The 218,251-nt window shown below is 63.9% G+C and carries 191 protein-coding genes, 1 other RNA gene and 1 pseudogene (1 of these 193 only partly in view); 77 read left to right on the top strand and 116 right to left on the bottom strand.

Translation table 11 applies throughout. The features are described 5' to 3' along the window. Nucleotides 1-138: 138 nt before the first annotated feature. The 6 genes from RTI28_RS08735 to RTI28_RS08710 all read right to left on the bottom strand — a co-directional run bounded on the left by RTI28_RS08735 (nucleotide 139) and on the right by RTI28_RS08710 (nucleotide 4,984). The gene (locus RTI28_RS08735) at nucleotides 139-720 is read right to left on the bottom strand and encodes a DJ-1/PfpI family protein (RefSeq protein ID WP_316920080.1); all 582 of its coding nucleotides are present in this window, start codon (nucleotides 718-720) and stop codon (nucleotides 139-141) included. An 87-nt stretch (nucleotides 721-807) separates the two neighbouring features. Further along, nucleotides 808-1,965 carry a phosphatidylserine/phosphatidylglycerophosphate/cardiolipin synthase family protein gene (locus RTI28_RS08730; RefSeq protein WP_316920079.1) on the bottom strand — a complete coding sequence of 386 codons (1,158 nt, stop codon included), beginning with the start codon at nucleotides 1,963-1,965 and terminating at the stop codon, nucleotides 808-810. A gap of 1 nt (nucleotide 1,966) precedes the next feature. Next, on the bottom strand, nucleotides 1,967-2,548 hold the full coding sequence (locus RTI28_RS08725) for a YceI family protein (protein WP_316920078.1): 582 nt from the start codon (nucleotides 2,546-2,548) through the stop codon (nucleotides 1,967-1,969). 45 nt (nucleotides 2,549-2,593) lie between these two features. Continuing rightward, nucleotides 2,594-2,890 (bottom strand): amidase, encoded by a 297-nt coding sequence (locus RTI28_RS08720; RefSeq protein ID WP_316920077.1) that lies wholly within the window; start codon nucleotides 2,888-2,890, stop codon nucleotides 2,594-2,596. Next, nucleotides 2,887-3,915 (bottom strand): serine hydrolase, encoded by a 1,029-nt coding sequence (locus tag RTI28_RS08715; RefSeq protein ID WP_316920076.1) that lies wholly within the window; start codon nucleotides 3,913-3,915, stop codon nucleotides 2,887-2,889. The genes RTI28_RS08720 and RTI28_RS08715 overlap by 4 nt, the downstream gene beginning before the upstream one ends. 175 nt (nucleotides 3,916-4,090) lie before the next feature. Then, a complete protein-coding gene (locus RTI28_RS08710; RefSeq protein WP_316920075.1) occupies nucleotides 4,091-4,984 on the bottom strand; it encodes an acyl-CoA dehydrogenase in 894 nt (297 codons plus the stop codon). Between the two features lie 134 nt (nucleotides 4,985-5,118). Here RTI28_RS08710 and olsB point away from each other — a divergent pair, with 134 nt between their 5' ends. Then, complete coding sequence (olsB, locus tag RTI28_RS08705; RefSeq protein WP_042123018.1) at nucleotides 5,119-5,874, top strand: L-ornithine N(alpha)-acyltransferase; 756 nt, start codon at nucleotides 5,119-5,121, stop codon at nucleotides 5,872-5,874. Further along, nucleotides 5,874-6,659, top strand: a complete 786-nt coding sequence (locus RTI28_RS08700) for a lysophospholipid acyltransferase family protein (protein WP_316920074.1) — start codon at nucleotides 5,874-5,876, stop codon at nucleotides 6,657-6,659. The genes olsB and RTI28_RS08700 overlap by 1 nt, the downstream gene beginning before the upstream one ends. Here the strand turns inward: RTI28_RS08700 and RTI28_RS08695 are convergent. After that, on the bottom strand, nucleotides 6,635-7,237 hold the full coding sequence (locus tag RTI28_RS08695; RefSeq protein WP_316920073.1) for an ACP phosphodiesterase: 603 nt from the start codon (nucleotides 7,235-7,237) through the stop codon (nucleotides 6,635-6,637). The two genes, RTI28_RS08700 and RTI28_RS08695, sit on opposite strands and share 25 nt — an antisense overlap. A 203-nt stretch (nucleotides 7,238-7,440) precedes the next feature. On the opposite strand from RTI28_RS08695, the gene RTI28_RS08690 reads away from it, so the two are divergent. The 3 genes from RTI28_RS08690 to RTI28_RS08680 are packed head-to-tail and all read left to right on the top strand — an operon-like array spanning nucleotide 7,441 to nucleotide 9,984. Then, entirely contained in the window at nucleotides 7,441-7,743 is a 303-nt protein-coding gene (locus RTI28_RS08690; protein WP_316920072.1) for a helix-turn-helix transcriptional regulator, read from the top strand. 11 nt (nucleotides 7,744-7,754) lie between these two features. Next, a complete protein-coding gene (locus RTI28_RS08685; RefSeq protein WP_316920071.1) occupies nucleotides 7,755-8,924 on the top strand; it encodes an MFS transporter in 1,170 nt (389 codons plus the stop codon). 10 nt (nucleotides 8,925-8,934) lie between these two features. Continuing rightward, nucleotides 8,935-9,984 (top strand): alkene reductase, encoded by a 1,050-nt coding sequence (locus tag RTI28_RS08680; RefSeq protein ID WP_316920070.1) that lies wholly within the window; start codon nucleotides 8,935-8,937, stop codon nucleotides 9,982-9,984. Nucleotides 9,985-10,157: 173 nt separating this feature from the next. Here the strand turns inward: RTI28_RS08680 and RTI28_RS08675 are convergent, their stop codons facing one another. The 3 genes from RTI28_RS08675 to RTI28_RS08665 form a co-directional block, all read right to left on the bottom strand. After that, nucleotides 10,158-11,024: an ATPase gene (locus RTI28_RS08675; RefSeq protein WP_316920069.1), complete on the bottom strand. Its 867-nt coding sequence runs from the start codon at nucleotides 11,022-11,024 to the stop codon at nucleotides 10,158-10,160. Nucleotides 11,025-11,114: 90 nt separating this feature from the next. Continuing rightward, nucleotides 11,115-12,110 carry an NAD-dependent epimerase/dehydratase family protein gene (locus RTI28_RS08670; RefSeq protein WP_316920068.1) on the bottom strand — a complete coding sequence of 332 codons (996 nt, stop codon included), beginning with the start codon at nucleotides 12,108-12,110 and terminating at the stop codon, nucleotides 11,115-11,117. 15 nt (nucleotides 12,111-12,125) lie between these two features. Next, the gene (locus tag RTI28_RS08665; RefSeq protein WP_316920067.1) at nucleotides 12,126-13,052 is read right to left on the bottom strand and encodes a LysR family transcriptional regulator ArgP; all 927 of its coding nucleotides are present in this window, start codon (nucleotides 13,050-13,052) and stop codon (nucleotides 12,126-12,128) included. 182 nt (nucleotides 13,053-13,234) lie between these two features. Between RTI28_RS08665 and RTI28_RS08660 the strand changes: the two genes are divergently transcribed. The 9 genes from RTI28_RS08660 (at nucleotide 13,235) to RTI28_RS08620 (ending at nucleotide 26,655) form a co-directional block, all read left to right on the top strand. Beyond that, nucleotides 13,235-13,834 (top strand): LysE/ArgO family amino acid transporter, encoded by a 600-nt coding sequence (locus RTI28_RS08660; RefSeq protein ID WP_316920066.1) that lies wholly within the window; start codon nucleotides 13,235-13,237, stop codon nucleotides 13,832-13,834. 188 nt (nucleotides 13,835-14,022) lie between these two features. Then, entirely contained in the window at nucleotides 14,023-14,619 is a 597-nt protein-coding gene (locus RTI28_RS08655) for a superoxide dismutase (RefSeq protein ID WP_042123008.1), read from the top strand. A gap of 297 nt (nucleotides 14,620-14,916) precedes the next feature. Then, nucleotides 14,917-16,968, top strand: a complete 2,052-nt coding sequence (locus RTI28_RS08650; protein ID WP_316920065.1) for a putative bifunctional diguanylate cyclase/phosphodiesterase — start codon at nucleotides 14,917-14,919, stop codon at nucleotides 16,966-16,968. Between the two features lie 152 nt (nucleotides 16,969-17,120). Further along, nucleotides 17,121-18,461 carry an imelysin family protein gene (locus RTI28_RS08645; protein ID WP_316920064.1) on the top strand — a complete coding sequence of 447 codons (1,341 nt, stop codon included), beginning with the start codon at nucleotides 17,121-17,123 and terminating at the stop codon, nucleotides 18,459-18,461. A gap of 301 nt (nucleotides 18,462-18,762) precedes the next feature. Further along, nucleotides 18,763-20,190, top strand: a complete 1,428-nt coding sequence (locus RTI28_RS08640; RefSeq protein WP_316920063.1) for a di-heme oxidoredictase family protein — start codon at nucleotides 18,763-18,765, stop codon at nucleotides 20,188-20,190. A gap of 16 nt (nucleotides 20,191-20,206) precedes the next feature. Then, nucleotides 20,207-21,271 (top strand): imelysin family protein, encoded by a 1,065-nt coding sequence (locus tag RTI28_RS08635; protein WP_316920062.1) that lies wholly within the window; start codon nucleotides 20,207-20,209, stop codon nucleotides 21,269-21,271. A gap of 2 nt (nucleotides 21,272-21,273) precedes the next feature. After that, a complete protein-coding gene (locus RTI28_RS08630; protein WP_316920061.1) occupies nucleotides 21,274-22,371 on the top strand; it encodes a DUF1513 domain-containing protein in 1,098 nt (365 codons plus the stop codon). A 68-nt stretch (nucleotides 22,372-22,439) separates the two neighbouring features. After that, the gene (locus RTI28_RS08625; protein WP_316920060.1) at nucleotides 22,440-23,591 is read left to right on the top strand and encodes an efflux RND transporter periplasmic adaptor subunit; all 1,152 of its coding nucleotides are present in this window, start codon (nucleotides 22,440-22,442) and stop codon (nucleotides 23,589-23,591) included. A 13-nt stretch (nucleotides 23,592-23,604) separates the two neighbouring features. Next, nucleotides 23,605-26,655 (top strand): multidrug efflux RND transporter permease subunit, encoded by a 3,051-nt coding sequence (locus tag RTI28_RS08620; RefSeq protein ID WP_316920059.1) that lies wholly within the window; start codon nucleotides 23,605-23,607, stop codon nucleotides 26,653-26,655. A gap of 70 nt (nucleotides 26,656-26,725) precedes the next feature. Here the strand turns inward: RTI28_RS08620 and RTI28_RS08615 are convergent, their stop codons facing one another. From RTI28_RS08615 to colR, 5 genes are all read right to left on the bottom strand, one after another. Next, complete coding sequence (locus tag RTI28_RS08615) at nucleotides 26,726-26,944, bottom strand: hypothetical protein (protein WP_316920058.1); 219 nt, start codon at nucleotides 26,942-26,944, stop codon at nucleotides 26,726-26,728. Then, entirely contained in the window at nucleotides 26,944-27,645 is a 702-nt protein-coding gene (locus RTI28_RS08610; protein ID WP_316920057.1) for a lipopolysaccharide kinase InaA family protein, read from the bottom strand. The genes RTI28_RS08615 and RTI28_RS08610 overlap by 1 nt, the downstream gene beginning before the upstream one ends. 5 nt (nucleotides 27,646-27,650) lie before the next feature. Further along, nucleotides 27,651-28,331, bottom strand: a complete 681-nt coding sequence (locus RTI28_RS08605; RefSeq protein ID WP_316920056.1) for a class I SAM-dependent methyltransferase — start codon at nucleotides 28,329-28,331, stop codon at nucleotides 27,651-27,653. 129 nt (nucleotides 28,332-28,460) lie between these two features. Beyond that, nucleotides 28,461-29,753, bottom strand: coding sequence for a sensor histidine kinase (locus tag RTI28_RS08600; protein ID WP_316920055.1), 1,293 nt, complete (start codon nucleotides 29,751-29,753; stop codon nucleotides 28,461-28,463). Further along, nucleotides 29,743-30,426, bottom strand: a complete 684-nt coding sequence (gene colR / locus RTI28_RS08595; RefSeq protein ID WP_009395556.1) for a two-component system response regulator ColR — start codon at nucleotides 30,424-30,426, stop codon at nucleotides 29,743-29,745. The genes RTI28_RS08600 and colR overlap by 11 nt, the downstream gene beginning before the upstream one ends. Before the next feature lie 173 nt (nucleotides 30,427-30,599). Here colR and RTI28_RS08590 point away from each other — a divergent pair, with 173 nt between their 5' ends. Further along, complete coding sequence (locus RTI28_RS08590; RefSeq protein ID WP_316920054.1) at nucleotides 30,600-31,346, top strand: phosphatase PAP2 family protein; 747 nt, start codon at nucleotides 30,600-30,602, stop codon at nucleotides 31,344-31,346. A gap of 98 nt (nucleotides 31,347-31,444) precedes the next feature. Here the strand turns inward: RTI28_RS08590 and groL are convergent, their stop codons facing one another. The 5 genes from groL to RTI28_RS08565 form a co-directional block, all read right to left on the bottom strand. After that, nucleotides 31,445-33,088 (bottom strand): chaperonin GroEL, encoded by a 1,644-nt coding sequence (gene groL, locus RTI28_RS08585; protein WP_316920053.1) that lies wholly within the window; start codon nucleotides 33,086-33,088, stop codon nucleotides 31,445-31,447. A gap of 47 nt (nucleotides 33,089-33,135) precedes the next feature. Continuing rightward, nucleotides 33,136-33,429, bottom strand: a complete 294-nt coding sequence (locus RTI28_RS08580) for a co-chaperone GroES (RefSeq protein ID WP_316920052.1) — start codon at nucleotides 33,427-33,429, stop codon at nucleotides 33,136-33,138. A 255-nt stretch (nucleotides 33,430-33,684) separates the two neighbouring features. Then, the gene (locus RTI28_RS08575) at nucleotides 33,685-34,155 is read right to left on the bottom strand and encodes an FxsA family protein (RefSeq protein ID WP_316920051.1); all 471 of its coding nucleotides are present in this window, start codon (nucleotides 34,153-34,155) and stop codon (nucleotides 33,685-33,687) included. A gap of 63 nt (nucleotides 34,156-34,218) precedes the next feature. Then, nucleotides 34,219-34,950, bottom strand: a complete 732-nt coding sequence (locus RTI28_RS08570) for a HugZ family protein (protein WP_316920050.1) — start codon at nucleotides 34,948-34,950, stop codon at nucleotides 34,219-34,221. Nucleotides 34,951-35,038: 88 nt separating this feature from the next. Continuing rightward, nucleotides 35,039-36,046: a DUF481 domain-containing protein gene (locus RTI28_RS08565; RefSeq protein WP_316920049.1), complete on the bottom strand. Its 1,008-nt coding sequence runs from the start codon at nucleotides 36,044-36,046 to the stop codon at nucleotides 35,039-35,041. A gap of 144 nt (nucleotides 36,047-36,190) precedes the next feature. Between RTI28_RS08565 and RTI28_RS08560 the strand changes: the two genes are divergently transcribed. Then, a complete protein-coding gene (locus tag RTI28_RS08560) occupies nucleotides 36,191-36,544 on the top strand; it encodes an MGMT family protein (RefSeq protein WP_316920048.1) in 354 nt (117 codons plus the stop codon). 43 nt (nucleotides 36,545-36,587) lie between these two features. Beyond that, nucleotides 36,588-38,153 carry an AmpG family muropeptide MFS transporter gene (locus tag RTI28_RS08555; protein ID WP_316920047.1) on the top strand — a complete coding sequence of 522 codons (1,566 nt, stop codon included), beginning with the start codon at nucleotides 36,588-36,590 and terminating at the stop codon, nucleotides 38,151-38,153. Nucleotide 38,154: 1 nt separating this feature from the next. On the opposite strand, the gene RTI28_RS08550 is transcribed toward RTI28_RS08555, so the two are convergent. The 3 genes from RTI28_RS08550 to RTI28_RS08540 all read right to left on the bottom strand — a co-directional run bounded on the left by RTI28_RS08550 (nucleotide 38,155) and on the right by RTI28_RS08540 (nucleotide 41,013). Beyond that, the gene (locus RTI28_RS08550) at nucleotides 38,155-39,387 is read right to left on the bottom strand and encodes an MFS transporter (RefSeq protein WP_316920046.1); all 1,233 of its coding nucleotides are present in this window, start codon (nucleotides 39,385-39,387) and stop codon (nucleotides 38,155-38,157) included. A gap of 186 nt (nucleotides 39,388-39,573) precedes the next feature. Next, entirely contained in the window at nucleotides 39,574-40,419 is an 846-nt protein-coding gene (locus RTI28_RS08545) for a mechanosensitive ion channel family protein (RefSeq protein ID WP_316920045.1), read from the bottom strand. Nucleotides 40,420-40,527: 108 nt separating this feature from the next. Continuing rightward, a complete protein-coding gene (locus RTI28_RS08540) occupies nucleotides 40,528-41,013 on the bottom strand; it encodes a YajQ family cyclic di-GMP-binding protein (protein ID WP_316920044.1) in 486 nt (161 codons plus the stop codon). Nucleotides 41,014-41,127: 114 nt separating this feature from the next. Between RTI28_RS08540 and RTI28_RS08535 the strand changes: the two genes are divergently transcribed. From RTI28_RS08535 to RTI28_RS08525, 3 genes are read left to right on the top strand one after another with little or no spacing between them, the layout of a single operon-like run. Continuing rightward, nucleotides 41,128-42,045 carry a putative 2-dehydropantoate 2-reductase gene (locus RTI28_RS08535; protein ID WP_316920043.1) on the top strand — a complete coding sequence of 306 codons (918 nt, stop codon included), beginning with the start codon at nucleotides 41,128-41,130 and terminating at the stop codon, nucleotides 42,043-42,045. Nucleotides 42,046-42,091: 46 nt separating this feature from the next. After that, nucleotides 42,092-44,122, top strand: a complete 2,031-nt coding sequence (locus tag RTI28_RS08530) for an ATP-binding protein (RefSeq protein ID WP_316920042.1) — start codon at nucleotides 42,092-42,094, stop codon at nucleotides 44,120-44,122. Between the two features lie 3 nt (nucleotides 44,123-44,125). Next, complete coding sequence (locus RTI28_RS08525) at nucleotides 44,126-44,686, top strand: cob(I)yrinic acid a,c-diamide adenosyltransferase (RefSeq protein ID WP_316920041.1); 561 nt, start codon at nucleotides 44,126-44,128, stop codon at nucleotides 44,684-44,686. Between the two features lie 73 nt (nucleotides 44,687-44,759). On the opposite strand, the gene RTI28_RS08520 is transcribed toward RTI28_RS08525, so the two are convergent. The 3 genes from RTI28_RS08520 to secA form a co-directional block, all read right to left on the bottom strand. Further along, nucleotides 44,760-45,704, bottom strand: a complete 945-nt coding sequence (locus RTI28_RS08520; RefSeq protein WP_316920040.1) for a Nudix family hydrolase — start codon at nucleotides 45,702-45,704, stop codon at nucleotides 44,760-44,762. Between the two features lie 70 nt (nucleotides 45,705-45,774). After that, entirely contained in the window at nucleotides 45,775-46,992 is a 1,218-nt protein-coding gene (gene argJ, locus RTI28_RS08515; protein WP_316920039.1) for a bifunctional glutamate N-acetyltransferase/amino-acid acetyltransferase ArgJ, read from the bottom strand. Nucleotides 46,993-47,113: 121 nt separating this feature from the next. Next, on the bottom strand, nucleotides 47,114-49,846 hold the full coding sequence (gene secA, locus RTI28_RS08510) for a preprotein translocase subunit SecA (protein ID WP_316920038.1): 2,733 nt from the start codon (nucleotides 49,844-49,846) through the stop codon (nucleotides 47,114-47,116). A gap of 279 nt (nucleotides 49,847-50,125) precedes the next feature. Between secA and RTI28_RS08505 the strand changes: the two genes are divergently transcribed. Continuing rightward, nucleotides 50,126-50,596, top strand: a complete 471-nt coding sequence (locus tag RTI28_RS08505; protein WP_316920037.1) for a DUF721 domain-containing protein — start codon at nucleotides 50,126-50,128, stop codon at nucleotides 50,594-50,596. A 58-nt stretch (nucleotides 50,597-50,654) separates the two neighbouring features. Here the strand turns inward: RTI28_RS08505 and lpxC are convergent, their stop codons facing one another. The 18 genes from lpxC to rsmI form a co-directional block, all read right to left on the bottom strand. Then, nucleotides 50,655-51,566, bottom strand: coding sequence for a UDP-3-O-acyl-N-acetylglucosamine deacetylase (lpxC, locus tag RTI28_RS08500; RefSeq protein ID WP_042122980.1), 912 nt, complete (start codon nucleotides 51,564-51,566; stop codon nucleotides 50,655-50,657). A 112-nt stretch (nucleotides 51,567-51,678) separates the two neighbouring features. Then, nucleotides 51,679-52,875, bottom strand: coding sequence for a cell division protein FtsZ (ftsZ, locus tag RTI28_RS08495; RefSeq protein ID WP_042122979.1), 1,197 nt, complete (start codon nucleotides 52,873-52,875; stop codon nucleotides 51,679-51,681). A gap of 54 nt (nucleotides 52,876-52,929) precedes the next feature. Further along, on the bottom strand, nucleotides 52,930-54,183 hold the full coding sequence (gene ftsA / locus RTI28_RS08490) for a cell division protein FtsA (RefSeq protein WP_042122978.1): 1,254 nt from the start codon (nucleotides 54,181-54,183) through the stop codon (nucleotides 52,930-52,932). A 15-nt stretch (nucleotides 54,184-54,198) separates the two neighbouring features. Further along, complete coding sequence (locus tag RTI28_RS08485) at nucleotides 54,199-55,068, bottom strand: cell division protein FtsQ/DivIB (RefSeq protein WP_316920036.1); 870 nt, start codon at nucleotides 55,066-55,068, stop codon at nucleotides 54,199-54,201. A gap of 4 nt (nucleotides 55,069-55,072) precedes the next feature. Beyond that, nucleotides 55,073-56,032 (bottom strand): D-alanine--D-alanine ligase, encoded by a 960-nt coding sequence (locus RTI28_RS08480; RefSeq protein WP_316920035.1) that lies wholly within the window; start codon nucleotides 56,030-56,032, stop codon nucleotides 55,073-55,075. After that, nucleotides 56,029-57,483 carry a UDP-N-acetylmuramate--L-alanine ligase gene (gene murC / locus RTI28_RS08475; protein WP_316920034.1) on the bottom strand — a complete coding sequence of 485 codons (1,455 nt, stop codon included), beginning with the start codon at nucleotides 57,481-57,483 and terminating at the stop codon, nucleotides 56,029-56,031. Before murC ends, RTI28_RS08480 begins: the two co-directional genes overlap by 4 nt. Continuing rightward, a complete protein-coding gene (murG, locus tag RTI28_RS08470; RefSeq protein ID WP_316920033.1) occupies nucleotides 57,476-58,555 on the bottom strand; it encodes an undecaprenyldiphospho-muramoylpentapeptide beta-N-acetylglucosaminyltransferase in 1,080 nt (359 codons plus the stop codon). The genes murC and murG overlap by 8 nt, the downstream gene beginning before the upstream one ends. Then, nucleotides 58,545-59,762 (bottom strand): putative lipid II flippase FtsW, encoded by a 1,218-nt coding sequence (gene ftsW, locus RTI28_RS08465; RefSeq protein ID WP_042122973.1) that lies wholly within the window; start codon nucleotides 59,760-59,762, stop codon nucleotides 58,545-58,547. Before ftsW ends, murG begins: the two co-directional genes overlap by 11 nt. Then, the gene (gene murD, locus RTI28_RS08460; RefSeq protein ID WP_316920032.1) at nucleotides 59,759-61,105 is read right to left on the bottom strand and encodes a UDP-N-acetylmuramoyl-L-alanine--D-glutamate ligase; all 1,347 of its coding nucleotides are present in this window, start codon (nucleotides 61,103-61,105) and stop codon (nucleotides 59,759-59,761) included. Before murD ends, ftsW begins: the two co-directional genes overlap by 4 nt. 5 nt (nucleotides 61,106-61,110) lie before the next feature. After that, nucleotides 61,111-62,193 (bottom strand): phospho-N-acetylmuramoyl-pentapeptide-transferase, encoded by a 1,083-nt coding sequence (gene mraY / locus RTI28_RS08455; protein ID WP_042122971.1) that lies wholly within the window; start codon nucleotides 62,191-62,193, stop codon nucleotides 61,111-61,113. Beyond that, on the bottom strand, nucleotides 62,193-63,560 hold the full coding sequence (locus RTI28_RS08450; protein ID WP_316920031.1) for a UDP-N-acetylmuramoyl-tripeptide--D-alanyl-D-alanine ligase: 1,368 nt from the start codon (nucleotides 63,558-63,560) through the stop codon (nucleotides 62,193-62,195). The genes mraY and RTI28_RS08450 overlap by 1 nt, the downstream gene beginning before the upstream one ends. Continuing rightward, nucleotides 63,553-65,016, bottom strand: coding sequence for a UDP-N-acetylmuramoyl-L-alanyl-D-glutamate--2,6-diaminopimelate ligase (locus tag RTI28_RS08445; protein WP_316920030.1), 1,464 nt, complete (start codon nucleotides 65,014-65,016; stop codon nucleotides 63,553-63,555). The genes RTI28_RS08450 and RTI28_RS08445 overlap by 8 nt, the downstream gene beginning before the upstream one ends. Continuing rightward, nucleotides 65,016-66,743 carry a penicillin-binding protein 2 gene (locus RTI28_RS08440; protein WP_316920086.1) on the bottom strand — a complete coding sequence of 576 codons (1,728 nt, stop codon included), beginning with the start codon at nucleotides 66,741-66,743 and terminating at the stop codon, nucleotides 65,016-65,018. Before RTI28_RS08440 ends, RTI28_RS08445 begins: the two co-directional genes overlap by 1 nt. Then, nucleotides 66,743-67,036, bottom strand: a complete 294-nt coding sequence (gene ftsL / locus RTI28_RS08435; protein ID WP_042122967.1) for a cell division protein FtsL — start codon at nucleotides 67,034-67,036, stop codon at nucleotides 66,743-66,745. The genes RTI28_RS08440 and ftsL overlap by 1 nt, the downstream gene beginning before the upstream one ends. Beyond that, nucleotides 67,033-67,980: a 16S rRNA (cytosine(1402)-N(4))-methyltransferase RsmH gene (gene rsmH / locus RTI28_RS08430; RefSeq protein ID WP_410478964.1), complete on the bottom strand. Its 948-nt coding sequence runs from the start codon at nucleotides 67,978-67,980 to the stop codon at nucleotides 67,033-67,035. Before rsmH ends, ftsL begins: the two co-directional genes overlap by 4 nt. Next, complete coding sequence (gene mraZ, locus RTI28_RS08425; RefSeq protein WP_316920029.1) at nucleotides 67,977-68,432, bottom strand: division/cell wall cluster transcriptional repressor MraZ; 456 nt, start codon at nucleotides 68,430-68,432, stop codon at nucleotides 67,977-67,979. Before mraZ ends, rsmH begins: the two co-directional genes overlap by 4 nt. Before the next feature lie 308 nt (nucleotides 68,433-68,740). Then, an RNA gene (gene rnpB, locus RTI28_RS08420) (RNase P RNA component class A) lies at nucleotides 68,741-69,099 on the bottom strand. Between the two features lie 67 nt (nucleotides 69,100-69,166). Beyond that, entirely contained in the window at nucleotides 69,167-70,042 is an 876-nt protein-coding gene (gene rsmI, locus RTI28_RS08415) for a 16S rRNA (cytidine(1402)-2'-O)-methyltransferase (protein ID WP_316920028.1), read from the bottom strand. Nucleotides 70,043-70,217: 175 nt separating this feature from the next. Here rsmI and RTI28_RS08410 point away from each other — a divergent pair, with 175 nt between their 5' ends. The 4 genes from RTI28_RS08410 to RTI28_RS08395 all read left to right on the top strand — a co-directional run bounded on the left by RTI28_RS08410 (nucleotide 70,218) and on the right by RTI28_RS08395 (nucleotide 73,694). Next, entirely contained in the window at nucleotides 70,218-72,032 is a 1,815-nt protein-coding gene (locus RTI28_RS08410; RefSeq protein WP_316920027.1) for a penicillin-binding protein activator, read from the top strand. Then, a complete protein-coding gene (locus RTI28_RS08405) occupies nucleotides 72,032-72,403 on the top strand; it encodes a YraN family protein (RefSeq protein WP_316920026.1) in 372 nt (123 codons plus the stop codon). Before RTI28_RS08410 ends, RTI28_RS08405 begins: the two co-directional genes overlap by 1 nt. 122 nt (nucleotides 72,404-72,525) lie before the next feature. Then, nucleotides 72,526-73,119, top strand: a complete 594-nt coding sequence (locus RTI28_RS08400) for a phosphoheptose isomerase (protein WP_316920025.1) — start codon at nucleotides 72,526-72,528, stop codon at nucleotides 73,117-73,119. Further along, the gene (locus RTI28_RS08395) at nucleotides 73,116-73,694 is read left to right on the top strand and encodes a BON domain-containing protein (RefSeq protein WP_042122960.1); all 579 of its coding nucleotides are present in this window, start codon (nucleotides 73,116-73,118) and stop codon (nucleotides 73,692-73,694) included. The genes RTI28_RS08400 and RTI28_RS08395 overlap by 4 nt, the downstream gene beginning before the upstream one ends. Nucleotides 73,695-73,745: 51 nt before the next feature. On the opposite strand, the gene RTI28_RS08390 is transcribed toward RTI28_RS08395, so the two are convergent. The 7 genes from RTI28_RS08390 to rplM form a co-directional block, all read right to left on the bottom strand. Then, nucleotides 73,746-74,162 (bottom strand): ClpXP protease specificity-enhancing factor, encoded by a 417-nt coding sequence (locus tag RTI28_RS08390; protein ID WP_042122959.1) that lies wholly within the window; start codon nucleotides 74,160-74,162, stop codon nucleotides 73,746-73,748. 10 nt (nucleotides 74,163-74,172) lie between these two features. Then, the gene (locus RTI28_RS08385) at nucleotides 74,173-74,796 is read right to left on the bottom strand and encodes a glutathione S-transferase N-terminal domain-containing protein (RefSeq protein WP_316920024.1); all 624 of its coding nucleotides are present in this window, start codon (nucleotides 74,794-74,796) and stop codon (nucleotides 74,173-74,175) included. A gap of 117 nt (nucleotides 74,797-74,913) precedes the next feature. Then, nucleotides 74,914-75,696 (bottom strand): cytochrome c1, encoded by a 783-nt coding sequence (locus RTI28_RS08380; RefSeq protein WP_316920023.1) that lies wholly within the window; start codon nucleotides 75,694-75,696, stop codon nucleotides 74,914-74,916. Then, nucleotides 75,696-76,907 carry a cytochrome bc complex cytochrome b subunit gene (locus RTI28_RS08375; RefSeq protein ID WP_316920022.1) on the bottom strand — a complete coding sequence of 404 codons (1,212 nt, stop codon included), beginning with the start codon at nucleotides 76,905-76,907 and terminating at the stop codon, nucleotides 75,696-75,698. Before RTI28_RS08375 ends, RTI28_RS08380 begins: the two co-directional genes overlap by 1 nt. Continuing rightward, complete coding sequence (gene petA, locus RTI28_RS08370; RefSeq protein ID WP_316920021.1) at nucleotides 76,907-77,500, bottom strand: ubiquinol-cytochrome c reductase iron-sulfur subunit; 594 nt, start codon at nucleotides 77,498-77,500, stop codon at nucleotides 76,907-76,909. Before petA ends, RTI28_RS08375 begins: the two co-directional genes overlap by 1 nt. 263 nt (nucleotides 77,501-77,763) lie before the next feature. Next, a complete protein-coding gene (gene rpsI / locus RTI28_RS08365) occupies nucleotides 77,764-78,156 on the bottom strand; it encodes a 30S ribosomal protein S9 (protein ID WP_316920020.1) in 393 nt (130 codons plus the stop codon). Nucleotides 78,157-78,170: 14 nt separating this feature from the next. Further along, the gene (gene rplM / locus RTI28_RS08360) at nucleotides 78,171-78,599 is read right to left on the bottom strand and encodes a 50S ribosomal protein L13 (protein WP_009404632.1); all 429 of its coding nucleotides are present in this window, start codon (nucleotides 78,597-78,599) and stop codon (nucleotides 78,171-78,173) included. A gap of 472 nt (nucleotides 78,600-79,071) precedes the next feature. Here rplM and RTI28_RS08355 point away from each other — a divergent pair, with 472 nt between their 5' ends. Beyond that, nucleotides 79,072-79,968 carry a GlxA family transcriptional regulator gene (locus RTI28_RS08355; RefSeq protein WP_316920084.1) on the top strand — a complete coding sequence of 299 codons (897 nt, stop codon included), beginning with the start codon at nucleotides 79,072-79,074 and terminating at the stop codon, nucleotides 79,966-79,968. Nucleotides 79,969-80,044: 76 nt separating this feature from the next. Here RTI28_RS08355 and zapE read toward each other — a convergent pair whose 3' ends face one another. From zapE to RTI28_RS08340, 3 genes are all read right to left on the bottom strand, one after another. After that, entirely contained in the window at nucleotides 80,045-81,139 is a 1,095-nt protein-coding gene (zapE, locus tag RTI28_RS08350) for a cell division protein ZapE (protein ID WP_316920019.1), read from the bottom strand. 81 nt (nucleotides 81,140-81,220) lie between these two features. Beyond that, a complete protein-coding gene (locus tag RTI28_RS08345; RefSeq protein WP_316920018.1) occupies nucleotides 81,221-82,570 on the bottom strand; it encodes a tryptophan--tRNA ligase in 1,350 nt (449 codons plus the stop codon). Nucleotides 82,571-82,594: 24 nt separating this feature from the next. After that, nucleotides 82,595-83,230: an alpha/beta hydrolase gene (locus RTI28_RS08340; protein WP_316920017.1), complete on the bottom strand. Its 636-nt coding sequence runs from the start codon at nucleotides 83,228-83,230 to the stop codon at nucleotides 82,595-82,597. A gap of 141 nt (nucleotides 83,231-83,371) precedes the next feature. On the opposite strand from RTI28_RS08340, the gene RTI28_RS08335 reads away from it, so the two are divergent. Further along, a complete protein-coding gene (locus RTI28_RS08335; RefSeq protein ID WP_316920016.1) occupies nucleotides 83,372-83,806 on the top strand; it encodes a YhcB family protein in 435 nt (144 codons plus the stop codon). Nucleotides 83,807-83,865: 59 nt separating this feature from the next. Here the strand turns inward: RTI28_RS08335 and RTI28_RS08330 are convergent, their stop codons facing one another. After that, complete coding sequence (locus tag RTI28_RS08330; protein WP_316920083.1) at nucleotides 83,866-85,062, bottom strand: methionine gamma-lyase; 1,197 nt, start codon at nucleotides 85,060-85,062, stop codon at nucleotides 83,866-83,868. A gap of 128 nt (nucleotides 85,063-85,190) precedes the next feature. On the opposite strand from RTI28_RS08330, the gene RTI28_RS08325 reads away from it, so the two are divergent. From RTI28_RS08325 to RTI28_RS08315, 3 genes are all read left to right on the top strand, one after another. Then, complete coding sequence (locus tag RTI28_RS08325; protein ID WP_316920082.1) at nucleotides 85,191-85,670, top strand: Lrp/AsnC family transcriptional regulator; 480 nt, start codon at nucleotides 85,191-85,193, stop codon at nucleotides 85,668-85,670. A gap of 114 nt (nucleotides 85,671-85,784) precedes the next feature. After that, on the top strand, nucleotides 85,785-88,052 hold the full coding sequence (locus tag RTI28_RS08320) for an S-type pyocin domain-containing protein (RefSeq protein WP_316920015.1): 2,268 nt from the start codon (nucleotides 85,785-85,787) through the stop codon (nucleotides 88,050-88,052). Continuing rightward, a complete protein-coding gene (locus RTI28_RS08315; RefSeq protein ID WP_316920014.1) occupies nucleotides 88,049-88,312 on the top strand; it encodes a bacteriocin immunity protein in 264 nt (87 codons plus the stop codon). The genes RTI28_RS08320 and RTI28_RS08315 overlap by 4 nt, the downstream gene beginning before the upstream one ends. Before the next feature lie 76 nt (nucleotides 88,313-88,388). Here the strand turns inward: RTI28_RS08315 and cysN are convergent, their stop codons facing one another. The 3 genes from cysN to RTI28_RS08300 form a co-directional block, all read right to left on the bottom strand. Further along, a complete protein-coding gene (cysN, locus tag RTI28_RS08310; RefSeq protein ID WP_316920013.1) occupies nucleotides 88,389-90,290 on the bottom strand; it encodes a sulfate adenylyltransferase subunit CysN in 1,902 nt (633 codons plus the stop codon). Nucleotides 90,291-90,305: 15 nt separating this feature from the next. Next, nucleotides 90,306-91,223: a sulfate adenylyltransferase subunit CysD gene (cysD, locus tag RTI28_RS08305; RefSeq protein WP_042122947.1), complete on the bottom strand. Its 918-nt coding sequence runs from the start codon at nucleotides 91,221-91,223 to the stop codon at nucleotides 90,306-90,308. 141 nt (nucleotides 91,224-91,364) lie between these two features. Further along, nucleotides 91,365-92,123 carry a Nif3-like dinuclear metal center hexameric protein gene (locus RTI28_RS08300; RefSeq protein WP_316920012.1) on the bottom strand — a complete coding sequence of 253 codons (759 nt, stop codon included), beginning with the start codon at nucleotides 92,121-92,123 and terminating at the stop codon, nucleotides 91,365-91,367. Nucleotides 92,124-92,362: 239 nt separating this feature from the next. Between RTI28_RS08300 and algW the strand changes: the two genes are divergently transcribed. Beyond that, complete coding sequence (gene algW / locus RTI28_RS08295; protein WP_316920011.1) at nucleotides 92,363-93,523, top strand: Do family serine endopeptidase AlgW; 1,161 nt, start codon at nucleotides 92,363-92,365, stop codon at nucleotides 93,521-93,523. A gap of 139 nt (nucleotides 93,524-93,662) precedes the next feature. On the opposite strand, the gene RTI28_RS08290 is transcribed toward algW, so the two are convergent. The 4 genes from RTI28_RS08290 to RTI28_RS08275 all read right to left on the bottom strand — a co-directional run bounded on the left by RTI28_RS08290 (nucleotide 93,663) and on the right by RTI28_RS08275 (nucleotide 97,812). Next, nucleotides 93,663-94,427 carry an amino acid ABC transporter ATP-binding protein gene (locus RTI28_RS08290; RefSeq protein ID WP_316920010.1) on the bottom strand — a complete coding sequence of 255 codons (765 nt, stop codon included), beginning with the start codon at nucleotides 94,425-94,427 and terminating at the stop codon, nucleotides 93,663-93,665. An 11-nt stretch (nucleotides 94,428-94,438) separates the two neighbouring features. Further along, nucleotides 94,439-95,536 carry an amino acid ABC transporter permease gene (locus tag RTI28_RS08285; protein ID WP_316920009.1) on the bottom strand — a complete coding sequence of 366 codons (1,098 nt, stop codon included), beginning with the start codon at nucleotides 95,534-95,536 and terminating at the stop codon, nucleotides 94,439-94,441. A 10-nt stretch (nucleotides 95,537-95,546) separates the two neighbouring features. Continuing rightward, nucleotides 95,547-96,716 (bottom strand): amino acid ABC transporter permease, encoded by a 1,170-nt coding sequence (locus RTI28_RS08280; protein ID WP_316920008.1) that lies wholly within the window; start codon nucleotides 96,714-96,716, stop codon nucleotides 95,547-95,549. Between the two features lie 67 nt (nucleotides 96,717-96,783). After that, the gene (locus RTI28_RS08275) at nucleotides 96,784-97,812 is read right to left on the bottom strand and encodes an amino acid ABC transporter substrate-binding protein (RefSeq protein ID WP_042122937.1); all 1,029 of its coding nucleotides are present in this window, start codon (nucleotides 97,810-97,812) and stop codon (nucleotides 96,784-96,786) included. A gap of 335 nt (nucleotides 97,813-98,147) precedes the next feature. Between RTI28_RS08275 and RTI28_RS08270 the strand changes: the two genes are divergently transcribed. The 5 genes from RTI28_RS08270 (at nucleotide 98,148) to RTI28_RS08250 (ending at nucleotide 103,314) form a co-directional block, all read left to right on the top strand. Continuing rightward, nucleotides 98,148-98,804, top strand: a complete 657-nt coding sequence (locus RTI28_RS08270; protein ID WP_316920007.1) for an alpha/beta hydrolase — start codon at nucleotides 98,148-98,150, stop codon at nucleotides 98,802-98,804. A gap of 102 nt (nucleotides 98,805-98,906) precedes the next feature. Next, complete coding sequence (gene rhlB, locus RTI28_RS08265) at nucleotides 98,907-100,358, top strand: ATP-dependent RNA helicase RhlB (RefSeq protein WP_316920006.1); 1,452 nt, start codon at nucleotides 98,907-98,909, stop codon at nucleotides 100,356-100,358. A 162-nt stretch (nucleotides 100,359-100,520) separates the two neighbouring features. Continuing rightward, a complete protein-coding gene (locus tag RTI28_RS08260) occupies nucleotides 100,521-101,471 on the top strand; it encodes an ornithine cyclodeaminase family protein (RefSeq protein ID WP_316920005.1) in 951 nt (316 codons plus the stop codon). 15 nt (nucleotides 101,472-101,486) lie between these two features. Beyond that, nucleotides 101,487-102,617: an FAD-binding oxidoreductase gene (locus RTI28_RS08255; RefSeq protein WP_316920004.1), complete on the top strand. Its 1,131-nt coding sequence runs from the start codon at nucleotides 101,487-101,489 to the stop codon at nucleotides 102,615-102,617. 76 nt (nucleotides 102,618-102,693) lie between these two features. Continuing rightward, a complete protein-coding gene (locus tag RTI28_RS08250; RefSeq protein ID WP_316920003.1) occupies nucleotides 102,694-103,314 on the top strand; it encodes a transcriptional regulator in 621 nt (206 codons plus the stop codon). Between the two features lie 162 nt (nucleotides 103,315-103,476). Here RTI28_RS08250 and RTI28_RS08245 read toward each other — a convergent pair whose 3' ends face one another. The 6 genes from RTI28_RS08245 to RTI28_RS08220 all read right to left on the bottom strand — a co-directional run bounded on the left by RTI28_RS08245 (nucleotide 103,477) and on the right by RTI28_RS08220 (nucleotide 108,574). Continuing rightward, nucleotides 103,477-104,256, bottom strand: coding sequence for an ABC transporter substrate-binding protein (locus RTI28_RS08245; RefSeq protein WP_316920002.1), 780 nt, complete (start codon nucleotides 104,254-104,256; stop codon nucleotides 103,477-103,479). 213 nt (nucleotides 104,257-104,469) lie between these two features. Next, nucleotides 104,470-104,916: a molybdopterin synthase catalytic subunit MoaE gene (gene moaE / locus RTI28_RS08240; RefSeq protein ID WP_316920001.1), complete on the bottom strand. Its 447-nt coding sequence runs from the start codon at nucleotides 104,914-104,916 to the stop codon at nucleotides 104,470-104,472. A 1-nt stretch (nucleotide 104,917) separates the two neighbouring features. After that, complete coding sequence (locus RTI28_RS08235; RefSeq protein ID WP_316920000.1) at nucleotides 104,918-105,163, bottom strand: MoaD/ThiS family protein; 246 nt, start codon at nucleotides 105,161-105,163, stop codon at nucleotides 104,918-104,920. Next, nucleotides 105,160-105,633 carry a cyclic pyranopterin monophosphate synthase MoaC gene (gene moaC, locus RTI28_RS08230; RefSeq protein ID WP_042122928.1) on the bottom strand — a complete coding sequence of 158 codons (474 nt, stop codon included), beginning with the start codon at nucleotides 105,631-105,633 and terminating at the stop codon, nucleotides 105,160-105,162. Before moaC ends, RTI28_RS08235 begins: the two co-directional genes overlap by 4 nt. A gap of 99 nt (nucleotides 105,634-105,732) precedes the next feature. Further along, on the bottom strand, nucleotides 105,733-107,127 hold the full coding sequence (locus RTI28_RS08225; protein WP_316919999.1) for a PhoH family protein: 1,395 nt from the start codon (nucleotides 107,125-107,127) through the stop codon (nucleotides 105,733-105,735). 319 nt (nucleotides 107,128-107,446) lie between these two features. Then, entirely contained in the window at nucleotides 107,447-108,574 is a 1,128-nt protein-coding gene (locus RTI28_RS08220; RefSeq protein ID WP_316919998.1) for a polysaccharide deacetylase family protein, read from the bottom strand. 121 nt (nucleotides 108,575-108,695) lie between these two features. Between RTI28_RS08220 and yaaA the strand changes: the two genes are divergently transcribed. The 17 genes from yaaA to RTI28_RS08135 all read left to right on the top strand — a co-directional run bounded on the left by yaaA (nucleotide 108,696) and on the right by RTI28_RS08135 (nucleotide 130,873). Beyond that, a complete protein-coding gene (gene yaaA, locus RTI28_RS08215) occupies nucleotides 108,696-109,475 on the top strand; it encodes a peroxide stress protein YaaA (RefSeq protein WP_316919997.1) in 780 nt (259 codons plus the stop codon). Between the two features lie 853 nt (nucleotides 109,476-110,328). After that, a complete protein-coding gene (locus tag RTI28_RS08210; protein WP_042122925.1) occupies nucleotides 110,329-111,645 on the top strand; it encodes a nucleotide sugar dehydrogenase in 1,317 nt (438 codons plus the stop codon). A gap of 70 nt (nucleotides 111,646-111,715) precedes the next feature. Beyond that, nucleotides 111,716-113,197 carry a mannuronan synthase gene (gene alg8 / locus RTI28_RS08205; RefSeq protein ID WP_316919996.1) on the top strand — a complete coding sequence of 494 codons (1,482 nt, stop codon included), beginning with the start codon at nucleotides 111,716-111,718 and terminating at the stop codon, nucleotides 113,195-113,197. Nucleotides 113,198-113,234: 37 nt separating this feature from the next. After that, on the top strand, nucleotides 113,235-114,401 hold the full coding sequence (locus RTI28_RS08200; RefSeq protein WP_316919995.1) for an alginate biosynthesis protein Alg44: 1,167 nt from the start codon (nucleotides 113,235-113,237) through the stop codon (nucleotides 114,399-114,401). A 115-nt stretch (nucleotides 114,402-114,516) separates the two neighbouring features. Further along, complete coding sequence (algK, locus tag RTI28_RS08195; protein ID WP_316919994.1) at nucleotides 114,517-115,923, top strand: alginate biosynthesis TPR repeat lipoprotein AlgK; 1,407 nt, start codon at nucleotides 114,517-114,519, stop codon at nucleotides 115,921-115,923. Further along, entirely contained in the window at nucleotides 115,920-117,407 is a 1,488-nt protein-coding gene (locus RTI28_RS08190) for an alginate export family protein (protein ID WP_316919993.1), read from the top strand. The genes algK and RTI28_RS08190 overlap by 4 nt, the downstream gene beginning before the upstream one ends. Nucleotides 117,408-117,425: 18 nt before the next feature. Continuing rightward, entirely contained in the window at nucleotides 117,426-118,988 is a 1,563-nt protein-coding gene (gene algG, locus RTI28_RS08185) for a mannuronan 5-epimerase AlgG (protein WP_316919992.1), read from the top strand. Between the two features lie 13 nt (nucleotides 118,989-119,001). Next, nucleotides 119,002-120,429 (top strand): alginate O-acetyltransferase, encoded by a 1,428-nt coding sequence (locus tag RTI28_RS08180; RefSeq protein WP_316919991.1) that lies wholly within the window; start codon nucleotides 119,002-119,004, stop codon nucleotides 120,427-120,429. Nucleotides 120,430-120,436: 7 nt separating this feature from the next. After that, nucleotides 120,437-121,528 (top strand): mannuronate-specific alginate lyase, encoded by a 1,092-nt coding sequence (locus RTI28_RS08175; RefSeq protein WP_316919990.1) that lies wholly within the window; start codon nucleotides 120,437-120,439, stop codon nucleotides 121,526-121,528. Between the two features lie 248 nt (nucleotides 121,529-121,776). Next, nucleotides 121,777-123,234, top strand: a complete 1,458-nt coding sequence (locus RTI28_RS08170) for an MBOAT family protein (protein ID WP_316919989.1) — start codon at nucleotides 121,777-121,779, stop codon at nucleotides 123,232-123,234. 11 nt (nucleotides 123,235-123,245) lie between these two features. Beyond that, a complete protein-coding gene (locus RTI28_RS08165; protein WP_316919988.1) occupies nucleotides 123,246-124,403 on the top strand; it encodes an alginate O-acetyltransferase in 1,158 nt (385 codons plus the stop codon). Nucleotides 124,404-124,416: 13 nt separating this feature from the next. Next, the gene (locus RTI28_RS08160; protein ID WP_316919987.1) at nucleotides 124,417-125,073 is read left to right on the top strand and encodes an alginate O-acetyltransferase AlgF; all 657 of its coding nucleotides are present in this window, start codon (nucleotides 124,417-124,419) and stop codon (nucleotides 125,071-125,073) included. Nucleotides 125,074-125,106: 33 nt separating this feature from the next. Next, a complete protein-coding gene (locus tag RTI28_RS08155) occupies nucleotides 125,107-126,558 on the top strand; it encodes a mannose-1-phosphate guanylyltransferase/mannose-6-phosphate isomerase (protein ID WP_316919986.1) in 1,452 nt (483 codons plus the stop codon). A 72-nt stretch (nucleotides 126,559-126,630) separates the two neighbouring features. After that, nucleotides 126,631-127,095 carry a multidrug transporter gene (locus RTI28_RS08150; protein ID WP_316919985.1) on the top strand — a complete coding sequence of 155 codons (465 nt, stop codon included), beginning with the start codon at nucleotides 126,631-126,633 and terminating at the stop codon, nucleotides 127,093-127,095. A gap of 78 nt (nucleotides 127,096-127,173) precedes the next feature. Beyond that, entirely contained in the window at nucleotides 127,174-127,521 is a 348-nt protein-coding gene (locus RTI28_RS08145) for a hypothetical protein (protein ID WP_316919984.1), read from the top strand. A gap of 1,260 nt (nucleotides 127,522-128,781) precedes the next feature. Beyond that, complete coding sequence (locus RTI28_RS08140) at nucleotides 128,782-129,996, top strand: RHS repeat-associated core domain-containing protein (RefSeq protein WP_316919983.1); 1,215 nt, start codon at nucleotides 128,782-128,784, stop codon at nucleotides 129,994-129,996. 52 nt (nucleotides 129,997-130,048) lie between these two features. Then, entirely contained in the window at nucleotides 130,049-130,873 is an 825-nt protein-coding gene (locus tag RTI28_RS08135; protein WP_316919982.1) for an SDR family oxidoreductase, read from the top strand. Nucleotides 130,874-130,950: 77 nt separating this feature from the next. Here the strand turns inward: RTI28_RS08135 and RTI28_RS08130 are convergent, their stop codons facing one another. The 5 genes from RTI28_RS08130 to RTI28_RS08110 all read right to left on the bottom strand — a co-directional run bounded on the left by RTI28_RS08130 (nucleotide 130,951) and on the right by RTI28_RS08110 (nucleotide 137,019). Beyond that, nucleotides 130,951-131,745 carry an SDR family NAD(P)-dependent oxidoreductase gene (locus RTI28_RS08130; RefSeq protein ID WP_316919981.1) on the bottom strand — a complete coding sequence of 265 codons (795 nt, stop codon included), beginning with the start codon at nucleotides 131,743-131,745 and terminating at the stop codon, nucleotides 130,951-130,953. Between the two features lie 190 nt (nucleotides 131,746-131,935). Further along, a complete protein-coding gene (locus RTI28_RS08125) occupies nucleotides 131,936-133,384 on the bottom strand; it encodes an efflux transporter outer membrane subunit (protein WP_316919980.1) in 1,449 nt (482 codons plus the stop codon). After that, entirely contained in the window at nucleotides 133,381-134,442 is a 1,062-nt protein-coding gene (locus RTI28_RS08120; protein WP_316919979.1) for an HlyD family secretion protein, read from the bottom strand. The genes RTI28_RS08125 and RTI28_RS08120 overlap by 4 nt, the downstream gene beginning before the upstream one ends. Before the next feature lie 26 nt (nucleotides 134,443-134,468). After that, the gene (locus RTI28_RS08115) at nucleotides 134,469-136,007 is read right to left on the bottom strand and encodes an MFS transporter (protein ID WP_316919978.1); all 1,539 of its coding nucleotides are present in this window, start codon (nucleotides 136,005-136,007) and stop codon (nucleotides 134,469-134,471) included. A gap of 106 nt (nucleotides 136,008-136,113) precedes the next feature. Continuing rightward, nucleotides 136,114-137,019, bottom strand: coding sequence for a LysR family transcriptional regulator (locus RTI28_RS08110; protein ID WP_316919977.1), 906 nt, complete (start codon nucleotides 137,017-137,019; stop codon nucleotides 136,114-136,116). A gap of 153 nt (nucleotides 137,020-137,172) precedes the next feature. Here RTI28_RS08110 and RTI28_RS08105 point away from each other — a divergent pair, with 153 nt between their 5' ends. Together RTI28_RS08105 and RTI28_RS08100 are read left to right on the top strand one after the other, a co-directional pair. Beyond that, nucleotides 137,173-137,622: a universal stress protein gene (locus RTI28_RS08105; protein WP_316919976.1), complete on the top strand. Its 450-nt coding sequence runs from the start codon at nucleotides 137,173-137,175 to the stop codon at nucleotides 137,620-137,622. A 115-nt stretch (nucleotides 137,623-137,737) separates the two neighbouring features. Beyond that, entirely contained in the window at nucleotides 137,738-138,034 is a 297-nt protein-coding gene (locus RTI28_RS08100) for a DUF3509 domain-containing protein (protein ID WP_316919975.1), read from the top strand. Between the two features lie 9 nt (nucleotides 138,035-138,043). Here RTI28_RS08100 and RTI28_RS08095 read toward each other — a convergent pair whose 3' ends face one another. From RTI28_RS08095 to RTI28_RS08055, 9 genes are all read right to left on the bottom strand, one after another. Next, complete coding sequence (locus RTI28_RS08095) at nucleotides 138,044-139,498, bottom strand: aromatic amino acid ammonia-lyase (protein ID WP_316919974.1); 1,455 nt, start codon at nucleotides 139,496-139,498, stop codon at nucleotides 138,044-138,046. Next, on the bottom strand, nucleotides 139,495-140,514 hold the full coding sequence (locus RTI28_RS08090; RefSeq protein ID WP_316919973.1) for an ornithine cyclodeaminase family protein: 1,020 nt from the start codon (nucleotides 140,512-140,514) through the stop codon (nucleotides 139,495-139,497). Before RTI28_RS08090 ends, RTI28_RS08095 begins: the two co-directional genes overlap by 4 nt. Beyond that, nucleotides 140,514-141,518, bottom strand: a complete 1,005-nt coding sequence (locus RTI28_RS08085) for an ABC transporter substrate-binding protein (RefSeq protein WP_316919972.1) — start codon at nucleotides 141,516-141,518, stop codon at nucleotides 140,514-140,516. The genes RTI28_RS08090 and RTI28_RS08085 overlap by 1 nt, the downstream gene beginning before the upstream one ends. A 135-nt stretch (nucleotides 141,519-141,653) precedes the next feature. Next, nucleotides 141,654-144,260, bottom strand: a complete 2,607-nt coding sequence (locus tag RTI28_RS08080; protein ID WP_316920081.1) for a TonB-dependent receptor — start codon at nucleotides 144,258-144,260, stop codon at nucleotides 141,654-141,656. Between the two features lie 186 nt (nucleotides 144,261-144,446). Continuing rightward, nucleotides 144,447-145,388, bottom strand: coding sequence for a DUF4880 domain-containing protein (locus RTI28_RS08075; protein WP_316919971.1), 942 nt, complete (start codon nucleotides 145,386-145,388; stop codon nucleotides 144,447-144,449). A gap of 1 nt (nucleotide 145,389) precedes the next feature. Beyond that, nucleotides 145,390-145,902 (bottom strand): sigma-70 family RNA polymerase sigma factor, encoded by a 513-nt coding sequence (locus RTI28_RS08070; RefSeq protein ID WP_316919970.1) that lies wholly within the window; start codon nucleotides 145,900-145,902, stop codon nucleotides 145,390-145,392. Between the two features lie 108 nt (nucleotides 145,903-146,010). Next, nucleotides 146,011-146,790, bottom strand: a complete 780-nt coding sequence (locus RTI28_RS08065; RefSeq protein WP_316919969.1) for a phosphate/phosphite/phosphonate ABC transporter substrate-binding protein — start codon at nucleotides 146,788-146,790, stop codon at nucleotides 146,011-146,013. A gap of 12 nt (nucleotides 146,791-146,802) precedes the next feature. After that, complete coding sequence (locus RTI28_RS08060; RefSeq protein ID WP_316919968.1) at nucleotides 146,803-147,744, bottom strand: fatty acid desaturase; 942 nt, start codon at nucleotides 147,742-147,744, stop codon at nucleotides 146,803-146,805. Nucleotides 147,745-147,836: 92 nt separating this feature from the next. After that, nucleotides 147,837-148,307, bottom strand: coding sequence for a phosphate-starvation-inducible protein PsiE (locus RTI28_RS08055; RefSeq protein WP_316919967.1), 471 nt, complete (start codon nucleotides 148,305-148,307; stop codon nucleotides 147,837-147,839). A 243-nt stretch (nucleotides 148,308-148,550) separates the two neighbouring features. Between RTI28_RS08055 and RTI28_RS08050 the strand changes: the two genes are divergently transcribed. Beyond that, nucleotides 148,551-148,817, top strand: a complete 267-nt coding sequence (locus RTI28_RS08050; protein WP_042122888.1) for a YebG family protein — start codon at nucleotides 148,551-148,553, stop codon at nucleotides 148,815-148,817. Nucleotides 148,818-148,820: 3 nt separating this feature from the next. Here the strand turns inward: RTI28_RS08050 and RTI28_RS08045 are convergent, their stop codons facing one another. Further along, nucleotides 148,821-149,843 (bottom strand): Leu/Phe/Val dehydrogenase, encoded by a 1,023-nt coding sequence (locus RTI28_RS08045; RefSeq protein ID WP_316919966.1) that lies wholly within the window; start codon nucleotides 149,841-149,843, stop codon nucleotides 148,821-148,823. A gap of 115 nt (nucleotides 149,844-149,958) precedes the next feature. Here RTI28_RS08045 and RTI28_RS08040 point away from each other — a divergent pair, with 115 nt between their 5' ends. Further along, the gene (locus RTI28_RS08040) at nucleotides 149,959-150,765 is read left to right on the top strand and encodes a tetratricopeptide repeat protein (RefSeq protein WP_316919965.1); all 807 of its coding nucleotides are present in this window, start codon (nucleotides 149,959-149,961) and stop codon (nucleotides 150,763-150,765) included. Nucleotides 150,766-151,283: 518 nt separating this feature from the next. Here the strand turns inward: RTI28_RS08040 and maiA are convergent. The 3 genes from maiA to hmgA are packed head-to-tail and all read right to left on the bottom strand — an operon-like array spanning nucleotide 151,284 to nucleotide 154,528. Further along, nucleotides 151,284-151,919, bottom strand: a complete 636-nt coding sequence (gene maiA / locus RTI28_RS08035; RefSeq protein ID WP_316919964.1) for a maleylacetoacetate isomerase — start codon at nucleotides 151,917-151,919, stop codon at nucleotides 151,284-151,286. A gap of 12 nt (nucleotides 151,920-151,931) precedes the next feature. After that, nucleotides 151,932-153,224, bottom strand: coding sequence for a fumarylacetoacetase (gene fahA, locus RTI28_RS08030; RefSeq protein WP_316919963.1), 1,293 nt, complete (start codon nucleotides 153,222-153,224; stop codon nucleotides 151,932-151,934). A gap of 2 nt (nucleotides 153,225-153,226) precedes the next feature. Further along, nucleotides 153,227-154,528 (bottom strand): homogentisate 1,2-dioxygenase, encoded by a 1,302-nt coding sequence (hmgA, locus tag RTI28_RS08025; RefSeq protein ID WP_316919962.1) that lies wholly within the window; start codon nucleotides 154,526-154,528, stop codon nucleotides 153,227-153,229. 175 nt (nucleotides 154,529-154,703) lie between these two features. Between hmgA and RTI28_RS08020 the strand changes: the two genes are divergently transcribed. Then, nucleotides 154,704-155,486, top strand: a complete 783-nt coding sequence (locus RTI28_RS08020; protein WP_316919961.1) for an IclR family transcriptional regulator — start codon at nucleotides 154,704-154,706, stop codon at nucleotides 155,484-155,486. A 287-nt stretch (nucleotides 155,487-155,773) separates the two neighbouring features. Here the strand turns inward: RTI28_RS08020 and RTI28_RS08015 are convergent, their stop codons facing one another. The 4 genes from RTI28_RS08015 to RTI28_RS08000 form a co-directional block, all read right to left on the bottom strand. Further along, nucleotides 155,774-156,115: a hypothetical protein gene (locus RTI28_RS08015; RefSeq protein WP_042122877.1), complete on the bottom strand. Its 342-nt coding sequence runs from the start codon at nucleotides 156,113-156,115 to the stop codon at nucleotides 155,774-155,776. Between the two features lie 73 nt (nucleotides 156,116-156,188). After that, the gene (locus tag RTI28_RS08010; protein ID WP_316919960.1) at nucleotides 156,189-157,103 is read right to left on the bottom strand and encodes an SDR family oxidoreductase; all 915 of its coding nucleotides are present in this window, start codon (nucleotides 157,101-157,103) and stop codon (nucleotides 156,189-156,191) included. 109 nt (nucleotides 157,104-157,212) lie between these two features. Beyond that, on the bottom strand, nucleotides 157,213-158,118 hold the full coding sequence (locus tag RTI28_RS08005) for an alpha/beta hydrolase (RefSeq protein WP_316919959.1): 906 nt from the start codon (nucleotides 158,116-158,118) through the stop codon (nucleotides 157,213-157,215). A 201-nt stretch (nucleotides 158,119-158,319) separates the two neighbouring features. Further along, a complete protein-coding gene (locus RTI28_RS08000) occupies nucleotides 158,320-158,775 on the bottom strand; it encodes a flavodoxin (protein WP_316919958.1) in 456 nt (151 codons plus the stop codon). A 124-nt stretch (nucleotides 158,776-158,899) separates the two neighbouring features. On the opposite strand from RTI28_RS08000, the gene RTI28_RS07995 reads away from it, so the two are divergent. Beyond that, on the top strand, nucleotides 158,900-159,361 hold the full coding sequence (locus RTI28_RS07995; protein WP_316919957.1) for a PAS domain S-box protein: 462 nt from the start codon (nucleotides 158,900-158,902) through the stop codon (nucleotides 159,359-159,361). Nucleotides 159,362-159,418: 57 nt separating this feature from the next. Beyond that, nucleotides 159,419-160,027, top strand: a complete 609-nt coding sequence (locus RTI28_RS07990) for a hypothetical protein (protein ID WP_316919956.1) — start codon at nucleotides 159,419-159,421, stop codon at nucleotides 160,025-160,027. Here RTI28_RS07990 and RTI28_RS07985 read toward each other — a convergent pair. Continuing rightward, a complete protein-coding gene (locus tag RTI28_RS07985; protein ID WP_316919955.1) occupies nucleotides 160,024-160,974 on the bottom strand; it encodes a MerR family transcriptional regulator in 951 nt (316 codons plus the stop codon). The genes RTI28_RS07990 and RTI28_RS07985 overlap by 4 nt on opposite strands. Before the next feature lie 216 nt (nucleotides 160,975-161,190). On the opposite strand from RTI28_RS07985, the gene RTI28_RS07980 reads away from it, so the two are divergent. The 4 genes from RTI28_RS07980 to RTI28_RS07965 all read left to right on the top strand — a co-directional run bounded on the left by RTI28_RS07980 (nucleotide 161,191) and on the right by RTI28_RS07965 (nucleotide 163,191). Beyond that, complete coding sequence (locus RTI28_RS07980; RefSeq protein ID WP_316919954.1) at nucleotides 161,191-161,772, top strand: antibiotic biosynthesis monooxygenase; 582 nt, start codon at nucleotides 161,191-161,193, stop codon at nucleotides 161,770-161,772. Between the two features lie 82 nt (nucleotides 161,773-161,854). Beyond that, nucleotides 161,855-162,547 (top strand): dihydromonapterin reductase, encoded by a 693-nt coding sequence (folM, locus tag RTI28_RS07975; RefSeq protein ID WP_316919953.1) that lies wholly within the window; start codon nucleotides 161,855-161,857, stop codon nucleotides 162,545-162,547. Nucleotides 162,548-162,560: 13 nt separating this feature from the next. Beyond that, on the top strand, nucleotides 162,561-162,857 hold the full coding sequence (locus RTI28_RS07970) for a DUF1244 domain-containing protein (protein ID WP_316919952.1): 297 nt from the start codon (nucleotides 162,561-162,563) through the stop codon (nucleotides 162,855-162,857). Continuing rightward, nucleotides 162,850-163,191 carry a HopJ type III effector protein gene (locus tag RTI28_RS07965; protein ID WP_316919951.1) on the top strand — a complete coding sequence of 114 codons (342 nt, stop codon included), beginning with the start codon at nucleotides 162,850-162,852 and terminating at the stop codon, nucleotides 163,189-163,191. The genes RTI28_RS07970 and RTI28_RS07965 overlap by 8 nt, the downstream gene beginning before the upstream one ends. 125 nt (nucleotides 163,192-163,316) lie before the next feature. On the opposite strand, the gene RTI28_RS07960 is transcribed toward RTI28_RS07965, so the two are convergent. The 3 genes from RTI28_RS07960 to RTI28_RS07950 all read right to left on the bottom strand — a co-directional run bounded on the left by RTI28_RS07960 (nucleotide 163,317) and on the right by RTI28_RS07950 (nucleotide 181,929). Further along, complete coding sequence (locus RTI28_RS07960; protein WP_316919950.1) at nucleotides 163,317-163,877, bottom strand: nucleotidyltransferase family protein; 561 nt, start codon at nucleotides 163,875-163,877, stop codon at nucleotides 163,317-163,319. After that, nucleotides 163,877-164,437, bottom strand: coding sequence for a hypothetical protein (locus tag RTI28_RS07955; RefSeq protein WP_316919949.1), 561 nt, complete (start codon nucleotides 164,435-164,437; stop codon nucleotides 163,877-163,879). The genes RTI28_RS07960 and RTI28_RS07955 overlap by 1 nt, the downstream gene beginning before the upstream one ends. A gap of 98 nt (nucleotides 164,438-164,535) precedes the next feature. Then, complete coding sequence (locus RTI28_RS07950) at nucleotides 164,536-181,929, bottom strand: autotransporter-associated beta strand repeat-containing protein (protein ID WP_316919948.1); 17,394 nt, start codon at nucleotides 181,927-181,929, stop codon at nucleotides 164,536-164,538. 396 nt (nucleotides 181,930-182,325) lie between these two features. On the opposite strand from RTI28_RS07950, the gene RTI28_RS07945 reads away from it, so the two are divergent. Both RTI28_RS07945 and RTI28_RS07940 read left to right on the top strand, forming a co-directional pair. Beyond that, complete coding sequence (locus tag RTI28_RS07945; RefSeq protein ID WP_316919947.1) at nucleotides 182,326-183,156, top strand: hypothetical protein; 831 nt, start codon at nucleotides 182,326-182,328, stop codon at nucleotides 183,154-183,156. Continuing rightward, nucleotides 183,153-183,743: a hypothetical protein gene (locus RTI28_RS07940; RefSeq protein ID WP_316919946.1), complete on the top strand. Its 591-nt coding sequence runs from the start codon at nucleotides 183,153-183,155 to the stop codon at nucleotides 183,741-183,743. Before RTI28_RS07945 ends, RTI28_RS07940 begins: the two co-directional genes overlap by 4 nt. A gap of 264 nt (nucleotides 183,744-184,007) precedes the next feature. On the opposite strand, the gene RTI28_RS30295 is transcribed toward RTI28_RS07940, so the two are convergent. Beyond that, on the bottom strand, nucleotides 184,008-184,763 hold the full coding sequence (locus RTI28_RS30295; protein ID WP_410478965.1) for a methyl-accepting chemotaxis protein: 756 nt from the start codon (nucleotides 184,761-184,763) through the stop codon (nucleotides 184,008-184,010). Between the two features lie 102 nt (nucleotides 184,764-184,865). Further along, nucleotides 184,866-186,005: pseudogene (locus RTI28_RS30290) on the bottom strand (HAMP domain-containing protein); the annotation flags it as partial. A 454-nt stretch (nucleotides 186,006-186,459) separates the two neighbouring features. Here RTI28_RS30290 and RTI28_RS07930 point away from each other — a divergent pair. Beyond that, entirely contained in the window at nucleotides 186,460-187,500 is a 1,041-nt protein-coding gene (locus RTI28_RS07930; RefSeq protein WP_316919944.1) for a DMT family transporter, read from the top strand. Nucleotides 187,501-187,600: 100 nt separating this feature from the next. On the opposite strand, the gene RTI28_RS07925 is transcribed toward RTI28_RS07930, so the two are convergent. Continuing rightward, nucleotides 187,601-188,527 (bottom strand): LysR family transcriptional regulator, encoded by a 927-nt coding sequence (locus tag RTI28_RS07925; protein ID WP_316919943.1) that lies wholly within the window; start codon nucleotides 188,525-188,527, stop codon nucleotides 187,601-187,603. A 125-nt stretch (nucleotides 188,528-188,652) separates the two neighbouring features. On the opposite strand from RTI28_RS07925, the gene RTI28_RS07920 reads away from it, so the two are divergent. Beyond that, the gene (locus tag RTI28_RS07920; RefSeq protein ID WP_316919942.1) at nucleotides 188,653-189,861 is read left to right on the top strand and encodes an MFS transporter; all 1,209 of its coding nucleotides are present in this window, start codon (nucleotides 188,653-188,655) and stop codon (nucleotides 189,859-189,861) included. Nucleotides 189,862-190,110: 249 nt separating this feature from the next. On the opposite strand, the gene RTI28_RS07915 is transcribed toward RTI28_RS07920, so the two are convergent. The 4 genes from RTI28_RS07915 to RTI28_RS07900 all read right to left on the bottom strand — a co-directional run bounded on the left by RTI28_RS07915 (nucleotide 190,111) and on the right by RTI28_RS07900 (nucleotide 194,299). Then, complete coding sequence (locus tag RTI28_RS07915; protein WP_316919941.1) at nucleotides 190,111-192,180, bottom strand: heavy metal translocating P-type ATPase; 2,070 nt, start codon at nucleotides 192,178-192,180, stop codon at nucleotides 190,111-190,113. 536 nt (nucleotides 192,181-192,716) lie between these two features. Continuing rightward, a complete protein-coding gene (locus RTI28_RS07910; RefSeq protein ID WP_316919940.1) occupies nucleotides 192,717-193,364 on the bottom strand; it encodes a DsbA family protein in 648 nt (215 codons plus the stop codon). Further along, on the bottom strand, nucleotides 193,361-193,798 hold the full coding sequence (locus tag RTI28_RS07905) for a disulfide bond formation protein B (protein WP_316919939.1): 438 nt from the start codon (nucleotides 193,796-193,798) through the stop codon (nucleotides 193,361-193,363). The genes RTI28_RS07910 and RTI28_RS07905 overlap by 4 nt, the downstream gene beginning before the upstream one ends. A gap of 66 nt (nucleotides 193,799-193,864) precedes the next feature. Beyond that, entirely contained in the window at nucleotides 193,865-194,299 is a 435-nt protein-coding gene (locus tag RTI28_RS07900; RefSeq protein ID WP_316919938.1) for a hypothetical protein, read from the bottom strand. A 96-nt stretch (nucleotides 194,300-194,395) separates the two neighbouring features. Here RTI28_RS07900 and RTI28_RS07895 point away from each other — a divergent pair, with 96 nt between their 5' ends. Then, a complete protein-coding gene (locus tag RTI28_RS07895) occupies nucleotides 194,396-194,809 on the top strand; it encodes a helix-turn-helix domain-containing protein (RefSeq protein ID WP_316919937.1) in 414 nt (137 codons plus the stop codon). 30 nt (nucleotides 194,810-194,839) lie between these two features. Here the strand turns inward: RTI28_RS07895 and mnmH are convergent, their stop codons facing one another. After that, nucleotides 194,840-195,931 carry a tRNA 2-selenouridine(34) synthase MnmH gene (mnmH, locus tag RTI28_RS07890; RefSeq protein WP_316919936.1) on the bottom strand — a complete coding sequence of 364 codons (1,092 nt, stop codon included), beginning with the start codon at nucleotides 195,929-195,931 and terminating at the stop codon, nucleotides 194,840-194,842. Beyond that, the gene (gene selD, locus RTI28_RS07885; protein ID WP_316919935.1) at nucleotides 195,931-196,965 is read right to left on the bottom strand and encodes a selenide, water dikinase SelD; all 1,035 of its coding nucleotides are present in this window, start codon (nucleotides 196,963-196,965) and stop codon (nucleotides 195,931-195,933) included. The genes mnmH and selD overlap by 1 nt, the downstream gene beginning before the upstream one ends. A gap of 1,454 nt (nucleotides 196,966-198,419) precedes the next feature. On the opposite strand from selD, the gene RTI28_RS07880 reads away from it, so the two are divergent. After that, nucleotides 198,420-199,511, top strand: coding sequence for an AAA family ATPase (locus RTI28_RS07880; protein ID WP_316919934.1), 1,092 nt, complete (start codon nucleotides 198,420-198,422; stop codon nucleotides 199,509-199,511). Then, entirely contained in the window at nucleotides 199,504-201,705 is a 2,202-nt protein-coding gene (locus RTI28_RS07875; protein ID WP_316919933.1) for a S8 family peptidase, read from the top strand. Before RTI28_RS07880 ends, RTI28_RS07875 begins: the two co-directional genes overlap by 8 nt. A gap of 311 nt (nucleotides 201,706-202,016) precedes the next feature. On the opposite strand, the gene RTI28_RS07870 is transcribed toward RTI28_RS07875, so the two are convergent. The 10 genes from RTI28_RS07870 to RTI28_RS07825 all read right to left on the bottom strand — a co-directional run bounded on the left by RTI28_RS07870 (nucleotide 202,017) and on the right by RTI28_RS07825 (nucleotide 212,066). Next, the gene (locus RTI28_RS07870; protein WP_316919932.1) at nucleotides 202,017-203,786 is read right to left on the bottom strand and encodes a retron Ec67 family RNA-directed DNA polymerase/endonuclease; all 1,770 of its coding nucleotides are present in this window, start codon (nucleotides 203,784-203,786) and stop codon (nucleotides 202,017-202,019) included. Between the two features lie 327 nt (nucleotides 203,787-204,113). Beyond that, on the bottom strand, nucleotides 204,114-204,968 hold the full coding sequence (locus tag RTI28_RS07865; protein ID WP_316919931.1) for a hypothetical protein: 855 nt from the start codon (nucleotides 204,966-204,968) through the stop codon (nucleotides 204,114-204,116). 89 nt (nucleotides 204,969-205,057) lie between these two features. After that, a complete protein-coding gene (locus RTI28_RS07860; protein WP_316919930.1) occupies nucleotides 205,058-207,952 on the bottom strand; it encodes a DUF927 domain-containing protein in 2,895 nt (964 codons plus the stop codon). Continuing rightward, nucleotides 207,949-208,233: a DUF3077 domain-containing protein gene (locus RTI28_RS07855; RefSeq protein ID WP_316919929.1), complete on the bottom strand. Its 285-nt coding sequence runs from the start codon at nucleotides 208,231-208,233 to the stop codon at nucleotides 207,949-207,951. The genes RTI28_RS07860 and RTI28_RS07855 overlap by 4 nt, the downstream gene beginning before the upstream one ends. Beyond that, entirely contained in the window at nucleotides 208,230-208,517 is a 288-nt protein-coding gene (locus RTI28_RS07850; RefSeq protein ID WP_316919928.1) for a hypothetical protein, read from the bottom strand. Before RTI28_RS07850 ends, RTI28_RS07855 begins: the two co-directional genes overlap by 4 nt. Beyond that, on the bottom strand, nucleotides 208,514-208,678 hold the full coding sequence (locus RTI28_RS07845; RefSeq protein ID WP_192441623.1) for a hypothetical protein: 165 nt from the start codon (nucleotides 208,676-208,678) through the stop codon (nucleotides 208,514-208,516). The genes RTI28_RS07850 and RTI28_RS07845 overlap by 4 nt, the downstream gene beginning before the upstream one ends. Nucleotides 208,679-209,057: 379 nt before the next feature. Beyond that, nucleotides 209,058-209,390: a hypothetical protein gene (locus tag RTI28_RS07840; protein ID WP_316919927.1), complete on the bottom strand. Its 333-nt coding sequence runs from the start codon at nucleotides 209,388-209,390 to the stop codon at nucleotides 209,058-209,060. Next, entirely contained in the window at nucleotides 209,387-209,647 is a 261-nt protein-coding gene (locus RTI28_RS07835) for an AlpA family transcriptional regulator (protein ID WP_316919926.1), read from the bottom strand. Before RTI28_RS07835 ends, RTI28_RS07840 begins: the two co-directional genes overlap by 4 nt. Nucleotides 209,648-209,716: 69 nt before the next feature. Continuing rightward, nucleotides 209,717-210,505 (bottom strand): hypothetical protein, encoded by a 789-nt coding sequence (locus RTI28_RS07830; RefSeq protein ID WP_316919925.1) that lies wholly within the window; start codon nucleotides 210,503-210,505, stop codon nucleotides 209,717-209,719. Between the two features lie 271 nt (nucleotides 210,506-210,776). Beyond that, nucleotides 210,777-212,066, bottom strand: coding sequence for a tyrosine-type recombinase/integrase (locus RTI28_RS07825; RefSeq protein ID WP_316919924.1), 1,290 nt, complete (start codon nucleotides 212,064-212,066; stop codon nucleotides 210,777-210,779). A 368-nt stretch (nucleotides 212,067-212,434) separates the two neighbouring features. On the opposite strand from RTI28_RS07825, the gene RTI28_RS07820 reads away from it, so the two are divergent. The 4 genes from RTI28_RS07820 (at nucleotide 212,435) to RTI28_RS07805 (ending at nucleotide 215,757) form a co-directional block, all read left to right on the top strand. Continuing rightward, a complete protein-coding gene (locus tag RTI28_RS07820) occupies nucleotides 212,435-213,790 on the top strand; it encodes a tyrosine-type recombinase/integrase (protein ID WP_316919923.1) in 1,356 nt (451 codons plus the stop codon). Nucleotides 213,791-213,806: 16 nt separating this feature from the next. Further along, nucleotides 213,807-214,388, top strand: a complete 582-nt coding sequence (locus RTI28_RS07815; RefSeq protein WP_316919922.1) for a hypothetical protein — start codon at nucleotides 213,807-213,809, stop codon at nucleotides 214,386-214,388. 113 nt (nucleotides 214,389-214,501) lie between these two features. Beyond that, the gene (locus tag RTI28_RS07810) at nucleotides 214,502-214,774 is read left to right on the top strand and encodes a helix-turn-helix domain-containing protein (RefSeq protein ID WP_278929336.1); all 273 of its coding nucleotides are present in this window, start codon (nucleotides 214,502-214,504) and stop codon (nucleotides 214,772-214,774) included. A gap of 101 nt (nucleotides 214,775-214,875) precedes the next feature. Continuing rightward, nucleotides 214,876-215,757, top strand: a complete 882-nt coding sequence (locus RTI28_RS07805; RefSeq protein WP_316919921.1) for a hypothetical protein — start codon at nucleotides 214,876-214,878, stop codon at nucleotides 215,755-215,757. Nucleotides 215,758-215,820: 63 nt separating this feature from the next. Here RTI28_RS07805 and RTI28_RS07800 read toward each other — a convergent pair whose 3' ends face one another. Further along, complete coding sequence (locus RTI28_RS07800) at nucleotides 215,821-216,087, bottom strand: hypothetical protein (RefSeq protein WP_316919920.1); 267 nt, start codon at nucleotides 216,085-216,087, stop codon at nucleotides 215,821-215,823. A 170-nt stretch (nucleotides 216,088-216,257) separates the two neighbouring features. On the opposite strand from RTI28_RS07800, the gene RTI28_RS07795 reads away from it, so the two are divergent. Together RTI28_RS07795 and RTI28_RS07790 are read left to right on the top strand one after the other, a co-directional pair. Further along, nucleotides 216,258-216,503 (top strand): helix-turn-helix domain-containing protein, encoded by a 246-nt coding sequence (locus RTI28_RS07795; RefSeq protein ID WP_009402735.1) that lies wholly within the window; start codon nucleotides 216,258-216,260, stop codon nucleotides 216,501-216,503. Between the two features lie 190 nt (nucleotides 216,504-216,693). Beyond that, a complete protein-coding gene (locus RTI28_RS07790; protein ID WP_316919919.1) occupies nucleotides 216,694-217,017 on the top strand; it encodes a hypothetical protein in 324 nt (107 codons plus the stop codon). 30 nt (nucleotides 217,018-217,047) lie between these two features. Here RTI28_RS07790 and RTI28_RS07785 read toward each other — a convergent pair whose 3' ends face one another. Further along, complete coding sequence (locus RTI28_RS07785; protein ID WP_316919918.1) at nucleotides 217,048-217,596, bottom strand: arsinothricin resistance N-acetyltransferase ArsN1 family B; 549 nt, start codon at nucleotides 217,594-217,596, stop codon at nucleotides 217,048-217,050. After that, nucleotides 217,589-218,251, bottom strand: the 3' portion of a protein-coding gene (locus RTI28_RS07780) for an ArsO family NAD(P)H-dependent flavin-containing monooxygenase (RefSeq protein ID WP_316919917.1). 420 nt of this gene lie beyond the right edge of the window; only the last 663 of its 1,083 coding nucleotides appear in the window; the start codon falls outside the window, past its right edge; the stop codon is at nucleotides 217,589-217,591. The genes RTI28_RS07785 and RTI28_RS07780 overlap by 8 nt, the downstream gene beginning before the upstream one ends.

Here is a 218,251-nt window from a genome sequence, read left to right as displayed (position 1 = left end):
TTCGTCCTTGTTCACAGGCACGGCCTGGGGCTCACGGGCGAGCCAGGACCGCGCAGCGGTCCCGGACCTCACCGCGATCGGGGACCGCTTCGCGGTCCTTCGCAGGCAAGCCAGCTCCTACAAGGGGCGCGTATGCCCTCACAGGGTGATTCGTGTGCCCAGCAGCCCGAGGAAACCCGCCAGCCAGGCGGGATGGGCCGGCCAGGCCGGGGCGCTGGCGAGGTTGCCCTGGACGTGGGCTTGGGTCACGTCGATGTCGACATAGCGACCACCGGCCAGCTTCACTTCCGGCGCACAGGCCGGATAGGCACTGCACTCGCGACCTTCCAGCACGCCCGCCGCCGCCAGCAGCTGCGCGCCGTGACAGACCGCTGCAATCGGCTTGTCGGCCTGGTCGATGGCCTTCACCAAAGCCAGGACGTCCTCGTTCAGGCGCAGGTATTCGGGTGCGCGACCGCCGGGAATCACCAGGGCGTCATAGTCCTCGGCCTTCACCTTGGCGAAATCGAAGTTGAGGGCGAAGTTGTGCCCCCGCTTCTCGCTGTAGGTCTGGTCGCCCTCGAAATCATGGATCGCCGTGCGCACCGTCTGCCCCGCCTGTTTGCCCGGGCATACCGCGTGCACGACATGACCGACCATCTGCAGGGCCTGGAACGGCACCATCACCTCGTAGTCTTCGACATAGTCGCCCACCAGCATAAGAATCTTCTTGGCCGCCATTTCACCATCTCCTTCGCGTGCAGTGGAAAAGATACCCAGACACGGTAGCCCCTGCCGGCCACTTGCGGGTAATAGGCCAGTACTACGTCAGTCGCGACGGTCGAGCAGGTTCACCACCACCCGGTCGAGCCAGCCCCACAGGCGCTGCTGCAGACGTCGCCACAACGGCCGGGCACGCCAGTCATCGAGCTGGATCTCGCTGCTCTGGGCAAAATCGCGAACGAAGCTTTCGCTGACCGCCAGGGTCAGCGCCGGGTCGATGGCCTCGACATTGGCTTCGAGGTTGAAGCGCAGGTTCCAGTGGTCGAAGTTGCACGAACCGATGCTCACCCAGTCGTCCACCAGGACCATTTTCAGGTGCAGGAAACACGGCTGGAACTCGAAGATCTTCACCCCGGCGCGCAGCAGCCGCGGGTAATAGCGATGACCGGCATAGCGCACCGAAGGATGGTCGGTACGCGGCCCGGTCAGCAGCAGGCGCACATCGACGCCACGGGCGGCCGCGCGGCGCAGGGAGCGGCGGACTTTCCAGGTCGGCAGGAAATACGGCGTGGCCAGCCAGATGCGGCGCTGCCCGCTGTTCAGGGCGCGGACCAGGGACTGCAGGATATCGCGGTGCTGGCGGGCGTCGGCGTAGGCGACCCGGCCCAGGCCCGCGCCACTCAACGGCACCCGCGGCAGGCGCGGCAGGCCGAAATGGGTCGGCGGGCGCCAGGCCACGCGGCGCGGGTTGGCCCGCCACTGGCGGTCGAAGAGCATCTGCCAGTCGGCCACCAGCGGGCCCTGCATCTGCACCATCACTTCGTGCCATTCGCTGACTTCTTCGGCCGGGTGCCAGAACTGATCGGTGACCCCGGTGCCGCCGACCCAGCCGACACGCTGGTCCACCAGCAGCAGCTTGCGGTGATCGCGGTACAGGTTGCGCAAGCCCCGGCGCCAGCGCAGGCGGTTGTACCAGCGCAGTTCGACGCCGGCAGCCTGCAGGCGCTGGCGCAGGCTCATGGTGAAGGCCAGGGAGCCGTAGTCATCGAACAGGCAGCGTACCTTCACCCCGCGTTCGGCAGCGCTGACCAGGGCCTGGACCATGGCCTCGGCGCAGGCCCCGGCTTCCACCAGGTACAGTTCCAGGTCGACCTGGAACCCGGCACGGGCGATGGCGGTGAGCATGGGTGGGAAGAACACCGGTCCGTCGATCAGCAACTCGAACTGGTTGCCGGAACGCCAGGGAAAGACCGGCCCGGCCATCTCAGCGCGCCGTGAAGATCAGCACCGCACCCACCGGCACCGAGAGGTTGATCGACTTCAGTCCGGCGGCCTTGCGCAGAGTCTCCAGGCCCGGCAGCAGGTCGAAGTGCTCGGCCCGCAGCACCAGCGGCTCCAGGGTCACGACCTGGAAGCGTCGCTCGTCGAGGCGGGTCGCCAGCAACTGGGCGTTGTAGCTGTGGCTCTTGCCGTGCAGGGTGACGTTGACCGGCAGGCGCAGTTCCAGCTGGGCGCCGTTGGCCAGGTCGTTGATCGGGCGCAGGTCGAGCTGGGCACGGATCAGCGCTTCGGGGAACGCCGCGACATTGAACAACTCCTTGCGCATGCGTTCGTCGCGCAGCGGGATGCCGCTGCTGATGGACTCCAGCTCGACCTCCAGCTCGGCCGCGCCCTTGCGGTCGACCTTGCCGTGCAGCACCAGGAAGCGGTGCACTTCGGACACATCGCCGTTCTTGCTGCTGATGAAGGAAAGGCGCGATGACTCGTTGTCCAGGTACCAGTTGGCCTGGGCGGGAAGACAGACGATCGCCAGCGAGGCGAGCAGGAGGCGAAGCGGGCTGGACATGGAAAATCCTGAAACACTGTGGCGCTCAACCTTACCCGCCCGCCTTCACGGCAGCAAGCCGCAGCCCTCGCGCGGACCGCGCCATTGCGCGCTGGCCTCGCGGCCCAGACCGCGGGCGTAGACCCGCTTGGCCTGCGCATCGTCGCGCAACTCGCCAAGCGGCAGCCATTGCGTGACGTAGCCCTGGCAGTAGCCGGGATCGAAACCCATCACGTAGCGACAGGAGCAGTATTCCTTGGCCGAGTAGGCACTGAGGATGCCGGGAAAGGCGCGCAGTGCCGCGCGCTCGGACCAGCCCCAGAGCAGCAGGCCGAGGAGGATCGGCAGCGACAGGCGTTTCATGGTTGCGCTCCGGGGAAGGCCGCCAGCACAAGCCGCAACAGGCTGTCGTGCTGGAAGCTACCATCGCGGTCGTCGGCGTAGCGCACGATCACCAGCCGCTGTTGCGGCAGGACGTACAGGCCCTGCCCCCAATGACCGAGGGCGGCGAAAGTATCCGCCGGCGCATCGGGCCAGGCGCCCGCCTGGTTGAGCCACCAGTGCCCGCCCGGCAGCGGCTCGCCGGGTTCGATCGAGGCCTTGGCGAAGGCCTTGCGGTTGAACGCCACCCAGTCCGCCGGCAGCAGCTGGCGGCCCTGCCAGCGACCGTCGTCGAGCATCAGCTGACCGATGCGCGCCAGTTCGCGGGCGGTCATGTAGAGGTAGGAAGAGCCGACGAAGGTGCCCTGGGCGTCGCGCTCCCAGACCGCCTGCCGGATGCCCAGCGGTTCGAACAGGGCCTGCCAGGGATAGTCGGCGTAGGCCTCGGCGCCGACCATCTGGCGCAGGGCGGCGGCCAGCACGTTGCTGTCGCCGCTGGAATAGAGGAAGCGCTCGCCGGGCGCCGCCGCCACGCCATGCGCCGCGGTGAACCCGGCCATGTCGCCACGACCGCGGGTATAGAGCATGGCCACCACCGAGGACTTCAGCGGGGCATATTCGTAGTCTTCCTGCCAGTCGAGGCCGCTGGCCCAGTGCAGCAGGTCCTCAATGCGCAACTGCGGGTGGGCCTGCATCGGCGGGTAGAACTTCGCGGCGGGGTCGTCCAGCTTGAAGCGGCCTTCGCCATAGGCGACGCCCAGGACGGTGGCCAGCACGCTCTTGCTGATCGACCAAGTGAGGTGTGGTGTTTCGGCGGTGGTGGGGTTGGCGTAGCGCTCGAAGAGCACCCTGCCGTCGCGGATCACCAGCAGCGCATCGGTGCGCACGCCCTCGCGGGTTTGCTCGTTGCGGGGCGGGAAAGCATAGGCTTCGAGGGCCGAAACCTCGCTGGCCGAGGCCGGGGCGATGAGTGCCCAGAGCAGGAATCCGATGACCGCGATGCGCATGGCCTGTACCCGAAATGGTGGTCGGGCAAGGCTAGCAGGGGTTCATGACAGGATTGGGCGTTGTTCTTGCGGGCCTCATCGCGGGCAACGCCCGCTCCCACAAGGTTCGGCGGTGCATGCAGTCTTGTGGGAGCGGGCGTTGCCCGCGATGAGGCCGTGAGAACAACATCAATGTTCAGGAAAAGCCCGCAGCCCTCCAGGCCTTCTCCAGCCTTTTGGCCCGCGCCGCACTGGCGATCTCCAGAATCCCCTGGTCGCGCATCCACAGGTTCGCCCACTCCCCTTCCGTGGCCGCCAGCGCCGCATTGATCTCGTCGCGCAACCCATTGAACTGGACGAACAGCCCCCCCAGCAGCAGATGACTGGCCGACGCCTCGGCACTCTGCCGGCTGCCTTCGGCACAGCCGCCGAGCAGCGCCAGCAGGCGCAGCTGCAAGCCCTGCGCCCAGCCATGGCGGCGCCCGATGCCGTACAGCCAGGCACAGATGGCACTCAACACATAGAGGTCTTCAAGGGTGCGGAACGGTTTTACATAAGCATCCCAGCCATCCCCTGCCAGCCGCTCGCACAGCGCCTGCTCCAGGTGCAACCGGGCATGCCCGACTTCCGGCATCAGCGGCAGTGCCGGCAGAGGCTCCAGACGTACCCCGGGCTCACCGGGATAGACCACCGCCAGGCTCAGTTGCGGCGCCTCCCCCGGCGCCTCGCTGCGCGCCGCCACCAGCAGCCAGTCGGCGTCGGGGCCGCAGGTGACGAAGTCCTTGCGACCGTCCAGGCGCAGGGCCGCAAGGTCCAGTCGCATGGCCATGTCCGCCGGGCGCACGCTGCGTTTCTCGCTGGCACACAGCGCGCCGAGGCTGCCCGGCGCGCTCGGCCAGAGCACCCGCAGCGCCGCCTGGTAGCCGGCCAGAAAGGCCAGCCCCGGCGTCGCCATGGCCTGGCCGCCGAGCACCGCCAGCTCGAACGGCGATACCGGCCCCAGACGGTCCAGCAGGCTGGCCCAGGTGTCCCCCAGGTTTTCCTGCAGGGGTTGCGCATGCGTCTCGTCGAGTCGTTCCAGCCAGCTCATGAAAGGCTCCTCGGGGGCTGTCATACAAGCATCACCAAACATTCACGGGGGTGACACCCCGCCTACCTAGTCTCTGAGCTTGCACAACAAAGTCGACCGGCCGCAACCCCATGGCTGGCTTATGGAGACTCGCAATGACTCAGATCGCTCGCTCTGGCGACAACAGCACTGAACGCCGTCTGCAAGCCGAACGCCTGGTTGGCCCGGCTGCCCTGCGCGAGGCCCAGGCCCTGCGTTTCAGTGTGTTCAGCGGTGAATTCAAGGCCAAGCTCAAGGGAGCCGAGCAAGGCCTGGACATGGACGACTACGACGCGCACTGCCTGCATATCGGCGTGCGCGACCTCAACAGCGGTCGCCTGGTGGCCACCACCCGCTTGCTCGACCACCGCGCCGCCAGCAGCCTGGGGCGCTTCTACAGCGAAGAGGAATTCAGCCTGCACGGCCTCGGCCACCTGCAGGGCCCGATCCTCGAACTGGGCCGTACCTGCGTGGATGCCGCCTACCGCAACGGCGGCACCATCGCCGTGCTGTGGAGCGAACTGGCCGAGATCCTCAACGAAGGCCGCTACAGCTACCTGATGGGCTGCGCCAGCATCCCGATGCAGGATGGCGGCGTACAGGCCCACGCGATCATGCAGCGCCTGCGCGAACAGCACCTGTGCACCGAATACCTGCGCGCCGAACCGAAGAATCCGCTGCCCAACCTGGCCCTGCCGGGCAACGTCATCGCGCAGATGCCGCCGCTGCTCAAGGCCTACATGCGCCTGGGCGCGAAGATCTGCGGCGAGCCGTGCTGGGACGAGGACTTCCAGGTCGCCGACGTGTTCATCCTGCTCAAGCGCGACGAACTCTGCCCGCGCTACGCCCGCCACTTCAAGGCGGCGGTGTGATGCAGCGCCTGCGGGTGTACGCCCGCATCGTCCGGGTGTTGCTGGTGGTCATGCTCGGCCTGGGCATGGCCGCGCTGTTCGGCCTGTTCGAGCGCCTGGGCATCAACGCCTCGGCGCAGCGCCGACAACGCTGGTCGCGGCTGTTCATGCAGCGCCTGAGCAATGCCCTGCCGTTTCGCGTACGGGTGATCGGCGAGCTGCCGCAACAGCCGATGCTGTGGGTCAGCAACCATGTGTCCTGGACCGATATCCCGCTGCTCGGCATGCTCGCGCCGCTGTCCTTCCTGTCCAAGGCCGAAGTGCGCACCTGGCCGGTGGCCGGCTGGCTGGCGCACAAGGCCGGGACCCTGTTCATCCGCCGCGGCGGTGGCGACAGCCAACTGCTGCGCCGGCAGATCAGCCAGCACCTGCAGCAGGACTGCGCCCTGCTGATCTTCCCGGAAGGCACCACCACCGACGGTCGCAGCCTGCGCACTTTCCACGGTCGCCTGCTGGCCAGCGCCATCGACAGCGAAGTCGCGCTGCAACCCATCGCCCTGCGCTACCTGCGCGATGGCCAGGCGGACCCGATCGCGCCGTTCATCGGCGATGACGACCTGCTGTCGCACCTGATGCGGCTGTTCGCCCAGCCCTGTGGAGAGGTGCAAGTGCACCTGCTGCAGCCCATCCCCAGCCAGGGCATGGAGCGTGCCGCGCTGGCCTTCCAGGCTCAGCAGGCGATCGCCCGGGCGCTGTTCGGCGAAGCCGCGCAGAGCGTGCCTCAGCGCCGCGCCAGGGCCGCCTGAGAATCGGCCAGCGCCGCGGCCGCGAAGGCCTGCAACTGCGGATAGAACTGGCGGAAGTCCTCCAGCAGCAACGGATACAGGGCTTCCACCTCGACCATCGCCCCGCTCATGCCCTCGGGCCGCGACAGGCGCCGGGCGATGCCCCTGAACACCTGCTCCAGCACCGCGAACTCGCGGTACGACCCCAGCCAGTCATCCGCCGCCATCAGCGGTGCGATCTGCGCCAGCCGCCCCGGCAACTCGCGCTCCGCCTCCAGCACCTGGTAGACCCGCGCGGTGAACTGCGGCAGTGGCTGCCGGGCGTAGTCCTGCCAGTGCAGGGCCAGGCAGTGGTCGAAGAACACATCGAGGATGATCCCGGCGAAACGGCGCCGCTCGCGGGGGAAGCGTGCCAGCGAGGCCAGTACCAGCGGGTGGCTGTCGGTGAAGGTATCGATGCGCCGGTGCAGGCGGATCGCCTGCTCCAGGGGCAGCGGGAAGCGGCCTTCCAGCGGGCCCTTGACGAAGTCGCCATAGAGGCTGCCGAGCAGTTGCTCGGGCTGGTCGCCGCCGAGGTGGAGGTGGGCTAGGTAGTTCATGGGGAGTGAGTCTAAGGCATTTGTGCAGCAACCATGGCCTCATCGCGGGCAACGCCCGCTCCCACAAGGTTGGCGGTGCCGGCGTAACCCCCATAGATCGATTTATTCTGCGGCCCAAACCTTTTCATATTTGTATATCGCGAAATACCGATTTATATTTCGCCCCATCGCGATATACCGCTACACACCCCACGAGCCCGACCATGCCTCTTGATCTCGACGAAATAATAAAAGCCCTCGCCCACCCCGTGCGGCGCGACATCCTCGGCTGGCTGAAAGACCCGCACAGCTGCTTCCCCGACCAGCACCACAGCCTCGACAACGGCGTGTGCGCGGGGCAGATCGACCAGCGTTGCGGCCTCTCGCAGTCCACCGTCTCGGCGCACCTGGCGACCCTGCAACGGGCCGGTCTGATCAGCAGCCAGAAGGTCGGGCAGTGGAACTTCTTCAAACGCAACGAGGACACCATCCAGGCGTTCCTCGCGCAACTGAGCCGCGAGCTCTGAACAGGAATCCCATGCCCCTTTCCCTCTTGATCCTGGCGCTCAGCGCCTTCGCCATCGGCACCACCGAGTTCGTCATCATGGGCCTGCTGCCGGACGTGGCCGCTGATCTCGGCGTGTCGATCCCCGGCGCCGGCTGGCTGGTCACCGGCTACGCCCTCGGCGTGGCCATCGGCGCGCCGTTCATGGCCATGGCCACCTCGCGCCTGCCGCGCAAGCTGGCGCTGGTCTCGCTGATGGGGGTGTTCATCGTCGGCAACCTGCTCTGCGCGGTGGCCAGCGACTACAACCTGCTGATGTTCGCCCGGGTGGTCACCGCGCTCTGCCACGGCGCCTTCTTCGGCATCGGCTCGGTGGTCGCCGCCAGCCTGGTGCCGGCCAACCGGCGTGCCTCGGCGGTGGCCCTGATGTTCACCGGCCTGACCCTGGCCAACGTCCTCGGCGTGCCACTGGGCACCGCGCTGGGTCAGGTCGCCGGCTGGCGTTCGACCTTCTGGGCGGTGACCGGCATCGGCGTGATTGCCCTGATCGGCCTGATCCGCGTCCTGCCGCTGCGGCATGACGAGGAAAAACTCGACATGCGCGCCGAACTGGCCGCGCTCAAGGGCGCCGGGATCTGGCTGTCGCTGTCGATGACCGTGCTGTTCTCTGCGTCGATGTTCGCCCTGTTCACCTATGTCGCGCCGCTGCTCGGCGATGTCACCGGCATCACCCCGCGCGGCGTGACCTGGACCTTGCTGCTGATCGGCCTGGGCCTGACCCTGGGCAATATCCTCGGCGGCAAGCTGGCCGACCGCCGCCTCGGCGCCACCCTGATCGGCGTGTTCGCCGCCATGGCCGTGGTCTCCACCGTCCTCAGCTGGACCAGCGTCGCCCTGATTCCCGCCGAGATCACCCTGTTCCTCTGGGCCACCGCCGCCTTCGCCGCGGTGCCGGCGCTGCAGGTCAACGTGGTGATGTTCGGCAAGGCCGCGCCGAACCTGGTCTCGACCCTGAACATCGGCGCCTTCAACCTGGGCAATGCCCTGGGCGCCTGGATCGGCGGCGTGGTCATCGCCCAGGGCCTGGGCCTGACCCGCGTGCCCCTGGCCGCGGCGGCGCTGGCGGTGCTCGCGCTGATCGTCACCCTCATCACTTTCAGCCAGGCCGGCGGCAAGGCCGAACTGGCCCCGGCAACCCACTGAGGTCAATGCAATGACGACTCTGTTTGATCCGATCACCCTCGGCGATCTCGAACTGCCGAACCGCATCATCATGGCCCCGCTGACCCGCTGCCGCGCCGACGAAGGCCGGGTGCCCAACGCGCTGATGGCCGAGTACTACGTGCAGCGCGCCAGCGCCGGCCTGATCATCAGCGAAGCCACTTCGGTGACGCCGATGGGCGTGGGTTATCCGGATACCCCGGGGATCTGGTCCAACGACCAGGTGCGCGGCTGGACCAACGTGACCAAGGCGGTGCATGCCGCGGGCGGGCGGATCTTCCTGCAACTGTGGCATGTGGGGCGGATTTCCCACCCCAGCTACCTGAACGGCGAGCAGCCGGTGGCGCCGAGTGCCATCCAGCCCAAAGGCAATGTCAGCCTGGTGCGTCCGACCACCGCCTACCCGACCCCGCGGGCCCTGGAAAGCGCCGAGCTGGAGGACATCGTCGATGCCTACCGCAGCGCCGCGGAGAATGCCAAGGCCGCCGGCTTCGACGGCGTCGAAGTGCATGCGGCGAACGGCTACCTGATCGACCAGTTCCTGCAGAGCAGCACCAACCAGCGCAGCGACCGTTATGGCGGCTCCCTGGAAAACCGCGCGCGCCTGCTGCTGGAAGTGACCGACGCGGTGATCGAGGTGTGGGGGCCGCAGCGGGTCGGCGTGCACCTGGCACCGCGCGCCGATGCCCATGACATGGGTGACGCCAACCGCGCCGAGACCTTCACCTACGTGGCGCGGGAACTGGGCAAGCGCGGCATTGCCTTCATCTGCTCGCGGGAGAAACAGGCCGACGACAGCCTCGCCGCGCAGATCAAGGCGGCGTTCGGCGGCCCGTATATCGTCAATGAGCGCTTCGACAAGCGCAGCGCCAATGCCGCGCTGACGGCGGGCAGTGCCGATGCCGTGGCCTTCGGCATCCCGTTCATCGCCAACCCGGACCTGCCGGCGCGCCTGGCGGCGGATGCACCGCTCAACGAGCCACGGCCGGAGACGTTCTATGGCAGGGGGCCGGTGGGCTACATCGATTATCCACGGCTGTAACGACTGACACGCCCCCCCCCCTGTAGGAGCTGGCTTGCCTGCGAAGGACCGCGCTAGCGGTCCCAGACCTCACTGCTATCTGGGACCGCTGCGCGGTCCTTCGCAGTGGTTCGTCACACGACAAGCCAGCTCCTACAGAGCAGCGGCGTCAAACCGGAGAGCGGCGTCAAACCTCAATTACGAGCATTGATCTGCTGCTGCAGATTCTGCACCTGACTCTGCAGGGTGTTGATATTGCGGGTCATCTGCCCGCGGAAGGCATCGAACTCCGCCGTCGACGCCCCGCCAGCGGCGGCCACGGGAGCGGGACGATTTTCCTGCTCGCTCTTGAGCACGATCAGGTCCTGCTCCAGGCGCTGGGTCGCCGCGGCCTGGTTCTTCAGCTGGGCATCGATCTTGCCACCATCCACCCGCGCGGCTTTCAGCGCGGCCACATCGTCGGCCACTGCCTTGATCTGCGCATTGATCTTGCCGCCGTCCAACTGGGCGGCCTTGAGTGCGGTCAGCTCTTCGGCCACGGCTTTGAGCTGGGTCTGCAACTCGGCCTGCAACTGGGCATTGGCCGCCTGCTGCTGGCTGACCTGGGCCATCGCCGCCTCCAGACGCTTGCCCAGTTCACCGGCCTGACCCGCGACACCTTCCTGCTGCTTGCCCTGTTCGGTCAGGCTCGCCTGCAACTGACGCACCTGGAGTTTCAGCGCTTCGTTCTCGGTCGCAGCCGAAGTCTCGGTGGCGCTGACCTTGCCGGAAATCGCCTGCAAGCGCCCCGCCGCTTCCTCGCTGATGCGGGCGAAGCTCTCCTGGGTCGCCACCAGTTGCTGCTCCATCAGCGAGATCTGCTGAAAACTCCACCAGGCCACCCCGCCCAGGGCAATGAACGCCGCACCGAGCAGCGCCCACAGCGGCCCGACCATCGGCGCCTTGGCCGCCCGCTTGCGCGCGGTGCGCGGGTGGGCGACCGGGGCGAACTCATCATCGTCGCGCTCCACCGCCTTGAGCGTGGGCACGTTGGCAAAATCGTCTTGAGCATCGTTGCGCATGGGCAGTTTTCAACCACAGTGATAGCAAAATGGGCGCTAGTATAACCACCTGCAACGCCGCCCTCATCGACCACAAGCGCGGCGTCGGGTTCAGTGACCGCCGTGCTGCGCCTGCCACCAGGCGCAGAACTCGTCCAGCGCAGCCCAGATGCTCACCTGCGGGCGGTAATCCAGGTAGTGCCGGGCGCGGCTGATATCGAGGGTGAAATCCTTGCTCATCACCTGCACGCCGAGGCGGCTCAGGGTCGGCTGCGGGCGGCCCGGCCAGAGCCTGCAGAACCCTTCGTTGAGCGCCGAGGCGGTGTAGGCCAGGCCGACGGAACGGTAGCGGGTCACCGGTGGCAGCGACATGCGCCGCATCACGTAATTGACCACGTCCCACACCGGCAGCGGATGGCCGTTGCTGATGTTGTAGGCCTGGCCCAGCGCTTCCGGACCGGCATTGAGGGCACTGAGCAACGCCTCGTTGAGGTTCTGCACGCTGGTGAAATCCACCTTGTTCAGACCGTTGCCGATGATCGCCAGGCGTTTCTTGCGCTGCATCTGCAGCAGGCGCGGGAAGATGCTGACGTCGCCGGCACCGGTGACGAAACGCGGACGCAGCGCCAGCACCTCGAGGCCGAATTCCTGGGCACCGAAGACCTTCTGCTCGGCCAGGTGCTTGGTCGCCCCGTAGTGATCGTAGAAGCGCCGCGGCACCTGCTCTTCGGTGATGCCGGTGCGCGAGCGGCCGGTGAAATAGATCGACGGCGACGACAGGTGGACCAGGCGCCGCACATGCTCCTTGAGGCAGGCCTCGACGACGTTCTCGGTGAGCACCACATTGCCCTGGTAGAAGTCCTGGTAACGCCCCCAGTTGCCCACGGCACCGGCGCAATGCACCACGCTGTCGATGCCCTGGCACAGGCGTCGGGCCACTTCCGGGTCGCCCAGGTCACCGGGAATGAACTGCGCGCCACGACGCACCAGGTGCTCGACCCCTTCGGCCCGACGACCATTGACCCGAACCTCCAGGCCCTGCTCCAGGGCAAAACGCGCGAAGCGCCCGCCGATGAAGCCACTTGCGCCGGTGACCAGAATTCCCATGAAGCACTCCGCCTACTATTTTTTTCCAGATGTTTCAGACGCCGCCTGGGCGTCCCACGGCACCAGCCACTGGCTGGCACTGCGGCGCAGATGATCGGTCAGTTGCGCCAGCAGCTGTCCGCCACTGCGCCAATGATGCCAATACAATGGCACATCGATGGGCCGGTCCGGCACGATTTCCACCAGCCGCCCGCTCGCCAGTTGCTCGCGGGCCTGCAGTTCCGGCACCAGGCCCCAGCCCAGACCGGCTTCGGTCAGGCGCAGGAAGCCCTCGGATGAAGGACACAGATGATGCAGGAAACCGTCACTGATGCCTAATGAAGCCAGGTAACGATGCTGCAGGAAATCGTCCGGACCGAACACGATAGCCGGGGTGCGCGCCAGGTGTTGCGGCTCGACACCGTTGCTGAAGTGCCGGGACATGAACGCCGGGCTGGCCAGGGCGCGGTAGCGCATGGCCCCCAGCAGTACGCTGCGCGCACCCGCCACCGGACGTTCGCTGGCGCACAGGCAGCCGGCCACCTCGCCGGCGCGCATGCGCTTGAGGCCGACTTCCTGGTCTTCCACCACCAGGTCCAGGAGTACCTGGGTCTGCGCGCAGAATTCCCTGGCCGCCTCTGCCCACCAGGTAGCCAGGCTGTCGGCATTCAAGGCCACCCGCAGGCGTTCCGGCAGGCCCTCCTCGTCCAGCGCCGGGACCTGGCCCTGGAGGTCGCGTTCGAGCAGGCGCACCTGCTGCACATGGTTGAGCAGGCGCCGGCCGATCTCCGTCGGGGTCGGCGGCGTGGCACGCACCAGCACCGGCTGGCCGACCCGAGCCTCGAGCAATTTGATCCGCTGGGAAATGGCCGATTGCGACAGCCCGAGCAACTGCGCGGCACGCTCGAAACCGGCCTGCTCGATGACGGCGGCGAGGGCCGAAAGCAGTTTGTAGTCGAACATCAGATTTCCTAATGCGGGATGATGTTTATTGGTTTTTCTTATAGCCGCAAAGTCCGGAGAATGGCTAGTCATTCGGGGGCCGCGTTGCGGCCCTTTCGCGGGCAAGCCCGCTCCTACGGCGTAGGACCATGCCCCGGTAGGAGCGCAACGCGGTCCCCCTCACGCACCCCGGAGTCATCCCCATGTGGCAAAGCTACCTCAACGGCCTCCTCGTCGCCTTCGGCCTGATCATGGCCATCGGCACCCAGAACGCCTTCGTCCTCGCCCAGAGCCTGCGCCGTGAACACCACCTGCCGGTGGCCGCGCTGTGCGTGCTGTGCGACGCGATCCTGGTCGCCCTCGGCGTGTTCGGCCTGGCCACGGTCCTGGCGCAGAACCCGACCCTGCTGGCCGTGGCCCGCTGGGGCGGTGCGCTGTTCCTGCTCTGGTACGGCAGCAAGGCGCTGCTGCGCGCCTGCTCCAGCCAGAGCCTGGAACAGGGCGAAGGCCAGGGCCTGCGCTCGCGCCGCGCGGTGCTGCTCAGCGCCCTGGCGGTGACCCTGCTCAACCCCCATGTGTATCTCGACACGGTCCTGCTGATCGGCTCGCTCGGTGCCCAGCAGAGCGTGCCCGGGGCCTATGTCGCCGGTGCCGCCAGCGCCTCGCTGCTGTGGTTCTTCACCCTGGCCCTGGGTGCCGCCTGGCTCGCGCCATGGCTGGCCCGACCCGGCACCTGGCGCCTGCTCGACCTGATGGTGGCGGTGATGATGTTCGCCGTGGCGGCGCAACTGATCTTCACCTGACGGCCACCGGTCAGGCGTGTGAAACCGCTCTGGAACCTCTTGTCCATACACTTGTTGCGTGGTTTAGGCTCGGGCCCGGTGCTATGATCCCGAGCCTGCGTCGCAAAGAGTACAAACTCGCCGATGCATCCCGGCCGCCCGTGATCGGCCTTGCGTTCACCGCACCAGACCTGATTAGGAGAATCCAAATGGCTTTTGAATTGCCGCCGCTGCCTTACGCCCACGATGCCCTGCAGCCGCACATTTCCAAGGAAACCCTGGAATACCACCACGACAAGCACCACAACACCTACGTCGTGAACCTGAACAACCTGGTCCCAGGTACCGAATTCGAAGGCAAGACCCTGGAAGAGATCGTCAAGACCTCTTCGGGCGGCATCTTCAACAACGCCGCTCAAGTCTGGAACCACACCTTCTACTGGAACTGCCTGGCGCCAAACGCCGGCGGCCAGCCTACCGGTGCCCTGGCTGAAGCCATCAACGCCGCGTTCGGTTCCTTCGACAAGTTCAAGGAAGAGTTCACCAAGACTTCCGTCGGCACCTTCGGTTCCGGCTGGGGCTGGCTGGTGAAGAAGGCTGACGGTTCCCTGGCCCTGGCCAGCACCATCGGCGCCGGCAACCCGCTGACCAACGGCGACACCCCGCTGCTGACCTGCGACGTCTGGGAACACGCCTACTACATCGACTACCGCAACCTGCGTCCGAAGTACGTCGAGGCGTTCTGGGCGCTGGTCAACTGGAAGTTCGTCGCCGAGCAGTTCGAAGGCAAGACCTTCACTGCCTGAGTCGCGCGCTTGTGAAAAAACCCGGCCTCGCCGGGTTTTTTTTCGCCCGCGCCAGGCGTGGGTTTCCTTGCCGCCGTCGCAAGGCGCGCTAACATCAGAAATCTTGGGAAACTCGTCGACTGGCACTCAAGTCCCATGAAGGGTCAACCGATACAGTGCCCAAAGGCCCACCAGAAAGGCCGGATCAAGCTGCGGGAAAAATGAGAAACCACTACACAGATCCCGCGTAAAAGCCGATAGTGGATTGCCATGGTTGATGGCAAAATGATGCCATGCGCATGGATTAAGGAAACCCCATTGAAGCTGGAATTCAAGAACAGCTTATCGATCAAGTTGCTCAGGGTTGTCCTGCTTTCGGCGCTGATCGTCGGAGTGGTGCTCAGCTGTGCGCAGATCGTGTTCGATGCCTACAAGACCCGCCAGGCCGTGGCCAACGATGCCCAGCGCATTCTCGACATGTTCCGCGACCCGTCGACCCAGGCGGTCTACAGCCTCGACCGGGAAATGGGCATGCAGGTCATCGAGGGTCTGTTCCAGGACCAGTCGGTGCGCATGGCCTCCATCGGCCATCCCAACGAAACCATGCTCGCGGAAAAATCCCGCCCGCTGCAGGACACCCGCACCCGCTGGCTGACCGACCCGATCCTCGGCCAGGAACGTGCCTTCAGTACCCAACTGGTGGGCCGCGGCACGTACAGCGAATACTACGGCGACCTCAATATCACCCTGGACACCGCCAGCTACGGTGAAAGCTTCATCTTCAGTTCGGTGATCATCTTCATTTCCGGCGTGCTGCGCGCCCTGGCCATGGGCCTGGTGCTGTACCTGGTCTATCACTGGCTGCTGACCAAGCCGTTGTCACGGATCATCGAGCACCTCACCCAGATCAACCCCGACCGCCCCAGCCAGCACCAGTTGCCCCTGCTCAAGGGCCACGAGAAGAACGAACTGGGCCTGTGGATCAATACCGCCAACCAGTTGCTGGCCTCGATCGAGCGCAATACCCACCTGCGCCACGAGGCGGAAAACAGCCTGCTGCGCATGGCTCAGTACGACTTTCTCACCGGTCTGCCGAACCGCCTGCAACTGCAGCAGCAACTGGACAAGATCCTCGTCGACGCCGGTCGCCTGCAGCGTCGGGTCGCGGTGATCTGCGTCGGCCTCGACGACTTCAAGGGCATCAACGAACAGTTCAGCTACCAGGCCGGCGACCAGTTGCTGCTGGCCCTGGCCGACCGCCTGCGCGCCCACAGCGGCCGCCTCGGCGCACTGGCCCGCCTGGGCGGTGACCAGTTCGCCCTGGTCCAGGCCGATATCGAACAACCCTACGAAGCCGCGGAGCTGGCGCAGAGCATCCTCGACGACCTGGAAGCGCCGTTCGCCCTCGACCTCCAGGAAATCCGCCTGCGCGCCACCATCGGCATCACCCTGTTCCCGGAAGACGGCGACAGCACGGAAAAGCTGCTGCAGAAAGCCGAACAGACCATGACCCTGGCCAAGACGCGCTCGCGCAACCGCTACCAGTTCTACATCGCCAGCGTCGACAGCGAGATGCGCCGCCGCCGCGAGCTGGAGAAGGACCTGCGCGAAGCGCTGTCGCGCAACCAGCTGTACCTGGTCTACCAGCCCCAGGTCAGCTATCGCGACCAGCGCGTGGTCGGGGTCGAGGCGCTGCTGCGCTGGCAGCACCCGGAGCTGGGCATGGTGCCGCCGGACCAGTTCATCCCCCTCGCCGAGCAGAACGGCAACATCGTGGTGATCGGCGAATGGGTCCTCGACCAGGCCTGTCGCCAACTGCGCGAATGGCACGACCAGGGGTTCAGCGAACTGCGCATGGCGGTCAACCTGTCCACCGTGCAGTTGCACCACAGCGAACTGCCGCGGGTGGTCAACAACCTCCTGCAGATCTATCGCCTGCCGCCACGCAGCCTGGAACTGGAAGTGACCGAGACCGGCCTGATGGAAGACATCAGCACCGCCGCCCAGCACCTGCTGAGCCTGCGCCGCTCCGGCGCGCTGATCGCCATCGACGACTTCGGCACCGGCTACTCGTCGCTCAGCTACCTGAAGTCGCTGCCGCTGGACAAGATCAAGATCGACAAGAGCTTCGTCCAGGACCTGCTGGACGACGATGACGACGCCACCATCGTCCGGGCCATCATCCAGCTCGGCAAGAGCCTCGGCATGCAGGTCATCGCCGAAGGCGTGGAGACCGCGGAACAGGAAGCCTACATCGTCGCCCAGGGCTGCCACGAAGGTCAGGGCTACCACTACAGCAAGCCGTTGCCGGCGCGCGAACTGACGGCGTTCCTCAAGCAGGCGCAGCGCAACCAGGTGTCGATACTCTGAGGCGACACCGCGGTTGTCCGGGGGCGACACCGCGGCACTATTTGCGTGATGGCCTCTTTACATAAAATGCAAATCTTTCGCATTATGTCGCAGCTTTTTTTTCGCGTGCGGCCTTTCGCACGCTGTTCAATCCATCGACGCAGGAATTCGCCATGATCCGTATGCCTCTGGCTACCGCCAGTCTGTTGGCCATTGCCATCTCCCTCGCCGGCTGCGGCGACAGCAAGGACAAGGCCGCCGCTCCGCAAGCCCAGGCACCGGCCGCAGCCGCCACCCCGGCCGCGCCTGCCGCCGCCGGCGCGGTCGACGAGGCTGCCGCCCAGGCCGTGGTCAAGCACTACGCCGAGATCGTCCATGCCGTCTACAGCGACTCGCTGAGCACCGCGAAGACCCTGCAAACCGCCATCGATGCCTTCCTCGCCAAGCCCAGCGACGAAACCCTGAACGCGGCCAAGGCCGCCTGGGTCGCGTCCCGCGTGCCGTACCTGCAGAGCGAAGTGTTCCGCTTCGGCAACACCATCATCGACGACTGGGAAGGTCAGGTGAACGCCTGGCCGCTGGACGAAGGCCTGATCGACTACGTCGACAAGAGCTACGAGCACGCCCTGGGCAACCCGGCGGCCAGCGCCAACATCATCGCCAATACCGAGATCCAGGTCGGCGAAGACAAGGTCGACGTGAAGGACATCACCCCGGAAAAACTCGCCACCCTGAACGAACTGGGCGGCTCCGAGGCCAACGTCGCCACCGGCTACCACGCCATCGAATTCCTCCTCTGGGGCCAGGACCTGAACGGCACCGGCCCGGGCGCCGGCAACCGTCCGGCGTCGGACTACCTGGAAGGCCAGGGTGCCACCGGCGGCCACAACGACCGTCGTCGCGCCTACCTGAAAGCGGTCACCGACCTGCTGGTCAGCGACCTCGAAGAAATGGTCAAGAACTGGGCACCGAACGTCACCGACAACTACCGCGCCAGCCTGGAGGCCGAGCCGGTCGCCAATGGCCTGCGCAAGATGCTGTTCGGCATGGGCAGCCTGTCGCTGGGTGAACTGGCGGGCGAGCGCATGAAGGTGTCCCTGGAAGCCAACTCGCCGGAAGACGAGCACGACTGCTTCAGCGACAACACCCACTACTCGCACTTCTACGACGCCAAGGGTATCCGCAACGTCTACCTGGGCGAGTACACCCGCGTCGACGGCAGCAAGCTGAGCGGCCCGAGCCTGTCCTCGCTGGTCGCCAAGGTCGACCCGGCCGTGGACAAGACCCTGCAGGACGACCTGGCCGCCACCGAGGCGAAGATCCAGATCATCGTCGACCACGCCCTCAAGGGTGAGCACTACGACCAGCTGATCGCTGCCGACAACACCGCCGGCAACCAGATCGTGCGTGACGCCATCGCGTCGCTGGTCAAGCAGACCGGCGCCATCGAACAGGCCGCCGGCAAGCTGGGCATCACCGACCTGAACCCGGACACCGCCGATCACGAATTCTGATTCGGCACCGGTAACGGACGAGAGAGGCGACCTTCGGGTCGCCTTTTTATTTCCGGGCTGGACACGGACCTCGTAGGAGCGAGGCTTGCCCGCGAAGGACCGCGCAGCGGTCCCAAAATGGTGTGGTCATTGAGAATCCAGGACCGCTGCGCGGTCCTTCGCGGGCAAGCCTCGCTCCTACAGGTTGATCGCGCGCAAAGCTGACAGCGATTTCATCCAGCAAACGCAAATCCCTCTTATTCACTCCGCCCGCTCCTGTTAAGCTTGCGGGCTGTTTTTCGAACACCGTCCGGGATTGCGCATGCCCTCGCTGCTTCGCCTCTGTCTGCCCCTGCTGCTGGCCCTGCCCCTGGCCGCCTGCGACGAAGCTCCGCGCTTCTCCCATGCCGAGCGGGGCGAAGCCCGTGCCGGCGGCGATGCCACGGTGAATCGCGATGACCGTCGCGCCTACTCGATGCCCTCGGCCAACCTGACCCCGGTCCGGCGCCTGGACTTCAACGTCGGCGACAGCTTCTTCCGCAATCCCTGGGTCATCGCCCCGTCCACCACCACCGCCCGCGACGGCCTGGGACCGCTGTTCAATACCAACGCCTGCCAGAACTGCCATATCCGCGATGGTCGCGGGCATCCGCCGGAACCCGATGACAACAACGCGGTGTCGATGCTGGTACGCCTGTCGATTCCCGACCAGCCGCAGTACGCCGAGGTCATCGAACGCCAGGGCATCGTCCCCGAACCGGTCTACGGTGGCCAGTTGCAGGACATGGCGATCCCCGGCGTGGCGCCGGAAGGCAAGGTCCGGGTCGAGTACGAAGCCCTGACCGTGACCTTCGACGACGGCACCGCGGTCGAACTGCGCAAGCCGAAACTGCAGATCACCCAGCTCGGCTACGGCCCGATGCACCCGGACACCCGCTTCTCGGCGCGTGTCGCCCCGCCGATGATCGGCCTCGGCCTGCTCGAAGCCATCCCCGAGGAGGCCATCCTGGCCAACGCCGACCCGCACGACCGCAACGGCGACGGCATCCGTGGCCGGCCCAACCAGGTCTGGGACGAAGCCGAGCACCGCACCGTGCTCGGCCGCTTCGGCTGGAAGGCCGGCCAACCGAACCTCAACCAGCAGAATGTCCATGCGCTGTCCGGCGACATGGGCCTGACCACCACGCTGCGCCCGTTCGACGACTGCACCGCGGCGCAGGCCGACTGCCTCGCCGCCCCCAGCGGCAACGGCGCCAACGGCGAGCAGGAGGTCAGCGACAACATCCTCCGGCTGATCCTCTACTACACCCGCAACCTCGCCGTGCCGGCGCGCCAGGACGTCGATTCGGCCAAGGTGCTGGCGGGCAAGAACCTGTTCTACCAGGCCGGCTGCCAGGGCTGTCACACGCCGAAGTTCGTCACCTCGGCCAACGCCGTCGAGCCGGAGCTGGCCGAACAGACCATCTGGCCCTACAGCGACCTGCTCCTGCACGACATGGGCCCGGGCCTGGCCGACCAGCGCAGCGAATTCGCCGCCGGCGGCCAGGACTGGCGTACCCCGCCGCTGTGGGGCATCGGCAAGAACCAGATCGTCAGTGGCCACACCCAGTTCCTCCACGATGGCCGGGCACGCAACCTGCTCGAAGCCGTGCTCTGGCACGGCGGCGAGGCGCAGGCCGCCCGGCAACGTGTCTTGACCTTCGATGCCGGGCAGCGCAGCGCGCTGCTGGCATTCTTGAACTCACTCTGAAGAGAAGGAGCCGGACATGTTCCGTCCCAAGCTGTTGTTCACCAGCCTCGCCGCCCTCGCCCTGGGCGCGTGCTCGCCGCAGGACCCGCAGGCGGTGACCTCCGCCGCCATCGCCAAGCAGGTGATCATGCCGACCTACAGCCGCTGGGTCGAAGCCGACCGCCAGCTGGCCGTCAGCGCCCTGGCCTACTGCGAAGGCAAGGCCAGCCTGGACACCGCCCGTGCCGACTTCCTTCACGCGCAGAAAGCCTGGGCCGAACTGCAGCCGCTGCTGATCGGCCCGCTGGCCGAGGGCAACCGTGCCTGGCAGGTACAGTTCTGGCCGGACAAGAAGAACCTGGTCGGCCGTCAGGTCGAGCAACTGGTCAGCGGCGACAAGCCGGTGGACGCCGATGCCGTGGCCAAGTCCAGCGTGGTGGTGCGCGGCCTGTCCGCCTACGAATACATCCTCTTCGACAGCAAGCCGGACACCGCCAACCCCGAGCAGAAGGCGCGCTACTGCCCGCTGCTGGTGGCCATCGCCGACTACCAGAAGACCTTCGCCGAAGACATCCTGAAGAACTGGAACAGCACCGACGGCATGCTCGCCCAGCTGACCAAGTTCCCCAACCAGCGCTACGCCGACTCGCACGAAGCCATTGCCGATCTGCTGCGCGCCCAGGTCACCGCCCTGGATACCCTGAAGAAGAAGCTCGGCACGCCGATGGGCCGCATGAGCAAGGGCATCCCGCAACCGCTGCAGGCCGAAGCCTGGCGCAGCCAGTCGTCGCTGAAGAGCATCGCCGCCAGCCTGGCCGCGGCGCAGACCGTCTGGGTCGGCGTCGACAACCAGGGCCTGCGCGGTCTGCTGGGCAAGGAGCAGAAAGCCCTGGCCGACAAGATCGACGCGGCCTACGCCGAAGCCAGCAAGCTGCTTGAAAGCAACCAGCGCCCCTTGAGCGAACTGCTCGAGGACGAAGCCGGTCGTCAGCAGTTGAGCGCCCTCTACGACAGCCTGAACGTGGTGCACCGCCTGCACGAAGGCGAGCTGGCCAAGGCCCTGAACATCCAGCTCGGCTTCAATGCCAACGACGGTGACTGATCATGCTGCGACGCCAGGCCCTGAAACTCGGTAGCGTTCTGCTCAGCGCCCTGACCCTGGGCGGCTGGACCCTGCTGCGGCGAAAGGACCAGCCGCCACTCCTGCTTTCCGCCCGTGACGACGCGGACGGCCAGCATTACGCGGTCGGCTATCGCCTGGACGGCACCCAGGTGTTCGCCACCCGGGTCGCCCAGCGTTGCCATGACATCATCAATCACCCGCAGCAGCCCATCGCCCTGTTCGTTGCCCGCCGCCCCGGTACCGAAAGCTACCTGATCGACCTGCGCGACGGGCGCCTGCTGCAGACCCTGGTGTCGCAGCCGAACCGGCATTTCTACGGCCACGCGGTGATCCACCAGAGTGGCGAATGGCTGTACGCCACCGAGAACGACACCACCGACCCGGGACGCGGCGTGCTCGGTGTGTACCGCTTCGAGGGCGAGCGCCTGGTGCACAGCGGCGAGCTGTCGACCCACGGTATCGGTCCGCACCAGGTGTCCTGGCTGCCGGACGGGGAAACCCTGGTGGTGGCCAACGGTGGCATTCGCACCGAAGCGGAAAGCCGCGTGGAAATGAACCTCGACGCCATGCAGCCGAGCCTCGTGCTGATGCGTCGCGACGGCAGCCTGATCAGCAAGGAAACCCTCGGCCAGCAGATGAACAGCGTGCGCCACCTGGCAATCGCCAGCGACGGCACCGTGATCGCCTGCCAGCAGTTCATGGGTGACGCCCACGAAACCGCCGAGCTGCTGGCGATCAAGCGCCCGGGGCAGCCGTTCGAGGCCTTCCCGGTGCCGGAGCACCAGTTGCACTCGATGGCCCAGTACACCGCCAGCGTCGCCGTGCACAGCGAACTGCGCCTGGTCGCCATGACCGCGCCGCGGGCCAACCGTCTGTTCATCTGGAACCTCGACGACGCCAGCGTGCGCCTCGACGCGCCGATGCCGGACTGTGCCGGCGTCGGCGCGGTGGCCGACGGTTTCGTGGTCACGTCCGGACAGGGTCGCTGCCGTCTCTACGACTGCCGGCAGAACGAGCTGATCGGCCAGCCGCTGCAATTACCGTCGGGGTTGTGGGACAACCATCTGCATCTCGTCTGAAGCGTCTTCGCCAGGCGTAGGGCAAACGGACTAGACTTCGCCCACTCGACTCCAGGGAAATGGAAACCATGCTGCGTCGTCGCATGCTGATCATGTTGGGCATCGTGCTGTTGATCGTGCTCGCGCTGGGGGGCTACAAGGCCTTCTCCATCTACCGGCAGATCCAGGTATTCTCCGCGCCGAAACCGCCGGTCAGCGTGGCGGCGACCGAGGCCCGTAGCCTGCCCTGGCAAAGTCGCCTGCCGGCGGTGGGCACGCTCAAGGCCCTGCAGGGCGTCGACCTGAGCCTGGAAACCGACGGCACGGTGACCCGGCTGCTGTTCGAGTCGGGACAGAAGGTCAAGCAGGGCCAGCCGCTGCTGGAGCTGGACAGCCAGGTCGAGACCGCCCTGCTCGGCACCGCGCTGGCGGACCTCAAGCTGGCGGAAGTGGACTACGGCCGCGGCAGCCAACTGGTCGGCAGCCAGGCCATCTCCCGGGGCGAGTACGACCGCCTGACCTCGCAGTTCCGCCGCACCAAGGCCGTGGTCGATCAGCTCAAGGCCTCGCTGGCCAAGAAAAGCATCGCCGCGCCGTTCGGCGGCACCATCGGTATCCGCCAGGTGGATGTCGGCGAGTACCTGCCCAGCGGCACGGTGATCGCCACCCTGCAGGACCTCAGCAGCCTCTACGTCGATTTCTCCGTAGCCGAACAGAGCCTGCCGAAACTCGGCATCGACCAGGAGGTGCTGATCGGCGTCGCCGCATTCCCCGGCGAGACCTTCAGCGCCCATATCAGCGCGATCAACCCGAGGGTCGAGGACGCCACCCGCAACGTGCTGGTCCGCGCCACCCTGGTCAATCCCGACGGCAAGCTGCTGCCGGGGATGTTCACCAGCGTCCAGGTGCTGCTGCCCAACCCGCGCGATGAAGTGGTGGTGCCGCAGAGCGCGGTGACCTACACCCTGTACGGCAACTCGGTCTACGTCGCCACGCCGAAGAAGGACGAAAACGGCGAGCCGCAGAAGGATGGCGAAGGCCAGCCCACGCTGATCGCCGAACGGCGCTTCGTCACCACCGGCGAACACCGTGATGGCCTGGTGGTGGTGAGCAAGGGCCTGGCGGCGGGCGAAACCGTGGTCACCGCCGGCCAGCTCAAGCTGACCCAGGGCGCGGCCATCACGGTCAGCCCGGACAAGACCCTGCAAGCCCCCGCCAACAGCCAGCCTGGCGCCAACTGACGGAGGAGGCAGCATGGCGTTTACCGATCCGTTCATCCGCCGTCCGGTGCTGGCCAGCGTGGTCAGCCTGCTGATCGTGCTGCTTGGCTTCCAGGCCTGGAGCAAACTGCCCATCCGCCAGTACCCGCAGATGGAAAACGCCCTGATCACGGTGACCACCGCCTACCCCGGGGCCAACGCCGAGACCATCCAGGGCTACATCACCCAGCCGATGCAACAGAGCCTGGCCAGCGCCGAGGGCATCGACTATATGACCTCGGTCAGTCGGCAGAACTTCTCGGTGATCTCGATCTACGCGCGCATCGGCTCGGACAGCGACCGCCTGTTCACCGAGCTGCTGGCCAAGGCCAACGAGGTCAAGAACAAGCTGCCGCAGGACGCCGAGGACCCGGTGCTGAGCAAGGAGGCCGCCGACGCCTCGGCGCTGATGTACATCAGCTTCTACAGCAAGGAACTGAGCAACCCGCAGATCACCGACTACCTGTCGCGGGTGATCCAGCCCAAGCTGGCGACCCTGCCGGGCATGGCCGAGGCGGAGATCCTCGGCAACCAGGTGTTCGCCATGCGCCTGTGGCTCGATCCGGTGCGCCTGGCCGGCTACGGCCTCAGCGCCAGCGACGTGACCGATGCAGTGCGCCGCTACAACTTCCTCTCCGCCGCCGGCGAGGTGAAGGGCAAGTACGTGGTCACCAGCATCAATGCCAGCACCGAACTGAAGTCCGCCGAAGCCTTCGCCAATATCCCGCTCAAGACCAGCGGCACCAGCCGCGTCCTGCTCGGCGACGTGGCGCGGGTGGAGATGGGCGCGGAGAACTACGACACGGTCAGCTCCTTCGACGGCACGCCCTCGGTGTACATCGGCATCAAGGCCACCCCGGGGGCCAACCCACTGGACGTGATCAAGGAAGTGCGCAAGCTGATGCCGGAGCTGGAAGGCCAACTGCCGCCCAACCTCAAGGCCTCCATAGCCTACGACGCCACGCTGTTCATCCAGGCCTCCATCGACGAGGTGGTGAAGACCCTGGTCGAAGCGGTGCTGATCGTCATCGTCGTGGTCTTCCTGTTCCTCGGGGCCTTGCGCTCGGTGCTGATCCCGGTGGTCACCATTCCGCTGTCGATGATCGGCGTGCTGTTCTTCATGCAGTTGATGGGCTATTCGCTGAACCTGCTGACCCTGCTGGCGATGGTCCTGGCCATCGGCCTGGTGGTGGACGACGCCATCGTCGTGGTGGAGAACATCCACCGCCATATCGAGGAGGGCAAGACCCCGTTCGACGCCGCGCTGGAAGGCGCGCGGGAGATCGCCATGCCAGTGGTGTCGATGACCATCACCCTGGCCGCGGTGTACGCGCCGATCGGTTTCCTCGAAGGCCTGACCGGGGCGCTGTTCAAGGAGTTCGCCCTGACCCTGGCCGGCGCGGTGATCATCTCCGGCATCGTCGCCCTGACCCTGTCGCCGATGATGTGCGCCACCCTGCTGCGCCACGAGGAAAACCCCAGCGGCCTGGCCCATCGCCTCGACCTGATCTTCGAACGCCTCAAGCAGCGCTACCAGAAGCTCCTGCATGCCACCCTGGATACCCGACCGGTGGTGATCGTGTTCGGCCTCATCGTGCTCTGCCTGATCCCGGTGTTCCTCAAGTTCAGCACCTCGGAACTGGCCCCGGACGAAGACCAGGGCGTGATCTTCATGATGGCCACCGCACCGCAACCGGCCAACCTCGACTACCTCAACGCCTATACCGACGAATTCACCCAGATCTTCAAGGAGTTCCCGGAGTACTACTCCTCGTTCCAGATCAACGGCTTCAACGGCGTGCAGTCGGGTATCGGCGGTTTCCTGCTCAAGCCCTGGGGTGACCGCGAGCGGAGCCAGATGACGCTGCTGCCGGAGGTCCAGGCCAGGCTCAACGGCATCGCCGGCCTGCAGATCTTCGGCTTCAACCTGCCGTCGCTGCCGGGGACCGGCGAGGGCCTGCCGTTCGCCTTCGTGATCAACACGCCGAACGACTACGAGTCGCTGCTGGACGTCGCCCAGCGGGTCAAGGAGCGCGCCGAGGCCTCGGGCAAGTTCGCCTTCCTCGATATCGACCTGGCCTTCGACAAGCCGGAGGTGGTGGTCGACATCGACCGCGCCAAGGCGGCACAGATGGGCGTGTCCATGGACGTGCTCGGCAGCACCCTGGCGACCCTGCTGGGCGAGGCCGAGATCAACCGCTTCACCATCGACGGACGCAGCTACAAGGTCATCGCCCAGGTCGAACGGGCCTACCGCGACAACCCGGACTGGCTGAACAACTACTACGTGAAGAACCAGGACGGGCAGATGCTGCCGCTGTCGACCCTGATCAGCGTCAGCGACCGCGCCCGCCCGCGCCAGCTCAACCAGTTCCAGCAACTCAACTCGGCAATCATCTCGGGCTTCCCGGTGGTCAGCATGGGCGAAGCGCTGGACACGGTAAGGAGCATCGCCCAGCAGGAAGCGCCGGCCGGCTTCGCCTTCGACTACGGCGGCGCGGCACGCCAGTACGTGCAGGAAGGCAGCGCGCTGTGGGTGACCTTCGGCCTGGCCCTGGCCATCATCTTCCTGGTCCTGGCGGCGCAGTTCGAGAGCTTCCGCGACCCGCTGGTGATCCTGGTGACGGTGCCGATGTCGATCTGTGGCGCGCTGATTCCGTTGTTCCTCGGCCTGTCGAGCCTGAACATCTACACCCAGGTCGGTCTGGTGACGCTGATCGGCCTGATCAGCAAGCACGGCATCCTGATCGTCGAGTTCGCCAACCAGTTGCGTGAACAGAAGGAGCTGTCGGTGCGCGAGGCGATCGAGGAAGCCGCGGCGATTCGCCTGCGGCCGGTGTTGATGACCACCGCGGCGATGGTCTTCGGCATGGTGCCGCTGATCATCGCCAGCGGCGCGGGGGCGGTGAGCCGCTTCGATATCGGCACGGTGATCGCCACGGGGATGTCGGTGGGGACGCTGTTCACGCTGTTCGTGTTGCCCTGTGTGTATACCCTGCTGGCGCGCAAGGATGAAGTCGGCACGGCCGAGCAGCCCGCTGCCTGATGCCCTTGGGGCGGACACAGCAAAAGGCCCCATCCATGGACGGGGCCTTTTCGCTTGCAACTCACCCTGTTCAGCCCTGGGCGCGCAGCCCCTGGCTCATACCGAATAGAAACAGCAGCAGGTCGTGGTCGGGCTTCACGTCGACCTGCGGTTTCACCACCCGCGGCAGCGGGCAGTGGCTCGATGCACCGATCACGCCGGGGCGTGGCTCTTCCCAGGCAGCCGCCGCGGCGGTCGCGGTGGCCAGGGCAGCCAGGAGAAACAGAGTTCGAGCTATTTCTAGATTCATTACTCTAAACCTTTGACTGCGCTGCCAAACGCCATACGGTAAAAGTAGAGCAGCTTTTCCCAGTCGGCGTCGCTGAACGACGAATGGCGGCGCAATTGGCGCAAGTCGTTGGCGGCGGCCTTGTGCCGGCTGATACGCCGCCGGCATTTCTCCAGGTCCAGCAGCGCCACTTCGGCCCGTGCCTCGTCACCGCTGCCCACGACCTTGACGAAGACATGCTTGGCGTACAGGCAGCCATGCTGCCAATGCCCCAGGTGCATGCGCGCCAGGTTGCGCGCCAGGTCTTCGAGCACCCGTTCGTGCAAGGCCTCGCCATGACGTTCGCGCCCGCCGCCGGCATACCAGGTGTCGATTTCCTCGAACCCCTCCAGCGCTTCGCTGACCAGCAGTGCCCGCCATTGACGGTCGGCGTCACGCTCGACGCCGCAATACACGATGGCCGGTACCCGCACGCCCAGCTGTTCGAAACTGTGCAGCGCCTCATATTCACGCAATACGGTGGGGCGCCCGAAGGGATGCAGCAAACTGCGGTAGATATGGCCGACCTGGCGCTTGGCATAGAGCAGGTGTCCACGGTCGTCGCGCAGGCGCTGCACGCCGCTTTCACCTCCGCGGCGCTGGTTGGGTTCTTCCACCCACTCGCCCTGCTGTCGCCAGAAATAGTCGAACCGATCAGTACCGGCCGCGCTTGCCACATCCATAGTCTTCAACCTTTTCGCAGTACATAGACTCGCCACATCGCATAGAGCGGCAGGAAGTCCATTCGTTCCTGAATCCGGAAGCCCGCGGCCTTGAACTCCGCCTCGACCGTGGCAGCCGGTAACACAAAGCGATTCTGGTAACCCCCGGTTTCACCCCGGGCAATGCGTCGATCTTCAAGCTTTTTCCGTCGCCATGCTTTGAAATTTCCATCCACCCACAGGGAAAGAATCACGCTATCACGTGTAACTCTTTGAAATTCCCTGAGAATCTGCATCCTGTGAGGCGCTTCACCGATGTGGTGGAAAAGACGCATGCAGAAAATGCTGTCGACCGCATTGTCGGGCAAATCGATATCGAATGCAGAAGTTTGCAAGGGACGTACCCGTTTCACGATCTGCGCGGGCTGCGAACGGCAGGCGGTTTCCAGCATGGCGGCGGAATTGTCCGCGCCAATGATCACCCGGTTGGGCTTTTCCGCCAGCAATGGCCAGAAACGACCGGCACCGGAAGGCAGGTCGAGTACCAGGCCAGGCTCGCCGGCGAGGGTCAGGGCACGGCGGGCCAGCTGTTCGTCGCGCTGGTGCGACAGGCGCCGGGCGAGGCTGGCGTGATGCTTCTCGAAGTACTGCTGGGCGTGCTGCCGATCGTATTTTTCGGAAAATTCGAGTTTGGTAGGACTGGACATGTGGCATCTCCTGACTGCAATGAGCGCCACGTTACGTGGCGCGACGTTGCCGTCAGGTCATGCCTGCGTGAAAAAAATGTCAGCCAAAAGGCGAGCTTTTACAAAGTATTACAGCGCCTGCCGACGGACTCAGAGGTCCGGCGACACGCCTTTGTCGCCCAGGCTGACATGGAAGCGGCAGCCATGGGGCTGGGTTTCGCTGAGGCTGACGACCCAACCCTGGTCGTCGCAGATGCGCTGGACCAGCGAGAGACCGAGCCCCAATCCTTCACCGCGCTTCTCGCCGCCGCGGACGAACGGCTGGAACATCGCCTCGCGCTGCTCCTCGGGAATGCCCACCCCGCTGTCCTCGACGGTGAAGCTGTCGGCCTCCAGGGTCAGGCGGATGAAACCGTGATCGGTGTAGTGGGCCGCATTGCGCAACAGATTGCCCATCACCGACTGCAGGAAGGTCGCGTTGTACAGCGTCGAGGACGCCTGGTTGACCACCAGGCTGAGCTTCAGGCCTTTCTGCTCGATGGTGTCGCGCCAGACGCCGATCAACTCGTCGGCGACCTCCTGCAGCGTGGTCCGCGAGGCCACCGCGCCCTCGTCGCGCTGGGCCCGGGCGAGCATGAGGAAGGTCTTGACCAGCTCGCGCATCTCCTCGGTGGCACGGGCGATACGCTCCACCTGGGCGCGGGCGCGCCCCTCGATGCCCGGGTATTCCAGCAGCAGCTCGCAGGAGCTGGCGAGGACCATCAACGGCGTGCGCAGTTCGTGGCTGACGTCGCTGGTGAACAGGCGTTCGCGGTTCAGCGCGTCACGCAGGCGGCCCAGGGTGGCATCGAAGGCCACGGCCAGTTGCCCGACCTCGTCGGCGGCGTAATCCGGCGCCAGTGGCGGCGCCAGGCCGAGCAGCTGGTCGCGGTGACGCACCTGGCGGGCCAGGCGAATCACCGGCGCCATCACCCGCCGCGCGAGGACCCAGCCAAGGAACACCGCAAGCGCCAGGCTGAGCACGAAGCCCACCACCACCACGGCGAAGAGCACCCGCTCGCGCTCCTCGAAATCGCTCTGGTCCTGCAGCAGCACATAACGCCGGCCATCCACCACCTCGACCATGGCGTGGTACGACAGGTGCTCGCGGAACACTTCATGAAAACCGGGGTTGAGGTGCTTGAGATCGGATGGCAGGGCGAAATCATCGCGCCCACCGCTGTAGTAGAACAACTGGTCGGGCCGCGGTCGATGACTCCATTCGCTGACGCTGTCCATCAGCAGAAGACGCTGCAGATCGCCGCCCAGCACCGAGGAAATCAAGCGTTCTTCCACCAGGTGGACCGTGCCGACGATGCCGAAGGCGAAGGCACCCGCCACCAGCGCGCTCATCAGCGCGAAGGCGATGATGATCCGTTGCGCGAGGCTCTGCTTAAACTCCATCACGGCCCTCGGCCAGACGATAGCCAACGCCGTGCACGGTGTGCAGCAGCGGCTTGTCGAACGGCTTGTCGATCACCTGGCGCAACTGGTGCACATGGCTGCGCAGGCTGTCGCTGTCCGGGCAGTCGTCGCCCCACAGGGCATCCTCCAGCACTTCGCGACGCAGCACATGCGGGCTTTTCTGCATCAGCACCGCCAGCAGTTTCAGACCGACCGGGTTGAGCTTGAGCAGGCGCCCCTGGCGGGTCACCTCGAGGGTATCGAGGTCGTAGCTCAGGTCGCCCACCTGCAGGCTGCGCCGACCGCCGCCCTGGGCACGCCGCAGTACCGCCTCGATGCGGGCGGCCAGTTCGGACAGCGCGAACGGCTTGAGCAGGTAATCGTCGGCGCCGGAACGGAAGCCCTGCAGGCGATCGTCGAGCTGGTCGCGAGCGGTGAGCATGATCACCGGGGTGTCGCGACGGGCGTCCTCGCGCAGACGCTTGCACAGGGTGTAGCCATCGATGCCGGGCAGCATGATATCGAGCACGATCAGGTCGTAGTGCTCGGTGGCGGCCAGGTGCAGGCCGGACAGACCGTCCTGGGCACAATCGACGGTATAGCCCTTGAGCCCCAGGTAATCGGCCAGGTTGGCCAGGATATCGCGGTTGTCTTCAACCAGTAGAATGCGCATGGCGTCCTCTCGTCTGCTTGCTTTGGCTGGCGCAGCTTACGGTCATAGTAGCCAAGCCGCTAGGCCATCCGGACGATATTGTCACCTGACGTTTTTTTCACGACGGATTCACGAACGACCCATGCACCCAGGAGGAAAATCACCGGTCGTCTTCCGTCCAACCAGGATCATCCATGCCTGAAGCCAACGCTTTTCGTCCCTCCCGCCCGCTCAATCCGTGGATTGTCCTGGGCATCCCCCTGCTCACTGCCGTGGTCCTGATCCTGCTGGAACTCACCGACCTCGACATGACCCTGGCCAATCTGGCCTTCGACCACAGCGCCGGCCAGTTCATCGGTCGCCACAGCTATTTCCTCGAAGACATCCTGCACGACCGGGCCAAACAGGTGGTCATCGCCTTCAGCGTGTTCGCGATCATCGGCCTGCTCGCCAGCTTCGTCCTGCAACGGCTCAAGCCGATCCGGCGTGAACTGGGCTGCCTGGTGCTGGCAATGGGCCTGTCCACTGGTTTCGTCACCCCGCTGAAGACGGTGACCGCGGTGCAGTGCCCGTGGAGCCTCAGTGAATTCGGTGGCAAGGAAACCTACAGCAAGCTGCTGGAAGCCCGTCCGCAGACCGACAAGCCCGGGCGTTGCTGGCCCGGCGGGCATGCCGCCACCGGCTTCACCCTGTTCGCCCTGTTCTTCGTCCTGCGCGACCGACGCCCGCGCCTGGCCAGGGCCGCCCTGGCGTTCGCCTTCGCCCTGGGCACGGTGTTCTCGGTCGGGCGCATGCTGCAAGGTGCGCACTTCTTCTCGCACAACGTGTGGACCGCGGTGTTCTGCTGGCTGATCGCGCTGGGTTGCTATTACCTGGTGCTGTATCGCCGTCGGGCGCCGGTTGCACAGGCCTCGGCCAGCAAGGTCGCGCAGGCTGGCTGAGCGCTGCATGCCTTGGGTCCGCTTTGCGCCCCGCATCTCCCAGGCAAAAAAAAGCCCCGCATCAGCGGGGCTCTTTTTTGCAGCGGGGTGAGGCTGGCTTACATCATGCCGCCCATGCCACCCATACCGCCCATGCCGCCCATGTCAGGCATGGCTGGCTTGTCTTCCGGCAGGTCGGCAACCATGGCTTCGGTGGTGATCATCAGACCACCGATCGAAGCGGCTGCTTGCAGCGCCGAACGAGTTACCTTGGCTGGGTCCAGGATGCCCATTTCGATCATGTCGCCGTACTCGCCGGTAGCAGCGTTGTAACCGAAGTTGCCCGAACCTTGCTTGACCTTGTCAACCACAACGCTTGGCTCGTCGCCGGCGTTGGCGACGATCTGGCGCAGCGGCGCTTCGACAGCGCGACGCAGCAGCGCGATACCGACGTTCTGGTCTTCGTTGTCGCCACGCAGGTCAGCGATGGCCTGCAGGGAGCGAACCAGGGCTACGCCACCGCCAGGCACCACGCCTTCTTCGACGGCTGCGCGGGTAGCGTGCAGGGCGTCTTCAACGCGGGCTTTCTTCTCTTTCATTTCAACTTCGGTGCCGGCACCGACCTTGATCACGGCAACACCGCCAGCCAGCTTGGCCAGACGCTCTTGCAGTTTTTCACGGTCGTAGTCGGAGGAAGTTTCTTCGATCTGGGCCCGGATCTGCTTGACGCGAGCTTCGATGTCGGACTCGGCACCAGCGCCATCGATGATGGTGGTGTTTTCCTTGGACAGGGTGACGCGCTTGGCGTTGCCCAGGTGCTCCAGGGTAGCGGCTTCCAGGCTCAGGCCGATTTCTTCGGAGATCACGGTACCGCCGGTCAGGACGGCGATGTCCTGCAGCATGGCCTTGCGGCGGTCGCCGAAGCCAGGTGCCTTGACCGCGGCAACCTTGACGATGCCACGCATGTTGTTGACGACCAGGGTAGCCAGGGCTTCGCCTTCGACGTCTTCAGCCACGATCAGCAGCGGACGGCCGGCTTTGGCAACGGCTTCCAGAACTGGCAGCAGTTCGCGGATGTTGGAGATCTTCTTGTCGACCAGCAGCAGCAGCGGGCCTTCCAGCTCGGCAACCATGGTGTCCGGCTTGTTGACGAAGTACGGAGACAGGTAGCCACGGTCGAACTGCATGCCTTCGACGACGGACAGTTCGTTTTCCAGGCCCGAGCCTTCTTCGACGGTGATCACGCCTTCTTTACCGACTTTTTCCATGGCTTCGGCGATGATGTCGCCGATGGAGTTGTCGGAGTTGGCGGAGATGGTGCCTACCTGGGCGATGGCCTTGGAGTCGGCGCATGGCTTGGACAGGGCTTTCAGTTCCTTGACGATGGCCAGGGTGGCCTTGTCGATGCCGCGCTTCAGGTCCATCGGGTTCATGCCGGCGGCAACCGATTTCAGACCTTCCGCAACGATGGCCTGGGCCAGAACGGTAGCGGTGGTGGTGCCGTCACCGGCTTCGTCGTTGGCCTTGGAGGCAACGTCTTTCAGCAGTTGGGCGCCCATGTTTTCGAAGGCGTCCTTGAGCTCGATCTCTTTGGCGACGGAAACGCCGTCCTTGGTGATGGTCGGAGCACCGAAGCTCTTGGCCAGGACCACGTTGCGGCCTTTCGGGCCCAGGGTCGCTTTTACCGCGTCAGCCAGAACGTTGACACCAACGAGCATTTTCTTGCGGGCGGAATCGCCGAATTTTACGTCTTTAGCAGCCATGATCGTTTAATCCTTGAATACTTTGGAGTAACGGGAAACCAGCGGAATCAAGCTTCGATAACGGCGAGGATTTCGTTCTCGCTCATTACCAGCAGGTCTTCGCCGTCAACTTTCACAGTGTTGCTGCCCGAGTAAGGGCCGAAAACCACTTTGTCACCCACTTTCACGGCCAGCGCGCGCACTTCACCGTTGTCCAGGACGCGACCGGCGCCAACGGCGACGACTTCGCCACGGTTTGGCTTCTCGGTGGCCGAGCCTGGCAGAACGATACCGCCAGCGGTTTTCGATTCTTCTTCGCTGCGGCGGATAACGACGCGGTCATGCAGAGGACGAAGCTTCATTGTCGATCTCTCCTGATTGTGGTTTTCATCGGCCGGTTTCGGTACCGGCGGGTGGATGCTGTCCGGCGTTGCCGGTCGTGGCTCGCGGAGCGGGCCACACGTGTTCATGTCTGGTGCGGATGCCCAGAAACCTTGCGGTGACCCATACATAGGGGCGGCCTTGGCGATTACAAGGCTCGCAAATGAATTTTTTTGAAATGAGTAGGCAAGAATGAAAAACGGCCCGCGAAAGGCCGTTGTTCATGGACGTGAGTCTCAGGAGTCGCGGTGTTCGTATTCACCCTCGATCACATTCGGCTGCCGTGGCGCACGCCCCGGCCCGCCCGCCGGGGCGTTGAACGGATCCTCGGCGAACGCCCGCTGGCGCATCGCCTGGGCTTCGGCGCGCTGGCGCAGCTTGCGCCCAAGCAGACGCCGGACGAACGGCAGCAGCAGGATCAGACCGAACACATCGCTGATGAAACCGGGGATCAGCAGCAAGCCGCCGCCCAGCGCCAGCATCAGGCCATGAAACATGTCCTCCGCCGGCATCTCGCCGCGTTGCAGGCTGTCACGGGTACGCATGGCGGTAGCCAGGCCGGCCACCCGCACCACCAGCAGACCCAGGGCGGAGCCGGCGAAGATCAGCAGCAGCGCGGGAAAGAAGCCGATGGCGCTGCTCACCTTGAAAAAGGCGTACAGCTCCAGAATCGGGAAAATCAGGAACAGCAGTAGAAAAGCACGCATCGAGGTTTCCTCAGCGGAAGACATCTTCCAATAGACCTCAAATGGTAACTTCGACTCGCAATTTCAAGCCTCGGCGACCTGCGGTTGCGGCCATTGCTCGGCGTGAGCCAGCAAAACCAAGGCCTCGCGGACTTGTGTCGGAGTGTTGCAGGGCTCAGGGAAAGCCAGCCAGTACAACGCCTGGCCGATGCGCAGGTGCATGCCCTCGCTGTCGATCCCGGCCAGTTGCGCCGGTACCGCCTCCGGCAGACCGTTCAGGGCGACATAGTGGGCGATGGCCTTGGCGTGATCGCTGTTCATGTGTTCGATCATGCTCGCCTCTGCCTTGCCGGCGAAGGGATTGGCCAGGCTCAGCTGGTCGATCCAGTGGATCGCGCCAAAGCCGCCGATGTAGCGATGGCGCACCGGTTGCAGCACCCAGAAATCGAAATCGTGGGCGCTGTGGTAATTGCGCGAATCGGGGAAGTAGCGATAGTAGCGTTCGGCGGCGGCCTCGACGGCGGCGCTGTCTTCCAGCTTGCGCGCTTCGGCCAGCACGGTCAGGCGTCCCACCGCCTGGACGTCCTCGGCACCCCGCTCACCCACCAGCAGCGAGCACTTCGGATCCTTCTGCAGGTTGTGGGTGTGCTGGGCGATGCGGCTGATCAGGATCAGCGGATTGCCATCGGCATCCAGGCAGTACGGCACCACGGAACCGAAAGGAAAACCGGGCATCGACTTGGAATGGGTCGAGAGTACCCCGCGGTACTCCTTGAGCAGCAGCTCTCGGGCTGGCCTGGCAACGTTGGCGCTCACGTCTGGACTCCTGGATCGGACAGACCGCCCGGCGCGGGCGGTGATGGCAATAAGCTAATCATCATCACCCGCCGCTGCCAAGAAGGACTTACCAGGTCACGCCAAAGCCGGCGGTGTAGCGGGTCTTGTCCAGGTCGCTGTCGTTGGTGCCGCTGATGATGTCCTTCTCCGCCTTGAGGTTGAGCGAGGCCCACTCGGTGACCTTGTAGCGCAGGCCGACCTCGGCATCCAGGCTGTAGTCGGCGACGTTACCCAGCGGCTTGCCGACTTCGCCACTGGTGAACAGCTCGACGCTCTTGCCGATCAGGAAGCGGTTGTAGTTCCACTTCATGCCGATGGAATAGAAGTTGTCCTTGCCGCCATCGGCATATTCGTAGTCGGTGCGGTTGAGCAGCGAACCGAGCGAGAACGCACCCAGTTCGTCATCCCAGAACTGGTAGCCCGGGCCGGTACCCACGGTGCGCTGGCGGGCCAGGTCTTCGATATGGTCGCGCTTGTATTCCAGGCGCCCCTGCCAGAACCACTTGTCGGTGATGAAGCGGTCCAGGGCGTACTCGGCGCTCCAGTTGTTGGTGGTGGTGACATCGTCCTTGCTGTCGCGGTTGTACTCGCCTTCGGCATTGTGCCGCCAGCGGCCGTGGCGCGCGGTGGTCTTGAAGTCGATGTCGTAGTCGTCGGTGTCGGTCTCGGCGCGCTTGTAGTCCAGGGCCAGGTCGACGTTGCCCTTCCAGATCAGGTCCTCGACCACCGGCTTGGGCTTCATGATCTGCTGGATACTCGCCAGTTCGACGGTTTTCGGCGCCTCGCCATTGGCCAGCGTGACCTTGCCCTGGTCGGCGGCCTGCAGCGACTTGGCCCGCTCGCCGCTGTATTCGTCCTGCTTGACCAGCAGCTCCTGGTCGCTTTCCAGGGTCTTGACCTGCTTCCAGTCCAGCGCGATCGAGCCACCATAAGGGGTTTCGAGCAACAGCTTGCCGCCGTCGAACACCTTGATCTTGCCGCTCAGGCGGTCACCGTTCTTCATCCACACGGTATCGGCGAGAGCCGGCGCGCACACGCCGACCATTGCAAGGCACAACAGGGTTCTAGAATACATAGGCAATACAGACATTCAGGTTCGCGAAAAAAGTCGGGCATTATCCGGATGCCCAGCGCCAGAACAAGGACAGACCCGACCAATGACAATGAGTTCAATTCCCAGATGTTTCCACATCCCCACAGCCCGTCGGAAATCCCACGGATGAACGCGACGAGCGACCTGACCCAGGAGAGCAACGACGCCCGACGAGCGGCGCTGTATCTGGTCATGGACCAGATTCCTCCGGGCAAGGTGATCAGCTACGGCGAACTGGCGCAAATGGCCGGCCTGGGCCGCGCGGCGCGCTGGGTCGGGCGCACGCTGAGCCAGTTGCCGGCCGATACCCGCCTGCCCTGGCACCGGGTGCTCGGTGCCGGCGGTCGCCTCAGCCTGCAGCAGGGCACGCCGTCGGGCGAGGAACAAAGGGCGCGTTTGCGCGCCGAAGGGGTCAGCCTGCGCAATAATCGCGTCGATATGTCGCGCCATGGCTGGCGTCCGATGGATCACACCAGTTAGAGTGCGCGCTTTGTGTTCGTAATCTTGAGGCAGATGTTGGCCCATGCCCCGTAAAACCTGGCGCGCTGCGCTCGCTGCCTATGCCAGCCCGTCGACCGTGGTGCTCCTGCTGCTCGGCTTCGCCGCCGGTCTGCCTTACATGCTGGTGTTCTCGACCTTGTCGGTGTGGCTGCGCGAGGCCGGGGTGGCACGCGAGACCATCGGCTACGCGAGCCTGATCGGCCTGGCCTACGCCTTCAAGTGGGTATGGTCGCCGCTGCTCGACCAATGGCGCCTGCCGCTGCTCGGCAAGCTCGGGCGCCGCCGCTCCTGGCTGGTCCTGTCGCAGTTGCTGGTGGTCATCGGCCTGATTGGCATGGGCTTCTGCGATCCACAGAAACACCTGTCCTGGCTGATCGCCCTGGCGGTGCTGGTGGCCTTCGCCTCCGCCACCCAGGACATCGCCGTCGACGCCTACCGCCTGGAAATCGCCGACGACCAGCGCCAGGCCGCGCTCGCCGCCAGCTATATGGCCGGTTATCGGGTCGCCGCCCTGCTCGCCACCGCGGGCGCGCTGTTCTTCGCCGAATGGTTCGGCTCCACCGGCTTCAACTACATGCACAAGGCCTGGACCGGCACCTACGTGCTGTTCGGCGTGATGATGCTGCCGGCGCTGCTGACCACCCTGCTGATGCGCGAACCGCCGGTGCCCCTGCGCACGCAGCTGCAGGCCGCCCGCTACGGCTTCGGCCACCAGCTGATTTCGGTATTCGTGCTGATCGTGCTGCTGGTCTCGGTGCCGGCGATGTTCACCCAGCTGTACAACACCGATTTCGCCAGCGTGCTGTTCGAAGGCGTGAGCCTGCTCGACCTGCTGCTGGAAGACCGCGCCTTCCTGCGCGCCATCCTCTACATCACCCTGACCTGCCTGTGCCTCTCGGCCATGGGCCGCCGCGGCCTGGCGCCGGTGCTGACACCGGTCAACGACTTCATCCACCGCTACCGCTGGCAGGCCCTGCTGCTGCTCGGGCTGATCGCCACCTATCGCATGTCCGACACGGTGATGGGCGTAATGGCCAACGTGTTCTACATCGACCAGGGCTTCACCAAGGACCAGATCGCCAGTATCAGCAAGATCTTCGGCCTGATCATGACCCTGCTCGGCGCCGGCGTCGGCGGCCTGCTGATCGTGCGCTTCGGCATCCTGCCGATCCTGTTCATCGGCGGCGCGGCCTCGGCGGGCACCAACATCCTGTTCCTGATGCTGGCCGACATGGGCCCGAACGTGGAAATGCTGGTGGTGACCATCTCCCTCGACAACTTCAGCTCGGGCCTGGCCACCTCGGCCTTCGTCGCCTACCTGTCGAGCCTGACCAACCTGAAGTTCTCGGCTACCCAGTACGCCCTGCTCAGCTCGATCATGCTGCTGTTGCCGCGGCTGATCGGCGGCTACTCGGGGGTGCTGGTGGAGAAGTTCGGCTACCACGATTTCTTCCTGATCACCGCGCTGCTCGGCGTGCCGACGCTGATCCTGATCGCCCTGCACTGGCATCAGGAGAGCAACCGCGACAAGCAGCCCCAGGAAACGGAGCAACCCGCCGCTCCGGCCAGCGAGCAACAGCAGCGCTGACTCAGGCCGGCACTGCCTCCACCCGCAACACCGCCGACAGCGGCCACAGTGCCAGCACGCCAGCCACACCCGAGGCCAGGGCGAAGGCCTGCAGGCTGGCGCCAGCGCCGAACAGCGCCAGCACCACGCCGCCCAGGCCCAACAGGGCGATGGTGATCATCCCCAGCATCGCCGAGACCAGCCCCTTGCTCTGCTCGCTGCTGAACAGGGTCATGCGGTACAGCACGGCGTTGCCGATGCCCAGGCCGAGGGCGTAGATCGACAGGCCCAGGACCAGGCTCGACACGCTCGGCACGAACCAGGTCGCCAGCATGGCCACCAGCAGCCCGATCAGAAATGGCCACAGGGCACCGCGCACCAGCGAGGTCAGCGGATAGCGGTCGGCGATCCGGTTGATGATCAGGTTGCCCAGAATCAGGCCGCCGAACACCGGCAACTGCCACAGGGCGTACTCCATCTTGCTCAGCCCTTCGTCATGGATCAGCAGCACCGGCGACAGGCCGATCCAGCCGATCAGCGGCAGACCGATCAGCCCCAGCGCCGCGCTCCCGGCGACGAAACGGCGATTGCCGAGCAGTTGCGCGTAGCCCGCGAGCAGCGGCAGCAGATGAATCGGCTGGAACGCCAGGCGCGAACCATCGCGGCGTTCGACCCCCAGGGTTTCCGGCATGAAGCGGTACAGGGCGAACCAGGCGGCGACGGCGCTGATGCCCAACAGCACGAACAGCCAGCGCCACGACACCCACTCCAGCAGCACGGTGCCCACCAGCGGGCCGAGCAGCGGCGAGAGCAGGGCGATGTTCGCCAGCAGGGCCATCATGCGCACCGCGTCCGCTTCGCTGAACGCTTCGTTCAGCGCCGGATAGCTGACCGTGACCACGAAGCCCAAACCGATGCCCTGCAACAGGCGCAGCAGGTTGAACAGTTCGATGCCATCGACCCAGAAGGTCGCCAGGCAGGCCACGCAGAAGAACGCGCAGCCACCGAGCAGCAGCGGACGCCGACCGAAGCGGTCCGCCAGCGGGCCGATCAGCCACTGCAGGAGCACACCGCCGAGCAGGTACAGGTTCAGCGCGTGAGGAATGTACTCGGGACTGGCGTCGAGGTCGGTCACCACCTGCGGCATGGCGGGCATGACCACGTCACTGGCGAGGTAGGTGAGCAGTTCGAACAGGGCCAGGGTCAGGGCAAAGCACAGGGCCCTGAACGGGGTGATCTGGATGAGCGGGGTCATGATTCGGCCGGCAGAGGGAAACGAGACCGGCTTGTATGCCAGAAAAGCCTGTCGGACCGATAGCGGGAAGAGGTGAAGAAGTGTAATGCCAAGGCGAAATCGCGTAGGAGCGTGGCTTGCCCGCGAAGGACCTCGCAGCGGTCCTTCGCGGGCAAGCCACGTTCCTACGGAGTAGGGCGCACAGGGCTACTGCACAGCGGCTTCCTGCACCACGCGAATCACCCGCTGCGGAAAGGGAATGTCGATCCCTTCGCTCTTCAGGCGATCACGGGCATGTTCGTTGAGCATGAACATCACATCCCAGTAATCGGCGGTGTTCACCCAGATGCGCAGGGAAACGGTGATGGCACTGTCGCCCAGGGTCGCCACCACGGCCTGCGGCGCCGGATCCTTGTGTACCCGCGGGTCGTTGTTGGCCAGGTCGAGCAGGACGTTGCGCGCCTTCTGCAGGTCGGCCTCGTAGTCGACGCCGACATCGAACACCACCTTGCGGGTCGGCTGGCGGTTGTAGTTGGTGATGATGCCATTGGACAGATTGCCGTTGGGCACGATCACCGTCTTGTTGTCGCCGGTGCGCAGCACGGTGTGGAAGATCTGGATGCTGTCCACGGTGCCGCTGACGCCCTGTGCCTCGATCCAGTCGCCCAGGCGGAACGGCCGGAACAGCAGGATCAGCACGCCGCCGGCGAAGTTGGCCAGGCTGCCCTGCAGGGCCAGGCCGATGGCCAGGCCGGCGGCACCGATGGCGGCGACGAAGGACGTGGTTTCCACGCCGATCATCGAAGCCACGCTGACGAACAGCAGGACCTTCATGATGATGTTGGCGAGGGTGCTGATGAAGCCCTGCAGCGCCAGGTCGGCGTTGCGCAGGGACAGCAGCTTGCCCAGTTTCGCGGTGACCGTGTTGATCAGCCACCAGCCGATCGCCAGGGTAATCAGGGCCAGGGCCAGACGGCTGCCGTATTCCATGATCAACGGAATCCAGGTCTGCGAAGTCCTGACCAGTTGATCGACCTCTGCATTCAAATCCATGTGCCCTCCTAGTGCGGCAACAACAGAAAATTGATACGCCGCAAACGATGCAGCGACGCCAGGAACCTCGGACGCCATCAAAACGCCAAGGTTCCTCGACGACCGCGATCAGTCGCGGAAATTGTTGAATTGCAGCGGCATGTCGAATTCCTTGGCGCGCAGGGCAGCGATGCATTCCTGCAGGTCGTCGCGCTTCTTGCCGGTGACGCGGATCTGCTCGCCCTGGATGGCCGCCTGCACTTTCAGCTTGGCGTCCTTGATATGAGCGACGATCTTCTTCGCCAGATCTTTATCGATACCTTCCTTGAACACCGCTTCCTGCTTCATTTCCTTGCCGGAGGGGTAGGCATCCTTGACCTCCAGGCTCTTCACGTCGATCTTGCGCTTGACCAGGGCCATGCGCAGGATCTCCAGCATCGCCTCGAGCTGGAATTCCGCCTCGGCGGTCATCAGCACGGTCTGTTCCTTTTCCTTGAACTCGAAGCTGCCCTTGCCCTTCAGGTCGTAGCGGCGATCCAGTTCCTTGATGGCGTTGTCCACCGCGTTGGTGACTTCGTGCTTGTCCAGTTCCGATACCACGTCGAACGACGGCATATCCTTCTCCAAAAATAAAAGGTGCGCTGGCGCCTCTGTACAGGGAAGCGCGATGGAGCGCACCGGGTTTGACGGTTAAAATGCGGGCTCATTATAAACGGTTGCGAAACGCTGATGAGCAGCACCTGGCATATTCTCGGCGCCGGAAGCCTCGGTAGCCTCTGGGCCTGCCGCCTGGCCCGCGCGGGCAAGACGGTCCGCCTGATCCTGCGCGACGAACAGCGCCTGCGCGATTACCAGGGCGCCGGCGGGCTGACCCTGATCGAGCAGGGTCGTCCACAGACCTTCGCCATCGAAGCGCAGACCCTCGCAGGCAGCGACCCGATCCAGCGCCTGCTGCTGGCCTGCAAGGCCTATGACGCGGAAAAGGCCGTGGCCAGCATCGCTCACCGCCTGAGCCCCACCGCCGAGCTGATCCTCCTGCAGAACGGCCTCGGCAGCCAGGACGACGTCGCCGCCCGCGTGCCCCTGGCACGCTGCGTGTTCGCCTCCAGCACCGAAGGCGCTTTCCGCGAGCGGGACTGGCAGGTGAACTTCGCCGGCCACGGTTTCAACTGGCTGGGTGACCCGGCCAATCCCCTGGCACCGACCTGGCTCGACGACCTCGGCGACGCCGGCATTCCCCATGAGTGGACACCGGACATCCTCACCCGCCTGTGGCGCAAGCTGGCCCTGAACTGCGCGATCAATCCCCTGACGGTGCTCTACGCTTGCCGCAACGGTGGCCTCGCCGAGCACCACTGCGAGGTCGCCACGCTGTGCGCCGAGCTGGCCGAACTGCTCCAGGTGTGCGGCCAGCCACAGGCCGCCGAAGGCCTGGAAAGCGAGGTCCAGCGGGTCATCCAGGCCACCGCCGCCAACTATTCTTCGATGTACCAGGATGTCGGCAACGGCCGCCGCACCGAGATCCATTACCTGCTGGGTCACGCCTGCCGCACCGCGACCCGCCACGGTCATCCGCTGCCCCACCTGGAACGGCTCTACCGACGCCTGGTCGAACACCTCAACGGCCACGGATTGCCCAGCGACTGAAGGCAGCGTTACCCTGCCCTTCCAACCACAGGACCACGCTTTCACCATGCCCTTGCGCGAACGCCTGGAAAACCTGCCGGTCGGCCAGAAACTGCTGGCCGCCCTGCTGGTGCTGCTGATCACCATCCTGCTGGTGGCCAACCTGACCTTCATCAGCGCCGCCTACTGGATTTCCCAGGAAGCCATGGCCCCCCAGGCCCTGCAGACCATCGGTCGGCTGGTCTCCAACCCGCAGATCGCCGAGCAGGCCACGGACTCGCCGGAAGCGGCGAACCGCCTGCTGGACGAGCTGGACACCTACACCCCGCTGCGCGCCGCCGCGCTGTACGGCGCCGACGGCAGGCTGCTGGCGCAGTTGCAGCACGGCGACCCCATCGCCCTGCCCAAGCGCCTGCGCAATATCGAAGGCTGGCGTCTCACCGAGTTCCGCAGCACCCAGCTGGTGCGCCTGCCGCGCCCGGGCAGCCCGCCCGGGCATCTGCTGCTGGTGGCCAGCAGCGAGCTGCCCACCGCGTTCTACACCGGCACCCTGACCGCCAGCCTGGGCATCCTGGTGTTCAGCGTGCTGCTGTGGATGATCATCGCCAGGCAGATCAAGCGCCTGATCACCCAGCCGATCTACCAGCTGGAGCAGCTGTCGCGCCAGGTCACCCGCGAGGAGAACTATGCCCTGCGTGCCAGCCCCGGTAATCACGACGAAATCGGTAGCCTGGCCGAAGCGTTCAACACCATGCTGTCGCGTATCGAGGCGCGCGAGCAGCAGCTCAAGCGCGCCCGCGACGAGTTCCAGCACGCCTTCGACCAGGCCCAGGGGCTGGCCGAGGAAACCCGCCATACCAACCGCAAGCTGGAGCTGGAAGTCCAGGTACGCAGCAAGATCGAGCGCAAGCTGACGGGCTTCCAGAACTACCTCAACAGCATCATCGACTCCATGCCCTCGGCCCTGATCGCCCTCGACGAGCAGCTTTACGTCACGCAGTGGAACCAGGAGGCCAGCAGCCTCTCCGGTACACCGCTGGACGAAGCGCTGAACCAGCCGATCTTCCTCGCCTTCGAGCCGCTCAAGCCGTTCCTGCCGCAGCTCAAGGAAAGCGTGGAGAAACACCGGGTGGCGAAGATCGAGCGGGTCACCTGGACCCGCGGCGAGGATGCTCGCCATTACGCCCTGACCTTCTATCCGCTGACCGGCGGCGGTGGCCGTGGCGTGGTGATCCGTATCGACGACATCACCCAGCGCCTGTCGCTGGAGGAAATGATGGTGCAGTCGGAGAAGATGCTCTCCGTCGGCGGCCTCGCCGCGGGCATGGCCCACGAGATCAACAACCCGCTCGGCGCCATCCTGCACAACGTGCAGAACATCCGCCGGCGCCTCTCGCCCGACCTGCCGAAGAACCTCGAAGCGGCCAGCGAAACCGGCATCGACCTCGACACGGTCAACCACTACCTGGAAGACCGCCAGGTTCCGCAACTGCTCGACGGCATCCAGCAGGCCGGCGCCCGGGCAGCCAAGATCGTCACCCACATGCTCAGTTTCAGCCGCCGCAGCAACCGGCAGATGGCGCCTTGCGACCTGCCGGCGCTGATCGACCAGGCGGTGGAGATCGCCGGCAACGACTTCGACCTGGCGATCGGCTTCGACTTCAAGGGCCAGGCCATCGTCCGCCAGTTCGACCCCGAACTGGGCCCGGTGCCCGGCACTGCCAACGAGCTGGAACAGGTGCTGCTCAACCTGCTGAAGAACGCCGCGCAAGCCATCCATCTGCGCGAGGACGACCGCGAGCCCGGACGCATCACCCTGCGCACCCGGCTCAACCCGCCGTGGGCGGAAATCCAGGTGGAGGACAACGGCGTCGGCATGCCCGAGACCGTGCGCAAGCGCACCTTCGAGCCGTTCTTCACCACCAAGGAAATCGGTCAGGGCACCGGCCTTGGCCTCTCGGTGTCGTATTTCATCATCACCAACAACCACAAGGGCCAGATGGAAGTGCAGTCGACCCCGGGCCAGGGCACCTGCTTCACCCTGCGCCTGCCGCTGGTCGCCGCGCCGCTGCCCAGCCCGAGCAAACTGGAGTCATGAACCATGGGCTTTCGCCTGTCGAAGATCTACACCCGCACCGGCGACAAGGGCGAGACCGGCCTCGGTGACGGCCGCCGGGTGCCCAAGGACCACCCGCGCATCGAAGCCATCGGCGAAGTCGATACGCTGAACAGCCAGCTGGGACTGCTCCTGGCCGGGCTGGCCGAGCAGGGCCTGGACGAGTTGAGCGAGGTGCTCGCGCCTTGCCAGCATCGTCTGTTCGATCTCGGTGGCGAGTTGGCGATGCCGAGCTACCAGGCGCTGAACACGGCGGAAGTAGAGCGGCTCGAGGCGGCCATCGACCGCTGGAACGAGGAGCTGGGGCCGCTGGAGAACTTCATCCTGCCGGGCGGCTCGCTGCTGGTGGCGCAGGCGCATGTCTGTCGCAGCCTGGCCCGTAGTGCGGAGCGGCGTTGCCAGCAGTTGAATGCCGTGGAGCCGCTGGCGGGGGTGGGGTTGGCCTATATCAACCGGATGTCGGACCTGTTGTTCGTGGCGGCGCGGTTGATCGCGCGGCGTCAGGGCATTGCCGAAGTTCTATGGCAGGCCGCCGCAAAACCCTGAAACCCGCCGCATCCCCTTGTAGGAGCTGGTTCGTCACACGACAAGCCAGCTCCTACAGGGCCGCATTGGGTTTTCAGGCCTCGGGCCAGAGCGCCCGGATCCCCGCCACACCCTGCGCGCCAATCTGCCAGGCACGCTCACGCTCGGTCGCACCGACCCCACCCAGCAGGAACACCGGCTGGTTGAAGCCCTCGATCAGTCGCTCAGCCACATCCCAACCCAGTGGCTGCGCCTCGGGATGGGTCTGGGTGGCCTGCACCGGCGACAGGGTGACGAAGTCCACGCCCATGCGCTCGGCCAGGGCCAGTTCCTCGGCGTTATGGCAGGACGCCGCCAGCCAGCGATTCTTCGGGAACGGCCGGCCATTGGCGGCGTACTTGCGCAGTTGTTCCGCGGTCAGGTGCCAGCCGGCGGACGGGAAATCTCCCAGCCATTCCAGTGGTCCCTTGAGCATCAGCTGCGCCTTGCCCGCGCAGAGCCCGACCGCGTCCACCGCGACATCGCGGTATTTCGGGTCGTACATGTTCGGCGCCCGCAACTGCACCAGCTTGATCCCGCTGGCAACCGCCTTCTGGATGCCACGCAGCAACTGCGGGGTTTCCAGGCCATCCGGGGTAATCAGGTATTCGCCCGGCAGGCGCGCCGCAGCGACGATCGGCCGATTGGCCTCGGGGAATTCGTACTGCCCCAGGTCCCGCGGTGACACCCAGGCCAGCGGCTGGCCCTCGGCGCCATGGGGCTCGCCAGAGAACGCAGAGACCTCCCAGACGTCCAGGAGGATGTGCTTGTCCGGATAATCGTGACGGACTTCGATCAGTGGCCGCGCGGCGCCCACCTCGATGCCCAGTTCTTCACGCAGCTCACGCGCCAGGGCGGTCTCCACGGCTTCGCCGTCTTCGACCTTGCCACCGGGAAACTCCCAGAGGCCGCCCTGGTGCTGGGTTTCGCCACGACGGGCAATCAGAATACGGCCATCCGCGCCACGAATGACGGCGGCGGCGACATGAATCCGTTTCATCTTTCTGCTCCGCAGAGGGGTGGATTGCAAAGGATGCCGCCGCATCGCCAGGCGACACGGCGGCCCTCGATCAGGTGCGGTATTCCGCGTTGATCTTCACGTACTCGTGGGACAGGTCGGTGGTCCAGATGGTCTCGTTGCACTGGCCACGACCCAGCTCGATGCGGATGGTGATCTCTTCCTGGGCCATCACCGCGGCGCCCTGGTCCTCGGTGTAGCTGGCGCTGCGCCCGCCCTTGCTGGCGATGCAGACGTTGTCCAGGTACACGTCGATCAGGCTGACGTCGAGGTTCGGCACACCGGCGCGGCCGACGGCGGCGAGGATACGGCCCCAGTTCGGGTCGGACGCGAACAGCGCGGTCTTGATCAGTGGCGAGTGGGCCACGGCGTAGCCGACGTCCAGGCATTCCTGATGGTTGCTGCCGCCGTTGACCTGCACGGTGACGAACTTGGTCGCACCTTCGCCGTCACGGACGATGGCCTGGGCCACTTCCATGCAGACTTCGAACACGGCCTTCTTCAGTGCGTCGAACAGCGGGCCGCTGGCCTCGGTGATCTCGGCGACGTCGGCCTTGCCGGTGGCGATCAGCATGCAGCAGTCGTTGGTCGAGGTGTCGCCATCGATGGTGATGCGGTTGAACGACTTGTTGGCGCCGTCCAGCATCAGGTCCTTGAGCACCGCCGGCGCGACCTTGGCGTCGGTGGCGATGTAGCCGAGCATGGTGGCCATGTTCGGGCGGATCATGCCGGCGCCCTTGCTGATGCCGGTGACGGTGATGGTCACGCCGTCGTGCTGGAACTGACGGCTGGCACCCTTGGGCAGGGTGTCGGTGGTCATGATGCCGGTGGCGGCTTCGGCCCAGTGGTTCTCGGACAGGTTGTCCAGGGCGGCCTGCAGCGCGCCTTCGATCTTCTCTACCGGCAGCGGCTCGCCGATCACACCGGTGGAGAACGGCAGCACGGCGCTGGCGTCGACGCCGGTCAGCTCGGCCAGCCTGGCGCAGGTGCGCTCGGCGGCGGCCAGGCCCGGGGCGCCGGTACCGGCGTTGGCGTTACCGGTGTTGGTCAGCAGGTAGCGCACGGTGCCCTGTACGCGCTGCTTGGCCAGGATCACCGGGGCGGCGCAGAAGGCGTTCAGGGTGAACACGCCAGCGACGCTGGAGCCTTCGGCACAGCGCATCACCACTACATCCTTGCGCCCGGGGCGCTTGATGCCCGCAGAGGCGATGCCGAGTTCGAAACCGGGAACCGGGTGCAACGTTGGCAAAGGACCAAGACCAACAGCCATGAAAGCGCTCCTAGAAAAAAATACGCCGTCTTCGAATCAACGGCGCTTGGAATGGAACAGCGCCGCGACGGGATGACCCGGTCGCGGCGCGGTGTTCATGTTTCAGTGTGGCACGGCTGGATCAGCTGATCTGTCCGTGGCAGTGCTTGAACTTCTTGCCCGAACCGCACCAGCACAGCTCGTTGCGGCCCAGTTTCATATCGTTGCGGGCAGGCGCGGCGACGGCGACTTCAGCGCCCTCTTCCTGCTCCTCGGCGCCTTCCAGGCCGGGGGCCGCGGCATGCTGGAACTGCATGCGCTGGGCCAGTTCCTCGGCTTCGCGGCGCAGGCGGGCCTCTTCTTCGGCCGGATCTTCGCGACGAACCTGAACATGGGAAAGCACGCGGATGGTGTCGCGCTTGATCGAATCCAGCAGTTCCTGGAACAGGGTGAACGACTCGCGCTTGTACTCCTGTTTCGGGTTCTTCTGCGCATAGCCGCGCAGGTGGATGCCGTGACGCAGGTGGTCCATGGTCGACAGGTGGTCTTTCCACAGGTCGTCGAGGACGCGCAGGAGGATCTGCTTCTCGAAGGTGCGCAGGGCTTCGGCGCCGGCGCTGTCTTCCTTCTCGTTGTAGGCGCTGACCAGCTCCTGCAGCACGCGCTCGCGCAGCGGCTCTTCGTAGAGTTTGTCGTCTTCGTCAAGCCACTGCTGGATCGGCAGTTTCACGCCGAAGTCGCTGGCCAGAGCGGCTTCCAGACCGGCCACGTCCCACTGCTCGGGCAGCGATTGCGGCGGAATGTGCTGGCTGAAGGTGGCTTCGAGGGTTTCCTGACGGAAGTCGGCGATGGTATCGCCGATGTTCTCCGCGGCCAGCAGGCTGTTGCGCATGTGGTAGATCACCTTGCGCTGCTCGTTGGCCACGTCGTCGAATTCGAGCAACTGCTTGCGGATGTCGAAGTTGCGACCTTCGACCTTGCGCTGCGCCTTTTCGATGGCGTTGGTCACCATGCGGTGCTCGATGGCTTCACCGGACTGCATGCCCAGGGCCTTCATGAAGTTCTTCACCCGGTCGGAGGCGAAGATGCGCATCAGGCTGTCTTCCAGCGACAGGTAGAAGCGGCTGGAACCCGGGTCGCCCTGGCGACCGGAACGGCCACGCAGCTGGTTGTCGATACGACGCGATTCGTGGCGCTCGGAGGCGATCACGTGCAGGCCACCGGACTCGATCACCTGCTGGTGACGTTTCTGCCAGTCGGCCTTGATCTGGGCGATCTGCTCAGGAGTAGGGTTTTCCATGGAAGCCACTTCGACTTCCCAGTTGCCGCCCAGCAGGATGTCGGTACCGCGACCGGCCATGTTGGTGGCGATGGTCAGCGCACCCGGACGACCGGCCTGGGCGATGATCTCGGCTTCCTTCTCGTGGTACTTGGCGTTGAGGACCTTGTGATCGATGCCTTCCTGCTTGAGCAGGTTGGACATGTGCTCGGAGGTTTCGATGGTCGCCGTACCGACCAGGACCGGACGGCCCTGGGTCATGCTTTCCTTGATGTCGGCGATGATCGCCGCGTACTTCTCGTCGGCGGTCAGGTACACCAGGTCGTTGAAGTCCTTACGCGCCAGTGGCTTGTTCGGCGGAATGACCATCACGTTGAGGGCGTAGATCTGGGCGAACTCGAACGCCTCGGTATCGGCGGTACCGGTCATGCCGGACAGCTTGGTGTACAGACGGAAGTAGTTCTGGAAGGTGGTCGAGGCCAGGGTCTGGCTTTCGGCCTGGATATTCAGGTTTTCCTTCGCCTCGATGGCCTGGTGCAGGCCCTCGGAAAGACGACGGCCCGGCATGGTGCGGCCGGTGTGCTCGTCGATCAGGAGGATCTGGCCGTCCTGGACGATGTACTCGACGTTGCGGTGGAACAGCTTGTGCGCGCGCAGGCCGGCGTAGACGTGGGTCAGCAGGCTCAGGTTGTGCGCGGAGTAGAGACTCTCGCCCTCGGCCAGCAGGCCGACCTGGGTGAGCATCTCCTCGATGAACTGGTGACCGGCTTCGTTGAGCTCGACCTGGCGGCTCTTCTCGTCGATCTTGTAGTGGCCTTCCTGGGTGACCTGGCCTTCGACTTCTTCGATGTGCTGGGTCAGGCGCGGGATCAGCTTGTTGATCTCGATGTACAGCTTGGAGCTGTCTTCGGCCTGGCCGGAGATGATCAGCGGCGTCCGCGCTTCGTCGATCAGGATGGAGTCGACTTCGTCGATCACGGCGAAATTCAGCTCGCGCTGGAATTTCTCTTCCATGCTGAACGCCATGTTGTCGCGCAGGTAGTCGAAACCGAATTCGTTGTTGGTGCCGTAGGTGATGTCGGCGGCGTAGGCGGCGCGCTTCTCTTCCGGCGGCTGGAACGGGGTGACCACGCCGACGGTGAGGCCGAGGAATTCATACAGCGGACGCATCCAGTTGGCGTCGCGGCGGGCCAGGTAGTCGTTGACCGTGACCACGTGCACGCCCTTGCCGGACAGCGCGTTGAGGTATACGCCCAGGGTCGCCACCAGGGTCTTGCCTTCACCGGTGCGCATTTCCGCGATCATGCCTTCGTGCAAGGTCATGCCACCGATCAGCTGCACGTCGAAGTGACGCATGCCCATGATGCGTTTGCCGGCTTCACGCGCAACGGCGAACGCTTCGGGCAGGAGCTGGTCGAGGGTCTCGCCTTTGGCCAGGCGCTCTTTGAACTCGGCGGTCTTGCCGCGCAGCTGTTCATCGGAGAGGGCCACCATCTGCTCTTCGAAGGCATTGACGATCTGTACCGTCTTGAGCATGCGTTTGACTTCACGCTCGTTCTTGCTTCCAAAAAGTTTCTTTAACAAAGGCGCAAACATATCGGCAGGATCTTCCACACGTAGGGATGGAGGGCGGCCCCGTGAGTCGCCCGTGCAGCCCTTGCAGGCCGCATACGAACGAGCATTCTACCCGGAAACGATGGTGAGGAAAGTGGCGAAGTTCCACGATGCTGGCACAGCGCTGTGACGGGGCTTTTGTACAATAAGGGCTTTTTCGCCAACTTCAACCCGTCGGCGCAAGATTGCCACGGTTAGCCCGGTCCGGTGCGGTGCAGGGGATCTGTTAAGATGCTCGGTATTGTCCTTCCAGGTGCCATCATGGCTTATCGCCCCTCCCCCGCCCGTGCTCCGGCCGCCCTGCTGCGCGAAGCCCGTCCGCTCAAGGTCCTGTTCAGCCAGGCCCAGCGCCTGGCCCATCTGCAGCGCCTGCTGGAGAGCCAGTTGCAGCCGGCCGCGCGCGAGCATTGCCATGTCGCCTCCTGGCGTGAGGGAACGCTGATGCTGGTGGTCACCGACGGTCACTGGGCAACTCGCCTGCGCTACCAGCAGAAGCGCCTGCAACGGCAGTTGCAGCAACTGGAAGCGTTCGCCAACCTGACCCGCATCCTGTTCAAGGTGCAGCCGGTCACCGGGGTAACCCGCAGCGCCAGCCATGTCATCGACATCTCCGACAAATCCGCGGAAACCATCCAGGCCACCGCCGAGGGCATCAGCGACCCGAAACTGCGCGCCGCTCTGGAGCGCCTGGCCAGTCATGCCAAGGGCGGCAAGAAACCGGCCGACGAATGAGCCCGCCATAAAAAAGGCCACCCGAGGGTGGCCTTCAAACTAGAGAGAGTATTCGAGCTTATACAGCAGCAACCGGACGCATGTAGGAGATCGGTGCGGTGCTCGCATCCTCGAAGGTCACCACTTCCCAGGCGTCCTTCTCTTCGATCAGCTTGCGCAGCAGCTGGTTGTTCAGCGCGTGGCCCGACTTGAAGCCACGGAACTCGCCGATCAGGCTGTTGCCCAGCAGGTACAGATCGCCGATGGCATCGAGAATCTTGTGCTTGACGAATTCGTCTTCATAGCGAAGACCGTCTTCGTTCAGTACACCGTCCTTGTCCACCACGATAGCGTTTTCCACGCTGCCGCCGAGGGCGAGGTTGTGCTTGCGCAGGTACTCGATGTCGCTCATGAACCCGAAGGTACGGGCGCGGCTGACTTCCTTCACGAACGAGGTGCTGGAAAAGTCCACGCTGGCGCTCTGGGTACGGTTGCGGAACACCGGATGGTCGAAATCGATCTCGAAACTCACCTTGAACCCGTCGAAAGGCAGGAAGGTGGCGCGCTTGTCGCCGTCCTCCACCGTCACTTCGCGCAGGATGCGGATGAATTTCTTCGGCGCGTCCTGTTCTTCCAGGCCGGCGGATTGAATCAGGAATACGAAGGGACCTGCGCTACCGTCCATGATCGGCACTTCGGACGCGGAGAGCTCGACGTAGGCGTTATCGATGCCCAGGCCAGCCATGGCCGAGAGCAGGTGCTCTACCGTGTCTACCTTGGTATCGCCGTTGACCAGCGTGGTCGACATGGTGGTCTCGCCGACGTTTTCCGCACGGGCAGGAATATGCACCACGGGGTCGAGGTCGGCTCGGCAAAATACGATGCCGGTATCCACAGGAGCGGGCTTGAGGGTCAGGTAAACCTTTTCCCCGGAGTGCAGACCGACACCTGTGGCACGGATGATATTTTTCAGGGTGCGTTGTTTAATCATGGCATTGGCCGCTTCAGCACAGATTGCGAACTGGTATCAACAAAGGCTGGGGATGATAACAGACCCCGCCTTTGCTGAACACCAATCACCCTAATACCCCTGATAAATTCCATCAATCGGCCTGACGACGCAGGAAAGCCGGGATATCCAGGTAATCCAGATCGTCCTGTGGATTGAGCTTGGCAGCGGCTGCCGCGCCGGCGTGGGTCTGGTTGCGCATCACGGTCGGACGCTCCAGATCGCGGTAGTTCACCGCCGGTTGCTCGTTGCGCACAGGCGCCGGAGCCGGGGTCGACACTTGCGCGGCCGCGGCCTGCAGGGTGTTGTCGATGACCTTGACCGGTTTTTCGATCTTCGCGCCCAGACCAGTGGCGACCACGGTGACGTGCAGCTCGTCGCGCATGTCCGGATCGATCACGGTACCGACCTTGACCATCGCGTGGTCGGATGCGAACGCCTCGATGATGCTACCCACATCGGAGTATTCGCCCAGGGACAGGTCCGGACCCGCGGTGATGTTGACCAGGATGCCGCGAGCGCCCTGCAGGTTGACGTCTTCCAGCAGCGGGTTGCGGATCGCCGCCTCGGTGGCTTCGCGCGCACGGTTCGGACCGCTGGCGCAGCCGGTACCCATCATCGCCATGCCCATCTCGCTCATCACGGTACGCACGTCGGCGAAGTCGACGTTGATCATGCCCGGACGCTTGATGATGTCGGAGATACCGCGAACAGCACCGGCCAGCACGTCGTCCGCCTTGGCGAAGGCCGACAGCAGGCTCGCATCCTTGCCGAGGATGGTCAGCAGCTTCTCGTTCGGGATGGTGATCAGCGAGTCGACGCTGTCTGCCAGCGCGCGGATGCCTTCATCGGCGATCTGCATGCGCTTGCGACCTTCGAACGGGAACGGACGGGTCACCACCGCAACGGTGAGGATGCCCAGTTCCTTGGCCACTTCGGCGATGATCGGCGCGGCACCGGTACCGGTACCACCACCCATGCCGGTGGTGATGAAGACCATGTTGGTGCCCTGCAGCACCTCGGCGATACGCTCGCGGTCTTCCAGCGCGGCCTGGCGGCCGATTTCCGGATTGGCACCCGCGCCCAGACCCTTGGTCACGCCGGTACCCAGTTGCAGGATGGTGCGCGCACCGATGTTTTTCAGGGCCTGAGCATCCGTGTTGGCGCAGATGAACTCGACGCCTTCGATGCTGCTCTTGACCATGTGGTTGACGGCGTTGCCACCGCCGCCACCGACGCCGATCACCTTGATGACCGGACTTTGCGGGACGTTGTCTACGAGCTCGAACATTTTCCCTCTCCTTTCATTTCTCTAGTTTTGCGCCTACCACTACTGCTTTGAAACTTAAAAGTTTCCCTGGACCCAACGCTTGAATCGCTCAAGCACCGGGGCCTTTGGTTCATCGCCATAGCTGTCGTTTCTGATACCTGGCACAGGCACGCCGTCGGACTGCTTCTGCAGGCCGTAGGTCAGCAGGCCCACGCCAGTGGAATAAATCGGGTTGCGCACCACGTCGCTGAGGCCGCGGACGCTGTGCGGCACGCCAAGGCGCACCGGCATGTGGAAGATTTCCTCGGCCAGTTCCACCGCACCTTCCATCTTCGAGGTACCGCCGGTGAGGACGATGCCTGCCGGCACCAGGTCCTCGTAGCCACTGCGACGCAGCTCGGCCTGGATCAGGGTGAACAGTTCGTCGTAGCGCGGCTCGACCACTTCGGCCAGGGCCTGGCGCGACAGCTCGCGCGGCGGACGGTCGCCGACGCTCGGCACCTTGATGGTTTCGCCGGCACCGGCCAGCTTGGCCAGGGCGCAGGCGTAGCGGATCTTGATCTCTTCGGCGTACTGCGTCGGCGTGCGCAGGGCCATGGCGATGTCGTTGGTCACCTGGTCGCCGGCGATCGGGATCACTGCGGTGTGACGGATCGCGCCTTCGGTGAAGATGGCAATGTCGGTGGTGCCGCCACCGATGTCCACCAGGCACACGCCCAGCTCCTTCTCGTCATCGGTGAGCACCGAGTAGGCAGAGGCCAGTTGTTCGAGGATGATGTCGTCGATTTCCAGACCGCAGCGACGCACGCACTTCTCGATGTTCTGCGCGGCGTTGACGGCGCAGGTCACCACGTGGACCTTGGCCTCCAGACGCACGCCGGACATGCCCAGTGGCTCGCGCACGCCTTCCTGGTTGTCGATCACGTAGTCCTGCGGCAGGGTGTGCAGCACGCGCTGGTCGGCCGGGATGGCCACGGCCTGCGCGGCGTCCAGGACCCGTTCCAGGTCGGCGGTGCTGACTTCACGGTCGCGGATGGCGACGATGCCGTGGGAGTTGAGGCTGCGGATGTGGTTGCCGGCCACACCGACGAAGGCCGAGTGGATCCGGCAGCCGGCCATCAGCTGGGCCTCTTCGACGGCGCGCTGGATCGACTGCACGGTGGACTCGATGTTGACCACCACGCCCTTCTTCAACCCGCGCGACGGGTGGGTACCGATACCGACGATTTCCAGAGTGCCGTCGGCGGCGACTTCGCCCACCAGTGCAACCACCTTGGACGTGCCGATATCCAGCCCGACGATCATTTTGCCGCTTTGCGCATTTGCCATGGGTCCTGCCTCTCTCTAATTCTTCGCCACGGCGGGTTGGGCCGCGGGCTGTGCAATCGGTTCCCGCCAGCCAACGGCAAGGCCATTGGCATAACGCAGATCGATGCGGGCGATGTTCGTGATCTGTTCTTTGAGCGTGCTGTTATAAATGGCAATGAAGCGGCGCATCTTTTCCACCAGATGGTCACGCCCCAGCAGCAGTTCGATCCCCGGTCCCGCGCTGCCGGCGCCGGTGGTCAGGAACCAGCTGCCACGCTCGCGCAGTTCCAGGCGGGCGATCGAAAAGCCCAGGGGACGCAACATCTGGTTCAGTACCTGATATTGCTGCATCACTTGTTGCTGAGCGCGCTGCGGCCCGAACAGCTGCGGCAGGTGCTCGTAGTTCGCCAGTTCGCGTGGGGTGAAAGCCTGGCCCTGGTTGTTGAGCAAGGCATCTTCACCCCAGCGCGCCACCGGCAACTGTTCTTCCAGGCGGATCACCACTTCGTCCGGCCACACGCGGCGTACTTCGGCATGGGCGATCCAGGGCATCTGCTCAAGCTCGGTACGCATGCTCGCCAGGTCGACGGTGAAGAAGCTCGCCGCCACATAGGGCGCGATCCGCTGCTGCACCGCCTGCTGGCTGATGTAGCTGAGATCGCCCTGCACGGCGATCTTGGTGATCGGCCGGTCGGCGTACGGCATCAGTCGCTGCGCGCCCTCGTAGGCGCCGAAACCGGCGGCGACCAGCAGGACCGGCCACAGCAGCCGTTTGAAGATGCTGAAGTTCGGCTTGGGCAGGCGCGCCGACAGTGGCTCCTTGGCCACCATCCGGCTGGCACCGCGCGGCACCGGCTTGTTGCGACCGGTGGCGGGTTGCTGATGACGTAACATCGCGCCTTGCATGGGCTTAACCTCGCGCCTCGACACTGGCCGCCAGGATCGCCAGCACCAATTGCTGGAAATCGAGGCCGGCGGCACGGGCCGCCATCGGCACCAGGCTATGGTCGGTCATGCCTGGTGCGGTATTGACTTCGAGCAGCCAGAAACGGCCCTGCTCGTCCTGCATCACATCCACACGGCCCCAGCCGGCGATGCCAATGGCTTCGCAGGCGCGGGCGGTGAGATCGATCAATTCCTGTTCCTTGACGGCGTCGAGACCGCAGGGAATCCGGTACTGGGTATCGGATGCCAGGTACTTGGCGTCGTAGTCGTAGAAGGTGTGCGGGGTGCCCAGGGCGATCGGCGGCAGGACCTGGTCGCGCAGCACCGCGACCGTGAACTCCGGCCCCTTGATCCACTGCTCGACCAGCACTTGCGAGTCGTATCGCGCGGCGTCTTTCCAGGCCGCGATCAATTCCTCGACACTGGTCACCTTCGCCATACCGATACTGGAACCCTCATGGGCCGGTTTGACGATCAAAGGGAAGCCCAGTTCCGCGCTCGCGGAAATACAGTCGGCCTCGCTGGCCAGCACGGCATGGCGCGGGGTGGAGATACCCAGGCTCTGCCACACCTGCTTGGTGCGCAGCTTGTCCATGGCCAGGGCCGAGGCGAGGATGCCGCTGCCGGTGTAGGGAATGCCCAGGCATTCCAGCAGGCCCTGCATGCTGCCGTCTTCACCGCCGCGGCCGTGAAGGATGATGAAAGCGCGGTCGATCTTCTCGTTCTGCAGACGATCGAGCAGATCGTCACCGACGTCGATGGCGACCACGTCGACACCGGCACTGGTCAGCGCCTCGATCACCGCGGCGCCGGACTTCAGCGACACCTCGCGCTCGGCGCTCTTGCCGCCGTAGAGCACGGCGACGCGGCCGAAGTCCTGCGGTGCGAGGGTGGAATGCAGCTTGGCGTAGGCTTCGGCAGTCATTTGGCTTTCTCCTGACTGGCAACCGCACCAGCGAACAACGGACTCTTCAACAGTTGTGGGGCGAGACCGCCGATATCACCGGCGCCCTGGCACAGCAGGATGTCGCCGGCGCGCAGCAGCGGCTTGACCAGTGGTGCCAGCTCGATGCCGCGCTCGATGTAGATCGGGTCGAGCTGACCGCGCTGACGGATGCTGTGGCACAGCTGGCGGCTGTCGGCGCCCGGGATCGGCTCTTCGCCGGCCGGGTAGACCTCCATCAGCAGCAGCACGTTGGCATCGGCGAGGACCTGGACGAAGTCGTCGTACAGATCGCGGGTACGGCTGTAGCGGTGCGGCTGGTAGACCATCACCAGGCGCCGCTCCGGCCAGCCACCACGCACGGCCTTGATGACCGCGGCGACCTCGGTCGGGTGGTGACCGTAGTCGTCCACCAGCATGACGCTACCACCTTCCACCGGCAGTTCGCCGTAGACCTGGAAGCGTCGGCCGACACCCTGGAAGCCGGACAGGCCCTGGACGATGGCTTCGTCGCTGATGCCTTCGTCGGTGGCGATGGCGATGGTCGCCAGGGCGTTGAGCACGTTGTGGTTGCCCGGCATGTTGACCGACACGTCCAGCGGCGCGCGATCGCGGCGCAGCACGGTGAAGTGGGTCTGCATGCCCGACTGGCGCACGTTGATCGCGCGCACGTCGGCTTCCTCGGTGAAGCCGTAGGTGACCACCGGGCGCTTGACCTGCGGCAGGATCTCGCGAACCACCGAATCGTCCAGGCACATCACGGCCAGACCATAGAACGGCAGGTTGTGCAGGAACTCGACGAAGGTCTTCTTCAGCTTGTTGAAGTCGCCTTCGTAGGTCGCCATGTGGTCGGCGTCGATGTTGGTGACGACCGCCACCAGCGGCTGCAGGTGCAGGAAGCTGGCGTCGCTTTCGTCGGCCTCGGCGATCAGGTAGCGGCTGGTGCCGAGCTGGGCATTGGTGCCCGCGGCGTTCAGACGGCCACCGATGACGAAGGTCGGGTCCAGGCCGCCGGCGGCGAAGACCGAGGCCAGCAGGCTGGTGGTGGTGGTCTTGCCGTGGGTACCGGCGACGGCGATGCCGTGGCGATAGCGCATCAGCTCGGCGAGCATCTCGGCCCGCGGCACCACCGGAATACGCCGCTCGAGCGCGGTGGCGACTTCCGGGTTGGCGGTGTTGATGGCGCTGGAGACCACCAGCACGTCGGCGCTGGCGGCGTTCTCGGCGCGGTGGCCGATGAAGATCTGCGCACCGAAGGACTCCAGGCGCTCGGTCACCGCCGAGGCCTTGAGGTCGGAGCCGGAGACCTGGTAGCCCAGGTTCAGCAGCACTTCGGCGATACCGCACATGCCCACGCCGCCGATACCGACGAAGTGGATGCGACGGATACGGCGCATTTCAGGCTGGGGCATGGCTTTCTGGTTCTCAACCATGGGCCACCTCCAGGCAGATATCGACCACGGTGCGGGTAGCGGCGGGTTTGGCCAGGCGACGCGCGGTGGTCGCCATGGTGTCGAGTTTTTCCGGTTGCATCAGCACCTCGTTCAGGCGTTCAGCGAGCTGCGCTGCGCCAGTTGTCGCTTGCGGCATCAGGAAGGCGGCGCCTTCGCGTGCCAGATAATGGGCGTTGTGGGTCTGGTGGTCGTCGATCGCATGGGGCAAGGGCACCAGCATCGAAGGCAGACCGGCCGCGGCCAATTCGCTGACGGTCAGCGCGCCGGCACGGCACACCACCAGGTCGGCCCAGCCATAGGCCTGGGCCATGTCCTTGATGAACGGCTCCACCTGAGCCGTGACTCCCGCTTCGCGATAGCGCTCGGCGGTGATCTGGTCGTGATTCCTTCCGGCCTGGTGGAACACCTCCGGACGGATGGCTTCCGGCACCAGGGCCAGGGCCTGGGGCAGCAGCTTGTTCAGCGGCTCGGCGCCCAGGCTGCCACCCAGCACCAGCAGACGCGCGCGGCGTCCGGCCAGGGCTTCGCGAACCGGTTCCAGGAACAGTTCGGCGCGCACCGGGTTACCCGTGGTGCGGCGCTTGGTGCTGGCATCGAAGGTGTCCGGGAAAGCTTCACAGACCCGTCCGGCCAGCGGTACCAGCATCCGATTGGCGGTACCGGCACGGGCATTCTGCTCGTGGATCACCACCGGCACGCCGGCCAGTTTCGCCGCCACACCGCCAGGACCGGTGACATAGCCACCGAAACCGACCACGCAGACCGGGTTCAGCTGGCGGATGATCCGCCGCGCCTGGAGTACCGCCTTGACCAGCGTGAACGGTGCCTTGAGCAACGACAGCCGGCTCTTGCCGCGCAGGCCGGTGACGTTGATCAGGTGCAGTTGCAGGCCGGCCTGCGGCACCAGTTCGTTCTCGATCCCGCGGGGCGTACCCAGCCAGTGCACGGTGAAACCACGCGCCTGGAATTCCCGCGCGCATGCCAGCGCCGGGAACACATGGCCGCCGGTACCGCCGGCCATGATCAATACGTTCTTGCCGTCAGCGGCCATGATGATTCGGCTCCTCGGCAAAATCGTTTTCGTCGAATTCGTGTTCCTCGCTGCCCAGGTGCGTGCGGCTCTCCCACTCGATGCGCAACAGCAACCCGACGCAGGCACAGCAGATGACCAGCGAGCTGCCGCCATAGCTGAGGAACGGCAGGGTCAGGCCCTTGGTCGGCAGCAGGCCGACGTTCACCCCGATGTTGATGAGGAACTGGCCGATCCACAGGAAGGCCAGGCCGAAGGCCACATATGCGGCGAAGAACTGCTTGGCTTTCTCCGCCCACAGGCCGATGTACAGCGCACGCACGGTGACGAAGACGAACAGCGCCACGGTCAGCAGCGAACCGACCACGCCCAGCTCCTCGGCGAGTACCGAGAACACGAAGTCGGTGTGCGCCTCCGGCAGGTAGAACTGCTTCTGCACGCTGTTGCCCAGGCCGACGCCGAACCACTCGCCGCGACCGAAGGCGATCAGCGCCTGGGTCAGCTGGTAACCGGAACCGAACTGGTCGGACCAGGGGTCGGTGAAGGTGATCAGACGCGCCATCCGGTAGGGCTGGGCCTGGACCAGGACGAACACCGCGCCCACCGCCAGCACCACCATCAGGCCGAAGCGGAACAGGCCCACCCCGCCGAGGAACAGCATCGCCGCGGCGGAGCCCATCATCACCACGGTGGCGCCGAAGTCCGGCTCCATCAGCAGCAGGCCGGCCATGGGCAGGAGCACGATGAACGGCTTGAAGAAGCCCATCCAGCTTTCGCGCACTTCCTGCTGGCGCCGCACCAGGTAACCGGCGAGGTAGACCACCACGAAGACCTTGGCGATTTCCGAAGGCTGCACGTTGAAGAAGCTGAAACCGATCCAGCGCATCGAACCGTTCACCTCGCGGCCGATACCGGGCACCAGCACCGCCACCAGCAGGCCGAAGGCGCCGATCAGCATGAGGAAACCCATGCGCTGCCAGGTGGCGATCGGCACCATCATGGTGACGATGCAGGCACCCACGCCGAGGGTCACGTAGATCAGGTGGCGGATCATGTGGTACAGCGGGTTGCCCGACTGCGCCGCGGCCACTTCCGAGGAGGCCGAGGTGATCATCACCAGGCCCAGGCCGAGCAGGGCCAGGCAGCCGACCAGGAACGGGAAGTCCAGGTCGATGCCACGACCGCTGACGAGCGGCGACGGATAGGGCTTGATGACGCCGAAGATCATGCCAGCGCCTCCACGGCCTGGGCGAACAGCCGCCCACGCTCTTCGAAGTTCTTGAACATATCGAGGCTGGCGCAGGCTGGCGACAGCAGCACGGCGTCACCTGGACGGGCCAGTTCGGCACAGCGGCTCAGGGCTTCGTCCAGGGTCTTCACACGCACCAGCGGCACGTCGTCGCCCAGAGCCTCGGCGAGCAGTTCGGCATCGCGGCCCAGCAAGACCACGGCGCGGCAGTGCTTGCCGACCGGCGCGCGCAGGCCGGAGAAGTCCGCGCCCTTGCCGTCACCGCCGGCGATCAGCACCAGCTTGCCGTCGATATCGGCACCCAGGCCTTCGATCGCCGCCAGGGCAGCACCGACGTTGGTGGCCTTGGAGTCGTCGTAGTAATTGACGCCGTTCAGCTCACGCACCCACTGGCAGCGGTGGGCCAGGCCGGCGAAGTTGCGCAGGCTTTCCAGCATGGCGTCGAACGGCAGGCCCACGGCGTGCCCCAGGGCCAGCGCGGCCAGGGCGTTGGACTGGTTGTGGGCGCCACGGATCTTCAGTTCGCGGGCCGGCATCAGGTTCTGGAATTCGAAGGCCAGGTATTTCTCGCCGTTCTCCTCGCGCAGACCGAAGGCCTTGAAATCCGGTTTGTTCAAGCCGAAGGTCCAGCACGGCTGGCCCTCGATCGGGATGGGACGGCTCAGGGCGTCCTGGCGGTTGACCACGACCTGGCGCGCGCCCCGGAAAATCCGGTGCTTGGCCAGGTGATAGGCCGGCAGGCCGCTGTAGCGATCCATGTGGTCTTCGCTGACATTGAGCACGGTGGCCACTTCGGCGTTGAGCTGGTCGGTGGTTTCCAGCTGGAAGCTCGACAGTTCCAGCACGTACAGCTCGACATCGTCGTCGAGCAGATCCAGCGCCGGGGTGCCCAGGTTGCCGCCCACCGCCACGCGCTTGCCCGCCGCGGCGGCCATCTCGCCGACCAGGGTGGTCACGGTGCTCTTGGCGTTGGAGCCGCTGATGGCAACGATCGGCGCCTTGGCATTGCGCGCGAACAGCTCGATATCGCCGGACAGCTTCACGCCGCGCGCGGCGGCCTGCTGCAGGGCCGGGGTGGCCAGGGCCAGGCCCGGACTGACGTACAGCTCGTCGGCGCGGCAGAGGAAGTCCGCGTCCAGCTCGCCGCAACGCACTTCCACCTGTGGATAGTCGCGACGCAGGGTCGCCAGCTCCGGCGGGTTCTCGCGCGTATCGGCGACCGCAAACGCAACGCCCCGGTTCGCCAGGAAGCGAACCAGGGACATGCCGCTCTTGCCGAGGCCGACAACGATGCGGAAGTGGTCAGATGCGATCAGGGACACGCGGTCTACCTCAGTTTCAGGGTTGCCAGGCCGATCAACACGAGAATCACGGTGATGATCCAGAAACGGACAATCACTCGCGGCTCGGGCCAGCCCTTGAGTTCAAAGTGGTGGTGAATCGGCGCCATGCGGAACACGCGCTTGCCGGTCAGCTTGAACGACGCGACCTGGATGACCACCGACAGGGTCTCCATGACGAACACGCCGCCCATGATGAACAGGACGATTTCCTGGCGAACGATCACCGCGATGGTGCCCAGCGCGGCACCCAGAGCCAGTGCGCCGACGTCGCCCATGAAGACCTGGGCCGGGTAGGTGTTGAACCACAGGAAACCCAGGCCGGCGCCGATCAGCGCGCCACAGAAGACGATCAGTTCACCTGCGCCCGGGACATACGGGATCAGCAGGTATTCGGCGAATTTCACGTTGCCCGACAGGTAGCAGAAGATGCCCAGGGCACCGCCCACCAGCACCGTCGGCAGGATCGCCAGGCCGTCGAGGCCGTCGGTCAGGTTGACCGCGTTGCTCGAGCCGACGATGACGAAATAGGTCAGCACGACGAAACCGACGCCCAGGGGAATGGTGACGTCCTTGAGCATCGGCACGATCAGGGTGGTTTCCACGCTGGTCGGCGCGGTCATGTAGAGGAAGATCGCCGCGCCCAGGCCGAACACAGACTGCCAGAAATACTTCCAGCGGCTCGGCAGGCCACGGGAGTTCTTCTCGATCACCTTGCGGTAGTCGTCGACCCAGCCGATGGCACCGAACAGCAGGGTGACGATCAGCACCACCCAGACGTAGCGGTTGCTCAGGTCGGCCCACAGCAGCGTACTCACGCCGATGGCGGAAAGAATCAGCGCACCACCCATGGTCGGGGTGCCCGACTTGGACAGGTGCGATTGCGGGCCGTCGTTGCGCACCGCCTGGCCGATCTGGCGGATCTGCAGGGTACGAATCATCCACGGGCCCAGCCACAGGGCCAGCGACAACGCGGTCAGCACACCCAGGATCCCGCGCAGGGTCAGGTACTGAAAGACCGCGAAGCCCTTGTAGAACTGTTGCAGGTACTCAGCCAACAGCAGCAGCATTAATGTTTCTCCCCGCTGGAATCGCACAGGGCCGCCACGACGTTCTCCATCGCAGCGCTGCGCGAGCCCTTGATCAAAATAGTGGTGTTGGTGGCCTGCTCGCCGCGAACGGCGTCGATCAGGTCAGCTTGATTGGTGAAATGGCGGGCATTCTGGCCAAAGGCCTTGACCGCATGGGCCATCATCGGACCTACGGCATACAGGGCGTCGACCTTGCCCCGGGCGTAGTCACCGACCTGGCGGTGGCCCTCTTCGGCCCACTGGCCCAACTCACCGATATCCCCGAGCACCAGGACGGTGCGGCCGGAAAAGCCGGCGAGTATATCAACCGCCGCGCACGTCGAGGTGGGGTTTGCGTTGTATGTGTCGTCGATCACACGAATGCCACCGGCGGTCATCTGCGCCACGCTGCGCCCCTTGACCGGCTGCACGCTGTTGAGCCCCTCGGCGATGCCTTGCAGCGAGACGCCGAAGGCTTGCGCGGCAGCGGCTGCGGCCAGGGCATTGGCGATATTGTGGGTGCCGAGCAGGTTGAGCTGGATCGCCACGCTGCCTTGCGGAGCGTGCAGGACGAAGGACGGGCAGCCGCGCTCGTCATGGGCTATGTCGCTGGCATGGAAATCGGCGGCGGCGTTGTTCAGGGCGAAGGTCAGCACGGCGTGTTTGCCGGCGCGCTGTTTCCATATGCCAAAGGCCTTGTCGTCGAGGTTCAATACCGCGATTCCGCCCTCTCCCAACCCTTCGAGGATCTCACCCTTGGCTTCGACGATCTTCTCCGGCCCGCCGAACTCGCCGACATGAGCCGTGCCCGCATTGTTGATCAACACCACCTGCGGTTGCGTCAGGCCGACCGTGTAGCGGATCTCGCCGACGTGGTTGGCGCCCAGCTCGATGACGGCGGCGGTGTGCTGCGCCGCCAGTTCGAGCAGGGTCAACGGCGCGCCGAGATCGTTGTTCAGGTTGCCGCGGGTCATCAGCACCGGGCCACGGGTAGCGAGAATGCTGGCGAGCATTTCCTTGACCGTGGTCTTGCCGCTGGAACCGGTGATCGCCGCGACCGGCCGGGTGAAGGCGCGACGGTTCAGCGCTCCCAGCTGGCCCAGGGCCAGGCGGGTGTCGGCCACCAGCAACTGCGGCAGGCTGGAGCCTGGCACTTCACGTTGCACCAGCGCCGCAACGGCGCCCTTGGCAGCAACCTCATCCAGATAATCGTGACCGTCGAAACGCGGGCCCGCCAGGGCGACGAACAGCTGGCCGCGAGCGATCTTGCGGCTGTCGATGCTGACACCGTCGAAGCGCGCATCGGCGCCCAGCAGACGGCCCTGCAGCGCTTCGGTCAACTGGCTGAGGGACAGGGGTTCAAGCATGGGTCACCTCCCAGGCTGCCAGCGCTTTCTCGGCTTCGACCAGATCGGAAAAATCATGACGTTCGCCGTTGATTTCCTGGTAATCCTCGTGGCCCTTGCCGGCCAGGACGATCACGTCATCCACACCGGCGCAGGCGATGACCCGGGCGATCGCCTCACCGCGCCCCGCGATGAACTGCACCGCATCGACGTCGGCGAAGCCGGGGCGAATGTCGTTGAAAATGGCCTGCGGGTCCTCGGTACGCGGGTTGTCGTCGGTGACGATCACCCGGTCCGCCAGGCGCTCGGCCATTTCCGCCATCAGCGGGCGCTTGCCGCGATCGCGGTCGCCGCCACAGCCGAAAAGGCAGACCAGTTGCCCGCGCGCATGCGGACGCAGGGCGTCGAGGACTTTCTCCAGGGCATCCGGGGTGTGTGCGTAATCGACCACCACCAACGGCTTGCTGCCACCACCGAGACGCTGCATGCGTCCGATCGGACCTTCCAGCTTCGCGGTGATCTTGAGAATTTCGTCGAGCGGGAAATCCATCGCCAGCAGGGTACCCACCGCCGCCAGCATGTTGCTCAGGTTGAAACGACCGAGCAGACGGCTGCGCAGCATGCGCTCGCCCTGCGGGGTCACCAGTACGGCGCGCACGCCTTCGTCGTCGAAGCTGGCCTCGCGGCAGTACAGGGTCGCGGACGGGTCCTTGAGGCTGTAGCTGACCAGTCGTGATTCGCGTGGCTCGGCCGCCAGCTCGCGACCGAAATCATCGTCCAGATTCACTACCCGGCAACGCAGGTCGGGCCAGGCGAACAGCTTGGCCTTGGCCGCTTTGTAAGCCTCCATGCTGCCGTGATAGTCGAGGTGATCGCGGGACAGGTTGGTCATCACCACGATGTCGAACGCAAGCGCGGCGACGCGGCCCTGCTCGAGCGCGTGGGACGACACTTCCATGGCCACGGCGCGGGCACCGGCCTTTTTCAGGTCGTTGAGGGTCGACTGCACGGCGAGCGGGTCGGGCGTCGTCAGGCGACCGCTTTGCAGCGCGCCGTAGAAGCCGGTGCCGAGCGTGCCGATCAGACCGCAGTGCTGACCGAGCAGGTCCAGGGCCTGGGCCACCAGTTGGGTCACGCTGGTCTTGCCGTTGGTGCCGGTGACGCCGACCAGATCCAGCAGACGACTGGGCTCGCCGTAGAACCGCCCGGCGATATCCGACAGTTGCCCGATCAGCCCCTTGACCGGAATCAGCGGGGCGTCGGTGATCGGCAGAACGGTAGCGCCCTGCACCTCGTAGGCCACCGCCGCGGCACCGCGCTGCAACGCATCGGCGATGTGGTCGCGACCGTCGACCTTGGCACCCGGTACGGCCAGGAACAGGTCGCCCGGCCGCACGTTGCGGCTGTCCAGGGTCAGTTCGCGAATCAGCGGATCGCTGCTGGCATTGGCGAACAGTTTGCTCAATGGCATCGTCATCAACCGCGCCCTCCTTTGGCGGGCGCAGCATCAACTTGCTGCTGGGATGTTGGCAGGTTGTCCGGCGGAACGTTCATCAAACGCAGGGTGCCAGACATGACCTTGCTGAATACCGGTGCCGAGACCAGACCACCGAAGTAACCACCCTTGCTCGGTTCGTCGATCACCACGACGATGGCGTAACGCGGATCGCTCATCGGGCCGAAGCCGGCGAACAGCGAGCGGTAGGCGTTCTCGGTGTAGCCCTTGGAACCGATGGTGGCTTTACGCGCAGTACCCGACTTGCCGGCGACATGATAGGACGGCACCTGCGCACGGAACACGCCGCGCGGCGCCTCGATCACCTGCTGCAACATCTGCTGGATGGTTTCCGCGGTGTCCTTCGGTACCACCTGGGTCGACTCGGGCGCCTTGTCTACCTTGAGAATGCTCAACGGCACCATCTTGCCGTCGTTGGCCAGCGCGGCGTAGGCATGCACCAGCTGCAGCGCGGTCACCGAAACGCCGTAGCCGTAGGACAGGGTCGCGGTTTCGGCCTTGCGCCACTCGCGGTGGTTCGGCAGGTTGCCCACGCGCTCGCCAGGGAAGCCGAGGCCGGTGTACTGACCCAGGCCCAGTTGCGACATCACCCGGTAGATGGCCTCGCCGCCGATATCGAAAGCGATTTTCGACATGCCGACGTTACTGGAGTTGATCAGGATGCCGGTCAGGTCGAGGATCGGGCCCTCGGTCTTGGACACGTCACGAATGGTGTAGCGGCCCAGTTGCAGAGTACCGGGGTAGACCTCGACCTTGTCGGTCGGCTTCCAGCGCCCACTCTGCAACGCGGCGCTCATGGACAGCGGTTTGACCGTCGAGCCCGGTTCGAACACGTCGATGATCGCGCGGTTGCGCATCGCCGCCGGGAACATGCTGCGGCGGTTGTTCGGGTTGTAGGTCGGCTGGTTGACCATGGCCAGGACTTCGCCGGTCTTCACGTCCATGATCACCAGGCTGCCGGCCTTCGCTTCCTGCTCGGCAATGGCGTTGCGCAGCTCGCGGGTGGCCAGGTACTGCAGGCGCAGGTCGATGGACAACGCCAAGGTCTTTCCGGCCTTGGCGTTCTTGGTAACCTGGACATCCTTGATCAAGCGACCGCGCCGGTCCTTGATCACCTGCCGCTTGCCGGGCACACCGGCGAGCCACTCGTCATAGGCCAGTTCGACACCTTCGCGACCGTGGTCGTCGAGGTCGGTGAAGCCGACCATGTGCGCCGCGACATCACCGGCGGGGTAGAAACGACGAAATTCCTCGATGCCGTAGACACCAGGAACCTTGAGATCGAGTACCACCTGCCCCTGTTCCGGGGTCAGGCCGCGAACCAGGTAGATGAACTCTTTGCTCGCCTGTTGCTCCAGGCGTTCGGCCAGTTGCTTGGGATCCTGCCGGATCGCCGCGGCCAGTGCCGGCCAGCGATCCTTGGCACTCTGCATTTCCTTGGGGTTCGCCCACAAGGTCGTGACCGGAGTACTGACGGCCAGCGGCTCGCCGTTGCGGTCGGTGATCAGGCCACGGTGCGCGGGAATCGGAATATGCCGCAGGCTGCGGGCATCGCCCTGGCCCTTGAGGAAGTCACGGTCGATCACCTGCAGATTGATGATCTGCCAGGCGATCGCGCCGACCATCAGCGCCAGCAGGCCCAGCACGACACGGAAGCGCCAGGGGTAGAGAGCGCCTTCGAGCTTCATCATGGCGCCACCATCCGCACTTCGTCAGCAGCGGGAACGCGCATCTTCAGCTGTTCGCTGGCCAGCATCTCGATGCGGCTGTGTGCCGTCCAGGTGCTCTGTTCAAGAATCAGCCGGCCCCACTCGGCCTGGGCCTTGTCGCGCTCATTGAGCTCACCGTACAGGGTGTTGAGCAATTGCCGGTTCCAGTGCGCGCTGTAGGACACCGCCACCGAGGAAACGAGCACGCCGATGAACAGCAGGAGCATCAGGAAGCTCCCGCCGGGCAGTGGCTTGGCGTAGAGCCTGCTCACCGCAGCTTCTCCGCCACACGCATGACGGCGCTGCGCGAACGCGGGTTGGCCTTGAGTTCGGCCTCGGAGGCGAACTGGGCCTTGCCGATCAGCTTGATCCGCGGCTCGAACGGCTTGTGCTGAACCGGCAGGTTGCGCGGCAGGTTGTCCTGCTCGCCCTTGGCCAGCTTGCGCATGAACAGTTTGACGATACGGTCTTCGAGGGAATGGAAGCTGATCACCGCAAGACGGCCACCGACTTCCAGGGCGTCGAGCGCAGCATCGAGACCGGTCTCGAGATCGCCTAACTCGTTGTTCACATGGATGCGCAGGCCCTGGAAGGCCCGGGTCGCCGGGTTCTTGCCTTTTTCCCAGGCGGGGTTGGCAACCTTGAGCACTTCCGCCAGGTCGGCGGTACGGGTGAACGGCTGCTGCTGGCGGCGCAGAACCACGGCGCGGGCCATGCGTTTGGCAAAACGCTCCTCGCCGTACTCCTTGAATACGCGGGCGATTTCCTCTTCAGGCGCGGTGGCGATGAATTCAGCGGCGCTGACGCCGCGAGACGGGTCCATGCGCATGTCCAGCGGCCCGTCATTGAGGAAGCTGAAACCGCGCTCCGGGTCGTCGAGCTGCGGCGAAGACACGCCGAGGTCGAACAGCACGCCGCTGACCTTGCCGGCCAGGCCGCGCTCGGCCACTTCCGCACCCAGTTCGGCAAAACTGCGCTGCACAACGACAAAGCGGCCGTCTTCGGCCGCCAGCGCTTGCCCGGTGGCAATCGCTTGAGGGTCTTTGTCGAACCCCAGCAGGCGCCCATCCGGCCCCAGGTTCTGCAGGATCAGGCGGCTGTGACCGCCACGCCCGAAGGTGCCATCCAGATAGCAACCATCGGCGCGCACTGAAAGAGCCTCCACGGCTTCGTTCAGTAGCACGGTGATGTGGTTAAAGCCGCTATCGATAGTCACAGGATCAAATCACGCAGTTCATCGGGCATGGCGCCCGGTTGTTGAATGGCTGCCAGGTCCGCTGCGGAAACAGCGTTCCAGGCATCCTCGTCCCACAGTTGGAATTTGTTCAGTTGCCCCACCAGCATCGCGCGCTTGTCGAGCTTGGCGTATTCGCGCAAACGCGGCGGAACCAGAAAACGCCCACTGCCGTCCAGCTCCAGATCCACCGCATTGCCAATCAGCAGACGCTGCAGGCGACGGTTCTCTTCGCGTAACGACGGCAAGGCGCGCAACTTGGCTTCGATCAGCTCCCACTCGTCGAGCGGGTACACACATAAGCAGGGATCCACAGCATCGATCGTCACGATCAGTTGCCCGGAACTGCGCGTTTCAAGCTCGTCACGGTACCGGCTCGGCATGGCGAGACGGCCCTTGGCGTCGAGGTTGATGGCGTTTGCTCCGCGAAACACGGCTGCGATTCCTAAATGTTAGCTCTTTTGTGCCTGAAAACCCACTTCATGCCACTTTCTGCCACTTGCGCACACTATAGGAATCCGCCTACCGCACCGTCAAGGCGCGCATATAAGGAAAACCCTTACAGATCGGCGATTTAGGGTAACAAGGACAGACAATGGGCTACTTTGGCGGGGATTTCGGGACGAAAAGGCAAACTCACTCAAACGAATAGAGTGCGAAGTTAAAGTGATTTATTAAGAGTAAGACTTTTTTGGTATTACCGAAGCGGTTCTGCTATCGAAGCAAGCAGAGAAAGGAAGGAGTGGAGAGTCGATCTGTAAGCCGGGTTCTGTCGAGGACAGTCATTCCTCTACGGCGGCCATCACTGGACGCCTTTAGCAACCTACCCGGTTCCAACGCGGGCCGCGCCAATGGAACCCTATTTGGTCTTGCTCCGAGTGGGGTTTACCTAGCCACGAACTGTTACCAGACGTGCGGTGCGCTCTTACCGCACCTTTTCACCCTTACCGGCACCGAAGTGCTTAGGCGGTTATTTTCTGTGGCACTTTCCGTAGGCTCGCGCCTCCCAGGCATTACCTGGCACTCTGCCCTATGGAGCCCGGACTTTCCTCCCCCTTCTTTTGCGGAACAAAAGAAGGCAGCGACTGTCCGATCGACTCTCCGCGTGAAAGATTAACGGGAGCGCGCTCCGAGAACAAGTGACAAAACAAATAATATCATCGTGACATCATTTGTTTTTTTGTTTTTCCAGCGCGATTTGATAGAGAACATTCTTGCGCACACCGGTAATTTCCGCAGCCAACGCCGCAGCACGTTTGAGTGGCATCTCCGCCAGCAACAAATCAAGGATGCGCAGCACTTCGCCACTAACCGACTGCTCGTCCTCCGGCGCACTCCAGCCTGCCACCAGAACCACACACTCGCCGCGCTGCTGATTGCTGTCGCTCTCGACGAACTCACGCAGTTGCGCCAGCGGCAGGCCTTTCAGGGTTTCGAAGGTCTTGGTCAGCTCTCGCCCCAGCACCGCCGGGCGTTCGCCACCGAAAATCGCCTCCATGTCCTGGAGACATTCGAGGATACGATGCGGCGCTTCATAGAAAATCAGCGTACGGGGCTCCTCCTTCAGCAGATTCAGACGCGCCTGACGCCCTACTGCCTTCGCCGGCAGAAACCCTTCGAAGATGAAACGATCCGACGGCAGCCCCGCCGCCGACAACGCCGCAATTAACGCGCAGGCCCCCGGCACCGGCACCACGCTGACACCCGCGGCCCGCGCCTGACGCACCAGGTGATAACCCGGATCGGAAATCAGCGGCGTTCCGGCATCGGAAATCAGCGCGACATCGTCTCCGTCCAGCAGACGCACCAGGAAGCGTCCGCCTTCATCGCGCTCGTTGTGCTCATGACAGGCCGCCAGCGGCGTATTGATTCCAAAATGTTGCAGCAAACGGATCGAATGACGGGTGTCCTCGGCGGCGATCAGCGCGACATCTGCCAGCACCTTCAATGCCCGGGCACTGATGTCATCCAGGTTACCGATGGGCGTCGCCACTACATAGAGAGTCCCGGCAGCGGGGTTGGAAGCACCTGGAGCATCGGTCACAGCACATACCTGTCATCTGGATGAAAGCCGCCATTGTAGCGTGATCACTGGCAACAATTCCCCATCAGAGGCATTTCCCGCAATCTGCAAAGAAGGTTTCACGCCAGCAAGATCGCACCCCGGCCAGCGCTTCGGTACAATCGCAGGCTATTTGATCGAGTAACAGGACCCTTACATGATCGCATGCCTGCGGCTGCTCTCAGCCATCTGCCTCGCTGCCCTGCTGGCAGCCTGCGCCAGCTCGCCTTCGTCCAGCCTGGGTGAGCTGCCACGCACCCCAGATGCCAGCATCGAGCAATTGCTCGAGCAGGCTGCCAACAGCAAGACGCCGGAGAAAGCTGCCCTGCTGCGCCTGAGCGCCGCCGACCAGGCCTATCGGCAAAAGGACAATGCCCGTGCCGCGCGCATTCTCGAGCAGGTGCAGATCGACTCGCTGAAGCCGGCCCAGCAGGTCTTCGCCAGCACCCTCTCGGCGGAGCTGGCCCTGAGCCGCAACCAACCGAAAGCCGCGCTGACCGCCCTGAGCCACCCGAGCCTGGCCCATCTGAACGAATTGCCGGCCGATCTCCAGGCGCGCACCCGCAGCGCCCATGCCGCCGCCTTCGAAGCCGATGGCCAGACCCTCGCTGCCGCGCAGGAGCGCATTGCCCTGGCGCCGCTGCTGAGCGGCGATGCCGCCATGAGCAACAACGACGCGATCTGGAGCCTGGTCGCCGCCCTGCCTCCCGAGCAACCGCAGAGCGCCGGCAGCGATACCCTTGGTGGCTGGACCAGCCTTGCCCTGGCGGTGAAAAGCGCCGGCACCCTGGAGCAGCAGCAGGCCGCGATCGATACCTGGAAAGCCCAGCACCCCGAGCACCCCGCCGCCCTGCAACTGCCATCGCCACTGGTGAAACTGAAAAGCCTGACCAGCCAGCCGCTGACGAAGATCGCCCTGCTGCTGCCACAGGAAGGCCAACTGGCCGGTGTCGCCCGCGCCCTGCGCGACGGTTTCATGGCCGCGCACTTCCAGGCCCAGCAGGCCGGCCAGAATCCGCCCGCCATCCAGGTTTTCGACAGTTCCCGCCTGACCTCCCTCGATGAGTTCTACCGCCAGGCCCAGGCCGCCGGCGTGCAACTGGTGGTTGGCCCGCTGGAAAAACCACTGGTCAAGCAGCTCGCTGCCTACCCTCAACTGCCGATCACCACCCTGGCGCTGAACTACAGCGATGCCGGCCAGAGCAACCCGCCACAACTGTTCCAGTTCGGCCTCGCTGCCGAAGACGAAGCCCGCGAAGTATCCCGCCGCGCATATGCCGACGGCATGCGCCGTGCCGTGGCGCTGGTGCCGAGCGGTGAATGGGGTGACCGGGTACTCAATGCCTTCCGCCAGGACTGGCAAGCCAAGGGCGGCACCCTGATCGCCGCCGAGCGCGTGGCTCAGCCAGTGGCACTGGCCCAGCAGATCGCCGACCTGTTCCAGCTGCGCCAGAGCGAAGGTCGCGCCAAGAGCCTGCAGAGCACCGTGGGCGGCAACGTCTCCGCGCAACCGTCGCGGCGCCAGGACATCGACTTCATCTTCCTCGCCTCGACCCCGCAACAGGCGCAGCAGATCAAGCCGACCCTGAACTTCCAGTACGCCGGCGACGTGCCGGTCTACGCGACCTCCAACGTCTACAGCGCCAGCGGCGACGTCAATCAGTACAACGACATGACCGGCATCCGCTTCTGCGAAACCCCCTGGCTGCTCGACAGCACCAACGGCCTGCGCCAGCAGGTGGTTCGCCAGTGGCCGCAAGCCGCCGGCAGCCTGGGCCGCCTCTACGCGATGGGCGTCGACGCCTACAGCCTGGCGCCGCGCCTGGGCCAACTGAAAACCCTGCCGGATAACCGCATCGAGGGCCTTTCCGGCAGCCTCAGCATGAACCCGAGCCAGCGCATCGAGCGCCAGCTGCCGTGGGCGGAGTTCGCCGGCGGCCAGGTCAAGCGCCTGCCCGATACCCCGCGCTGATGCCCACGCCTTCGCGCCAGGCCGCCGGAATGGCGGCCGAGCAACAGGCCCTGGAGTACCTTCTGGCCCAGGGCCTGCTGCTTCTGGCGCGGAATTGGCGATGCAAACGCGGCGAGCTTGATCTGGTCATGCTCGACCGCGATACAGTAGTATTCGTCGAAGTTCGTTATCGCCTGCATGCAGGCTTTGGCGGCGCCCTCGGCAGCATCGATGCCCGCAAACAGGAAAAGCTCTCGCTCGCCGCGCAGCATTTCCTGATGGAGGAACCACGCTGGGCCAGCCATCCCTGCCGTTTCGATGTAATCGCTCTGCAAGGCAGTGGCCATTCGGGACAACCGCTCGACTGGCTGCAGAATGCCTTCTACAGCTGACCCCACGCCGACGGACGCACCTTTACCCATTCAACTTTTTGCTCTTTGCTTCGCGGGCTGCACAGACATGTGCCGGGAGCCTTTCAATCCCCGCCCGGCCAGCCCCATTTAAGGTCACACTGATGGACATGCAATCCCGAATTCGCCAGCTTTTCCAGGCCAGCATCAACACCAAGCAACAGGCGATGGAAGTCCTTGCACCCCACATCGAGCAAGCCAGCCAGATCATGGTCAATGCCCTGCTGAACGAGGGCAAGATGCTCGCCTGCGGCAACGGTGGCTCGGCCGGCGATGCCCAGCACTTCTCGTCGGAACTGCTCAACCGCTTCGAGCGCGAGCGCCCGAGCCTGCCGGCGATCGCCCTGACCACCGACACCTCGACCATCACCTCGATCGCCAACGACTACAGCTACAACGAAGTCTTCTCCAAGCAGATCCGTGCCCTTGGCCAGCCGGGCGACGTGCTGCTGGCAATCTCCACCAGCGGCAACTCGGCGAACATCATTCAGGCGATCCAGGCCGCACATGATCGCGAAATGATTGTCGTAGCTCTGACCGGACGCGATGGCGGCGGCATGGCTTCCCTGCTGCTGCCCGAAGATGTCGAGATTCGCGTACCGGCCAACGTCACCGCACGTATCCAGGAAGTCCACCTGCTGGCGATCCACTGCCTCTGCGACCTGATCGACAGCCAACTGTTCGGGAGTGAAGAATGACCGCTAAACGCTTCGGCCTGATGGCCCTGACCCTGTGCCTGAGCCTGACCGGCTGCAGCTCGGTGATCACCGCCAGCCGCGAATCACCGATCGACGACGACCGCGGCACCCGTACCCTGGGCAGCAAGATCGACGACTCGCTGATCGAAACCAAGGTCGCGGTCAACGTAGCCAAGGCCAGTCCTGACCTGGACCGCAACTCGCACATCGTCGTCAGCAGCTTCAACGGCATCGTCCTGCTGGCTGGCCAGACCCCGCGCGCCGACCTGAAGAGCCTGGCCGAACAGACCGCCAGCCAGGTGCAGAAGGTCAAGAAGGTCCACAACGAGCTGCAGGTGCTGCAGCCCTCCTCGCTGCTGGCGCGCAATAACGACGCCTGGCTGACCACCAAGATCAAGACCCAGATGCTCGCGGACGCCAACATTCCCGGCTCGCGCATCAAGATCATCACCGAGAACGGCATCGTCTACATGCTCGGCCTGATGACTCAAGCGGAAGCGAACCGCGCCACCAGCCTGGTGCAGGGTGTGTCCGGGGTGCAGAAGATCGTCAAGCTGTTCGAATACATCGACTGATCGCGAACAGACACAAGCCATGAAAAAGGCGACCTCGAAGGTCGCCTTTTTTCATTTCACCACTTTCAGACTCGGCCGCCCGCTCGGACGCGGCGGCTGTCCGCCATCCGGCGGACCGTCATCATCCGGCTCGACATCGTCTTCATCGTCGACCATCGGCGATTCCAGCTCGAACACCATGCCCTGGCCATTCTCGCGGGCGTAGATGCCGAGGATGGCGCCAATCGGCACATACAGGCTGTGGGCAACGCCACCGAAGCGACCTTCGAAACTGACTGCGTCGTTTTCCATCTGCAAACCGCGCACAGCGTTCGGCGAAACATTCAGGACAATCTGGCCGTCGCTGGCGAAACCCTGAGGCACCTGTACCGCGGGGTACTCGGCATTCACCAGAATATGGGGCGTGCAATCGTTATCCACGATCCACTCGTACAGTGCACGCACCAGGTAGGGGCGACTGGAGTTCATCAACAGCTCCTTAAAGCTTGCGCATTTCTCGTTCAGCAGCGGACAGGCTTGCCTGGAAAGGCTCGCGGGCAAACTGTCGCTCCATATAGTCCAGCAGAGGTTTGGCCTGCCGTGGCAATTCGATACCCAAGAGTGGCAAACGCCACAATATGGGCAGTAGACAACAATCCACCAGACTTTGCTCCTCACTGAGGAAACAGGGCTTGTCGGCGAACAACGGGGAAACCCCGGTCAGGCTCTCGCGCAGCTCCTTGCGCGCCAGGGCACGAGCGGCGTCCTTGGCCCGTGGATCGAGAATCTGGTCGACCAGCGCACACCAGTCACGCTGGATGCGATGGATCAACAGCCGGCTGTTCGCCCGCGCCACCGGATAGACCGGCAGCAGCGGCGGATGCGGGTAACGCTCATCGAGGTATTCCATTACCACCGTGGATTCATACAACGCCAGGTCGCGATCGACCAGGGTCGGCAGGCTGCCGTACGGGTTGGCCTCCAGCAGCCGGGCAGGCTGGTTGCCCGCCGCGACGTCGATGATCTCGACGCTGACACCCTTCTCGGCGAGAACGATGCGCACCCGATGAGAATAGTGGTCAGCGGGGTCGGAGTAGCAGGCCAACCGGTTGGTCATGCCCATAAGGTTCCTCCTCGCATGAAATGGTAAACGCTACAAACGCAAACGCGCCCTGAGGGTGCCTCCGGATTCCGGAAGCGCCCCAGGGCGCGCGTTCAACTACCAGAAATTACTGCGTGATCAGTGCACGTCCTTCCAGTATTCGCGCTTGAGCAGGTAGGCGAATACGAAGAAGAAGGCCAGGTACAGCAGTACATAGGTACCGATGCGTTGGCTTTCCAGCTTGACCGGGTTGGCCGAGTAGGCCAGGAAGGTCACCAGATTCTTGACCTTCTCGTCGAACTGCTCTTCGTTCAGGGTACCGGATTTCGGCACGATGGTCAGCTGGTCACAGGCTTCGTGAGTCAACGGAGCGCCGGTCAGCGGGTCGAATTGCTTCTTGCCATCGGCGACGGTCTGGATCTGCTTGCAACCCACGACCTGACGACCTTGCAGCCCCACCAGCACGTTTGGCATGCCGACGTTGGGGAAGATCTTGTTGTTCACGCCCCATGGACGTGCAGGATCCTCATAGAAGCCACGCAGGTAGCTGTACAGCCAGTCGGTACCACGAACCCGGGCGACCAGCGTCAGATCCGGTGGCGCGGCGCCGAACCAGACCTTGGCGTCGGCCGGCTGCATGCCGGTATTCATGTGGTCGCCGATCTTGGCGCCGGTAAAGACCAGTTTTTCCAGCATCAGCTCGTGAGGGATGCCCAGGTCATCGGCAACACGCTCATAACGCTGGAACTTGGCACTGTGGCAGCCCATGCAATAGTTGGCGAACGTACGCGCACCATCCTGCATGGCAGCCTTGTCGGTCAGGTCGATATCGACCTTGTCCAGTTCCGGGCCGTGCTCACTGGCGGCAAAGGTCAACGCAGGCATCACTGCCAGAATCAATACTGCAAATAGCTTTTTCATCAGCCAGTCACCCTTTCCGGAACCGGTTTGGTCTTCTCAAGCCTGGTGTAGAACGGCATCAGAATGAAGTAGGCGAAATACAGGAAGGTACATACCTGCGAGAGCAACGTGCGACCCGGGGTCGGCGCCAGAACACCGAGCACGCCAAGGATCACGAACGAGATGCAGAACACCAGCAGCCAGATCTTGCTCAGCCAGCCCTTGTAGCGCATCGAACGCACCGGACTGCGATCCAGCCACGGCAGGACGAACAGCACCGCGATCGCCGCACCCATGGCGATGACGCCGAAGAGCTTGTCCGGAACGGCCCGCAGGATTGCGTAGAACGGCGTGAAGTACCAGACCGGCGCAATGTGCTCAGGGGTCTTGAAGGCGTTTGCCTGCTCGAAGTTGGGCTTCTCGAGGAAATAGCCACCCATTTCCGGGAAGAAGAACACCACGGCACAGAACACGAAGAGGAAGACCACTACGCCGACGATGTCTTTCACCGTGTAGTAGGGGTGGAACGGAATGCCGTCGAGAGGAATGCCGTTTTCATCCTTTTTCTTCTTGATGTCGACCCCGTCAGGGTTGTTCGAGCCCACTTCATGCAGCGCCAGGATGTGCAGGACCACCAGGCCGAGGATGACGATCGGCAGTGCGATCACATGCAAGGCGAAGAAGCGGTTCAGGGTGATGCCGGAAATCAGGTAGTCACCACGGATCCACTGGGTCAGGTCATCACCGATCACCGGGATGGCACCGAACAGCGAGATGATCACCTGGGCACCCCAGTAGGACATCTGGCCCCACGGCAGCAGGTAGCCCATGAACGCTTCGGCCATCAGCGCCAGGTAGATCAGCATGCCGAAGATCCACACCAGCTCGCGTGGCTTCTGGTAGGAACCGTAGAGCAGTCCGCGGAACATGTGCAGGTAGACGACGATGAAGAATGCCGACGCACCGGTGGAGTGCAGATAGCGAAGAATCCAGCCGTACTCGACGTCACGCATGATGTACTCGACCGAGGCGAATGCCTCTTCGGCCGAGGGGGTGAAGCTCATGGTCAGCCAGACACCGGTAACGATCTGGTTGACCAGCACCAGCAGCGCCAGGGAGCCGAAGAAATACAGGAAGTTGAAGTTCTTCGGTGCGTAATACTTGCTCAGGTGATCTTCCCACATCTTGGTGGCGGGGAAGCGGGCGTCAACCCATTCCATGAACTTGCTCATCACGCTTTCTCCTGATCGACGCCGACGACGATGATGTCATCCGACTCGTACGAATGCGGCGGCACCGGCAGATTGAGCGGTGCGGGCTGGGACTTGTAGACGCGGCCAGCAAGGTCGTAGTGGGAACCGTGGCAAGGGCAGAAATAACCACCGACCCATTTCGGACCGAGGTCGACGGGAGCGACTTCAGGACGGAAAGTCGGCGAACAACCAAGATGGGTGCAGAGGCCGACGAGCACCAGAATCTCCGGCTTGATCGAGCGGTTCGACGGATCGACGTAAGCTGGCTGAACCGAGGACTTGGACTCGGGATCGGAGAGATCTGCGGTAATCTTCTTCAAATTACCAAGGATTTCCTCGGTACGACGGACGATGAAAACCGGCTGACCACGCCACTCGGCCACCAACTGCTGCCCAGGCTCGACCTTGGCAATATTGACCTTCACCGGTGCACCGGCAGCTTTCGCCTTGGCACTGGGGAACCATGACCCTACGAACGGGACCGCAGCCCCCACCGCTCCCGCGGCACCCACAACAGATGTGGCTGCAACCAGGAAGCGACGCCGGCCTGCATTGACGCCGTCATTGCTCATTCAGTCCTCTCCCATCAGCTTTGTGGCCTGTTGAAACAGGCATCTACTAAGTAATTTCTGAAGCGCTAAAAATTTGCCGCATGGTAAAGAAAAGACCCATGGCTGACAAGGTTATTACCCTGGCCAAAGGCCTGCATCCCGCGCTAGCCTTGATCTGCGTCTATGCGGCAAGTTGTCACACGAATGATCAACCCCCCTTATTCAAGACATAAAAAAAGCCCGGTTCCACTTGGAACCGGGCTTTTTTTGAAACTCTGAGCGAATTAACGCTTGGAGTATTGTGGACGCTTACGTGCTTTACGCAGACCCACTTTCTTACGCTCGACTTCACGAGCGTCGCGGGTGACGTAGCCAGCACGGCGCAGAGCGCCACGCAGGGACTCGTCGTAGTCCATCAGAGCGCGGGTGATACCGTGACGGATCGCACCGGCTTGACCGCTGACACCACCACCGATGACGGTGACGTAGATGTCGAACTTCTCGGTGGTCTCGGTCAGTTCCAGCGGCTGGCGAACGACCATGCGCGCGGTTTCACGACCGAAGAAGACGTCGAGAGAACGGTTGTTGATGGAGATGTTGCCAGTGCCCGGACGCAGGAAAACGCGAGCGGTTGCAGTCTTGCGACGGCCAGTGCCGTAATTTTGAGTCGCCGACATAATGAACTATTCCGTTAAATCTTCAGTTCTTGGGGCTGCTGAGCAGTATGAGGGTGAGTAGCGCCCGCATAGACTTTCAGCTTACGGTACATGTCGCGACCCAGCGGGTTCTTCGGCAGCATGCCTTTAACCGCGGTCTCGATCACGCGCTCAGGGGCCTTGGCAATCAGCTTCTCGAAGTTGATTTCCTTGATACCGCCCGGGAAGCCGGAGTGGGAGTAGTACATTTTGTCCGAAGTCTTGGCACCAGTGACACGTACCTGCTCGGCGTTGATCACGACGATGTAGTCGCCGGTGTCAACGTGAGGGGTGTATTCTGGCTTGTGCTTGCCACGCAGACGGCTCGCGATTTCAGTGGCCAGACGACCCAGGGTCTGACCAGCAGCGTCAACGACGAACCAGTCGCGTTTTACTGTTTCCGGTTTAGCAGTAAAAGTTTTCATTCTTTAATAAGCCTCAGAGGCCGCCCAGCGAAAATAAGACGGCGAATCTTACTGAATAGTGCTTACTTTGACAAGGTCAAAGGCAGCCGGCTACGAACGCTTTCGGGGGCTCGGGTCAGCGCGTCCAGTACTCGGCGGGGGTTCTTTTTCAGCGGCGGGGCATCACTTCCACCGTAGAAAGAGACGGCGGATTATCCGGATTACCGGAGAAATATCAAGCTGATTTTCTGGATCTTTTCCCGCAGCGAGTCCTGACGTGACCCGGAACACGCCCGCCGTACCGCTCAGGGACGCGAGGCTGGACACAATCGCCAAAAAATAAGACGATCCCGCCGGTGATTGACCACTCTCCCCTATAAGAATAATGAACATGATGTTTACCCAACCCAACGTGCCCCTGCGGCGCGTCAGCATCCTCGCCATCGACAAGGTGTTCGCCTCGACCCTGATGCAGGCCAAGGATTTCTTCCATCTGGCCAGCCTGCGCTATGCCAGGCAACTGGGCCTGAACCTGCAGCCCATGTTCGAGACCCGCCTGGTCAGTCCCGATGGCGAACCGGTGCGCAGCTTCAGCGATGTCCTGGTGCCCGTGGACAGTGGCCTGGAAGACGCCGATGTGATCGTTCTCCCGGCGTTCTGGGAAGATTTCTCCACGCTGTGCGAGCGCTATCCCCAGGTCCTGCCCTGGCTGCGCCAGCAGCATGCCCGCGGCGCGGTGCTCTGCGGCGAGGCCAGCGGCGTGTTCTGGCTGGCCGAGGCCGGGCTGCTGGACGGCAAGGAAGCGACCACCTACTGGCGCTTCTTCAACCAGTTCGCCGAGCGCTTCCCCAAGGTCAACCTGAACCAGGACAAGCACCTCACCGATGCCGACAACCTGTTCTGCGCAGCCGGCACCACCTCGGCCTGCGATCTCTACATCTACCTGATCGAGCGCTTCTGCGGAGCCAATGTCGCCCAGGCCGTGGCCCGCGACATCCTCTATGAAGTGCAGCGCAACTACACCCCGGGGCGCATGGGCTTCGGCGGACAGAAGCTGCACCAGGACGTGATCATCCTGCAGATCCAGCACTGGCTCGAAGAGCATTTCGCCGACAAGTTCCGCTTCGAGGATGTCGCGCGCAATCACGGCATGAGCATTCGCAACTTCATGCGGCGCTTCCAGAGCGCCACTGGCGACAAGCCGCTGCACTACCTGCAGCGGTTGCGCATCGAAACGGCGAAGGGACTGCTCTCCGGCACGCGCAAGAGCATCAAGACCATCAGCTATGAAGTCGGCTACGACGATGCCAGCTTCTTCGCACGGTTGTTCAGGCAGCACACGGCGCTGTCGCCGAACCAGTATCGGCAGCAGTTCATGCAGGAGGCGTGAAGCAGCTTCAAACCACAAGCCGCAAGACCAGAGCGGTTCGCGCTCTAATCTTGTGGCTTGAAGCTTGTAGCTGCTGTCAGGGCTTGTGCGCCCGCGCGAGGAACTCGTGGGACTGCATTTCCAGCAACCGGCTCAGGGTCCGTGCGAACTCGAAGGTCAGGCGACCGCCGGTGTACAGGTCCTTGAGCTCGACCTCGGCCGAGATGATCAGCTTGACGTTGCGGTCGTAGAACTCGTCGACCATGTTGATGAAGCGCCGCGCGATGTCGTCGGTCGCCACGCCCATCTGCTCCACACCGCTCAGCAACACGGCATGGAAGATCTTGCCCAGTTCGATGTAGTCGTTCTGGCTACGCGGGCCGTCGCACAATTCGCGGAAGTCGAACCAGGCCACGTCGTCGCAGGTGCGCAGGGCGCGGATCTCGCGGTTCTCGATGATCAGCACATCGTTTTCCACCGCCTGGGTGCATTCCGGCGTCAGCGCGCGGAAACTCTTGCGCAGGCTTTCATGGGCGGCTTCATCCAGCGGGAAGTGGAACAGCTCCGCCTGCTCCAGATGGCGCAGACGATAGTCGACGCCACTGTCGACGTTGACGATCTCGGTGTTCTGCTTGATCAGCGCAATGGCCGGCAGGAAGCGCGCCCGCTGCAGGCCATCCTTGTACAGGCCGTCCGGAACGATGTTGGACGTCGCCACCAGGGTCACGCCGTTCTTGAACAGTTCTTCCATGAGGGTGCCGAGGATCATCGCATCGGTGATGTCGGACACGAAGAATTCGTCGAAGCAGATGACTCGCGACTCATCGGCGAAGCGCCTGGCAATGAGCGTCAGCGGGTTCTTCTCACCCTTGAGGCCCTTCATTTCCTCATGCACGCGCTTCATGAAGCGGTGGAAGTGGGTACGAGACTTTTCCTTGAACGGCAGCGCCTCGAAGAAGGTATCGACCAGGTAGGTCTTGCCCCGGCCTACCCCGCCCCAGAAATACAGCCCCTTGACCGGCGCCGGCTCCTTCTTGCCGAACAGCTTGCCGAATACCCCCGGCTTGTTGTTCTGCGCCGCGAGCAGATCGTCGTACAGGCGCTGCAGATGGCGCACCGCCGTTTCCTGCGCCGCGTCATGGAAGAAGTCGGGACGTTTCAGATCTGCTTGATATCGTTCTAGGGGCGTCATAATTCGTTAGCAAGGCAACAAAAGCGGGCCGTCACTGTAGCGACGGCCCCGGGTAATGGCAATCAGACTTCCGATAAGCCGTCAGTCCTGTTGAGGCGCCAGGGCGGCACGCAGGGCATCGATGGCGGCATCGCGAGCGACGGCGTCAGCGAACTGCGGGCCTTCGGCGACAGACTCACCTTCCAGCCACAGGCTGAAGCCCAGGCCCTCGGCGCGCACGTCGAGCTCGTCACCCTGCTGCAGTTGCCTGGTCACCGCACCGGCAGCCTTGCCGTCGGCGAAACTGCGCGACAGCAGCAGTTGCTCGCCATCGGCACCCAGCAGGCGGAAACGGAAGCTGCCGTCGTCGTCGCGGAAGCTGACGAAGCGCGCAGCCTTCGCCGCTTTCTTCTTCACTTCGGCCGGGCCCTGGGCGATGGAGCGGAAGGAGCGCAGGCCCACCGCTTCGCGCAGTTGCTCGAGGAACGGCGTGGCAACCTTGCGGGCTTTCTGCGCACCGGCCAGAAGAATGTCTTCCAGGTCCGCCGGGCGGGCAATCAATTGCTGGTAGCGCTCGCGGGACTCGCTCAGCTGGCCGTCGAGCAACTGGAACAGCTTCTGCTTCGCCTCGCCCCAGCCCAGGCCCTGCAGCAGCTCGTCGCGGAACGCCACCGACTGCTCGGACGTGGAGAACGCCTGGTACAGGGTGAACAGGTGCGAGTTGTCCGGATCCTTGGCCTCGCCCGGCGCGCGGGAGTCGGTGACGATGCGCGAGATCGCGTCCTTCATTTCCTTCGCGCTGCTGAACAGCGGGATGGTGTTGTCGTAGCTCTTGGACATCTTGCGCCCGTCCAGGCCCGGCAAGGTGGCCACGCTCTCCTCGATCACCACTTCCGGCAGGACGAAGAAATCCTTGCCGTTGCCAAACAGATGGTTGAAGCGCTGGCCGATGTCCCGCGCCATCTCCACGTGCTGGATCTGGTCGCGGCCGACCGGGACCTTGTGCGCGTTGAACATCAGGATGTCCGCGGCCATCAGGATCGGATAGCTGTACAGCCCCATGGTCACGCCGGCATCCGGGTCTTCGCCGTTTTCCAGGTTCTTGTCCACCGAGGCCTTGTAGGCGTGGGCGCGGTTGAGCAGGCCCTTGGCGCTGACGCAGGTGAGCAGCCAGGTCAGCTCGGGGATCTCGGGGATGTCGGACTGGCGATAGAAGGTCACCTTCTCCCAGTCCAGACCGCCGGCCAGCCAGGTCGCGGCGATTTCCAGGCGCGAACGCTGGATGCGCTGCGGATCATCGCACTTGATCAGCGCGTGGTAGTCGGCGAGGAAATAGAACGAGTCGGCACCCGGCTGGCGGCTGGCGAGAATCGCCGGGCGGATGGCACCGGCGTAGTTGCCCAGGTGCGGGGTGCCGGTGGTGGTGATACCGGTGAGGATGCGCGTAGTCATGGGTAGTCGCTTATCAGGCTTGGCTCAGTTCGAAAGACGCGGCAGTACCAGATCCTTGAGGTCGGTCAGCTTGCCATGAAAAAAGTGTCCGCATTCTGCCACTTTCAACAGCTCATGGGGGCGCGGCAGTGCGGCGGACCAGTCATAGACGGTCTGCGGCTCGATCACTTCGTCGGCGTCCGGCTGGATGATGGTCAGCGGCGCGTTGCGCGGAGCGGCCTCGGTGGCGTTCAGACGCCGGACCGCCGGCGCGACCATGAACAGATGCTTCAGCGTCACGCCCTGGTTTTCCAGGCGACCACCGAGCGCCGCAGCGACGAAACCACCGAACGAGAAACCGAGCAGGGTCAGGGGCAGTTCGGGATGCTTGTCGCGCAGCCAGGCCGCGGCGGCCTCGGCATCGTCCACCTCGCCGGTCTCCATGTCGTGGCTGCCGGCGCTGGCGCCGACACCGCGGTAGTTGAAACGCAAGGTGATCAGGCCGGCATCCCGCGCGGTGCGCTGCAACGTCGACACCACCTTGTTGAGCATGGTCCCGCCCTGCACCGGGTTGGGGTGGCAGATCAGCACCACGCCGTGGGCGTCGGGCACTTCCTGATAGAGGGCTTCCAGTTGACCGACCGGGCCGTCGATGAATGCAGGGATTTCGCGGGTAAGCAAGGAATTAAACTCCGTGACCCCGGCAAGGGTCGACTCGTCTAGCTGAATGATTCTGTTCTGAGATATTTGCGATGCTTCGCGGTATACAGCGCAGGTCCGAGCCGTTAACGTAAAGCAAAGCCGTTTATAGAGGAAGGACTCGTGGAACTCTCGCTCTTAGTTTGGTTGTTGCCGACCCTGGCCCTGGCAGTGGGTGTCGTCGTTGGTTTCCTGGTTGCCCGCCTCCTGCCCAACGCCGCGCCGAGCAGCACCCAGCGGCAACTGGACGATATCCAGGAACGCTTCGACAGCTACCAGAATGAAGTGGTGACCCACTTCAACAGCACCGCGGCTCTGGTCAAGAAGCTCACGCAAAGCTACCAGGAAGTGCAGGATCACCTGGCCGATGGCGCCAACCGCCTGGCCCTGGACGACCTGACCCGTCAGCGCCTGCTGGCCGCCCTGCACTCCGACGCGGCGCAAGGCCCGCGCGATCGCCTGACCCCGCCACGGGACACCGAAGTGCCACGCGACTACGCGCCGAAAGCGCCGAATACGCCAGGCATGCTCGACGAGAGCTACGGCCTGAAACGCTGATTGGCAATAACGAAAAGGGGCGCCTCCAGGCGCCCCTTTTCGTTTCCGGCGTTTATAGATCAGGCACAGGCCTTGAGCGCCTGACGGACATCGGCGATCAGGTCGTCGATATCCTCGAGCCCCACCGAGAGCCGTACCAAGCCTTCGGAGATCCCGTAGCGCGCCCGCTCCTGCGGCGTGTAGCTGGAATGGGTCATGCTCGCCGGATGCTGGGCCAGGGATTCGGCATCGCCCAGGCTCACCGCCCGCGAGAACAATTGCAGCGCGTTCATGAAGCGCCGCCCCGCGGCAATCCCGCCCTTCAACTCGAACGCCAGCATGCCACCCGGCAAGCTCATCTGCTTCTTCGCCAGGGCGTGCTGCGGGAACGACGGCAACCCCGGGTAATGCAGCACCTCGACCTCCGCCTGTTTCTTCAGGAACTCCGCCAGCGCCTGGGCATTGGCGCAGTGTCGTTCCATGCGCAGGTTGAGGGTCTTCAGCCCGCGCATCAGCAATGCGGCGTCGTGCGGGGACAGCACGGCGCCGGTCATGTCCTTCAAGCCTTCCAGACGAATCCGTCCCACCAGGTTCCGGGCGCCGATCACCAGCCCGGCGGTGATATCGCCATGCCCGCTGAGATACTTGGTCGCCGAGTGCACCACCAGATCCGCGCCCAGTTCCAGCGGCCGCTGCAGGTACGGCGTGCAATAGGTGTTGTCCACCACCAGCGTCGCGCCATGCCGACGCGCGATCTTCGCCACCCCGGCGATATCCGCCAGGTGCATGTTGGGGTTGGCGGGCGACTCGAAGTAGATCAGCCGCGTCGCAGGCGAAATCGCCGCCTCCACCGCCTTCAGGTCGGCCATGTCGACATGCTTGAGCTTGACCCCGAATTCGCCGATGCCGTGATGCAGGAAGGCGAAGGTGCAGCCGTACAGCGTGCTGCCCAGCAGTACTTCATCACCGGGGCGCAGCAGCGTCCACAGCGTGGCGGTGATGGCACCCATCCCCGAGGCCAGGGCCAGGGCCGCCTCGCCGCCCTCCAGCGAAGCCATGCGGCTTTCCAGCAAGGCCAGCGTGGGGTTGGAAATTCGGCTGTAGAAATGTCCGGCCTCTTCGCCGGCAAAGCAGGCCGCACCGTATTCGACGGTAGGAAAGGCAAACGTGGCCGTCTGGTAGACCGGCGGCACCAGTGCCCCTCCGTGAGCCTGCGGATCGTAGCCATGGTGAATGGCCCGAGTGGCGAATCCCTGGGTCTTGCTGGAGCCGCTCATGGCGATGCCCTCTTGTTGGATTGCCATAAGCTTATGCCAGCGTTGAGCTAATATTTTTCCAAATGTGACCACCACTCCGGGGCTTTCCGAGCATGAAATTCCACGATCCGCTGAAGATAGGGCAAATCTTGCCCAATGCCCTCGACCGCACCGACCGTGCCCTGCTCGGCGCCCTGCAGGACAACGCGCGGCTGACCATCTCCGAACTGGCCGACAGCGTCGCCCTGACCACCTCGCCCTGCTGGCGCCGGGTCAAGTTGCTCGAGGAAAGCGGCTACATCACCGGCTACCAGGCGATCCTCTCGCCCAAGGCGCTGGGCTTCGGCGTGACGGCCTTCGTCAGCATCATGATGGACTCCCACACCAAGGAAATGGCGCGCGCCTTCGAGCAACGCCTGATGGAGATTCCGGAGATCGTCGCCTGCCACAATATTTCAGGACGTTACGACTTCCTCCTCGAAGTCCTGGCCCGCGACCTGGAATCCTTCGGCGAATTCGCCCGGGAAACCCTGCAATCACTGCCGGGGGTGAAGGAGATCTATTCGAGTTTTTCCTACAAGGCGGTGAAGGAGAAACGGGTGATTCCGGTGTCGGAACAGCACATCTGAGAAATCTCCTGATGCTGCTTCGGAATCCCCCTGCAAGTCGGCTGCCCATGCCGGGCAGATTAACGCCATGAATTGAATAAGCATCGCCATTCCATTTTCGAGGGAGCGAAAGGAATGGCAAATGACAATGAAACTGTCTATCTGGCAGAGACGGTAATCCACGGCGATCCGGATCTCAGGATCGTGTTATCACCTGGCAAAGGCGACGGTACACCGGGTTGGGGCGGCTGGGGGCTCACGGAAGGTCCGAAACTGACAGCAGGTCGCCCCGGGCGCCTTCCGGCGGGAATGAAATCGGAATTCGTCAATGCAATGACCGATCGCCACCTCGTCTCGAGGGACGATATCGACAGGTTTTACGCAGGACAGAGCTCAACCCTCGATGCCGTTATCGAAGCGCAGATCAATTCCGTAAAGAACAATGCGGCAAGCACCGCCGCGGCGGGCCTGCCGCAGTCGAAAGCGCGCTATACAGGCGTACTTGAATTCATCAGGCAAAAGACGAATGAGCATGAGCGGCAGGTAACCCAGGCAAATGCCTTCTGGGGTAGCAGCCCTTTGTACAAGCCTTCGTTCTATATGGTGCGAAGTGCCCATGAGGCCTGGAAGGCGGGTCGCTTCCAGAACATCTTCGCAGAGTTCGAGCAAGCGTATCGCGCGGCGCATGAGTCGATAGTGATCGACCGAACACTGACTGCGGCAACAGCCCAACTGGATGCCTTGTCGAACAGCATTGAACAACACGAAAACTTTCTGGCACTGACACCAGAAGCAAAGAACCTGGCACTGGCTCACAAGATTCAGCGCATACGAGCCGAACAATTGATTCAGTTTCAATTGTTGCCTTCCACGCTTAAAGGCGAAATCGAGCACTGGGCGGGGGATGTTCGAGGATTATCCTCCGTTGAAGCCCTGCAGCGTTATCGAAAAGTCATGCACGACCTGATGGTCAACAAGACATCCTCGGCTCCGCCCTACGCCATCACAAATCCCCATGTAAAACCACCGCTTACTCGCACTCAGCTGGACGCACTGCAATACATTGTCGAAGAGCAGCAGACGGGAACAATCAGTGCTCGCTGGCATGATTACCATCTTTCGGTATTGCTGAGTGAATATGCGCGCCACCTAGCGAATGCCCATTCCACTTTTCTGGCGTTGGAAAACCGCGCCACGTTATTCAATCACCAGTTGAATCTGCTGAATGCCGAAGCAGCCGCTCACCGATTGGCAGAACAGCAACTGCAAGAGCAGCGCCTTCGCGCAGCGGCTCAAGCACGCGCGGCAGTTACCTATGCCGCCGGAATCAATGCGAGCTCATTGCCGTTCATATCCCCTCTCGGTGGTGGATCTTTCTCCATCAACCCGTCGACCTATGTCGCGCTACAGACAGCGGTGCGCCTCGCAATTCCCGCATTGCGCCTGGCGGTCCTGGTCAGCGGCCCGGTGCTGCTTGCCACGATCGCAGTGGGTGTCATCGCCCTGCTCTGGCCGAAAGAGCAAGAGGAGCCTCAGACAGCCATTTCGATTCCTCTCGCTGACCTGTCACCACCGGACAACCTTGACCTGGCCAGCACAGCGATCTCGGGCGCCAGCGTAAACCTGCCCTTCACACCATTTGCCCTGAGCGAAAATTCTCGAACCAGCTTGATCATTGCTGCCACGCCGGCCAACCATGCGCTTGGCCGGGTACCAGTGGTCGCGGCGCAATATGACGCCCAATACGGGGTTTACAGTGTCGCGCTGGAAAACCCCCAGAGGGTTCTCACCTGGCCCCCTGTGTCAGCGCCAGGCGGAGGGTCCTCTACAACGGTCCTGCCTGAACATCGCCCCGAGGGCTCCGTTTACGAAGGGGCCAGCCTGAGCCCCGTTCAGGCGCTGGTGGAAAGCTATCCGGCTCTGGACCTGATCGGCCAGGACCGCATCATCGTCACCTTCCCGGCGGATTCCGGGATGGCGCCGATATTGGTGATGTTCAGGGATCGGCGGCTGCTTCCGGGAGTCGCCACCGGGAAAGGAATTTCCATTACTGGGGCCTGGCTAGGCGACGCGACAAGAGGTGGCGGGGCTCTGGTGCCGACACAAGTTGCCTCGCAACTGGCAGGAAAAGAGTTCAAGAACTTCGGGGCGTTCCGAGAGGCCTTCTGGAAAGCTGTCGCTACCGATCCAACGCTCGTACCTCAATTCGACAAGCGCAATATCAGTTTGATGAGGAGAGGAAAAGCGCCCAAGGTTCGCAAGGAAGACAGGTATCTATCACTCAATACCTTCACGCTGCATCATCAACCGATTTCTGAAGGTGGTGGAGTATACGACCTCGACAATATCCGCATCGTCACCCCCCTTGCTCACAATCACATTCATTATGGGGAAAAACCATGACGCAAAAAAAATCAATTGCCGATTACACCGAGGCAGAATTTCTAGATTTCTTGCGATTGATCGATGAGAAAAATGAAAGTGCAGAGGAAGAGGAACTGGACGCTCTTCTCGACCAATTCGAAGCACTGACTGAGCACCCGTCAGGGACCGATCTGCTTTATTGGCCAGAAACCGAAGCACAAGGCGAGATAGAGCAGGTACTCATAATCATCAAGGAATGGCGCGCCGCAAACGGCAAGCCCGGCTTCAAACCCGAGTAACTAACCCGCTCGCCAGTCAAGAAAAAACCCGCGATGGCCTTCACCATCGCGGGTTCTTTCGTGTCAGCCCGGACGCTTAGATAGCGCCACGCTCACGCAGCACATCCAGGACCAGCTTCACACCCTCTTCCACGCTGGTGGACTGGGTGTCGATGACCAGGTCGGCATCCTGCGGCACATCGTACGGGAAGCTTTCTCCCGGGATGTTGTCGCCACCGGCGGCGTACAGGCCTTGCGGGTCGCGTTCGCGGCAGGCCAGCGGCGACGCCTGGACGTAGACGGTGACCAGACGCTCCTTGCCGATCAGCGCCTTGGCCTGTTCGCGGCCTTCGGCATCCGGGGCAACGAAGGCGGCCAGGGTGAGCATGCCGGCTTCGTTGAACTGGCGCGCCACATGGGCGGCACGGCGCCAGTTCTCGGTGCGACCGGCGCGGTCCTGCGGCAGGCCCTTGTTCAGGTCATGGCGCAGGTTCTGGCCGTCGAGGACGTAGACCGCACGGCCCATGTCGAACAGCTTGCGCTCGACGGCATAGGCCAGGGTGCTCTTGCCGGCGCCGGACAGGCCGCTGAACAGCACGGTGGCTGGCTGCTGGCCGAAGCGCAGGGCGCGTTCCTCGGTGGACACGTGGGCCTGCTTGCCATGCTGACCGGTGCTGCCGTGCGGCAGGACCGGCGGCGCGATGATCATGCCGGCACCAACGGTGCCGTTGGTCAGGCGGTCGATGACGATGAAGGCGCCGGTGGTGCGGTTGCTGTCGTAACCGTCCAGGGCGATCGAGGCGTCCAGGGCGACTTTCACCCGGCCGATCTCGTTCAGTTGCAGCGCGCTCGCGGCGCCCTGCTCCAGGGTGTTCACATCGACCTTGTGGGTGATGCTGGCGATCGAGCCCGGCACGTAGCTGGTGGCGCGCTTGATGTCGTATTTCTTGCCCGGCAGCATCGGCTCTTCGGCCATCCACACCAGCATGGCGTCGAACTGGTCGGTCACCGGCGGGACGTTGTCGGCGTGGACCAGCAGGTCGCCACGGGAGATGTCGATCTCGTCTTCCATGGTCAGGGTCACGGCCTGGCCGGGACCGGCGTTTTCCAACTCGCCCTCGTAGGTGACGATGGACTTGACCCGGCTGCTCTTGCCCGACGGCAGCACGACGATCTCGTCGCCCTTGTGCACCAGGCCGCTGGCGATGGTGCCGGCGAAGCCGCGGAAGTTCAGATTCGGACGGTTGACGTACTGCACCGGGAAACGCAGGTCGGTGAAGTTGCGGTCGGCGGCGACTTCGACGGTCTCGAGGATTTCCATCAGCGCGGGGCCGGTGTACCACGGCGAACGCTCGCTGCGGTTGACCACGTTGTCGCCCTTGAGCGCCGACATCGGCACGAAGTGCAGGCTGCTCGGCTTGAGGTCGATGCCCTCGGCGAACTTCAGGTAGTCGGCCTTGATCGACTCGAAGACCTGCTCGTCGAAGTTCTTCAGGTCCATCTTGTTGACGGCAACGACGATGTGCTTGATCCCCAGCAAGGATGCGATGTAGCTGTGCCGGCGGGTCTGGGTCTGCACGCCGTAGCGGGCGTCGACGAGGATGATCGCCAGGTCGCAGGTGGACGCGCCGGTGGCCATGTTGCGGGTGTACTGCTCGTGGCCCGGGGTGTCGGCGATGATGAACTTGCGCTTGGCGGTGGAGAAGTAGCGGTAGGCGACATCAATGGTGATGCCCTGCTCACGCTCGGCCTGCAGGCCGTCGACCAGCAGCGCCAGGTCGACTTCCTCGCCGGTGGTGCCGACTTTCTTCGAATCGCGGGTGATGGCCTCGAGGTGGTCCTCGTAGATCATCTTCGAGTCGTGCAGCAGGCGCCCGATCAGGGTGCTCTTGCCATCGTCGACGTTGCCGCAGGTCAGGAAACGCAGGAGTTCCTTGCGCTCGTGCTGGGCCAGGTAGGCGAGGATGTCCTCGCTGATCAGATCAGATTGGTGCGACATGGAGTAACCCTGAAATTAGAAGTAGCCTTGGCGTTTCTTGTCTTCCATGGAACCGGCGCCATCGTGGTCGATGACACGGCCCTGGCGTTCGGACGTCCGGGTCAGGAGCATTTCCTGAATGATGTCCGTCAGGGTCTCGGCCTCCGACTCGACGGCTCCCGTCAACGGGTAGCAGCCGAGGGTACGGAAACGCACCTTCTTCTTGACGATGCGGGCCTTTTCCTCGTCGCTGAGGTGCTCGAGGATGCGCTCGTCGTCGATCATGATCAGGGTGCCATTCTTCTCGATGACTTCGCGCTCGGCGGCGAAGTACAGCGGCACGATCGGGATGCCTTCGAGGTAGATGTACTGCCAGATGTCCAGCTCGGTCCAGTTCGACAGCGGGAAGACGCGGATCGACTCGCCCTTGTTGACCTTGCCGTTGTAGATGTTCCACAGCTCCGGACGCTGGTTCTTCGGATCCCAGCGGTGCTTGCTGTCACGGAACGAGTAGACCCGCTCCTTGGCCCGCGACTTCTCTTCGTCGCGGCGCGCGCCACCGAAGGCGGCATCGAAGCCGTGCTTGTCCAGCGCCTGCTTGAGGCCCTGGGTCTTCATGATGTCGGTGTGCTTGGAGCTGCCATGGGTGAACGGGTTGATGCCCTGCGCCACCCCTTCCGGGTTGACGTGGGTAATCAGCTCCAGCCCCATTTCCTCGACCATCTTGTCGCGGAAGCGGTACATCTCCTGGAATTTCCACTGGGTGTCGACATGCATCACGGGAAACGGCAGCTTGCCAGGGAAGAAGGCCTTGCGTGCCAGATGCAGCATCACGGCCGAATCCTTGCCAATCGAGTACAGCATCACCGGGTTATCGAACTCGGCGGCCACCTCACGAATGATGTGGATGCTTTCCGCCTCCAACTGTTTCAAATGCGTCAGTTTGTCGACCATGGCTACTCACGGGAAAAACGATCTTTTATGGACGGCCAGGCGGGCCGTGTTCGAGCGGGCCACTCTATCACAGCGCCCGCTTCTATTTAGAAGGCCGCCTAGAACGAAACAATCTATGGATATGCCCAGGCGTTTGGGCTGTCACACCGGGTTCGGACAGTCGATGAACAGGTGCTCGAGGGCAAACCGGCGAGCCAGGTAGTCGCCCAGCGCCTGCACGCCGTAGCGCTCGGTGGCGTGGTGCCCGGCGGCGATGAAGCTGACGCCGTTTTCCCGCGCGCTATGGAAGGTCTGCTCGGAGGCTTCGCCGCTGATGAACAGGTCGACACCGGCGGCGATCGCCTGGTCGATGTAGCCCTGGCCACCGCCGGTGCACCAGCCGACCCGACGAATGACCGCCTCGCCCTCCACCAGCAAGGGCTCGCGGCCCATCACTTCATTGACCCGACGGGCGAAATCGCGCGCCGACAGCGGTTCGGCCAGCGAGCCGACCAGGCCTACCACCCTTGGATTGTCGGGGTCCAACGGGCCCTCGACGGTGATATCCAGTTGCCGCGCCAGTTGCACGTTGTTGCCGACTTCCGGATGCACGTCCAGCGGCAGGTGGTAGGCCAGCAGGCTGATGTCGTGCTTGAGCAGGGTTTTCAGGCGGCGCTGCTTCATGCCGGTGATGCACGGGTTCTCGCCTTTCCAGAAATAGCCGTGGTGGACCAGCACCAGGTCGGCATCGGCCTCGACCGCGGCGTCCAGCAGCGCCTGGCTGGCCGTCACGCCGCTGACGATGCGGGTCACCTGCGGACGGCCCTCGACCTGCAGGCCGTTGGGGCAGTAGTCCTGGATTTTCGCGCTACCGAGATAACGGTCGGCTTCCTCGACCAGGGTAGTCAGGGCAACAGCCATGGAAAAGACTCCTCAATTCAGCAGTTCAGCGCGGCACAAGGCCCCGTATAATGGCCATCATTATGGGCCGTCGACTGTTTTGGGGAAACCGACGGCAACTACCTGGGGGCATTCGACCGACGCCGTCGCACGTCGAATGATTTAGCGGTTCCTGCACAGGTCTTGCCGAAGTATGATCGCGCGCGGTCACCCTTCCCCACCGCATTACCGGCTCGGGCCAACTCCCCAGGATCCATTCAATGTTCAAGGCTTTGCGTTATTTCGGCTGGCCGCTGTTCACCGGCGTGCTGATCGCGTTGCTGGTCATCCAGCGTTTTCCTCAATGGGTCGGCCTGCCCAGCCAGGATGTGAACCTGCAACAGGCGCCACAGACCACCAGCATGGTCCAGGGCCCGGTGTCCTATGCCGACGCGGTGAGCCACGCGGCGCCGGCGGTAGCCAACCTGTACACCACCAAGGTGGTCAACAAGTCCGCTCACCCCCTGTTCGAAGACCCGCAGTTCCGCCGCTTCTTCGGCGACAACCTGCCCAAGCAGCGCCGCTGGGAGTCGAGCCTGGGTTCGGCGGTGATCATGAGCCCGGAAGGCTATCTGCTGACCAACAACCACGTGACCGCCGGTGCCGACCAGATCGTAGTGGCGCTCAAAGACGGCCGTGAAACCCTGGCCCGGGTCATCGGCAGCGACCCGGAAACCGACCTGGCGGTGCTGAAGATCGACCTGAAGAACCTGCCGGCGATCACCATCGGCCGTTCCGACAACATCCGCATCGGCGACGTCGCCCTGGCCATCGGCAACCCGTTCGGCGTCGGCCAGACCGTGACCATGGGCATCATCAGCGCCACCGGGCGCAACCAACTGGGCCTGAACAACTACGAAGACTTCATCCAGACCGACGCGGCGATCAACCCGGGCAACTCCGGCGGCGCACTGGTGGACGCCAACGGCAACCTGACCGGGATCAATACGGCGATCTTCTCCAAGTCCGGCGGCTCGCAGGGTATCGGCTTCGCCATTCCGACCAAGCTGGCGCTGGAGGTGATGAAGTCGATCATCGAGCATGGCCAGGTGATCCGTGGCTGGCTGGGTATCGAAGTGCAGCCGTTGAGCGAGGAACTGGCCGAGTCGTTCGGCATGCAGGGGCGTCCAGGCATCGTCGTCGCCGGGATTTTCCGCGACGGCCCGGCGCAACGGGCGGGTCTGCAACTGGGTGACGTGATTCTCAGCATCAATGGCGAGCCGGCCGGCGATGGTCGGCGGTCGATGAACCAGGTCGCACGGATCAAGCCGAGCGAGAAGGTCGCCATCGAGGTGCTGCGCAATGGCAAGCAGCTGAAGCTGGTGGCCGAGGTGGGACTGCGTCCGCCACCGGCGCCGGCGGTGAAGGAAGAAGAGAACTGATTTCACATATTGGGGCCGCTTTGCGGCCCTTTCGCAGTGGTTCGTCACACGACAAGCCAGCTCCTACAGAAAGATTGCTTGCGCCTCTCCTGTAGGAGCTGGCTTGCCTGCGAAGGACCGCAAAGCGGTCCCCAACGGCTTAATGCAGGATCTGACTCAGGAACAGCTTGGTCCGCTCGTTCTGCGGCCGGTCGAAGAAGTCATCCGGCGCCGCCTGTTCGACGATTTCCCCTTTGTCCATGAAGATCACCCGGTTCGCCACGGTCCGGGCGAAGCCCATTTCGTGGGTCACGCAGAGCATGGTCATGCCGTCTTCGGCCAGGCTGACCATGGTGTCCAGCACTTCCTTGACCATTTCCGGATCAAGTGCCGAGGTCGGCTCGTCGAACAGCATGATCTTCGGCTTCATGCACAACGCCCGGGCAATTGCCACGCGCTGCTGCTGACCACCGGACAACTGCCCCGGGAACTTGTGCGCCTGCTCCGGAATGCGCACGCGCTCCAGGTAGTGCATGGCGATTTCCTCGGCCTTGCGCTTGGGCATCTTGCGTACCCACATCGGCGCCAGGGTGCAGTTCTGCAGGATGGTCAGGTGCGGGAACAGGTTGAAATGCTGGAACACCATGCCGACTTCACGACGGATCGCCTCGATCTGCTTGAGATCGTTGGTCAGCTCCACACCATCGACGACGATGCGGCCCTGCTGGTGCTCTTCCAGCCGGTTGAGACAGCGGATGGTGGTGGACTTGCCCGAACCGGACGGTCCGCACAGGACGATACGCTCGCCCTGGCGCACATTGAGGTTGATGTCCTTGAGCACGTGGAACTGGCCGTACCACTTGTTCACGCCCTGCATCTGGATAATGCCTTCAGGGCCGACAGGCTGCTTGATCGCTTCACTCATTCGAAACACTCCTAACGCTTGTGGCCTGTGTCCAGCTTGCGCTCCAGATGCATGGAGTAGCGGGACATACCGAAACAGAAAATCCAGAACACCAGGGCTGCGAACACGTAGCCCTCGGTCGCCATGCCCAGCCAGGTGGGGTCGGCGGCCGCCTGCTTGACGCTGTTGAGCAGGTCGAACAGGCCGATGATGATCACCAGGCTGGTGTCCTTGAACAGGGCAATGAAGGTGTTGACGATGCCGGGAATCACCAGCTTCAGGGCTTGCGGCAGGATCACCAGGCCCATCGAGCGCCAGTAGCCCAGGCCCATGGCCGCGGCGGCTTCGTACTGGCCCTTGGGAATGGCCTGCAGACCGCCGCGCACCACCTCGGCGATGTACGCCGACTGGAACAGGATCACCCCGATCATGGCCCGCAGCAGCTTGTCGAAGCTCATGCCTTCAGGCAGGAACAGCGGCAGCATCACCGAGGACATGAACAGCACGGTGATCAGCGGCACGCCGCGCCAGAACTCGATGAAGGTCACGCAGACCACCTTCACCGCCGGCATGCGCGAACGTCGGCCCAGGGCCAGCAGGATGCCAAGAGGCAAGGCGCCGACGATACCGACGGTGGCGATCACCAGGGTCAGCATCAAGCCGCCCCACTGGCTGGTCGGCACCGTGGCCAGGCCCAGATGCCCACCGTGCAGCAGGGTGTAGGCGATGATCGGGTAGGCGACGAGGAAGCACAGGCCGTAGATCGCCTTGCGCGGGAAGCGCGAGATGAACAGCGGCGCCGCGCCGATCACCGCCAGCCAGACCGTCAGGTCGACGCGCCAGCGCAGCTCGGTGGGGTAATAGCCGTACATGAACTGGCCGAAGCGCTGCTGGATGAACACCCAGCAGGCACCTTCCTTGGTGCAGTCGGCGCGGGTGGTGCCGACCCAGTTGGCGTCGAAGATCGACCATTGCAGCAGCGGCGGCACGATCAGCCAGACCAGATAGATGGCGAACAGCGTCAGCAGGGTATTCAGCCAGCTGGAGAACAGGTTGGCCCGCAGCCAGGCGACGACGCCGACGGTCTTCACCGGTGGCGGCATGTCGGGTTTGAAAACATGGGTAGTCATGCGCGTCTCCTTACCGCTCGATCAGCGCGATGCGCTTGTTGTACCAGTTCATCAGCAGGGAAATGCTGATGCTGATGGCCAGGTACACGCTCATGGTGATGGCGATCACCTCGATGGCCTGCCCGGTCTGGTTGAGCACGGTGCCGGCAAACAGCGAGACCATTTCCGGATAGCCGATACCGGCCGCCAGCGAGGAGTTCTTCGCCAGGTTCAGGTACTGGCTGGTCAGCGGCGGAATGATCACCCGCAGCGCCTGGGGAATGATCACCTTGCGCAGCGTCGGGCCTTCGCGCAGGCCGAGGGAACGGGCCGCCTCGGTCTGGCCGTGGCTCACCGAGCGGATCCCGGAACGGACGATCTCGGCGATGAACGCCGCGGTATAGATGGTCAGGGCCAGGGTCAGCGCCAGCAGTTCGGGAATCAGCACCCAGCCGCCGGCGAAGTTGAATCCTTTCAATTGCGGCAGTTCCCAGCTCAGCGGATTGCCGAACAGCAATACGCTCATGCCCGGGATCACCAGCAGCAGGCCGACCGCGGCCCAGAACTTGTGGAACGGCTCGCCGCTCGCCTCGAAACGGCGGTTGGCCCAGCGCACCATGGCGACCACCGCGACGATGGCCAGCAGCACGGCGATCACGAACGGCCAGAAGCCCTCGGCGATCGAGGCGCCGGGCATGTTCAGGCCGCGGTTGCTGATGAAGAAGGTGTCGTTGAGGTTGATGCTGCCCCGCGGTCCCGGCAGGGTCAGGAACACCGCGAAGTACCAGAACAGGATCTGCAGCAGCGGCGGGATGTTGCGGAAGGTCTCGACGTAGACCGTGGCCAGCTTGTTGATCATCCAGTTCGGCGACAGCCGCGCCACGCCGATGATGAAGCCGAGCAGGGTCGCCAGGATGATCCCGATGAAGGTCACCAGCAGCGTGTTGAGCAGGCCGATGACGAAGACCCGGGCATAGGAATCGGACTCGACATAGGGAATCAGATGCTGGGCGATGCCGAAGCCGGCGCTGCGTTCGAGGAAGTCGAAGCCCGAGGTGATACCCCGGTGTTGCAGGTTGGTCTGGGTGTTGTGGAACAGATACCAGCCCAGACCGACCACGAAGACGATCGTGAGGATCTGGAACAGCCACGCGCGAACACGTGGATCGCTAAGGGACAAGCCCCTGGGTGGATTGTGCATGAAAGGCCCCGAAAAGAAGGAACGATACGGCCCGCGGTGACGACGGCGTCACCGCGGGCCGCCCCAATCAGCGCACCGGAGGCGCGTACTGGATACCGCCGTTGTTCCACAGGGCGTTCAGACCGCGGTCGATCTGCAGCGGGGTGCCCTTGCCGAGGTTCTTCTCGAACACTTCGCCGTAGTTGCCCACCTGCTTGACGATCTGCACCACCCAGTCCTTCGGCAGCTTCAGGTCCTTGCCGTATTCGCCGTCGGCGCCGAGCATACGGGCCACGTCGGGGTTCTTGGTGGCTTTGGCTTCAGCTTCGACGTTCTTCGAGGTGATGCCCATTTCTTCGGCATTGAGCATGGCGAACAGGGTCCAGCGCACGATGGAGAACCACTCCTCGTCACCCTTGCGCACTACCGGGCCCAGCGGCTCCTTGGAGATGGTTTCCGGCAGCACGACGTAGTCGGTCGGCGCCGCCAGCTTGGAGCGTTGTGCGTAGAGCTGCGACTTGTCCGAGGTCAGCACGTCGCAACGACCGGACTCCAGCGACTTGGCGCTCTCGTCGGAGGTGTCGAAGGTGATCGGGGTGTATTTCAGACCGTTGGCGCGGAAGTAGTCCGACACGTTCAGTTCGGTGGTGGTACCGGCCTGGATGCAGATGGTTGCACCATCCAGCTCCTTGGCGCTGGAAACGCCGAGCTTCTTGTTCACCAGGAAGCCGATGCCGTCGTAGTAGGTAACACCGGCGAACACCAGGCCCATGCCGGCGTCGCGCGAGCTGGTCCAGGTGGTGTTGCGCGACAGCACGTCGACTTCGCCGGACTGCAGCGCGGTGAAGCGCTCCTTGGCGTTGAGCTGGCTGAACTTGACCTTGGTCGCGTCACCGAATACCGCGGCCGCGACGGCGCGGCAGACGTCGGCGTCGATACCGACGATGGTGCCCTTGGCGTCCGGTACCGAGAAGCCCGGCAGACCGTCACTGACGCCGCACTGGACGAAGCCCTTCTTCTGCACCGCATCCAGGGTCGCACCCGCCTGGGCCATGGCGCTCACGCCCAGTGCCGCGGCAGCCGTCATGACTGCCAGGGTGGTCTTCAACATCTTCATTAAAACCTCCAGTTCGCTCTTATTGTGTTGAGCCGGCTTGCACCGCACCCTTATGAGGCGCATCCGACCCTTTTCGGCTTGTTATTGGGTCAATTGGCGCAATTCGCTGTTCTGTGACAGCCTTGGGTTTCCCATGAGGGGTGTTACCGCGCATTGCTACTTCCCTCACGTACCCGGTGGAATTGCAAAGCGCGTACCAGATCGTTTCGCTAAAGCGTTTCAGTCAGTTGCAACGGGCAAAGTTATAGCAATGCGACATCTTTTTTAGCTGTGATCCCCGCGTGCCTTCTTTTCATGCACCCCATTGAGATCGCGTGCACTTTTTCGGAGCAGTCATGAGCAAACCCTTGATTCTCGAGCCACAAAAGAACGCCGACGCCTGTGTCATCTGGTTGCACGGCCTGGGTGCCGACCGCTACGACTTCATGCCGGTGGCCGAAGCCCTGCAGGAACAATTGCTGACCACCCGTTTCGTTATGCCCCAGGCCCCAACCCGCGCGGTGACGATCAACGGTGGCTATGCAATGCCCAGCTGGTACGACATCAAGGCCATGACCCCGGCGCGGGCCATCGACGAGGCGCAGCTGGAAGAATCCGCCGCCCAGGTCATCGCCCTGATCGAGGAACAGCGCGCGCTGGGTATCGACCCCAACCGCATCATCCTCGCCGGCTTCTCCCAGGGCGGCGCGGTGGTGCTGCACACGGCCTATATGAAGTGGCAGGGTGCCCTCGGCGGCGTGCTGGCCCTGTCCACCTACGCCCCGACCTTCAAGGACGACACCCAGCTCACCGCCAGCCAGCAGCGCATTCCGGCGCTGTGCCTGCACGGCCAGTACGACCCGGTGGTGCTACCGGCCATGGGCCGCACCGCCTACGAACACCTCAAGCACTGGGGCGTCAGTGTCGGCTGGCTGGAATACCCGATGGAGCACGCGGTACTGCCGGAAGAAATCAGCGACATCGGCGCCTGGTTGCTGCAGCGCTTGCGCTGAAAGTCGCATTCCCTGTAGTTGTCGGTTCATTCCCCTACGCCGAGCCCGGATCTTGCATTACACTGCCCGGCGTACATTCCTTAACCAATTGACGAGAAGACCGTGCTCAAAGCACTCAAGAAAATGTTCGGCAAAGGCGAGGTCGAGCAACTCGCTGCCGAAAGCGCTGCCCCCGTGATGCAGCCGCCCGCTCCAGCACCCGCTCCCGCCCCAGCGCCCAGCGCCCCGGCCAGGAACACCGAAGCGGCCCAGCCCGTTCCTGTCGAGTCGGCGCCCGCTGAGCCTGCACCCGCCGCCAAGCCGCGCCGCGAGCGCAAGCCGAAACCCCAGGCCTCGACCTGGAAACTGGAAGACTTCGCGGTCGAACCGCAGGAAGGCAAGACCCGCTTCCACGATTTCAAGCTCTCCAACGAGCTGATGCATGCCATCCACGACCTCGGTTTCCCGTACTGCACACCGATCCAGGCCCAGGTGCTCGGTTTCACCCTGCGCGGCCAGGACGCCATCGGCCGGGCCCAGACCGGCACCGGCAAGACCGCGGCGTTCCTGATCTCGATCATCACCCAGCTGCAGCAGACCCCTCCGCCGAAAGAGCGCTACATGGGCGAGCCGCGGGCACTGATCATCGCGCCGACCCGCGAGCTGGTGGTGCAGATCGCCAAGGATGCCGCGGCGCTGACCAAGTACACCGGCCTCAACGTGATGACCTTCGTCGGCGGGATGGACTACGACAAGCAGCTCAAGGCCCTGGAAGCCCGCCATTGCGACATCCTCGTCGCCACGCCGGGCCGCCTGCTGGACTTCAACCAGCGCGGCGAAGTGCACCTGGACATGATCGAGGTGCTGGTCCTGGACGAAGCCGACCGCATGCTCGACATGGGCTTCATCCCACAGGTCCGTCAGATCATTCGCCAGACCCCGCCGAAGAGCGAGCGTCAGACCCTGCTGTTCTCCGCCACCTTCACCGAAGACGTGATGAACCTGGCCAAGCAGTGGACCACCAACCCGGCCATCGTCGAGATCGAGCCGGAGAACGTCGCCAGCGAGACCGTGGAACAGCACGTCTACGCCGTGGCCGGCAGCGACAAGTACAAGTTGCTGTACAACCTGGTGACCGAGAACAAGTGGGAGCGGGTCATCGTCTTCGCCAACCGCAAGGACGAGGTACGGCGCATCGAGGAGCGCCTGGTGCGCGACGGCGTGAATGCCGCGCAACTGTCCGGCGATGTACCGCAGCACAAGCGCATCCGCACCTTGGAAAACTTCCGTGAAGGCCGTATCACCGTGCTGGTGGCGACCGACGTGGCAGGTCGCGGCATCCATATCGACGGCATCAGCCACGTGATCAACTTCACCCTGCCGGAAGATCCCGACGACTACGTGCACCGCATCGGCCGGACGGGCCGCGCCGGGACCAGCGGCGTGTCGATCAGCTTCGCCGGCGAGGACGATTCCTACCAGTTGCCGGCCATCGAGGCCTTGCTGGGACGCAAGATCAGTTGCGAAATGCCGCCGACGGAGTTGCTCAAGCCGGTGCCGAAGAAGCACGGGTAAGGGGTAAGTGCCTGAGCAGAGAACGCAGCCTGAGTGCTGCGTTTTTTTATGGGTGGCGTTTTCCAGGACCGCAAGATTTTTCAGACGACGGGGGATAGCAAAAACTTAAACTAAAAGTCCATAATGGAAAAATTAGTTTAAACCCAACCCCGGAGCACCCCGATGGCCGCCCCCCTCGTTCTCGATCAGCAGCAAGCCCGTCAACTGCTCGCCCAGGTGGATGTTCCCCGGGTGATGCGCGACCTGTTCCGCGACCTCGCCGCCGGCCAGGCGGTACAGCCCGCGCAGCAACTGGTGGAATTCCCGGCCGGCCAGGGCGACTTCATCAACTACGGCGGCGTGCTCGCCGAGGACCGCGTCTACGGGGTCAAGACCTCGCCCTATATCGTTCGCGAACAGGGCCCGCTGGTGACCGCCTGGACCCTGCTGATGTCGATGGACAGCGGCCAGCCGCTGCTGCTCTGCGATGCCGGTGAACTGACCATCGCCCGCACCGCCGCGGCCACCGCCGTAGCCGTGGACGCCCTGGCCCCCGACAGCGCCCGGCGCCTGACCATCATCGGTGGCGGTCCGGTCGCCCGCGCGCACCTGCACTACGCGCGTGAGCTGCGCCCATGGCAGGACATTCGTCTCTACGCCCCGAGCCTGAAGGACCTCAGCGCCAGCGAACGCGATGCCCTGGCCTCCAGCGATCCACGCCTGAGCCTGCACGACGATGCCGACGCCGCGCTGGTCGACGCCGATGTCATCCTGCTGTGCACCTCCTCGGCCCGTCCGGTCATCGATCCGGCCCGCTTGAGCAAGCCGGCGCTGATCACCTCGATCAGCACCAACGCCGTACGCGCCCACGAAGTGCCACCGGCCAGCCTGGCGGCCATGGATGTCTACTGCGACTACCGCCAGACCACCCCCGGCAGCGCCGGAGAAATGCGCCTCGCCGCCGAACAGCACGGCTGGGACCCGGAAGCCATCCGCGGCGACCTGCCGGAACTGGTCAGCGGCCAGGCAGCGCGTCCGGACTACCAGCGCCATGCGTTCTTCCGCTCCATCGGCCTGGGCCTGGAAGACATCGCCCTGGCCAACGCCCTGTATCACCTGCAGCGCGGCCACTGAGCCGTGGAGAGCGCCATGCACCAGGCTGACTACCTCATCATCGGTGCCGGCATCGCCGGCGCCTCCACCGGCTACTGGCTGGCCAACCACGGCAAGGTGCTGCTGCTGGAACGGGAAACCCTGCCGGGCTACCACTCCACCGGCCGCTCCGCGGCGCTGTACACCGCCGCCTACGGCACGCCCCAGGTACGCGCCCTGACCCTGGCCAGCCGCGCCTTTTTCGACCAGCCGCCGGCCGGCTTCGCCGAGCATCCGCTGCTGATGCCTCGCGGCGAAATGACCGTGGACTTCGACGGCAACGCCGAGGAACTCCAGCGCCAGTTCGACAGCGCCCGTGCCTGCGTACCGGACATGCAACTGCTCAGCGCCGACGAAGCCTGTGCGCGCCTGCCGGTGCTGCGCCGGGAAAAAGTCCACGGCGCGCTGTACGACCCCAGCGCCAGCGACATCGACACCGACGCCCTGCACCAGGGTTATCTGCGCGGCATTCGCCGTCAGCAGGGCGAGATCCACGGCGACTGCGAAGTGCTCGCCCTGCAGCGGGATGGCGAAGGCCAGTGGCTGGTGCAGACCACCCGCGGCCCGTTCCGCGCGCCGGTGCTGATCAACGCCGCCGGCGCCTGGGCCGACCAGATCGGCCAGTTGGCCGGCGCCAAGGCGCTGGGCCTGCAGCCCAAGCGCCGCGCGGCATTCATCTTCGAAGCGCCGGCGGACATCGACAGCCATGGCTGGCCGATGCTGGTCAGCCTCGACGAGTCGTTCTACATGAAGCCGGATGCCGGCATGCTCCTCGGCTCGCCGTGCAATGCCGACCCGGTCGAACCCCACGACGTGCAACCGGAAGAGCTGGATATCGCCACCGGCATCTACCTGATCGAGGAAGCCACCACCCTGAGCATCCGCCGGCCGTTCCGGACCTGGGCCGGGCTGCGCAGCTTCGTCGCCGACGGCGATCTGGTGGCCGGTTTCGATCCGCGTGTCGACGGTCTGTTCTGGGTCGCGGCGCAAGGCGGCTACGGTATCCAGACCTCGCCGGCGATGGGCCAGGCCAGTGCTGCGCTGGTGCGCGGCGAGCCGTTGCCGGAAAGCCTCGCCGCCTTCGGCCTGAGCGCCGCGCAACTGTCGCCCGCACGCCTGGATGGATGACGCCCCCGCGCGTTTGCGGCACACTCCCAGCGCCCTTGCTCCAAGGGCGCTGACCCCCTTCGCGGAGCCCGCCCGAATGTCCACCACCGATCCTTTCCTGCAGAACTACCGGGCGATCGCCGACGCCATCGCCACGCTGTTCTTCCCCCACGCCGAAGTGGTGCTGCACGACCTGCGCACGCAGAAGATCGACTACATCGCCAACAACCTGTCCAAGCGCGAGATCGGCGACGACGCAGCGCTGGAGGACATGTTCGAGGAAGGTAGCGACGAGACCAATATCGGCCCCTACGAAAAGCTCAACTGGGACGGGCAGAAGATCCGTTCGCTGAGCACGGTGCTGCGCGACCCGCAAGGCCAGCCGCTGGCGGTGCTGTGCATCAACCTGAACATTTCCCTGTTCGAGAACGCCAAGGCGGCGCTGGACCTGTTCCTCTCGCCGAGCAAGCTGATTCCGCAGCCGGACGCGCTGTTCCGCGACGACTGGCAGGAGCGCATCAACACCTTCCTCAACAGCTGGCTGCGCCAGCGCCAGCTCAGCCTCAACCTGCTCAACCGCGACCACAAGCGCGAGCTGGTCCTGGCCCTGCACGCCGAGGGCGCGTTCCGTGGCAAGAGTGCGGCCAACTACGTGGCCAATGTGCTGAACATGGGGCGGGCGACGGTGTACAAGCACCTGAAGGAACTGAAAGCCTGATGGCTTTTGGGGACGGCGCTGTCGCGCCGTCTGTGTAGGAGCTGGCTTGCCTGCGAAGGACCGCATAGCGGTCCCAGACCTCACCGCTGTCGGGGACCGCTATGCGGTCCTTCGCAGTGGTTCGTCACACGACAAGCCGGCTCCTACAAAAACCGCGGCAGATCAGTCGCCGTAGATATCGTTCTTGAAGTACTTGGCCTGGATCTTCTGGTACTCGCCATTGGCGCGGATCGCGTCGATGGCGGCGTTGAGCTTGTTGACCAGCTCGGTGTTGCCCTTGCGCACGGCGATGCCGGCACCTTCACCGACGAACTTCGGATCCTTCAGCTCCGGGCCGACGAAGGCGAAGCCCTCACCCTTCGGCGTGTCGAGGAAGCCCAGCTGCAGCGGGATGGTATCGGCGAACACGCCGTCCAGGCGTCCAGCGACCAGGTCCATGAAGATCTCTTCGTTGGTGCTGTAGCGCACGGCAGTCACACCTTTCGGCACCAGCACCGCCTCGACGTAACGGTCGGTGGTGGTGGCCCGCTGCACGCCGATGCGCTTGCCCTTCAGCGCTTCATACTGGTCGTCGACCTGACTGCCTTCCTTCATCGCCAGGCGCGCGGAGGTGAAGTAGTACTTGTGGGTGAAGTCCACGTTCTTCTTGCGATCCTCGGTAATGGTGATCGAGGACAGCGCGGCGTCGATCTTCTTCACCTTCAGCGACGGGATCAGACCGTCGTACTCCTGCTCGGTCCACTGGCATTCGACCTTCATTTCGGCGCACAGGGCATTGCCGATGTCGTAGTCGAAACCGGCGATCTTGCCTTCCGGGGTCTTGTAGGCGAACGGCGGATAGGCGGCCTCGATGCCGATGCGCAGGGGCTTGTCGGCCGCGAACAGCGGGCTGCTGGCGAACAGGCCAAAGGCCAGACCGGCGATCAGGTGGGAGGTCTTCATGTTGGGTCTCTCTCGCTCGTTGTTGTTGGGGTGGTGACAAAGCAGAGGAAAGGGGGGCATTGCCTGTATTTGTACTTGTAAGTCCATACTGGACTCTATTGTATGAAATTACAACAGACGGAGATGAGCGGAGACCGAACGGGCGTCATCGCTGCGGTTCGGCGCTCCGAACCGCAGCGATGACGCCCTTGAAGACCAACAGGGAAAAAGGATCTACCAGCGATCGGCAGCGTCCGAATCGCTCTGCTTCCCGTCCACCCAGCGCTCGCCTTCGCTGGTCTGTTCCTTCTTCCAGAACGGAGCGCGGGTCTTGAGGTAATCCATGATGAAGTTGCAGGCGTCGAATGCCGCCTGGCGGTGGGCGCTGGCGACGCCGACGAAGACGATCGGCTCGCCCGGGTCGAGGGCGCCGATGCGATGCAGCACCTCGACCTTGAGCAACGGCCAGCGCTGCTCGGCCTCGACGACGATCTTGCCCAGGGCCTTTTCGGTCATCCCCGGATAGTGTTCGAGGAACATCCCCGCCACCTCGAGGCCATCGTTGAAATCACGCACATAGCCGACAAATGCCACCACGGCGCCGACACCGACGTTGGCGGCATGCATGGCACTGGTTTCCGCCCCCGGATCGAAGGGCGCGTTCTGGACCCGAACGCTCATCTCAACCTCCGGTGACCGGCGGGAAGAAGGCCACTTCGTCGCCGTCCTCCAGGGCTTCGTCGGGCTTGCACAGGTCCTGGTTGCGCGCGCACATCAGGTTCTGCTCGGCCAGCACGGCATAGGCCTCGCCCTTGCCGAGCAAGGCCTGGCGCACATCCTCGATACGGCCGAAAGCACCGTCGAGGGTCTCGCCATCGCGGCCCAGCAGCTCGCGGTAGCGAGCGAAATAGACCACCTTGATCTTCATTGCGCCTCCGCCTGGTAGTGACCGCTCTTGCCGCCGAGCTTCTCCAGCAGACGCACGTTCTCGATGGTCATGCCGCGGTCCACCGCCTTGCACATGTCGTAGATGGTCAGCGCGGCGACGCTGGCGGCGGTCAGCGCCTCCATTTCCACCCCGGTCTGCCCGGCCAGCTTGCAGCGCGCGACGATATGCACGCAGTCGTCACCCTCGGCACTCAGCTCGACCTTGACGCTGGTCAGCATCAGCGGATGGCACAGCGGTATCAGGTCACTGGTCTTCTTCGCCGCCTGGATACCGGCGATGCGCGCCACGGCGAACACGTCACCCTTGGGATGGGCGCCGTCGACGATCATGCGCAGGGTCTGCGGCAGCATGCGCACCCGCGCTTCGGCCACGGCTTCGCGGTGGGTCACGGCCTTGTCGGTCACGTCGACCATGGCGGCGCGACCTTGGGAATCGAGATGAGTCAGCACAGCGGAAACTCCTGATCGGGGGCGCTGATTGTAAACCCGCGGGTCAGGATCTGGCAGCGAAAAAAAGCCGGACGGCACGGGGCCGTCCGGCGGACGGGTCTACAGATGGGATTCCGCGTATTCGGCGAGAATCGACCGTGGTACCCCCTGCAGGGTGATGTGCACGCCGTTGGGGAAGTCCTTGAAGCGCTCGGTGAGGTAGGTCAGGCCGGAGCTGGTGGCCGACAGGTACGGGGTGTCGATCTGCGCCAGGTTGCCCAGGCAGATCACCTTCGAACCGGCGCCGGCACGGGTGATGATGGTTTTCATCTGGTGCGGGGTGAGGTTCTGGCATTCGTCGATCAGGATCAGGCTCTGCTGGAAGCTGCGCCCGCGGATGTAGTTCAGCGATTTGAACTGCAGCGGCACCCTTTCGAGAATGTATTCGACACTGCCGTGGGTACTCTCGTCGTCCATGTGCAGGGCTTCGAGGTTGTCGGTGATGGCGCCGAGCCAGGGCTCCATCTTTTCCGCCTCGGTGCCGGGCAGGAAGCCGATCTCCTGGTCCAGGCCCTGCACGCTGCGGGTGGCGATGATGCGCCGGTAACGCTTGCTGACCATGGTCTGCTCGATGGCCGCGGCCAGGGCCAGGATGGTCTTGCCGGAACCGGCGGCGCCGGTCAGGTTGACCAGGTGAATGTCCGGGTCGAGCAAGGCGAACAGCGCCAGACCCTGATGAATGTCCCGCGGTTTCAGGCCCCAGGCTTCCTGGTGCAGCAGCGGCTCCTGGTGCAGGTCGAGCAGCAGCAGTTCGCTGTCCTTGATGCCCTTGATCCAGCCGACGAACCCCTGCTCATCGATGATGAACTCGTTGACATGCACTGCCGGCAGGTTGTCGATCAGTTGTACCCGATGCCAGGTGCGACCGCGCTCCTGACGAGTCTCGACCTTCGCGACGCGGTCCCAGAACGAACCGGTGACCGAGTGATAGCCCTTGGACAGCAAGCTGACGTCGTCAACCAACTGGTCGGTGCTGTAGTCCTCTGCCGCGATCCCACAAGCGCGGGCCTTGAGGCGCATGTTGATGTCTTTGGTCACCAGCACCACGTCGCGGTCCTTGTGCTTGGCGCGCAAGTCCAGGACCTGGTTGATGATGATGTTGTCGTTGAGGTGCTCCGGCAGCAGGCGATTGGGCTCGGTACGCGCGGTCATCAGGATCGACAGGGAGCCCTTCGGACCGCTCTTGCCGCGCTGGATCGGCACACCCAGTTCGACATCGGACGGCGTCGCATCGCCCAGGGTCTGGTCGATCAGGCGGATCGCCTGGCGACATTCGGCGGCGACGGTGTGTTTACCGGTCTTGAGCTTGTCGAGTTCCTCCAGCACCGTCATCGGAATGGCGACGTGGTGTTCTTCGAAGTTGAGCAAGGCGTTGGGGTCGTGAATCAGGACGTTGGTGTCCAACACATACAGGATTGGCTGGTTGGAGGAAGAAGTGCGTCCTTGGTCATCCATACTCGGTCACCTTATGTGGGAGCTACACGATGCGCTACTGCCGCATCGCAGAGTGACCGCCGTTCTTCCCGTATCCGCGTCGTTACGGGCGGGAAGCGCACCTGCACTAAGGAGTGTCCGAAAGACGCCACCTGGCTGCAGGATTCGGCTGTCTGACTCTTACATACCGCAAAAACGATTACCGGAAAAAGCGTTTTTGCATGTAAGTGAAGTTTATTTTTCGGTTTGACGAATAGCCCTTGGCGCGTGGGAAAAGCACGACTACAGTCATGATTGGACCTCGTTGAAACCTTTCCCTCCGGGCGCGCCAACGCCTTTCTCATTGCCGTTCGGCAAAGTCCTTGCAACTTTCCCAACCAATCCCACTCTGCGCCGTATTGCTCAGCAACCAGGTCACCACCTGCTGCGCCTTCGGCTGGCTGTCATGCAGCTGGATCAGGCCGCGGCGCCACAGCAGCATCAGGGTCAGGGTGCGCTGCGCCGACTGTTCGGCGGTGAGCGGGCTGAGGTCCTGGGCGTCGATGTCCCACAGGGTGACGCGCAGGTTCTGGCTGGCGAAGAAGGCCGGGCTGTCGGCGCGGCGCTGGCCGTAGGGTGGGCGGAACAGCGGCACGTACTGCTCCGGCAGATCGCTCTGCGCCCGCGCCGCACCGCGTATCACCGAATCCTCCCAGTCCTGCCACTGCGCATGGGAGCGGTACTGCCAGCCCTGGGTACCGACGCACTGGCCGCGGTAGATATCGCGCAGGTCCTGCAGCGATTGCTTGTCGCGACGGCTCTGCAGGTTCTGCCCGAGGACGAAGAACAGCCCCTGCAACTGCTGTTTGCGCAGGAACGCGGCCAGGGCCTCGGTCGTGCCGGGGACCACGCTCGGCCCACCGTCGAAGCTGAGCAGGAACAGGCGGTCGTTGAGACGGTCGCCGGTGACCTCCTGCGCCGAGAAGAACGCCACTTCGCTGGCGGTCTGGGGAAACAGCGCGGCCTTGCGCAGCAGTTCGTTGAGGTAGGCGATATGGAACTGCCGGCTCGGCTCGGCCCAGCCGGCATAGAAGGAACCGGCCTCGACGGCGAAGCTGGCGGCGGTGCGGCGCAGGTCGCCGAGGTTGTCGACGGCGTAGCAGAACGATGCATCCTGCTCGCAGCTCTGCTGGGCCATGTCGTAGTTGCGCCAGAGCATGCCCCAGAGGCGCTCGCGCAGTTCGCGCAGCTGCGGCAGGTTGGCCTGGCGCAGTTGCAGGCGCGCGGTCAGGGTCGCGTCGTCGAGGGATTCGGTTTCGCTCAGCACACGGGCGAAGGAGAGAATCTCGGCCCGCGAGGCGACATCGAACAGTACCGGGGTGTCGAGGGTTTCCGGCCAGTGGCTGCGCTCGACAATGGCGATCGGCTGCGGGGCGGCCTGGGCGCCGAAGGCGAGCAAGGCGGTCAGGACAACGAGGGCTAGGCGCACGGTGAAGACTCTTCGGTTGATCCGCCGGGCACTATAGCAGCGCGTCCGCCTATCGCCGCGATAGCTGGAGAACATCCGCCCTGCCCCGTAGAATCGCCCGACGATTCAAGGAGCCGACCCCATGCTGACGGTGATTTCCCCCGCCAAGACCCTCGATTACGACACCCCGCCGGTGACCGCACGGCACACCCTGCCGCAATACCTGGACGACTCCCAGGAACTGATCCTGCAACTGCGCGAGCTGTCGCCGGCGCAGATCAGCGAACTGATGCACCTCTCCGACAAGCTCGCCGGCCTCAACGCCGCGCGCTTCGGCAGCTGGACCCCGCAGTTCACCCCGGCCAACGCCAAGCAGGCGCTGCTGGCCTTCAAGGGCGATGTGTACACCGGGCTGGATGCCGAAAGCCTGAGCGAAGACGACTTCAGCTATGCCCAGGCGCATCTGCGCATGCTCTCCGGCCTGTATGGACTGTTGCGCCCGCTGGACCTGATGCAGCCCTATCGCCTGGAAATGGGCACCAAACTGGCCAACGCCCGGGGCAAGGACCTGTATGCGTTCTGGGGCACACGGATCAGCGAATGGCTGAACCAGGCCCTGGCCGACCAGGGCGACGACCTGCTGCTCAACCTGGCCAGCAACGAATACTTCAGCGCGGTGAAACGCAGCGCCCTGAAGGCTCGGGTGATCAACACCGAGTTTCGCGACCAGAAGAACGGCCAGTACAAGATCATCAGCTTCTACGCCAAGAAGGCCCGCGGCCTGATGAGCCGCTTCGTGATCCAGGAGCGGATCGAGGACCCGGAGAAGCTCAAGCAGTTCGACGTGCAGGGCTACTACTACAGTGCCGAGCTGTCGAAGGTGGATAACCTGGTGTTCCTGCGCGATCACCCGAACGACTGATCGCCGCAACTGAGCTGGCTTGGACCTGTAGGAGCGTGGCTTGCCCGCGAAAGGACCGCATGGCGGTCCCGGATCTCAGTGCTATCGGGGACCGCCATGCGGTCCTTTCGCGGGCAAGCCACGCTCCTACAGGTCAGCCATAAACCCTGATTTCGCCAAAAATCCAGCGCCATAAAACCAGCGCCACGCCGTTATCGCAAAACGCCATAAGACCGCTCGTAGTTTTTTGACGAAAAATCCTGAAATTTTTTCGGGTACTGGCACAAAAACATCCCACCTCAATTTCGCCCTTTATATATAGGGGTGAAACTCCCGCGTGCTATCAGATTGAAAGTACTGCAATCAGAAAAAATATTAAAAAATCTTTCACCAGCACTTTGCCCCCCCGGAACTTCTCCCCGGTTCATCCGCTCATACCACCGGTAACGATTTTCACGCTCCATGTGAGAAATGACTTACATAACAAATCGTCCCCATTGGAAGTTGTACGGACCTTCGGCGAGCCCCGCCCGGAACCCCTCCGGCGCGCCGCTCAGGCTCAGGAGAAGACGCCCTAAAAATTCGTCCTAGTGGTTGATTTCAAAGGATTTTATCCACTTGAAAAAACAAGCACTGCAGTATCGAAAGATGGGTACTGCAATAAAGACGGCCGACGTTTGGGGCATGCCCCGTTTTATGGCTTTTGCCTGCCTTATTCGAGTGCACCTGTTTTAGCGCTCACAACTTACTTATGCCTGCGTTCGACACCGCGAACTAACGGAGCGGCGTCGTGCGCCTGGAAAACGGCTGGTAATTCAACCCGGTCCGGTTCTTTGAAGGGAATCGGCGTAGCTAACTACATGAGGTGAATGCGATGCGTATCAGCATCTTTGGTTTGGGTTATGTGGGTGCGGTCTGTGCCGGTTGCCTGTCCGCCCGCGGCCATGAGGTCATCGGCGTGGATGTGTCCGCGACCAAGATCGATCTGATCAATCAGGGCAAGTCGCCGATCGTCGAGCCCGGTCTGGAAACCCTGCTGCAACAGGGCATCGCCAACGGCCGCCTGCGTGGCACCACCGACTTTTCCCAGGCCATCCGCGACAGCGACCTGTCGATGATCTGCGTCGGCACCCCGAGCAAGAAGAACGGCGACCTCGGCCTCGAATACATCGAGTCGGTGTGCCGCGAAATCGGCTTCGTCCTGCGCGAGAAAGCCAGCCGCCACACCATCGTGGTACGCAGCACCGTACTGCCGGGCACGGTGAAGAACGTGGTGATCCCGATCCTCGAGGACTGCTCCGGGAAAAAGGCCGGGGTCGACTTCGGCGTCGCGGTGAACCCCGAGTTCCTGCGCGAAAGCACCGCGATCAAGGACTACGACCAGCCGCCGATGACCGTCATCGGTGAACTGGACCGCGCCAGCGGCGACGTGCTCCAGGCCCTCTACGAAGAACTCGACGCACCGATCATCCGCAAGGACATCGAAGTCGCCGAGATGATCAAGTACACCTGCAACGTCTGGCACGCGACCAAGGTCACCTTCGCCAACGAGATCGGCAACATCGCCAAGGCAGTGGGCGTCGACGGCCGCGAAGTGATGGACGTGGTCTGCCAGGACAAGGCCCTGAACCTGTCGCAGTACTACATGCGCCCGGGCTTCGCGTTCGGCGGCTCGTGCCTGCCCAAGGACGTGCGCGCCCTCACCTACCGCGCCGGCAGCCTCGACGTGAAGGCGCCGCTGCTCGACTCGCTGATGCGCAGCAACGAATCCCAGGTGCAGAACGCCTTCGACATCATCGAAAGCCACGACAAGCGCAAGGTCGCCCTGCTCGGCCTGAGCTTCAAGGCCGGCACCGACGACCTGCGCGAAAGCCCGCTGGTGGAACTGGCCGAGCGCCTGATCGGCAAGGGCTACGAGCTGAACATCTACGACCAGAACGTGCAGTACGCCCGGGTCCATGGCGCCAACAAGGACTACATCGAGTCGAAGATCCCCCACGTCTCGTCCTTGCTCAATGCCGATTTCCAGAAGGTCATCGACGACGCCGAGATCATCGTCCTGGGCAACCGCGACGAGCAGTTCCGTGCCCTCGCCCAGCAGGCCCCGGCCGGCAAGCAGGTCATCGACCTGGTGGGCTTCATGAGCAAGGCCACCTGCGCGACCAGCCGTACCGAAGGCATCTGCTGGTAAGCAGACCGCGCGGGGCCAGGCGGTCCCGCGCGCTTTTCCGAACGTCCCGTCACCGATACGGATGCTGAACATGCAAAGCCTCAAGCACGGCCTGCTGCAGGCCGCCGGTTGGCTGTTCTACGTGAGCCTGCTCATGCTGATCGCCCTGGCCCTGCCCAATACCCTGTTCGACCCCGACTCCAAGGACTTCCTGTTCCTCATCGGCGCGGTCGGCATCTGGCGCTATTCCATGGGCGCAACCCACTTCGTGCGCGGCATGCTGTTCCTCTACGTGGTCTACCCGCGCCTGCGGCGCAAGGTGCGCAAACTCGGCGCCGCCGCCGACCCGTCGCACGTGTACCTGATGGTCACCAGTTTCCGCATCGACGCCCTGACCACCGCCCAGGTCTACAGCTCGGTGATCCGCGAGGCGATCGACTGCGGCTACCCGACCACCGTGGTCTGCTCACTGGTGGAGATGTCCGACGAGCTGCTGATCAAGAGCCTGTGGGCCAAGTACAACCCGCCGCAGCGGGTCAGCCTGGACTTCGTGCGGATCGCCGGGACCGGCAAGCGCGATGGCCTGGCCTTCGGTTTCCGCGCCATCTCCCGCCACCTGCCGGACGACAACGCCGTAGTCGCGGTGATCGACGGCGACACCGTGCTCGGTGAAGGCGTAGTGCGCAAGACCGTGCCCTGGTTCAAGCTGTTCGGCAATGTCGGCGGCCTGACCACCAACGAATTCTGCGAAGTACGCGGCGGCTACGTGATGAGCGAGTGGCACAAGCTGCGCTTCGCCCAGCGCCACATCAACATGTGCTCCATGGCGCTGTCCAAGCGCGTGCTGACCATGACCGGGCGCATGTCGATGTTCCGCGCCACCGTGGTGACCAACCCCGAATTCATCGCCGACGTGGAAAGCGACTCGCTGTACCACTGGCGCCTCGGCCGCTTCAAGTTCCTCACCGGCGACGACAAGTCCAGCTGGTTCAGCCTGATGCGCCTGGGCTACGACACCTTCTACGTGCCCGACGCCGACATCAACACCGTCGAGCACCCGCCGGAAAAGAGCTTCTTCAAGGCCAGCCGCAAACTCATGTACCGCTGGTACGGCAACAACCTGCGGCAGAACTCCCGTGCCCTGGGCTTAGGGCTTCGCCGCCTCGGCCTGTTCACCAGCATCGTCCTGTTCGACCAGCGCGTGTCGATGTGGACCAGCCTGCTCGGCCTGACCGTGGCGCTGATCGCCAGCTTCAAGTTCGGCGCCAAGTTCATCCTCGCCTACCTGCTGTGGATCGGCATCACCCGGCTGATCCTGACCATCATGCTGCTGTGCTCCGGACACCGGATCGGCCCGGCCTATCCGCTGATCCTCTATTACAACCAGATCGTCGGCGCACTGATGAAGATCTACGTGTTCTTCCGCCTCGACCGGCAGTCCTGGACCCGCCAGCCCACCGCCCTCAAACGCGACCTCGCCAGCTTTCAGCAATGGTTCAACACCTGGTCCTCGCGGACCATGACCTTCTCGGCGGCCAGCATCTTCGTGGCTGTGCTGTTCGTGGTCGTGTGAGTCGCAGCCCCTACGGATCCAACAGGAAAACATCACCATGAATACCGCCGTGAACGTCAATGTCGTGCATGAATCCGAGACCCAGCGCCAGCATGCCCGGGTGAAAATCCCGGCGAAGCTGCGTTACCTGGGCGCGAACCGCGAGACCCTCGAAGCCAAGGTCGAGGACCTCTCCGCCGGCGGCCTCAGCTTCCATGCCAGGCAACCGCTGAACATCGGCGAAGTGCTGCGCGGGCGCCTGCAGTTCACTGTCGACAACCTCGGCCTGTCGATGGACATCGAGTTCCAGGTACGCTCCTTCAACCCGGCCAGCGGCCGTGCCGGCGTGCAGTTCCAGAACCTCGAACAGCGCGACATCGCCACCCTGCGCCACCTGATCACCTCGCACCTGTCCGGCGAGCTGATCAGCATCGGCGACGTGCTCAGCACCCTGCAGCGCGACAACTTCACCAAGGCGCGCAAGCAGAAGCACGACGGTGGCGGCCTCAGCCCGCTCGGCCGGCTGCGTGCGGTGACCTTCAGCCTCGGCGTGTTCGTGGTCGGCGTGGCGGCGTTCGGGTTCATCGCCAAATCGGTGTACGGCGTGTACTTCGTCAGCCATGCCGAAGCCGGTGTGGTCAGCGTGCCCACCACCCAGGTCACCATGCCCCGCGACGGCACGGTGCAGGCCCTGGTGGAGAACGGCGGCCAGGTGGTCAAGGGCGCGCCGCTGGCCTCGTTCAGCACCAGCATGCTCGACCTGCTCAAGGGCCATCTGGACGACCAGCAACTGCAACCGGCCAAGGTCGAGGAACTGTTCGGCAAGCAGCTGAGCGGCACCCTCACCAGCCCCTGCGACTGCACCGTGGCCCGCCAGCTGGTGGATGACGGCCAGTACGCGGCCAAGGGCACGGTGATCTTCCAGCTGATCCCGCGCAGCCATGTCCCGACCGTCGACGCGCGCTTCAGTTATCGCCAGTTCGACGACGTCAAGCCAGGTACCCGGGTCAACTTCCAGGTCGCCGGCGACGACGAAGCGCGCAGCGGCATCATCGTCAGCAGCACCAGCCTGAACAGCGAGGACCTGTCTTCGGACATCCGCGTGCAGATCAAGCCGGACGAGGCGCTGCCCAGCGAGATGGCCGGGCGTCCGGCCAGCGTCAATGCCAAGCGCGGGCCGTCGTTCGACTGGCTGATCGACAGCGCCATGGCGCATGGGCTTTGAGGGAGACCTGGCCATGAACCAGTCGAAAACGTCGGGGACCGCGTCGCGGTCCTTCGCAGGCAAGCCAGCTCCTACAGCGAACGGCCGCGCCAGCGGCCGCAAAGCCTGCCCCCACATGATTTGCGGCCTGACCCTGGCCCTGGCCCTCAGCGGCTGCGCCGGCCTCCCCGACCAGCGCCTGGCCAACGAAGCCCTGAAGAACGGCGACACCGCCACCGCCGAGCGCAACTACCGGCAACTGGCCGAGCTCGGCTACAGCGACGCCCAGGTCGGCCTCGCCGATATCCAGATGGAAACCGGCGACCCGGCCAGGCTCAAGCAGGCCGAGGCGACCTATCGCGCAGCGGCGAAAACCTCGTCCCGCGCCCAGGCTCGCCTCGGCCGCCTGCTGGCCGCCAAGCCGGACGCCAGCGACGCCGAACGCCAGGAAGCCGAGGCCCTGCTCAAGCAAGCCTTCGCCGCCGGCGAGGGCAATACCCTGATCCCCCTGGCGATGCTCTACCTGCAACACCCGCAGAGCTTCCCCAAGGTCGACCCGCAACGCCAGGTCGACCAATGGCGCGCCGCCGGCCACGCCGAGGCCGGCCTGGCCCAGGTCCTGCTGTACCGCACCCAGGGCAGCTACGACCAGCACCTGGACGAGGTCGAGCGCATCTGCAAGGCGGCGCTGAACAGCACCGACATCTGCTACGTGGAACTGGCGACCGTCTACCAGAAACGCGCCCAGCCCGAGCAACAGGCGGCGCTGCTGGAGCAGCTGAAAGGCGCCCACCAGCGCGGCCAGGTCCCGGCCAGCCGGGTCGACAGCGTGGCCCGCGTACTCGCCGACCGCAGCCTGGGCCAGACCGACGAGAAAACCGCCCAGGCCCTGCTGGAGCAGATCGCCCCGCAGAACCCCGGCTCCTGGGTCAGCCTGGCGCAACTGCTCTACGACTTCCCCGAACTGGGCGACAGCGAGCAACTGCTCGGCTACATCGAAAAAGGCCGCGCCGCCGAACAGCCACGCGCCGAACTGCTGCTGGGCCGCCTGTACTACGAAGGCAAGAGCCTCCCCGCCGACGCCCAGAAGGCCGAGACCCACCTGCTCGCCGCCGGCCAGGCCGGCGAGATCAGCGCCCATTACTACCTGGGCCAGCTCTACCGGCGCGGCTACCTCGGCAGCGTCGAGCCGCAGAAGGCCGTCGACCACCTGCTGCAGGCCGCCCGCGGTGGCCAGCTCAGCGCCGACTACGCCCTCGCCCAGCTGTTCAGCGAAGGCCACGGCATTCGCCAGGACCCGGTCAACGCCTGGGTCTTCGCGCAGCTGGCGCAAGCCAACCCGAGCGAGCAATCCACCGCGCTGGCCAGCGAACTCGACGCCCGCCTCAGCCCCGCACAGAAAGCCGGCGCCCAGCGCCTGCTGGAGCAGGAACGCGCCGCCCGTGGCGCCATGGGACCGGGCCCCGGCGCCCTGGCCCTGCAAGCCGTACACAGCTCCGAAGAAGACAGCCCCGAAGAAGAAGGTGAGGACGCTTCCCTATGATGCTCAATCCGTGGATGAAAGCCGGTCTCGGCCTGGGCTTCGCCCTGTTCTGGACGTGCCCGACCCTGGCCGCCGAAACCGCTGAAAAGAACTTCGGCCTGGAAGTGAAGGTCACCGGCCAGTCCGAGGACGACCGCGACCTCGGCACCCGCGATGGCGGCGACGTCAACGGCCTCGGCCTCGACCTGCGCCCCTGGGTGTTCTTCGAGCGCGGCGACTGGAGCGCCTACGCCATGGGCCAGGCGGTGACGGCGACCGATACCATCGAGACCGACACCAGCCGCCAGTCCGCCGACGGCAGCCAAGTGCAGGACAGCAACGCCAGCGACGACAGCCGCGAAGCGGACAAGAGCTACCTGGCCATGCGCGAATTCTGGGTCGGCTACAAGGGTCTCACCGCCTACCCCGGCGAAGAACTGCGGTTCGGCCGCCAGCGCCTGCGCAACGACGACGGCATGTGGCGCGACACCAATATCGAAGCGCTGAACTGGACCTTCGACACCACCCTGCTGCGCGCCAACCTGGGCGTCGCCGAGCGCTTCAGCGAATACCGCACCGACCTCACCGAACTGGCCGCCGAGGACAAGGACCGCCTGCACGTCTACGGCGATGTCGCCACACAGTGGACCCCGGGCCACTGGGTCGGCCTGCGCGCCCACCACAGCCACGACGACGGCAAGCTGAAGAACCCCGGCGAGACGGTCGACGCCCTGGACAAGACCCGCACCGGCGACCTCACCTGGCTGGGCCTGGAAGCCAACAGCGACGCCTACAACTGGCGCAACCAGAACACCGTCAACTACTGGGGCAGCGTGACCTGGCTCTCAGGTGACCGCGACACCCTCGGCACCACCACGGTGGGCGGCGAACAGGTCGCCAGCGGCAAGCAGAGCGGCGACGTCAACGCCTGGGCCACCGACCTCGGCATCCGCCTGCGCCTCGATCCCAACTGGCAGGTGGGCGCCGCCTATGCCCGCGGCAGCGGCGGTGGCGGCAGCGACGGCTCGAACAACTACGAGCAGACCGGCCTGGAGTCCAACCGCTCCAACTTCACCGGCACCCGCTCGCGCGTGCACCGCTTCGGCGAAGCCTTCCGCGGCGAGCTGGGCAACCTGCAGGCGGCGACCCTGTTCACCTCCTGGCAACTGCGCGACGACTACGACGCCAGCCTGATCTACCACAAGTTCTGGCGCGTCGACGGCGAGCAGAACATCGGCAGCAGCGGGATCAACGCGGTGGTCGACGACAACGGCATCAACCGCCCGCTGGTACAGGGTGAGAAAGACCTCGGCCAGGAAATGGACCTGGTCGTCACCAAGTACTTCAAGCAAGGCCTGCTGCCGGCGGCGCTGAGCAAATCCATCGACGAACCCTCGGCGCTGGTGCGTTTTCGCGGCGGCGTGTTCAAGCCCGGCGACGCCTACGGCAAAGAGGCCGACTCGTACATGCACCGCGCCTTCGTCGACGTGGTCTGGCGCTTCTGATGGGCGGAGAGCACTGACATGAACCTTCACGCGAACAGGCTCCACGCCTTGCTGGCCGGCACCCTGCTGCTGGCCGCCGGCATCGCCCAGGCCAATGGCCCGGCGGCGCCGATGGCCAAGGGGCTGCAACAGGCCAAGACCTACACCGTCAGCAGCGCGCCGGTGGAGCCGCTGCACCTGGACCCGCCGACGCCGCCGGACCTGTCCGGCTACACCGCGCAGGCCGTGCAGAAAAAGATCGACCGGCGCACCAGGGGCAAGGTCTCGCTGCGGCGCATGCTGCAGGAGAACAGCCTCAAGGAGTTCATCGGCGGCGACAACAAGGGCGCCGAATGGGTGGTGCGCCAGCATGGCATTCCCCAGGCGATCTTCGTCGATGGCGGGCATGTCGACTTCACGGAGCTTGCGAAGAAAGTCCCCGAGCGCTACCTGCGCGAAGTCGCGCCGGGGGTGTACCTGGCACGCCTGCCGATCGTGGTCGGCCACGGCGCGACCCTGGAAATCGACGGCAAGGTCAAGGAACTGCGCCTGTCCCAGGAAGGCGGCGCGTTCCTGGTCAACGACGGCAAGCTGTTCGTCAGCGACACCCGGGTGATCGGCTGGCGCGAGCAGGACAACGGCCCGGCGACCTTCCGCAAGGCCGACGAATTCCGTCCGTTCCTGCTGTCCTGGGGCGGCACCGAGACCTACATCGTCAACACCACCATGGCCAGCTTCGGCTACGCCAAGAGCAAGTCCTACGGCGTGAGCATCTCCCAGTACACACCGAACATGGCCAAGCAGATGGGCCGCGGCGAACCCACCGGCTGGATCATCGGTTCGACCTTCAGCGACATGTGGTACGGCTTCTACTGCTACGAAACCAGCGACTTCGTGGTCAAGGACAGCACCTACCACGACAACATCGTCTACGGCATCGACCCGCACGACCGCTCGCACCGCCTGATCATCGCCGGCAACACCGTGTACGGGACGAAGAAGAAGCACGGCATCATCATCTCCCGCGAGGTCAACGACAGCTGGATCATCAACAACAAGAGCTATGACAACAAGCTCTCCGGCGTGGTCATCGACCGCAACAGCGTGAATAACCTGATCGCCTGGAACGAGATCTACCGCAACCACACCGACGGCATCACCCTGTACGAGAGCGGCGACAACCTGATCTGGGGCAACAAGCTGATCAGCAACCGCCGCCACGGCATTCGCGTGCGCAACAGCGTGAACATCCGCCTCTACGAAAACCTCGCCATGGCCAACGGCCTGGTCGGTGTCTACGGGCACATCAAGGACCTTTCCGACACCGACCGCGACATCGCCCTCGACCCCTTCGACACCAAGGTCTCGCTGATCGTGGTCGGCGGCGAGCTGGCGGCCAACGGCAGCGGCCCGCTGTCCATCGACTCGCCGCTGAGCGTCGAGCTGTACCGCGTCTCGATGCTGGCCCCGAGCAAGGCCAGCGGCATCAGTTTTTCCGGCGTGCTCGGCGAGCGTCAGGACGAGATCCTCGACCTGATGGTGCGCCAGAAGAAAGCCGTACTGATCGACCCGGTCGAACGCCAGACCGAAATGCTCGACTGAGGAAGCCCGGACCATGACTCCACACCTGATCAAACTGCTGGGCCTGAGCGCCAGCCTGCTGGCGCTGGGCAACACCGCCAATGCCGACGACATCAAGGCCCCGGCCTTCCACGCCGAGCCGTGCTGCCAGCTGTGCCCCGAGGCCCACGACGCCAGCCGCTACACCACCCGCTACCAGCAGAACTTCACCACCCTGGTCCAGGCCAGGGGCGACTGGCTGTTCCGCACCCGCGAGGACCTGCGCACCGAGTTCGACACCACCCCCGCCGGCTACAAGCGCCTGCAGCAGCTGCACGATGCGTTCAAGGCGCGCGGCATCGAGCTGGTGGTGGTCTACCAGCCGACCCGCGGCCTGGTGAACCGCAACATGCTCAACCCCGAGGACAAGGCGGCGTTCGACTACCAGAAGGCCCTGGGCAACTACCAGGCGATGCTCAAGCGCTTCCGCGCCATGGGCTACAACGTTCCCGACCTGTCGCCGCTGACCAACGAACAGCTGGCCGCCGCCGACCAGGGCAAGGATTTCTACTTCCGCGGCGACCAGCACTGGACCCCGTATGGCGCCGAGCGCGCGGCGAAGATCGTCGCCGAGACGGTGCACGGCATGCCGGCCTTCGAAGGCATCCCGCGCAAGGAGTTCGAGACGAAGAAGGCCGGGCGCATGGGCAAGACCGGCACCCTGCACAACGTCGCCGGGCAGCTCTGCGGCACCAGCTACGCGGTGCAGTACATGGACCAGTTCGCCACCGAGCCGAAGGGTGAAAGCGGCGGCGACGATCTGTTCGGCGACTCCGGCAATGCCCGGATCACCCTGGTCGGCACCAGCCACAGCGGCAAGAACTACAACTTCGCCGGCTTCCTCGAACAGTACATCGGTGCCGACGTGCTCAACGTCGCCTTCCCTGGCGGCGGCCTGGAAGGCTCGATGATCCAGTACCTGGGCAGCGAGGAGTTCAAGAACAATCCGCCGAAGATCCTGGTCTGGGAATTCTCCCCGCTGTACCCGCTGAACCAGGAGACCATCTGGCGGCAGATGCTCGCCCTGCTCGACAACGGCTGCGAGGGCAAGCCGGCGCAGATGAGCGCCAGCACCGCGCTCAAGCCGGGCACCAACGAGCTGATGGTCAACGGCCGCAACGGCGTGATCAAGGACCTGACCAACCGCAACCACCAGCTCGACGTGCGCTTCGAGGACACCTCGGTGAAGGTCCTGCAGGCCACCCTCTGGTACCTCAACGGCCGCCACGAGGACATCAAGATCGAGAAGCCGACCACCTCCGACACCGACGGCCGCTTCGCCTTCCAGTTGCGCGAGGACGAGGACTGGGCCGCGCAGACCCTGCTCGCCGTGGAGCTGCAGGGGCCGCAAAGCGGCACTCAGAAAGTCCAGGCCACCCTGTGCAAACGCGGCGCCTCGGGCAATGCCCAGGCCGGATTGTGAGGACATCATGAACAGACTCAGCATGCTCGCCAGCGCGGTGCTCCTGGCCCTTTCGGGCCAGGCCATGGCTGCCCTGGTACCACCGCCGGGGTACTACGCCGGCATCGAGAAAGCAAAGAGCGGCGACGGCGACTTCAAGTGCCCAGCCGCCCCGGCGCCCTACACCGGCAGCCTGCAGTTCCGCAGCAAGTACGAGGGCTCGGACGCCGCCCGCGCCACCCTCAACCACGACTCGGAGCAGGCCTTCCGCGACTCGACGCAAAGCATCACCACCCTGGAGCGCGGCGTGGCCCAGCAGGTCACCCGCTACATGCGCGACGGCCGTCCGGCGCAGCTGGACTGCGCGCTGACCTGGCTGGACCGCTGGGCGCGGGCCGATGCCTTGCTGTCGAAGGACTTCAACCATACCGGCAAGTCCATGCGCAAATGGGCGCTGGGCAGCCTCAGCGGCTCGTGGCTGCGCCTGAAGTTCTCCAATGCGCGGCCGCTGGCGGCGCACCAGGCCCAGGCCGAGGAAATCGAGAAATGGTTCGGCCGTCTCGCCGACCAGGTCGTGCGCGACTGGAGCGACCTGCCGCTGGCCAAGATCAACAACCACAGCTACTGGGCGGCCTGGTCGGTGATGGCCACGGCCGTGGTCACCGACCGGCGCGACCTGTTCGACTGGGCGGTGAAGGAATATCGCGTCGCCGCCAACCAGGTGGACGACCAGGGTTACCTGCCCAACGAGCTCAAGCGCAAGCAACGCGCCCTCGCCTACCACAACTACGCCCTGCCGCCGCTGGCGATGATCGCCAGTTTCGCCCAGGTCAACGGCGTCGACCTGCGTGACGAAAACCATGCCGCGCTCAAGCGCCTGGGGGACCGGGTGCTCAGCGGGTCGAAGGACCCGGCGCCGTTCAAGAGCCGCAATGGCGAGAAGCAGGACATGGCCGACCTCAAGGTCGACAGCAAGTACGCCTGGCTGGAGCCGTGGTGCAGCCTCTACCCGTGCAGCGCCGAGGTGCAGCAGCGCCGGCACGGGATGCAGCCGTTCAACAGCTTCCGCCTGGGCGGGGATGTGACGCGGATCTATGACCCGCAGGCGGAGCGCAGGTAACGCAATCCCTGTAGGAGCGGGCTTGCCCGCGAAAGGACCGCGCAGCGGTCCCGGAACGCGGTGAGGTCCGGGAACGCGGTGAAGTCCGGGAACGCGGTGAAGTCCGGGACCGCTTTGCGGTCCTTTCGCAGGCAAGCCAGCTCCTACAGGGGCCGCAGCAACATTGAGATATGGGTTTCCCCCATCCAGATGGCTGGGGGGTTTGGGGGGCGCTGTTGCCCCGTAGCTGACCACCAAGGAGAACCGGGATGGTCTTCTCGTCCAACGTGTTCCTGTTCCTGTTTCTGCCGATCTTCCTCGGCCTGTACTACCTGAGCGGGCAACGCTATCGCAACCTGCTGTTGCTGCTGGCCAGCTACCTGTTCTACGCCTGGTGGCGGGTCGATTTCCTCGCCCTGTTCGCCGGGGTCACCCTGTGGAACTACTGGATCGGCCTGAAGGTCGGCGCCGCCGGCGTGCGTACCAAGCCGGCCCAGCGCTGGCTGCTGCTCGGCGTCGCCGTCGACCTGTGCATCCTCGGCTACTTCAAGTACGCCAACTTCGGCGTCGACAGCCTCAACGCGATCATGACCTCCTTCGGTCTTGAACCCTTCATCCTCACTCACGTGCTGCTGCCGATCGGTATCTCGTTCTACATCTTCGAGTCGATCAGCTACATCATCGACGTGTACCGCGGCGACACCCCGGCCACGCGCAACCTGATCGACTTCGCCGCCTTCGTCGCGATCTTCCCGCACCTGATCGCCGGCCCCGTGCTGCGCTTCAAGGACCTGGCCGACCAGTTCAACCACCGCACCCACACCATCGACAAGTTCGCCGAAGGCTGCACGCGCTTCATGCAGGGCTTCATCAAGAAGGTGTTCATCGCCGACACCCTGGCGGTAGTCGCCGACCATTGCTTCGCCCTGGAAAACCCCAGCACCGGCGACGCCTGGCTCGGCGCCCTGGCCTACACCGCGCAGCTGTACTTCGACTTCTCCGGCTACAGCGACATGGCCATCGGCCTGGGCCTGATGATGGGCTTCCGTTTCATGGAGAACTTCAAACAGCCCTACATCAGCCAGTCGATCACCGAGTTCTGGCGACGCTGGCACATCAGCCTGTCGACCTGGCTGCGCGACTACCTGTACATCACCCTCGGCGGCAACCGCGGCGGCACCTTCGCCACCTACCGCAACCTGTTCCTGACCATGCTCCTGGGCGGCCTGTGGCACGGCGCCAACTTCACCTACATCCTCTGGGGCGCCTGGCACGGCATGTGGCTGGCGATCGAGCGGGCCCTGGGCATCGACACCAACCCGCAGCGCTTCAACCCGATCAAGTGGGCCTTCACCTTCCTTCTGGTGGTCATCGGCTGGGTGATCTTCCGCGCCGAAAACCTGCACGTCGCCGGACGCATGTACGCCGCCATGTTCAGCCTGGGTGACTGGCAACTGTCGGAACTCAACCGCGCCAACCTCACCGGCCTGCAGGTGGCGACCCTGGTGCTGGCCTACATCACCCTGGCCTGGTTCGGCCTGCGCGACTTCCATCGCAACGCCCGGCCGGCGGCCAAGGCCAGCCCGGCGCTGGTCCACCGCGACGGCAGCGTCGGCCTGGACTGGAGCCTGTACGCCACCCGCGTGCTGGTCCTGCTGCTGTTCGTCGCCTCGATCCTCAAGCTCTCGGCGCAGAGCTACTCGCCCTTCCTCTACTTCCAGTTCTGAGCGAGCCGACCATGACCCGATCATTACGCATCCTCTATTCGCTGCTGTTCCTCGCCCTGCTCAGCGCACTGGGCCTGTGGTCCCTCGGTGGGCTCGGCGGCTTCCAGCGCACCGCGCAGATGAGCCTGCTCGACGGCAAGCTGGCCAAGGCCGCCGAGACCCACTACGACGAGCAGTTCCCGCTCAAGCGCATCGGCACCAACCTGTGGGCGGCCCTGGACTTCAAGCTGTTCAACGAAGGCCGCCCGGGTGTGGTCCTGGGCCGCGAGCAGTGGCTGTTCAGCGACGAGGAATTCAAGCCCGTGGCGCAGTCCGACCTGAACCGCGCGGAAAACCTCGCCCTGCTCCGCGGCGTGCGCGACACCCTGCGCGAGCACGGCGTGGAACTGATCCTGGCGATCATCCCGGCCAAGGTCCGCGTGTATCCCGAGTACCTCGGCGTGCAGGCCCCGGCCAGCGTTCACCACGACCTGTACAACGCCTTCCACACCCAGGCGCGCCAGGCCGGCATCTTCGCCCCCGAGCTGTTCGGCCCGCTGCAGGCGGCCAAGTCCCGCGGCCAGGTGTTCCTGCGCACCGACAGCCACTGGACCCCGCTGGGCGCGGAAGTCGCCGCCCAGGAACTGGCCGCGGCCGTGGCCCGGCAGACCCTGCTCAGCGGCGAGCCGCAGACCTTCATCACCGAGAACACCGGGCAGACCTCGCACAAGGGCGACCTGACCAACTTCCTGCCCCTGGACCCGCTGTTCAGCGAGCTGATGCCGGCCCCGGACCCGCTGCAGCAGCGCAGTACCCGTCCGCTCGCCGAGCCGGGTGAAAGCGGCGACGCGCTGTTCGGCGACAGGCAGATCCCGGTCGCCCTGGTCGGCACCAGCTACAGCGCCAACCCCAGCTGGAACTTCCTCGGCGCCCTGCAGCAGGCGCTGCACAGCGATGTCGCCAACTACGCCGAGGACGGCCACGGACCGATCCTGCCGATGCTCAAGTACCTGCAAAGCGACGAATTCAAGAACAGCCCACCGCAGTTGCTGGTGTGGGAGTTCCCCGAGCGTTATCTGCCAATGAAGAACGATCTCAGCGGCTTCGATCCGCACTGGATCGCGCAACTGAAACAAACCCGTACTGCCAATCAAGAGCTGGCCCTGTCGTCCCATCGGACGGAACACTGAAGAGGAAACGCACATGACCTTGCACACTTCCAAGCACCGCATCGCCAAAGCCTGCGCCCTGGCCGCCGGCCTGACCCTGGCCTCGCTGCAGGCCTGGGCCGGCGCCGACGCCGCGCTCTACGGACCGACCGCGCCCAAGGGCTCGACCTTCGTGCGCCTGTACAACGCTGGCAGCCAGCCGGTCGCCGCCAGCGTCGGCAACACCCCGATCAACCAGGTCGGCGCCCAGTCCAGCAGCGATTTCAGCTTCATGCCGCAAGGCGACTACAGCGCCAAGGTCGGCAGCCAGAGCCTGCCGGTGAAGCTGGCCGCGGACCACTACTACACCCTGGTCAACCACGCCGACGGCAAGGCCCAGCTGGTGGAAGAACCGCCGTTCCGCAACAAGCAGAAGTCCCTGGTGCGGGTGCAGAACCTCAGCGACCAGGCCCTGACCCTGAAGACCGCCGACGGCAAGACCGAAGTGGTCAAGCCGGTGGCCGCCAGCGGCCGCGGCGAACGCGAGATCAACCCGGTGAAAGTCAGCCTGGCCCTGTACGAAGGCGACAAGAAGGTCAGCGACCTCAAGCCGGTCGCCCTCGAACGCGGCGAAGCGGCGGTGCTCTACGTCACCGGCTCCGGCAGCAACCTCTCGCCGGTCTGGGTCAAGCGCCCGGTCGCGACCCGTTAATCCACCCTATTCGCAGCTTTTTGGAGAACACCCATGATCCCAGTCATCCTGTCCGGTGGTAACGGTTCGCGCCTGTGGCCGCTGTCGCGCAAGCAATTCCCCAAGCAGTTCCTCGCCCTCACCGGTGAGCACACGCTGTTCCAGCAGACCCTGTCGCGCCTGGTCTTCGACGGCATGGACGCGCCCATCGTGGTGTGCAACAAGGACCACCGTTTCATCGTCAACGAGCAACTGGGCGCGCTCAAGCTGGAGACCCAGGCGATCCTCATGGAACCCTTCGGCCGCAACACCGCACCGGCGGTGGCGCTGAGCGCGATGAAGCTGGTCAACGAAGGCCGCGACGAGCTGATGCTGGTGCTCCCCGCCGACCACGTGATCGATGACCAGAAGGCCCTGCAACGCGCCCTGGCCCTGGCCACCATCGCTGCCGAACGCGGCGAGATGGTGCTGTTCGGCATCCCCGCGACCAAGCCGGAAACCGGCTATGGCTACATCCGCTCCAGCCAGGACGCACTGCTCCCCGAGGGCGTCAGCCGGGTCGCCCAGTTCGTCGAGAAACCGGATGAAAAACGCGCCCGCGAATTCGTCCAGGCCGGTGGCTACTTCTGGAACAGCGGCATGTTCCTGTTCCGCGCCAGCCGCTTCCTCGAAGAGCTGAAGAAACACGACCCGGACATCTACGACACCTGCCTGCTGACCCTCGAACGCAGCTCTGAAGACGGCGACAGCATCAGCATCGACGACGCCACCTTCGCCTGCTGCCCGGACAACTCCATCGACTACGCGGTGATGGAAAAGACCCAGCGCGCCTGCGTGGTGCCGCTGAGCGCCGGCTGGAGCGATGTCGGCTGCTGGTCGTCGCTGTGGGACGTGCACCCGAAGGACGACCACGGCAACGTCACCAAGGGCGACGTGGTGGTGCAGGACAGCCGCAACTGCATGATCCACGGCAACGGCAAGCTGGTCTCGGTGATCGGCCTGGAGAACATCGTCGTGGTCGAGACCAAGGACGCCATGATGATCGCCCACAAGGACAAGGTTCAGGGGGTCAAGCAACTGGTCAACACCCTCGACGCCCAGGGCCGCAGCGAAACCCAGACCCACTGCGAGGTGTACCGGCCGTGGGGCTCCTACGACTCGGTGGACATGGGCGGGCGCTTCCAGGTCAAGCACATCACGGTCAAGCCGGGTGCCAGCCTGTCGCTGCAGATGCACCACCACCGCGCCGAGCACTGGATCGTGGTCTCCGGCACCGCCGAGGTGACCTGTGACGAGAACGTCTTCCTGCTCACCGAGAACCAGTCGACCTACATTCCGATCGCCTCCATCCATCGCCTGCGCAACCCGGGCAAGATCCCCTTGGAGATCATCGAGGTGCAGTCCGGCAGCTACCTGGGCGAGGACGATATCGAGCGCTTCGAGGACATCTACGGGCGCTCGACGCCCATCGAGCGCGGCGTGTCGATCAAGACCATCGCCCAGTAACCCCGGCGGGAAATGACAGATCCCCTGCCTGACGACTAGGATCAGGGGATCGTCTTTCCCGGGGCATTGCACATGATCATCGGCATCCTGCTCATCCTGACCTGGCTGGTCCTGCTCCTGCGCTACCCGGCCAAGGCACTGCCGGTGTCGCTGGCGGCGCTGTTCGGTCTGGTCATGGTCGGGCTGTGGGTGGTCTGGCTGGACAACCGCGAGGCACGCCAGCTGGCGCGCCTCGAACTGCGTCTGGACTACGCCCCGCAGGACTGCCCGGCCGGGCGGCCGCTGCGGGTGAAGATGAACAACGGCAACGACGTGCCGCTGGTGGAACTGCGCTGGCGCGTCGCCGCCTATGCCCCCGGCGATACCGTCAACCTCGCCGAGAACACCTACGCCGCGCCGCGCTATCGCGGCCCCGGCGAACTCCAGGCCGGCGCCGACTGGAGCGACTGCCTGCCGCTGCCGCCGCTGCGTCCGGGCTACCGCGCGCAATCCCTGGAATTTCGTGCCGAACATCTGCAGGGCAGCTTTGCGGACTAGCATTTTTGTCAGTTTCGCGAAATCCCGCATCGGTGTTGAATGACGCTCATGAACCGCCTGCCGGCAAGGAAGGCCCCCATGGACGTGCGTCGCCTGACCTCCCTCGACTCACTGGAAGCCCTGCTGAACAGCGATGAGCGCGAACGACCCGGGTTGATCCTGGTCGGCGCCACCACCGTGCCGCAGACCTTCGCCCTGCTCCCGCACATCGAAGACCTGGCCGACCTGCTGCCGCAGTTCGTGTTCTACGCCCTCGACCTCGACGACTACCGCACCCCGCGCCGGGCACAGGCCCTGAACCGGTTGCTGGAGGCCTTGCACATCGATGCGCCAGCGCAGGTCCTGCTGCCCAGCAACTGCCCGCCGGTGACCCTGCACGCCACCCGCGACGAAGAAATCGACAAGGCATTGAAGCGGCTGTACTGACGCTTCCCGCGACGCCAGACGGAACTCGCCCATGACCGCTCCCGCGTCCCCGCATACCGCCACGCCCACCCTGGCCGCCGTCGATCCTCGCGGCCTGGCCCTGCGTACCGTCGGCTACTGCCGGGAGCACAGCGACCAGGCGCCCGCCGCGCGAATCGAGCGCTGCGCGCACAACGCCGCCGGCCAGCGCCAGGCCAGCTGGGACCCGCGCCTGTGGGCCCAGGGCAGCGTTGCGAACCTGCGACAGGTGTACGGGTTGTCCGGCCGCCTGCTGCTGAACGACAGCGTGGATGCCGGCTGGTCCCTGCAACTGCTCGCCGAAAGCGCGCTGCCCGTGCTCGTCTGGGACGCCCGCGGCACCCGTCGGCGCCTGGCCTATGACGAACGGCTGCGCCCTGTGGAAATCGCCGAGACGCCGGCACAGGGCAGTGAAAAGGTCAGCGAACGCTACGAGTACGCCGGCGCCGACAGCGGCTTCGCCGCGCACAACCAGTGCGGACGGCTGCTGCGTCATGACGATCCCGGCGGCACCCTGCACCTGCGCGGCTATGCCCTGAGCGCTGCACTGTGCCGGCAGACCCGGCATTTCCTCCAGTCCCTCGATGCGGTGGACTGGCCGAGCGCGGCCGCCGAGCGCGACGCCTTGCTGGAGCCTGGCGCCGGCTTCTCCAGCCATGAGGTCCATGACGCCGCCGGCCAGCTGATTTCCCGCACCGATGCGCGGGGCAACCAGACCCTGTTCCGGCATACCCTCGACGCCCGCCCCGGACCAATCGCCCTGCGCCTGGCCGGGGCCGGCAGCGCCACCGCGCTGCTGACCCGCGTGACCTACGATGCCTGGGGTCAGGTCGAACAGCAGACTGCCGGCAACGGCGTGCTCAGCCACTACACCCGCGATCCCGCCAGCGGCCGCCTGCTGCGCCTGCAACACGGCGTACCGGGGCTGCCTGCGCTGCAGGACCTGCACTATCGGCACGACCCACGCGGCAACCTGGTCGAGATCGTCGATGCGGCCATGCCGGTCCGGCATTTCGCCAACCAGCGCATCGAACCGCGCTGTACCTACCGCTACGACAGCCTCTACCAACTGGTCGAGGCCAGCGGCCACGAGTTCGTCGATGCCGTCCCGGGCCCGGGCCTGCCGCCGTTGCAGGCGCTGCCCGTCGCCCTCGCCCGGGCCGCACCCTGCTGGCCGAGGTCCGCTACCTGCCGGGGCTGGAACTGCGCAGCGACGACGCCAGCGGCGAACGCCTGCAGGTCATGCGCTGCGGGGTGGCGGAGGTTCTGCACTGGGAGCAGGGCCTGCCGTCCCGGCTCGCCAACGACCAGCAGCGCTACCCGCTGCGCGACCACCTGGGCTCGCACAACCTGGAGCTGGACGAGCAGGCCACGCTACTCACCCACGAGATCCACTATCCCTTCGGCGGCACCGCCTGGTGGGCCGCGTCGAGCAGCAGCCAGGCACGCTGCAAATGGCGTCGCCATGCCGCCAGGGAAATGGATGCCAGCGGCCTGTACTACTACGGCCAGCGCTACTACGCGCCGTGGCTGCAGCGCTGGATCAGCGCGGATCCGGCCGGCCCGGTCGACGGCCTCAACCTGTACCGGATGGTCGGCAACGACCCGCTGAACTTCGGCGACCACCAGGGCACGGTGAAGATTCCGGTGGATATCCTGCTGGTGGATGTCCTCGACCCGATCAGCGAGTCGATCGGCACTGGCTGGTACGAGGAACTGCGCTGGGATGCCGGCAGCCATGGCTTCATGCCGTCGCGCACGGTGTACAGCCGGGGCATGGCGCCGCTGGCCAGCGCCGAGGCGCAATGGTCGCTGTCCGAGGAAGGCAGCGCGGTGGCCCTGTTCCGTGATCGGCACGGCAGCCTGCGGCTGTTCGCCAACACCTTTCATCAGCACATGGGCATCCAGCCCGACATGGGCCTGCCCCTGTTCGCCGGGCTGCTCCAGCGCGGTGGCGACGGACAGGCCGTGTTCAGCAATCACTCCGGGCATTACAAACCGCCGGCCGCCGTCACCGAGGTGGCAGCGCTGCTGGAGGAACTGGCGCCCGCCGCCGGCCTGCGCTACGCGCCGATTGCCGAGTCCGCCGGCTTCGAAACCCGCCCACGGCTCGACCAGGTGACGGGGCCCGAGGCCTACGCGGACCTGGTCAAGGGCTTTCGCGCCGACAAATCCAGGCTCATCGACTACCTGAAGAGCAACGACCTGTGGGACGCCGCCCGCGCCGAACACCAGGACAACGAGGTCCTGAATGTGCTGTTCGAGATGGCCGACCACGGCCTGAGCGCCGACCAGGTCCATCAGCAGCGCCGTGCCAGGGCCCAGACCGCGGTGATGCCGTCCAGACCGCAGCGTCAGCGACCGAGCAACCCGCCGCCGCCCTCGCGGCAAAGCGCCGTGGTGCCCCGGCGGCCGGGCGGTCTCTTCGCGGTGTTGCGCAAATGCGTGGGGCGTTGAAGGGCGGCCAATCCGGGCTATGATCGCTGCTTCCCCTTTTAAGGATCGCTCCATGCCCGTCGCCCTGATCACCGGTTGTTCCAGCGGCATTGGCCGCGCCCTCGCCGACACCTTCCGCGATGCCGGTTTCACCGTCTGGGCCACGGCACGCCGTGGCGAGGACGTCGACCTGCTGCTGGCGGCGGGGTTTCGCGTGTGGAAGCTGGACGTCAACGACGCGCAGTCCCTGGCCCTCCTGGCCGAGGCGCTGGAAGCCGAGCACGACGGCCTCGACGTGCTGATCAACAACGCCGGCTACGGTGCCATGGGGCCCTTGCTCGACGGCGGCGTCGAAGCGATGCGCCAGCAGTTCGAGACCAATGTCTTCGCCGTGGTCGGCGTGACTCGTGCGCTGTTCCCGTTGCTGCGGCGCAGCCGCGGCCTGGTGGTGAACATCGGCAGCGTTTCCGGGGTGCTGGTGACGCCGTTCGCCGGCGCCTACTGTGCCTCGAAGGCCGCGGTGCATGCCTTGAGCGATGCCTTGCGCCTGGAACTGGCGCCGTTCGGGGTGCGGGTGATGGAAGTGCAGCCGGGGGCGATCCAGTCGAGTTTCGCCAGCAATGCCGGGCTGCGCGCCGAGCAGTTGCTGAAACCGGATTCACCCTGGTGGCCGCTGCGGGAAAACATCCGCGCCCGGACCCGGGCCTCGCAGGACCGGCCGACCCCGGCCAGCGCATTCGCCGCCGGGGTGCTGCGGGCCGTGCGCCAGTCGCCGACGCCGGGGCTGGTCAGGCTGGGCAATGGCAGCCGCGCCTTGCCGCTGCTGGCCAGCTGGCTGCCGAGCGGGTTGCTGCAGAAGGTGTTGAAGAAGAAATTCGGGCTGGATCGGCAGTTGTAATACCGTTGCGGCCTCATCGCCGAACCTTGTGGGAGCGGGCGTTGCCCGCGATGAGGCCCGCAAGAGCAACGCAGGACTCAGGCGATCGACCGCACCACCCCGCCATCCACCCGCATCGCCGCCCCGGTGGTCGCGCTGGCCTGGCGCGAGGCCAGGTAGACCACCAGGTTCGCCACCTCTTCCACCGTCGCCAGGCGCTGGATGATCGAGCTCGGGCGATGCTCGGCGATGAAGCTGGCTTCCAGCTCGGCCGTCGACACGCCCTGCGCCCTGGCCATCTCGCCGAAGAAATCGCCCACCCCTTCCGAGCGGGTCGGCCCTGGCAGCACGGCATTCACCGTCACCCCGGTACCGGCCAGGGTTTCCGCCAGCCCGCGAGACACCGCGAGCAGCGCGGTCTTGGTGGTGCCGTAGTGGATCATCTCGGTGGGGATCTGCAGTGCCGACTCGCTGGACAGGAACAGCACCCGGCCCCAGTCGCGCTCCTTCATGCCCTGCGCATAGTGCCGCGACAAGCGCACCGCGCTGAGCACGTTGACGTCGAAGAAACGTTGCCATTCCTCGTCGCTGATCTCGAAAAAACCCTTGGGCTCGAAGATGCCCAGGTTGTTGACCAGGATGTCGGTCTGCGGCACCAGGTCGAACAAGCGGCGGGCGCCTGCGGCCGTGCCGAGGTCGGCGGCGACGCCGATGATCCGTGCCGCCGGCACGCGCTCGCGGACCTGCTTGAGGGCCTGGTCGACCCGCGCCTGGGTGCGCCCGTTGAGCACCACCTCGGCGCCGGCATCAGCCAGGCCGATGGCGATGGCCAGGCCGATGCCGGCGGTGGAACCACTGACGATGGCGCGTTTGCCGTTCAGGGAAATGTGCATGATCTGCCTCCCGGTTGATCAGAAATTCGTGTGGTGTTGGGTGAAGCAAAAACATCCTTGTAGGAGCGAGCTCGCTCGCGAACGGGCGCGCAGCGGCCGCAACACCGGATAACACCGATTGGGGACCGCTATGCGGTCCTTCGCGACGGTTCGGCGCTCCGACAAGCTCGCTCCTACAGAGTGCGTGCAATCAATGGCTGGCCACAGGTTCATCGAACGCCTGCCAGCCACCGCCCAGGGCCTTGTACAGGCCCACCAGGGCCTGGGACACCGCCGCCGAGCTGTCGATCCACTGCTCCTCGCTGGCCAGCAACGCACTCTGCACGCTGAGCACGTTGAGGAAGTCCACCGCCCCCTCCACGTACTGACGCTGCGCGGTCTCCAGGGCGATGCGGTTCTGCTGCACGGCCTCGGCAAGATGATCGCGACGCAGCTGACTGGCGTTGTACAGGCGTAGCACATCGTCGATTTCATGCCAGGCCCGCAGCACCACCTGGCGATAATTCAGCGCCGCTTCCTGCTGCTGCGCCTCGCGCAGTTCGAGCACGCCGCTCAGGCGCCCGCCCTCGAACAGCGGCAGGGAAATCTGCGGGCCGATGGCAAAGCGCCGGGCATCCCAGGCGCCGAAATCGCTCAGTTGCATGGCCTGGAAACCAAGGTTGCCGGACAAGCGAATGCTCGGATAGAAGTCGGCCTTCGCCACGCCGATGCTGGCCGTGGCGGCATGCAGGCGCGCCTCGGCCTGGCGAATGTCCGGACGCCGCGCGGCCAGTTCCGACGGCACGCCGATGGCGAAGCGTTGCTGCGGCGCCGGCAGTTCGGCGGGCGCCAGCAGCTCGTTCTGCAGGCTGCGTGGCGGCTCGGCAGCGAGCAGCGCGAGGGCGTTGAGCAAATCCGCCTCGCGCGCTTCCAGGGTCGGCAGGCGGGCTTCGATGGACGCCACCTGGGCGCTGGCCTGGGCCACGTCGAGGCGGGTGGCGACGCCCTGGGCCTGACGGTCGTTGGACAGTTCCAGGCTGTGCCGCGCCACCTTGAGGTTGTCACGGGTCACCGCCAGGGTGTGCTGCACGGCGCGCAGCTGGATGTAGTCACCCGCGGTTTCCGCGAGCAGGGCCAGCAGCACGCCGCGCCGGTCGTTTTCCGCGACTTCGATGCTGGCATCGGCAGCTTCCACCTGGCGCCGCACGCGGCCCCAGAGGTCCAGTTCCCAGCCGGCGACCAGATCGCCCTGCCACAGGTTGTAGGCCTTGCGCCCGGCATTGCCCGATGGGTCGTTGAGGCCTTCGGCACTGTTGCGCGCACGGCTGTAGCCGGCGTTCAGGTCCAGCGCCGGGGTCTGCTCGGCGGCGATGCTGCTGCGCAGGGCGCGGCTTTGCACGAGACGGGCGCTGGCCATGCGCAGGTCGAGATTGTTCTGCGCAACGCGCTGGATCAGCGCACTGAGCCGGGCGTCATGAAAACCCTCCCACCAGCGCGCCTCCAGCGGCTCGGCCTGGGGCTGGCTGGGCGCGGCCTCGCCCTGCAGCGGCGCCCACTGCTGTGGCGCCTGGCTGTCAGGACGCTGGAAATCAGGCCCCAGGGTGCAGCCGGCAAGGACCACGCCGAGCAGCAACGGACTCATGCGAAACAGGCTGTTCATCGCGCACTGACCTCCCTGGCGGCGAGGACATCGCCCTGGGTATCGATGCGCGCTTCCACCGACATGCCCACGCGCAGGCGCTGCAGCAGCGGCTGGTCGGCGTCGAAGACGATCTTCACCGGAATGCGCTGGACCACCTTGGTGAAGTTGCCGGTGGCGTTGTCCGGCTTGACCGCGGCGAAGGTCACCCCGGTCGCCGGGGCAATGCTCTCGACGTGACCGCGCAGGGTCTCGCCGGAAAAGGTGTCGACGCTGATGTTCACCGGCTGCCCCGGTTGCACGTGGGTCAGCTGGGTTTCCTGGAAGTTGCCGACCACGTAGGCGCGGTTCAGCGGCACCACCGAGAGCAGGCGCGCGCCCGGGTTGACGTAGGCGCCGACGCGCAGCGCGCGCTCGCCGACCATGCCGTCCACGGGGGCGACGATGCGCGTATAGGACAGGTCCAGGTTGGCCTTCTCCAGCCCCGCTTCGGCGCGCTTGAGCTGGCCGTCGGCACTGGCCACCTGGGCTTCGAGGATATCCACCTGCTTGCGCGTCGCCAGCAGAGCGGCCTCGACGTTGGCCAGGCGGGCACGGGCCTGATCGACCCCGCTGCGGGCCTGCTGGGCGTTCTGCACGGTGCCGGCGCCCTGCTCGGCGAGGCGGCTGTAGCGGGTCACTTCATGATCGGCGAAGGCCGCCTCGGCCTGGGCTGCCTTCACCGCCGCCTCGGCCTGGGCGATCACTGCCGCCTGGCGCTCCAGGGTCGCTCGGGCATCGGCACTCTGCGCCCGGGCCACCAGCAACTGGGCCTGGGCGGCATCCAGCGCGGCCTGGTAGTCGCGGGCGTCGAGGGTCGCCAGCAACTGCCCGGCCTGGACCTGCTGGTTGTCTTCCACCAGGACTTCCTTGATGAAGCCGGCCACCTTCGGCGCGACCACGGTGTAGTCGGCGCTGACATAGGCATCGTTGGTACTTTGCGAATGATCGTTGCCCAGCAGGTGCGGGCCGGCGATAGCCGCGCACACGGCGATGGCGAGCAGCGAGCCGATGAGGATGTTCTTGCGAGTGTTGGTCATAGCGACAATCTCTTGTTCGTCCAGGCTCAGGCCACCGCACGCGGTGGATAGACCCGGGTGGGCACGAAAGGAATCAGGCAGATCAGGGCCGCGGCGATGCAGGCCATGACCAGGTAGAGGTCGGCCGAGGTCAGCACCAGGGCCTGTTCATGAATGCGTCTGGCCAGGCCGGCGGCGCTGTCGTCGATCAGCGGTGCGTTGCCGAGGCTGTCGGCCAGATGCGTGGAATGGAAATGCCGGCGCACGGTGCCAAGGGCGTCGAGCAAGCCACCGGCGACCACCGCGGCGAGGCCCTTGACCGTGTTGAACCAGGCCGAGGCGAACGGGCCTTCCTGCGGGGTCATGCCGTTGGTGGACAGCATCAGCAGCGGCAGCACCGCCATCGGCTGGCCGAACACATGCAGCAGTTGCAGGACATAGAAATTGTCGCGAATCCACACCGAGGTCAGTTGGGTGCCGCCGATGCAGGCCAGCATCAGCATGCCCAGGCCACAAGCCAGGACCCAGCGGCAGTCCACCGCGCGGATGTTGCACAGCGCCGCCACCAGCGGCAGCGAAACCAGTTGCGGCATGGCCACCAGCAGCATCAGCGGGCTGGTCTGCGCCGGGCGATAGCCCTGGATCTGCGCCAGGTACGCGGAGGGAATGCTGATCGCCGCGGACAGCACGATCAGCACCCCGGCCAGGGTCAGCAGGGCGAAGCTGAGGTTGCGCCGCTGGAGCATGCGCAACTGGAAGAACGGCAGCGGCTCGGACCACTCGTTGAACAGGAACAGCACCAGCAGGACCAGGCCGCCACCGAGCAGCCAGCTGATCAGCGGCGAATCGAACCAGCCCCAGCGATCGCCCAGGGTCAGGCCGAGCACCAGCGAGCTGATCGCCGGCAGGCCGAGCAGCACGCCGCGCCAGTCCAGCTGACGGAAGCGTTCGAGGCGCAGCGGGTCCTGCGGCAGGCCCCAGCCGACGCAGAACATCGCCAGCAGCGAAGGCAGGATGATCTGCCAGAACGACCAGCGCCAGCCGACGTACTCGGTCCACAACCCGGCCAGCGGCGTGCCCAGGTTGGGGCCGAAGGTGGCGGTCAGGGCATAGCAGGCCAGGCCGTAGACCTTGATCCCCGGCGGCAGGAAACGCAGGGCCACGCTCATCAGCATTGGCGGTAGCGCACCGGAGGCCAGGCCCTGGAGGGTGCGCAGCAGCATCAGGCTGTGCAGGTCCGGGGCATAGGGCTGGACCAACCCGAGTACAGCGAACAGGCCGATGGCGGACAGGGTGAAACGGCGCAGGGAAAAGGTCGCCGCCAGCCACGGCGAGAAGGCCATGGCCGACACCGAGGCGGCGGCATACACCGCCACCAGCCAGGCGCCTTCGTCGGCGCCAATGCCCATGGCGCCGCGGATATCGGCCAGCGAGACCTTGGTCACCATCTCGTTGAGCCCGGCACAGAGCACCGCCAGCAGCACGCCGAACAGCCCGACCACCACCCGCAGGCCGAACGGCTGCGCGGGGGCTGCCGCTACGGGAGCGGCAGCGGGCGCGGCGAGGGGCGCGGACAGGGACGTCATCAGAAATCTCCAGCAACAAATTGACTGGAGAGAGTCTAGAAACCCGTAATGCTGACGAAAACTGACTTATTGGCAGTTTACAGTTGCAGCAAACGCAATCCGCCGGTCACGGGTCGACTTCGCAGCAGGTTTTCAGGGTCTGGCGCAGCCAGCGGTGCGCCGGATCGTTGTGAAAGCGCGGGTGCCAGGCCTGCATCACCGTGACCCGTTCCAGCGGCAGCGGGATCTCGAAGGAGCGCAGCGGCAGGCCGAGGCGGTGCACGCTGTTGAGGATATTGGCCGGCATCGGCAGGAGCAGGTCCGACGCCGGCAGGGAGAACATCGCCGAGTGGAAGCTCGGGGTGATCAGCGCCACCCGCCGCTGCACCTTGTAGTTGGCCAGCTCGACATCGATCGGCCCGTTGGCCCGACCGCGCCGCGAGACGCTGATCTGCGGGTAGGCGGCGAAGGTCGCGGGGGTGATGTCGCCATCGAAGATCGGATGGTCGCGCCGCGCCAAGCCGACATAGACGGTGTTGAACAGGCTCTGCACCTTGATCTCCGGGCCCAGGTCGATGGTCGAGCTGATGATCAGGTCGGTGCGTCCGTCGCGCAGCACCAGGTCATCGTCACCGCCGGTCTCCGGGACGAAGCGCAGCACGGTGCGCGGCGCCTGCTCGTGCATCATGCGCAGCAACTGGGCGCCGTAGAGGGCAATGAACAGGTCGTTGGTGCGGATGTTGAAGGCGCGTTCGAGGCTCGGCAGGTGCACCTCGTCGCCGCCATGGAACACCTGGCCGGCCTGTTCCACCAGGGTCCGCACCTGCTCCTGCAGGGCCAGGGCCCGTGGGGTCGGAACCAGGCCGCGACCGGCGCGGACCAGGATCGGATCGCCGAGGGCTTCGCGGATCCGGCTCAGGGTCCGGCTCATCGCCGCCGGGCTGAGGTTCATGCGCTGGGCGGCACCAACCACACTGCCCTCGTCGAGCAGGGCATCGAGGGCGACAAGCAGGTTCATGTCCGGGAGTTGCATGGCCAGGTTCCGTTTGGCGAATGATGGAAAGGCGATGGTAACAGCTCGCTGGATTGCGTCGGACGCAACATTCCAGTGCATGGCAGGCCATTTATCAGGGCAGTGGTATGGATCGAGAATGCCCTGCTTTCGCCGCTTTCCAAGGAGTTGCCCATGCCCAGCCCGGTTCTGATCGCCATCGATGCCTCACCCTCCTGCACGGCCCTGCTCGATCTGGTGCGGCGTTACTGTCGGCCACGGGAGCATCAGTTGCATGTACTGCTGGCGATCGACAGCAGCTTCGCCGTGCATGACCATGCCGCGCCCTATACCCGTGGCGAACTGGCGGAGTACCCGGCGGCCTGCGACGAGCAGCAGCAGGCCGAACGCGCGGTGGCGGAGGCGGTCTGGGCGCTGCGCGACAGCGGGTTCGGCGACTGCATCGGCAGCATGGTGGCGCAGGAGCCGGTCGAGGCCATCGTCGACAAGGCACGGGAACTGGGCTGCGAGTTGATCGTGATGGGCCACCGCCACCTGTCGCGGTTCGGCCGGCTGCTGGACCCGTCGATCAGCAGCAAGGTGATCGATCGGGTGGCCTGTCCGGTGCTGGTGGCACCGGCTTGAGCATCCGGGCCTGCGAAAGACCATCCATCGATATCAGGCCCGCACCTTGCTAAGGATCTGAACTCCCCCTTTTTCGACCAGTCAATCGATGACTGTCATTGCAAGGTGAAGCGTCATGCACAACCCCTTTCAACAGATCAGCGCCGCGTTTTCAGCGCGCTACCGGGTCAACCTGAGCATCGAGCGCCTCGACGGCAGCATCATGCTGACCCTCTCCGACGACGACGGCATCGTCGCCAAGCGCCTGATCAGCCCGGCCCAGCGCAACGACCCGCAGCGCCTGGAACGGCTGATCGACAGCGTGAACTTCGGCATCGCCATCGAGCAGGGGCACAGTGCGCTGGAGGTCCTGGCGGCGATGACCGAACGCGGGGCGGGTGCCAGTCGCTGGAACAGCAGCACTCATCACTGACAGGCCGGTTCAGTCCCCCCAGAAAGCCCCGCTGACATCGATGGCCCGGTCCTCATCGACAAACGCCACCCGCCGCCGCACCTGCCGATACAACTGCGCGGCGCCCTCGCCCAGGCGGATGTCCCCACGCAGATCCACCGCCTGCGCCGCGATCACCGCTTCGATGCGGATCAGCCAGTCCAGGCGCTGCAGCAGCGTGCCGGTCTTTTCCACCACACCCAGGGCCTGCCCGGCATAGTCCTCGACCCGGTCCGCCACCGGCACGCTGAGGGCCGGCAACGGGTTGGCCAGGTGGACGATGTCCGCCACCAGCGCCGCCGCGGTGCGCTGCAAGGCCGCCAGGCCGACCTGCCCCGGCCTGGGGCTGAGCGCGCGCGGCAACTCGCTGGACGTCGGCGACAACAGCTTGGCCATGCGCTCGGCACTCGCCACCGCCACCCGGCTCAAGGCCAGCCCCAGGCCCTCGAACGCCAGCGCCAGAGGGGTGCTGTCAAAGTTGGCGGTGACCAGCACCTGACGGCTCTCCTCGACCAGCGCCGGATTGTCCGCGCCACTGCCCAGCTCGATCTCCAGCACCTCGCCGGCCCATTGCCAGGCATGGCGCGCCGCCCCCAGCACCACGGTGGCGCAACGAAAACTCAAGGGATCCTGCAGGCGCCGCGCCTGCCCCGGATCGAGCAGATCACTGGCCGCCAGCAAATCCAGCAAGGCCGCCGACACCTCGGCCTGCCCCGGCGCCGGACGCAGGCGCGCGGCCCACGGCTGGAACGGCACGAGGCTGGCGCGATAGCCCTCGCAGGCCAGGGCCAGCACCGCCAGTTGCCGCTCCAGCAGGCGCCCCGCCTCGGCCACCAGCAAGGCCCCCAGGCCGATGCTCGCCGAGTTGGCCGAGACCAGGGCGAGACCGTCCTTGTCCTTCGGCAGCAACGGCTGCAGACCGGCACGGCGCAGCGCCTCCAGTGCCGGCAGACGCTCGCCGCGGTACTCGACCCAGCCCTGCCCCTGCAAGGCCAGGGTCACATGGGCCAGTGGCGCCAGGTCGCTTTCACCCAGCGAACCGAGCAACGGCACCTCGGGATGGATGCCGTGTTCGAGCAAGGCCTGCAGGGCCTCGGCAGCGTGCAGGGAAATCCCCGAACGGCCCTGGGCCAGCCCGGCAAGACGCGCGCAGATGATCGCGCGCACTTCGCGGCGCGACGCCAGGCGCCCCACACCCACCGCGCGCCCAGCGGCGATGCGCCGCTGGAAGTCGCCATCGTCCTGGCGCTGATCCACCGCCGCACCGAGCCCGGTGCTCACGCCGTAGATCGGCGTGCCCGCGGCGATCAGCTCAAGCAGCAGGCGGTGCCCGGCCGCGATGCGCTCCCGCGCCGTCTCGCCCAGGCACAATGGCGCGTCGTCATCCACCACCGCCAGCCACTGCGCCAGGGTCAAACCGCCGCGTCCCGGCTCCAGCGTGCTCATGCAAAGCGCAGCCGCTGGCCGATCCCCAGGCGCCTGGCCTTGTCCAGCAAGGCATGGCCAAGCGCGATATCACTGAGGCTGAGGCCGCGATGCCAGAACAGGATGGTTTCCTCCGGGTGCTCACGGCCGGGCTTGCGTCCGGCGACGATCTCGCCGAGCTCGGCATGCAGGGTCTCGGCACTGAGCCTGCCGCTCTCGACATGGGCCCGCAGCGCGCCGAACTGCCCCCCCTTGCACTGGCCCCAGTCGTCCACCACCAGCTTGTCCATGATGTCGGTCAGCGACAGTTCCACCGCGCTCATGGTCCCGTAGGGCACGACGAAGGCACCGGGCTTGATCCATTCGGTACGCAGCAAGGGCTCCGGCCGTTCCAGGCGCGAGGCTTCGACGACGATATCGGCGCCGCGCACGGTGCTTTCCCAGTCCTCGGTGACCCGCACCGGCTTGCCCAGGTCGCGGCGCAGGCGCTCGGCAAAGGCCTCGCGGCTTTCCACCCGGCGCGAATGCACGCGGATCTCGTCGAAATCGAACAGGTGATCGAGCAGGCGCACATTCCAGTAGGCCGTGCCGCGCGCGCCGATATGCGCGAGCACCTTGCTGCGCGGATGGGCCAGGTGGCGGGCACCGATGGCGGTCAGGGCGCCGGTGCGCATGTCGGTGATCACCGAGGCGTCGAGAATCGCCTGGGGCACGCCGGTGGCCGGGTCCATCAGGTTGAGGATGGCCAGCTCGGAGGGCAGGCCCAGGCGATAGTTGTCGACGAAATCGCCGACCACCTTGACCCCGGCGCGGCCGATATCACCGCCGAGCACGCCACGCAGGACATTGAAGTGACCGTTGATGCCCTGACCGGGTATCAGGTGGGTACGCGGCTCGATCACCGCCTCCCCGCGCCCTTGCAGGCTCAACCCGGCCTCGACGGCGGCGAGGATCTCGGCGTTGTCGAGGTTCAGTTCGGCGATGTCCAGGCCGTTGAGAAAATCGATATGGATCGGTGCCATGGCAACCTCGCTCATCACAGGCTCCCGCTGACTTTCGCCGCCACGTCCGCCGGCACCCAGGCACTCCACACCTGCGGATGCTCCCGCAGGAAGGCCTGGGCCACGCTGCGCGGTTGCAGGCGTTTTTCGCTCATCTGGCCGAGGGTCTGGTTGAGCAGGTCGATGGGCAGGTCGACCTTGCTGAAGAACTCGACCAGCTCCGGATACTGCGCATGGAAAGGCGCCGACACCCCGATCGCCAGGCGCGCCGGCATCGAGCGCGTGCCACGCGGGTTGGGGTGGCTGGCGTTGGACAGGGTCTTCCAGGCCTCGGCATCGAAGGGCGGCTCTTCCAGCTTGACCAGCTTGTAGCGGCCCAGCAGCGGGGTCGGCGACCAGTAGTAGAACAGCACCGGCTTGCCGCGGCGGATCGAGGTCGCCACCTCGGCATCCAGCGCCGCGCCGGAGCCGGTGCGGAAGTTGACGAAGCTGTCATTCAGCCCATAGGCCTTGAGTTTCTGGCTGTTGACGATTTCCGAGGTCCAGCCGGTGGGGCTGTTGAGGAAGCGGCCCTTGTCGGGCGACTCGGGGTCGCGGAAGACGCTGGCGTAGCGCGGCAGATCGGCCACCGATTTCAGTTCCGGGGCCAGGGGCTGGATGCCGCGCTCGGGGTCGCCCTTGATGACGAATTCCGGCACCCACCAGCCTTCGGTGGCGCCCTTGACCGTATCGCCGAGGCCAAACACCTTGCCTTCGGCTTCGGCCTTGACCCAGGCCGGGCTGCGGCCGGCCCATTCCTCGCCGATGACCTGGATATCGTTCTTCGCCAGCGCCGCTTCGAGGCTGACGGTGCTGCCCGGCAGGGTGTCGGTGGGATAGCCGTAGCCTTTTTCGACGATGGTGCGCAGCAGCTCGGTGATCAGGCTGCCGCTTTCCCAGGTGATGTCGCCGAAGTGGATGGGTTGCGCCTTGTCGCTGGCGTGGGTGGTCAGGGAGAGGGCCAGGAGTGAGGTGGCCAGCAGGGATTTGAGTCGTTTCATGGGTACCTCGGTGACGAGGGGACCGCTTGCGGTCCTTCGCGAGCAAGCTCGCTCCCACAGGGGTTGGCTCAGGTCCTGGCCTTTCCTGTGGGAGCGAGCTTGCTCGCGAAGGGCCGCAACGCGGCCCCAAAAAGGTCAGAAGTCGTAAGTCAGCTTGGTGTAGTAGAACGCCCCCTCCGGCGCCGAAGGCGCGAGGTAGCTGTACTGCTGCCCCGGCGTCTGGCGCAGACGGAGATTGAAGTCATCCGGCTTGCTGTCGAACAGGTTGTTGGCGCCCACCGACAGCTTCAGTTGCTTGCTGAACGCATAGTTCACGTCCAGGTCGGTGTTCCACTGCGCCGAGAAGGTCTGGTCGTACTGCGCATTGGCCGCCGAGGCCGCGTACTTGCGGTATTCGCCATAGCGGGTCTGGGCCAGGCTGACGGTCCACGGCCCATAGCGATGCACCGCGCCCAGCACCAGTTTGTCCTCCGGATAGCCATGCTCGAGATAGCCACGCGCCTCGCGGGTCAGCACATCGAAGCCATAGGGGTTGGCATTCACCGACTCGATGGTGGTGCGCGCCTTGGTGTAGCCCGCCGACAGCGCCAGGTTGCCGAAGCGCTGCAGGTCGAGGTTGTACTTGCCGACGATATCGACACCACGGGTGCGGGTATTGGCCGCGTTGGTCATGAACTGCGCCCAGCTGTACTGGCCGTAGCCGGCGGCGGCGAGGATGCGCTCGGCGTCCGGACCGGAGATGCCACCGCTGTAGAGCAGGCGATCGCGGATGCTGATCTGGTAGGCGTCGATGGTCAGCGAGGCCTGCTCGCTCGGCCGCAGCACCAGGCCCAGCGAGTAGTTGGTCGACTTCTCCGGCTTCAGCGCCTCGGCGCCGAGGGCCTGGGCCGCCGGGTGGTCCACCGGCAGCATGCGGGTGAGCACCGGGTTGCCGTTGACATCGACGTTGGTGGTGGTGGTCCAGGAGGTGCCGATCTGCCCCAGGGTCGGTGCGCGATAGGCGCTGTTGATGGTGGCGCGCACGCCGATTTCCGGGGTCAGCTCGTAGCGTGCCGAGACCTTGCCGGTGGTCGCCGAACCGAAGTCCGAGTAGTGCTCGGTACGCCCGGCGATACCCACCTGGAACTTGTCGGTGAGCTGGTTCTCCAGACCGAAGTACACCCCGCCGACATCGCGCTTGTAGCGCCCGGCGTCGTCCGGTGTCAGGCCCGAGGCCTGCACCGCGCCGACCTGCACGCCGTCGATGCCGCCGAAGGAATAGGAGTCGTAGTCGCCCTCTTCCAGGCGGTACTGCTCATGCCGGTAGGCGAGCCCCGCGGACACCGTCAGCGGGTTGTCCGACCAGGCCACGGCCAGGTCCTTGGCGTAGTCGACGCCGACGTTGGTCTGTTCGTTGATCAGGGTGGCGACATCGAACTTGGTCGGGCTGTTGGCACCGTAGCTCGGGTTGACCGTATCGAACGCCAGTTCGTCGTGCTTGTCGCGGCCATAGGTGGCGCTGATATCCAGGCGCCCGAGGGTAGCGTCCTCGAAACGCGAACCGACGGTGAACGAGGCATCCTCGTAGCGATAGCGGTACTTGGGAATGGTCCCGTTGGGATACAGCGCCGCCACGTTGTTGGGGTTGGACGCCAGCAACGGCGGCGTGTTGTTCACCGACTTGTCCTGGCCGAAGGTGGCGAAGCTGTACAGCCGCCACTGGTCGTTCAGGCCCACCTCGGCATTGGCCGCGAGGTTGTACTTGTCGCGCGAGGCGCCGCCCCAGCGCGGGTCCTGCCAGCGGCCGCCGGCCTGGTACTCGTCGCCGATATCGGTGGGCTTGGTGTTGACCCCGTTGAAGCTCAGGGTCAGGAAACCATCGCCCGGCAGCCCGAGGCCGTACCAGCCGTCGGCGCTCTTGCTGAAGCCGTCGCCCTGGCCGTACTTGCCCACCTGGGTGTTGAGCTGGCCACCGCTGTCGCGCTCCTTGAGGACGATGTTGACCACCCCGGCCACCGCGTCAGAGCCGTACTGCGCCGAGGCGCCATCACGCAGCACCTCGACATGGTCGATGGAACTGATCGGGATCATGTCCAGATCCACCGGCTGCGAACCAATGAACGGCACACCACCGGAAATGTTCACCACCGCCGAGGCATGCCGGCGCTTGCCGTTGACCAGCACCAGGGTCTGGTCCGGGGCCAGGCCGCGCAGCGAGGCACCCTTGGGGTTCTGGCCGCGGGTGGCGCTCTGGTTCTGCGGGAAGTTGAACGACGGCAGCAACTGGAACAGCGCCTGGTTCAGGGTGGTGGCACCGGTCTGCACCAGTTCCTCGTTGTTGATCACATCCACCGGCGCGGCGCTGGTCAGGGCGGTGGCGTCGCTGCGCCGGGTACCCAGGGCGACCACCCGGTCCAGGGTCGGCACGCTGGCCCCGGCGCTGTCGTGGCTGGCCACCCGGCTCGCGGCGGCGGCGGTGCTGGCCGAGGGCTCGGCGCGGCGGTCCTTGATGATGAAGGCGCCGGTCGGGCTGACTTCCAGGGCCAGGCCGGTGCCCCGCAGGGCCGCGCTGATGGCCTGCTCGGCGGACAGGTCGCCGTCGACCCGGGCCGAGGAATAGCGCCCGAGGTCCGGGGTGAAGGAAATCACCTGGCCGCTCTGCCGGCTGATGCTCAGCAGCACTTCGTCCAGCGGACCCGGGTTGATGTGATAGCTCTGCCGAGCCTCGTCGGCGAGCGCCGAGGCGCTGAGCAGCAGCCCCATCAGCGGGCCGATGGCGAATGCGTTGCGGACAGTCGTGTTGCGGCGGTTGTTGTGATCGTTCTTGCGCACTGCGATTCCCCCCACGGAATCAAAACGACGCTGCTCCCTCGGCAGCGCTTACGTGAGGGTTGTGACGCGGCGCGGGGAAAACTTGCAGATCGTTTGGTTATGGTCTTAGAACCGTGTTCAGGCCGGGACCAGGGTGACCCAGTACGCACTGTGGCGGTTGACCCGAATCGGCAGCGTGCGGCTCAGGGCCTCCAGCACCACATCGCTCTGGTCCAGGCGATACAGGCCGCTGACCCGCAGCCCGGCGATGGCCGGATCGAGGCGCAGGATGCCGTGGCGATACGGACGCAGCGCCTCGATCACCTCGCTCAGCGGACTGTCGCGCACTTCCAGCAGGCCGTTGACCCAGGCGCTGTCGCCGCTGCGCACGGCGTGCAGCGGGCCGAAGCGGTAGCGGTCGTAGCTGACTTCCTGGCCCGCCTGCAACTGCAGGCGGTCGCCGCCGCGGGTGACGATCTGCAAGGGCGCATCGAGCGCCCCGACCCGGCATTGCTCACCACGATCGTGCAACAGCACCTGGGCGGCGCGGGCGCAGAGGTCGCCGCCACTGGTGCGCACGATGAACGGCCGCGGATCGCCGACCACCCGGATCAGCCCTTCCCCGCCGCGCCATTCGAGCAACCGGCGTTGCCCGTCGAAACGCACGTCCACTGCACTCCGGGCGTTGAGCAGCAGTTCGCTGCCATCGTCCAGGCGCACGCGCTGGCGCTGCGCGACGCCCGTCGCGATATCGGCGTTCAGCGCCTGCAGCGACGGGCTGAGGGCCCAGCCGCCGCCGATCATCAGGCCCGCCCCGAGCAGCGCGCGCTGCAGCACCTTGCGCCGACTCGCCGGCGCCTCCAGTGCGCGCTGCAGCAGGGCGCCGTCAACGCCCTGGGCAATCGGCACCTGGAACACTCCAAGTGTGCCTTCCAGGCGCTTGCACAGCGCCTCGTGCCGCGGGTCGCGGGCGCGCCAGGCAAGAAAGGCCTGGCGCTCCGCCTCGCTGGCATGGCCGGAACGCAGCAGGACGATCCAGCGCGTGGCCTGTTCGATCAGGTGGTCCTGTTCGGTGCTCATGTCACTCCAGGCTGGCCTTGAGACAACGGTGGATGGCCTTGGCCATGTAGTCGCTCACCGAGCGTTGCGAGATGCCCAGTTGCGCGGCGATTTCCGGGTAGGTCAGGCCGTTGACCTGGGACAGCAGGAAGGTCGCCTTGACCTTGCCCGGCAGGCCGTCGAGCAGGTTGTCGATGATCTGCAGCGCTTCGAGCATCTGCGCCAGTTCTTCCGGCGACGGCGCCTGGACCTCGTCGTCCTGCAGCAGGGCATCGAGGTAGGCGCGCTCCAGGTCGCGGCGCCGCCAGAGCTGGTACATCAGGCGCTGGGCGATGGTGGTGAGCAGCGCCCGCGGCTGGCGGATCGGTTCCGCGGCAGGAGCGCTGAGCAGTTGCACGAAGGTGTCGGCGGCGATGTCTTCCGCCACCCCGCTGCCGTCGCCCAGATGCCGGCGCAGGCGTGAGCACAACCACGAGTAATGGCTGCGGAATAGACCGCCAACGTAATCGCTGTGCGAAGTGTCGAAACCGGACATGAATGACTCCAGAAGGAGGATTGCCTGAGATGTCCGGTGGTCCGGTGACGCCATGCTAGAGGGACTGCTTATTCTTTAAAAATATTTAAATCGCATTCATTTATTCGATTATGGAATTAACTGCATCAGTCCCTGTCGTGCTGCCTGGTCCTGGTAATCCAGGAGGATCTGGTAATCGTCTGCGCTGGCCGGGAGGATCTCGCGGATCGCCAGCGTCTCGGCGAACGCCGGCAAGCTCTGGTTCAAGGCGTCGCGGATACGCGCGGCGCCGGCCTCATCGAGGTGCGCCGGGCCGATGAACGGCAGGCTCGGGCTCGGTGCGCTGAGCGCGACCAGTTTCACCCCCGCGACTTCCTCGCTGTGGTCCCGGGCCAGGTAGCCGTAGGTGACGCTGTCGATCGCCGCCAGGTCGCCGCGCCCTTCGCGCAGGGCGCGCAGGCTGTCGCGGTGGCCACCGGTGTAGCTGATCGCGGAAAAGAAGCGACCGTCGCGCTGCAGGGGCGCGAGGCGATGGCGCAGCAGGTTCATTCCGGAATTGGAGTCGGGGCTGTTGACCAGGCCGTGGCTGCCGAAGAACTCGTGCAGCTCGCCACGCGGATCGTCGGCGCGGGCCAGCAGCAGGCTGTGGTGCGTGCCGGCGCTGGCGTGGGGCAGTTCGTAGCGCGGCCGGCCGATCACCCGCACCTTGCCGCGCAGCAGGGTCATCAGCGGATAGCCGCAGGTCTGGGTGAACAGCAACTGCGGCGACAGCCACAACGCCGCCAGGTCCAGATGACTGGCATCCTCACGCTGCGCGCCCAGGTGCGCCAGGGTGGACTGCAACCAGGCCTCGCTGGCCGCGCAGACCCGCGGTGGCGCCACGTACATCAGCAGTTCGGCGTAAGCCATGGGTACTCCAGGTCAGGCAAAGGGATGTTCGGGACTGTCGATGGGACGCCGGCCATGGCGGCGCAGCAGCTCGCCATAGCCGCGCACCAGAAAGCCGCCGCTGCGCGCCAGCCACTGCTCGCGGCGCTGGCGGTAGACGCTGGGCAGGAAAAACCACGGCAAGCCCGGCAGGTCGTGATGCACCAGGTGCAGGTTGAGGTGCAGGAACAGCCAGCGCCAGGGCCAGCCGGCTTCGTTGAGCACGGTGCGCTGCTCCGGGCGCTCGGCGGGGCGGTGTTCGTAGAAGGAGCGCAGCATCGCCACCGACAGCGCCGGGACGCTGGCGAAGAACAGGTACTGGCTGATCGACAGGGCGCTGTATTCGACGATGAAAGCGAGCATCAGGGCGACGCACACACCGTGCGTCAGCCACATGCGCCAGGCCTGGCGATCGCCCTTGCGCAGCCGGGCGAATTCTTCGCGGGCCAGGCCGAACAGGGCCTGGGGTGCACCGGTGAGCAGACGCCCGGCCACGGTCTTGTCCAGCCAGCGCAAGGCCCGGGCCAGGCGCGGCGTGCGTTGCCAGCGGGCGCGGGCGAGGTAGCGGCTTTCCGGGTCGCGGCCGGGCAGGGTCAGGTCTTCGTCACGGTGATGCAGCAGGTGGCTGTCACGGTACAGGGTGTAGGGGTACCAGACGGCGAAGGGCGCGTAGCCGAGCAGCTTGTTCAGCCACAGCAGGCGGGTCGGGTGGCCGTGGAGCAGTTCGTGCTGCAGCGACAGCCACAGCACCAGCAGCGGAATCAGCAGCAGCGTGGTCGGCCAGGCGCCGAGCCGCGCACTGCCGAGCAACAGGGCGAACCAGCCGCCATAGACCCCGACCAGCAGCAACCAGGTGGGCCACTCGCTGCGCCCGAGAAAGCTGGCCTGCAGGCGCAGCACGTCTTCGCGCTGGGCGTCGTCGAGGTAGTTGGACATTGGCGTGGGGGTCCCGAGTCATGGCTTATGACCCCCTGTGGCGTGAGGCGGCTGAATCTTGCAGATCCTTTGGTTATAGCGTTATGCCGAAATCAGCGGCCGTCCTCGACGTCCTTGCCACTGGCATCGATCGCCCGGCTCGACGGATAGCGCGACGAGGCATAGCGCACCACCAGGATCGAGAACGACAGCAGCAGGATCCCGCCACACAGGTACAGCAGCCCCTCGTCCGGCGCCTTGTGGTGCGACACGTCGCCGATCAGCAGGCGGGTCAGCGCGGTGATCGCCACGTACAGCAGGAAGCGGATCGGCATGTGGTTGGTCTTGAAGTAGATCCCCACCATCGCCCCCAGCTCGAGGTAGATGAACAGCAGCAGGATATCGTCGACGCTCACCCCGCCCTTGCCGAGCATGTCGAAGAAGGTCGTCACCGCGGCCCAGGCGGTGATGCCGCCGATGCCGAACAGGGCCAGGTAGTGGAACGACTCGACGCACAGATTGCCCAGCGAGTCGGCGGTGCCGTGCAGGCCCTTGCGCAGTTTTTCAGCCCATTTGATGTTCACGATGCGATTTCCCTGATACGGCCTGGAGGAGGATGCGGCAGACACATGACGCTTTGCCTGCATGCAGTAAAAAGGCCAGCGGCCACGCTTGAGAAGGCGACCGATTGCCGCAAGGCACGTGTGTCCCGGATCAGGTCGGAAAAACTGGGCTATAAAAAGGCCACTATCCAATGCCGGATGATTACTGTATAAATACCCAGTATTCGTATTCTTCAATTTTCGAAAAAAGGCGTGAGGTGATGAATGGCCGTCGAAGTGGTGTACCGCAGCAGCCGCGACCTGGAGCGTTTGTTCATGGATAAAGCCGAAGCAGATCGTCACGACAAGATGCTCGAGCTGGCGGAAATGCTCGCCGAAGTCCTGAAGAAAGCCGTGCCGTCGCTGGATGAACAGCAGGTCGACGACATCGGTATCTACATGGCGAAGAACCGCGACGTGTTCGCCAAGGCATTCAAGAGCCAGCCGGATGCCCTGTCCGAGTTGCTGGACGGCTCGCCTGCCGAGGAATGAGCCTCAGCCGCCGTATACAAGACGCTCCGCGAGTTGCTCGGCGACCCGCGCCGGCGAGCGCTTTTCCGCCTGGGCGTGGGCGAACACCTCGGTCAGCCGGGTGGGAATCCGCGCCAGGTGCGCGGTGATGGCGGTGGGCTCGACGCCCTGGTGGGTCAGGGCCACGTAGATCAGCCCGCCGGAATTGATGATGTAGTCCGGGGCATAGAGAATGCCGCGGTTCTCCAGTTGGTCAGCCACCTGCAGGCTGGTCAGCTGGTTGTTCGCCGAGCCGGCCACCGCCGCGCAGCGCAGCTGCATCACGCTCTGCCCGGTGAGAATCGAACCCAGCCCGCACGGGGCGAAGATATCGCAGGGCGTACCGACCAGCGCCTCGGAAGCCACCGGCTGCGCGTTGAACTGCTCCATCGCCAGTTGCACCCGCCCCTGGTCGTGGTCGCTGACCAGCAACTCGGCCCCCGCCGCGTGCAACTGCTCGGCCAGCGCATAGCCAACGTTGCCCAAGCCCTGTACCGCCACCCGCAAGCCTTCCAGGTTGTCGCTGCCCAGCCGTGCCATCGACGTCGCGCGAATGCCGGCGAACACACCCATGGCCGAGTGCGGCGAAGGATCGCCGGCGCGGGTGGTACTGGTGACATGCGGGGTGGACTGGGCGATGCAGTCCATGTCCAGGGTCGAGGTGCCGCTGTCGATCGCGGTGATGTAGCGTCCTTCGAGGGAATCGACGAAACGCCCGAACGCCTCGAACAGCGCAGCGCGGTTTTCCACATGGGGATTGCGGATGATCACCGCCTTGCCGCCACCCAGCGGCAAGCCGGCCAGGGCGGCCTTGTAGGTCATGCCCTGGGCCAGACGGATGGCATCGGTCATGGCGCTGTCGTCGTCGGGATAGGCCAGGTAACGACAACCGCCCATCGCGGGACCCAGCCGTTCGTTGTGGATCGCGATCACCGCCTTGAGGCCGGTGGCCGGGTCGATGCACAGGTGCAGGGACTGGGTGCGGGTGCTTTGCATGAGAGCGAACATCTGCGGGCCCTCGTTAAGAGTGCTTCCACCAGTATAGGTGGCACTCCGGCACCTGCGCGGACACTGGACGAAACGATTCCCCAGGTCTAAAACAGTAGTCTCAGCGGAGACCGCCATGACCCCACGCCAAGCCTGCCTGGCCTGCCTCGAACGCACTCCCCCGGCCTTCTTCGAGGCCGGGTTGTGGATTGCCGTGGAGCACGATGCCGCGGTCGAGCCGGCGCAGGTGATGCGTGCGGTGAAAGACCTGCAGCACGAGATCAGCAACGACCTGCCGCTGCTGCCGCTGCACGAGCTGGCCCAGCCGCTGCTGCGCAAGCTGTGTGCGCTGGGTTTCCAGGAAGACGAATATCACCCGCTGCGGCCCCAGGCCGCCCTGCTCGATCAACTCCTGCTGCGGCGTCGCGGCCAGCCGCTGGCGCTGGCCCTGCTCGGCCTGGAACTGGCGCGGGGCCTGTCGATTCCGCTGGAGGGGGTGAATTTTCCCGGCCATTTCCTGCTGCGTGTGCCGGGGGCGGATCATCTGCTCGATCCCTGTGGCGGACGGCGCCTGTATCCGGCGGACTGCCGCGAGTTGCTCGGCCGGCAGTTCGGCCCGCAGGTGGCCTTGAACCGGGAGCACCTGCAGACCGCCACGCCGATGCAGATGATCCAGCGGCTGTCACGCAATCTGCGCCAGCTGCACTCGACCCATGACGATGACCTGGCGGCCTTGAAGGACGCCGAACGTGTGCTGCAACTGGGGCCGGCGCTGGCCAGCGATTATCTGGCGCGAGCGACCTTGTACCAGCATCTGGAGTGCCCGCAGGCGGAGCGCTTCGACCTGGAGCATGCGCTGTTGCTGACCGATGACCCGATCCAGCGCCTGCGCCTGACCGAGCGCTTGAGTCATTTGCCGGTGGGGAAAAGGTCGGTGCATTAGGCGTCGTTTTTCGGGCCTTGTCGATGCGGTTTGATGCCCTGACAAGCCGGCGATGAGCAACAACTCCGAAAGCCTGACAGGAAAACGCATCAGGGCCGCCAGGTGCCCGTCTTGAGTCTTGCAGCGCCCTCAAGATCGAGCGCCGCCCGCGCGGCGCATCGCGGGCTACGCCCGCTCCCACATTTGTTGCAACGTGCCTATGCCTGACAGGCCATGGTTTGAGCTGGGCAGCACAGTTGACCGCCTTGTTGGTTCGACGCGATACCGAGTCGAACCCAACAGCCTCTCCGCGATGCATCGCCGTGAGACAAAGGCTGGCAACTCAAATCCAACAGACCATGGCACGTTGCAACAAATGTGGGAGCGGGCGTAGCCCGCGATGCGCCGCGCGGGCGGCGCTCGATCTTCAGGGCGCTGCAAGACTCAAGACGGGCACCTGGCAGCCCTGATGCGGTTCCCTGTCAGGCCTTCAACGCTATGTAGATACCCATGCCAGCGATAACACCCGAAACCAACAATCAACCCGCAGCCGGCGCATCCGCCTGCCGCGCAGGATGCGCCATGACGAACGCCGCATGCTCCTGCGCCAACCCCAGCACCCGCAGGATCCGCGGATAACCGCCAAGGTCGACATTGAAGCGCTGGGCCGCATACACCTGCGGAATCAGGTACACATCGGCCAGCCCCGGTTCCTCGCCGAAGCAGAAACCTTCATCCCCGATCAGTTGCTCGACCACCGCCAGGCCCTGGCCGATCCAGTGGGCAATCCACTGGTTCACCGCCGCCTCATCCTGGCCCTGCTCGCGCAGGTGCTTGAGCACGCTGACGTTGTGCAACGGATGAATATCGCAACCGATCAACGCCGCCACGCCGCGGACCCGAGCACGCTGCACCGGGTCCTGGGGCAACAGCGCCGGCTGTGGATAAACCTCCTCCAGGTACTCGATGATCGCCGGGGACTGCAGCAGCAGTTCACCGGAGTCGACCCGCAGCGCCGGCACCCGGCCCTGCGGGTTGAGCGCGAGGAAATGCGCCTCGTGCTGCTCGCCCTTGAGCAGGTTGACCGGCACCGACTGGAACTCCAGCTGCTTCAGCGCCAGGGCGATCCGCAGCCGATACGACGAGGTGGAGCGGTAGTAGGTGAACAGTTCCATGGATCAGGCCTCTCAGTGCGCCGCCACGACCTTGCCGCGGCATTCGCCGAAGCCGATGCTGGCCACGCCATCGCGCCTGGCGCGGGCGCGCAGGATGATTTCGTCGCCGTCCTCGAGGAACTTGCGCACCTCGCCCGACGCCAGTTCCACCGGGTGCTTGCCGCCCTCGGTGATCTCCAGCAGGCTGCCGAACTGCCCCGGCTCGGCCCCGGACAGGGTGCCGGAACCGAACAGGTCACCGGACTGCAGTTGGCAACCGTTGACGCTGTGGTGCGCGACCATCTGCGCCACGGTCCAGTACATGCTCAGGGTGTTGCTCAGGGTCAGGCGATGCGCCGGCAGGTTCTGCTCACGCATGCGCTCGGTGAGCAGCAGCACTTCCAGTTCGATATCGAACGCGCCGCTGGCCTGGTCACGGCTGTCCAGCAGGTACGACAGCGGTTGCGGATCACCGGCCGGACGGGCTGGCTGGGCACAGCGGAACGGCGCCAGGGCCTCGGCGGTGACCACCCACGGCGACACCGTGGAAATGAAGCTCTTGGACAGGAATGGGCCCAGCGGCTGGTATTCCCAGGCCTGGATATCGCGCGCCGACCAGTCGTTGAGCAGGCAGAAACCGGCAATGTGCTCGGCGGCATCGCCCACGGCGATGGCCTGGCCCAGTTCGTTGCCCTGGCCGATCCAGATGCCCAGCTCCAGCTCGTAGTCCAGCCGCGCGCACGGCCCGAAGCTCGGCTCGCTCTGCCCGGCCGGCAGGGTCTGGCCCTTGGGCCGGCGCACGTCGGTGCCGGACGGACGGATGGTCGAGGCCCGGCCGTGGTAGCCGATCGGCACGTACTTGTAGTTCGGCAGCAGCGGGTTGTCCGGGCGGAACAGCTTGCCGACGTTCTTCGCGTGTTCGATGCCGACATAGAAGTCGGTGTAGTCGCCGATCCGTGCCGGCAGGTGCAGCGCGCAGGCGCTGGCCGGATATAGCGCCGCCTGCAGCGCGGCCTGGTGTTCGCTGCCCTCGGCGAGCAGTTCCAGCAGCCGCTCGCGCAGGGCCACGCGGGCGCCACGGCCGAGGGCGAAGAAGGCGTTCAGCGCGCCGCCACGGGTGGCTTCGACGGCGACCCGCGCCTCACCCTCGAACAGGCCGGCGGCGAGCACCGCCTCCAGGTCGAGAATGGCCTCGCCGATGGCCACGCCACAACGGCGCTCGCCACCGGCGCGGCTGAAGATCCCCAGCGGCAGGTTCTGCAGGGGGAAGTCGCTATGCCCGTTGGCGGTATCGACCCAACTGCGGGCAATGGCGGTCTGGTTCATGTTCATCTCCGGTTCGGGGTGAAGGTGCTCGGCAGCGTGGCCCAGCAACTATCGTAGTCGTTCTGCAACTGCGGGCAGTCCAGGGCATGGCGGGTCGGACGCAGCACCTGGCTGGTCTCGAACATGAAGGCCATGGTGTTGTCGATCTTGTTCGGCGCCAGGTCCGCGGCGATGGCCCTGGCGCAGGTCTCGGCGTCGGGACCGTGGGCACTCATGCAGCCGTGCAGCGAGGCGCCACCCGGCAGGAAGCCTTCGGCCTTGGCGTCGTACTCGCCCTTGATCAGGCCCATGAACTCGTTCATCAGGTTGCGGTGGAACCATGGTGGCCGGAAGGTCTTCTCGGCCACCATCCAGCGCGGCGGGAAGATCACGAAGTCGATGTTGGCCATGCCCGGCACGCTGGTCGGCGAGGTCAGCACGGTGAAGATCGACGGATCGGGGTGGTCGTAGCTGACCGTGCCGATGGTGTTGAAACGACGCAGGTCGTACTTGTATGGCACGTTGTTGCCGTGCCAGGCGACCACGTCCAGCGGCGAGTGCTGCAGTTCGCAGCCCCACAGCTCGCCGCAGAATTTCTGCACCAGTTGCAGCGGGCCCGTCTGCTCTTCGTAGTGCGCCACCGGGGCGAGGAAGTCGCGCGGGTTGGCCAGGCCGTTGCTGCCGATCGGCCCGAGGTCCGGGATGCGCAGCGGCGCGCCATGGTTTTCGGCGATGTAGCCGCCGGCTTCGCCGTCCAGCAGTTCGACGCGGAACTTCATGCCGCGAGGAATCACCGCGATCTCCAGCGGCTCGACGTCCAGCACGCCGAGTTCAGTGACCAGGCGCAGGCGACCCAGCTGTGGCACCAGCAGCAGCTCGCCATCGGCGTTGAAGAACACCCGCTCCATGGACCGGTTGGCGCGATAGCAGTGGATGCTGATGCCCGCCGGTTTTTCCGCCGCCGAGTTGGCCGCCATGGTGACCCAGCCATCGATGAAGTCGGTGGGCTCGCCCGGCATCTCCAGGGGGCTCCAGCGCAACCGATTGGGCGTCAGCGCACCCAGTCCACCACCGGCAAGCTGGCGTTCCAGGCGCTCGAACGCCGGGTGCAGCGCCGAAGGACGAATGCGGTACAGCCAGGTGCGCCGCTGCTCGCTGCGGCTCATGGTGAACGCCGTGCCCGAGAGCAGTTCGGCGTACAGGCCGTAGGGGGCTTTCTGCGGGGAGTTCTGGCCGACCGGCAGGGCGCCGGGCAGCGCCTCGCTGGCGAATTCGTTGCCGAAGCCGCTCTGGTAAGCGAGGGCGGAAGGGGAATCGGAGTTCATCGAGCCTCCTGGCCGCGGGGGCCGGTTATTGTTATGCGTAATTCGATTACGTATAACGTAATTTGATTGACCTGGACCGTCAAGGTCCAAATGGGCTGCGAAGCAGCTCCTGAAAGTTGAAACCCTCACAGCCAGGCCTTACCCTCCTCCCCCGTCCCGCACAGTGAATGCAGCCATGAGCAAAGCCACGCCCCCCGCCGACAACGGCAAACAGAAGGTCCGCTCGGCGGAGGTCGGCACCGATATCCTCAAGGCCCTGGCGCAGCTGTCGCCGGCCACCTCGCTGTCGCGCCTGGCCGAGCATGTGGACATGCCGGCGAGCAAGGTGCATCGCTACCTGCAGGCGCTGATCGCCAGCGGTTTCGCCGAGCAGGACCCGGCCACCAACCACTACGGCCTGGGCCGCGAGGCGCTGCGCGTGGGCCTGGCGGCGCTGGGCGGGATGGATGTGCTGAAGGTGGCGGCGGTGCCGCTCTCGGAACTGCGCGACCAGCTCAACGAGAGCTGCTTCATCGCGGTATGGGGCAACCAGGGCGCCACCGTGGTGAATATCGAACCGGCGGTGCGCGCGGTGACCGTGGTCACCCAGATCGGCTCGGTGCTGCCGCTGCTCAGTTCGTCTACCGGCCTGGTGTTCGGCGCTTATCTGCCGGCGCGGGAAACCCTCGAACTGCGCGACCGCGAACTGGCGCACCTGGATCACGACGCCAACCACTACGACACACTGTTCGCCAGCATCCGCGAACGCGGCCTGCATCACGTGCACGGCCTGCTGATGCCGGGGGTCGATGCCCTGTCGGCGCCGGTGTTCAATGCCATGGGGCAGATCGTCGCGGTGCTTACCGTGGTCGGCCCGACCTCGATCTTCCATGCCGATGAACAGGGCCCGGCGGCACAACGCCTGCGGGCGGCGGCCGAGGCCATCAGCTGGCGGATGGGCTACGAAGGGGCACGGTGAACCGGATTGGTGCACTGTTGCCGACGATGCAACAGTGAATGTCAGAAAGCGCTATTTTTCCGCGGGTAGCCTCTGACTATCCTTCTCCTGCCTTGACGACCCGGTGTTCGCCAAGGCGCGAAGTTGACGCTTCGGCCCCCTTAACGGTCGGTTAACGCTCTCCCCCTAGAGTGCTCCTCGATTGTCGTTCCAAAGCGTCACCCTTCAGTTCACCGACGTTGATTTTGAAGCTCCTTGATCTACGTCTACTTGGCCGCTGCCTGTGCAGCGGCCTTTTTTATTCCCGCTCAATCGTCGCAATGAAAGCGGTGCAGCAAGCGATGCGCCACCGGCGCCAGGATCAGCCCGATACTGGCGACGAACACCAGCCCCACATACAACCCATAGACCGCAAAGAACAGCTTGCCGCCATGGGTCTGCGGCAGGTTCACCGGCCCCATGCCGCCCAGCAGCAGGGTGGCGTTGAACGCCGCGTCGTACCAGGTCACGCCTTCCTCGAAATGCAGGTGCCCGACCACCCCGATCAGGATCGAGCCGAACAGCAGCAGGACCGCGCCCAGGGCATGCAGCAGCAGCCGGCTGCGGAAGGCTTCGCTGGAAAGGACCTCGTCGTTCTTCGATTCGTACATGCTGTGCACTCCTGTCGCGACCAAAGCCTCCCAGCTTAGGAAAGATCTACCGATCGCGACAGAAAACGCGGTGTCAGGGTTTTGCGAACCGTTGCAGGTTGGCCATCATCTGCTGCAAGGCCTGCAGGCTGTCGCGCGGATGCTCGGCGCCCTCGAAATCGCCGATCTGCCCCCAACTGGCGGCGACATCCTCGACGCTGAACCCGCCCAGCGGGTCGAAGCCGACACCCAGGCTGCGCTCCCAGCGCACCTGGCCGATCCAGCCGCCGCCGACCTCGTACAGGTTGCCGCTGTCCTGGCACTGCTCGCTGCCCAGGTACACCACCAGCGGGCTGATCAGTTCAGGCTTGAGCTGTTCGAACACCTGCGGCGGGATCAGCCCTTCGGTCATGCGCGTGCCGCCGGTCGGGGCGATGGCATTGACCAGCACGCCGTGCTTGCGGCCTTCCAGGGCCAGGGTGCGGGTCAGCCCGTAGAGACCGAGCTTGGCCATGCCGTAGTTGGCCTGGCCGAAGTTGCCGTAGATCCCGGAGGTGGACGAGGTGAAGATCACCCGCCCCCAGTTCTGCTCGCGCAGATGCGGCCAGGCGGCGCGGGTGACCTTGTAGGCGCCCTCGACGTGAACCTTGTAGACCAGGTCCCAATCGGCGTCTTCCATCTTGTGGAAGGTCTTGTCGCGCAGGATCCCGGCGTTGTTCACCAGGATGTCGACGCGGCCGAAGCTGTCCAGGGCCTGTTCGACGATACGCTGGCCGTCGGTCACCGAGTCGTGGTTGGCCACCGCCTCGCCGCCCGCCGCGCGGATCTCCGCGACCACGCGGTCGGCAGCCGAAGCATTGGCGCCTTCGCCATGGGTCGAGCCGCCCAGATCGTTGACCACCACCTTCGCCCCGTGACGGGCGAACAACAGGGCATGGGCGCGGCCAAGGCCGCCACCGGCGCCAGTGACGATCACCACTCTATTTTCCAGGCGCACCGAATCACTCATGACGCAACTCCAACTGAACAGGGAACGGAACCGGCAGTGTCGGCCAGCGCCCGGCCCGGGACAACGAACCGGGTGGGCGCTGAATGGCAGGCGATAAGCCAGGCCTGGGTCAGGACCAGGCGACCTGCTGCGGACGCCACGTCAGCGGTTGGTGGCGGAAATCCAGGTAATGCCGCAGCACCTGGCCTGGCGACTCGGTATGCGGGTAGTGGCCGATCCCCTGGAGCAGCACGGTGTCGGGCTCCGGCACCAGTTCCTCGTAGCGCTCGACCATGTGCGCCCCGGCTGACGGATCCACCGCGCCATTGATGAAGCGCAGCGGCATGCCCGCGGTCTGCAGCGCGCCGACCCAGCGCTGGCGATGCGCCTTGCGCTCGACCAGGTAACCCGACAGACGGTGCAGGATGCGGTTGCCGCGGTTCGAGGCGATCAGGCTCCAGTAGTCGTCCAGCGCGCTTTCACTGGGATGGGTGCCGGGTCCGTAGGTCTGCCCGACATTGCGCACCAGGCCGTCGCGGTCGAACGTGCGCGCCACCAGCCAGCCCAGGCGACTGAGCAGCAGGCGCTGGAACAGCAACGGTCGATGGCACTCGGGAAACAGCCCGGCGTTGAGAAAGGCGCAACTGGCGATCTCGATCCGCCCTTCCTGATGACGCGCCAGCAACTCCTGGGCGACGCTGCCGCCATAGTCGTGGGCGAGGATATGCACGGGCTCGCGGACCTGCAGGTGGGCCAGCAGGGCCTGCTGCAGATCGGCCTGCTCCAGCAGGCTGTAGTGGTGCCCGGGCGGCTTGGCGGAATCGCCGAAGCCGAGCATGTCGCAGGCGATCAGGCGAAAGCGCTGGGCCAGCGGCTGCCAGAGGTAGTGCCAGTCCCAGCTGGCGGTTGGAAATCCGTGAATGAGTAGCAGTGGCTCTCCCTGCCCTGCCGTCCAGTAGCGAATGCTCTGGCCGCGGAACGTGAATCCCAGGCTCCGTGTCCGCCAGACGCACAGAGGAATCTCTGCCAGTGGCATTGGGAGATCTCGGCTGGTGGTGGATTGTATTAAGTGTTGGTCACGGCGGCACATTTTCGTGCTCTGTGGGACAGCATAGTCAGCCGTGGAAGAAGCGGAAGTTTCCTTGGCAGCCAGCTTGATGACCTTGCAGGACAGGCGCCGAACGGCGCGAAGGTCAGGCGGCGGCGCGACCGGGGGTTGCCGCGCCGCCGGGGGCGATCAGCCGCGCAGCCTGGCGGCGAAGTCGGCCAGCCAGGGCTCGGCGTCGACTTCCGGGGTGACCGTCTCGCTGGCATCCAGGCGCAGCATCGGCTGGACTTCCTCGATCCCCAGCTCGGCGAACAGCTCGCGCAGTTGCTCGCCGCCGCCGCAGAAGGTGTCGCCGTAGCTGGAGTCGCCCAGCGCCAGCACCGCGCCCGGCAGGCCACGCCAGGCCGCGGGCAGGCTGTCACGAATCTCGCTGAACAGCGGCACCAGGCTGTCCGGCAGTTCGCCCATGCCGGTGGTGGAGGTCACCGCGAGAAATGCCTGGGGCTCGAACGCCTGGACATCGGCGAGCGTGGCGCGAGCCGCGTGCCAGGCCTCGAAACCCGCGGCCTTGAGCAGTGACTGGGCGTGACGTGCGACTTCTTCGGCGGTGCCGTAGACCGAACCGGACAGGATGACCACTTTCATGACAAATTCCGTATCTGAGCAAAAGCGTAGGATACTAGCACCGATGGCTGGCAAAAGGCCTTATCCGCTGGCCTGACATGCACTAGAATCGCCCCTCCCAACAGCCCTTGCGCCGGTTCTCCCGATGATCAACGCCACACTGCTGCAACGCATGATCGATGCCTCCAACGACGGTATCGTGGTCGCCGAACAGGAAGGCGACGAAGACACCATCCTGATCTACGTGAACCCGGCGTTCGAGCGCCTGAGCGGCTACGACGCCAATGACATCCTCTACCGCGATTGCCGCTTCCTCCAGGGCAGCGACCGCGACCAGCCGGCCCGCGCGCTGATCCGCCAGGCCCTGGAAAGCCGCCAGCCGTGCCGCGAAATCCTGCGCAACTACCGCAAGGACGGCAGCGCCTTCTGGAACGAGCTGTCGATCACTCCGGTGTTCAACGAGGCGGACCAGCTCACCTACTTCATCGGCATCCAGAAGGACGTCACCCGCCAGGTCGAGGCCGAGCAGCGAGTAACCGAGCTGGAGCGGCAGCTGGCCGAGGCGCAGGCACGCATCCAGCAGCTGGAAAGCGACCAACGGTCCTAACAAAGGCACCGATTCGCTGTCCATTCATCACCCGGAAAAATCGCAGCAGTAGCCATCATGCAAGCCGATGCCCTTCTGACCCAGGACGAGCTGGATTTCATCCAGAGCGTGCACCGCTCGCCCCAGCTCAACCGCGTGGACCCCAACTCCACGCTGCGCCTCAATGGTCGCAGCGACGTCCAGCAGTTGCTCACCCGCCTGGTGGCCAACGAACAGGTCACCGTGCAGGCGCAGTTGGACAATCAGCAGATGAGCTTCCCGCTGTTGCTGGTGGAGGACGAGTTCCACGCCCTGCACCTGCAGGTGGGCGCGCCGAGCATCTATGAGGAAGGCGCGGTGGTGCGGCCCTGGCGCCTGAGCCTGGACACGCCGGTGATGCTGGAGGACCAGCTGGGCCTGAGCAGCGGCCTGAAAGTCCGGGAGATTTCCTTCAAGGGCGTGCTGCTGGAGCTACCGCCAGGGCGCAAGGCGCCGAAGACCTTCAATCTCTGGTTCGCCCCGGACGGCATTGCCCCCATCGCCCTGCGCGGCACCCTGCAACGCCTCACCGTGGAAGGCCTGGCCGCCTACAAGCTGAGCCAGCGCCAGCCGGAAGAGATCGAGCGCTTGCGCCAGTACATGTTGCAGCAGCACCGCCGCACCCACCCGCAAGTGCACTGCAGCTAGCTGTCGAGGTGGCCGTCGAGGCACTGCTGCAGACGCCGCCGCATCAGGCGCCCTTCCCCACCCAGACAGACGATCTGCGAACCGACCAGGTTGTCCTGAAGCATTTCCGACGCCTCGCCGGCGAACAGCAGCGGACAATCCAGGGCCAGTGCCAGGCGTGCCAGGCGCTTGGCCAGGTCGGCGGCGGGGGCGTGGTTGGAAAACAGCACCAGCGCATCGGGGGTCATGCGTTCGCAGACCAGGCTCAGTTCCTCCAGCGGCTGCCCCGGCGCCAGCACGCTCACCGCCACCTCGCTGCTGCCCAGCAACAGGGCGCAGACCAGCAGTTCCAGCTCGCGGCACTGCTCCGGCAGCGCGGCCAGCAGCACCCGTGTGGATTGTTCTTCCCGCGCCAGTTGCAGGCGCTGCCAGGCGCGGGCACGCAGGAAGGTATCGAGGAACAGCCATTCGCTGAGGCGGCCGAAACCGTCATGGGCCACGCGCAGTTCCTGCCACAGCGGCATGAGGATGTCCTGGAACACCACGGCCAGGGGATAACTGGCGAACACCTGGCCGTAGACCCGCTCCAGCCGGCTTTCGTCGAAGCCCTGCACCGCCTGGCGCAACTGATTGCGCCATTGCTCGTGGTCCCTGACCGGCGGGGAGCTGGCGCTCTCGTCGGGCTGACTCTGCGCCGCACGGTCGCGCGCGAGGATCTTGCCGACCTTGCTCACTGCCACGCCGCGTTCGATCCAGCCGAGGATATGGCGGACGTCGTCGATATCGGAGCGCGAATACAAGCGATGCCCACTTTCGGTGCGTGTCGGCTGGATCAGGCCATAACGGCGCTCCCAGGCGCGCAGGGTGACCGGATTGATGCCCGTCAGGCGCGCCACCTCACGAATGGGAAACAGCTCCTCATGGTCCAGACCGCGTTCGCTGAGTGAAGCCGGGGAAAGCTCGATCATCGCCTGACACGCCGCAGGTTGTAGGAAAAGGATGACCATTCTAGCCCGGCGAAGGGAAGCAGGACCAAACATCCGCGTGAACCAGGTCAAAGCCGACACTGACGAGTCACACTATTTACGGAATAATCCTTGCTTGTTTTCGGACGCTGCCCAACACCCCGGGCGGCGATCCATGGTCATGGCTACCCGCCGCGACCCGTTGCCAGGAGATACACGATGTCTACCCCTCCCGTTACCCTGATGCTCGCCCGGCGCGCTGCCAAGGGCCGTTATCAGGACATGATCGCCTGGCTGCACGAAGGCGAGCAGTTGGCCACCGACTTTCCCGGCTACCTCGGCTCCGGCGTGCTGGCCCCGCCGCCCCAGGGCGACGAATTCCAGATCATCTTCCGCTTCGTCGACGAAAAGACCCTGCACGCCTGGGAGTTCTCCGCCTCGCGCAGCGCCTGGCTGGCCCGCGGCAACGGCCTGTTCGAACAGCCGACGGAAAAGCGTGTCAGCGGTATCGAAGGCTGGTTCGGCAACGACGCCGCGCAGCGTCCGCCGCGCTGGAAGCAGGCAGTGGCGATCTGGCTGGCGTTCTTTCCGGTGTCGCTGGCGTTCAACCTGCTGTTCGGCCACTGGCTGGCGGAACTGAGCCTGCTGCCGCGCATCCTGCTCAGCACCCTGGGGCTGACGCCGCTGATGGTGTACCTGTTCATTCCCCTGTCGACCCGTTGCCTGGCCGGCTGGCTCAACGCCCGTCCCGCGGTGCCGCCAGGGCCGGGCAGCGCCGGCGAATCGCTGGAAAGCCGCTGACCGGCCGGGGGCGGTCATTCCAGGCGAGTTCGGGTATGCTGGCGACTGACCGCGAACCTGAAAAAGTTGATCGTCCCCGCATATGAACAGCCCAATCCTAGTTACCGGTGGCAGCCAGCGAGTCGGGCTGGCGCTGGCCACGCAACTGGCGCAGGCCGGCCACACGGTGGTCAGCGCCAGCCGCAGCAAGATCACCACCCCGGCGCATCCGAACATCATCCCGTTCCAGGCCGACCTGTGCCGCGAAGACGACCGCGAAGCCCTGATCGAGCACCTGCGCGGCCACTACGACGGCCTGCGCGCGATCGTCCACAACGCTTCGCTGTGGCTCGACGACGACCTGGACAACCTCACCACCATGTTCAAGCTCCACGTCGAGGCGCCGTACCACCTCAACCTGGCCCTCGGCGAGCAACTGCTGAAGCTGGACAAGGCGGACATCATCCATATCTGCGACGAGACCTCCTCGCGCGGCAGCAAGAGCCATATCGGCTACGCCGCGACCAAGGCCGCGCTGCAGAACATGGTGCTGTCGTTCGCCGAGAAGTACGCGCCCACGGTGCGGGTGAACGCCGTGCTGCCGGGGCTGCTGATCCTCAAGGAAGGCGGCGACGAGCAGTACCGCCAGCAGACCCTGAAGAAGGCCCTGCTGGAATTCGAGCCCGGCGCCCAGCCGCTGATCGACGCGGTGTTCTTCCTCCTCGAAAGCCAGTACAGCACCGGCAGCAACGTGGTCATCAACGGTGGCCGCCACCTGAAGAACCGAATCGCCTGAAACCGAGAAAGCCATGACTCCGCAAGAACAACTCGAACTCGAAGCCGCGGCGTTCCGTCGCCTGGTCGAACACCTGCGCCAGCGTAGCGACGTGCAGAACATCGACCTGATGAACCTGTCCGGCTTCTGCCGCAACTGCCTGTCCAAGTGGTACAAGGCCGCCGCGGACGAACGCCAGATCGACGTGAGCCTGGATGACGCCCGCGAGGTGGTCTACGGCATGCCTTACGAGCAGTGGAAAAACCAATACCAGAAAGAGGCCAGCGCCGAGCAGCAGGCCGCGTTCGCCAAAGGAAAAAGCCATGACTGATCTGACCCGGCTGCGTGCCAGCCTCGACACCGGCGAACATGTTTTCGCCGACACCCTGGCCTTCGTCGCCGAGCACTATGACTACCAGCAGACCGCCTTCGACAACGGCGGCGTGGCCAGCGCCGCCGGGCAGAACGAAGGTTCGTGCAAGACCCTCGGCCTGGCCCTGCTGGAAGGCCTGAGCGACCAGGAAACCCTGCTGGCGTTCGGCGAGCACTACCGCGCGGTGCTGGCCACCCCCGAAGGTAGCGACCACGGCAACATCCGCGCGCTGATCGCCCATGGCCTGGCCGGGGTGAAGTTCGCGGGTGAGCCGCTCAAGCGCAAGGCTTGAGGGGGCGGTTGCAGCGCCTGGCGCCTGTCTTGAGGCTTGCAGCGCCCTGAAGATCGAGCACCGCACGGGCGGCGCTCGATCTCAAGGGCCTCGCACCTGTCACGGCGAGCACTTGGCAGCCCCCCTCACTCCTCGATCGTCAACCACGACCAGCGCTCCTGGTACTTCCTGGCCTTTTCCCGGAACAACCGCGGCTGGTGATTCAACGGATTGCTGCGCAACACCCCCCGCTGCAGATCATCCAGCCCCCAGGTGCTGTACAGCTCGCCACTGCGCACATCCAGCCCCAGGCAGGTAGAACGCACCAGGTAGCGGTCGATGCCGTCGGTGACCTTGAGCAGCGGCGTATAAGGCACGCCGAACTTGCCCTCGTACCAGAGGTGCACCCGCGCCTGGTTGCGCACCTCGACCTTGTCGGCCAGCGCGCCACAGGCCTGGTGCACGCGCTGGATCACGCGGTCTTCCGCTTCCCACGAAAGGTCACTGTCGAAGTAGATCACGTCGTAGTCCTTCACGCCCCAGTCCGGCTCGCGGCCGCTCCTGAGATTCCACAGGGCCTGGAACAGACAACCGGCAGTCAGCATGCACTGCGGCAGGTCGAGCTCCACCAGCACCCGCAGCAGCTCGACATTCACCGGGTTCTTCAGGGCCATGGCGACCAGCGCTTCGTCAGTCAGCACGCTCATCAGATCGACTCCCCGCGCACGGGCGGCCGCATTTCCCAGCCCGACGGCCACTGCAGGGCACGTTCGAGATCGAAACGCAGGCTTTCATCGCGCAGACCGATCAGCACCACCACCAGCAGCAACAACGCCAGGCCCCCCTCGACCAGTCCCCAGCGCGGTACCTCGGCGCTGCGCCCGCGGCTGCACCACCAGGCCTGGCCGGCGCAGAACACGGCGATGGCGCAGACCCACAGGTAGTAGCCGGGCGCGAAGTGCAGCACGCTGTGGAAGGTGTAGCTCTGGTTGTCCGGCAGGCGTTCGATGGCGTGGCTGCCGAGGGCCAGGTACAGCGCGCAGAGGCCTAGGATCAGGGCGAACCAGCGCCAGCGCCGGCGCACCAGCAGGGCCAGGCCGAACAGCGGGTTGGCGAACCAGCCGAACAGACCGAAGACAATGCCCCACGGGCCCTGCAGGAGGATCTGCAAGGCGGTCAGGTGGCTGCCGCCGCTCAGTTCGACGGCGTCGAAACACAGGGCCAGCAGGTAGAACAGCAGGGACAGGGGGATATAGAAACGCGCCATGGGCGATCTCGAACAAGTGAGTTCGCGACGATACCGTATATCGGCACCGCGTTGCGGCCCTTCGCCGAACCACTGCGAAGGGCCGCGGCCCCAACGGATCAGAAGCCCATGCTGAAGGTCAGCGTCACCGCGTGGTCACGACTCTCGCTGGACAACTGCCCCGAGTAACCCACGCCCAGCTTGCCGGCGTTGCCGATGCTCAGGTCCAGCCCCGCCTCGACCACCGCCGCATCCCGGGCAATCGGCACGCCCTGGCTGCTGAAGCTGGCGCCGCCTTCGACGAAGGTCAGGTCCGCATCCGGCCTGGTATCACCGAAGGCATGCCGCCAGCCGAGGCTGCCGCGTGGCGTCAGTTCCGCACCGTTGGCCAGCGTGAACGCCTTGCCCACGCGCAGGCCGACGGTGGAGAAGGTCACGTCCTGGTCGGCCTTGGCCTCCAGCCGCCCTGCCCCGCCTTTCTCGCGGCCGGTGTCGCTGTCGTAGTTGACGTAGGCCAGGCCGGCGAACGGCTCCAGCGCCACGCCGCCCACATCGATGGCATAGCCCACTTCACCGAAGACCTGGGCACTGCGCGCCTTGTAGCCGGCTTTCAGGCGGTCGTTGTAGCTGCCGACGCTGATGTCGCGCTTGGTGTCGATGTCGTGCCAGGTGTAGGCGGCGCCCAGGCGGGCGGCGAAGGCGTCCATCTGATAGCTCAGGTAGGTCGCCAGGTGATAGCTGTCCACCGACGAGTCGGCACCGCGGCCCTTGGCGTTGATGCTGCTGTTGCTGTAGCCGGCGGCGATCCCCAGGCGCCATTCGTCGTTGAGGTTGTTGTCGATACCGAGCATGAAGCCGGACAGGTCGCGATCGATGTTGGCCGCGGCGTGGCCGCCTTCGAAGTCACCCCAGCCGCCCAGCGCCCGGATCCAGCCGACGCTCTCGCCCTGGCAACCCTGGCTCGTGGCCTGCTGGTTGCCGCTCGGCGCCAGCGCGCGCCGCGGATCCTGGTCGCTGCTGCAACCGGCCTGGCGCATGCGGTCGTTGAGCGCATCGCGGACATAGCGCGAATCCTCGATCAGCACACTGGCGGTGCTGGCGTGGATCTCGCCCGACAGGCTGTCGAACGCCGCCAGCGCGCTGGCGCGGTCACCCGTGAGGATCGCGCTGCGCAGGCTGGCCGGTGCAGCCGCCGTGTCCAGCGCGGCTGCGACGTTGCGCTGGTTGCGGGTTTCGGCGACGTCGGCGAAGGCCACCCCGTTGCGCGCCACCGACAGGGTCAGCGTATTGGTCCCGTAGGTCAGCGCCGTGTCGAGGAACAGCAGGCTCGACAGTCCGCTGGTGTTGGCGAAGGTGCCGGTCAGGCCACCGGCGGCGTTGATCAGGGTGTAGCGGGTATCGCCGGTGTAGCTGCCGAGGTTCAGCACTTGCAGGGTGCCGCCCAGGTTCGCGGTGCCGCCCACGTTCAGGTAGTTGGTCAGGGACGGGGTGATGGCCACGCTCAAGGTGCCGTCGCTGGCGTTGGTGAAGTTGCCCGCCACGCTCAGGTTGCCACCGTCGAGGCCGGTGGCCACGGTGCCGTGGTTGACCAGCGAACCGACCGTGCCGGTACCGGTCAGGCCGGCGCCGTTGGCGACGGTGACCTGCGAGCCGAGCACGCTGCCCGGGTTGGCTGCGTTGCCGACGACCAGGGTGCCCGCATCGACGGCGAAGGTGCCGCTGGCCGGCTGGTTGCCGGTCAGCAGCAGGCTGCCGCTGCCGCGCTTGACGATGGCGCCGGTGCCGCTGAGGGTCCCCATGAACTGGCCGTTGCTGCCCTGATCGAAGACCAGGGTGCCGCCGCCATTGGTGAGGATGCGGCCCTGCAGGCTGCTGGTGTTGCCCTGCAAGGTACCGCCGCTGACGGTGGTACCGCCGCTGTAGGTGTTGGCACCGGTGAGGATCAGCGTGCCGGCATCGAGTTTCTCGATACCGCCCGTGCCCACCAGCGGCGCCGCGATGCTGGCGCTGGCGCCGGCATTGACGCGCACCGCCGCCAGGCTGCCAGCAGCGCCGTTGACCGGTGCCAGCGCCCCGCCGCTGCCGGCGACCACTTGATAGCCGCTGCTGAGGAACTGCAGGCCGTTGAAGGTCTGCAGCCCTTCCACCGTGACGGTGCCCGGCGCGCCGCCGAACACCGCGAAGGTGCCGCCCCAACCGCTGCTGCTGGTGCCACCGGAGTTGGTCCAGTTGGTGTTCGGCCCCCAGGTGCCGCTGCCGCCGGCGATGGTGCCGTCCGGGTTGGTCTTGCCACCGTTCCAGAACTGCAGGTCGCTGTCGCTGCCCACCACCAGGTTGAGCTGGTTGGCGATGGCGCTCTGCAGGGTCAGGCTGGCGCTGTTGATGCCACCCGGCAAGCTGCCGTAGACCAGACCGTTGTCGGTCAGGCTGCCGCCGTAGCTGAACAGTTGATACACACCGACGCCGAAGCCGCCGATATCACTGATGTTCAGCGTGCCGTCCAGCACCAGGTTGCCGCCCACCCGGACCACGGTGGTCGAACTGCCCGGCGCGCCAAGGGCGAAGTTCAGGTTGCTGCCCGCGGACAGGTTGAGGTTGCCCACCGACAGCGGCGTGCTGGTATTGCCGGCATTCAGGCTGGCGCCGTCGGCGAGGCTGACGGTGCCGCTGTAGCTGCCGCTGCCACCGAGGCTGGCGCCGCTGGCGACCTGCACGTTGGCGCTGGCCAGGGTGCCGTTGTTGACCAGGCTGCCGGCGCTGACCAGGGTGTTGCCGGTCAGGCCGTTGTTGCCGGTGAGCAGCAACTGGCCGCTGCCGGTCTTGGTCAGGCTGCCGCTGCCGGTGAGGTTGCCGGTGTAGCTGCCGTTGGCGTTCTGCTCGAAGGTCAGCGCGCCGTTGTTGAGGATCGCGCCCTGCAGGCTGCTGGTGGTGCCGCGCACGCTGCCCGCGTTGATGGTGGTGCCGCCGCTGTAGGTGTTGGCCGCCGTGAGTACCAGCGCCGCGTTGCCGTTCTTGACCAGGCTGCCGCTGCCGCTGACCACGCCATCGAGGCTCAGGTCGTTGCTGCCGCCGATCGCCAGGGCGCCGTTGAGCACCACAGCGTTGCCCAGGGCGATGGCGCTGCTGCTGTCCAGCGTGGTGCCGCCGGCCGCGGTCAGCACGCCGCTGCCCAGGGCCGCGGCGTTGCCGACCACCAGGGCGCCGCCATTGAGCGCGGTGCCGCCGGTGTAGCCGTTGGCACCGCTGAGCACCAGGGTGCCGCCATCGAGTTTGGTCAGGATACCTGCACCATTGATCGCCACGCCGAGGGTCGCGGTATTGCCGCTGTCGACACGTACGTTGGTGGCACCCGCGGCCGTGAGCAGCTCGCCGCCCGCGCCGCCGTTGAGGGTGTAGCCGTTGCTGGCGAACTGCAGGCCGGTGATGTTCTGCGCACCGTTGACGGTCACCGTGCCCCCGCTGCCCTGGAACACCGCGAAGGTGCCGTTCCAGCTTTCGTTGAAGCTGCCGCTGGCGTTGGTCCAGTTGCTGCCGGCGGCATCCCAGACGCCGTTGCCGCCGTCGATGATGCCGTTGCCGACCGTCTGGCTACCGTCCCAGAACAGCACGTTGCCGGTGCCGCCGACCACCAGGTTGAGCTGGTTGGCGATGGCGCTCTGCAGGGTCAGGTCGCTGGCGGCGACGCCGCCCGGCAGGCTGCCGTAGACCAGGCCGTTGTCGGTCAGGCTGCCGCCGTAGCTGAACAGGCGATAGACACCGATGCCGAAGCCACCGGCATTGCTGATGTTCAGGGTGCCGTCCAGCACCAGGTTGCCGCCCCCCTGGACCACGGTGGAGGCGCTGCCCGGCGCGCCGAGGGCGACGTTCAGGTTGCTGCCCGAGGACAGGTTGAGGTTGCCCACCGACAGCGGCGCGGTGGCGCTGCCGACATTCAGGCTGGCGCCGTCGGCGAGGCTGACGCTGCCGCTGTAGGTGCCGCTGCCACCGAGGCTGGCGCCGCTGGCGACCTGCACATTGACGCTGGCCAGGGTGCCGTTGTTGACCAGGCTGCCGGCGTTGACCAGGGTGTCGCCGGTCAGGCCGTTGTTGCCGGTGAGCAGCAGTTGGCCGCTGCCGTTCTTGGTCAGGCTGCCACTGCCGGTGAGGTTGCCGGTGTAGCTGCCATCGGCGTTCTGCTCGAAGGTCAGCGCGCCATTGTTGAGGATCGCGCCCTGCAGGCTGGCGCTCGAACCACTGACGCTGCCCGCGTTGATGGTGGTGCCGCCGCTGTAGGTGTTGTTGCCGCCGAGCAGCAGCGCGGCAGTGCCGTTCTTGACCAGGCTGCCGGTGCCGCCGATGGCGCCGCCGAGGGTGGTGTCCTGGGCACCGGCCAGGGTCAGTTGCGCGCCCGCGCCGAGGTCGATGGCATTGCCCAGTTGCAAGGCGGCGGTGCTGGCCAGGGTGGCATTGCCGCGGACGTTCAGCGGGCCGCTGCCGATCGCGTTGTCGTTGCCCAGGGTCAGGCTGCCGCTGGCCAGCGAGGTGGCGCCGCCGTAGACGTTGACGCCGTTCAGGGTCAGGTTGGCCGCGCCGTTCTTGACCAGGCCACCGCTGCCACTGAGCACGCCGTTCAGGGTCAGGGCGTTGCTGCCGCCGATCGCCAGGGCGCCGTTGAGCGTGACGTTGTTGCCCAGGGTGACCGCGCTGGTGCTGTCCAGCGTGGTGCCGCCGGCCGCGGTCAGCACGCCGCTGCCCAGGGCCGCGTCGTTGCCCACCACCAGGGTGCCGCCGTTCAGCGCGGTACCGCCGGTGTAGCCGTTGGCGCCGCTGAGCACCAGGGTGCCGCTGTCGAGCTTGGTCAAGGTACCCGCGCCATTGATGGCCACGCCGAGGGTCGCGGTATTGCCGCTGTCGACACGCACGTTGGTGGCACCCGCGGCCGTGAGCAACTGGCCGCCGACACCGCCGTTGAGGGTGTAGCCATCGCCGCCGAACTGCAGGCCGGTGATGTTCTGCGCACCGTTGACGGTGACCGTGCCGCCGTTGCCCTGGAACACCGCGAAGGAGCCGTTCCAGGTTTCGTTGAGCGTGCCGTTGGCGTTGGTCCAGTTGCTGTTGCTGGCGTCCCAGACCCCGTAGCCGCCTTCGATGCCGCCGTTGCCGACGATCTGGCTGCCGTCCCAGAACAGCAGGTTGCTGGCGCCACCGACGACCAGGTTGATCTGGTTGTTGACCACCGTCTGCAGGTTGACGTCGCCCACCTGCACGGAGCCCGGCAGGGTGTTGAGCACCAGGCCGTTGTTGGTCAGGCTGCCGGCGTAGTTCATCAGGCGATAGACCCCGGCGCCGAAGCCGCCGATATCGGTCACGTTGAGGCGGCCGTCCAGGGTCAGGTTGCCGGCGATATCGACCAGGGCCGGTTCGCCCGCCATGGCGCTGCCGAGCGAGGCATTCAGGTTGGCGGTGTCGTTCAGCAGCAGCGCGCCGACACTCAGGGTATTGCCGCCTCGCAGGGTCAGGTTGCCGCCATTGGCGATGGTCACGCTGCCGCCGAGGCTGCCGCTGCCGCCCAGGCTGGCACCGTTGCCCACCGCCACGCTGGCGCTGGCCAGGCTGCCATCGACCACCAGGTTGCCGCCGCTGACCAGGGTGTTGCCGCTGTGGCTGCTGCTGCCGGTGAGGGTCAGGTCGCCGTTGCCGACCTTGTCCAGCGTGCCGCTGCCGCCGAGGCTGCCGGCGAACGTACCGCCACCGACGCTCAGGGTATTGCCGCTGTCGATGATCACGCCGCCGCTGCCGACCAGCTGGCCCAGGGTGAGGCTGCCGCCCAGGTCGAGGTTGGCGCCGCTGCTCAGGTTGAGCTGCGACGGGTTGCCGAGGGCGTTGCTGCCCAGGGTACGCAGGGTGCCCGAGAGGATGTTGAGGATGCCGGCGAAGCTGTTGTTGCCGCTCAGGGTCACGCTGGCCAGGCCGTCCTTGTTCAGGGTGCCATTGCCGCTGATCACGCCGGTCAGGCTCAGGTCGTTGTTGCCGGCCAGCGACAGCACACCGCTGACATCCACGTTATTGCCCAGGGTCATCGGCGCGCTGGTATCCAGCCGGGTCGTGCCAGTGACGCTGACATCGCCGGTGCCCAGGGCCAGGGCATTGCCCAGGGTCAGGTCGCCATCGTTGATGGTGGTGCCGCCGCTGAACAAGGTGTTGGCGCCGTTCAGGGTCAGGCGCGCCGCGCCGTTCTTGATCAGGCGCGCGGTCGAGGTGCCGCTGATCACGCCGTTGAGGGTCAGGTCCTTGCTGCCGGCCAGCGCCAGCGAGGCGTTCAGTTGCAGTGCGTTGCCCAGGGCGAAGGCATTGCTGGTGTCCAGCCTGGAGGAGCCGCTGACGGTCAGCGCACCACTGCCCAGCGCCCCGGCATTGCCCAGGCTCAGGGTGCCCGACTGCAGCTCGACGCCGCCGCTGAAGCCGTTGAGGCCATTCAGGGCAAGGCGGTTGACGCCCTGCTTGAGCAGGCGACCGGTACCGTTGACCTGGCCGCTGAGGGTCAGGTCGTTGCTGCCGAGCACGGTCAGGTTGCCGGCCAGGTTGACGGTATTGCTCAGGGTCAGGTCCAGGCCGTTGTCCAGGCTGGTGCCGTTGGCGGCGTTCAGGTTGGCGGTGCCGAGGGCGCCGGTCGACGCCAGCACCAGGGTGCCGGCGTTCAGCGCCAGCGGGCCGCTGATGCTGTTGCTGCCGCTCAGGGTCAGGCGGCTGGCACCGCCCTTGAGCAGGCTGCCGGTGCCGCTGATGTTGCCGCCGAGGGTCATGTCGTTGTTGCCCGGCAGCGTCAGTTGGCCGGTGACCGCGATGTCGTTGCCCAGGGTCACCGCCGTATTGCTGTCCAGCACGGTGCCGGCGGCGGTGCTCAGGGCGCCGGTCCCCAGCGCGCTGTCGCTGCCGACCACCAGGGTGCCGTTACGCAGGAGGGTGCCGCCGGTGTAGCCGTTGTTGCCGTTCAGCACCAGGGTGCCGAGGTCGAGTTTCTGCAGGGTACCGCTGCCGTTGAGATCGAGGTCCAGGGTCGCGGTGACGTTGGGGTCGACCCGCACGGCGAACTTGCCGTCGTTGCGGTTGGAAATGTTCAGCGAACCATTGCTGCCGGACACCAGCTGGTAGCCATCGGTCATGAACTGCATGCCGTTGACGGCCTGCACGTTATCGACGGTGACGGTACCGGCGTTGCCCATGAACACGGCGAACTGATCGGCCCAGGTGCTGTTGCCGTTGCCATCCTGGGCGACCCAGTTGGTGATGCCGGCGTCCCAGACACCGCTGCCGCCATCGATCGCGCCGTTGACGCTGGTATTGGCGCCATCCCAGTACTGGATGACCAGGTTCGGCGAGTTGACCTGCAGGTTGACCTGGCCAGCGACGGTTTGCAGGGTCAGCTCGCTGGTGAGCACGTTGCTCGGCAGCAGGCCGTAGTCGACGATGTTGTTGGTGAGGCCGCCGGTGTATTCGAACAGGCGATAGACACCATTGCCGAAGGCGCCGTCGTCGCTGATGTTGAGCACGCCATCGAGGGTCAGGTTGTCGGTGATCCGGAACAGCGGGGTGTTGCCGGTCAGTGGCGAGCCGAGCGCCACGTCGATGTTGGCGTTCTGGTTGAGCACCAGGTCTTTCAGGGTCAGGGTGCTGCCGCTGGTGCCAGCCAGGTGGCCACCGTTCAGCACGGTGGTCGCCATGTTGGCCGAACCGCTGCCGGCGAGGGTGCCGCCGCTGTTCACGGTAATGGTATTGCTGGTGGCGTTGAGGACGCCGTCGACCTTCAGCGTACCGCCATTGACCTGGATGTTGTGGCTGAGGGCCGAGGTGCCGCTGTAGGTCAGCACGCCGGTGCCCACCTTCCTCAACGTACCGTCACCCAGGAACACACCGCTGAACACGTTGTCGAGGTTGCTGCCGCCCACGGAGACAGTGGTGCCGTTGCCGATGTTCAGCACCCCGGAACCTGCCACGCCACCGAGGCTGCTGTTGCCGTTCATGTTCAGGGTGGTGCCGCTGCCCAGGATGACATTGCCCGGATTGCCCAGGGTGCCTGGGCCGAAGGTGGTCACGAGACCGTCGCGCAGATCCAGGGTGCCGCTGAAGGTGCTGCTGCCGAGCAGCGCCAGTTCGTCGATGCCGGTCTTGATCAGGGTGCCGTTGCCGCTCAACAGGCCGCTAAGCATCGCCTGGTCGTTGGCGACCAGGTTCAGCTCACCGTTGACGACCAGATCGTTGTTGAGCAACAGCACACCGTTGCTGCGCAGGGTCGCGCTGCCGCTGGTGACCAGCGCGCCAGTGCCCAGCGCATTGTTGTTGCCGACGATCAGGCTACCGCCGCTCAGTGCCACGCCACCGCTGAAGCTGCTGTTGGCGCCGTTCAGGGTCAGGCTACCGCTGCCGGACTTGACCAGTTGACCAGCGCCACTGATCACGCCGTTCAGGGCCAGGTCGTTGGCACCCGGCAGGGTCAGGTTGGCATTCAGCGCGAGGGTGTTGGCCAGGGTGATGGCCGGCGCGTTGGCGATCAGCGAGGACGCGCCGCCGACCGTCAGGCCACCGACACCCAGCGAACCATTGTTGCCCAGCGCCAGGGTACCGGCGTTGAGGGTCGTGCCGCTGAGGTAGGTGTTGGCGCCGCTGAGGGTCAGGCTGCCGGCGCCGCTCTTGACCAGGCTGCCCGGACCGTCGACCACACCGTTGAGGGTCAGGTCGGCACTGCCGCCGATGCCGACCGCGCCATTCAGGTGGACCGCGTTGCCCAGCGTCACGCTGGTGCTGTTGTCGAGCACCGTGTTGTTCGCCGCGGTCAGGTCGCCGCTGCCGATCGCGCCGCTGTTGCCGAGGATCAGACGGCCGCCGTCCAGGCGGGTACCACCGCCGTAGGTGTTGGTCCCGGTCAGGGTCAGGTCGGCCGCGCCGGTCTTGGTCAGGCTGCCGGTACCGCCGAGGATGCTGCTCAGCACCAGGTCCTGCGCGCCGGCCAGGGTCAGGTTGCCGCTCACTTGCACGGCGTTGGCCAGGGTCATCACGGCGCTGTTGCTCAGCGTAGCGGACGCTACGTTCAGAGTGCCGCTGCCCAGTGCGGCGGCATTGCCCAGCACCAGGGTGCCGGCATTCAGGTCGGTGCCGCCGCGATAGCTGTTGCTGCCGGTCAGGGTCAGGCTGCCCAGGCCGTTCTTGATCAGTCTGGCGTTGCCCGTGAGGTTGCCGGCAAGACCAAGGTCGTTGCTGCCGGCCACGGTGAGGTTGGCATCCAGGGCGATGGCATTGGCGATGCCGAGCGCGGCGTTGCTGTCCAGGATCGAGGCGCCGCTGACGCTGAGCGCGCCGCTGCCCAGCGCGCCGGCATTGCCCAGCACCAGCGTGCCGGCGGCGAGATGTGTGCCGCCCTGGTAGGTGTTGGCGCCATTGAGGGTCAGCACGCCGCTGCCGGTCTTGTTCAGTGCACCCGCGCCGGCGACCACGCCGTTCAGGCCGATGTCGCCCGTGCCGTTGAGGGTCAGGTTGGCGTTGAGGTTGACCTGGTTGCCCAGGCTGACTGCCGAGGTGCTTCTCAGGGTCGAGGCGGCACCGACATTGAGCGCGCCGCCACCGATGGCCTGGCTGTTGCCCAGGGTCAGGCTGCCACCGTTGAGGTTGGTGTCGCCCAGGTAGCCGTTGAGGCCATTGAGGGTCAGGTTGCCGTTGCCGTTCTTGGTCAGGCCACCCGCGCCATTCACCGCGCCGAGCAGGGTCAGGTCGTTGCTGCCGGTGAAGGTCAGGTTGCCGGCGACGTTGAGCGCGTTGGCCAGCACGGTCCCGCCGATCACGTCCAGGGTCGTGCCATCGGCGGCGTTCAGGGCACCGCTGCCCAGCGCGGCGCCGTTGCCGAGCACCAGGGTACCGGCGTTCAGCGTGGTGTCGCCGAGGTTGCCGTTGGCGCCGGTCAGGGTCAGCACGCTCGCCCCGTTCTTGACCAGGCCGCCCGGGCCGGAAATGAGCCCGCTCAGGGTCAGGTTGTCGCTGCCGCCCAGGGTCAGGGCGCCGAGCAGGTTGATGGCATTGCCGAGGTTGAGCGCGGTGCTGTTGTCCAGGGTCGTGCCGGCGCCAGCGATGAGCACGCCGCTGCCCAGCGCGGCGTTGTTGCCGAGCACCAGGCTGCCGCCATTGAGCTGGGTGGCGCCCTGGTAGGTGTTGCTGCCATTCAGGGTCAGGCTGCCGCCACCGAGTTTGTTCAGGCTGCCGCTGCCGCCGATGACACCGTTCAGGGTCAGGCTGGAAGTGCCCGGCAGCGTCAGGTCGGCAGCGAGGTTGATGGCGTTGTTCAGCACCAGCGCAGTGCTGGCGTCCAGGCTGGAAGCACCGGTGACATTGAGCGCGCCGTTGCTCAGCGCGGCGCCGTTGCCCAGCACCAGGCCGCCCGCGGCCAGGGTGGTGCCGCCGGCATGGCTGTTGACGCCATTCAGGGTGAGGATGCCCGCGCCGTTCTTGAGCAGGCCGCCGGCACCGCTGACGGTACCGTTCAGGGTCAGGTCGTTGCTGCCATCGAGGGTCAGGGTCGAGCCCAGGTCGAACAGGTTGGCCAGGCTCAGCGCGGTGTTGTTGTCCAGATGCGTGCCCGCGCCCGCCACATGCAGGGTGCCGCTGCCGAGGGCGAGGGCGTTGCCCAGGACCAGGCCGCCCGCGTTGAGGGTCGTGCCGGCGCTGTAGCCGTTGGCACCGTTGAGGGTCAGCAGGCCCGCGCCGTTCTTGACCAGGCTGGCGCCGCTGAGCGTGCCGTTCAGGGTCAGGGCATTGCTGCCGGCCAGGTTGAGCACGCCCTGGGCGTTGATGGCGTTGGCCAGCGTCACGGCGCTGTTGCTGTCCAGGGTGGTGTTGTTGGCGGCGATCAGGGCACCGCTGCCCAGCGCCGCGTCGTTGCCCAGCACCAGGGTGCCGCCGTTGAGCCGGGTGCCGCCGCTGTAGCTGTTGCCACCGGTGAGCACCAGGGTACCGCTGTCGACCTTGTTGAGCGTGCCGCTGCCGCTCAGGCCGAGGGCGAGGGTCGCGGTGACATTCGGGTCGACCCGGACGGTCGCGACGCCACTGCCGTTGTTGATCAGTTGCAACTGGCCGCTGCCACCGAGGGTGTAGCCGTCGGTGACGAACTGCAGGCCGGTGGTGGCTTGGGTGCCATTGACCGTGATCGCGCCCGCCGCGCCCTGGAACACCGCGAAGTTGCCGCTCCAGTCGCGGTTGCCGGTGCCGTTCACCGTGGTCCAGTTGGTGCCCAGGCTGTCCCAGGTACCGCTGCCGCCCTGGATCACGCCGTCGCTGCCGGTGTTGCTGCCGTCCCAGAACAGCACGGCGCCGTTGGCCCCGCCAACCAGCAAGTTGACCTGCGCGCCGATGGCGGTCTGCAGTTGCAGGTCAGCCGCGCTGACGCTGCCCGGCAGGCTGCCGAACACCAGGCCGTTGTCGGTGAGGACGCCGCTGTAGTCGACCAGGCGGTAGATACCGGCGCCGAAACCGCCGATATCGCTGACGTTCAGCGTGCCGTCAAGGGTCAGGTTGCCGCCGACATTGAGCAGCGCGGTGCCGCCGGTGGACGGCGAGCCGAGGCCGACATCCAGGTTGGCGGCGTTGCCCAGGGTCAGCGAACCGACGCTGAGGGTGCTGCCGCTGTTGAGCGCCAGGTGGCCGCCATCGAGCACATTGACCGCGCCGCTCAGCACGCCGCCACCGCCCAGGGTACCGCCGTTGTTGACCTGGACCAGGCCGCTGGCCAGCGAGCCGCTGACATTCAGCACGCCCGCATCGATCCGGGTCGTGCCGCTGAGGGCATTGGCCCCGGCCAGCTCGATGCTGCCGCCGCCGACCTTGATCAGGCCGCCGGCGCCCGCCAGGCCGCCATTGAACACGCTGCTGGCATTGCCGGTGCCGACCGTGAGGTCACTGCCCGCGCCAAGGTTGACCGCACCGGCGCCGCTCAGGCCGCCGATGGCCGCGCTGGCGCCGAGATTCAGGCTGGCGCCGGCACCGACATTGACCCCGGAGGTGTTGCCCAGGGCGCCGCTGCCGACAGTGCTGACGCTGCCGGAGAGAATGTTCAGCGCGCCGCTGAAGGTATTGGCGCCGCTCAGGGTCAGGTCGGCCAGGCCGTTCTTGACCAGGCCACCAGTACCGCCGATGACGCCGCCGAGGGTCAGGGCATTGTTGCCGGCCAGGGTCAGGTCGGCGCCGAGGTTGATGGCATTGCCCAGGGCGAAGGCCGCGCTGTTGCCCAGCGTGGCCGCGCCGCTGACATTCAGCGCGCCGCTGCCGATGGCGTTGGCATTGCCCAGGGTCAGGCTGCCCGCGGCCAGGGTGGTGCCGCCGAGGTAGCTGTTGACGCCGTTCAGGGACAGATTGCCCACACCGTTCTTGAGCAGCGCGGCGCTACCGTCGATGACGCCGTTCAGGCCCAGGTCGGAACCGCCCGCCAGGTTCAGGTCGGCATTCAGGGTGATGGCATTGCCCAGGACGAACGGCGAAGTGCTGTTCAGGCTGGCCGCGCCGCCCACAGTCAGCCGGCCGCTGCCGATCGCCCCGGCATTGCCGAGGGTCAGGCTACCGGCGTTGAGGGTGGTGCCGCCGACATAGCTGTTGACGCCGTTCAGGGTCAGGTTGCCCGCGCCGTTCTTGATCAGGCTGCCGTTGCCGCCGACCACGCCGGAGAGGATCAGGTCGTTGCTGCCGGCCAGGCTCAGGGCACTGCCGAGGTTGACCTGGTTGGCCAGGTTGAGCGCGCTGCTGCTGTCCAGGCTGGCATTGCCGCCGACCGTCAGGGCGCCGCTGCCGATCGACTGGTTGTTGCCCAACGACAGTGTGCCGCCCACCAGGGTGGTGCCGCCGAGGTAGGTGTTGGCGCCATTCAGGACCAGGCTGGCCGCGCCGTTCTTGGTCAGGCCGCCGGCACCGCTGACCGTGCCGTTCAGGGTCAGGTCGGCGCTGCCGCCGATCAGGGTGTTGCCGGCCAGGTTGACCTGGTTGCTGAGGCTGACCGCGGTATTGGTATCCAGCGCGGTGTTGGCCGCCGCATTCAGGACGCCCTGCCCCAACGCACTGTTGCTGCCGAGCACGAGGATACCGGCGTTGAGGTTGGTGTTGCCCTGGTAGCTGTTGTTGCCGTTGAGCACCAGGGTCGCGCCGCCGGCCTTGGTCAGGCCGCCGGCTCCGGTGATGTCGCCACCCAGGGTCAGGTCGCGGCTGCCCAGCACGTTGAGGTTGCCGTTGAGGGTGATCGCGTTGCCGACACTGAGCACCTTGTTGGCATCCAGCGCACCGCCGTTGACGCTCAGGCTGCCACTGCCCAGCGCGGTGTTCGTGCCGAGGACCAGGGTGCCGCCGTTCAGGCTGGTGCCACCGGCGTAGGCGTTGGCGCCGTTGAGGGTGACGCTGCTGCTGCCGGTCTTGGTCAGGCCGGCCGCCCCGTCGATGACGCCATTGAGGGTCAGGCTGCCGCTGCCGTTGAGGGTCAGGCCGGCATTCAGATGCACGGCATTGGCCAGCAACTGCGCGCCGCTGCTGGCCAGGGTGGCGCTGCCGCCGACCGTCAGGTCGCCAGCGCCCAGGGCCGAACCGGCGGCGATGGTCAGGGTACCGGCGTTCAGCGTGGTGCCGCCGCCGTAGCCATTGCTGGCGGCGAGGATCAGGTTGCCGCTGCCGTTCTTGACCAGGCTGCCGGTGCCGGTGATGGCGCCCTGCAGGGTCAGGTCGCTGCTGCCGGCGAGACTGAGCGCGCCGTTCAGGGTGATGGCATTGGCCAGGGCCAGCGCGGTGCTGGTATCCAGGCCCGTGCCCTGGGCCGCGATCAGCGCGCCCTGCCCCAAGGCACTGGCATTGCCGACGATCAGCTTGCCGCCGTTGAGCAGGGTATTGCCCTGGTAATTGTTGGCACCGCCGAGGGTGAGGTCGGCGGCGCCATTCTTGATCAGCCCGCCGCTGCCGCCGAGGGTGCCGCCGAGGGTCAGGGCGCTGCTGCCGCCAAGGGTCAGGTCGCTGCCCAGGTTGATGGCGTTGGCCAGGTTGCGCGCGCTGCCGCTGTCCAGGGTCGCGGCGCCCGCCACATTGAGCGCACCGCTGCCCAGGGCGAGGTCGTCTCCCAGCAGCAGGCCGCCGGCATTCAGGGTGGTACCGCCCTGGTAGAGGTTGGCGCCGTTCAGGGCCAGGGTCGCCAGGCCGTTCTTGGTCAGGCCGCCCAGTCCGCTGACGATGTTGCTCAGCGTCAGGTTGGCGACCCCGCCGATGTTGAGGTTGCCGGCGAGGTTGACCTGATTGTTGATCGCCACCGCGGTGTTGGTATTCAGCGTGGTGTTGGCCGCGGCGTGCAGGACGCCATCGCCCAGTGCGGTATTGCTGCCCAGGATCAGGGTGCCGGCATTGAGTTGGGTGGCGCCGTGATAGTTGTTGTTGCCGTTGAGGGTCAGGCTGGCGCCGCCGGTCTTGATCAGGCCACCGGCACCGCTGACGGTGCCGACGAGGGTCAGGTCGTTGCTGCCCAGCACGTTGAGGTTGCCGCCGAGGGTGACATCGTTGGCCAGGCTCAGCGCGCTGCTGTTGTCCAGCGAAGTGCCCGCGGCCGCGCTCAGCATACCGCTGCCCAACGAGGTAGAGGTGCCGAGCACCAGGCCACCGCCATTGAGGGTGGTGCCACCGCCATAGGTGTTGGCGGCGTTCAGGGTCAGCACACCGGCGCCGGACTTGACCAGGCCAGCGGAACCGTCGATCACCCCGCCGAGGGTCAGCGCACTGTTGCCCTGCAACGTCAGGCTGCCGTTCAGGTGCACGGCGTTGTTCAGGGCCAGCGGCGCCGCCACGGTCAGGCGGGCCGCGCCACCGACGGTCAGGTCGCCGGAGCCGATCGCGCCAGCGTTGTTGATGATCAGGCCGCCGGCGTTCAGGGTGGTGCCGCCGCTGTAGCCGTTGCTGCCGGTCAGGGTCAGGTTGGCGGCGCCGTTCTTGACCAGGCTGCCGGTGCCGTCGATGACGCCTTGCAGGGACAGGTCGGCGCTGCCACCGACAGTGGTCGCGCCGTTGAGGGTGATGGCGTTGGCGATCGCCACGGCGGAGAAGGTATCCAGCGTGCCGCCGGCGGCAATCAGGCGGCCCTGCCCGAGCGCCCCGGCATTGCCGATGAACAGGCTACCGGCATTGAGCAGGGTGTTGCCCTGGAAGGTGTTGGCCCCCGACAGTTGAACAGAGCTGCTGCCGTTCTTGATCAGGTTGCCGGTGCCGCTGATCACCCCGCCCAGGCCAAGGTTGGCCGGGCCGCTCAGGGTCAGATCGCCGTTGAGGTTGACCAGGTTGGACACCGTCACGTTGCTGGTGGCGCCCAGGGTGGTACCGGCAGCCGTGGTCAGCGCGCCCGCGCCCAGGGAAGCGCCTTTGTCGACCAGCAGCGTACCGGCATTGAGGGCCACCCCGCCGACGAAGTCGCTGGTACTGCCGATGAGGGTCAGCGTCGAGTTGCCATTCTTGCTGAGGCCGCCGGCCCCGGTGATCGAACCGCCAAGGGTCAGGTCGTGGCTCCCGGCCACGCTGACGTTGCCGGTGAGCGTCAGGTTGTTGGTGACCGTGCGCGCTGCATCGGTGTCCAGGGTGGTGCCGGCGGAGGCCGTGAGCCGGCCAGCGCCGAGGGCACCGTTGTTGCCGATGATCAGCTTGCCGGCTTGCAGGGCGACGCCACCGTCGAAGGCATTGGTGCCGTTCAGGGTCAGGTCGGCCGCGCCCTGTTTGATCAGGCTCCCGGTACCGGAAAGGTTGCCGTTCAGGGTCACGGCATTGCCGCCGCTGAGCGTCAGGGCACGGTTGCTCAGGGCGATGTTGTTGCCCAGGCTGACCGCAGCGGTATTGGTCAGGGTGGAGTTCGCCGTCAGGCTCAGCCCACCGCTGCCGATTGCCGCGGCATTGGCGAAGATCAGATTGCCGCCACCCAGCGCGAGGCCGCCGGAGAAGTTGTTGCTGCCGCTGAGGGTCAGGTCGCCGCTGCCGATCTTGCTCAGCGATCCCGTGCCGGTGATGTTGCCGGCCAGGGTCAGTGCATTCACCCCACCGTCCACGCCCAGTGCCGCCGTCAGGCTGATGGCGTTGCTCAGGGTCATCGGCGCGGTGGCCTGCAGGGTCGCTGCGCCGCTCACCGACACGGCGCCGCTGCTCAGCGCCGCGGCGTTGGTCAGCGACAGCGTGCCGCCCTGGAGGACGGTTCCGCCGCTGAAGTTGTTGCTGGCATTGCTCAGGACCAGGGTACTGGCCTGCGATTTGGTCAGTGCGCCACTGCCGGTCAACTGACCGGAGATGGCCAGCTGGTTGATACCGGAAACGCTCAGGCCGTTGCTGCCGAGGATGATCAGGTTGCTCAGGGTGATGCTCGGGTCCAGGGAGCGCAGGTTGCCGCCGTTGGCCACCAGGCTGGCGCTACCGAAGGCCCCGGCATCGTTGATGCTCAGGACACCGCCGGTCAGCTCGACCGTAGGGCTGGCGAGCCCGGTCAGCAGATTGCCCAGCACGCTCCAGGTACCACTGATGACTTTCAGATTGGGGAAGTTCTTGTAGTTGGCCACGGACACGCTGCCGCTGCCGCCTTCACCGGTGCCGGGGTTGAGCGGATCAGAGGTGTTCTGCAGGACCAGGGTGTTGCTGCCGTTGAGACCGCCGTCGACGATGCCCGCGCCCGCAAAGGCGACCCCAAGCTTGCCGATCACGCCCAGGTCGACCCCGAGACCCGCGCCCTTCTGCACCTGCGACCCGGTCACCGCAATGAAGGTGTTCGGGGTAGCACCGCCCGCGCCCATCGCCAGGCTGCCGGTCAGGGTACCGGCGTTGATGAAGGTGTTGCCCAGCGAGGAGCCCTGGAGGGCGATACGCCCGGTGATGCTGGCCGTGCCGGCGTTGCTGAAGGTGACTTTCGGACCCGCACCCGCCGCGCCGTTCAGCGGGTTGTAGACCACCACGCTGGGAATGTCCGGGGCCGCCAGCAGCCCCGCGGTGATCAGCGGCGCCGCGTCGATGACGCCGCCGCTGTTGTTGTTGATGGTGACGAAACCGTTTGCGCCGTTCTTCACTTCCAGCGCCATGCCCGTCAGGTTCAGCAGGTTGCTCGACAGGGTGTCGCCGACCGCCCTGATCAGCCCGGCGTTATTGATCACCACGTTACTGTTGTTGGTGTTGCCGATGGTCACGGCGGACGTGAAGTTGACCAGCGAACCCAGCAAGGTCGGACCGATGGTGCCCGAGTTGTTGAGGTTGACGCTGTTGCCGGTCAGGTTCAGCGCAGCGCCCAGTGTCGTGGACATCTGTGCGCCATTGTTGACAGTCACCACCGGGCTGTTCAGCGCGCTGCTGAAGGTCGAGAGGATGACCCCGTCACAGGTGATGGTTGGCGCCGCAACAACGCAGGCGGCAAGCGCGTCTTCCATGGCAAACGGGGAAAGCAGGCCGGCGGCCGCCAGGCTGATCGCCAGAGGCAGAGGGGAACGACGTACGAAAAGCGACTTGGCGAATCTTCTGTCCACGGGCGACTCCTTCGTGGATCAGGCAATTCAAGCGCGATGATGCGTGTGGATCTGTCCCTCGGGAACTACACACACTGCTTGTGTCGAACAGCCTGACCTTGGCGACTACAGGTTCCATTTGGGTGGGATTTGTAGCCGAAAAATTGGATCCATGTCGGACAATTCGTACATGTACTTAGTATTAATTCTTTGGTGATAATCCCCGGAAACAGGGCATGAAGGCGAAGCGCCATGAGGCTTTCAGGCGACCAGCGGTCAGAAAAGCGAGGAAAATTCTTTACGGCCAGCAGGACGAAAATGAATGTTTCAATTTATTTCAACGATGCCTGAAACCTTTAAGCCAGGGCTGCCGCGCAGCAGTGCCTGACGAGTTCCCTGGCGAACGTCTACCGTCCTATGAGCCATGCCATTCGGGTTTTTCCGCAGAGCGACGCGGGAGTCGCGGGAGGATTGATGAGTTGCTTACCGAGTCACGGCCGCGTCACCTGCACGCGATGCCATGGTGATGCTGCGCCACAGTTCGATGTGTCCAGACGCACGGAAGGTGATTGGCGCATCACGGCAAACCCTCTGGCGTGGGGCAGCACCCGGCCGGAGATCGTGGTACTGGGATTTTCCAAGGGGCCGACCCAGGCGGGAGCACTCGCCGCCACCCCTCACGACGACATCGCGTTCAAGGGCAGTCGCCTCAACGTGGGCAAGATTCTCGCTCACGTCGGGCTCATCCCCAGGGACGAACCCGACAGCCTGAAGAAACAGGTGGACCGCCTTATCGCGGACACCTCCGGGCGCTTTCATTTCGCCTCACTCGTGCGTTGCAGCGTGGAGCGCTACGATCGCAAATCCGCCTCCTGGAAAGGCTCGGGGGGCGGGATGCTGGACAAATTCATTGCGACCCCGTTCGGCACCCTGGTCGCGACCAACTGCACCACGGCCTTTCTCCGTGACCTGCCGGAAGAGACCCGGCTCATTGTCCTGTTTGGACTAGGCACGGGCCTGAACTATGTAGCGGCCGCCTACGACCTGTTTCGCCGCGCCCGCCCTGGCGCCTGGAAAATGCTCAACACCGTGGCCTACACCGATGGAAGAATCACCGTGGTGCATGTCGAGCATTTTGCCGCCCAGGGGGCATTGATTCCCAACTGGCTGGGGGAAAACGCTCATCCAAGAAGCGAGCTTGGCCTGCTGTCGAGGGCTGCGGTCGCAGCGTCAGGCGTCGGGGGATGAGCATGATGGAACAACCGATATTCACTGGACCCAACTTTCAGGCGCTGCTTGAACAAGCGCCACTGAACCAGGCCACGTTCCTTTGCCAGGGGTCGAACAGCATGTTGTTCGAGCGCGGCGAGAAACTCTATCGCCTGACGATCGAAGGATGCGGCCACAACTTTCTCGTCCAGCAGTGGGCCGACGGCAACCGTAACGTTGTCGAGACCCTTCACGATTACGGCGCCGTCGGCCCTTCTGATTCTTCACTCCCGGGCAGCGAAGGCGAGTTCTACTGGCTGGCCGAAGTGGAACGGCTGGTTGACCTGGATGAGGCCAGTGAGCCTTTGCTTGCCGGAGTGTTGTCGGGGCTGCTCGACGATAATGATGAATTGCCGGGTAACGGCGAACTCTGCGAACAATGCCTGGCCCTGGCCGATGAGCATCCCGACCTGGCAGGCGTCTTGATGACACTCGCCAGGGCGGCGGAATTTTCCGAGCGTCATGAATGCAACGTCGACGCCAGGCTCGACAACCTGATGAGACGCCCCGCTACCGGGGATCTGGTCTGGACTGATCCGTTGGGTGGGTGTTTTTATGAGCCATAACGATAAAACCCGCCGCAAGGCTAATGCCGATCAGTTAAGCCAATTGGGACCGCTTTGCGGCCCTTCGCGACGGTTCGGCGCTCCAACAAACTCGCTCCCACAAGATTGTACGTACCTTGTGGGAGCGAGCTTGTCGGAGCGCCGAACCGTCGCGAAGGGCTGCAAAGCAGCCCCGAAACGCTAACTGACCGGCATTAGCCGCAAGGCGGGTTTTATCCGGGTTCCAGAGGTTCTGCCAGGACTCGATGGAACCTTATAAGCCGGTCAAACCTTGAATTGATCCATCAGCTTCATCTGCTGCGCCGACAGGCTGTTGAGCTGGCTGGTCACCTGCGCCGACTGGTCGGCCTGGCCCGTCAGCGTCTCGGTGACGCCGCGGATCGCCGAAACGTTGCGGTTGACCTCCTCGGCGACCGCGCTCTGTTGCTCGGCCGCGCTGGCGATCTGCAGGTTCATGTCGGTGATCACCGTGACGGCCTCGCTGATGCGATCCAGCGCGTGCACCGCCCGGGTGATCTGGTCGGCGTTCTCCTGGGCCTTGCCGTGGCTGGCGTGCATGCTGGCGACCACGTCGCGGGTATGGCTTTGCAGGCGCTCGATCACGTGGCGGATTTCCTCCACCGAGTCCTGGGTGCGCTTGGCCAGGTTGCGCACCTCATCGGCGACCACCGCGAAGCCACGCCCGCTTTCGCCCGCCCGGGCCGCTTCGATGGCCGCGTTGAGGGCCAGCAGGTTGGTCTGCTCGGCGATGCTGCGGATCACTTCGAGCACCGAGCCGATCTGCTCGCTGGTGCTGGCCAGGGTTTCCACTTCACCGACGGCCTGGCTGACGGTATCGGCCAGCTCGGCGATGTCGCGGGTGCTGCGTTCGATGATCGCCATGCCCTCGCGGGCCGAGTGGTCGGCGCCGCGGGCGGCCTCGGCGGCGCTGGCGGCACTGTTGGCGACGTCGTGGGCGGTGGCGCTCATTTCATTGGACGCGGTAGCGACCTGGTCGATTTCGCGGAACTGCAGGTGCATGCCGTCGCTGGTTCGCCGGGCGATTTCCGAGGACTGGTCGGCGGTGGCGCGGGTCTGGCTGATGCTCTGCTTGATCTGCGCGATGGTCGGCTGCAGCTTGTCGAGGAAGCGGTTGAAGCCCTGGGTCAGGCGGCCCAGTTCGTCGCGGCGGGTGTAATTCAGGCGCTGGGTCAGGTCGCCCTCGCCGCTGGCGATGTCTTCGAGCATGTGCGCCACGCTGTTGAGCGGGCGGGTCACGCCGCTGGCGGTCAGCCACATCAGCAGTAGGCCGCCGAGGCCGGCGAGGGTCGCCAGCAACAGCACCTTCAGGGTACCTGCGGTGCGGGCGTCGGCGAGGGTCTGCTGCAGGCTGATGGTATCGGCCAGCAGCACGTTGCGCGGCAGGTCGATGATGATGCCCCAGGGCTTGCTGTCGCTGATGGGCTGCACCGGGAACAAGGCGCGGACGTTTTCGTCCTGATCGAACACCTGTGGCTGGCCGCTGGCGAAGGCTTGCAGCAGCGGCTTGCCATAGGCACCGAAGGCGTCGTCGATTTTCTTGCTGACCAGGGCGGCGTCCTTGCTGCTGGCCGCCAGCAGGCCAGTGGACGAGGCGATGGTCAGTTGCCCGGCACCGTTGAACAGCGATCGCTGGGCCTTCACCGCCGAGCTTTGCAGCGAGTCGAGGGCGATATCGACACCGGTGACGCCGATGACCTTGCCGTTTTCCAGCAGCGGCAGGGAGATGCTGGTCATCAGCACGGTCTTGCCGCCGACGGTGTCGGCGTAGGGTTCCAGAAGGCAGGGCTTGGCGCTGTCCCGTGAGCAGGTGTACCAGACGTTGAACGGCGAACCGCTGAGGGTCAGCGCCGTGTTGTCCAACTCGTTGCTGCCGATGAGGGTGTTCAGGACACTGCCCTGTGCCCGGCTCCAGTAGCTGCCGAAACGGCCCTTTTCGCTGCCCTTGTGCACCGCGTCGTTGACGAACTCGCTGTCGCGTCCGTCGAAGGCGTCGGGCTCGAAGGCCATCCATACGCCGAGCAGTTCGGGGTTGCGGTCGAAGGTAGTGCGCAGGGCCTGGTCGGCCGCTATGCGCAGGTCACCGGCCGGGATCGACTGGCGCTGGCCCAGGCGTCGGAGGTCGAGCACCTGGTCGGCGAGGGCAGTGAGCAGGGTCTGGCTGTCGCTGAACGTGCGTTGCAGTTGTTCGGCTTTCTCGCTGGCGCGGGCCAGCAGCAGGGCCTGGACATTGCGCGTGAGCATGGCGCTGCTGGCTTCGCCCACCAGGGCGTCGCTCTGGCGTGACTGATAGAGGTTGATACCGACGACCAGGGCGACGACGCCCAACAGACTGATCCCGGACAGCAGGACGATTTTCAGGCGGATGGAAAGCGTGTCGAACATGGCGTGCACTCGCTGATGACGGCTTTTCTTGTTAAGCCTGACGGCTGGATACGCCAGGTCCAGTCAGCAATATCGGGCCATTTCCCCGGAAACTTTAGGGAAATCCTGAAAAAACGTTCTGATTTGGTGAGATGCTCAGCTTCTGCTCGATGAGTTTTCCGATGAAACAGATGGCCTTCGTGGACGCCAGCACCAGGTAGCTCGAGTCCATACGGAGAATCCAGTCGGGCTAATCAGCTCTTCACATAATACTGACGCGGGAAAAACCATGATGGTCTCCTGTATGCAATGAGCGTGACAGGGCAACCCCATTATGAATCCGAGTGTTCTCTATGCGTTATCTGCTGCGGCGCTGTTCGGCGCAAGCACACCGCTCGCCAAGCTATTGGCTGTGGATACTCCACCCATCCTGCTGGCAGGGCTGCTCTATCTGGGCAGTGGCCTCGGCCTGGCTATCGTCCGTGTTGCTCGCGATCACGGTTGGCGGCGACCTGGGCTTCCTAGCGGAGAATGGCCGTGGTTGGCGGGTGCCATCGTCTTTGGTGGCGTTCTCGCGCCTGTAGCGCTCATGTTCGGCCTCATCCGGACATCAGGGGCTACTGCTTCGTTGATGCTCAATCTGGAGTCAGTCCTCACGGCGGTGCTGGCATGGGTAGTGTTCAAGGAGAATGCTGATCGCCGGATAGTGGTCGGCATGATCGCAATTGCTTTGGGCGGTATTGTTCTGTCATGGCCGAAGGACGGCGCGACGGCTCATGACTGGATCGGGCCGCTGGCAGTGGCCTTCGCCTGTCTGTGCTGGGCTATCGACAACAACCTGACCCGCAAAGTCTCAGCCTCAGACTCGCTTTTCATAGCCGGCAGCAAAGGCCTGGTGGCAGGGCTGGTCAATTGCACCCTGGCATTGGCCATCGGGTCACGACTGCCAGAGCTGGCCACGTTGGGGCCAATCATGTTGGTGGGGTTTCTCGGATATGGCGTCAGCCTGGTGTCGTTCGTCCTGGCCCTCCGCGGGCTGGGAAGCGCACGCACCGGGGCGTACTTCTCCACGGCGCCTTTTTTGGGCGCGCTTATCTCGATCCTGATGCTAGGTGAGTCCGTATCTCTGATGTTCCTGCTCGCCGCAGCATTGATGGCCACAGGTGTCTGGATTCACCTGATGGAAAATCATGTTCACGAGCATCAGCATGATCCCCTCAATCACAGTCACCGGCATACGCACGATGAGCATCATCAGCATGAGCATGACTTTGACTGGGACGGAACCGAGCCACACAGTCACCCGCATGAGCACGCGCCGATCCGACACCGCCACGCGCACTTTCCCGACGTACATCATCGCCACAAGCACTGAGCGGAACATGCAGGCACTGGGCTTTGCCGATACTCGCCCCCTGCGCGATGGAACAAGGGGCTGGGAAGCACAGGAAAATTGACGAAGAAAACGCCGTGCCTCAGTCGATAGGCTCTATGTCCGAGAGCGTAGCGGCACTGGTCGCTTTGATCAGCTCGATGAACTCGACGATATAGGGCTTGCTGCTGTCGGCCGTGAGGGTCGCGGCCCAAATCTCAGCGAACAGCCCTTCGCGCGTGATCGGCCTGGCGGTGATGTACTGGCGCTGCAGGTAGTTCTGCACTGCCCAGCGAGGCAGCACGGCGATACCCCGGCGGGTAGCCACCAGCATCAGGATGGCCACGGTCAGCTCGGTCGTGCGCCGTGACGGACTTATTCCTGCGGGCTTGAGCAGCAACTGGAGGATATCCAGCGCCGACTCTTCGACCGGGTAGGTGATCAGCGTCTCATTGCGAAAGTCCTCCGCATCCAGGTACTCCCTGGTGGCCAGCGCATGATCGTTGGCCACCAGGGCAACCAGGCGCGAGCGGAACAGGTGATGAAAATCCACCCCTGCCTCCGGCTCACGGCACGACACCATGGCCAGGTCCGCCTCTCCTTGATGCAGCAGGCCAACGGGGTCGGCGTGATACCCGGACACCAGATCCACTTCCACCTCCGGCCAGCGTGCACGAAAGGCATCGACGGCAGGCATGAGCCAGTCGAAGCAGGTGTGGCACTCGATGGCGATCCGCAAGGTGCCGGTGGTCCCATGGGCAATCTTCAGTACATCGCGCGTGGTCTCGTGCAATACCGGAATGACCTTGTCGGCAGCCTCCAGCAGGCGCTTGCCGGCGGGGGTGAAGATGACAGGTGATGATTTGCGGACGAACAGCGGCACCCCATAGAAATCTTCCAGCGCCTTGATGTGATGCGAAAGCGCACCTTGGGTCAGACGCATCCAGGTGGCGGCCTTTGAAACGCTGCCGCTGTCACGCAGGGCCATCAGGGTCTGCAAGTGCCTGACGTCGATCGGGATCCTGTCCATTAATTTTATTGAGCCTTTCAACGCATATTATTCGTTTGAATAATGCTATGCCGGTTCCGATAATTTGCCAATCCTCTGCACCACCCACCGGCCGAAGGGTTCGGACTACCAGAAAGGACACCCGCATGATTGGCACCACAATGCACCGACAGGTCTTCCTGCTGGCTTGCGCCCAGGCACTCTTCCAGACCGTCTCGGTGGCGGTGATGACGGTCGGGGGATTGGCCGGCACGCTGATTGCCGCACGTGCGGAACTGGGTACCGTGCCGATCGCAAGCATGTTCATGGGAACCGCCGTGGCGATGTTTCCTGCATCCAGCTGGATGGCCCGCCGGGGTCGCCGGGCAGGCTTCATCCTGGGTGCACTGCTCGGCGTACTGGGATCGCTGACAGCCGCCTACGGTGCCTGGATAGCATCGCTACCGCTGCTGGCATCCGGCACCTTCCTCATTGGGACCTATCAATCCTTCGCCCAGTTCTACCGCTTCGCGGCGAGCGAGGTCGCAAACGATGCCTTCCGACCGAAAGCGATATCGCTGGTCCTCGCGGGGGGAATAATCGCGGCCCTGCTGGGGCCGACCGTCGGACGTGTCGGAGGCCCGCTGCTGCCCGCGCTGTATGTCGGTTCCTTCCTCATCCTGGCGGTGGTTTCTGCAGCTGCGGCAGCCATTCTGCTGGCCCTGCGCATGCCGGATGCCCAGGCAGACCATGCCGATCCCGGCCAGGGTCGACACTGGTGGAAGATCGTCTCTCAACCCGTGTATCTGGTTGCCTTGTTCGGGGCCGCTACCGGTTACGGGATCATGATCCTGGCGATGACGGCGACCCCCCTTGCCATGCTGCATCACCATCACGAACTGGCCACGGCCGCGACGGTGATCCAGTTGCATGTTCTGGCGATGTTCCTGCCGTCGTTCTTTACCGGCACGCTGATCGCCCGCCTGGGGGTGCTCAAGGTCATGCTGGCGGGCGTCGCCATTCTCGCGGCGCATGTCCTGATGACCTGGACAGGCACGAGCTTCCAGTCGTTTGCCACCTCCCTGGTCCTTCTCGGCGTTGGCTGGAATTTTCTCTACATCGGTGGGACCGCTTTGCTGACCTCCAGCTACACACCAGCGGAAAAAGGCCGGGCCCAGGCTACCAACGATATGGTCATCTTTGCCGTGGGACTGAGCTGCTCGTTCGGTGCGGCATCCCTGCTCCAGAAACTGGATTGGCAAATGCTCAACACGTTGCTGTTGCCATGGCTGGCATCCGCAGCGTTGGCCATCCTCTGGTTTGGCTGGAGCAGAGGTCGAAGTTCAGTTGGCGGAAGCGGTGCGATACAGCGATAGAACACTCTGCAGCAATGCCTCACATCAAGGGAAAGCCCAAGCCCCCCATGAAAGACAAGGTTATCGTCACCTGCACATTCGAGTCATTGGCATCGAGGATGAAAACGGCGCCCTGACCGGATTTGGAAGTTACAGAGCATTCAGGCACTACCCCGTGGAACATTCAGTCCATGTTCATGTCGATGGCCGAGCGTTCAAGCGCCTTCAACTCGAATACGCTTGAACCCGGACCTGCAACGGCTGACTCGTCTACTTCTTCAGCAACCGCAAACCGTTGAGCACCACCAGCAAGCTCACGCCCACATCCGCGAACACCGCCATCCACATGGTCGCCAGCCCCACCAGGGTGAACAGCAGGAACACTGCCTTGATGCCCAGGGCAAACCAGATGTTCTGCTTGAGGATGGTGGCCGTGTCGCGGGACAGCTGCACGAATGCAGGAATCTTGCGCAGGTCGTCGTCCATCAACGCAACGTCGGCTGTCTCGATGGCGGTGCCGGTGCCGGCGGCGCCCATGGCAAAGCCGATCTGCGACTTCGCCAGCGCCGGGGCGTCGTTGATGCCGTCACCTACCATGCCCACGACATGGCCCTTGCCCTGCAGTTCGCCGATGACATCGAGCTTGTCGTCGGGCAGCAGGTTGCCCCGGGTCTGGTCGATGCCCACCTGTCTGCCGATCGCTTCGGCCGTGTGCAGGTTGTCACCGGACAGCATGCAGGTCCTGATACCCAGGTCATGCAGCGCCCGGATCGCGTCCTGGCTCGATGGCTTGATCGTGTCCGCCACGGCGAACAGGCCCAGCACGGCATCGCCGTCGAGCAACGCAACGACGGTCTTGCCCTCGCGCTCCAGAGCGTCCATGGCTGCGCTCAACGCTGAGGTGGCCAGGTTGCGTTCCTCGACCAGGCGATGGTTGCCCAGGTAGTAGGTACTGCCCTGGATCACACCCTTGATGCCCCGCCCCGGCAGCGCCTCGAACTGCTCGACTTCGGCAAAGGTAGTGCCCTGGCCTGCCGCACGTTTGGCGATGGCCTGCGACACCGGGTGATCGGAACGCACCGCCAGGCTGGCGCCGACACGTTGCGGATCGACACCGTGGACCTCGCTCCAGGCACGATAATCGGTCTGCACCGGCTTGCCATGGGTCAGGGTGCCGGTCTTGTCCAACGCGATGAAGTCGAGTTTGGCACCCAGCTCCAGGTAGATGCCGCCCTTGACCAGGATGCCCTTGCGCGTCGCCGCCGTCAGGCCGCTGACGATGGATACCGGCGTGGAGATGACCAGAGCGCAGGGGCAAGCCACCACGAGCAGCACCAGCGCCCGGTAGATCCAGTCCGTCCACACGCCGCCCATGAACAACGGCGGAATGACCGCGATGGCCACGGCGAAGAAAAACACTGCCGGGGTATAGATCCGCGCGAACCGATCCACGAAGCGCTGGGTGGGCGCCCTTGAGTTCTGCGCTTCTTCGACGGCATGGATGATCCGCGCCAGGGTGGTATTGCCCGCCTTGGCCGTCACCCGGTAGTCGAGCGAGCCGGACTCGTTGATGGTGCCCGCGTACACCGCATCGCCCTGCACCTTATCCACAGGCAGGCTTTCACCGGTGATCGGTGCCTGGTTGACCGCCGAACTGCCCGCGACCACTTCACCATCCAGACCGATGCGCTCGCCCGGACGGACTCGCACGACCGCGCCGAGATCGACACGCTTCACGTCCATCTCAAGCCAGCCGCCATCGGCCTGCAGCACCGTGGCGCGCTCAGGCGTCAGCTCGATCAGGCTCTTGATCGCATTGCGCGCCCGGTCCAGCGACCTGGCCTCGACCCGCTCGGCCAGGGTGAACAGGACCATGACCATCGCCGCTTCCGGCCACTGCCCGATCAGCACCGCGCCCGTCACGGCGATGCTCATCAAGGCATTGATGTTGAGATTCAGGTTCTTGAGGGAGATCCAGCCCTTCTTGTAGGTAGACGGCCCGGCCAGGGCGATGGCCGCCAACGCCAGCAGCGCCACCACCCACTCAGGCGCAGCGGCGCTGAAGTGCAGCAGTTCGGAGAACACCGCCGCCACTCCGGCCAGCGCGATCGGCCACCAGCGCGAGCCATGCACCGGGGCAGGTGGCACCGCAGCGGCAGCGGGTTCGTCACTGTCGGACGGTTCGCCAGCCAGTGGCACGGCATCCATGCCCAGGGAGCGCACAGCCGCCACGATCTGGCTGTCGTCCTCAAGGTCATGCCAGACGCCCATGCTCCGGTTCATCATGTTGAAGTCGAAACCATGGATGCCCGGCACCTTCCTGAGCCTGGCCTCGATCATGGTCTGTTCGGAGGGGCAGCACATCTGCGGGATGGTGAAGCCGCTGTAATGGCCCCGCTGCCCTTCCGAGGTAGCAGGCCTCTTTGAAGTCCCGGTGCTACAGGCATCGACGAACAGACTGTCCGAGGCGACCGGCGCCGGCTCGGCGAGGGTGTAGAGACTGGCAGCAACCGGCGCTGACGCCGAGCAGCAGCCCGTGGCGCAACTCTCGGTTACCTGCTCGGCAACCGGAGTTGAGGCACATCCCGCCCCTGACGAACAGCACCCGTCCTCGGGCTCTGCAGCCTCTGTCGGCGTGCTGACTGGCTCGACCAGGCTGTACAACGTGGAGGGTGCAGGGGACGCCTTCGCTGAACTGCCGCCGCAGCAGGACGAGGCCTTGCTCCCCGCATCAACGGGCACGGAAGGATCAAAAACCTCGACGACAGGTGGTCGCGCGGGTGGTTTGTCGCCACAGCAGCTTTTCATGTCAGCTCTCTATCAGGACGTTAGCGCGTGCCAGTGAACACCCTATAGTCGCTATAGGGTCAAGCCCCTCAGCGGGACAGTTCGATCTCGCTGCGGATCAGGTCGTACAACGGCTGCGCACCAAAGGAGGTCAATGGCTTGCCGTTGACGAAGAAGGTCGGCGTCCCCTTCACACCCACGGACTTGGCATCTTCCGTGTCGCGCTGGATGGTCGCGGTAATGTCCGGCGAGTTCATCTGCTCGCGGGCCTTGTCCACATCCAGGCCAGCGCCAGCCGCTGCCTGCCATGCCGCGGCTGCCGTCGCGTCGTCGTGCCACTGCGGTTGCGACTCCAGCACGGCTTCCAGCACAGGCGCGTAGACGCCCTGCTTGCGCGCAGCCTCCAGCAAGCGAATCGCCTCTTCCGAGCCGACATGCAGGCGCACGTAGCGCAGGACCAGGCGAACATCCTCGGGATGCTTGGCCATCATCTGCTTCACGATCGGATAGAACGCCCGGCAGCTCTCGCAGGAGGGGTCGAAGAACTCGACGATGGTGACCGGCGCCTTGGCCGGTCCGAAGCTCGGCGCGTTGAAACGCACCAGGGCACTGCTGGCCTTCACCGGTTCGGTCGCCTGGGGGGGCGGCGCCTGGTTGCCTTTGTAGAAGAATGCCGCGGCGAGGAATCCCGCGATGGCGAGGAGGCTGATGACGATGACAGCGATGCGTCGGCTCATGGCTTGGCGTTCCGGCGAGTGGACAGGAGGAGAATGATCAGCAGGGTGAACACGGCAAGTGACAGCGACGGCAAGGGCAGCGAACCGAACAGCGTCATGTCCGCCCCCGAACAGGAAGGTCCGGCACCGCAAGGCTTGACGGCTTCGGGAATCACACCGAAATACAGCAGGTTGTGATAGAGCGCCGCCAGCCAGCCGGCAGCGGCCAGCGGCAAGGCGTAGCGCCAGGCATCCAGGTCCGAGCGTGCGGCCGCGACACCGAGCACGATGACCAGCGGGAACATGAAGGCACGCTGGTACCAGCACAGGACACAGGGCTCCTGCCCCATGACCTCGCCGATGAACAGCACCAGCAGCGTGGATATCAGCGCGAGCAACCAGGCGGCGAAGAGCTGGAAGCCGGCGCGGGGTGGGACCGTGGGTGTCTTGTCCATGGCGAACGGGCCTGATCGGGTATGGGAACGAATCTTCCTAGCCTCAGGGTTCTAGTAACTCGAAGGTCAAGAGGAAATGTCGCCTCGATGATCCATCTCGTTCCAGAATCCCTGCAGCAGGCAGTTTAGAAGGCAGACGAAAAACAACGCGCTCACCAATGCTGTCGGAATCGCCCCGATAACCTCTCCCGCGCTGCGCGCCCAGTGCAGCCCCAGGACTGTTGGCCCCTGGTGCCAAGGCTGATGGAGATAGGCCAGCAGATCGAGAATCGCCAGGACAACGCCGATGGCCGCCAGCGCAATACCGCTGCGCATCGAATCCGATGCTCGCCGGGACACGGTTCGAGTCAACAGCAGCAGCAGAGCCGGCAGCAGCATCAACTGGACGATGCACACCATTCCAGGAGAAGAGACGGCGAACAGCTCCTGCCCCCATGCCATTCCATTCAGCCCCAGTGCAAGCAACCATGCGGCGACAATCAGCAGGCCTGGCTTGCGCATGGGCTCAATGCCCTCCTCGATATCCGCTCATCACACTCACTCGAAAAAACCGTTTCGCGTAGACTCGGGGTTATAGCGACTATAAGGTCAAGCCTCATGAGCGATACCACACTGACCATTGGCGAACTGGCCAAGGCGACACAGACCAAGGCGGTCACCATCCGTTACTACGAGCAGCTCGGATTGCTGCCGCCCAGCAAGCGAACGGCAGCAGGCTATCGGATCTACGATGATGTCGAGCGCGACAGGTTGTTGTTCGTACGCCGCAGCAGAGGTTTGGGCTTCAGTCTCGACGATATTCGCGAATTGTTGGGGTTCGCCGATCACCGTGAAGCCTCCTGTGCATCCGTGGATGCCAAGGTCGCTCAACAGCTGGACCAGGTGAGAGGGCGAATTCGCGATCTGCAAGCGCTGGAGACCGAGTTGCAGCGCCTGCTCGGCTGTTGTCAGGGGGGCATGATCGATGAATGCCGGATCATCGAATCACTGACCCGGCATGACCAGCCATGAGCCCGGCCCAGGCTCGATGGAGCATCTTGATCAAACGAATTGCCCCAGGTACTCGCTGACCGCCTTGCTATCCCCAATGAACCGGATACGCCCGGCCTTGGCTTCTCGTTGGTAGGCATACATGGGGTCGTAGTACTCGCCCAGCAGCCCCTCGATCCATGCCCGATGGGCATCGACCGCTCCGCTGTCGCGCTGTTCATCCAGGGCCGCCAGCATCAGCGCACGCAGACGCTGATGCCGTTCGCCGCCCAGGCGCTTGTAGATGTTATCCAGGCTTTGCAGCAACCGCTCGGCAAAATGCGGAAAACCGTTCTCGTCGCCGTGCACAGCAACGAACTCGGCGCACAGATCCACCACATAGTCGCGCAGGATACGCTCCACACGGTTTTCGAAGCTGTCTTCCAGCCACACCAGCGGGTAACGCTGCATGCCCTGGTACAACTCGAGGGGAATGTTGCAACTGCCGACCACCCGGCCTTCGTCCTCCAGCACGAAGCGCTCGATGCCGGCATCGCGCTTCTTGAGGATGTCGATGGCCAGGCGATTCTCGAAGTCGATCTGCGCCGGCTGGCCGGTCGCACGCTTGCCGAAACTCGATCCTCGGTGATTGGCATGCCCTTCCAGATCCAGGGCGTTGGGCAATCCCGCCAGCACCTCGGTCTTTCCCGTCCCCGTCATGCCGCCCACGACGGTGAATTCGCAGTGCGCTACCGCCTGCTGCAGGGTCTCCAGCAGAAAGCTGCGCATGGCCTTGTAGCCGCCTACCACCCGGGGGTAGTCGATCCCGGCGTCACGCAGCCATTGCTGGACGATCTGCGAACGCAAGCCGCCGCGGAAGCAGTACAGATAGCCATCCGGGTTGGCGCGCGCGAAGGCCGCCCACGCCGCAACACGCTGCTCCTTGATCTCGCCGCAGACCAGTTGGTGCCCCAGACGGATCGCCGCATCCTGCCCCTCGCGCTTGTAGCAGGTGCCGACCCTCTGCCGCTCAGGGTCGGTCATCAGTGGCAGGTTGACGGTGCCCGGAAACGCGCCCTTGGCGAACTCCACCGGGGCACGGGTATCCATCATCGGCGCGTCGCGCAGGAACAACTGGCGAAAATCCCGAATATCTTCACGCATCAGAACACCTCGACGGCGTGACGCTGTCGTTCCACCAGCACACCGATGGGTACCAGGCGCAGGCCAAGCTCGCTGGCGACGGCAAGGAACTCGTCTTCACCGGCTTCGCTCACGGCCACCAGCAGGCCACCACTGGTCTGGGGATCGCAAAGCAAGTCGCGCTGGGCGTCGCTGATGGCAGCAATACGGTCGCCGTAGCTGTCGAAGTTGCGCAGGGTTCCTCCGGGCACGCAGCCCTCGGACAGGTAGTGATCGACGCCCGGCAGACGTGGGACGGCCGCATAGTCGATACGTGCGCTCAGACCGGCACCATCGGCCATTTCCACCAGGTGCCCGAGCAGACCGAAGCCGGTGACGTCGGTCATCGCGGTCACGCCGAGCAACTTGCCGAAGCGGCTGCCCGGCTTGTTCAACGTGCACATCCAGTCCCGTGCCAGGCCAACATCTTCGGCGCGCAACCGGGACTTTTTTTCGGCGGTGGTCAGAATGCCGATTCCCAATGGTTTGGTCAGATAGAGGCGGTTGCCTACCCGGGCGGTGTCGTTGCGCTTCATGTTCTGCTTGTCCACCACGCCAGTCACCGCCAGGCCGAAGATCGGTTCCGGCGCATCGATGGAGTGGCCGCCGGCCAACGGAATGCCCGCAGCGTCACAGACCGCACGGCCGCCGCGAATGACCTCGCGGGCGACCTCCGGCGGCAGCAGATTGACCGGCCAGCCGAGGATGGCGATTGCCATCAGCGGATCGCCGCCCATGGCATAGATGTCGCTGATCGCATTGGTGGCGGCGATCCGGCCGAAATCGAAGGGGTCGTCGACGATGGGCATGAAGAAGTCCGTGGTCGAGACGACACCGCGCTGTTCGTCCAGGGCGTAAACCGCCGCGTCATCTCGCGAGGCATTGCCCACCCACAGGTTCGGATCGAGATTCTGCGCACCACTGCCCGCCAGAATCACTTCCAGGACCTTGGGGGAAATCTTGCAGCCGCAGCCGGCGCCGTGGCTGTACTGGGTCAGACGGATCGGATCACTCATGGCCATATTCTCGATGATTCGGGAGTCGGCTAGCCCCATGCTAGCCCGCCCCAGAAACGAAAAAGGCCTGCATTGCTGCAAGCCTTGGTTTTTCTGGTGCGGAGACAGGAATCAAACAGCGGGTGATATGACCTGTATTTAAAGGAGAGTCCGGCTAAGTGCACGCAGACGTATCCCTAAACGTATCCCTAAAGCAAAAGTCACCTCTACGGAGTCGAAGCCGGGAGAGCGTCTAGGATTAGCTGAACCCAACCCAGAGCACTGCCATATGACTACCACGCCCCAAAATCTCAACACCATGCTACGCACACTGCTGAAGATGCATGAGGAAGGCCAGGAACTCGAGAGGACATTCATCGAGTCCAATGCGGAAATTTTTGAGCAACTGTGGGCGAAAGGTTACGGATGCTACCGAATCACGAGGATGCAGGCCGGTAACATCAGGCCTCGTAGGGAGTATGCCGGACTGCTAACCCCACGTGGCATTGAGGCGGCCCGAGCCCTTGGCGGTTAATGCACCGCAACACTCCTTCTGGGATCAATGAGCTGACTGCAAGCGAAGCTTCATTCTTGCAGTTGGCAAGATAATTCGAGGGTTAACCAATCATTTGGGTGGGTTCACCCAGTGAAGCAGTTCACTAAGCTGTGAACGCTCCCGCTAACAAGAAAGCGCGGGTTTCCTGCCCCGTATCTGGCCTCATCTCTCAGGGTCCCCGGCGTCTTCCAAACGGGAGGTCTGGGGCTACACCTGCCGCTGGAGGCACACTTGAACAGGGGGCATGGGGCCATTAGTAAGCTGCTGCCAAAGAAAGCGGTGTAACAGGTGTAATACGTGTAACACAAAGTCTCAACATATTGATTTTAAAGGATTATTCAAACGTACACGTCAATTTCATTTCTTTGCTGTTGAGGTGTAACAAATGATTCAGTGTAACTATGGCTACGCAGACAACGTGGGTGCTGGCCACGCATGTCTTGCAGGTGGATGTGCGGACTCGTGCCCTGCCGCAGAGAGATCACCTATCAGCTAGATAAGTTTCATTCGACAGCAAGACAGACCACTTGCGATTAAGTACCAATCAAATTAATGGCCTGTGTGCCTCGAGTCGTAAAGGCATCGAGTGAGGATTGCGATGGCAGATTGGCCCCCAAGCATAGGCGAGGGTCAAGGTGTGTGTTGGCCTGTGCACCTGGCGCCGAGCGCCAATCGCCAATCGCCAATCGCCAATCGCCAATCGCCACCACTTGCCACCTCCCCAGCATCGACATCAAGCCCGGATGACAATTCCTCGAACTGAGTGCTGCTGATGCAGGCCGCCGGCGCTGAGCGGCGCCGTCTCGACCCATGTCGCCCGAATTTCCGAAGTGAGAAATGGAGAAAACGGTAAAATTGTGGTAATTTTTAAGCCAGAAAACTTACCACAGTGTAAATACGCAGCATTAACGGGGGTATCGTGGTAACCATAGCCGAGAAAGACCTTGAATCTCTTTACCAGCAAGGAGTGCGAGGCAACGCGGCGGCCTTCGCTCTCATAGGGCGCCAAATCGCGAGCAAGCTTAAGAAGACGCAGCCAGACCTTGCTTATCGCCTAGCCGAGCTCCTCGCCACCGACAGTGGAACGCGAGGTGGACCTCGCATAGCAGCACCAGTGGATTCGGACTCTCGCCGTAGCCTTTTGAAAGAAAGCGCAGACGTTCTGCTGGGGTTCGAGCCCAAGTGGGAAAGCTTCCTCGAACAACAACTGCTAGAAATCATTCAAGAGCGAAAAAGCTACAAAGAACTTCTAACTGCGGGACTTGAACCTATACGCTCTATGATTTTCACTGGCCCGCCGGGAGTGGGTAAAACGCTGGCGGCGCATTGGATAGCCAGCAAGCTTGAGCTTCCCATTTACACGCTGGACCTTGCCTCAGTGATGTCGAGCCTGCTGGGCAAGACAGGGACGAATATCAAAGCGGTGATCGAACACGCCAAGAGCATCCCCTGCATTCTGTTTTTGGATGAATTCGACGCGATTGCCAAAAGGCGCGACGACGATAAAGATGTTGGTGAGCTCAAACGGCTCGTCAATGTTTTGCTGCAAGCCATTGATGAGTGGCCCTCAACATCTGTACTGATTGCTGCGACAAACCATCCAGACATGCTAGACCCAGCAGCGTGGCGAAGGTTTGAAGCAACGCTTCGCTTTGAGAATCCTCCGATCCAACTCATTGAGGGGATTCTAACTGACGCAAAGGTGTCTCCAAAGATCGCTAAACAGTTAGCTGCTCATTTGCTGGGCAACTCATTTTCAGACATAAATAGAATTGTTCTTACCGCCAAAAAAAGGGCAATTCTGGATCAGCGATCACTCAATGACACCATCATTGATATCTCGCTCAAAGCCCTTGCCTCGAGCGAATCGGCCCACAACACCAGGGATATGAGGATTATCCAATTATCTTTGCAAGGTTTATCTCAGCGAAAAATTGCTGGCGAGCTGAATGTATCCCATCCCACGGTCGGTAAAGTCTTAAAAGAATTCAAGGAGAGTACCAATGTCTGAACGGAACCTGCTTCTAGGGAAGGGCGAAGCACTGACAACGGCCCAAGCGATCAAGCGTGGTTCCGGACCTAAGAAGTTTCCTTACACCATTGAGGAGGTCCGTGCCGAGATCTCTTCCTCTCTTGAGCAGGTTCAGCACTCTCTTTCTGCCCTCCCTAAAGCGGCCAAGCCGCGTGGCGAGGGAGTGTTTGAGTTAACTCTTCATCCAGCTTTTTTAGGGAGGTCGTATTTTCCCAAAAGCATCCTCAAAAAAGCTGGGCTACGCGACGTCGGGAGCAAAGAAACATCGATTATTCCAAGGCAGGTCACAGATAGTCGCGACGCTGGAAAAATCCAGGCCACTGCAACCCTATTCATTGCCGGCACTGAAAGCGCCGTCGCCAATCTGCGTAGCCTGCTCGAGGCGAGCTCCATACCCAGCTCGCTGGAGAAAGAGCTTAAGGAAATCGAGTCAATCCGGTGGATCAACAACGAAAGTAAAATAAGAGGTCAGCTTCCGCAGGATAGCGAGGAACATGCCTTTGAGGTCGCTCTGCATGCCGGATCAGATGAAGAAGATATCGTTGCCTCTTTCGCCGAATTTGTAAGAGCTCACTCAGGCAAAGCCGACCTCAAGCGGAGAATCAAGGTTGGAGGACTCACCTTCATTCCTGTCTATGCATCCTCGAAGGCAATGATCTCAATTGCAAGTCATACATTCCTGCGCGTAGCTAGGCCTATGCCGGAGCTTCGAATTGCGCATCCAACAATGGCTCGCTCTACACTGGCCAACTTCAGCACGACACTGCCCAGCCTGGCTGCTATCGCCCCAGACAAAACAGCAGCAATTTTCGATGGCGGCCTAGGCACAAGCGATCTCTCCGGATGGGCGACTGAGTACTACTACGAAGATACAGACGAGACTAATGGGCAGTTGCTAATGCATGGCAACGAAGTCACGTCGACATTCCTGTTTGGCAGACTTGCTTCTGAAACCGACGAACTCAAGCGCCCCTACATGAATGTGCATCACTACCGCGTGCTTTCGCCCATTTCAGGCAGAGACCCTGACCTTTTCGACGTACTGATTAAGATTCGGGATGCACTGGACTCCGGTGAATACAAATTCGCCAACCTGAGTCTTGGCCCTCGAATGCCGATTAATGATGAAGAGGTACATGCCTGGACAGCAACACTTGACCAAGTTTGCTCGCGCCATGGCATTCTGGCCACTGTCGCGGTTGGCAATGATGGCGATGTGGACGGAGCCAACAGAATTCAGCCCCCAGGGGACATGGTGAACGCGCTAGCGATCGGAGCGGCAGATACCAGCTGCACAAAATGGAAACGAGCTGAGTACAGCTGTATTGGACCAGGAAGAAGCCCAGGCTATGTAAAGCCCGACGGAATTGCTTTTGGTGGCTCTACCTCAGAACCCTTTAAGGTATTCAACCCTCTTCTCGGAAGTACGGTGGGCGTTCAGGGGACTAGTTACTCTGCGCCGCTGACTCTGAGGACGGCAGCGGGGGTTGCCTGCTCAACATCCTATGAGATGACCGCAATCGCTCTGAAGGCCCTACTTGTTCATCATGCCGAATACAAACGCAGGATCAGCCGCAACGAAATAGGCTGGGGGCGATTCCAAGAGAATCCCCTCACACTTCTTGAATGCGAGGATGGCAGCGCAACAATAATCTTCCAAGGGCAGCTGGAAAAGGGCCAATATCTCCGCTGCCCTATTCCCTTTCCCGATATTCCAATCACAGGCAAAGCAAAGATCAAAGCTACATTTTGCATCCAAGCGCATACCGATCCAGAGCACACCATCAATTACACACGCTCTGGAATGGGCGTGGTATTCCGCCCGAAGGCCGGTGCCGACATCGAGACTAGTAAAGACTTTTTTGGTCGCGGCTCTCAGTACAAGATGACTGAAAGGCAGTATCGAGATGATGCACATAAGTGGGAAACCTGTTTGCACCGCGACAGAAGCTTTGACGGTGAGGACTCTCTGGTTGGCCCGGTCTTCGACATCGAATACCACGCTCGTGAGAGTAGCCGTGGCGTATCACCAAGCTCGGCACCAGACGTCAATTACGCACTAATTGTAAGTGTGCAAGTTGACGAGATACCGGACATCTACAACTTAATCAGGCAAAAGTATCAGATTCTTCAACCTGTAGAGGTCACGGTGGAAACCACGATTACAACGTAATAGCCAAAATTAGAGCCCTCGAGGTGAGGGCTCTGGTCTGGACTATTTATGAATTGTATATCGCTGTCAATAAGTCGATTCGGATTTAGGTATGCCTGGACGGCAGCTCTCGCCGACTACTTTTCTCCGCTTTGGCCACTCTGGACAATTGCGGCCACTTGGTATCTATAGGTACAAATCGATAACAGCTTTGGATACCAAATCCGGCTCAAAACCAAACCGTAGCGGCTCAAGCTCCATTGATTTTTTAGCCAAATCTCAGAAATTTTAAGGCGGTCAGCGACGACCCCCCTATACAGCTAGCAAGCCAATTATGACTTCGTGAGAGTAATGGTCGTGAAATGCTCCATGCACTGCACTACCCTCGCCAAGATAATATTGAAGCCTGAAAAATCTATAGTGTTTCTGTTCGGCACAACAACCTTGCTCGCAAAGAATTCTTTACCATATTCGGTAGCAACATCGATATCATTTTCTTTATTGAATTTTTTTCCACCCAACCTTACATCCCTGACAGCTTGCGGAAAGAGATCTTCGATTGAAGTATGCTTATCTTTCGCGCCCAGCGGCGTCAATACAATATATAAATTATGGATTACATGGATGAAATCTGCTTTCCTAAAATCATTGGCCGGTATCGTTGAAGGAAAAATAACAGGGCTGTACTTTTTACTTCTCAAAACCCCTTCAATCCTTCCGAACCCATCGTCATTATCAAGAACAATAATAACCGGCTGCGACGGAACCGGGGCCTTATAGTACTTAAAATGCTCATCAAATCCTAAAATAAACTCCTTCAAATAAGGAGTACCACCCGCCAGCTCAAGCAAAAACCTAGTGCGCTCAGTATAATTCACGAATCGTACGAGGAGCTCGTATGGATCATTCCCGCTCTTCGGTTTGACCAGTTTAGGATAACCGCCTGCCAACCGACTTATAGCTGACTTAAGATATATATTGTCGGTTTTCCCTTCGCAAATAATAGTTGGCTTAGCGTTGCCGTAAAATAGCTTGTAGTACAAGAATCTACTAAACGTGAGCTCGCGACCATTCAGCAGCCTTCGAGTATTAATTTTTTTCTGTAAGGATTCATGATCCAGAGCCAACGCTGGCTTACTTCTCTTTCGATTGAACAAATCAATTTGGTCAATAAAATTCAAACGCCCCTCGAGTACATAAATATTACCTTCCTCGGGAGCAGCTGACGCATTCTCCGTAAAAGCTCCAGTCTGAAACAGCGAATGGCACTGAGACCTGACAGTTCGCCAGTACTCACTCTTAACTGCTGGCTTTTTGTTGACGATTAGCCCAGTTACATCCTGACGTGAATCCTTATATTGAATCCGCGTCTTTGAACTATTGATCTCAAATCCAGCTCGTTTAATTTCAGATTGCAGCCTTTTACCAGGAACATAGCCGCTTTTACCCTCGGCCATCAAGCTGGGGGGAAAATCTTTTTTTCTAGTCGAAATTGTTATATCGTCGGCATACCTGCTATATGTACAAGAATTTGCTTTGGCCAGAGAGGCCAACCTGACATCAAGAGAGTGCGTGATCAAATTTGTTATAACAGGAGAGCACGGACTACCTTGGGGCAGCTTATTGTCATAGCAGGCGATTTGCGCAATTACAGTGGCGACCGCTGGATTTAACTGAAAGTTTTTGTTCGCAATAAAAAAGCCTCGCACACGGCCGAAATTAAAACTTTCAAAAAAATCTTTCAGATCAATGTTCAATACATTCTTTTGACTTAAATGCATCACCGCATTTGTTAGAATCGATCGTTCTCGAACAAACCCATGAGATAATGTCGACCTGAAGCCACCCCCCTTAGACTTATTAATTTCTTGAATGCAGTCTTGGAGCAGGAGGGACAAAGCTGCCTGTATAGGTTTAAGCTCATTTGACGGAGCATGTATAGTACGAACGCCGCCACTTTTTTTTGCTATGGTGAAACTCTTATACTGATTTTCAAGCTTCATCCTGTACAGAACATTAGTAAGGTGCGATGCATTAATCCCCATGAGCAATGCGAGCTCTGGTTTAGTTTTTATCGCACGTAGAGCACTTATTTTTATCATTGCGCACTAATGTTCAGAAAGTTAGACGGCTTACGGGCACTCCTAGGCACTGCAAGGACCGTAGAGAATCGACGAGTCTTCACCAAGGGCAATCCATTCGGACCATTTTTTCACTGATCGCGATACGCGACCCAAAATCTGCCCGTAAGCCAAAGGCGAGGCTAGCAAAAAATTGGATCCGATAGCAATACCGATTAGCTGCTTGCCTCCTACGAAGCTAAAGGAGGGTTCCGGTATTCTCAATTTAACGCCCTTGACCAAGTCAACACTTGAAAAGTCGACACTAGTGGAACAGCAAACAGCCCGCATCCGCGGGCTGTTTCGGGGTTACGCTTCCAGCAGGTCTGCCAGGGTGACGCCTTTAGATAGGTCTAAAACATCGTCTCGCTGGAGCTCTATGGCTGAAGGTCCGAAACCTGGAATCGATAACCTTGATAACACCATTCCAACACCGCCTCGATGACGATTTGCGGCCAAGATCCGAGCACCCACTGCTAGGAGCTGCTCAGCCAAGTTATTCCACTGATCCCCGAGAGCTATCTCCGCTGCAGCCAAAGCCGCGTTCTGCGCGTCGCGCCCTTGTTTCTGAGCATGGGCTAGCTGGGTGTCGAGGGAGTCAACCTCTGCCTGCAAAGCAGTCGTCAGCAGCTCTTGGCGTCTTGCGTGCTCATCTGCCTCAACAAGCTGGTTACTTGCTTTCTGCATCTCGCTGCTTGCAGCCTTTTCACCCTTGCTGTCACCAGCTGCAATACTTCGTGCGTAGAGATTTGCCGCGTCCAGCTCGGCCTGTCGAGCTGCTTCAAGCGACAATTCCATATCTTTCTGAATTGCTTGGATGCGCCCAAACAGAAGTGCGCGTTTCCCCTCTAATATCGAAACCGCGCTAGCTGAATCAGATATCAGCTGGCGAGCTTGTGTCTTGGTTTGCTCGGCATTTTTCAGGCGTTCACGATAGTTTATCTCGTTGTCGAGATTCTCCAGCTCCGCAGAAATGCTACGCACGCGACTTTCATCATCGGAAATCTTTTCCATCGCCGCTGTTGCTTCGGAGCTACCTATACAATTTCCGTTGTGCCAAGCACTCGGCATGTTTCGCCAAGCTGCCTGTTGAGCCGGGATACTGGCCTCAAGAGCATCACGCTCAGCAATCAACTCATCTCGCTTTTTTTTCAATTCATTCATGATGGATACCTAAAAATGGGAATGTGTTATCACCGGGGCTGGCAAGACCGCTCGCTGCCATCGCGACCTCATGGATTAGCGGTGGGAAGTCAAGCGGCCTGCGCTTCGTTCTCAGCCGTTTCAGGGATCATCACGACAACGTAGCAGCGCTGTAGTCCAAGGCCGGGCAGGCGCACGGAGGCGGATGCCTTGCCATCTTTGCCGGGCTCCAGTACTTGGCGCCGCAAGAGCTCTTTGTTCACTGCATTGAGGTTCATGCCGCGAAAGATTTCGGAGCGCCAAGCTTCGGGAAGTACGTAATAGGTCGTCGTCGTGTGCGCCGTGTCACCCATGCCGTGCTCCATCGACTTGCGAAAGCCGAGTCGATCAAGGGTGCGCGGACCATGTTCATCGACCTTGGCAGCAGCAGATTCCCAGCGCGTAAAGCGGCTTTCTCCGAACCTCTCGATCACTTGGCGGAGGCGGGCAAGAACTGCATCTCCTTCCATATTCCCGGAGCCGCCTCGCTCAGCCAACCAAGCCTTAAGGCATACGCGGGCGGAGTCGAGAGCCAATCCATCCGGCCATCCAGTAACGCCCAGGGCGGTGGCCAGCTCTCCAGCAGCTGCTGCCAATCCGAAGCGAGTAGCAGCACGCTGAGCCTGTCCGCTCGCATTGATCGGTAGTGCTTCTGCGGTGAAGCGCTCCACTGTGCTGCGGACCATGGCTGTGTAGGCGCGTAGTTTGACCGGGTCGCACAGAGCCGACAGGAATGCCAAGGCAGGTGATCCGTAGGACTTGGACACACGGGCTTTCAGCGCATCCGAAAGCGCAGCGGCATCCTCAAAACCATGCAGCTCCTCGAACAACCCCAGTCCTTTTCCGGCATCAGCCGGCACGGCTAATAGCCGTACTTCCATACCCGCTTTCAAATCCTTGTTTGCTTCGGCCATGTGCTGCGCGAGGGTCTTTTCTCCCGTGGAAAGGAACAGCAATCGCCATTCTTGTACTTGTCGCCCGCTCATCCCACGGTCATTTGCCCGGGCTTTGCCTGTGCCGTTGCCAAGCATGTAGACCGTTTCCCCGATGATTCGTGGATCGCACATCCCGATTTCATCAAGCACCAAAAGGCCGTCGGAGTGTGCCGCCGCGATACTCTCCAGCGCGTTATCTGTAGAACGCCAGGAACGCACCAGGCGTGGCCCTCCCCAAACCGAAGCGGCCACCTGTAAATGGGTAGTCTTCCCGCCGGAGCTATCGCCATAGAGGTGGAAGCCGCCTGATTCATGTCCAAGCAAATGCAGCAACGCTCCAGCAAAAGCTACGCAGACGACGAATGTCAGACGGTTGTTCCCCACGCACAACGTGCCGATTTGCTGTTGCCACTGCTCTAATGTTCCAACTTTGGTAATGGGCGGGAGCTGGGCGCCGGCTTCGTAGAAGTGCAGGTATTCAGTGCTGGCACCGATCTGCCGATCCGGCACTAGGTAAGCATCCCCATGCCAGCCCAGACGAGTGACCAAGCGAGCGCGATCGGAGCCGTCATAGCCTTGCAAGTAGCTCTGCAGGTCGTTGCGCGAATTGCGAGCGGTACGCACGGGCGCCAGGCGCAGCCCCATATCGACCAGTGGCGCAAGCACCTCTTTGCCAAAGTCACCCGCCATCGCCCTGGCCGGAATGTTGAGGCGTTTGCTGGCCCCATCCGGGTCATCAAACTCCACCAGCAGGCCCCAGCCGTGGCCCTTTTCGTCACGGGTGCGAGCCAATATCTCTAGCCGTGAACAAACCGGGCGTGCTTCGCCATCCTCACCGGCATAGAACACCCCATCCTTGGTGACACGGAAGCCGCTCGGGACCGGGGCGGTTTTCTTCTCAGGTTGCGGCTTGGCCTGGCCGGTGGTCTTGCTCTGCTTAGTGGGGGTGGATGTGGCGGCAGGTGCGAGAGCGAACAGCTCCCCGGTGCGCTGCAGCTCTGCCAAGTGTTGAGCAGTCCAGCCTTTGGATTGGGCATCCGCCGCATCGTCACCTTCGCCCCACTCACCGCCTAGGGCGAAAGTGGGGCGCTCACCGTCCTTACCTGGGAGTTGCCCGAACACCGCCAAGGCTACCGTTCGTACCGTGGCTGCTCCGAGCTTTCGCAGGTGATCCGCCAAGGCATCCATGCACTTCAAGCCTGGAGCGTCGTTATCTGGCCACAGTAGTACGTCACGCCCGACTAGCGCCTCGAAATCAGCCTTCTGCCAAGAGTTCGTCCCGTTAGGCCAGCAGGTGGCAACATGCTCGGGTAGTAGCTCGGCAGCGGCATCGGCGGCCTTTTCACCCTCGCACATTACGACTGGTGCCAAAGGACGCTTAGCCAGGTCATCAAGGCGCAGGAGCGGGCGTGGCTCCGATAAGCCCTGCCAGCGCCAGGCCAACGAGCCGTTAGCAGAGTGTTTACACCAGGTGAGAGGCGCGAAGACTTTACGCGGCGTGCCGCTCTCATCCGGCCCGAGGTTAAAGCGGTACAGCACCATAAGTGGCTGACCGTTGGCGTCACGGTAAATCCAAACCTTGGAAGGTTTACCGTGCTGCCGGTGCGCTTGCAGCACCTTCTGCATTGCCTGCTCAGGAATGGGCAACACAGGCACCCACTCTGGCTTTTTGGCCTGGCCAGTGGGTAGTGTGACATTGGTGCTATTCGTTGCCTCGACACCGAGGAAAGCCGCCAGCTTATTGCAAGCTTCCACATCGGTGCCGCGATCAAGGTAGCGCACCAGGTCGATCAGATCACCGCCTTTGTCGCCGGTGGCGAAATCGCACCAGGTGGCTTTAGCCAGGTTCACCTTGAGCGAACCGGAGCGCTTGTCCGTTCTTGTTGGGTTGGGGGCGGTGTACTCCTTGCCACCATCTACCCGCTTGCCATTGGGAAGCCAGTGGGCTAGCACGCGATCAATCGCCGCTAGGGAGGCCGCTTTGACCTGGGCAAAGGTCGGATGACGGGAGTTAGGTGTGGTTCTGCTCATGCTTGGCCACCCTCGGCAATCTGAATCCCGGTGGTTACATCATCGACAAGGGCCTTAGCCTGCTCACCCAGATAATGTGCCGCCCACACCAGTGCATTGTTGTCTTCGCTCACGCCGGCCAGCTGGGTCAGTTTGTTTACGCAGTTCATTAGCACCGATGCCTGCTCCAATGCTTCCTCACCGGAAACACCCGGGCACACTTTGAAGAGCGGTTGATTCAACGAGTTGTGCTTAGAGAAGGTGACCCCACCTGCGGTATTGACCTGAAAGTGCCCGTTCATTTCCGGCCCCCTTCCGCGACATGAAAGGTCGAGTCATCGGCATGCACGACCAGGGTACGAATCTGCTCCAGCGTTCCGCGAACGTCCCACAGGGCGCCGAGGATCACACGATTAGCCAAGCGTTGGCTCTGATCCGCCTCGAATTGGTCCTCAAGCAAGCACAGCACTGCTTGGGCTCGCTCAATAGCGCAGGTGAGCGCATCAATCGGGACGCCTGCCGGCGCATTTGCTGTGATGCATAGCAGGTCTTCTGGCTGAGAAAAGTGCTGTATTGGATTTGTCATTGGGCACCCCCGTTCGCTTCCAGGGCGCGAGCACGGGCCATCGCAGCGTTGTAACGCGCCAAGCGGACGGAGAGGGACGAGTCGGCGTGCAGTGCCGCAATGGCACGGGCCTTCAGGGCAGCAATGTGGTTCTGGAGGGCAGACGGATTGAGGGCGTGCATGGGCGGAGCTCCTTGATTTGAGGAACTGCCACTGATCGTCGCCAAACGATTTAGGGTGGCAGCTGTGCGCAGGTTGGCGAACCGGGAATCAAGGAACCCGGCAGACCCGAAGGTCTCCCACGCACAGCCGCCATAACACGGGAATGCGGGCACAAAAAAAGCGCCTGCATTCGTGATAGGGGCGCTTGTGCGCCTTGATTTCGTCGGGTCGCCAAACCCGGTCGCTGAATTTGCAGCGACCTGGGAAGAGTAACGTGTGAACCGACGAGGCGCAAGCTGAGAGGTGCGGGCAGGTTGCATGGGGCTGGGCCATGGCATAGAGTAGGCGGGCAAAGTGAATATCCTCAGACGCCCTCGGTTGCAGCCGGGGGCGTTCTCGTTAGTGAGCGGCTACCGGGCGGCGCTCAAGCTTGAGCCAGGTGAGATTGCGGCCTTGCCGCGCCTTCTCATACATCTGCCCTAGTGCATCGGGATTGGCGAGCACGTTGGGAACCAGCTGCGCCGCATCTCGAATCGTCACGTCGCTAGGCGTCTCGATAGCCAGTAGCCCCCAATCGAGAGTCGGCCAAATCAGCAGCAGAACGTGCGCCCCTTTGGCCAGCGCTTCGTCCCGCAGTTTTTGCAAGCGCGCCAGCCGCCCATGTGTTGGAGCCTTTTGACCCAGTTCGTCGATTGCATCGAGCGCTGCGTGAGGGAGGAAAATGGGCGTCATGCGACCACCTTGTCACGCGCAGCGATACGAGCGCGCGTCCAGGCCTGAACTTCAGAAAGAACCCAAGCCACGGGAGCGCCGCGGGCGGTGCTGTCAGTGAGTTTCACAGGCTGAGGGAAGGTGCTTTCAGGTTGACTCATCAGCTTGTAGATCGTTGGGCGTGCAAGCCCCACGAGCTCTACAACTTCTTTCATGCGAATGAGCCTGGCCGGCTGATCGATTGCAGAGCCGCCCAGCGGTGCGGGTTGGAGTGTCATAGCTGTATCCCTGTATTGGTTTTACAGGGCGGAGCCTATGCAGGGGCTACCTAGCTGTGAATGTTCACTTTACTTTTTGCTTAGTGAACTGGGAGGGCCATAACCCAGCCAGGGAATGCGCTTTAGAATTGCCCCCATCTGAACCTTCGATAGCGACGCCCCTGTTTCGCGCTCCTGCCAGGCACGTAGCTTGCTGTTCAGATTGTGCATGGCTGTTCCTGCGTTGATGAGTTCCAGCACTTTCGCTTCTATGGATTGATCACGGCTCTCCAAGCCTTCCCGGCGCCGAGCAATCCCACTCAACACCCCGTCGATTTTGGTGTCCGCATGCCTCGACGCTGCGTTGGCCAACTCGCCTATCTCACAGCATGCTGCGTTTTCATCAGGTTCCAGCCAGGCGCTAGCACCTGGCACATAGTCCTCAATGCAGCAAAGGTGCATCTGATAGTACTCAAGGGCGGGTATCTCTTGACCTTGTGTAATCAAGTGTTCGGCCAAGCCGCATAAAGCGTGGATAGCATTTGCCAACGCGAAAGCAGCAATAACTTGCACATCTGTCGCCGTTTCGAGCCCGGTATAGTTCCGGAACTGGGCTACAAGTTGCCTGGCCCCGTAGTGAGAAATCACCTGGTAGATCGCGTCATTGTATTGCAGTGCAGCATTGCTCAGCTCTGCGCCGATTTCCTCCGGGAGCCAGTGGCGGCAGCGCTCCATGATGTTCAGTACGGCATCAACCTCTGAAGCGTAACCACTGAAGATTGGAAGGCGCTTCAGATGCTCCCTGATGGTGCTGGATTCGGTCCGGGTCGGATGGATGGCCAGCCCATCAATGGACAAAGAGTCAGCCTGCATCAACATTCCCCCACGCCCCGGCAGTTTGCGCCGAACCCGCGATTTGCTTTGACCTGAGAGAGGATGCGCATAGGCCAGCAGGCGGGCGAGGGGCTTTTGGCGTTACACGGGACCGCGAGGTTACACCGGATGTACGAAATTATTTTGGTCGGTGTTACGTGCCTAATTCCCAATGATTTCAGCGTTTTGGCCTGATCCGTTACACGGGTTACACCTCGTACACCGGCTTTTGATGAGACAAGCATTGTCATGCCCTCCACCATCATCTCAGTCTGCTTCATGGATGGAGGGACCTCCCATGGGCAAAATCGTAGGGAGTAATTGCATCCCTGCGATTAGCATCCAGGTAGTCGGCCCACCACTGCACCATAAGTCTCCGCTCTTGTAAGTGCTCAGCCTTGTGGATGTAGGCGGCACGCACCGTGTTTCTCTCTTGGTGGCTCATTTGCCGCTCGACCGCGTCTTTACTCCAAAGTCCAGACTCAACCAGTGCAGAACAGGCCATTGTCCGAAAACCATGGCCGCATACCTCTGCTTTGGTGTCATACCCCATTCGCCGCAGGGCTTTGTTCACGGTGTTCTCGCTCATCGGCTTCCAGTGATTGTGGTCACCCGCAAACACCAGATCGAAACGGCCAGTGAGGTTACGAATTCTCTCCAGCACCTCTACAGCCTGTCGGCTGAGCGGCACCAGGTGTGGCGTGCTCATCTTGGAGCCTCGATGGGAGTTTTTCACGCCCTCAATAGCCACTCTTTCGCCAGGGATTTCCCACATCAGCCTCCTCATGTCTATCTCTCCCCAGCGAGCGAAGCGGAGCTCACTGGAGCGGATGAATACCAACATGGTCAGCTGCACCGCGAGCTTGGTCAGGCCGCGCCCGCTGTCGGCATCTATCCGCTGGAGAAGCTCAGGTAAGCGCTCGAATGGCAAAGCAGGCCGGTGCGCTGTTTTGCGGGTAGCCGTGGCGCCTTGCAGATCGATCGCAGGGTTGAAATCCAGATGGCCATGCTGAACCGCCATGCGGAGGATGCCCGTCATGTACTGGCGTAGGCGTGCAGCCGTATCCAAGGTATCCCGCTTCTCTGCCGCTTTCAGTGGAACAAGCAGATCCCGTGTTTTCAGCTCCGCGACCGGACGATCACCGAGAGTGGGCAACAGGTGGGATTCAATGCGTCGCCAAACGGTGGAGGCATGACCAGGTGTCCACTTACGAGCGCAGGCCGCATGCCATTCCTGTGCAAGCAAACGGAAAGTATTCGACCGGGCGTTTACCGCTTCCTGTTTGTCCAAGCGCGCCTGCTCGATGGGGTCTTTCCCAGCAGCAAGAAGCTCAAGCGCCTGAGCGCGTCGCTCCCTGGCAGCCTTCAAGCCGAGCGCCGGATAGTTGCCAAACGTTGCTAAACCATCACGGCCATCAGGTTTGGTGTACTTCATACGCCAAGTCTTGACGCCTGAAGGCTTCACCAGCAGGTAGAGGCCTTTGCCATCGAACAGCTTGTAGTCCTTCTCCCGAGGCTTGGCCGCATCACATTTGGGATCGGTGAGAGGCACCACTGTGCGCGCCATAGGGATACGTTTCCTTGTCGAACCGAGATATCCCTAACCATATCCCTAAATCGCGTAGATGCCCAGAGACAAAACGAGACAGGCATAAACAACAAAGCCCGCGCTATGCGGGCTCTGCGGGGTGTTTCGTAGACAGTCATAGACTTCTGGAAACTGGTCTCTGGTGCCGGAGACAGGAATCGAACCTGCGACCTTCGCGTTACGAGTTAGATGCTCTGGTGCATCACCAATCTTTACCACCCTCTACAGACCTATGCAGAATGGGGCTTTCAGCTTAGTCTTGGCTTAACGAACCATCACCAAGATGGACCATTTTTGATAGCCCACGCTAGCCCAATGCTAGCCAAGCGACTCAGGTTGAAGCCGCCATGAAGCTCAAGTTCACCAAGTCCGCCCTGACAGCCATCGCACCGCCAGCCATCAATCGCCTGAACGTGTACGACACCGAGATACCCAAGCTGGTGCTTCGCATCACAGCAGCAGGCAGCCGCACCTTCTACGTGATCAAGCGCGTTGCAGGTGCCATGGAATGGGTCAAACTCGGATCATTCCCGGAGACGACGGTTGAGCAGGCTCGCATCAAAGCGCAGACAGTCCTAAGCGAGTTCGCCAACGGCGCCAACCCAGCAGCAGTTCGTCGAGCCATCCGGGAAGAACCCACCTTCCTGGAAGTGTTCAAGCAGTACCTTTCTGAGAAGAAAAAGCGCGACGGCTCCCCGCTCAGCGAACGCACCAAGCGCGACTATACGGATGTGGTAAACATGTATTTGACACCAATCCATGGCAGCAAGCTGTCTCAGATAACCCGATCCGAGATCAAGGCTATTCACTCTAGGACGACGAAGAAGAGCCCCGCTCAAGCGGACCGCGCGGTCATCGTCGTGTCGTCGGTCTACAACTTCGCTGCTGACCTCGAAATGTTCACCGGCGCCAACCCGGCAAGTCGAATTCAGAAAAACCCAGCGCCCTCTCGGGACCGGTTCGCTCTGGCGCCCGAACTCCCCTACCTGATGGAAGCCATCGCCGAATCGGATCTCTGCGACTTCTTCCTGTTGTCACTACTCACGGGAGCGCGCCGTTCCAACGTGCAAGAAATGGCGTGGCGCGATCTAGATATGGATGCAGGCGTCTGGCGTCTTGGCATGACAAAAAACGGCAGCCCCCAGAATGTAACCCTTTCACCGGAAGCCGTGAACGCACTCAAGAATCGGCAGCGCCAAACGAAAGGGTCCGGCTTTGTGTTCCCGGGTTCGGGCAAGACCGGTCACCTGGTCGAGCCCAAGAAGGCATGGGCGACGGTTTTGCGGCGCGCCAGCATACGCCGCCTACTGGATCTCCTCGAACAGCATGAGAAACTGAGCCCGGATGAACGCCAATTCGCCGATGCGCTGCTTCTGACCGCTTCAGCAAAAGCAGATAAGCAATATCGGGCTCTGGCGGATGAACTGGGTATCGATCCCGCCATGTACGACATGGCAGATCTGCGTATTCACGATTTGCGTCGTACCCTTGGGAGCTGGCAAGCCAAAACGGGGGCATCACTCGCAATCATTGGCAAGAGCCTCAACCATAAGACGCACCAAGCAACACAGATCTATGCCCGGCTCGATCTGGACCCTGTACGTCAGTCGGTCAATACCGCAACGCAGGCGATGCTTGAAGCGGCAGGAAGAAAAAAGCCCGCTGATGTGGTGAACCTACCTCGGAAAACCATCACAAACTGACAAGGCAAAGTATCCTGTGAATCCAGATATTGTTAAGCACCAACTTCGACTCAAGCGTCAAGTAGCTTGCGTGGAGCTCTTGCAGAACGAATTTTTGAGCTTCGTATGGGCGGAAACGCCCGCAACGCTTGATGAACTCAGAGAACGATTTGAAAGGATGTTATCTGAGCTGGACAGCACCGAGGGGCTATCCGCGATTCTCGTCATGCAGCTTTTTGAAGTGCTTGAGCAAAAAGCATTCGCTGAAATAAGAAAACCAACTGCTTTGCTCGCGTCAACACGCCCCGATGACTTCGCGGAAAAACTTCCCGAGCGCTATATAGAACTTGCCAAGGCTGTTCAACAACACTCTTACAAAGAGAAGCAATCAAGCCAAGCGAAGAATGCAAGCAAGATGCCTAGACCCGCCGGAAGGCATGCTGATCGAGAAAGGGTGATCAATCTGCTGCGAGAAAGAATAGCAAACGGGCAGTTCGTTCCGGGGCGAAAACTTGAGATCGCCAAATTCGTTGGGGAGATCTACGACACCTACGAAAGCCTGGGGCGAAAAGAGACGATCAGAAATTGGGTAAAAGATTATCTGAAAACACACACTTAACGCCCTGAGCGTGAGGAAACATCGGCTCATTTTCCCGACCATAGCCCTGACCGGTCATGACACGCGGGGCGTCACGTAGCCCTGCCTAGATTAATTTCGTACAGGGCTTCATCATGAAAAATCTGAACACTGATCAAATCGAGGCAATCAAGGCCGAGATTGTTGCACAGCTTGGGCATGACCCCAAAAACCCGCCGGTTCACGTAGACGACAAGCAAGCAGCTCAAGTCTTGGGTGCAAAAGCAAGCACCCTCTCCGTTTGGAGGTCTACCGGACGTTACAACCTCCCCTTCCTCAAAGTCGGACGACTAGTGCGCTATCGGGTGAGCGACCTAGCCATCTTCCTGGCCCGCCGCATCGCTGACCATACCGGGCAACAGTTCTAGCTAGTCATTGCAAATCCTACCTGACTATCTCGATAGATGAATGCGCGCCTCTCCAACGGTGCGCTGGTCATGGCGCTAAATCTGGTGCGATCAGTAACGACATGGGAAAAATGCTTATCCGCTTGCTTGAGCTCGGACATGAGGTCTGTATCGAATCAAGCCGGCTAGTGATCCGATCGGCAAATAACAAACCAGTACCCGATTATTTTCTAGAGAAATACTCAGGTATGTTCCAGGAAATTCTCAATCGTATCAAACCTAAGGTATATGAATATTATGAATACTCAGTAGATAACTACGATGGGCGTTACCCTGGGCTTTCGCTTCAATTTCGCCCCGTTTTTGAAGGAGTGTACAGCTTTGCAATCTTCAATGTGGAGCTAACCCGCGAAAGAGACACGAAGGCTGGCCGCCGAGGCGAGAGACTACCGCCAGGCCACTTCCGAATCAAAAGTGAGCGCTGTGGTTTCTATCAATTCTGGCTGCGCTCGGGAGCAAGGTTCCCGAGACGCTTATCCGCGTTTCACGACTATATGGGGCGGCTCAAAGGGATCCTGTTCACAGCCGAATGCTCAAGCGAAAAACCGGAACGCCTAGATGCGAAAACTATACGTCCCTTGTCTATTTCGGCTGAAGTCATACGAAAAGCGTTTTTGCCGGACATGACTCAGACAAACGCCGGACAAACGCCAGACAAACTCCGGACAATTTTGCCGGACAAGGTTCCAGCTCAAAGCCTTATGCAGCAGGGCATACAGGCAGATTTTGCTACGGGTGCTGTGAAGCACGGTAAAGCGGTAAACAGAGGAGCGCCTGTAGATTCTTCATTGACTGCATCAAAGACGCGACCAGAGGATCAAAGCGAAGATGAGTGGCTGAGAGATTACTGCAGTCCCGCCTCAAGCGATGATCATGCGTGGGGCAATTCGAGGAGCTCATCCAAGATGATTCTTGGGCGCGCCGAGAGTCCACCCAACGTCTAAAACTCACATTAGCTAATGTTTCCCGCGCATGATCAGATGTACTCGGCCTCCGATAAACGCAAGCTACTTGCTGCTTAACCGAGGCCACATGAGCGTTTGAATGGCGAGTATTTGAGCTGGCGTAATACCGCCGCCGATAGCATCAATTCGTTGAAGCCATTCGGCGGCAGTCAAGCTCTCACCCCGCCTGACAAGACCACCGAAATCAATCACCGCCTGCTGAAGTGAATCCAGCATCTCAGGATAAAACGGGCCGCCATCGAACCTGACGCTCAGCCAGCCAAGGCGTGATCGCATAATTCCTAGCTCGCTGCTTGCGCGATGTTTCATGACAGTTACCCCGCCACTGCGGTCAAGCAGGGCGCTCTCCGCGCGCCTTCCATGGATGCTCTCCCTGACCGTGTAGCTGCCCAGGCGAGCTCGGATATAGCCACGACCACCTGACAAATGGGTCGTAAATACCGTGGTCATATAGGCATCATAACGGGACGATTCTTTCCATGGCAAGAATCTCCGCAACCCTCGACAACGACGGCAGTCTGAAAAAGCTCGGTGCAGCAATTCGGGCCCGCCGCCTGGCGCTTGCGCTTTCGCAGGAAGCACTAGCCGATGCGGCAGGCGTGGATCGTTCTCATATGGGGAAGATCGAGAGGGGGGAAAGGAATGTCACCTTCCTGAATATCTTGCGCATCGCCGTTGCAGTTGAATGCAAACCGTCCGAGCTGTTGGTCGATGCAAGCCTCTAGCGTCATCTGATAGCTGCCCAGTTCGCCGATGAGTCATCCTGCGGCTGATAACGAACCAACTGCCGGCCCTACAACGCCCGAGCCAGGTAACCACTCACAAAACCTCTACCCGGCTTCCATTCGCGCTGAACCAAACACGCGCATCAGACGCTACGCACATCGCGCATTGCTCATCCATGAGGTCGATTAAATGGAAAGAATCACCTGGTTTGCCGCAGATAACCCTGACAAGAAACGCATCCCTGAATGGCGCCGCTCGTGCGGTTTCAGCGACAAGGGGACCATTTTCGTGCCTGCCGCCATGGCAGGGGACGAGACAGAGTTCAATGTGATGCTATGCGCTCAAGGTGACCGGCAACCCCTTGCGATACACCTCGATCATTACTTCGTCTGCAGCGCCTGGCTAAAGCAAGAATTTCCCAAGCACCTCGAACTAATAGAGATCATCGAGAACCGTGTCCGTCAGGCCATTGCGGAAATGGCCCAACAGCAAACGACATCTGAAACGCTCTGAATTCGCACGCCGCAAGCTTGATCCCGCGCTTTAGCAGATTGCTTGAAAACGCGCGGGATCATAAGGACGAAGGCTGTCACCCCCCAGATCAAACCTCCAATACCCCACGTCATGCCAGGCATCGAGCTTGAACCCGACCAGGGGAAACGTCCCGATGTGCTGGAACCCGAGTCGCTCGTGTAGCCCAACACTCCCTTCATTCGGCAAGGCAATGCCGGCATACGCCGAGCGATACCCCAGACGCTTCAGAACTGGCAGCAACACGTCATAGAGCTGCCGACCAACCCCACTGCGGCGCTGGCCCTCGGCGACATACACCGTCACATCCACCGCCCAGCGGTAAGCCGCCCGCGCCCGGTGCTGACTGGCATAGGCATAGCCGACTACCTGCCCCTCCTGCACCGCTACCAGATACGGGTATGTTTGCAGCGTCGTGGCGATCCGCTCCCGCATTTGCTCCACGCTCGGCACTGCCTCTTCGAATGAGATGGCCGTATTGAGTACGATGGGCGCATAGATGGCCTGGATCTCTTCTGCATCCTCTGGTCTGGCAACACGAATCTCGATTCCGCTAGGCATCCGGCTGCTCCAAGCTGCTCAGGTATTCAACTACTTCGTTGACGGTGCTCCGCGCAGTGCGGGTGACGCCGATCAGTGTCGCCGAGGCCAGGCCGGTCCAGTCGCCATATCCCACCAGCCAGAGGCACGGCTCGCTAATAGAGCGCGCCCCGTCAACCTCGACCCTGCCGTTGTCATCCAGCACGCCCAGCGCCAGCAAGTGATCCAGCGCCGGCCGGAAGCCGGTACACCAGATCACTGCATCGACCTGTGTTTTCTCACCGTTGGGCCAGACGACCCCGTCAGGAGTGAATGAGATAAAGGGCCTTACGGCTCGAAGAGCTCCGCGTTCACGGGCCCGAACCACCGAGGGCACCATGACGATATCGCCAAGCCCGCCTACCGGTGCGTCGATAACACGGCCTTCCTGTTGAGCCTTGAGGCGCTCGGTAGCCCGTTCGAACAGCACCCGCCCATCGACATCATCAGGCAGAAACGCCGGCTCCTCCGTGGTCACCCACGTTGCGTCGGCGACCTCGGACAGCTCCGCATAGATTTGCGCCCCCGAGTTGCCGCCACCAACGACCAGCACCCGCTTTCCTCGGAAAGCCTCTGGTGACTGGTAATGGGCAGAGTGAAGCTGTATCCCCTGGAACAGCTCTATTTCCGGATAGAC

Source organism: Pseudomonas sp. zfem002 (assembly GCF_032621685.1).
Lineage (GTDB): Bacteria > Pseudomonadota > Gammaproteobacteria > Pseudomonadales > Pseudomonadaceae > Aquipseudomonas > Aquipseudomonas japonica.
The sequence above is the reverse complement of the archived record's forward strand: the minus strand, read 5'-3'. Positions and strand labels throughout refer to the sequence as shown.

Excerpts from the sequence above, each read along its gene's own strand:
- RTI28_RS08735 (WP_316920080.1), bottom strand. The coding sequence starts at position 720 with ATGGCGGCCAAGAAGATTCTTATGCTGGTGGGCGACTATGTCGAAGAC.
- RTI28_RS08730 (WP_316920079.1), bottom strand. The coding sequence starts at position 1,965 with ATGGCCGGGCCGGTCTTTCCCTGGCGTTCCGGCAACCAGTTCGAGTTG.
- RTI28_RS08725 (WP_316920078.1), bottom strand. The coding sequence starts at position 2,548 with ATGTCCAGCCCGCTTCGCCTCCTGCTCGCCTCGCTGGCGATCGTCTGT.
- RTI28_RS08720 (WP_316920077.1), bottom strand. The coding sequence starts at position 2,890 with ATGAAACGCCTGTCGCTGCCGATCCTCCTCGGCCTGCTGCTCTGGGGC.
- RTI28_RS08715 (WP_316920076.1), bottom strand. The coding sequence starts at position 3,915 with ATGCGCATCGCGGTCATCGGATTCCTGCTCTGGGCACTCATCGCCCCG.
- RTI28_RS08710 (WP_316920075.1), bottom strand. The coding sequence starts at position 4,984 with ATGAGCTGGCTGGAACGACTCGACGAGACGCATGCGCAACCCCTGCAG.
- olsB (WP_042123018.1), top strand. The coding sequence starts at position 5,119 with ATGACTCAGATCGCTCGCTCTGGCGACAACAGCACTGAACGCCGTCTG.
- RTI28_RS08700 (WP_316920074.1), top strand. The coding sequence starts at position 5,874 with ATGCAGCGCCTGCGGGTGTACGCCCGCATCGTCCGGGTGTTGCTGGTG.
- RTI28_RS08695 (WP_316920073.1), bottom strand. The coding sequence starts at position 7,237 with ATGAACTACCTAGCCCACCTCCACCTCGGCGGCGACCAGCCCGAGCAA.
- RTI28_RS08690 (WP_316920072.1), top strand. The coding sequence starts at position 7,441 with ATGCCTCTTGATCTCGACGAAATAATAAAAGCCCTCGCCCACCCCGTG.
- RTI28_RS08685 (WP_316920071.1), top strand. The coding sequence starts at position 7,755 with ATGCCCCTTTCCCTCTTGATCCTGGCGCTCAGCGCCTTCGCCATCGGC.
- RTI28_RS08680 (WP_316920070.1), top strand. The coding sequence starts at position 8,935 with ATGACGACTCTGTTTGATCCGATCACCCTCGGCGATCTCGAACTGCCG.
- RTI28_RS08675 (WP_316920069.1), bottom strand. The coding sequence starts at position 11,024 with ATGCGCAACGATGCTCAAGACGATTTTGCCAACGTGCCCACGCTCAAG.
- RTI28_RS08670 (WP_316920068.1), bottom strand. The coding sequence starts at position 12,110 with ATGGGAATTCTGGTCACCGGCGCAAGTGGCTTCATCGGCGGGCGCTTC.
- RTI28_RS08665 (WP_316920067.1), bottom strand. The coding sequence starts at position 13,052 with ATGTTCGACTACAAACTGCTTTCGGCCCTCGCCGCCGTCATCGAGCAG.
- RTI28_RS08660 (WP_316920066.1), top strand. The coding sequence starts at position 13,235 with ATGTGGCAAAGCTACCTCAACGGCCTCCTCGTCGCCTTCGGCCTGATC.
- RTI28_RS08655 (WP_042123008.1), top strand. The coding sequence starts at position 14,023 with ATGGCTTTTGAATTGCCGCCGCTGCCTTACGCCCACGATGCCCTGCAG.
- RTI28_RS08645 (WP_316920064.1), top strand. The coding sequence starts at position 17,121 with ATGATCCGTATGCCTCTGGCTACCGCCAGTCTGTTGGCCATTGCCATC.
- RTI28_RS08640 (WP_316920063.1), top strand. The coding sequence starts at position 18,763 with ATGCCCTCGCTGCTTCGCCTCTGTCTGCCCCTGCTGCTGGCCCTGCCC.
- RTI28_RS08635 (WP_316920062.1), top strand. The coding sequence starts at position 20,207 with ATGTTCCGTCCCAAGCTGTTGTTCACCAGCCTCGCCGCCCTCGCCCTG.
- RTI28_RS08630 (WP_316920061.1), top strand. The coding sequence starts at position 21,274 with ATGCTGCGACGCCAGGCCCTGAAACTCGGTAGCGTTCTGCTCAGCGCC.
- RTI28_RS08625 (WP_316920060.1), top strand. The coding sequence starts at position 22,440 with ATGCTGCGTCGTCGCATGCTGATCATGTTGGGCATCGTGCTGTTGATC.
- RTI28_RS08620 (WP_316920059.1), top strand. The coding sequence starts at position 23,605 with ATGGCGTTTACCGATCCGTTCATCCGCCGTCCGGTGCTGGCCAGCGTG.
- RTI28_RS08615 (WP_316920058.1), bottom strand. The coding sequence starts at position 26,944 with ATGAATCTAGAAATAGCTCGAACTCTGTTTCTCCTGGCTGCCCTGGCC.
- RTI28_RS08610 (WP_316920057.1), bottom strand. The coding sequence starts at position 27,645 with ATGGATGTGGCAAGCGCGGCCGGTACTGATCGGTTCGACTATTTCTGG.
- RTI28_RS08605 (WP_316920056.1), bottom strand. The coding sequence starts at position 28,331 with ATGTCCAGTCCTACCAAACTCGAATTTTCCGAAAAATACGATCGGCAG.
- RTI28_RS08600 (WP_316920055.1), bottom strand. The coding sequence starts at position 29,753 with ATGGAGTTTAAGCAGAGCCTCGCGCAACGGATCATCATCGCCTTCGCG.
- colR (WP_009395556.1), bottom strand. The coding sequence starts at position 30,426 with ATGCGCATTCTACTGGTTGAAGACAACCGCGATATCCTGGCCAACCTG.
- RTI28_RS08590 (WP_316920054.1), top strand. The coding sequence starts at position 30,600 with ATGCCTGAAGCCAACGCTTTTCGTCCCTCCCGCCCGCTCAATCCGTGG.
- groL (WP_316920053.1), bottom strand. The coding sequence starts at position 33,088 with ATGGCTGCTAAAGACGTAAAATTCGGCGATTCCGCCCGCAAGAAAATG.
- RTI28_RS08580 (WP_316920052.1), bottom strand. The coding sequence starts at position 33,429 with ATGAAGCTTCGTCCTCTGCATGACCGCGTCGTTATCCGCCGCAGCGAA.
- RTI28_RS08575 (WP_316920051.1), bottom strand. The coding sequence starts at position 34,155 with ATGCGTGCTTTTCTACTGCTGTTCCTGATTTTCCCGATTCTGGAGCTG.
- RTI28_RS08565 (WP_316920049.1), bottom strand. The coding sequence starts at position 36,046 with ATGTATTCTAGAACCCTGTTGTGCCTTGCAATGGTCGGCGTGTGCGCG.
- RTI28_RS08560 (WP_316920048.1), top strand. The coding sequence starts at position 36,191 with ATGAACGCGACGAGCGACCTGACCCAGGAGAGCAACGACGCCCGACGA.
- RTI28_RS08555 (WP_316920047.1), top strand. The coding sequence starts at position 36,588 with ATGCCCCGTAAAACCTGGCGCGCTGCGCTCGCTGCCTATGCCAGCCCG.
- RTI28_RS08550 (WP_316920046.1), bottom strand. The coding sequence starts at position 39,387 with ATGACCCCGCTCATCCAGATCACCCCGTTCAGGGCCCTGTGCTTTGCC.
- RTI28_RS08545 (WP_316920045.1), bottom strand. The coding sequence starts at position 40,419 with ATGGATTTGAATGCAGAGGTCGATCAACTGGTCAGGACTTCGCAGACC.
- RTI28_RS08540 (WP_316920044.1), bottom strand. The coding sequence starts at position 41,013 with ATGCCGTCGTTCGACGTGGTATCGGAACTGGACAAGCACGAAGTCACC.
- RTI28_RS08535 (WP_316920043.1), top strand. The coding sequence starts at position 41,128 with ATGAGCAGCACCTGGCATATTCTCGGCGCCGGAAGCCTCGGTAGCCTC.
- RTI28_RS08530 (WP_316920042.1), top strand. The coding sequence starts at position 42,092 with ATGCCCTTGCGCGAACGCCTGGAAAACCTGCCGGTCGGCCAGAAACTG.
- RTI28_RS08525 (WP_316920041.1), top strand. The coding sequence starts at position 44,126 with ATGGGCTTTCGCCTGTCGAAGATCTACACCCGCACCGGCGACAAGGGC.
- RTI28_RS08520 (WP_316920040.1), bottom strand. The coding sequence starts at position 45,704 with ATGAAACGGATTCATGTCGCCGCCGCCGTCATTCGTGGCGCGGATGGC.
- argJ (WP_316920039.1), bottom strand. The coding sequence starts at position 46,992 with ATGGCTGTTGGTCTTGGTCCTTTGCCAACGTTGCACCCGGTTCCCGGT.
- secA (WP_316920038.1), bottom strand. The coding sequence starts at position 49,846 with ATGTTTGCGCCTTTGTTAAAGAAACTTTTTGGAAGCAAGAACGAGCGT.
- RTI28_RS08505 (WP_316920037.1), top strand. The coding sequence starts at position 50,126 with ATGGCTTATCGCCCCTCCCCCGCCCGTGCTCCGGCCGCCCTGCTGCGC.
- lpxC (WP_042122980.1), bottom strand. The coding sequence starts at position 51,566 with ATGATTAAACAACGCACCCTGAAAAATATCATCCGTGCCACAGGTGTC.
- ftsZ (WP_042122979.1), bottom strand. The coding sequence starts at position 52,875 with ATGTTCGAGCTCGTAGACAACGTCCCGCAAAGTCCGGTCATCAAGGTG.
- ftsA (WP_042122978.1), bottom strand. The coding sequence starts at position 54,183 with ATGGCAAATGCGCAAAGCGGCAAAATGATCGTCGGGCTGGATATCGGC.
- RTI28_RS08485 (WP_316920036.1), bottom strand. The coding sequence starts at position 55,068 with ATGCAAGGCGCGATGTTACGTCATCAGCAACCCGCCACCGGTCGCAAC.
- RTI28_RS08480 (WP_316920035.1), bottom strand. The coding sequence starts at position 56,032 with ATGACTGCCGAAGCCTACGCCAAGCTGCATTCCACCCTCGCACCGCAG.
- murC (WP_316920034.1), bottom strand. The coding sequence starts at position 57,483 with ATGGTTGAGAACCAGAAAGCCATGCCCCAGCCTGAAATGCGCCGTATC.
- murG (WP_316920033.1), bottom strand. The coding sequence starts at position 58,555 with ATGGCCGCTGACGGCAAGAACGTATTGATCATGGCCGGCGGTACCGGC.
- ftsW (WP_042122973.1), bottom strand. The coding sequence starts at position 59,762 with ATGATCTTCGGCGTCATCAAGCCCTATCCGTCGCCGCTCGTCAGCGGT.
- mraY (WP_042122971.1), bottom strand. The coding sequence starts at position 62,193 with ATGCTGCTGCTGTTGGCTGAGTACCTGCAACAGTTCTACAAGGGCTTC.
- RTI28_RS08450 (WP_316920031.1), bottom strand. The coding sequence starts at position 63,560 with ATGCTTGAACCCCTGTCCCTCAGCCAGTTGACCGAAGCGCTGCAGGGC.
- RTI28_RS08445 (WP_316920030.1), bottom strand. The coding sequence starts at position 65,016 with ATGACGATGCCATTGAGCAAACTGTTCGCCAATGCCAGCAGCGATCCG.
- RTI28_RS08440 (WP_316920086.1), bottom strand. The coding sequence starts at position 66,743 with ATGAAGCTCGAAGGCGCTCTCTACCCCTGGCGCTTCCGTGTCGTGCTG.
- RTI28_RS08410 (WP_316920027.1), top strand. The coding sequence starts at position 70,218 with ATGATCGCATGCCTGCGGCTGCTCTCAGCCATCTGCCTCGCTGCCCTG.
- RTI28_RS08405 (WP_316920026.1), top strand. The coding sequence starts at position 72,032 with ATGCCCACGCCTTCGCGCCAGGCCGCCGGAATGGCGGCCGAGCAACAG.
- RTI28_RS08400 (WP_316920025.1), top strand. The coding sequence starts at position 72,526 with ATGGACATGCAATCCCGAATTCGCCAGCTTTTCCAGGCCAGCATCAAC.
- RTI28_RS08395 (WP_042122960.1), top strand. The coding sequence starts at position 73,116 with ATGACCGCTAAACGCTTCGGCCTGATGGCCCTGACCCTGTGCCTGAGC.
- RTI28_RS08390 (WP_042122959.1), bottom strand. The coding sequence starts at position 74,162 with ATGAACTCCAGTCGCCCCTACCTGGTGCGTGCACTGTACGAGTGGATC.
- RTI28_RS08385 (WP_316920024.1), bottom strand. The coding sequence starts at position 74,796 with ATGGGCATGACCAACCGGTTGGCCTGCTACTCCGACCCCGCTGACCAC.
- RTI28_RS08380 (WP_316920023.1), bottom strand. The coding sequence starts at position 75,696 with ATGAAAAAGCTATTTGCAGTATTGATTCTGGCAGTGATGCCTGCGTTG.
- RTI28_RS08375 (WP_316920022.1), bottom strand. The coding sequence starts at position 76,907 with ATGAGCAAGTTCATGGAATGGGTTGACGCCCGCTTCCCCGCCACCAAG.
- petA (WP_316920021.1), bottom strand. The coding sequence starts at position 77,500 with ATGAGCAATGACGGCGTCAATGCAGGCCGGCGTCGCTTCCTGGTTGCA.
- rpsI (WP_316920020.1), bottom strand. The coding sequence starts at position 78,156 with ATGTCGGCGACTCAAAATTACGGCACTGGCCGTCGCAAGACTGCAACC.
- rplM (WP_009404632.1), bottom strand. The coding sequence starts at position 78,599 with ATGAAAACTTTTACTGCTAAACCGGAAACAGTAAAACGCGACTGGTTC.
- zapE (WP_316920019.1), bottom strand. The coding sequence starts at position 81,139 with ATGACGCCCCTAGAACGATATCAAGCAGATCTGAAACGTCCCGACTTC.
- RTI28_RS08345 (WP_316920018.1), bottom strand. The coding sequence starts at position 82,570 with ATGACTACGCGCATCCTCACCGGTATCACCACCACCGGCACCCCGCAC.
- RTI28_RS08330 (WP_316920083.1), bottom strand. The coding sequence starts at position 85,062 with ATGAGCGGCTCCAGCAAGACCCAGGGATTCGCCACTCGGGCCATTCAC.
- RTI28_RS08320 (WP_316920015.1), top strand. The coding sequence starts at position 85,785 with ATGGCAAATGACAATGAAACTGTCTATCTGGCAGAGACGGTAATCCAC.
- RTI28_RS08315 (WP_316920014.1), top strand. The coding sequence starts at position 88,049 with ATGACGCAAAAAAAATCAATTGCCGATTACACCGAGGCAGAATTTCTA.
- cysN (WP_316920013.1), bottom strand. The coding sequence starts at position 90,290 with ATGTCGCACCAATCTGATCTGATCAGCGAGGACATCCTCGCCTACCTG.
- cysD (WP_042122947.1), bottom strand. The coding sequence starts at position 91,223 with ATGGTCGACAAACTGACGCATTTGAAACAGTTGGAGGCGGAAAGCATC.
- RTI28_RS08300 (WP_316920012.1), bottom strand. The coding sequence starts at position 92,123 with ATGGCTGTTGCCCTGACTACCCTGGTCGAGGAAGCCGACCGTTATCTC.
- algW (WP_316920011.1), top strand. The coding sequence starts at position 92,363 with ATGTTCAAGGCTTTGCGTTATTTCGGCTGGCCGCTGTTCACCGGCGTG.
- RTI28_RS08290 (WP_316920010.1), bottom strand. The coding sequence starts at position 94,427 with ATGAGTGAAGCGATCAAGCAGCCTGTCGGCCCTGAAGGCATTATCCAG.
- RTI28_RS08285 (WP_316920009.1), bottom strand. The coding sequence starts at position 95,536 with ATGACTACCCATGTTTTCAAACCCGACATGCCGCCACCGGTGAAGACC.
- RTI28_RS08280 (WP_316920008.1), bottom strand. The coding sequence starts at position 96,716 with ATGCACAATCCACCCAGGGGCTTGTCCCTTAGCGATCCACGTGTTCGC.
- RTI28_RS08275 (WP_042122937.1), bottom strand. The coding sequence starts at position 97,812 with ATGAAGATGTTGAAGACCACCCTGGCAGTCATGACGGCTGCCGCGGCA.
- RTI28_RS08270 (WP_316920007.1), top strand. The coding sequence starts at position 98,148 with ATGAGCAAACCCTTGATTCTCGAGCCACAAAAGAACGCCGACGCCTGT.
- RTI28_RS08260 (WP_316920005.1), top strand. The coding sequence starts at position 100,521 with ATGGCCGCCCCCCTCGTTCTCGATCAGCAGCAAGCCCGTCAACTGCTC.
- RTI28_RS08255 (WP_316920004.1), top strand. The coding sequence starts at position 101,487 with ATGCACCAGGCTGACTACCTCATCATCGGTGCCGGCATCGCCGGCGCC.
- RTI28_RS08250 (WP_316920003.1), top strand. The coding sequence starts at position 102,694 with ATGTCCACCACCGATCCTTTCCTGCAGAACTACCGGGCGATCGCCGAC.
- RTI28_RS08245 (WP_316920002.1), bottom strand. The coding sequence starts at position 104,256 with ATGAAGACCTCCCACCTGATCGCCGGTCTGGCCTTTGGCCTGTTCGCC.
- moaE (WP_316920001.1), bottom strand. The coding sequence starts at position 104,916 with ATGAGCGTTCGGGTCCAGAACGCGCCCTTCGATCCGGGGGCGGAAACC.
- RTI28_RS08235 (WP_316920000.1), bottom strand. The coding sequence starts at position 105,163 with ATGAAGATCAAGGTGGTCTATTTCGCTCGCTACCGCGAGCTGCTGGGC.
- RTI28_RS08225 (WP_316919999.1), bottom strand. The coding sequence starts at position 107,127 with ATGGATGACCAAGGACGCACTTCTTCCTCCAACCAGCCAATCCTGTAT.
- yaaA (WP_316919997.1), top strand. The coding sequence starts at position 108,696 with ATGCTGACGGTGATTTCCCCCGCCAAGACCCTCGATTACGACACCCCG.
- RTI28_RS08210 (WP_042122925.1), top strand. The coding sequence starts at position 110,329 with ATGCGTATCAGCATCTTTGGTTTGGGTTATGTGGGTGCGGTCTGTGCC.
- alg8 (WP_316919996.1), top strand. The coding sequence starts at position 111,716 with ATGCAAAGCCTCAAGCACGGCCTGCTGCAGGCCGCCGGTTGGCTGTTC.
- RTI28_RS08200 (WP_316919995.1), top strand. The coding sequence starts at position 113,235 with ATGAATACCGCCGTGAACGTCAATGTCGTGCATGAATCCGAGACCCAG.
- algK (WP_316919994.1), top strand. The coding sequence starts at position 114,517 with ATGATTTGCGGCCTGACCCTGGCCCTGGCCCTCAGCGGCTGCGCCGGC.
- RTI28_RS08190 (WP_316919993.1), top strand. The coding sequence starts at position 115,920 with ATGATGCTCAATCCGTGGATGAAAGCCGGTCTCGGCCTGGGCTTCGCC.
- algG (WP_316919992.1), top strand. The coding sequence starts at position 117,426 with ATGAACCTTCACGCGAACAGGCTCCACGCCTTGCTGGCCGGCACCCTG.
- RTI28_RS08180 (WP_316919991.1), top strand. The coding sequence starts at position 119,002 with ATGACTCCACACCTGATCAAACTGCTGGGCCTGAGCGCCAGCCTGCTG.
- RTI28_RS08175 (WP_316919990.1), top strand. The coding sequence starts at position 120,437 with ATGAACAGACTCAGCATGCTCGCCAGCGCGGTGCTCCTGGCCCTTTCG.
- RTI28_RS08170 (WP_316919989.1), top strand. The coding sequence starts at position 121,777 with ATGGTCTTCTCGTCCAACGTGTTCCTGTTCCTGTTTCTGCCGATCTTC.
- RTI28_RS08165 (WP_316919988.1), top strand. The coding sequence starts at position 123,246 with ATGACCCGATCATTACGCATCCTCTATTCGCTGCTGTTCCTCGCCCTG.
- RTI28_RS08160 (WP_316919987.1), top strand. The coding sequence starts at position 124,417 with ATGACCTTGCACACTTCCAAGCACCGCATCGCCAAAGCCTGCGCCCTG.
- RTI28_RS08155 (WP_316919986.1), top strand. The coding sequence starts at position 125,107 with ATGATCCCAGTCATCCTGTCCGGTGGTAACGGTTCGCGCCTGTGGCCG.
- RTI28_RS08150 (WP_316919985.1), top strand. The coding sequence starts at position 126,631 with ATGATCATCGGCATCCTGCTCATCCTGACCTGGCTGGTCCTGCTCCTG.
- RTI28_RS08145 (WP_316919984.1), top strand. The coding sequence starts at position 127,174 with ATGGACGTGCGTCGCCTGACCTCCCTCGACTCACTGGAAGCCCTGCTG.
- RTI28_RS08140 (WP_316919983.1), top strand. The coding sequence starts at position 128,782 with ATGCGCTGCGGGGTGGCGGAGGTTCTGCACTGGGAGCAGGGCCTGCCG.
- RTI28_RS08135 (WP_316919982.1), top strand. The coding sequence starts at position 130,049 with ATGCCCGTCGCCCTGATCACCGGTTGTTCCAGCGGCATTGGCCGCGCC.
- RTI28_RS08130 (WP_316919981.1), bottom strand. The coding sequence starts at position 131,745 with ATGCACATTTCCCTGAACGGCAAACGCGCCATCGTCAGTGGTTCCACC.
- RTI28_RS08125 (WP_316919980.1), bottom strand. The coding sequence starts at position 133,384 with ATGAACAGCCTGTTTCGCATGAGTCCGTTGCTGCTCGGCGTGGTCCTT.
- RTI28_RS08120 (WP_316919979.1), bottom strand. The coding sequence starts at position 134,442 with ATGACCAACACTCGCAAGAACATCCTCATCGGCTCGCTGCTCGCCATC.
- RTI28_RS08115 (WP_316919978.1), bottom strand. The coding sequence starts at position 136,007 with ATGACGTCCCTGTCCGCGCCCCTCGCCGCGCCCGCTGCCGCTCCCGTA.
- RTI28_RS08110 (WP_316919977.1), bottom strand. The coding sequence starts at position 137,019 with ATGCAACTCCCGGACATGAACCTGCTTGTCGCCCTCGATGCCCTGCTC.
- RTI28_RS08105 (WP_316919976.1), top strand. The coding sequence starts at position 137,173 with ATGCCCAGCCCGGTTCTGATCGCCATCGATGCCTCACCCTCCTGCACG.
- RTI28_RS08100 (WP_316919975.1), top strand. The coding sequence starts at position 137,738 with ATGCACAACCCCTTTCAACAGATCAGCGCCGCGTTTTCAGCGCGCTAC.
- RTI28_RS08095 (WP_316919974.1), bottom strand. The coding sequence starts at position 139,498 with ATGAGCACGCTGGAGCCGGGACGCGGCGGTTTGACCCTGGCGCAGTGG.
- RTI28_RS08090 (WP_316919973.1), bottom strand. The coding sequence starts at position 140,514 with ATGAGCGAGGTTGCCATGGCACCGATCCATATCGATTTTCTCAACGGC.
- RTI28_RS08085 (WP_316919972.1), bottom strand. The coding sequence starts at position 141,518 with ATGAAACGACTCAAATCCCTGCTGGCCACCTCACTCCTGGCCCTCTCC.
- RTI28_RS08080 (WP_316920081.1), bottom strand. The coding sequence starts at position 144,260 with ATGGGGCTGCTGCTCAGCGCCTCGGCGCTCGCCGACGAGGCTCGGCAG.
- RTI28_RS08075 (WP_316919971.1), bottom strand. The coding sequence starts at position 145,388 with ATGAGCACCGAACAGGACCACCTGATCGAACAGGCCACGCGCTGGATC.
- RTI28_RS08070 (WP_316919970.1), bottom strand. The coding sequence starts at position 145,902 with ATGTCCGGTTTCGACACTTCGCACAGCGATTACGTTGGCGGTCTATTC.
- RTI28_RS08065 (WP_316919969.1), bottom strand. The coding sequence starts at position 146,790 with ATGGCTTACGCCGAACTGCTGATGTACGTGGCGCCACCGCGGGTCTGC.
- RTI28_RS08060 (WP_316919968.1), bottom strand. The coding sequence starts at position 147,744 with ATGTCCAACTACCTCGACGACGCCCAGCGCGAAGACGTGCTGCGCCTG.
- RTI28_RS08050 (WP_042122888.1), top strand. The coding sequence starts at position 148,551 with ATGGCCGTCGAAGTGGTGTACCGCAGCAGCCGCGACCTGGAGCGTTTG.
- RTI28_RS08045 (WP_316919966.1), bottom strand. The coding sequence starts at position 149,843 with ATGTTCGCTCTCATGCAAAGCACCCGCACCCAGTCCCTGCACCTGTGC.
- RTI28_RS08040 (WP_316919965.1), top strand. The coding sequence starts at position 149,959 with ATGACCCCACGCCAAGCCTGCCTGGCCTGCCTCGAACGCACTCCCCCG.
- maiA (WP_316919964.1), bottom strand. The coding sequence starts at position 151,919 with ATGGAACTGTTCACCTACTACCGCTCCACCTCGTCGTATCGGCTGCGG.
- fahA (WP_316919963.1), bottom strand. The coding sequence starts at position 153,224 with ATGAACCAGACCGCCATTGCCCGCAGTTGGGTCGATACCGCCAACGGG.
- hmgA (WP_316919962.1), bottom strand. The coding sequence starts at position 154,528 with ATGAACTCCGATTCCCCTTCCGCCCTCGCTTACCAGAGCGGCTTCGGC.
- RTI28_RS08020 (WP_316919961.1), top strand. The coding sequence starts at position 154,704 with ATGAGCAAAGCCACGCCCCCCGCCGACAACGGCAAACAGAAGGTCCGC.
- RTI28_RS08015 (WP_042122877.1), bottom strand. The coding sequence starts at position 156,115 with ATGTACGAATCGAAGAACGACGAGGTCCTTTCCAGCGAAGCCTTCCGC.
- RTI28_RS08010 (WP_316919960.1), bottom strand. The coding sequence starts at position 157,103 with ATGAGTGATTCGGTGCGCCTGGAAAATAGAGTGGTGATCGTCACTGGC.
- RTI28_RS08005 (WP_316919959.1), bottom strand. The coding sequence starts at position 158,118 with ATGCCACTGGCAGAGATTCCTCTGTGCGTCTGGCGGACACGGAGCCTG.
- RTI28_RS08000 (WP_316919958.1), bottom strand. The coding sequence starts at position 158,775 with ATGAAAGTGGTCATCCTGTCCGGTTCGGTCTACGGCACCGCCGAAGAA.
- RTI28_RS07995 (WP_316919957.1), top strand. The coding sequence starts at position 158,900 with ATGATCAACGCCACACTGCTGCAACGCATGATCGATGCCTCCAACGAC.
- RTI28_RS07990 (WP_316919956.1), top strand. The coding sequence starts at position 159,419 with ATGCAAGCCGATGCCCTTCTGACCCAGGACGAGCTGGATTTCATCCAG.
- RTI28_RS07985 (WP_316919955.1), bottom strand. The coding sequence starts at position 160,974 with ATGATCGAGCTTTCCCCGGCTTCACTCAGCGAACGCGGTCTGGACCAT.
- RTI28_RS07980 (WP_316919954.1), top strand. The coding sequence starts at position 161,191 with ATGTCTACCCCTCCCGTTACCCTGATGCTCGCCCGGCGCGCTGCCAAG.
- folM (WP_316919953.1), top strand. The coding sequence starts at position 161,855 with ATGAACAGCCCAATCCTAGTTACCGGTGGCAGCCAGCGAGTCGGGCTG.
- RTI28_RS07970 (WP_316919952.1), top strand. The coding sequence starts at position 162,561 with ATGACTCCGCAAGAACAACTCGAACTCGAAGCCGCGGCGTTCCGTCGC.
- RTI28_RS07965 (WP_316919951.1), top strand. The coding sequence starts at position 162,850 with ATGACTGATCTGACCCGGCTGCGTGCCAGCCTCGACACCGGCGAACAT.
- RTI28_RS07960 (WP_316919950.1), bottom strand. The coding sequence starts at position 163,877 with ATGAGCGTGCTGACTGACGAAGCGCTGGTCGCCATGGCCCTGAAGAAC.
- RTI28_RS07955 (WP_316919949.1), bottom strand. The coding sequence starts at position 164,437 with ATGGCGCGTTTCTATATCCCCCTGTCCCTGCTGTTCTACCTGCTGGCC.
- RTI28_RS07945 (WP_316919947.1), top strand. The coding sequence starts at position 182,326 with ATGAGCCATGCCATTCGGGTTTTTCCGCAGAGCGACGCGGGAGTCGCG.
- RTI28_RS07940 (WP_316919946.1), top strand. The coding sequence starts at position 183,153 with ATGAGCATGATGGAACAACCGATATTCACTGGACCCAACTTTCAGGCG.
- RTI28_RS30295 (WP_410478965.1), bottom strand. The coding sequence starts at position 184,763 with ATGCACCTGCAGTTCCGCGAAATCGACCAGGTCGCTACCGCGTCCAAT.
- RTI28_RS07930 (WP_316919944.1), top strand. The coding sequence starts at position 186,460 with ATGAATCCGAGTGTTCTCTATGCGTTATCTGCTGCGGCGCTGTTCGGC.
- RTI28_RS07925 (WP_316919943.1), bottom strand. The coding sequence starts at position 188,527 with ATGGACAGGATCCCGATCGACGTCAGGCACTTGCAGACCCTGATGGCC.
- RTI28_RS07920 (WP_316919942.1), top strand. The coding sequence starts at position 188,653 with ATGATTGGCACCACAATGCACCGACAGGTCTTCCTGCTGGCTTGCGCC.
- RTI28_RS07915 (WP_316919941.1), bottom strand. The coding sequence starts at position 192,180 with ATGATCGAGGCCAGGCTCAGGAAGGTGCCGGGCATCCATGGTTTCGAC.
- RTI28_RS07910 (WP_316919940.1), bottom strand. The coding sequence starts at position 193,364 with ATGAGCCGACGCATCGCTGTCATCGTCATCAGCCTCCTCGCCATCGCG.
- RTI28_RS07905 (WP_316919939.1), bottom strand. The coding sequence starts at position 193,798 with ATGGACAAGACACCCACGGTCCCACCCCGCGCCGGCTTCCAGCTCTTC.
- RTI28_RS07900 (WP_316919938.1), bottom strand. The coding sequence starts at position 194,299 with ATGCGCAAGCCAGGCCTGCTGATTGTCGCCGCATGGTTGCTTGCACTG.
- RTI28_RS07895 (WP_316919937.1), top strand. The coding sequence starts at position 194,396 with ATGAGCGATACCACACTGACCATTGGCGAACTGGCCAAGGCGACACAG.
- mnmH (WP_316919936.1), bottom strand. The coding sequence starts at position 195,931 with ATGCGTGAAGATATTCGGGATTTTCGCCAGTTGTTCCTGCGCGACGCG.
- selD (WP_316919935.1), bottom strand. The coding sequence starts at position 196,965 with ATGAGTGATCCGATCCGTCTGACCCAGTACAGCCACGGCGCCGGCTGC.
- RTI28_RS07875 (WP_316919933.1), top strand. The coding sequence starts at position 199,504 with ATGTCTGAACGGAACCTGCTTCTAGGGAAGGGCGAAGCACTGACAACG.
- RTI28_RS07870 (WP_316919932.1), bottom strand. The coding sequence starts at position 203,786 with ATGATAAAAATAAGTGCTCTACGTGCGATAAAAACTAAACCAGAGCTC.
- RTI28_RS07865 (WP_316919931.1), bottom strand. The coding sequence starts at position 204,968 with ATGAATGAATTGAAAAAAAAGCGAGATGAGTTGATTGCTGAGCGTGAT.
- RTI28_RS07860 (WP_316919930.1), bottom strand. The coding sequence starts at position 207,952 with ATGAGCAGAACCACACCTAACTCCCGTCATCCGACCTTTGCCCAGGTC.
- RTI28_RS07855 (WP_316919929.1), bottom strand. The coding sequence starts at position 208,233 with ATGAACGGGCACTTTCAGGTCAATACCGCAGGTGGGGTCACCTTCTCT.
- RTI28_RS07850 (WP_316919928.1), bottom strand. The coding sequence starts at position 208,517 with ATGACAAATCCAATACAGCACTTTTCTCAGCCAGAAGACCTGCTATGC.
- RTI28_RS07845 (WP_192441623.1), bottom strand. The coding sequence starts at position 208,678 with ATGCACGCCCTCAATCCGTCTGCCCTCCAGAACCACATTGCTGCCCTG.
- RTI28_RS07840 (WP_316919927.1), bottom strand. The coding sequence starts at position 209,390 with ATGACGCCCATTTTCCTCCCTCACGCAGCGCTCGATGCAATCGACGAA.
- RTI28_RS07835 (WP_316919926.1), bottom strand. The coding sequence starts at position 209,647 with ATGACACTCCAACCCGCACCGCTGGGCGGCTCTGCAATCGATCAGCCG.
- RTI28_RS07830 (WP_316919925.1), bottom strand. The coding sequence starts at position 210,505 with ATGTTGATGCAGGCTGACTCTTTGTCCATTGATGGGCTGGCCATCCAT.
- RTI28_RS07825 (WP_316919924.1), bottom strand. The coding sequence starts at position 212,066 with ATGGCGCGCACAGTGGTGCCTCTCACCGATCCCAAATGTGATGCGGCC.
- RTI28_RS07820 (WP_316919923.1), top strand. The coding sequence starts at position 212,435 with ATGAAGCTCAAGTTCACCAAGTCCGCCCTGACAGCCATCGCACCGCCA.
- RTI28_RS07810 (WP_278929336.1), top strand. The coding sequence starts at position 214,502 with ATGAAAAATCTGAACACTGATCAAATCGAGGCAATCAAGGCCGAGATT.
- RTI28_RS07805 (WP_316919921.1), top strand. The coding sequence starts at position 214,876 with ATGGGAAAAATGCTTATCCGCTTGCTTGAGCTCGGACATGAGGTCTGT.
- RTI28_RS07800 (WP_316919920.1), bottom strand. The coding sequence starts at position 216,087 with ATGAAACATCGCGCAAGCAGCGAGCTAGGAATTATGCGATCACGCCTT.
- RTI28_RS07795 (WP_009402735.1), top strand. The coding sequence starts at position 216,258 with ATGGCAAGAATCTCCGCAACCCTCGACAACGACGGCAGTCTGAAAAAG.
- RTI28_RS07790 (WP_316919919.1), top strand. The coding sequence starts at position 216,694 with ATGGAAAGAATCACCTGGTTTGCCGCAGATAACCCTGACAAGAAACGC.
- RTI28_RS07785 (WP_316919918.1), bottom strand. The coding sequence starts at position 217,596 with ATGCCTAGCGGAATCGAGATTCGTGTTGCCAGACCAGAGGATGCAGAA.